Origin of the sequence: Sediminibacterium sp. KACHI17 (assembly GCF_040362915.1) — a bacterium.
GTDB lineage: Bacteria > Bacteroidota > Bacteroidia > Chitinophagales > Chitinophagaceae > Sediminibacterium.
Genome location: NZ_AP029612.1, coordinates 2306857 through 2537542, shown reverse-complemented (window position 1 = coordinate 2537542; position 230686 = coordinate 2306857). Strand labels below are relative to the sequence as shown.

Below are 230686 nucleotides of genomic sequence, written 5' to 3'. Positions count from 1 at the left end.
TTGCTTTGAATATAACAGTTCCACTATCGGTCTGATAAGAGCGAATACCTTCAAATACAGCATATCCATAATGGAGCGACTGACTATATAAATCAATACCCGCCTCTGTAGCTTTTACAAAGTTGTCTTTAAAGTAAATGACTGTTGATGATCCGTAATACATATGTTTGTTTTGCGTAAATAAAAAAGCCCCGCCTTTTGGAGGCGGGGCTGTATAATTCAGTTGATTGATATTATAGTAAAACTCCTCCTCCGTTTGGTACAGGGATAATAATGACAACCACAATAATAATTGTGCTGATGGTGTTGACAATATTGATGCTGTTACAAAACATAAGGAGATTCTATTCAACGAATATACTCCCACCTCTGATAAAAACAAAGAACTCTTCTATTATTTTTTCTTCTTACGAACAACCGTTTGTTATCTGCTGCTTATAAACAACAAATGCGATACCTGTTGTATCGCACTTACATGATGGTAGCAAACACTATTATTTTAACCACTAGCTGAGATGTTATCAGATAATGGTAGACTTATTTAAACTTGCATTAGAGCTTACTGTTGACTCTTTGTTTCGCTCAATATGATCAGCAATCAAATCTCCAATAGTACTTGTCGCATAATTATTCACGGCATCTATATCTTTTGATACAAAACCGTTTACTAAAGTCCATTCTGCGGCATTTCGTACTGCATATGCTTCTTCTGTTAGCTCAAAATGATCCAGCATCATTGCTACAGAAAGTATTGAGCCTATCGGATTAGCAATATCTTTTCCGGCTGCTTGTGGGTAAGATCCGTGTATGGGTTCAAATAATGCCGCTTTGTTCCCTACTGAGGCTGATGGCAACAAACCAAGTGATCCTGCTAATACACTGGCTTCATCACTAATGATATCGCCAAACATATTTTCAGTCAGAACAACATCAAACTGCGCCGGATTCAAAATGATTTGCATGGCTGCATTATCAACATACATATAGTCTACAGCCACATTTGAATAGTTGGTTGCAATTTCCCGTACAACCGTTCTCCAAAGTCTAGAAGTTTCCAATACATTGGCTTTATCAATCAGCGTTAATTTGTTTTTCCTTTTTTGTGCATATTGAAAAGCCAGGTGAGTGATTCTTTCGATCTCATACTTCGAGTAGGTACACTCATCGGTAGCCGCATTTCCGTCATCAGTTTTTTCTTTTTTACCAAAATAAATTCCACCAGTCAATTCTCGGAAGATGACAAAATCAACATTCTCCAATTGTTTTGCTTTCACGGGAGATAGATGATGCAGGGCTTTATAGGTGTCGATCGGACGAATATTGGTATAGAGTTCCAATACTTTCCGCAATTTCAACAGACCTTGTTCTGGTCTTACAGTTGCGGAAGGATCATTATCATACTTAGGATCTCCGATCGCCCCGAATAAAACGGCATCACTATTCAAACAAATATCAACGGTTGAATCCGGCAATGGATTTCCTGTTTGATCAATCGCTATTGCGCCCACTACGGCAAAACGATAATCAAATGAGTGCCCAAATCTCGCAGCAACTGCATCCAGCACTTTAATACTTTGATTGGTTACTTCAGGGCCAATACCATCTCCCGGTAAAACAGCGATTACTTTATTCATATACTCCTCCTCTAAACTACTTGTTGTTCAAATTTTTCAATTATGTCACGCATATTGATGAGATAATCAATATCATCATACCCATTCAGTAAACAGGTTTTCTTATAACTATTAATTTCAAAATTTTCTTTTTGACCTGACTTGTCAATACGAACAGTCTGTGATTCTAAACTCACGGTGAGCGTATCAGCGGATGACAGCTGGAATAACTGCTGAAGAAAACTATCACTCACAGTAATAGGCAGCAATCCATTATTCAGTGCATTATTTTTAAAAATATCCGCAAAAAAACTGGATATCACTACTTTGAATCCATAATCTTTGATGGCCCATGCTGCATGTTCTCTCGAAGATCCACAACCAAAATTTTTTCCCGCTACCAGTATCTCACCACTGTATATTTTATGATTCAGTACAAAATCACTTTTAGGTTGTAACTCATCGTCATTATTGTATCGCCAATCTCTAAAAAGATTTTTACCAAAGCCTTCTCTTGTTGTCGCTTTTAAGAAGCGAGCAGGAATGATCTGATCCGTATCGATATTCTCAATAGGCATCGGAACAAATCTGCTTTGTATGTTGGTTATTCTATCCATGTTTAATCTTGTATCTTGTTACAAGTAGCTAATAGTTCATAGCGTTGAACGCTACATCAGTTCTCTCACATCTGTAACAACACCTGTAATCGCTGCTGCTGCTGCTGTAAGCGGGCTCGCCAATAATGTTCTTGCTCCAGCACCCTGTCTTCCTTCAAAATTTCTGTTACTGGTGCTGATACAATACTCTCCTGCAGGGATCTTATCTTCATTCATACCCAGACAAGCGCTGCATCCAGCTTGTCGGATCTCAAATCCTGCCTCATAAAATATTTTATCTAATCCTTCTGCTTGTACTTGTTTTGATACTTGCTGTGATCCCGGAACGATCATTACCTGAACATGCTGGTTCTTCTTTCTACCTTTTACAAGCAGTGCCACTTGTCGTAGATCTTCAATTCGAGAGTTTGTACAACTACCAATGAATATATGCTGCACAGGTAATCCTAACAATGGTTTACCACTTTCCAATCCCATATACTGCAAAGCTTTTTCGATCGTATTACGTTCACCTTCATCCGGTATACTTTCTGCAACTGGTATCAATCCGTTGATTGCGATACCCAAACCGGGATTGGTTCCATACGTGATCATCGGTTGAATAGCTGTTGCATCTATATTGATCTCTTTATCAAATACTGCATCTTCATCACTATACAATCCTGACCACTCTTGTAGTTTTTGATTCCATACTTCTCCTGATGGAGCAAACTGTCGGCCTTTTATATATTGAAAAGTAATTTCATCCGGAGCTATCATTCCTCCTCGCGCGCCCATTTCGATACTCATATTACAAATGGTCATTCTTGCCTCCATAGATAAAGAGCGAATAGCTGAACCTGCATACTCAACAAAATAACCCGTTGCTCCACTTGCAGATATTTGAGCAATGATATATAAGATGATATCTTTTGCTACTACGCCTTTATTCAATACACCGTCAATATTGATACGCATTAATTTCGGCTTATTTTGCATCAGACATTGTGATGCAAATACCATTTCCACTTCACTGGTTCCTATCCCAAATGCGATCGTACCAAATGCACCGTGCGTAGAGGTATGACTATCGCCGCAAACAATCGTCATACCCGGTTGTGTAATTCCCAATTCAGGGCCAATAACATGAACAATACCCTGAAATGGATGTCCAAGTCCATACAATTCGATCTGATGTTTCTTACAATTTTCTATGAGTTGCTGTACTTGTATCCTGGAAAGCTCATCTTTAATGGGTAAATGCTGATTGACCGTAGGCACATTATGATCTGCCGTTGCTACTACCTGCTGAGGTCTGAAAACAGATAACCCTCTTTTCTCCAATCCTTTAAATGCCTGCGGACTGGTGACCTCATGAATAAAATGTTTATCGATATACAAAACCGAAGGACCATCTTCGATCTGTTTAACGACATGCTTGTCCCATATCTTCTCAAATAATGTTTTTGCCATTGTGTGACGTTATCTGCAATTCGTTTAAATTATATCGATCAATTATCATTATGCCGTAACAGGTTCTGTTTGATAAGCCTGTGCCAATATGTGTAAGTCTGATTCCTCTACTTCTTTTTTCTTATCTGCTATTTTTAGAAATTCTTGATACAGAATATCAATATCATTACGATTATATTGGTATCCGATCTTTTGAAATCGATATGCCAATGCACTTCTACCACTTCTGGCCGTTAAAACGATCTTACTTCCTTCAGCTCCAACTTCTTCCGGATTGATGATCTCATATGTTTGAGCATCTTTCAGAAATCCATCCTGGTGTATTCCGGATGAATGAGAGAATGCATTGGCTCCTACGATGGCTTTATTGGGCTGTACAGGCATTCGCATTACTTCTGCGACTTCTCTACTGATTGGATTCAATTGTTGTGTTTGTACCTGCGTATAAAAACCAAGGTCCTTATGTTGCTGTAAGATCATTACTACTTCTTCCAATGAGGTATTACCCGCTCTTTCACCTAAACCATTGATGGTACATTCAATTTGTCGGGCGCCATTGATCACACCTGCAATAGCATTGGCGGTGGCTAATCCGAGATCATTATGACAATGACATGAAATAATGGCCTGATCAATATTGGAGACATGATGCTTGAGATAAGCGATCTTCTCGCCATATTGATGTGGCAAACAGTAACCGGTTGTATCAGGAATGTTTACCACTGTTGCGCCTACCTTGATCACAGCTTCGATCACCCGGGCGAGATACGCATTATCAGTTCTACCTGCATCTTCAGCATAGAACTCAACATCATCTGTAAAATTCCTGGCCCATTTTACTGCCTGTACCGCTCTCTGTAAGATCTCTTCCTGTGTAGCATTGAATTTTGAGCGGATATGATAGTCGGATGTTCCAATACCGGTATGTATTCTAGGTCTTTTAGCATACTTCAATGCCTGAGCAGCTGTTTCGATATCTTTTTGAACAGCGCGGCTTAACCCACATACCGTAGCATTCTTGATGGCTTTTGAGATCTGCTCTACTGATTCGAAATCACCGGGTGATGAGATTGGGAAACCCGCTTCAATAATATCAACCCCCAACGCCTCCAACTGAAGTGCCAGTTCCAATTTTTCTTTTGTATTCAGTTTACAACCCGGCACCTGCTCTCCATCGCGCAAAGTGGTATCAAATATGTGTACCTGCTGACCCATGAATGGTTTATTAATTTTATGTAGGATAAAAAAGCAAGCTGTTTATATTTGTTAACGATTGCCTGTATTAACAAATCCACAGCCTGCTCATCATCGAATATAGATGCTCTGATCAGCGGCTTAAGATCAAATTTGCTGTTATTTTACGCCGTATGAAATGAGTTGTATTTGCTGAAACCCTTATCAGTAAAGGATCATAATCATTTCGAATTACCATGCCTAACCGTAGTACAGATACCCTTTTTCAACTGATTCAGTCGCTCACAGCCTCTGAAAAAAGGCATTTTAAGCTATACATGAAATCTACTGCCGGAGAGTCGGGTGATCTTAAAGTGGTACAACTCTTTGATGCAATTGATAAAATGAAGCAGTATGATGAGGAATTATTACTAAAAAAGCATAAAAGCATTCGCAAACAACAACTGTCCAATCTGAAAGCTCGCTTATATCATGAGGTACTTAGCAGTTTGCGTTCATTAAAGCAGCAGGAAAATATAGACCTTCAGTTACATGAGCAGCTTGATTTCGCCAGACTGTTATACAATAAAGGTCTGTATTTACAGAGTTTAAAAATATTAGATAAGATCAAAGAACTGGCTAAAAACAATAATCAAGTCACTTATATTCTTCAGGTTGTTTTTTTAGAAAAAAAGATCGAAGCCTTACATATTACAAGAAGTATGCAGGACCGTGCAGAAAAACTAAGTCACGAATCTGTTGAAATCAATGAACGACTTAGACTCATCGGCGCCTTATCAGATCTATCACTTCAGTTATATAGCTGGTACATTCAGCACGGACATGCCAGAAATAATCATGACCGTGAACAATTGGATGCTTTAATGAGTCAAAATATCATTGAAGAATCATCTAAGACATCCGGCTTCTACGAAAAACTATACCGATACCAGTGCTTTTGCTGGTATGGTTTCATCATCCAGGATTTTCTGCTCTATTATCGATACTGCCAGAAATGGGTTGACCTCTTTCATAAAGAGCCAAAGATGATGGAGGTAGAGACCATGCATTACATCAAAGGGATGCATAATTTATTAAGTGCGCATTTTGATCTTCGGAATTATCAGAAATTTGAGGAAACACTGGAGCAGTTTGAAGTATTTGCCAAAAGTGATCATATACAGCACAGTCAAAACAATCTTATTCAGACTTTTATCTACCTCTATACTGCCAAGCTGAATAAACATTTTATGGAAGGAACTTTTACCAAAGGATTGGCACTGGTTCCTGAGATTGAAGAGAAGCTAAAACATTTTGAGATCTATCTGGATCGTCATCGTATCCTTGTCTTTTATTACAAATTTGCATCCCTCTATTTCGGATCAGGTGATCATGAGAAAAGCATTGATTACTTGAATAAGATCATCAACTGGAAAGTGGATCTTAGAACCGATCTCCAATGTTATGCGAGGTTATTACACCTGATCGCTCATTATGAGTTGGGCAATTTTGATCTGCTGGAGTATTTATTGAAATCAGTATACCGCTTCATGTCGAAGATGAATAACCTAAGTGTTGTAGAATTAGAAATATTTGCTTTTCTAAAACAATCATTTCGATTAACTCCCAGACAATTAAAACCACACTTTGAAAAATTATTATCAAAGCTGCGGAAACTATCTAAAAATAAAATGGAGAGTCGGGCATTCATGTACTTAGATGTTATTTCATGGTTGGAGAGTAAGATCGAAAATAAGGATGTACAAAATGTGATCAGGGAGAAATACTTAAAGAGTAAGTCATAAAATCCGGATCTGATGTATCTCTATTCTCAGTAAGCTGTATCCTTATTAACCGATTTCCTTAATAGGCTTCACATTTCTTTCTTACATTCATCCTCTAATTATGCTGTATGAAAAAAATACTCTTTCTTCTCTCTTTTCACCTTGTACTTTTCACTTGCTTTAGCCAAATACTTAAAGCTCCTGAAGTAAAAGAAGGTGATGGCCCTTACACACAATTGATCATACGTGGAGTAACCTTGATCAATGGTACAGGTGCTCCACCTGCCGGGCCTGTAGACATCGTAATTGAAAATAATCGTATCGTTCAGATACAAACAGTAGGAAGTCCGGGATTACCTATTAACCAAAACAGAAGACCTGCTTTGAAGCAAGGAGGTAAGGAACTCAATTGTGAAGGAATGTATGCCATGCCGGGTTTCATAGATATGCATGGACATATTGGTGGCACAGCACAAGGTACTCCTGCAGAGTATGTATTTAAATTATGGATGGCACATGGCATAACAACGATCCGTGATCCGTCTGCAGGTAATGGATTAGATTGGGTTTTAGAGCATAAAAGAAAAAGTGCTGCCAATACCATTACAGCCCCAAGAATTTTTGCCTACACTGCTTTCGGGCAGGGTAATCGTGGACCTATCAGTAATGCAGAGCAGGCAAGAAACTGGGTTCGAGAAAATGCAAAGAAAGGTGCAGATGGTATTAAATTTTTTGGAGCATCTCCGGAAGTAATGGATGCTGCTGTTCGTGAGAATAAAGCATTGGGATTGCGTTCTACCGCTCACCATGCACAAACAGATGTAGCCAGATGGAATGTGTTGAATTCTGCTCGTGCGGGTATGACAAGTATGGAACATTGGTATGGTTTACCGGAGGCTTTATTTACCAATAAAACCATTCAAGACTATCCTGCAGATTATAATTATAATAACGAGCAACACCGTTTTGAGGAAGCAGGTAAATTATGGAAGCAGGCTGCTGCACCATATTCAGAGCATTGGAATAAAGTGATGAATGAATTGATTTCACTGGATTTTACTTTAGATCCCACGTTCAATATCTATGAAGCCAATCGCGATCTGCACCGTGCAAGAAGAGCTGAATGGCATGAAGACTATACATTACCTTCTTTATGGAAATTTTATGAACCAAGTTATCAAAGTCATGGTTCATACTGGCATCAGTGGGGAACAGAGCAAGAAGTAGAGTGGAAAAATAATTATCGTTTATGGATGACATTCATCAACGAATATAAAAATCGTGGAGGAAGAGTGACCGCAGGGTCTGATAATGGATTCATTTATCAAACTTATGGCTTTGGTTATATCCGCGAGTTGGAATTATTACGTGAAGCAGGATTTCACCCTCTGGAAGTAATCCGCTCTGCTACCTTATACGGAGCACAAGCATTGGGTATGGATAAAGAATTAGGAAGTGTTGAAGTTGGCAAACTGGCAGATCTCGTTATTGTAAATGCAAATCCGTTAAAAAACTTACAGGTATTGTATGGCACTGGTGCCATTGAATTGACAAAAGATAATAAGATTATACGAAGTGGAGGTGTACAATTCACGATCAAAGATGGGATCGTCTATGATGCAAAAAAACTACTGGCTGATGTCAAGAAGATAGTAGATGAACAAAAAGCTAAGACCGGCTGGAAATTGAAACAACCGGGAATAGAGTAGTCATCTGTTGACAGTTGACAGTATTGATCATTTCAAAATCTGTCAACTGTCAACTTTTTTTCCGCCAACTAAAATCATTCTTGCTTCACTAAAATATCATTCGTTATCGGGAACTCAATTCTAAGCTGACATCCGTTTCCGGGTTCTGAGTGAATATTTATTTTACCGCCATAGAGTCCGACCCTTGTTTGGATATTATGAATACCAATACCTTTTCGCTTCTTTTTGGTATCAAATCCTACTCCATCATCATTCACGGATAGCCTGATCACTTCATCACGATATAACTCAATAACCACTTCCTTAGCCTTTGCATGCTTCAGGATATTATTCAATTGTTCCTGAACGATCCGATATATGCTAAGTTTGAATTCATATTGAACATCCTCTTCATAGAAATTCTCGCAAAAGAAATCAAAGTGAATACTGGTATTTGCTATTTGAATATCTTCCAGCAATCCTTCAATCGCTTTACAGAGACCGAAATCCTTGATCAATGGTGTCACAAGGGCTTTTGAAAGTTTTCGGATCTCTTCAATAGCATTATAAATGAATCCGGAAGATTGCTTGAGCAAAGCTTCTGCATTATTGGTTCCCTTTTCTGCAGTAGCGATATACATCATGGCAACCGTTAGTTGTTGATTCACGTTGTCATGTAATTCTCTGCTTATTTCGTAGCGTTCTTTTTCTTGAACCCGGATCACGGCTTCGGTGATCTCTTTTTGTTTGGCTTCACGTTCCTCAGCCAGCTTATTTTCAAGCCGTATTTTTTCATCTATATTATTGGCCAATGCTAGAACAGCGTTGCGTTCCTTAAAGGAAATTTTTTGTGAATAAATCTCCATGGCGATCTCTTCACTATTCTTTCTTGCATGCTTCCAAACACCATGCATAATTGTATCTGCATCTGCATTTTTAAGCTCTTCAACAAAAGAAAGGTATTGCGGAATATTCTCTTTTCGTCTAAGATCTTTCATAGTAAGAGAAAGAAACTCATCTCTTGAGTATCCGTATTCTTTTTGTGCTGTGTCATTGACCTCCAAAATTTCCAGCGTATTTATATCCCAGATATAAATAGACATTGGATTATTAAAGAATAAACTCCGGTATCTTTCTTCTGAAGCCAGTATTGCTTCTTCTGCTTTCTTTTTCTCCGTCACATCTCTGGAGTTAGATACGATGCCCTGTACAGCAGGATCCGCAAGCAGGTTGGTCAATTTAGTTTCTAACCAACGCCACTCACCGTGTATATTTTTAAATCTGAAATAAGGTATTTCATCATAATCGGTTTGCTTTATGGTCTGGAAATGACCAAGAATATCCTGTAAGTCATCCGGATGAATAAAATCAAACGTCATTTTACCTACAATGGCTTCTTGTGAATAGCCTAATACTTTTTCGACGCTTGGGCTCGAAAAAGTAAATCGCCCATTTTCATCCAGGATCTTGATCATATCAGAACCATTCTGAACCAATGATCTAAATCTTTTTTCACTATCCAGCAATTTCAGTTCTGCGAGTTTTCTTTCAGTGATGTCTTGCATTGATCCGATCATCCTTACTGCCTTTCCATTTGCATAAAGCAGATATCCTTTATCCAATACATATGCATATGTACCATCAGCTCTTACAAAACGGTATTCATCTTCCCATCGATCACTGGTATTGTCTTCACAAGCATCTAAAAGCTTCTTGATGACCTGCTCACGTTCATCGGGATGTACTTTTTCCGACCAAAAATCAAAGCCGGTTTCTTCATTTCCCGTATCATACCCAAACAAGCGTTTCATGTTCTCTTCTGCCCAAAGAACTTTCTTAGTGGAAAGGTTCATATCCCATACCACATCGTTGGTTACACGTGTAACGAACTTATAACGATCGATACTTTCCCTTAGACTTTCCTGACTTTTCTTACGCTCAATACTATATTGAATGGATTTTTCCAGCAGCTTTTCATCAAATTCTCCTTTGATCAGATAATCCTGGGCACCGCTGGCCATTGTTTCCAATGCTACTTCCATGTCGATCAACCCTGTCAATACAACAATTGGTATTGATCCTGCATATTCATCTACCATTTCATAGGACTGAAGTCCATTACTATCCGGTAAACTTAGATCCAGTAAAACAAGATTTATTTCTTCCTGTTGAAGCGCTAATTGTGCGTCATGTGCACTTGTAACTTTAATCAGTTGTTTGATGGGTAGAGATGCACCCTTCAATAATTCTTCCAAAAGAAAAAGATCACCCGGATTATCTTCAACGATCAATATGGTCAATGGCAATCGGTTATCAGACATAACCTATGGTTTTATGGGAATAATTTTCTCAGTTTTCATTATTTGCTATAACAAGATAGTAAAAATAAAAGGGGTTCTGTGATATCCGGATATTTATCTTTTACCAAGGGTGAAAAAGAAAGAGCTCCCTTGTCCGGGCATTGATTTTACCCATATTTTACCATTATGGCGTTCAACGATTTTCTTACAAATTGCGAGTCCAATTCCGGTACCTGTATATTCGGATCGACTATGTAACCGGTGAAAAATCACAAAGATCTTTTCGTGAAAAGCGGGGTCGATGCCAATACCATTATCCTTGATTTCAAAAAGATATTCCTCTTCCTGTTCTGTACAGCTGATTTGAATTACCGGGCTCTCATCTTTTTGGTATTTAATGGCATTACCGATCAAGTTTTGAAATAGCTGTAATAGCTGAGTACGATTTCCTTTTACGATAGGCAAAGGTCCAACTGTAATATGAGCTTTTGATTCATCAATGGTTTTACTAAAAACTCCCTTGACTTCTTCTATCAAAATATTCAGATCTACATTCTCATTTGGTTCTGTATTAGATCCTACTCTGGAATAATCCAACAGATCCATGATCAATGTTTTCATTCTTTCAGCACCATCAACAGCGAAAGCGATATATTGATCAGCCGTTTCATCCAGTTTTTCTACATATCTTTTTTTAAGTAACTGAAGAAAACTAGTAACCATTCTAAGCGGCTCTTGTAAATCATGGGAAGCGATATATGCAAAACGTTCCAGTTCGATATTTGAATTAGCAAGTTCTTCAGCCCTGCGTTTTAGTCTGTTATTAAGTTCTACCAATAATGCTTCAGTTTCTTTTTGTTGTGAAACATCTTGGGTGGCACCGATCATACGTACAGGAGTACCATTTGCATCACGAATAATATATCCCTTATCAAACACATGCGCGTAGGTATCATCTGATTTTCGAAACCGATACTCATCTTCCCAGTACAGTTCATTCGTATGGTATAAGATTTTTTCACGCTTTGAAATCATGTCATCTAAATCTTCTGGATGCACTCTTTGGATCCAGAATGTATCATCTTGCGCTGCTATACTTTTATCGTATCCAAACATACTCTGCAATCCATCTCCAACACGGAATACTTTATCGTTTTGGATATCCCAATCCCATATAGCATCATTGGTTGCTTTGGCAGCAAAAAAGAATCGCTCATTGGTTCTCAATAATTCTTCTTCTTTTGCCTTGGTTTCAGTGATATCTCTAACATTGATAATGGCACCGACGATCAGCCCGTCTTCATAAATAGGGCTATACCTGATATCAACCACTACTTTCGAATTACCATGAATAGCGGGTATCTCCACTACACTTTTTCGAACGGCCCCGTTCAGAACATCTGCATACAGTTGTTTCAATAGTGGTACCCGTTCCGGCTGAGCACTATCCAAAATAGATTTGCCTTTCTCGAATGGCACTCCTAATAATTGTTGGGATTTTACCTCAGTGGCTTTATTAAAATTGATGACTTTGAGATTTCTGTCTATGATAATGAATAACTCATCTGTGTTATCTAGAATCATTCGCATATTTGCTTCGGAAGTGCGCAGTTCTTGTTCTTTCCTTTTTCGCTCCGTGATATCCTGAATAATGGTAAAGGTCTTTTCTTCTTGTTCATCTTGTTTAAAAATGACAGACGACACCCAAATAGGAAATCTTTCTCCGTTTTTTTTGATGCCAATAAGCTCACATATGACTTTCCCCTTTTTCCTTCTTTCTTCCAAAAATGCATTCAATCCTGGGGAGTCAATATCAATGATCCCTTGTCGTCCTATCACTTTAAACTCTTCCAATGAATACCCAAACATGGAAGAGGCCGCAGCATTAACATCTAAAATAGTACCATCAGGTTTGGTCAGAAAAAAAGCATCCAGTGCATTTTCAATCATGACACGATAGATGCTGTAATCAGTCATATTTCTGACAATAAAGGATTATTGAATAGCGAAGCCCTAAGTGCCGTCCATTCGTATCAGACATAAATTCTCTCTATAGCTGATTTGAATTTTTCCATGACTACTTTTCGTTTCAAACTCATTTTAGGCGTCATTTCCCCGGTATCGATCGTCCACTCTTGTGGTAATAATTCAAACTTTTTGATTTGCTCTACGTGATTAAAGAAAGTATTATAACTCTCTACCAGTTCGCGGTATAATTCCAGAACCCTTGGATGATGGATCGCATCTTCATTTGTGGTATAATTGATGCCTTTCTCTTTCATCCAGTCTTTTAGTGTCAGGAAAGAAGGAACGATCAATGCTCCTACAAATTTTCTTTCAGATCCAACTACCATGATCTGTTCAATAAATGGACTCTCCTTCAATTTATTCTCAATTGGTTGAGGAGCCACATATTTACCACCGCTGGTTTTGAATAGTTCTTTTTTACGGTCTGTTATTTTCAGGAATTTCCCATCTTCGATAATACCAATATCACCTGTATGCAGCCAACCATCGATCACGGCTTCAGCAGTAAGATCTGGTCTTTTATAATATCCTTCCATTACACTCGGACCTGCAACACATATTTCACCATCTTCTTCCAACTTCAGCTCAACACCATTAATAACAGGGCCCACTGTTCCAAATTTGGTGAGACCCTTTGCTTGTCTGTTTACGCTGATCACCGGACTATTCTCCGTTGGACCATAGCCTTCAAATACGGGTATTTTAGCCGCATTGAAAATCCGTAATAATTTCACCTGACAAGCTGCACCACCGGTAACAATAAAAGATACATTGCCCCCTAAAGCTTCTCTCCATTTACTGAATATAAGTTTATTGGCAATTGCCAATTGAATGTTATACCATAACCCGCCGCTCTTGAGGTTATCATATTTTTCAGCAAGATCAACTGCCCAGAAAAATAATTTTCGTTTCAGACCTGTCAACTCGTTTCCTTTCGACATAATTCTTTCAAACACTTTTTCAAGTAAGCGAGGAACAGTGGTGAATCCGTCAGGTTTTATTTCGCGAAGATTATCACCAATCGTTTCTAAACTTTCAGCATAGTAAATACTTATACCACTATATAGATAGATATACGTAACTGTTTTTTCAAAAATGTGGTTCAGTGGTAAAAAGCTCAATACTTTAGATTCCGGTGCATCATTGAAAGGAAAGCTTTCTTTGGAGAACTGAACATTAGAGTAAATATTGCGGTGACTCAGCATTACACCTTTGGGTGTGCCTGTCGTACCTGATGTATAAATGATGGTCGCCAAATGAGAAACAGGTATTGTGGCTTTGATTTCATTTACTTTTTGTAGTAATGTATCATTGGCCAATGCGGTAACTTCAGACCAATGTTTTGCACCTTCAATTTTATCGAATGTATAAATCGATTTAATAGAAGGCACTTTGGCTGCAACTGCTTTTGCTTTCTCCAGTAATTCAGCGTTGCTTACAAAAAGATATTTTACAGCTGCGTCATTGAGAATAAACTCCAACTCTAAAGGACTGGTAGTGGGGTATACCGGAACTAAGATCGCGCCAATTTGTTGCGCTGCGAGATCTGTAAAGATCCATTCAGGTCTGTTATTACTAATGATGGCGATTTTATCACTTGATTCAGGTGTTATATCACGTGCGCTGACACCAAGTTCAATCAAACCGGCACTGAATTTATTTACGGTTTCTACTACTTTTTCCGTACTGTAAGTTGTCCACTGACCATTTTCTTTCGCAGCAAGCATATCATTTTTAGGAAAATGCTGTAGCTGGTGTTCAAGGCAATCGAATAATCTCTTTATCGTCATAGTGCAAGCATTCTATAATGTTCAAAGTAAACGATAACAAATGAGAAAGCTTATTTGTTATTGCTGCCTTTTTAATTTCTCATACTCTTCTTCTGCCAGTTCTCTCCCATTTCCGTTATAAGCATTGAAATACTGAAAGCCCAATGCAATACCCCATCCTAACATGACCCATATTGGCCAGGGAGTACCATGAAACCCATTATAACGACCTGCAGTCATCCACCATATCACCCATAAAAAGGCGATGATAATGATATAACTATAAAGGTTTCTTTTGAATGAAGCACGTTTCTTGGCGATACGCCATAGTTGTTCGTCTTTACCGGGTTCCATGTTAAGCAGTTTTAGGACAGTCAATTTAAGCAAAAGAACACAAATAAAAAAGCCCGCAAGCTTATTGCGGGCTGGAAATGGTCTTTATGCTTTATTTAGAAAAGTAGTACTGTCCTGCAGGCAACTTAAATAGCCTTGTTTTTTGGTACTCACTGTATGCTTCAGCTTCTTTAGGATGGGTGTCTTTCCATATTTTATAGGCATTCTCATTCACTGACTCTCCAAAGATCCATTGGTTATAAGCCTCAAATAAACCTTCGCGAATGAAGTACTGCTGTTGTTCAAATAAACGGAAAGGATATGTTGCCCCATTTGTTTTAAACCATTCCAATATAAACTGGGAGCGTAAGGAAGTACTATTATCTGCCTGGAATCCGGCTTTCGCTGTTGCTACTTGTTTCTCTAATATTTGCAGCACTGCTTTTTCAAATGATGAGATCCCTGATTTTAATTGTTGACCGATCACAGAAGGCAGGTACATTTTTTGCCATGCATTCAGTACTGCTTTTTTAACCTCTGCTGTTCTTTCTGTAAAACTTTCCAGGTTTATAAAAATCTCTCCATACAATGCCATTCGAATCCAGTTACCCACTTTTGTATAATAGATACAGGCATTATAATAGTTACCACTGAAATTAGGATCTGCCCGAATACCTTTTTCCCATTGTTCAATAGCTTCTTCCGGAGCATTATCCATGATGAGTAACTCACCATATTCATTATAAATGATGGTACTATTGGGAAATTTTTTCAATGCGGTCTTGTATAGCTTGATCCCATCTTTATAAGCAGCAATTGCTTTATAAGAAAGCCCAAGTATTTGAAATACTTGTTCATCTGCATCCTGCCTTTCGGATAATGGTCTTCCAACCTGTATCGCTTTTGCAAAGTCACGTTTCAAATAACAAGCGTAAGAAAGATCTTTGAGAATACTCAAATCTCCCGGTGCTTGCTTTGCGGCTGATTCGAGAATTGCAACAGCATTCTCAAAATCACCCTGCATTAACATGGTCTTTGCCGTTTCCTGGAGTTTTTTTCCAGGCTGTTGGGCCTGAAGGGAAAACGTTATTAAGCAAGAAAAAACTAATACTAACAGGATACGCATTCGCTTTGTTTTATGTATCAAAATGGAGAGGTTTATTCGCCAATTAAATGTGTCAATAATCCATCCCTCAGTTTTGGCTCAAACCATGTGCTCTTTGGTGGCATAACATTGCCGCTGTCAGAAATGTCAAACAGTTGATCGATGGTAACTGGATACAAACTGAATGCTGCTGCAAAATCACCACTATTGACTTTCTTCTCTAATTCGCCTAAGCCTCTGATACCTCCTACAAATTCAACCCGCACATCAGTTCTTGGATCTTTAATTCCCAGAATGCCATCCAATACAAGATTCTGAAGTATGGTAACATCTAAAATGCCGATCGGATCATCCGTATAGGTGCCCGGTTTTGCGATCAACTGATACCAGTTACCTTCTATAAACAAACCAAAATGGTGAAGTGATCCCGGTTTAAAAGCGGTTTCGCCAACTGGCTTTACGGTAAAATCCTTTTCCAATGCTGCAAGAAAAGCTGCTGGTGATAAGCCATTTAGATCTTTCACTACTCTGTTGTAATCTAAAATAGCCAGCTGATTGGAAGGGAATAAGGTTGTAAGAAAAAAATCTGCTCCAGGACCTGATTGATCTCCTAAAGCCTGACGCACTTTAGCTGCAGATGCCGCACGGTGGTGGCCATCAGCAATATAGGTGCAAGGTATTTCATTTGCAAAGAGTGATGTGATCTCATCACAAGTATCTGAATCGTTTACGATCCATACAGTATGTTGAATTTCATCATCGGCAATAAAATCGTAGACAGGCGACTTACTTTCTTTCCATTTTTCGATCAGCTCATCAATTTTTGAATGATTTCGATAAGCAAGAAACACATTCCCTGTTTGCGCACCAGAAGTTCGAATATGATTGATCCTGTCTAATTCTTTTTCAGGTCTGGTGAATTCATGTTTCTTTATGATATCATTCTCATAATCATCAATACTGCTTACACAAACCAAACCTGTTTGCTTTCTGCCATTCATGATCAATTGATAGATATAGTAACATTCTTTTGACTCTTGGAAAAGCACTTCACGTTTTATAAAAGCATCCAAATTTGACTTTGCCTGTTCATATACAGCTTGAGAATGGATATCGATTCCATCGGGCAGATCGATCTCACTTTTGGTGATATGAAGAAATGAACTTGGATTGCCTTGAGCTTCAATTTTAGCTTCTGCACTGTTCAATACATCATAGGGTCTGCTGGCCACTTGTTTTGCCAATTGTGGTTGTGGGCGTAATGCCTTGAAGGGTTTAATACTTGCCATTGCGCAAATATCAGTAATTAATTATAAAAGAAACGTTATGAAAGCTTGGGAAGGCTAGTCTATATGACGAGCATAGGCCTCTATCCACTTTGAAAGGGTTTTTTGCTGCGATAATCTTAAGAAAACGACGATCCCGATAATTGCACATGTGATACCTGCCAAAACATCCAATACATAATGATGGCTAGTATAAACTGCTGCAAACCAGATACCCAACATGATGGTTGCAAATAATAAGTTGACCCATTTAAAATCAAATCTCCATCCGAAATATAAAACGATCAAGGGATAAGCAGAGTGCAAAGAAGGCATTGCTGCAAATACATTAGAGCTCTTCTCATACAAGGATTTAAAAATCGTCACATCAAAATATGCATCAAACCGATGTAATCCCGCTGTGTTACCGGGTGTTCCGGCTATAAAATCAAAACCATATTGTTGTACGTACCAGGGTGGCGCCGCAGGATACGCGTAATAAATAATAAATCCCAGGATATTAACGAACAAAAAAGTGAGTGAAAATTCAAGAAACCATTTTCTATTCTTAAAGAAAAGAAATGCCGCAAAACCGAGTGGTACCGGTACCCAACTCAGGTAAAAAAAACCGGTCAATACATCCAAGAACTTAGTATGATGAATAGCCCAGTATTCATTGGGCGTCATTGTTGCTCCTGCATCATCGATACCAAACCATTTTTTTTCAGTCTCATATAAACTTTGAATATGCACTTCCTGATAATTGTAATTGGGAAATGCTTTCATAAAATCGAAAATGATCCAGAACACGATAAAGATGGCAAATCCAAGGATAAATTTTCGGGTGATAAAAGAAAGATAATAGCATACATTGAATAGTAACACCAAAGTCAGCTGATCTTGTTTATAACCGATCAGCCAATAGCTCAATAGCAAATAGGTAAATGAAACAGACGAAGTGATCAATAAATCTTTCGCTGTGAACAGACTGCTATTTTTTTGAGTGAAACTACCTGTCATATCAGGGTTTAAAACGTTGCATGAGTTCTTTTCCTGTGTATTCATCCACCCCTTTCATTTCCATATACACTACATTGGGCGACCAAAAAGTACCACCGTCAACTTTAATAAATATTCTGCTTAATACAGCCTGTTGATTATTGATCGTAGTATATACTTTGTATTGATTGTCTTTTTGAGAACGCATCAGGTACAAGGGTTTCTTTTTATAAGAGACAAAGTGCAGCTTATAAGAATCTTTTTCCAACATTTGAGATTTGATACCATAAGCAAACACACGCTGTATATAAGAAAGTTCTTTTTTTACTCCACCTTCCGTATAGCGTATCCAATAAACATGTACGGGATCAGATGTATTCAGTTGTCCGTTCTTATCGTAATTAAGTTCGCATACAATGGTATTTGTATTAGCTGTTCTTTGCAGATAAAACAGTTGTTTATTATTGGTTTTTGGAACAGGAAAAGTATCCTGAGGTTCGATCGCTGCTTTTGCGATCTGTACTGCTGCCAATTCTTTCTGCGCCATCGCAGGAATTGCTGAACATGTGATCAATAATCCGATCACGATTGATGGTAAAATAGCTGATTTCGATTTTTTCATTTGTTCGTCTTTCAAATCCAATGCTTTTTTTGATCCTCTTAACCGGTTGATCGCTGTGATATTGGTCAATACTGCCATTAGTGTAAGTGGCAAAGTAAAAATGGACATGGTTTCCAATACATGAAAACTGATTCCGTTCACATACCATTTCCAATCACCACCAATGTATTCACCTACAATACCACATGCGATCGCTGAAACACCAATGGTGACAACCCTTTCCGGACGCTGCATCAGTCCATCTTTACATTCAATTCCCAATCCTTCTGCTCTTGCTCTGGTATAGCTTACCATCATAGAACCGATCATAGCAATGAATGCAAATAATGAACTCAGAAAATAATGATGTGCGATCAGGTAATAACATATACCCAAGAACATGATCAGTTCACTGTATCTATCCAATACAGAATCAAATAAAGCGCCGAATGAGGAACTCATATTGCCAAGACGGGCTACTTGACCATCAAGCATATCGAATAGTCCGGCGAACAGGATCAGCGCTCCTGCCCATCCTACATAAGAAAGGTCTCCGCGATTTCCGCGTTCTCCTCCTTCCACGAAAATGATGGCTACACCAATATTCAACACAAACCCTATCATGGTGACCATATTAGGAGTCAGTCCGATCTTGATCAATCCTTTCACAAAAGGATCGATGACCACGTAAATGGCTTTCTGTAATTTTACTCGTAAGGGTATTTTTTCCATGTACCGTTAACTACTATGCAAAGTAATAGAATCAAAAATCAAATTTAAAACGTGCTCTCACACCCCAGGTGCTGATATTTGGATTTTCTTTATAGTTAAATCGTCTTACCAGATCTACCCTGAATATCTTAAATATATTTCCTACACCCACACTTCCTTCGATATATGGCTTTCTATTCAAAGAGAATGTGGTAGTTTGTCCATTGGTAACCGGGAACTTGATAAGATCCGGATTTTTATCAGGATTATTTTCATCTCTGATACCACCATAGATCACTTTCATGGTCAGCAATTCTCTTAACTTCAATTTGCGCAATAATGGAACACGATTAAAAATGAGCCCATTGAAATGGTGATCAATAGATAATGCCGCAAACTGATCGCTCACAAACTCCTGGAAGTTCATCAGGTTATAAGAGTTCAACTGATATGCATAAGTTTGGTTGGCACGATGAATCGTTAACAAAGGATAAGGTGCGGAACCAAATGTATATCCACCTTCGAGTACCATATCACTATATCCCAATTGCGACATAAATACGCGTTTTTCAACACGAAGATTGATGTTCTGATAATTGTATTCGCTATTGAATAGTCCTTTTACGCCTGCAGTATATCGCAAGGTGAAAATGGGATATTTATTAATGATCGGAATTCTGTACACCTTACCCTGATAGAATTGTTCTTTCGGAGCCCAGCGAACCTGTGCAGATATTTCACTGGTATTGATCGATGGCACATTCTCCAGCACACCATTGTTGAACTTATTATATACAATAGATCCTGCCGGAGTATGACGCCAGTTTCTGAATCCTAGTGTATAAGACAATCTGTTCTGAAATTCATGTACATATTCCAGTTTGAAGATGTCGTTATAGATCCACTTATCATTTAATCCGCGTTTGAAAGACAAGAAGAAGTTGTCTTCTTGCACAAATTGCAATTCCTGACCTGGAATTTTTGTATCATGCTGGTAACTGGCCCTGATAAATTTCAGCGGGAAAGTATAAATAGATTTATTGTTCAAAGAATAGGTCGTACTTAAGAAATACTTCCATCTTTCATCTTTGAAACCATATGCTCCATATGTTTCAAAGTAAATTCGTTTACTGAGTTTCGGTGTTGTTCTTCCACCAAGTCTTAGTTTGAACCCTTCTACCGGATTGAATCCATAAAATGCTGCCGCGGGTCCTAATTCAAAGGGGCCGAATGAAGTATATCCTGCAAATAAGAAAGTAGCCAATGCTAATGTTCTTCGGAAAGAAGGCATTTTCTCAAGGCTATCGATATTGGCATACACTTTAGATTCTGTTGCTGAAAGTGTATCGTGTCTGTTTTTCTCCCAGAAAGTATCAGGAAGCTTATCAACTTTTTCCAGTTTTACTGTTGCAGGACCGTCATATACACTGTCCGGTTTCGCTTCATTGATCTTGTAGTTTTTAAAAGAGACAGTTCTTTCTCCAAAGAAACCTCCGCTAGATCCTTTGGTAACAGCGGCTTCCGCCATCACATTGCTTTTACTGAGATGATAACGGCCATCCGGATTTTTTTCAAAGTCGAGGTCAACGCGTAATTCACGTACGAAATTCAGGTTCACGTTTCTGCTCAGGAACATATCCAGTTTCTGAACTGCATAGTTTCCATCAAGAGTGATGTACATATTACCGCGGAACAAAAGGTCATTTGTATTTCTAGGTGTGAAATACATTTTGATCAGCTTATTACCTGTTTCATCCGTAATGGTATCACGGATATAGTACATATAAAATGTAGGCGCAAGGTCTGCAATAGGACTGAGGAACTGATATGTGAACAATGGAATATTGTTGTCATAAATATCAATATCCATGATCAATCTATTCAGATAAGAGCTCACACCATCATTATCAATATACTCACCATAGTTCACTCTTTTTTCGCCTCTGATGATGGTCTTGGTCTTCTCCGGATTTTTACGATAATATTTTTGTGCTAATTTTTCCTCGAGATAAACAGGCAACAATGTTTTGCCCTGCAATTTTGTAGAGTCCACATTTTCGAATAGAAACTGGTACTTACGCAACATCCTGTTATTAGCAAGTTTTTCAGGAACGCTACTCAGTGACACTTCCAGTTTTTCATACTGATCATACTCTACATAATCATATTTTTCCGGGCGGTTGAGTGGTTTGTTATCAATCACTCTTCTGATAAGATCAACAGCCGGATTGTTTTTATTTCTATACTTCGCTCTTTTATTGGTAGAAACGGTAACATTATATACTGCTTTTGGATCGGTCTCAAGTTCAAGATCTATGGTTTGTTCTTTACCAACAACGATATCACGTTGAATGGTCTTATATCCAACATAAGAGACAAGGATCATTGAAATATTTCCCGATGAACGTAAAGTATATTGACCCAAGCTATCTGTAACAGTACCACGTCCTCCTTTAAATACAACACTTACATATTGCAATGGTTCTTTGCTAAATGCGTCAACAATCTTTCCTTTTACCACCGTTTGTGTCATGCCATGAATAAAGCCAGTCAGCATGAATAAAGCCAGAAGCCCCCATTTTACAACGCCACTTTTAGTTTTCATTTTTGTTATTATTTGAACACGAATTTTTTTTGTAACATATAATTATAGGTGAACCCTACAATTAGTGATACAATGATCTTTGAGGTGAGGGGAGTGAGTCGTGCATACTCTGTAACCACAAACACACCACCTGATACCAATAATAGATTACCGATCCATACCAACACATATTTGAATGCCTGCCGCGGGATCTTTCCCTGTGTTGCATCAAATACCCATACACGACCCAGTAAAAAATTGGTAATGCCCCCTGAGATGGTTCCGGTAATGCTCGCTGCCAGGTACCAACAGTTCAACCACTCTGTCAATATGATAAAGACAGAAAAGTCAACTATGGTAGCCGCTAAAGAAGCAGCTTGTGCTTTTACAAAAGTAACCATCGGTCAAAAAACATTTAACCACATAATTGTGTGTAACAGTACGTTGGTATATAATCCGGCTATCATATCGTCCATCATCACACCCCATCCACCGGGGAGTGATTCTGTTCTTCTGATCAGCAGTGGTTTGGTAATATCCAGTAATCGAAATAAAATAAATCCAGTTGCCACATAACTTAAAGTGACCGGGACAAAGAGCAGTGAGATCATCATCCCTGCTGCTTCATCAATGACCACTTTACTGCTGTCTTTCCCCCATTCCTTTTCCACAACATTTGCAGTCCACACACCCAATGCAGTAGCGGCAACAGTTACTACAAGCGCAATCATTTCAAAAGAACCAACTGTCCGGGCGAAATACCAGGGTATGCAACAAAGTAAAGCGGTGATTGTTCCGCCACCTTTGATGGTTCCTATACCCAGACAGCTGGCTATGGCTTTTTGTACTTTCATTACAATGCTTCCACCAGATCCTGATAATAATCAAGACCTAAGTGAGTGATCAAATCCTCTCCCATCATATGACGCAGTGTATTCTGCAACTTGATGAGTTGTTTGAAAATATCGTGCTCCGGTCTTAATCCTGGTGCAGTTTGTGGCGACTTGAAGTAAAAAGACAACCACTCCTGAATACCACTCATATTAGCACGTTTAGCCAGATCCATGAAGATGGCGAGGTCTAATACGATCGGTGCAGCTAAAATTGAATCACGACACAAGAAGTTGATCTTGATCTGCATTGAATAACCCAGCCATCCAAAAATGTCGATGTTATCCCAGCTCTCTTTATTATCACCGTGTGGAGGATAATAGTTGATCCTTACTTTATGATACAGATCACCATATAATTTCGGATTGATATCTGGTTGAAGGATATCTTCCAATACGCTCAACTTAGATACTTCTTTTGTTTTAAAGTTATCCGGATCATCCAATACCAATCCGTCTCTGTTACCGAGGATATTGGTAGAGAACCATCCACGAACACCCAATGCACGTGCGTGTAAGCCCGGTGCCAGAATGGTTTTCATCAAGGTTTGTCCGGTCTTGAAATCTTTACCACCGATCGGTGTATTGGTTTCTTTTGACAGTTCAATCAATGCAGGAATATCACAAGTAAGGTTAGGTGCTCCATTCGCATAAGGAACGCCGATCTTAATTGCTGCATATGCATAGATCATACTTGGAGAAATAGCAGAATCATTGTTTTTCAGTCCGGCTTCAAATGATTCGATGGTTTCATGAACGGCTGATTGCTCAATATATCTTTCAGTAGAACCACACCAAACAATCACAACGCGATCGCAACCATGGGCAGTTTTAAAGTTTTCAATGTCATTGATCACTTCATTTGCCAGATCCCATTTAGTAGCCGCTTGTTTAATATGTGTACCATCTAGATTCTTAACATAAGACTTATCAAAAACAGCCTTCATAGGTTTGATGGCTTCCAGTTCAGGCTTGATCGCATTGAGTAATGAAGATTCTAGCACTTTTGCATTCATCGCTGCTTCATATACATTATCACTATACACATCCCAGCCACCAAATACCACATCCTGTAAAGGTGCCAGAGGTACAAAATCTTTAATGAGTGGATAACGATTCTCAGTTCTTTTTCCTAAACGGATATTTCCCATTTGTGTAAGCGCGCCAATGGGTTCAGCAAGGCCTTTGTTCACAGCCACAACGCCCGCAATAACAGTGGTAGCCACAGCTCCCAAGCCGGGAAGAAGGATACCCAGTTTGCCATTTGCAGGTTGGATTTGTTCTTTCATGTTAGTAGATTTTCTCTGTTGTTGTAAATGATCGTCCCGATGGTATCGGGACGTATATAACTCTTTTTTATTTTATTTTTTTATGCCTTTTACCATAATACTTACGATCGAATCGATCCTGGTCTCCAGTTTCGGATATTTATTTCCCGCAAACAGGTCAAATTCAAGTCCACGTAAAGAGCTCACGACCACTGACGGCAAAATATCCAGGTCCTTTTTGATGGAACTGCTGAACTCCCCGTTTTTAATGCCAAAACTGAGAATATTCTTTACCAGCCTGACCTCTTGTTGATCATACTCTGTATGTACGTGTTTCATGCACCGATTGTTTTCCTGCATTTCTCCACGTACTACCCTGTATAAATTTGATTTTTTTTGAAGCGCTTTGATCTTGGTAATGGTGAAGACCCTGAGCTTGTCTTCCGCAGATTGGGCTTTTTCCGCCGCATCTTTTGCTTCATTGAAGACCTCCGCCATTTCTTTACTAATGACGGCGTCAAATATCTCTTCCTTACTGCAATAGTAATAATATAAGGTGCTTTTACCTTTGCCCATGGACCTAGCGATATCCTCCATGGTGGTTTTTTTCAGACCAAATTGTTGGAATAATTTCTGCGCCTCTTTCAGGATGTCGTCTTTAACGATCTCTTCTTTCTGCGTTACTATCATTTTCGACCAAAATCGTTTTTCGGTCCAAAAGTAGGTAAAATTTATTTGCGGTCACAACCGTTTATAAAAATCATCCATGTTTTATTGCGAAGTCTTTCATCAGATCACAGATCGCTTCTACACTCGATAATGGCAATGCATTATACATGCTTACACGTATACCACCTACTGTTCGATAACCTTTTACACCGATCATATTTTCTTTCTTGCAGAGATCCAAAAATGCTGTTTCCAATGATGGATCATTCAGGAAAAACACAGCATTCATAAGGCTTCTATCCGATTTAACCACTTGTGCACGATACAATGGAAGACTATCAATGGTTTGATATAAAAGATCGGATTTTGCTTTATTTCTTCTTTCCATCTCTGTTAATCCTCCTTCTTGAAGAATCCAACGCAAAGTGAGCATACTAACATATACTGCAAATACCGGTGGTGTATTCATCAATGATCCGGCATCAATATGTTTTTGGTAATCCATGATGGTTGGAATTTTTCTGCTCACTTTTCCTAACAGATCTTTTCGTACCACTACCATATTCACACCTGCGGCTCCCATATTTTTCTGCGCTCCTGCATAGATCAATCCAAATCGTTTGTAATCAGCCGGTCTGCAAAAGATATCACTGCTCATATCTGCTACTAATGGCACTTCTGTTTCCGGGAATTGATGCCACTGTGTGCCTTCAACGGTATTATTAGAAGTGATGTGTAAGTAAGAAGCAGATGCAGGAACTGTAAAATCTTTTCCGATATATGTATTCTGCTGGTCTGAGCTGTCTGCTACCACCGTTACATTTCCAAATAAAGCTGCTTCTGTAGCTGCTTTCTTACCCCAGATACCATTGACATGATAAGCAGCAGTCGCTTTTTCATCCAATAAATTCATAGGCACCTGCATGAATTGTGTGGTAGCACCTCCATGCAAGAATAAAACTTCATGATCATCACTTAAATCCATCAGTTGTTTAACACTACTGATAGCTTCCTGTAAAACATCCTGAAAATGAGTGGTACGATGTCCGATCTCCAGGATCGACAATCCTGTTCCATTAAAGTCAAGAATGGCCTGTGACGCTTGCTCCATCACAGTTCTAGGCAAAATAGACGGACCCGAATTAAAATTATGAACCTTCATTTCGATTGCTTGAATGCGCAAGGTAGGGAAAGTCTGGAGCTTATAGCATATAGTTAATGGCCAATAGTTTATAGTTAAAAAAATGTCTCTTATTAACCATTAAGCTATGAACTATAAGCTATATGCTACTCTACATCCGTAACGCCACCTGATACTGTATACTTCATGGCATCGGCGGCGCTGATGTCGGGGAGTGATTTGATCTTTTCTTTGGGCACAAAATAAGTGATACCGGAAATGGCATAAGAGTGTGGCACATAAACAGTTACATGGTTATGCAGACCGAACTCTTCAGAAGATTGTTGAGTGATGAAGCCAATACGCCATACATCAGCACCATCTACATTCACGAGTACGGGTTTATCGAATTTCTTTTTATTACCGGCAAAAGCTTCCAGAAAATCTTTGACAGATGAATAAATGAATTTGATACCCGGCGTTTTTTCAAGAACTGTATCTAATAACGTCACTAAACGTCCGACCACAAAAAGAGAAGAGATCCATCCAACGAGCAATACCAGAGCGATCACAACAATAAAACCCAATCCTGGTAAGCTTCTTAAATTACCGGCAGCATCTTTTTCGAGTAGGTCAGGGAAAAGAGAGTTAATGAGATTGGGAAGAAACCCATCGATCCAGCGAAATAAGCCAACCACCACCCAAAGTGTAATACCAATGGGTGCCAGTACGATCATCCCCTGAAAAAAATATTGCAACAGTTTCTTGAGATATACACGAAGACTGTTTTTTACATCCACATTACTCATCTGTTTGGATTTCAATGTAAAGTAACTAAGAAATCGACAAATACACACTTAGAATACAATATGATGTTCTTTTAAACATCTCAAAAACTAACTGTCATAAGCATTTCATTCATATGATTTATTGACCGTTTAACACAGAATTAATCCAAAAAACACATGGAAACTTTGGTAACGATAAAAGTTTCCATAGTTTTGCGCGCGAATTTAGATTATGGAAACGCAGGAAAGAATATTGATCAAAGCGCATGAATTATTCATGCGATATGGGCTCAGAAGTGTGAGTATGGATGAGATCGCCAATCATCTGGGCATGAGCAAGAAGACCATATACCAGTATTATGCAGACAAAGATGCGTTGGTAGATGGTACGATTGATATCGAGATCGAAAGAAGTAAAAACGACTGTACCGGTCACAGAAATCAAAGTGAAAATGCCATTCATGAGATTTTCATGGCGGTAGACATGGTTCAGGAAATGCTGAAGCACATGAATCCTTCACTCATGTTCGACTTGGAAAAATATCATCCAAAAGCCTATAAAAAATTCCTGGATCACAAGAATAAATTCTTCCATGAAGTGATCAAAAGTAATTTGGAGTGGGGTATACAAGAAGGGTTATACCGTGAAGATATTCATGTAGAGTTATTGACACGGTTTCGGTTGGTTACCATGTTTTTCATGTTTGACAAAGAGAATTTTCCCGCTTCCAAATTTACACCGGGCCAGGTGATAGCAGAGATCACCGATAATTTTCTGTTTGGAATGGCAACAGCAAAAGGACAAAAACTGATTTTAAAATACAAGCAACAAAGACAAAAAAAATAAATCTAAAACCTATGCACGAAAGAAGGATCTCAAGATTGGTTTTACTGATGGGGCTGGCATTGATAAGTATTCTTACCAACGCTCAAAATCCTGCAAAGCATGAATTTACCATTCAGCAATGCGTTGATTATGCCAATAAAAACAATGTTCAGGTAAAAAATGCATTGTTGAATATTCAGGTGCAAAACCAAACCAACCGCGATATCACTGCGGCTGCATTACCAACAGTTACCGGTAATGTCAGCGGTAATGATTATTTACAATTACCTGTTTCTTTATTACCCGGAGAATTTTTCGGAGGAGCAGCCGGAACCTTTATCCCCGTTCGTTTTGGGGTTAAGTACAACGCTTCAGCCACTGTTCAGGTTCAGCAGTTATTATTTGATGGACAGGTCTTCATTGGCTTACAAGCCCGTAGAACTTCCATGGAATTCCAGACCAAGAACAAGGAAGTGACAGAAGAGATGATCAAAACGAACATTCACAAGATCTATTATCAACTGGTGGTCAGCAAAACACAGATCGATCTGTTGGATGCTAACATCAATCGATTATCGAAACTGGAAAATGATACCAGAGAGCTGTACAAAAATGGTTTTGCAGAGAAACTAGACCTCGACAAAATCGCAGTTCAGGTTGCGAATCTGCAAACAGAAAAGTTAAAAGCACTGAACAGTATCGATCTGGGATATATGGGACTAAAAACCTTAATGGGCATGCCGGTAAATGATACCCTGATCTTGACCGATCGTTTAAGTGAAGATCAGATCAGTAAAGATTTTACATTGGATACTGCCTACAATTATGCAGACAGAAAAGACTTTCAGTATTTAAGTCTGGGTAAAAAACTGAATGAGTTCAACATCAAACGTTATCAATTAAGCTATTTACCAACTGTTGCTTTATCAGGTTCCTATACAAAAAATGCACAGAGAAATAAGTTTGACTTTTTTGGTAAAGGTGATTGGTTCACGACTTCATTCATCGGCGTGAATGTATCGATTCCCATTTTTGATGGCTTTGGAAGAGATGCAAGGATCAAAAAAGCGCGTTTTGAATTGAAGCAAACAGAGAATCAGATCGATAACCTGAAACTCAGCATCGATAATGAAGTAGCGCAATCAAGAGTGAACTTCAAAACTGCCATTGCAACCATGAATTTTCAAAAGAAAAACATGCAGCTGGCGGAAAGTGTATATAACCAGACCAAGAAAAAATATGAAGTAGGTACCGGTTCAAATACCGAGATCACTGCAGCACAAACAGATCTGGTGACCGCACAAACCAATTATATCAGTGCCCTGTACAGTGCGATCATTGCCAGGGTAGATTATTTAAAAGCAATCGGAAAACTATAAATACCAATAAACCTAAGTATATGCAAAAGATATTCACTATTCTGGTACTCGCTGCTTCTGTAACACTGGTTTCCTGTGGTGCAGGTTCTACTGAAGCAAACAGCGGTGCCGCAGCTGAGCAAAAAGCAAAACTGGCTGAGTTAAAAAAACAAAAGGATGGCATTGATGCAGAGATCGCTAAGCTTGAAGCAGAAATTGCAAAATTAGATCCGGCTTCTGCCAAGCCAGACAATGCAAAACTAGTTGCATTAACAGCAGTAGCTCCTGAAACCTTTACGCATTATATCGATCTGCAGGGTAAGATCGAATCAGAGAATATTTCTTTCGTGACTCCACGCGGTGGTGGCGGACAAGTAAAAGCTGTCTATATCAAACGTGGAGATGTGGTGAAGAAAGGACAATTGATCTTAAAACTCGATGATGCTTTACAGCGTCAAAGTGTGATCGCAGCTGAACAAGGTCTTGAAACACTGAAGACACAATTGTCATTTGCTAAGACATTATATCAAAAGCAAAAGAATCTGTGGGAACAGAATATTGGTACTGAAGTGCAATTGATCACTGCAAAAAACAATGTAGAAACACTCGAGAACCAATTGAAAAGTGCTGAAGAGCAAGTAAAGCTAAGCAGAGAACAACTGGCTTTCACTTCTGTATACAGTGATGTAAGTGGTGTGGCTGAAGATGTGAACATTCGTGTGGGTGAGATCTTCGCCGGTCCGGGTCAGATCAAGATCGTCAATACAAGTAATCTGAAAGTAACCACTGAAGTTCCTGAAAACTATATTGACCGTGTGAATAACGGAACACGCTTAAAAGTAACCTTACCTGATATCAATAAGACCATTGAAGCGAAAATATCTGTATCGGGAAAAATCATCAATCCAATCAGCCGCAGCTTCTTTATTGAAGCAAGAATGCCGAATGATAAAGATTTCAGACCCAATCAAATTGCGATGGTACAGATCCAAGATTATACCATCAATAATGCCATCACTGTTCCTGTAAACACTTTACAGAATGATGAGAAAGGTAAGTATGTAATGGTAGCTGTTAAAGAAAACGGCAAGATGATCGCTAAAAAGAAAATGGTTGTTGTAGGAGAATTCTATGGTGATAAACTGGAAGTAAAATCCGGTTTACAGACAGGCGATATGGTAATTACAGAAGGCTATCAAAGTCTATATGATGGTCAGATAATTACTACCAACGCTAAGTAGGCATTAAGATTCAAGATCTATTAAACTAATTGTATGAGTGCATTAGAAAATATAAAAGGTAAGTTCAAAGAATTCGGACCTACGACCTGGAGTATCAAAAACAAAACATCGATTTATCTGATGATGTTATTTGTGAGCTTGGCAGGTATCTACCAATTCATCACCTTACCCAAAGAGCAATTTCCGGATATCGTGATCCCTACTATCTACGTACAAACCGTATATGTAGGTAACTCACCAAAAGATATCGAGAATCTTGTTACCCGTCCTATTGAAAAACAAATCAAGGGTATTACCGGTGCCAAGATCAAAAAATTTACCAGTACATCGCAGCAGGATTTCTCTGCCATCATGGTAGAGTTTGATACCGATGTTAAAACAGATATCGCATTACAGAAGGTAAAAGATGCCGTAGATAAAGCAAAACAAGACCTTCCGAATGATCTTACACAAGAACCTACGGTTCTTGAAGTAAGCTTCAGCGAACAGCCCATCATGTATGTGAACCTGAGCGGTGATTATGATCTTCCCCGCTTGAAGAAATATGCAGATGACATGAAAGATAAACTGGAAGACCTGCCACAGATCAACCGCGTTGATATCGTTGGTGCTCCTGAGCGTGAATTCCAGATCAATGTCGACAATTATCGCATGCAAAGTGCTGGAGTGACTTTTGATGATATCACTGCTGCTGTACAACGTGAAAACCTTGACATTTCAGGCGGTCTGCTGGAAGTAGGGAACATGAAACGTAACCTGCAGTTAAAAGGGCAATTAAAAACTGCTTTTGATCTACAGCAGCTGATCATCAGAAATGCAAATGGCGCTCCTATTTACCTGAAAGATATTGCACATGTGATTGATACGATCAAAGAAAGAGAAAGTTATGCGCGATTGGATGGTAAAAATGTAGTAACACTGAACATCATTAAAAGAAGTGGTGAGAACCTGATCGAAACCAGTGATGGAGTTAAAAAGATCGTTGAAGAGGGTAAAGGTATTTTATATCCAACGGATATGAAAGCTGTGATCACAGGAGATCAAAGTATTCAGACCAGGACTTCATTCAATGAATTGGTAAACTCCATTATCATTGGGTTCGTACTGGTATTGATCGTATTGATGTTCTTCATGGGTGTAGTAAATGCATTCTTTGTGGCACTCTCTGTTCCACTGAGTATGTTTGTTGCCTTTGTATTCTTACCGGGCGCTGATCTTATCGTTGGAACACATGTTACACTCAACTTCATTGTACTGTTTGCGTTATTATTTGGATTGGGAATCATTGTGGATGATGCGATCGTAGTTATTGAAAATACGCACCGCATCTTTATGGAAGGCAAGGGTAAACTCACTTCCGCTTTTTCTGCGAGAATCGCAGCCGGAGAAGTTTTCATACCGGTATTAGCTGGTACATTAACTACACTTGCACCATTCTTCCCGCTATTATTCTGGCCGGGTATCATTGGTAAATTCATGGTATACCTGCCAACGATGTTGATCTTTACATTGGCCGCATCACTGGTAGTAGCATTTATCATGAACCCCATTTTTGCGGTTGACTTCATGAATCATGAAGACGAACACGGTGTAAAAGAACCGAAGAGTGCCATCTTCAAGAAGAGAGGTTTCTGGATCGCAATTGCCATTGGTATTTTATTGGATATCGCAGGCGCTACCTTCTGGGGTAACTTACTGCTGTTCTTCATGATATTGGTCGTATTCAACAGATATATTTTGGATGACGCCATCCATAATTTCCAGAATAAGGCTTTGCCATGGATCATGAGTCATTATGAAAGTTTATTGAGATGGGCATTGAACGGATGGAGACCCGTACACCTGTTATTGGGAACCATTGCATTGTTCTTTATCTCTATGTTCATATTTGTTGGCTCAATAGGAAGTGGACGTATTCCGGTTACATTCTTCCCGAAAGGTGATCCCAATCAAATTTTTGTCTACCTGAAATTACCTGTTGGTACAAATGTGGAATACACAGATTCTGTTACCAAAGTATTGGAAGGAAGGGTGAATAAAATATTGGGTACTGAGAATGGCAAACAAAATCCAATTGTAGAAAGTGTGATCAGTAACGTAGCGGTGGGTGCAGGTGACCCAACAGCAGGCGACAGAAGTACAAGAAGTGAATTGGGTCGTATCCAGGTTTCATTCGTAGAATTTGAAAAGAGACATGGGGTTTCTACTAGACCTTATCTGGATCAGATCCGTGCTGCGATGAAAGGTATTCCAGGCTCAGAAATTAGTGTGGATCAGGAAAGTGGCGGGCCGCCAACCGATCCTCCAATCAATATTGAGATCGCTAGTGAAGATTTTGATGCGATGATCAAAGGTGCTACATCACTTAAGAATTATCTGGATTCTATTCAGGTGCCCGGTGTAGAAGAATTGAAAATGGATGTGGATTTGAAAAACCCTGAGATCACTTTATCTATTGACAGACAACGTGCTTTGATCGAGGGTGTATCTACAGCACAGATCGGTATGGAAATTCGTACGGCATTATTCGGAAGAGAGGTTTCAAAAGTGAAGGAAGGAAAAGAAGAATATAAAATACAACTACGCAACAATGAATTGCAGCGTAAAAGCTTAACAGATCTGTTGAATATGCGTATCTCGTTCAGAGATATGGCAGCGGGTGGTGCAGTGAAACATATTCCAATCAGCGCATTGGTAAAAGTTGAACCAACAAGCACGCTGGGTAGTGTAAAAAGAAAGAATCAAAAACGTTTGATCACATTACGTTCTAATGTATTGACAACAGAAGGATACAATGCTACAGCCGTGAATCAGGTATTGGCAAAGCATATCGCAGACTTCAAAGGATTACCGGATGGTGTAACCATCAAACAAACCGGTGAAGGAGAACAACAAGCGGAAACAGGTGCCTTCTTATTGAAAGCATTATTGATCGCCCTTGCACTGATTCTTTTGATTCTCGTTTTACAATTCAACAGTGTAAGTAAGCCTGTGATCATTTTAACTGAGATCATTTTCAGTGTGATCGGTGTATTCCTTGGCTTCTCTATCACAGGAATGGAAGTATCCGTACTTATGACCGGACTCGGTATCGTAGGTCTGGCAGGTATCGTAGTGAAGAATGGTATCCTTGTGATCGAATTTGCGGATGAGTTACGCTCAAGAGGTATGAAGACAAAAGAAGCGGTGATCCAGGCAGGTAAAACACGTATCATTCCGGTACTGTTGACAGCTCTTGCCGCGATCCTGGCATTCATCCCGATTGCGGTTGGTTTCAATATCAATTTCGTGACATTGTTCTCTGAGTTAAATCCAAGGATCTTCTTTGGTGGTGATAATGTGGTATTCTGGAAGCCGTTGAGCTGGACCATCATCTTTGGTTTGACCTTTGCATTCTTCATGACCTTGATCATTGTACCTGCGATGTACCTGATCGCAGAACGTTTACGCAGACCTATGCGCAGAATGTTTGGCGGTAAGTGGATCAGCTTCATGGGTATTCCACCATTGACCATCATATTCTTGTTATTGATGGTGGCAACATTGATCAGAAATAGAATGGCTAGAAAGAAGAGAGAAAAACGTTTGAAAAATGTAGCAACAGTAAACCAAGCCTTTATTGGTAGTTGGTTCTAATATAGTGTACAGTTGGTTTTTGGTAATAATCCACACACCGCCCCTGTTCTCAGGGGCGGTTTTTTTGCGGTAAATACGCACCAATTTCTGTGTATCTCTGTGTCCTCAGTGGCAATAAAATGAATACCTATAGCACGCACGATTACCCATTGCAGAATTTGACGTATCAATTAATTGGTATTGGTATGGAAATACATAGGACGCTTGGGAAAGGTTTTTTAGAAGTGGTTTATAAAGATGCTTTCGAGTATGAATTAAGGTTAAAGAATATCATATATGAAAGAGAAAAAGAATATGCCATTACCTATAAAAACATCATTTTACCGCACAAATTTTTTGCTGACTTTGTTATTGACAACTCAATAATTTTAGAAGTCAAATCAAAGGCAGGAATTATTGAACAACATCAGGCTCAGGTATTAAATTATTTAGCTGTTTCAAAATTAAAACTAGGATTGCTATTAAACTTTCATGAAAAGTCATTGCAATACCAAAGAATAATACTGTAATCTGTGAATCTGTGGCAAGAAATTAGCCACAGATTCACAGATTATTTTACTCGAGTTATAACTGATATGTAATCTTTATCGTCACTTGACTACTAATTTTTAAAACATATTTGATATGAAACAAAATCACGAAATAGACTACAAGATCTACGGAGAAGAGATGCAATATGTGGAAGTGGAATTAGACCCGAATGAAACAGCGATTGCTGAACCGGGCGCTTTTATGATGATGGATGATGGTATCCAAATGGAAACATTATTTGGTGATGGCAGCAAACAACAAGGTGGATTATTAGGCAAACTTTTGAATGCCGGTAAAAGAGTACTGGTTGGTGAAAACCTCTTTATGACTGCATTTACGAATGTTACCGGCGGTATCAAAACGGTCAGCTTCGCCTCTCCCTATCCCGGAAAAATCATCCCCGTTGATCTTTCCAGATTTCAGAATAAGATCATCTGTCAGAAAGATGCATTTCTCTGTGCAGCTAAAGGTGTTAGTGTTGGTTTAGAATTTCAACGAAAATTGGGAACCGGTTTATTCGGCGGGGAAGGATTCATCATGGAAAAATTAGAAGGTGATGGAATGGCATTTTTACATGCTTGCGGACATGTAGTACAAAGACAATTACAACCCGGCGAACTATTGAAAGTGGATACCGGATGTATTGTTGGTTTTACTTCAGGCGTAGATTATGATATTCAATTTGTAGGGGGCATCAAGAATACCATTTTTGGAGGTGAAGGCTTATTCTTCGCAACACTTCGCGGACCTGGTATTGTCTGGATACAAACTTTGCCTATCAGTCGCTTGGCAGGAAGAATTCTTGCGTATGGTACTTATAGCAGGAAAGAGGAAGGCAGTATCCTTGGTGGCATTGGTAATATTTTAGACGGTGACGGATGGAGATAAAATTTAGCTGGTAGCTGATGGCTTATAGTTCATAGCATATAGTAAGTAATAAGCAATTGTTCTACCTATACTATATGCTATGAACTATAAGCTATCAGCCATCAGCTATTGACAATAAAATCATACCATGAACAAAAGAAAAGTAATCGTATTTATCGCCTGCAGCACAGATGGATATATCGCAGGAAAAGAAGACAACCTAGATTTTCTCAGTATCGTAGAAGCGCCCCCGGAGGATTATGGGTATGCCGCATTTGTTAGCACAGTTGATACTGTAATCATGGGAAGAAAAACATATGACAAGGTATTGAGTTTTGGTGTTCCGTTCCCGCATCAAGGAAGGAGTTGCTATGTTATATCTACTTCCAGACAAGGAAAAGATGAGCATGTCACTTTCTGGAATGATACTCCTGAAAGACTGATCGAGCAACTACAAAAAGAAGAAGGGGGATCGATCTTTGTTGATGGTGGCGCTGCAACCATTCATGCACTTTTAAAAAAAGAGTTGATCGATGAGTTCATTATATCGATCATACCTCATTTGCTAGGTAGTGGCATTCGCTTATTTGCAGATGATTTTCCTGAGCAGTCACTAAAGCTTACAGATTCAAAAACTTTCCCTTCAGGCTTAGTACAACTATGGTATCAGAAGAGTAGCTCTTAATATAAAGGGGTACGCAGATGATAGGGGATTATGATATTTTTGTACTGTATGAAGATAGACAGTACGAAATCGTTAAAAGAATTCTTCGATAGTAAAGTACAACAATACAATCAGACCTCTTTTATCAAAGACGATCCTATCTGTGTACCTCATTCATTTACTAAAAAGCAGGATATAGAGATCGCAGGTTTTTTTGCAGCCGTTTTCGCATGGGGAAACAGAACGACGATCATTCAAAAATCCTTTGAGCTCATGCAACTCATGGATCATGCTCCACATGAGTTTTGTATACATCATCAGGAAAAAGATCTAAAAAAATTGATCCACTTTAAGCATCGAACTTTCAATGCTACAGATCTACTCTATTTTGTTTCTTTTTTAAAGCATCATTACCGCCAATACGATTCATTAGAATCAGCCTTTATACTAACAAAGGAAAAAGAGATGGAAGCAAGACTAACATTCTTTCATCAATATTTCTTTTCATTGGAAGACGCACCTGTCAGAACAAAAAAACATATTGCAACGCCCTACAAAGGGTCATCTTGCAAAAGGCTCAATATGTTTTTACGATGGATGGTACGAAAAGATAAATCCGGAGTTGATTTCGGTATTTGGCAAAAGATCAAACCATCAGAATTGATTTGTCCGATCGATTTACATGTAGCCAGAGTAGCTAAACGGTTTCAGTTATTGGATAGAAAGCAAATGGATTGGCAAGCAGCAGTAGAACTCACCGACTATCTCAAAACACTAGACCCAAAAGATCCTGTGAAATATGATTTTGCTTTATTTGGATTGGGGGTGATGGAGAAGTATTAGTTCACTAGAAACCAACTAATACAGTTGGCCAATACATCATTCCATAAAGATTGTTTTTTGGAAACAAGATTGAAGGAATGGTCTGCATCTCTGATCATATTGAAATGTACATCTAAGCCCTTCGATTTTAGTCCAGTATATAAGGCTATTGCATTTTCGGGAATCACATGAATATCTGCATCACCCTGTATGATAAATAATTTACCATTGTATTCCTGTAATTCATCGTAAACAGATGTTTTAAGCATACTGGACCATCTTAAATAGGTAAATCCCCAAAATTTCTTTGTTGTCGAGAGTGGGTCTTTCAAAATCTCATCCCATACAGACACGATTGAATCTACTCTTTTTTGTGTATCCTTTTCTTCTTGATAAAAATATTGCCCGCGAGAAGCAAGCATATAAAGGCTGAAAAGTTGTGATAAACCTTCGCCTGCCAGAATTGCTGTATGTGTTATAACAGGCTTCATTTGTCTTGCTAACGCTGCACTAACAACACCGCCCTCGGAATGGCCTATGACCATGACTCTTGAAGGCTTCGCCAGTTGATTATTCAATACATATTCGGTAGCATTTTTTATTTGTTTCACCCATGAATCCAAAGAAAATAATTTGTCGAATACAGGATTATAATCATCCTGCTGAAATGTTTGTACACCCGGCTTTTCTACGATGAGTAATCTTGCTTTATTATTTAACTGCTCAGCTATTCCAATATGTCCTGCTTGCGGAATGATTCGTCCGGAGACATCTCTATAAAAAAGTGATTTATTACCAGAACCTTGGACGTAAATGATCAAAGGAAGATTTTGGCTACTATTATTTTCACTCAGATAAAAAATTAAGCTATCCCCATCACTTGCCGGTAATGAGTATCGATAATACGGCTGTCTACTCAATTTTTTTTACAGAGGCCTTTTGCCCAGAGACACAATTCCAAACACAAAACATTAAAAAGAGTGTATAGAAAACCGGTTTTATCGATTGTTGCTTCATCAGCAATAGATATTATTATTTAAAAGAAAAACAGACTTTGCCTTCCCCCTACTTTACCACCTGCTCCCTTACCTGCTGCGCCAAAACTTCTGATATTATAAGTAAACGTAAGCATAAAATAGCGTTGCAAAATATTTACCTGTCTGTCTGTAATATAATTCTCTGCTGAAAAGCGGAATACAGAACGATTCTGATTCAGAACATCAAACACTGAGAATTTTAACTGACCCTTGTCGTCTTTAAGGAAGAGATAGGTCAATCCAGCATTCAGTAATGATACAGTTTTCTGTACTCCCGGAGCAGTTTGTGAATTGTAACGATGATCCAAGGTCATCTCCCATACAAACTTTTTAGGCAAACGAACAACCAGATCTGTATTGATACTTTGTCTCTCAACTTCTAAGTTTCTAAAATCACTACTTTCATAATAGGCATTATTCACACCATGATTGTAATTCACATTCCATTCGATCTTATCATTCCAATTGATACCGGCACGTAAGTAAGGACTAAAGTCAATATTTTTTACGTAACTCTTTTTTGTATTGATGATCAGGAAGTTTCTGGTATAATTTAAATTATATCCGGCTCCCATGTTGAATGAAAATGTTTTATTCAGTTTGTATTGCTTATTAAAATAAAAGTTGGTGTAAAAATTATGAATACCATCAGCATTTACAGGCATAGTGGTTTGTATACCATTGGCAGCAATGTTGCGGCTTCTCACGACACCATTATTACTGATATTACCACCTAAATAAGCACTGATGAATAACTGCTTAGCAGTTACATTTTTAAAATAATTCAGATTGAAATTATGTGATACCGCCGGTTTCAAATCAGGATTACCTTTATTGATGTACAGTGGATTGCTATTATCTGCCACAGGTTGAATATCACCAATACCTGGCGGATTCACATTTACATTATAACTCAAATTGAATTCCTTCCAACTGATGTTTCCACCCGGTAAAATATAATTGAAATGCTGATCGAGCTTTTGTCCGATAGAGACATAGCGGTTATTCAGATCAAGCCACAGAAAATTAAGGGTTGCAGTAATGCTCAGTTTTTTGTACCTAAAATTCAACCCTGATGATAGATTATTTCTCCAGCTGGTTCTTTCCAAATGATTGGTCAGCGTGTTATTGATCTGATCATACTTTCCATTGGCATTATTCTTATTAAAGGTTGAAAGTGCATCTTTATTTTCAAAATAGGTCAATGCATAACCCAACCGAAGGGTGAGGTCTTTGGTCAGCGGTTCTGCAAAATTCAAATTTGTATTGGTTGAAAAATTTGCCCGCTCCAGATCACGTAGTTGATCTATAGTACTAGCACCTGTTGGAAAGAATGTATTCAATACATTATTGAACTGATCACTATTCAATGTATTCAAGTTCACACTATTGAACATATTAAAACTGCGGCCTTTTTTTCTGAAATTTTTGAAATAGTTCAACGTATGATTATAACCAAGATCTTTTGCATTCACTGATTGGAGATTATTACTTGCATTCAATGGTCCATCAACACTACTGGTTGTATTCACATTCGTCAGACGATTACTCGTTTGCTCTCCCACCGTCAATGATGGACGAAATTCCATTCTTGACGTAGTATCAATTTTCCATCGTAAACCAAAGCCGATCCTATGACTATTGGCATTTTGCACTTCTGATCTGTTAGATCTGCTGTTCAAAATAGTGTCACCCAAAAACTGTTGTCTGTTTTCCAGTTCAGTGATATCATTTCTTGTTTTACCATAGAAATACTGTGTATTCAGTGTCAAACCTTTCTTGAATTCATTGTTCAGATTGAACCCAATTCCGCGTGACTGCTGAATCCCTTGTCCCGTACCGCCAAATGAAATCCCATTCACATTCAATCCGCCATTACCATTGATAGAGATCGAGTTGATACCACTTCTATCAAAACCACCGAGTGTTCTGATATCATTGAATCCAAATCCGGCTTTATTCAAATTATTACTGAAGCCCAATACACTCACTTGTAAGGTATCTCGAAACATATTCACGATACCGCCCGCTTCATATCGATCTCCATCTGCTTTACCTGCATAAGCTTTTCCAAACCAACCTTGCTTGATCGATTTTTTCAATTTAAGATTGATGACTTGTCCAACATCTGCTTTGGCTTTATCCGGATTGAGGTCTAGTTCATCTTTATCATCTGCTACTTGAATTTTGTCGATCAGGTTGGCAGGTAAATTTCTTGTAGCCATTTTAGGATCACCTCCGAAAAAATCTTTCCCATCTACCAATATTCGATTTACCTTTTTTCCATTCACTGTGATATTACCCTCAGCATCTAATTGAACACCGGGTAATTTTTTCAACAGGTCTTCTACTAAGGCAGAAGGTAGTGTCTTAAAAGAATTGGCATTGAACTCGATCGTATCTCTTTTCACAACCACTGGAGGACGCTCAGCATAAACCAATACCTCATCCAATGTGTTGGCTTGATTGGGTGTCATTTCAAGTGTACCTGCATCAAAAGAAGGGGCATCGGTTGTGAGTTTAAATTCTTTTCGGGTAACCGTATAACCGGAATAAGAAACGATCATTCTCAATTGTATATCTAAGGGTAAGCCACTCACTTTGAATTCTCCTGACTCGGTACTCAATCGATATGTAACCAGAACGGTATCGGCTGCTGTAAAAACAGAGACGGTTGCCAAATTCATTGGCTGCTTGGAAGCAGAATCAACAAGTTTACCAGATATCTGGCCTTTCTGATTGGTTTGTGCTGAAATAGCAGCACCTATAGATAGGCTCAGTAAGAGCAAAAGAATTCTGTTACGCATTGAACGTATTTTTTCTCGTAAACAATAAATGGTTAGGAAACAATGGCTCTCAGATGCATAAGTAGGTGCCGGAAGGCTTACCTATCCATTCAAAAGTTGATGTTTCGGGAATCTTTATTTTCCCAGTGCCAGAAGGTTGCATGCCTAATATGAGAACCCCTGCAAGCGCAGCTGTTGTGACCAACAGCAACAAGAGTGGTATCAATTTTCTCAGATTAAACATACGTATGACTTATTTACTTAACTCCAATTAAAGAGTTGTGTTACACTAAAAGGTTGGAAAGAGGTAAAAAAATTAATCTTCGTCCTCTAATTCAAACAGTTCTTCTACCGGAACGCCGAATAATTTGGCCATTTTGAGTGCCAATACAGTTGACGGCACATATTTTCCTGATTCCATGGTATTGATGGTTTGTCGGCTTACCGCAATTTTTTTAGCCAGATCATCCTGTGTCAGATTATGAATGGCCCTTTGCACTTTGATCTTATTTTTCATAGCTGGCTTTATTATATTGAAACAATATGTATCTAAAACGAAGGATAAAGATGATGAGGACTGTAAACATATTATATGTCATCACCTGAAAAAAAGTAGTCCCATAAACAGCCAAAATACTGATAATCAATACCAAGTAGTTGGCATAGACGGCCCATTGTAAGGCTTCCAATCGAAAGAACTGAATGGCTTCATCTTCGATGGTCTCTTTTGAGAAGGCGATAAAAATAAGACTAACGATCAGTCCTACAGAAGCCAACTCATCCGTGAAATTCTGACTCGCGCTAAACTCCAAAGGACCTTTCAGGTTCATTTTAAATTCCAGCCAGGATGGGTTGAATTCAAAAAACATATGCGCAATACCCAATGCCAGAAACGGCACTAATAAGACATAACCGATGCGCTGAAAGCTATGCGGGAATAATTTGATCTGTTTCATATTTTGTTTGATTTGATATTGCAAACGTAAAAACGATTTTTCATTTTGTCAAATTTATTTTACATTTTGTAATAAAATTTTAACAATTTGTACAACTGTATTGACTTAATGGATTGATTTTGAATGGATAAAGCAGCTCATCTTATTGGTTTAACTTTATTCTATGTCTGCTCAGAATGACCTTTTCAAAATAGAATCGTACACATGGAATCAGTTGGTTGCTTTTGTGAATGAGCTGATCACGCAAGATTTTAATCAATTGGTATTATTACTGTATCGACTAGATATCAACGAGAAAAAACTCAAACAAACACTCGCTGATCATCCCGATCAAAACGCCGGTGAATTGATTGCTCAACTGATCGTTGACAGACAAGAAGAAAAAAAGAGATCGAGAGAAGCTTTCAAACAAAAAGATTGGGAGAGCTCAGAAGAAGAAAAATGGTAAAAAACATTTCTGTGCCTCTCTGTGCTTTCAGTGGCAATATATTTAGTTGGAAAGATTGCCACTGAAAGCACAGACATACACAGAAAGAGGTCTATAATTTATCAATGGTTGTGAAGTGATACCCTTTTGTCTTCAACGAATGGATAATATCAGGTAAACGATCGTACAACTTATCTTTTCGTCTCGGATCTGTTCCTGCGTGTATCAACAAGATCGCACCATTTAATGTATGCTTTACTTCAAATGCTTTGAGAAGTTCAATGAGTTCTTCACTTGATTTATAAGATGCCCCCATCTCCGGCCAAGTATAATCTGCATTGGTTCTTGTGCCGGGTGTAAAACTCACCAATCGAACCAGTCTTTGTGAAAACCACTTTGTCACTTTTTTATTCCACCACTCATAAGGTGGAATAAAATATTCTGGCCTGTTATTATTCCATAAACCAAGTGCATTCATTGCTTCTATATTATTGAAATAATCTCTTTCCAAAGAATCTCTTGTCACCAAAAGACTATCCCTGTTCTTCCAATCATTGTATAAAATATGCTGATCAGAATGTGCTCCAAAATAATGTTGTTGTTGATATAGTTGTTGAATGATCGGATGATACACTTTATTGCGATACAGTCTTCCGGTGAAAAAGAAAGATGCTTTAATATTCTCTTCTTGCAAAATTTTTTGAATCGTTGGTAATCCCTCTACGTACTCATCGGCAGTAAAAACAATGGCAATAGATTTCTTAGTTGTATCACCTCTCACAATAGCTCCATGCTGTAATGTAAAAGCCGGATTGATTGGAGGATAAGCTGTCCACCCACTTTCAGTTGTTGGTATTGTTTCATTTTCTTTTGCTGCCAATAAATAGATCAAGGATGCAGTTCCATCCATGGTGGGTTCATTTGTACTATAATCACCATAATCATCATGATAAACAGCCAAATCACTTTGAAACGCGGCGTATTCGTCAGGTTCATTCAGTGTAATACCGATCAGATTTTTATAGATCGCTGTGTAAACAGGACCATCCACCAATCCCCCATCAATAGGATAATTCTTTAAGTGTGTAAAAGCGGAGTGAGGATCCACAGGGGTGTCGCCCCATGAAGGCAATCCATATACCATGCTCGTTCCCCATGGATTACAACCAAAGATCCAATCAATATTAGCTTGTTCTAATTCGTTGTAAGTATCATCGCCTGTCATTTTCCGATACCAATAACATTGCAATGCAAATGAAACCGTAAGGTTATTACTACACCATATAAATGGAATACCTCTATAAAAAGCATTTTGTTTAGCCTTATTCCAAACAGCTTTGATCCCTGCTTCATAATAATCATGGAGGGTATCACGCTGATGATGACTTGATGCTCCATTTGCTAACACATAGTGACCGGCATTCACAAACGGATACCATTCATAATGATGGGCCGTATCTTTTCCCAACCACGGTGTAATGGGTTCTTTTTTAGCAAAGGAATAAGCATCTGTGTGATAACTGTCATCTTTAGCCGCTTTCGTTTGCGCTAGTGTTGCGGCTGCAAGTTCCATATCATCCACCCAATTTCCTTCTGCATAGATATAAGGTGATTTAACAGACGCGGTTTGTGCAACACCCGGATATTTCTTTCCATAACGATAGGCCGCTTCCGCTTTTTGTAATAATTTTTGGGAGAAACTTTGATCTTTCTCTTGATAAACTTGCGCTGCTAATGCAAATGTACTTGCATATTTACCGGCTGTTGAAGCAGTGCCTGTAGTTGCATTCATGAACTTACCCCTTACTTGCGGTTTGCCTGAAACAAAATAAACAGGTCGTTCAAATCCTTTCCCATAATAGTTGGTGTCTTCTTTCGGGATACGCATTTTCACATGGTCTCTGTCATCGCCCAATTGATTGAACATGATACCATCTGAGGGATTCATTTTGAATAGCCAATCCAATCCCCATTTTGCTTCATCCAGAATATCGGCTACGCCATTTTTCCCATCTAATCCATTGGCTTGTTTTTCATCCGTGAATACCCTTCCAAAACTTTGATAGGCAGATAATAAATGCCATGTAGCATTGGCAGAAGTGGTCGTATATTGTAAATAATCACTCGCATCATGCCAACCGCCACTTACATCAATATGTGTACTATCCGGCATGGGGCCATATAAAGTATATCCATCGTATGTATGGCAACTGTCTTTTAAATACGGGTTGAATCCACTTCTTTGTTGCAGCATATAACGCAAACAGAAATCAGCGGTTCCTTTATATACATCCTGATCAATTTTAAAAATGGGTGATACAGTATTACCTGCACGAAGAAAATATCGTCCGGGTTTACGAAATGAAGTAAACCGAACGCGTGCCGTTTTATTGAATGGGCCATAAGCGCCAAAAGCTTCCAATTGATCAATGGAGTAAACGGTTTGATTCGTCTCAGCATTTACCAACTCGATCTTTTCCGGTAAAAAATTCTCTTTACTACACCATACTGCAACCTTACTACCATTTGGAGTATAGCCCAGTTGATTGATACGAATCCAATGTTGTTGGTTCTCTGGTTTCTTAAACGCAAAGCATAGAACAAGTGCGAACACGCCAACAAACAATATTATTCTTTTCATGCGGCTGTTTTGGGTCAATAAAGATACCTGTTTAACTAGTCTCTGCGCAACCTTCGCGTACTTCTTTCTCTCCGTGAATGATCACCGCAGAGAAAAGAGAAAAAGAGTTTCGCAGAGATTTTTTAAACTATTTTCGCCCCTCAAATGATTGCATTATGAAACTTGTTTCTTACTTATCCGAAGGTCGTGATCAACTTGCATTTTTAGTAGATGGTTATTTGTTTGATTGTGACCTGGTGCATCCCGAACTGCCGAGTAGCATGAATATGTTTCTACAATATTGGGATGACATGTTCCCAATCGCACAACAAGTCAATGCTGCGATCAAAGATGGCAGGATCGGAAAAGAAAAAGGTGTAGCTATACAAGGGCAACATTTATTGGCACCTGTACCCTTTCCAACTTCTTGCAGGGATGGTTATGCGTTTCGTCAACACGTTGCAGCAGCACGTCGGAATCGTAAGGTAGATATGATACCTGAGTTTGATCAATATCCGATCTTTTATTTCACCAATCACCATAGCATTCAAGGACCGGGTGATATCCATTGTATGCCCGATCATTTTGAAAAATTGGATTTTGAATTAGAAGCGGCTATCGTGATCTGCAAAAGTGGAAGAAATATTCCGGCAGAAGAAGCAGACAGCTATATCGGTGGGCTGATGATCATGAATGATATGAGTGCAAGAAGATTACAAATGGAAGAGATGTTATTGAATCTTGGTCCGGCCAAAGGAAAAGATTTCTCAACAGTGATCGGGCCATGTCTTGTTACACTCGATGAATTGGAATCCTATGAAATACCGGCTAAACCCGGACATACCGGCAAGAACTGGAACTTAGGCATGAAGTGTTGGGTGAATGGCGTACAAGTCAGCGAAGGCAATGTAGGAGATATGGACTGGACCTTTGCAGAGATCATTGAGCGTTGCGCTTATGGAGTACAGCTACATCCGGGAGACGTGATTGGAAGCGGCACAGTTGGAACCGGTTGTTTTCTGGAACTCAATGGTACCGGAAAATTGAATGACCCTAATTACCAGGAACAATGGTTACAACCCGGAGATATCGTTAAAATGGAGATCGACGGTATTGGGGTACTTGAAAATACGATCGTGAAAGAAGATACCGATTTCTCTATTCTCGCGAGGAAGAAGTGAGGGTATTGGGATATCGGGTAATCAGGTAATCAGGTGATTGGGTAATTGGGTAATGATGGTATATCAACCTCCCACAACCCGATACCCCGATTACCTGATAACCCAATACCCTGATTACCTGATTACCCGATAACCCAATTACCCAATACCCCGATATCCCAAACATTTTAACACAATTTCAACCCTCCATTCCGTATATTTGAATTAGCTCTAAAAAACTAAAACGAATCATATGAAAAAAGTAATTGTACTCGCAATGGCAGCTTTCCTGGTAACAGGAGCATCATTTGCCAATGACCATAAGCACGGTGGTGGTAAAAAATGTGCAAAAGCAAAAGAATGTAGCAAAGAAGAAAAAGAGTGCTGCAGTAAGGATGCTAAAAAAGAAACAAAGGAAACAAAAGACACTAAAAAAGCAGAAGCGAAGAAAACCACAAAGGCTTAATTCTTTTCTGTTATAAATAAAAAAGGATGTTCAAATGAACATCCTTTTTTATTTATAAGATATTTTCTAACTCTTTAAGGTGATATACCGTATAGGTAGGTTGTATATGTGCTTTAATATTCAGATGATTCACAAAAACAGTATCCATACCAGCATTGATACCTCCCTGTATATCCGCATCAAGATTATCCCCGATCATAACACTCTCTGATTCCTTAGCCCCTGTTTGCTGAAATGCATAATCAAAGATCTCTTTATGCGGCTTTAAGCTATTGCTTGCTTCTGATGTGATCACTGCTTCAAAATATGCATGCAATCCGGAGCTCTGCAATTTATTGTGTTGTACTTTTTCAAAGCCATTTGTCACAAGATGAAGGTTATACCCTTTATTCTTGAGGTATTCCAGTATTTCGAAGGTATAGGGGAAGATGGCTTTTTTTGTAGGCAGTTTGTCCAAAAACTGAATAGCCATATTACGAGAGAGCTCTTCATCAGCCAATTTATAATCTAACAAAGTCAGCCACATCCTTTTCCATCTCAACTCATCTTGCTTTATAAATCCCTTGGTATATCGATCCCACAAACGCTCATTGTGATAACTGTATCGATCAAAGAATCCATTGAAATCTTCAATACCTCTTTTACTGAGATCATGAATATGATACAGATCATGCAAAGTATCTTTAGCATTGGTTTCAAAATCCCATAGCGTATGATCCAGATCAAAGAAAATATGACGATAGCGCATATGGCAAAGTTAATGTCTAATTGAACAGCTCTTATCAATTACTGTTACTAAAGAATTAGTGAATAGAATCAATATAAAATGATTTACTTCGTAGTGCGCTAATCATCCTTCTGTTTATGAAAATTGTTATTACAGGGGCCTCTAAAGGTATCGGAAAAGCAATTGCTGCTTGCTTTGCACAAGATGGTCATCATCTTTTGCTTTGCAGTAGAGGTGAGAAATCTTTGTATGACTGTGTTCAGGAACTACAGACCCGTTTTCCCAATGCCAATATACAAGCTAGACCAACTGATATGTCTGTAAAGTCAGAGGTACAGGCATTTGCAACATGGTGTTTACAACAAGGAACCCCTGATATTATCGTCAACAATGCAGGTAATTTTATTCCCGGTAGTGTACACAATGAACCGGAAGGTGCTTTAGAGGAGATGTTACAAGCAAATCTCTTCAGCGCTTATCACCTCACCCGCGCTTTATTACCGGCGATGATGGAAGCCAAGTCCGGACATATCTTCAACATCTGTTCCATTGCCTCCTTACATGCTTATACTAATGGAGGCAGCTATAGCATCAGCAAATTTGCATTGGCAGGATTTAGTCGCAACCTCAGAGAAGAAATGAAACCACACGGCATCAAAGTAACTGCTGTATATCCCGGTGCTGCCATGACAGCCAGCTGGGATGGATTCAACATCGATCCCAAACGCATCATGGAAGCTGCTGATATTGCCAAAATGGTTTATGCAGCAGCCCACCTCTCTCCCATGGCCGTACCAGAAGACATTATTTTACGCCCGCAGTTGGGGGATTTGTAGGAGGTAGTCCATGGTCCATAGTCGATAGTACATGGTAAATGATTTGTACTCCTATGGACTATTGACTATGGACCATGGACTACCCACCATAACAATTTCTTCATCCCCTCCTAACATTCTATTCATACTATATGAGCAGTTTTGTAAAACCTCATGATGTATGGAAAGACGTCCGCTTGATGTTGTGGTGATGAGTGATCTGCATTTAGGCACTTATGGTTGTCATGCCAAAGAGATTGTCAACTATCTGAAAAGTATTCAGCCGCAAATTCTTGTTCTCAATGGTGATATCATTGATATCTGGCAATTCAATAAAAGATACTTCCCTGTTGCACATATGCAAGTGATCAAAGAGATCATGCACCTTTTAAGCAAAGGAACACGCGTCATTTATATCACCGGTAATCATGATGAAGCTTTGCGTCGCTACTCAGATATGCATATGGGGAATTTCCAGTTGACCGATAAAGTGGTGATGGAGATCAATGGTAAAATGACCTGGATCTTTCATGGTGATGTATTTGATGCAACAACCAAAGGCAGTGCAAAACTATTGGCCAAACTTGGCGGACATGGTTATGATCTGCTTATCCTGATCAATAGTCTGATCAACAGATGCCTGAAGATGATGGGAAGAGAGAAGATGAGCTTTAGTAAAAAAGTAAAGAACAGCGTGAAGAAGGCTGTATCATGGATCGGCAATTTTGAACAAACTGCTGCAGAACTGGCCATCGAAAAAAAATATGACTATGTGATCTGTGGACATATCCATCAACCACAAAAAAGAGTGATCACCACAAAAGAAGGTTCTGTTATTTATCTCAACAGTGGCGACTGGATCGAAAATCTGACTGCACTCGAATACCAAAACAACGAATGGACAATTTATCAATATGACGAGAAACAATTTGCTGATACTGTAGCACCGGTTGTTACCATGGAAAAAAAATTACCACAGTTAAACGTGGTGACAGACGAGATCGCATTATTCATTCATTCTTTAGCCATTCAATCATGAGTATGAAAATATTATATGCCGTTCAGGCAACCGGAAACGGACATATCAGCAGAGCAATGGAACTTATGCCTTTCCTAAAACAATATGGAGAGGTGGATATTTTTTTAAGCGGCAGTAATAGCCACCTGCAAGCAGACCTTCCCATAAAATTTCGTAGCAATGGATTAAGTTTATTCTATGGAAATACAGGTGGATTGGACTACTGGCGTATGTGGAAGGAACTGCATCTGAAGAGAATCTTTAGGGAAGCTCAGGCATTACCCGTAGAAAAATATGATCTGGTGATCAATGATTTTGACAGTATTACTTCCTTGTCATGTAAACTCAAAAAAGTAAAAAGTGTTGGATTTGGGCATCAGGCCAGTTTTCAGAGTGCATATACTCCGAGAGATGACAAGAAAGATATTGCGGGAGAAATAATATTGAAACATTATGCAACATCGTCGGCTTATATAGGTTTACATTTCGCATCGTACGATGATTTCATTTATCCTCCTGTTATTAAAAGTGAGATCTTATATGCTGACCCAAGTGATCAAGGGCATATTACCGTATATCTTTCCCATTACAGTGATGAAGTAGTGATCAATGCTTTACAAAAAATCAAAGATGTTCGATTCGAAATCTTTTCAAAGAAAGTAAAGTCTGTGACAAGCTTTGGGAATATCAAATTACTGCCTATCAGTAATACCGGTTTTACACAAAGTATGATCCATTCAAAAGCTGTGATCACCGGTGCCGGTTTTGAAACACCTGCAGAAGCTTTGTATCTCGGAAAACAATTATTGTGTCTGCCTATTCGCGGACAATATGAGCAACGCTGTAATGCTGCCGCACTAAAAGATTATGGTGTCACCATCATAGATAAGATCAGCCATAACTTCACAGAACAAGTCTATCAATGGCTTCAGGTATCTGCTGCTAAACAACTTTCACTTTCACACAGCACTTATGATATCGTACAACAAGCCATTGAATTGGGCAGAAGTTTACAGCCGATCAAAAAGGAGGAATCTTTACTGAATGAAGAGGATCTGCTCGCTTTATTTTAATTACAGAGCAATACCTGCCATGCTTTTTCAACTTCCCCTGTATTCAATAATTCAGCAGCATATTTGTGGAGTTCTACTTCCATCTCTGCCGGACTTACAGAATAGTATTGAAAAATGTTTTTTACGCGGTCATCTGTAAAAGAGGCGTCAATATCAGGCATCTCATGAACATTGCCCAATATGCCCAGGTGGTTGCCGGTAAGCACTTGGCTATTACGAATACTCTCCGGTAATTGATCTACCCCAATTCCAAGTTTTGTATTGGGTTTTGGTACTTTGAATAAGTTAGTCGGGTCTACTTTGCAATACCAATCTCCTCCTAATCGGGCAACCAACTCCAGTTTTTGTTGATCGATCTTTCCATCCTCTCCTAAAATACTTTCATCCACATGCATACAAAGTACTTCAGCGATAACGAGTTGTCCTGCACCCCCATTTTCACCTAAACTCTTTACTTCATTTACTTTGCATTCTAACTTGATCTTAGCTTCTTTCACCATGGGTGGTTGAACACGTGTTGCAGGCTGTTCTGTAAATCCGGCTTTCACAAATTCATTCACACCTTTTGGAAATTCGCAGCTTGATAAACTCATTTGTTGCACCATCGCATAATCAACAATATTGATCACACATTCGGGAACTTCAAGCACGTTTTCAAGCGTATGCTTCGTGGTATTATCCCGTCCTCTTCTGGCAGGTGAAAAAATAACAATAGGCGGATTCGATGAAAACAAATTGAAAAAACTAAATGGACTCAGGTTCACATTGCCCTCTTTATCAATTGTACTCGCAAAGCAAACAGGTCTGGGTGCAATCGCATGCTGCAACCATTGCTGTTTTTCCATAACGGGTAATGAGCTGATATCAATTGTTTTCATTAGATATGATTAAAAAAGAAAGCCACAGATTCACAGATTATTTGTTTGATAATCTGCGAATCTGTGGCTCAAAAAAATTATTCCCAACTAGCTAGAACAGTCACACCACCCTTCACCACCTGATTCATACTCACTTCAACTTTAGTACCTACAGGCAATAAAATATCTACTCGGCTACCGAATTTGATAAAGCCGTATTCATCACATTGCTTCACTTGTTGTCCAACAGAAGTATAGTTACAAATTCGTTTCGCCAATGCTCCGGCAATTTGTTTATACAGTATGGTTCCGTAATTATTTTTTACTGCTACACTCCATCTTTCATTTTCAGTAGATGATTTCGGATGCCATGCCACCAAATATTTCCCTTTATGATATTGATTATAGATCACTTCACCGCTCATCGGATTTCTATTCACGTGCACATTGGCAGGACTCATAAAAATACTTACCTGTAATCTTTTGTCTTTGAAGTATTCTTCATCAACTACTTCTTCGATCACCACTACTTTTCCATCTGCCGGACAGATCAATTGTTTGTCATTGATGGTATGCGTGCGATTGGGAATTCTGAAAAAGGAAATCAAGAATAATAATAATCCGAGTGTGATCACAAAAATGATGATGGCTAACCAGGGCATAGAAGCACTCAAAAAAGTAAAAGATGCCACATTCAGCACACCGAAAATCAATGCACCGATGCCAATAGATTGGTAACCTTCGCGATGAATGGTCATGAGATAGATGTTGAACTGCAAATGTAAACGGATTGAGGCAAAATTCTAGGCCTTCTTAACCAAAGAGGAATAAAACGAGCCATACATAGGGCACTGCCAGTAATAAAGAATCGAATCTGTCTAGGAAGCCCCCGTGTCCGGGCATAAAACTACCGCTGTCTTTTACTCCGGCCATACGTTTGAGTTTACTTTCAAGCAGATCGCCCAATGTACCCATGACTGCGGAAGTGATGGTGATCAATAGTAACTGAAGCATGGGCAGTTGAAGCCAATATATACCTGCAGCGGTAACCACTGCCACGGCCAGAATAGCGCCGCCTGCTGTTCCTTCCCAGGTTTTCTTGGGAGAGATGGGAGAAAAAGGAGTTTTTCCGATAAAAGAACCTACCAGATAGGCCATAGTATCGTTGATCCAGATCGTTGCAATGATGAGCATCGGTAACAACCAGCCTTTTTCATAAGTATTCCCATCAAAATAGTTGTACAGATTCACCAATAAACCCCAGGACATGGAAATGTAAATGAGTCCGCCAACGGTGTAACCAATGATCTTCCAATCGGGCACTCTCCACTTGATGAATTTGATCAGTACAAGTACAGTCAATGATATCAATAGTACTCTAAAACCGATCTCACTCAAGGGTAGATCGCCGATCAAAAAAAGATCGCCTGTCATCCAACACATAAATCCAATTCCTGCAGCAATCGCTCCCAATAAATGCACAACTGAAATATGCTGATAACGACTATCGATTTTAGCGATCAGTGAACGGTATTCTATCCAGCAGCCAACATGGATCACAGCAAACAATGCCAGAAAACTCCATTGATTCCATAATAATCCACCCAACATCACGATCACAAAAACAATCGCCGTAAGTGCACGCGTACGAAAAGTTTGAAAGTTAAATGCCATGGGGTGAAGGTAGGAAATTAGCGTTTAGCTTATGGCATATGGTTCATAGCGTATGGTAGAACAAGATATTTCTATACGCCATGAACCATATGCCATAAACTATCCACTAATTCAACAACGCCTGATTAATCAGTTCCTGTGCGGTTATTACATATTGTCCGGGGACGAATACTTGAATATCGCCAAACATAGGGTAGCTGCTGTCTTGTTTGTTCAGTACCTGAACGGGTATTTGGTTTTCTTCCAGCATCCCTTTGATGATCGCTGCTTCAGGATATACACGAGTAGAGAATACTTTTTGCCACTGATTCATATCTCAGGAATAATTTCTTCGTTAGGTACTGCTACCGATTTTTTGAACTGAGTACTTTCCGTAATCAATAATCGGAATAAAACAACCAATAATATGAGTGCAATGCAACCCCACCAAATGGGCATGGTCTCATCCATGACCTTATCAATCGATTTTCCTTGCGCCGTTAAGATATATAGCTGCGTTACTACAAATCCATTGTTCAAAAAGTGAAGAAGAATACTCAACCAGAGATTATTGGTATAAAAAAAGATGAGTCCGAGTATAAGCCCCAATGCTATTCTTGGAAGAAATCCAAAAAATGAAAAGTGAATGGCACTGAATAGAATACTTGTAATGATAATACCTGCCCATGCATGTTTGGTCCAACCAATAAATACCTGTTGAAAAGCGCCTCTGAATAATACCTCTTCAAAAATGGCCGGCGCAAGTGCCATTACCAACATCGCAAATAAGTAATCAGTCAGGTTGGTCATATGAGCCATGTTCATCATGGCATTTTTATAAGTGTTCTCAAGTTGTTGTGCCTGTTTCAATAATCCTTCTGAAAGAGGTATATCCTGGTTCAACATTCCCAATGAACCACTCAGGATCATGCCGGCGAATGTGATCAGAACAACGATAAGCAGTTGTTTGCTATTCATTTTTTTATTGAACCCTAACCATGAAAAAGGTTGTTTGGAAATGACTTTGGCAAATACAAATGCTGGTATTAAAAAGGCGATCAGGGTAGCCAACGTGTTTAATAATCGCGAAATATTTGCGTTTTGTGGGCGATTCAAGGCATCGGGGACCTGAAACAAAGAGACCCCTAACAGATTGGAGCCCAATGCTGCTATCAGTATTGAACCAAAGATCATAAAGAGCCCGACGAGCCCCAATAACATTAAAAACTGAAGCGGATAGCTAATCTGTTGCCTCTGATTCATGTGGTTGAAGAATAAGCTTGTAAATTTGCAGCCGATCTTTGTGCTGAGCGACTAAGGTACAGGTAACCAGTGAAATAACGGTTTCCGGTCATATGGATATTCTGCCTTACATCGAATCCTTTTCCTGCCGAAAAGAACAGCTACAGCAAAGAAACAGTGAAACAGACAGAAAGTTGCCCATGGTTAAGATTGATCAGATAGAATTACCCGATTTCCCGCTTTTACTCGCGCCGATGGAAGATGTGAGCGATCCGCCATTCCGTGTTGTGTGTAAAGAAAATGGCGCCGATCTCATGTACACCGAATTCATCAGCAGTGAAGGTCTCATCCGTGATGCCATTAAAAGCCGCAGGAAACTGGACATTTTTGAATACGAGCGACCTGTAGGCATCCAAATTTTCGGAGGCGATGAGGAAAGCCTCGCCCTTGCTGCAAAAATTGTCGATGTTACCAACCCCGACCTGCTCGATATCAATTTTGGTTGCCCGGTTAAAAAAGTAGCAGGAAAAGGGGCTGGTGCCGGTGTTTTAAAAGACCTGGATCTGATGGTTCGTCTTACAGATGCGGTTGTTAAAGCCACACGTTTACCGGTTACCGTTAAAACAAGATTGGGTTGGGACGAAACCAGCAAAAACATTGAAGAAGTTGCAGAACGTTTACAGGATGTAGGTATTAAAGCATTGAGTATCCATGGCAGAACCAGGGCTCAGATGTATAAGGGAGAAGCTGACTGGACACTGATCGGTAAAGTGAAAAATAATCCCCGCATCAACATACCCATCTTCGGAAATGGTGATATCGATAGTCCGCAAAAAGCAGTGGAATACAAAAACCGTTATGGGGTAGATGGTGTAATGATCGGTCGCGCAGCAATCGGTTATCCATGGATATTCAGAGAGATCAAGCATTACATTCAAACTGGTGAATTGATGGCACCTCCTTCAGTAGAAGAAAGAGTGCAGGTATGTAGACAACACTTGCGTAAATCCATTGAATGGAAAGGACCCATCGTTGGCATCAATGAAATGCGCAGACACTATGCGAATTATTTGAAAGGTCTTCCGGGTATTAAGGATTATAGAAACAGATTGGTGACACTAAAAACCATGGAAGAAGTAGAAGCAGTGTTAGATGAAGTTGCTATCAACTATAAAGATTTTGTGATGGAGCGTCAGCAAATAGAGCTGGTGAACTATCATGAAAATTGTCCCCTATAAAATCTGCGAATCTGCGGCTTTAAATAAGGCCGCAGATTCGCAGATTATTTGACTAGGAGTTGGATCACTGATTTATCGAGCGGCGATACGGTTTGTGGGAAAAATGCTTCGAGAATACCTTCTTTATTCACGAGGTATTTACAAAAATTCCAGGTCGGCTGCTGATCATTCCATCCATTTTTTCCTGCATCACTCAACCAATCAAAAACCGGATTCTGTTCTGCCCCTTTGACAACAGAACTTTTCTTCGCTAATAAAAAAGTGACCCCATAATTCACTTTGCAAAACTCGGCGATCTCATCATCATTCTTTTGTTCTTGCTGTTTGAAGTCATTGGCAGGAAAACCAATGATCACTAATTGATCCTTATACTTTTTATATAGCTCTTCCAACTCGGCATATTGTCCTGTATAACCACATGCACTGGCAGTGTTCACCAATAATAATTGTTTGCCTTTGAATTGTTCCATCGAAATGGTTTGTCCGTTATTGAGCGTTACGGTAAGCTGATAAAAATTCATAGGTGCTGTTTTATGCGCTTGATTCAATGAACCTTTTTGAGAACCACCAAACAATTTCCCAGGTAACATGATCACAGGATACACGGCTTTCAGAATAGATTCTCTCCAGGTCATATTTTTCTTTTTGATGAGAATAAGTAGAACAACAATAACAATGAGTCCAATCAATAGTTTGCGCATATCGATAATTAAACGGATGACTTAAATAAACTTCTTGAACAATTTCAACTTACCCTTAAACGGCGGATACTTCATAGAAGGATCAAACCAAGTAGGTGTTTGTAATACTGCTTTTTCATGACTGAACGTATCAAATGAGTACTTTCCATGATAACGTCCGGTTCCACTGAAACCCCTTCCACCAAAAGGCAAATGATGATTGGTCGCATGCCAGCTGGCATTGTTGATACAAGCAGCACCTGAAGGCACTTGATTCAGCCATCGTTCCGCTTCTTTTTGTTGATTGGAGAATATATAAAAAGCAAGCGGATTCGGATTTCTCTGAATGATCGATAATGCTTCTTCCTCTGTTTGATAAGTGATTACAGGCAATATCGGACCAAAGATCTCATCGGTCATAATTGAACTGTCTAAGGATACAGACTCCATCAATGTAGGTGCGATGAATAGATGTTGGATATCATGATCTCCGCCATGCACTATATTCCCCTCTTTTAAATAGCCCACCAATCTGTTGAACTGTTTTTCATTGATGATCTTACCGAACTCATGACTGTTTTGTGGTTGATCTGAAAAGAATTGAACGATCTTCTTTTTCATCGCTGCAATCAGATCCTCTTTTACAGATGCATGCACCAAAATATAATCGGGAGCAATACACATCTGTCCTGCATTTGAGAATTTGGTAACAACAATTCTATTGGCAGCCACTTTAATATGGGCGTTTTCTGTCACAACACATGGACTTTTCCCGCCCAGCTCTAATGTAACCGGTACCAATCTTTCTGCAGCCATTTTGTAAATGATCTTTCCCACCGCTGTACTTCCCGTATAAAAAACATGATCGAAAGTGAAGTGATTCATCATGGCCGGAATAACAGTAGCACCATCTCCCGGTACATACAGTATATATTCTTTGGTGAAGATCGCTTCAATGATCTTTTGCATTACAGCCTCTGTAGCAGGGGCAAACTCACTGGGTTTTAGTACAACACAGTTTCCCGCAGCAATGGCACCGATCAAAGGAGTGAATAACAATTGAAAAGGATAATTCCATGGACCGATGATCAATACTACACCCAAGGGCTCTTTCATTACTCTGCTCTTGCTGGGTAGATTGAGCAGATTGGTTGATTTATGTTCGGGTTCCATCCAGGCACTTAACCAGCTGATGGTATGATCCAGTTCACTCAATACAAATCCGTTTTCAGTGACCCAGCATTCTTCCGGACTCTTTTTAAGATCTGCATACAGCGCTGAATAGATCTCTTCCTCATGCGCAATAATGGCCTTTTTCAAAGCCAATAATTGTTGTTTCCGAAAAGCATACGAACGGGTGATGCCTGATGCAAAATGGGTTCGCATGGCATTGAGATGTTCAATTGATACAGTAGACATAAGAACAATTTAGGCAAGAATACCCGAAACCATAAATGTCTGAACACCCTTTTTTGTAAATTGCATGCTCCGGCTCATTGGAGCCATTGACTTCATTCAGCATTACTAAAAAATACAATATGGAATACAGAAGAATGGGCCGAAGTGGCTTACAGCTAAGTGTACTGAGTTATGGCAGTTGGGTAACGTTTCACAAACAGATCGATGACAGCATTGCTGATGAACTGATGGGTATTGCGTATGATAACGGCATTAATTTTTTTGATAATGCAGAAGCATATGCTTTAGGTGAAAGTGAAAAAATGATGGGAAGGATCCTGAAAAAGAAAAACTGGGACCGTACTTCTTACACCGTTTCCTCGAAAGCATTTTTCGGATGGCGTGGTAAAGAAAACAAACCCAATCAAACAGGCCTCAGCCGTAAACACCTGATGGAAGCCTGTCATGAAGCACTGCAGCGTTTGCAGCTGGATTATCTTGATCTGTTCTTTTGTCATCGCCCCGATCCAAATGTTCCCATTGAGGAAGTGGTATGGACCATGCACAACCTGATTCAGCAAGGAAAGATCTTGTATTGGGGTACCAGCCAGTGGAGTGGCGCTGAGATCATGGAAGCACATCGTGTTGCACAGCAATATGGATTGATCGGTCCAACCGTAGAACAACCTCAATACAATATGTTCGAAAGATTCAAGATGGAGCAGGATTATTTACCTGTTTTCCAGAATGTAGGATTGGGTACTACGATTTGGAGTCCATTAGCAGCCGGTTTTTTAACAGGCAAGTACCTGAATGGTATTCCTGAAGATTCCAGACTGGCCATTCAAGGATTTGATTGGTTAAAAGAGCGTTGGGTACAGGAAGCCAAAATCGAGAAAGTGAAAAAATTAGCGGTATTGGCACAAGAAATGAATGTAAGCCTGGCTGAAATGGCTATCGCCTGGACCATCAAAAATCCAAATGTAACCACTGCCATTTTGGGTGCGACCAAGAAAACACAATTGGAAGAAAACCTGAAAGCGCTGCAAGTATTACCGTTGTTGACAACCGAAGTGATGGGTAAAATTGAAAATATTTTACAGAACAAACCGGTGATGGATCTGGCATAAGTATCTGATAAGCAAACAATTAAAAGCGGAATGAGTAAAGATCATTCCGCTTTTTTTATGGAAGCACTAAAAAAAGTTCTACCTTCTTTCCAACCAACATCTCCTATTCTACTCTTATAAGCGGAACTATTATTTGGAACAGGAATCCACCATACAAACGGCTGTTGTGAGAAAAGCCTGCACGGGAGATGCAGCATCGCAGGCATGGCTCTATCGCCAGTACAGTAAAGCTATGTACAACATCTGCATTCGCATGACGGGCAATCAGAATGATGCGGAAGATCTCTTGCAGGAAGCATTTATGATCGCATTTAAAAACCTGAAGCAGTTGAAGGACCCTGTTCAATTTGGCGGGTGGTTGAAAAGAATTGTCGTGAATGAATGTATCCGCTTCTGTAAAAAAAATGTGTACTGGTCTGAATGGGATGAACAATGGGAACAGACCATGAGCAACGAAGAACCTGAATGGTGGAAAACAGTTGATCTCAATATGGTGCATCACGAGATCAAAAGTTTACCGGATGGTTGCAGACAGGTTTTCAATTTATATGTGTTGGAGGATTATAGTCACCGAGAGATCGCAACACATTTAGGAATATCAGAATCAACCAGCAAAAGTCAGTACCACAGGGCCAGACAACTATTAAAAGAAAGAATCACCAAACAAATGCAGTTACATGGATGAGTTTAAAAAATACCTGCAGCAAAATCGGTCTTCATTAGATGTGGAGGAGCCTTCTCCTGCTATATGGGACAGAATAGAGCGACAACAACCTGCGAAAAAGACAACCGTCATTGTAATGATGACACGCTGGGTAGCAGCAGCATGTATATTGGTATTGGCAGGTATCGGTGTTTGGAGTCTGATGCGCGACACATCAACACCGGAATTGTCGAACATAACGGCTAATGAAAATATTCAGCAACCGGTTGAACAGCCTCATACAACCGTACCGGAAACAGAAACAGTGACTACAACCAAAGAATTGGCAGTTGCTGAAAAAAGAGAACATAAAAAGAAGCATATACCCACGATCAAAGCGATTCCGAAAAGACAAGACCTGATCGCGATGAACAATATTGAAAATAGTTTCAAACAGGTGATCAACCTACAACGTGATAAAGTGAGTACGACACCCATGTTTGCAGAGTCAGCAGAATATTTTGCAGATTTTAAAATCCAGATCAAACAACTGGAAAAAGATGAGAAAGGTATCAAAGCAGAAATCGTAAAGCGTGGTATGACCGATCAGTTACTCAATCAACTCATCAATATTTATCAGATCAAACTCAATACACTTAAACAATTACAACTGGAAATGAACAAGATCAACAATCGCATCAAACAAAATCGTGCGCCTGTTGACAGTGTCAAAACTTATTTCATCAATATTTAAACCACTAATGATATGAAACGAATTGCGCAACAATGGATACTGCTCTCTGGCATTGTAACAGGAACCTTAAATGGAGCTTTTGCTCAAGTAGCAACATCTCCTATCGCACAAAACATCAACCGATCTTCCAATGTTAATGTGGTAAGCGTAGATAATGTAGCTATTGCAAACGGCTTTGGTTTCGAGACGAGAAATATCAATCAGGAAGACTTAAAATCAAAAGAAGTCAGCCAAGAGATCAATATGCCCAAAAGTGGAGAGATCTATATTGAAAATAATACCAGATCTATTCAGGTAAAAACCTGGGACCAGCAAAAAGTCAAAGTAGTGACTACCGCTTATTTTGAGAAAGAAAGTACACTGACCGATGAAGAATGGTTTGAAAAAATGGGGATCAGTTTAAAAGCACTAGGCTCTTCCGTAAAGATCAAATCAGGCGCTTCAAGTTTTGGCAGCTATGCATATGCAACCAGCGGACAAAATGTAGTCGTGGGATATCCTACTACAATATATAATCAATCAGGATCCTTCTCCAAGTCCGGGAATACTAATAAAAGATTACTGACCATTTATGTTCCGGCTGGCAGTAAGTTGGATATTGAAACCAGATACTCCGATCTTCAATTGCCTGCCAATGTAGGAGATGTATTATTGGATATTACCAATGGAAATTTTGAAGCGGAAAGCTTAAATAAACTGCGTCTTCGTTCTAAGTACGCTAATGCTAACCTGCGTGATATCAAAGAGGCAGAGATCGAGTTTGCAAATGGCAGATTCACTGCCAATAATATCGATGATCTGGATATTGAAAGTAAATACGCTACCATTGAAATGGCATCAGCTAAAAAAATCAAAATGGTAAGTACCAATGACGAATTTGAAGTAGAAGATGTCACGGATATCAGAGGACGTAAGAACTATGGCAACCTCCGTATTACCAGATTAGCAGGTTCTATCGAAATAGATGGCAGTAATGCAGATGTGAAGATCAGAAATGTAGGCGCCAATGTAAAACTCATCAAGATCAATAACCGTTATGCAGATGTTCGTATCCCACTTCGTGATATGAAAAACTACAGTGTTGACTTTATCGGAAGCTATTCTACGGTATATGGTGATTTTGAGAGAACACAGGTAGAGCCTACAGAAGAAGAGAAAAAAGAATATGCCAGTTTGGTACAGTCCATGATCAATACCTCCGGAACACTTTCTAAAATAAGTTCAACCAATGGTATGACCGCTGTGAATATCCCGGCACAACCTGGTAAAGCAACGGGTGTAACCAATACAATAACAGGGGGTACTTTTTCAGGAACACTTGCCCCGGCTACCGTACAGGGATATCCAATGTATCGCGGCACCAACAGCACGCCTACTAAATTCACCGCCAATATCGGTAACGGTTCAGGTTTGAAAGTGCAGATGAAATGCCAGAATTGCACCGTTGATTTTAAATAATATTTCAGTTTCCATATACCCGAATGAGCAGCGCCATACTGCTCATTCTTTCTTTTGAGTTTCTTCATGTGCATATATTTCACACAGCCGATTTTCTCATGTTGTTAACGATCGGTCCGTGCCCCGTTTCTACGGGGCACTCGCGGTTGTTAGCAGGTGGTTCATCGCTAATGGCTAATAGGAAGTACAAATATTACCTGCTATTGGCCATTAGCTATTAGCTATATGCTAATACCACTTATCTTAGCATAACGAACAAATAACTATGACCGAGCTTTATACGATCATATGGATTCTTCTCTCACTCATATTCATCGGCTTTTTTGCAGGGTATGAAATCGCTTTTGTCAGCGCCAATCGATTGAGTATTGAGTTAAAAAAGAAACAAGGAAAACGAAGCGGATTGATATTATCCGATTTTGTTGAAAATCCCGCCAAATTCATCGGTACCTGTCTCATTGGTTTGAACACTGTATTGGTGATCTATGGACTTCTTTTCGATGAATTCCTGAAAAGCATTGCCTGGAACCCGCTCAATGTTCAAAATGAATACCTGAAACTTATCATCGATACCATCATCTCTGCGATTGTTGTATTGATCTTTGGCGAGTTCATCCCCAAAGCTATTTTCAGAGCAAGGAATGATAGCTTATTAAGCTTTTTCGCCCCTCTCGCTAAATTCTTTCACACCATCTTTGAGCCACTGACCAATTTATTCGTTGATCTTTCACAGTGGATCCTGAAATATATTCTGAATGTTCGTGTGAATGATAAAACAGAAGCTTTTACCAAAGTAGATCTGGAACATTTCTTCCAGCAAACCAAAGAGCAGGATGAAGACAATCAGGAACTGAATACTGAATTGTTTGAAAATGCATTGAGTTTACCTACCATTAAGATCAGACAATGTCTGGTTCCCCGTACTGAGATCGAAGGTGTTGATCAACGCATTTCTATTCGTGAATTACAAAATCGTTTTGTTCAATCGAAACTGAGTAAGCTGATCGTGTACGATGAGAACATCGATAATATCTTGGGATACGTACACCAAATCGATCTCTTCAAAAAACCAAACAGCATTCAGGATATCATTCATCCCATACTTGCTGTTCCGGAAAGTATGAGTGCTGCTGATCTCATCAATAAATTCACCAAAGAAAGAAAAAGCATTGCCTGGGTCGTTGATGAATTCGGGGGTACTGCCGGTATTGTTACCATGGAAGATGTGCTGGAAGAGATCTTTGGAGAAATTCACGATGAATACGATGTAGAAGAGTTTGTAGAAAAGCAATTGGCAGATGATGAATTCATTTTAAGTGGACGACTGGAGCTGGATTATCTCAAAGAAAAATATGAACTCGAGTTTCCGGAGAATGAATCAGAGACTTTGAGCGGATATATCATCAACAAACATGAATCCATCCCCAAACAAAAGGAAACCATTATCATCGATGATTATCGATTTGATATCCTGAACGTCAGCGAAACACGCATTGATACGGTTAAGCTGAAAATATTACGTTAAGATGCCAAGAGCTTATCTCGCCATCAGTATCGATCATCGTACCCAACTCGAACCGGTTATTCAAACCCTACGATCCACACTCCATCAAGCCGGTATCGATCTATTTATTTTTGTAGACCAGTATCGATTCAGTTTACAAGAAGAAAAAGCGATGATGCAAGCAGCTTGCAGAGAGATCGATGACTCCGATATACTGATCGCAGAGCTATCCGTAAAAGCCATTGGGGTAGGTCTGGAAGCAGGTTATGCAGTGGCCAAAGGCAAACCCGTTTGGTACCTGAGAAATGCTGCCGCCCCTCACTCCTCCACAGTATCTGGAATCGCTACTGAACAGATACTTTACCTTGATGAACAGGATCTGGCAGATCAATTGACCCATAGTATCCGAAAATATCATTGAATCGCCGATAAAATCGGCATTTTTCGTGTTACTGTTACCCGTAACTTTGGCAACTCAAAAGCAGCGAGGATACATGGCTTTATTCAAAAGAAACAGAGGACCGGAAAAAGCCGAGATGAGTTTTATCGATCATCTCGAAGAGCTAAGACAGCACATCGTTCGCTCTATTATTGCCATTCTCGTTATGGCAATTGTGATCTTCATTTATCGAGACTGGGTCTTTGATAATATCATTACAGGACCGATCAACCCCAACTTCATCAGCTATAAAGCACTCTGCGATTTTAGTCATTGGGCACATATGGGTGAAGCACTTTGTATGCCTCCCGTAAAAGTGGATATGCAATCCACCACTTTTGCCGGACAATTTCTCAGCAGTATCTCTATGGCATTGATCGGCGGTATTATTATTGCATTTCCTTATATCTTCTGGGAATTCTGGAAATTCATCAAGCCTGCTTTGAAAGAAAAAGAACTGAAAAATACCCGCTTCATCATTTTTTGGGTGTCGTTCTTCTTTTTTTGTGGTGCGGCTTTCGGATATTTTTTATTAGGTCCCTTCACATTCAATTTCCTCGGTAGTTTCCAATTGGGAACACAAGGATTATTGGTAACAAGACCCACACTCACAGACTATCTGGACAATCTAACAAACCTGATTTTGGGATGTGGGATCGCATTTGAATTACCCGTTCTTGCATTTTTACTGACTAAGATCGGATTGGTCACTCCATCCTATTTAAGACGTATGCGTAAATACGCAGCAGTGATCATATTAGTCGTAGCAGCGATCATCACTCCTAGTCCGGACTGGATGAGTCAGTTGATCGTATTCCTTCCATTATTTTTCTTATATGAAGTGAGTATCATCATTTCAGCACGTGTATCGAAAGAACAGGAAAGAAGAGAAGAAGAAGAATGGAGTTAAGTAAGCATGATTGCTCCGTTTATACATTTTTTGATACCCCATGCTATCAATATTTTAACTTCACGACTTAATTTTTACCATGAACTACGTGTTTGATGCTTCAAAACCTATTGCCATTGGTGCTGATCATGCAGGTTTTGAATACAAAGAAGCCATCAAAAAATGGCTGACCGAAAAGGGTTATACTGTCAAAGATTTTGGTGCGCCATCCCTTGATTCAGTGGATTATCCTGACTTTGCGCATCCTACTGCATCGAGTGTAGAAAAAGGTGAATCCACCTTTGGTATTCTCTTCTGTGGCAGTGCAAATGGAGTGGCGATTACTGCCAATAAACACCAGGGCATTCGTGCCGGATTATGCTGGCAAAATGATGTTGCTTCCCTGATCCGTTTACACAATGACGCCAATATGATCTGTATCCCTGCTCGTTTTGTTGCTTTGCCGCTGGCACAACAAATGATCGAAATATTCATGACCACTGCATTTGAAGGCGGACGTCATGCTAACAGAGTCAATAAAATCGCCTGTTCATAATTCTTAAACATTGCTCGTATGAAGAAACATTTATTAGTGGCATTTTCATTTGCCACACTCATGGTATCTGCACAGGATAAAGCGGCTCGCTATGCACCTGTTATCAGTGCCAAAGGATTAAAAGAGAAACTAACTGTGATCGCCAGTGCAGAAATGGAAGGTCGTGAAACCGGTATGCCGGGTGAGCGTAAAGCAGCGGCATATATTGAAGAGCAGTTCAGGAAGATCGGATTACAACCGGGTAATGGCAACAGCTACCAAATGACTTATCCTGTATACAGAGATGAAGTGAGCGACAAAAGCTTACGTGTGAATGGAAGAAGTTTTGAATGGGATAAACAATATTTTTTCAACCTCGCCTCTGTAAGTAATGGTACACTGATCATTAACAATACGGTGTTTGCAGGGCATGGTGTAGTTGACTCCGCCAAATCAATCAATGATCTTTCCGGATTGGATGTAAAAGGTAAAATGGTGATGGTACTGGACGGTGATGGTGGTACCGGAAGCGCTGCCGGAAGCAGTTTTGCAAAGATGAATGCATTGAGAAGAGCAGGTGCTGCCGGTGTATTGATGATCAGTACGGCTTTCCCAAAAGCAACAGCGACTGCTACTACAAGTAATATCTATTTCCGTCAGGCAACTGGTGCACCTTTTGTAGTGATGACGATCTCACCGGAAATAGCTTCGGCATTATTGGGAAGAACTGCTACACTCAGTATCAATGATCTGAAAACCATCAAGAAAGGAACCTACACTGCTGAAATGCAATTGATGGTAGCCAAAAAAACTACCACACTCGAAACCAGCAATGTGATCGGTGTATTACCCGGAACCGATAAAAAAGACGAATATGTTTTCCTGACCGCACACCATGATCACTTAGGTATGCGCAATGGTCAGATCTATTATGGTGCAGATGATGATGGATCCGGTACAGTAAGCGTGATCCAAATGGCAGAAGCATTCGCAGCTGCAGCCAAGAAAGGCGATCGCCCTAGACGCAGCATTGCTTTCATGACCGTTAGCGGTGAAGAAAAAGGATTGTGGGGTTCTGAATATTATTCTGAGCATCCGATCTATCCTTTGGATAAAACCACTGTAAACCTCAACATTGACATGGTGGGTCGCGTAGACACAGAAAGACTAACAGCCGATTCTTTGAACTATGTGTATGTGATCGGACATGATAAACTGAGTTCTGATCTGGCACCCATCAATGAAGGAGCCAATAATAAATTCACAAAATTGACATTGGATTATAAGTATGATGATCCAAAAGACGTGAACAGAATTTACTACCGCAGCGATCACTACAATTTTGCGCGCAAAGGCGTTCCGGTTCTTTTCTTTTATGATGGTATGTTAAAAGCAGACTATCATAAAATAAGTGACACAGTGGACAAGATCAATTTTGATCTGATGCAGAAGCGTGTACAGATGATCTATTATACTGCCTGGGAAATGGCGAACAGAGATAATATGCTGAAAAGAGATATTCCATTGACCATGCCGGGTAGATAATCGGTTTTATTAAAAAGATTTATTACTTACCTTACGGAGCCATTACAATCTTTTGTGATGGCTCTTTCATTTAAAATCAAAATATGAGAATCATTCTTTTATCAACCTTGCTTCTTTCTGCCAGCATCAGTATTGCACAGAAAGGAGACCCCTCAACTTATGCAGGTACCATTACTGCAGCTGACCTGAAAAAACACCTTACCATCATTGCCGGTCCGGAAATGGAAGGACGTAATGCTGCAAGTGAAGGTGAAAGAAAAGCAGCCGCTTATCTGGAAAGTCAGTACAAAAGACTCGGACTAAAGCCGGGTAATGGCGACAGTTACCTACAGAACTTTCCGCTCTTTCAAGATGAATTGACAGAGAAAAGATTATCAGTGAATGGTCGTGTTTTTGAATGGGATAAAGATTACTCTATTGCAATGCAAATGGTTAATTCAGGATCATTCAACTATAATGAAGTGGTATTTGCAGGCTATGGTATCGTTGACTCTGTGACCAATGATTACGCCAACCTGAATGTTACCGGTAAAATGGTACTCATACTCGAAGGTTCACCGAATAGCAGCACCCCTGCTAACCCGCGTGCTGTGACTCCGTATTCTACACTTGGAAAAGTAAATACCGCAGTATCAAAAGGTGCAGCTGGTGTATTGATCGTATCGAAAAGCGGATTCCCCAGAAGAAATCCTACCAATACAAAAGGAGGCATGTCTTTGACCAAAGCAAATCCATCCAGGGTAAATGTAGCCAGCGTGTCTGAAGACGTTGCCAGCGCATTATTGGGAAGAACTGCTAAAATAGGTGTGGAAGAAATGAAGAACTTGAATAAAGGAAGCTATAAATCTGAACTCAAGTTAACAGCTATCAAAAAAACCAATGAATTGCAAAGTGCAAATGTGATCGCTGTTTTACCAGGAACTGATAAAGCAGATGAATATGTATTCATCACCAGTCACTATGACCATGAAGGTATCATCAATGGCGAAATTTATTATGGCGCTGATGATGATGGTTCAGGAACTGTGAGTGTTGTAGAGATCGCTGAAGCATTTGTAAATGCAAAAAAGAAAGGGAATGGTCCAAGAAGAAGTGTCGTATTCATGAATGTATCCGGTGAAGAAAAAGGATTGTTGGGGTCTCGTTATTATTCAGAGCATCCGATCTATCCTTTGGATAAAACCACTGTTGATTTGAATATTGATATGGTGGGACGAATCGATCCTACTTACAAAGGTGATTCCATGAATTATGTATATGTGATCGGTGATGATAAACTGAGCAGTGATCTGACACCCATCACCAATGAAGTCAATCAGAAATACTTCAAGATGGAATTAGACAGAAGATTTAATGATCCAAATGACACCAATCGTTTTTATTACAGAAGTGATCATTACAATTTTGCTGCAAAAGGTGTTCCCATCATTTTTTATTTCAACGGTACACACCGCGATTACCACAGACCAACTGATACAGTTGATAAGATCAATTTTGACCTGATGGAAAAAAGAGTTCGACTCATTTATCATACAGCCTGGGTCATTGCGCAAAAAGACACGATGCTGAAAAGAGATATTCCACTGAATATGCCTCCACGCTAAATAAAAAAGCTCCGAATCAAATTCGGAGCTTTTTTTATTCAAATAAAACCTAAGCTCTTTATTGCATTTATAAGACTTCCCTTCTTCTCTTACTATGGACTATTGACCATGGTCCATGGACCATAGACCATAGACCATCACCTAACTACCAACCTAATAAATACGCAAAGATCAAAGGTGCTACGATGGTAGCATCACTCTCTACAATATATTTAGGAGTATTGATGTCTAATTTACCCCAAGTGATCTTCTCATTGGGTACTGCTCCGGAATAAGAACCATAAGAAGTAGTAGAATCACTGATCTGACAGAAATAGCTCCAGAAAGGAACATCATGCCATTCCAGATCCTGGTACATCATTGGTACAACACAGATCGGGAAATCACCGGCAATACCTCCACCAATTTGGAAGAATCCGACACCCTTACCGCCACTGTTTTCACGATACCAATCAGCCAGCCAAACCATATACTCGATACCATTCTTTACTGTGCTTGCTTTCAATTCATTTTTGATCACATAACTCGCAAAGATGTTACCGGTGGTGCTGTCTTCCCAACCCGGCACTACGATCGGCAGATTCTTTTCTGCTGCTGCTACGATCCAACTGTTTTTAGGATCGATCTCATAATACTGCTGTAGTTCACCACTCAATACGGTCTTGTACAAAAATTCATGAGGGAAATAACGTTCGCCTTTTGCTTCCGCATCTTTCCACTGCTTTACCAAATGTTTTTGCAGTCTTCTGAAAGCTTCTTCTTCAGGAATACAAGTATCCGTTACGCGATTGTAATGGTTCTCCAATAAATCCCACTCATCCTGAGGAGTCAGATCACGATAATTAGGAACACGCTTATAATGACTATGCGCCACCAGGTTCATCACATCTTCTTCCAGATTGGCACCGGTACAACTGATGATGGCCACTTTATCCTGACGGATCATCTCAGCCAAACTAATTCCCAGTTCAGCGGTACTCATGGCACCGGCTAAACTAACCAGCATTTTTCCGCCTTCCAGTAAATGGGTTTCATATCCTTTGGCAGCATCCACCAATGCAGCGGCATTGAAGTGTCTGTAATGATGCATAATAAACTGAGAAACAGGCCCTTTCGTCATATTCGGTGATTTTGAGGGGCAAAAGTAATTTTTTTAGGCGATACTTAAATCTCACAACACGCTTTTACATCCCTTAATGAAGGGATTTACAATCGTTTAATAGGATTCTAATGACATGCAGGGGGATTTTGTAATAATTTTATTGCCCCTGCATGAAACCTGTATATTTCAATAAAGCTCTAGCCGGCTATCCTATACGCCTGCCTATCATTCTGTGGTTTACTACGACATTAGTAGCCGTTTTACTGGAAATCAGTAGAGGCACACAAGAGATCAATAATTTTTTAATTTACCGTGGCGTATATGAACACACACTCCAACAAATTAATTTATACGCAACCTATCCGCTAGAATATGCTGACAGCAATCATTACGGCCCCTTATTCAGTTTATTGATCGCACCCTTTACCTGGGTGCCCTTACCTGTTGGATGCGTTTTATGGTGTATGGTAAATGCTTGGGTTTTGTTGTACGCCCTGCAACAATTGAATCTCTCTCAAACACAACTGTATACTGTTTTACTGATCTCGGTAATTGAATTGATGACCGCAACCCACAGCGTTCAATTTAATCCAATGCTCGCCGGATCCATGATATTATCTTACACATTCGTCAGGGATAAAAAGATACTGCCGGCCACGCTACTGATCGCAGCAGGTATGCTGATCAAAATTTACAGTGTGATCGGATTGGTACTTTTTCTTTTTACAGATAAAAAAAAGACATTCGCTTTTTCTTTTATAGGCTGGGTAGCTCTTCTGTTTGTTCTACCCATGCTCATATCATCAAAGGAGTTTATCCTACAATCTTACCAAGATTGGTTCAACTCACTGGTTGAAAAAAATGGAACGAACGTTGATATATCCGTTGCTCCGGGAATGCAGGATATTTCTGTAGGGGGTATGGTAAGACGTATTTTCTCGATACAAGATCTTTCCAATTTCTACATTTTGATTCCGGCAGCACTTCTTATTGCCTTACCACTGACCAGGTACAAGTATTTTTCTCATCAACATTTCACATTGAAATATTACTGCATGCTGATGGTTGCAGTGGTCATTTTTAGTTCATCCGCAGAATCGCCTACCTATATCATTCCGATCAGTGCTATTGCTATTTGGTTTTCATTAAAGATCCCTTTGAAAACAGAATATATAGTGTTATTGACTTTTACATTTCTGTTTACCATTTTATCACCGACAGACTTAATACCAAAGCTTATCAGAGATAAGTTTTTCGTACAATATGCTATGAAAGCACTTCCTTGTTTTATCATTTGGATGATCATGATTAAAGAACTGTCATTACAAAAATTATCTGTCGGAAAAGATGATCATTTATGAAAAAGAAGATTAGCATTTTAATACCTGTTTGTAATGAGGAGCAAAACATTCCTGTAATCATCCATGCTATTGGTGAAACCATCGATACTACAATTTATGATCACAGATTTATATTCATTGATGACGGCAGCAGCGACAAAACAAATGCTGTATTAAAAGATATGGCTGTAGAACATAAACATGTTTTTTTCATTAGCCTATCAAAAAATTTTGGTCATCAGAATGCGCTAAAAGCGGGGATCGATTGTATTCACCAAGACGCTGATTGTGTGATCATGATGGATGGTGACCTGCAACACCCACCGGCACTGATCCCACTCATGCTTGAGAAATGGAACGAAGGGTATGATATTGTATACACGCTGAGAAAAGACGAAGACAATATCCCTTTTCTAAAAAAGAAAACAGCTTCCCTATTCTACAGGCTGCTAAATAAAATGTCAGATATTGAGGTGGAGACCGGTGCAGCTGATTTCAGGCTTATCGACAAGAAAACATTTCCTGTATTCAAAAGTTTCAATGAACGCGACTTGTTTCTAAGAGGTTTGACCAAATGGGTTGGATTCAAACAAATATCGATTGAATATTCACCCGGCGATAGAAACTTTGGTCAATCAAAGTATACTTATAAAAAAATGGTGCGTTTTGCTTTACAAGGAATCACTTCCTTCAGTACCAAGCCATTGTATACTGCTGCTTACCTGGGCCTCTTTTTTTCCGTTACTTCCTTACTGTATGTTCCGTACACCATTTATAGTTATTATTTTGGTAAGCCGATCTCAGGGTGGGCTTCACTGATCGTCACCATTTCGTTCTTCGGAGGCCTGCAACTCATGATCCTTGGGATCATTGGTTTGTATCTAGGTAAACTTTTTATGCAAAGTAAGAACAGGCCTAATTATATCATCCGCGAATCGAATTTATGATGCCTGATAGAAGTATACTCCTGAGTTTTGATGTAGAAGAATTTGATATGCCATTGGAATACGGGCAATCCATATCCCCGCAAGAACAATTGACAATAGGGAAACAAGGACTAGATGTGATCGCACCTGTTTTAAACGACACGGCTGTTCAGACCACACTTTTTACAACTGCGAATTTTGCTGACCACTATCCTGATACGATCAAAGCTTTGTCTGAAAAGCATGAAATCGCTTCTCATACCTATTATCATTCAAGTTTTTCAAATGAAGACATTGCCAAATCAAAAGACAGACTTGAGGTAATCACAGGGCAAAAAATATACGGATTACGTATGCCGCGGATGAAGCAGGTAGATATGCATCTATTAAAAGATGCAGGATACAGTTATGATTCATCAGTGAATCCAACTTGGTTACCGGGCAGGTATAACAACCTTCACTTACCCAGAACCCTGTATACTGAAAATGAAATGATCAGAATACCGGCCTCTGTTTCACCTGTGCTCCGGATACCGCTTTTTTGGTTAACATTTAAAAACTGCCCACTAAATACTTTTATACATTTAGCATTGAAGACCTTAAAAAAAGATGGCTATATCTGTCTCTATTTCCATCCATGGGAGTTTACAGATCTTGCGAATTATCAATTACCATCGTTCACAAAAAGATGGAGCAAAGACATCCTACTCGAACGTTTACTTCAAACGATTACAAGTCTCAAAAAAGAAGGTGATTTTATATCAATGAACACATACCTGCAAAAAAAAGTCCCGGTATAATATACCTGGGACCTTTCCGATTAACCAAACCAACTTATTTATTCTTATCGAAAATGCTCACATCTCCGTATAAAGACACTTCGAGGATCTTACGGTCTGTATCATTTTCAACAGAAACAAAATATTTTCTTTCGCCATTGAATTCAAACTCAATGGTATCGGTTACTTTGTATTTACCGTAACTTTTTTTGATCTTCTGAATTGCATTCAATGGCAAACGTTTCAGATCTGTTTTTCTGGATGTACCGATCACATCCCCCGATACATTGAAGAAGGCTTCGACCTGCTCGCCCTCAATCGTGAAACGGGCTTTTGAATACTGATCTGTAACTGTCCAGTTTACGTCTTTTGCTTCTGCAAACTGTGATTCAAAAGAAGCCAGTACACGATAACTGACTTTAGTTACATCTGCGGCAAATGATTGCGCTCCAATAAAGGCAGCAATCAATGTTGTTAATAACATCTTTTTCATAGTGGCGTTTTTAAGTTTGATATATTGATTTTCTTCTTTCGGTTGACAAGTCAAAACTACTGCTTACTACACCCGACATAGGTTCTTTATGACCAGCGCGATCAGAATATTAGCTGCATAGTATGAGCGGTGTTAATGTCGCCGTTAACAACCGTTAATGAGGCCTTGAAAAGCGCTGCTGTATTGACTTTGAAAAGATTTCTTAAGGAAAAGATAAAAGGCGTTATCATGCGGTTAATTTTTAGTAATGGTATAGAAATGAATAGATGAAGAAGCTGTTGTACCTTTAAGAAAAGTCTTACGATGAGACGAGTTTTTACATCCCCACTACTGGCAGTAGTACTCATAGCACTTCCATTTGTGTATTTGGGTGTACAATATGCCGGCTTGCCTGAAACTGTACCTGTACACTTTAACGCAGAAGGTATCGCAGATCAATTCGGCGCCAAATCTTCTTTGTGGCTGCATACGTCTATCCTATCAACTGTTGCGATCGGTACTTACCTGCTCATCCGCAATCTGCATAAAATAGATCCCAAAAAAACAGCTAAGACCTCCGCTGCTACTTTGAACAGTTTAGCCATTGTGATACTAGTGTTTCTGACCGTGATCAATATCATGATCACATATAGTGCAGTCAACTATCCTGCAAAACTCAGTATCACCACTGTTGTACTACCGGCAGTGGGTCTCCTATTATCGTTTTTAGGTTATCAGATGCGTACCATACAACCGAATTATTTTATAGGTCTGCGACTACCCTGGACTTTAGAAGATGATGAAAATTGGGCAGCGACCCATCAATTGGCGGCCAGACTCTGGATTCCGGGAGGATTGATCATTGCTGTTACTGCTTTGACTTTGCCTTTTTTTAGCGCATTCATCATCACGATGATCATCACAGCGGCCATTGTGATCATTCCAACTGTATTTTCTTATCGCTTTTACAGAAAAAAACAAGGATGAACTATCTCGCACATGCATTTTTATCTTTTGACGATTCAGGTTTACTGATCGGTAATATGATCAGTGATTTCGTGAAAGGAAAAAAGCAGTTTGATTACACTACCGATATACAGAAAGGAATAAGATTGCACAGAATGATCGATACATTCACCGATGCACATCCGGCCACACAAGCAGCAAAAAAATTATTGAAACCGGCTGTTGGTCCATATGCAGGTGCTTTTATCGATGTTGTCTATGATCATTTTCTGGCCATTGACACCAGTATACGATCAGATGAGGAATGGAAAGCATTTGCACAACAGACCTATGCTACTTTACAGGCCCATGAACCCTTCCTGCCCGAGAAATTCGCCAGAATGCTTCCTTATATGAGTAGTCAGAACTGGTTATACAATTACCGATACAAATGGGGAATTGAGAAAAGTTTTGAGGGCGTGGTGAGAAGAGCATCTTATCTGCAAGACAGCAGTACTGCTTATCAGTTATTTGAAGATCATTATCCCTTGCTTCAGGAAGCATACCATGCATTTTTCCCTGATGTTAAAAAAATGGCTGCCGATTTTTCTAACGCGTTGTGAAACGCTTATGCTGCTATCTTTGCCAAAAATAATTACCACATGAAGTTTCTATTGCTGAGTGTTTCATTGTTGATCAACCTTTGCATTTTCGCTCAACAAAAGCCTACTGACCTGGATAAGTCACCCATGGATATGAGCTACTGGCCTGCCAACTATCCGATCCTGAAGATCAGCGGTAAAGCAAAAGATGCTCCGATCGCGCGTGTTATCTATGGTAGACCTTTAAAAAGTGGTCGTGATATTTTCGGAGGCATCATCAAGTATAACGAGATCTGGAGATTAGGCGCCAATGAAGCTTCTGAAGTAGAGTTCTTTAAAAATATCCGCATCGATGGTAAACTAGTACCTAAAGGCAGATATACTTTGTATTGTGTTCCCGCAGAAGGTAAATGGACCATGATCCTGAACAAAGACAATTTCTGTTGGGGTAATTTCAATTATGATGCTAAAAAAGATCTGCTGAGAACCGATATTGATGTTGCCAGAAACAATGAAGTAGTTGAGGCATTCACCATTTATTTTGAGGAAACAAAAAACAATGGTGCACAAATGGTTATTTTATGGGATGATCTGAAAGCATCATTACCCATGACATTTATCGAAGATGCTCCTTCAAAACCCACTAAAAAGAATTAAATCATTCCTTGTATGAAACTTGCCACGAAATATATACATGCCGGTACAGAACCCGATCCTTCTACCGGAGCGATCATGACCCCTATTTATCAAACCTCTACTTATGTACAGGAAGCACCGGGTGTCAATAAAGGTTTTGAATATGCCAGAAGTCAGAACCCTACCAGAAAAGCACTGGAAGAAGCTTATGCACAGATCGAAAATGGAAAATTCGGATTGGCATTCAGCAGCGGTGTAGCTGCTACCGATGCAGTGATCAAACTGTTATCACCGGGCGACGAAGTGATCGCTGCCAATGATATGTACGGTGGCACGTATCGCTTATTCACTAAAGTGTTTGAAAAGTTTGGTATCCAGTTCAAATATGTAGATACAACAAATGTTGATCATGTAGCTGCTGCAATTTCTGCAAAAACAAAACTCATCTGGATCGAAACACCTACCAATCCGCTGATGAACATCACGGACATTGCTGCTGTTGCTGCAATTGCCAAAAAAGCAGGTGCTTTGCTTTGCGTCGACAATACTTTTGCTTCTCCTTATTTACAGAATCCTTTAGACCTTGGCGCAGATATCGTCATGCACTCAGCCACCAAATATCTTGGCGGACACAGTGATGTGATACAGGGATGTCTGGTAATGAATGATGCAGAACTCCGTGAAAAATTATACTTTATCCAAAAAAGTTGTGGTGCTGTTCCCGGACCGATGGATTGCTTCCTCGTATTAAGAGGGATCAAAACCTTACACGTAAGAATGCAGCGTCATTGTGAGAACGGTGAAAAGATGGCGAATTTTTTACGCAATCATCCTAAAGTGCAAAAAGTATATTGGTGTGGTTTTACAGATCATCCGGGATATGCAGTTGCCAGCAAACAAATGCGTGGTTTTGGTGGCATGATGAGCTTCACCTTAAAAGATGATAGTGTTGAAAATGCTAAGCGCGTATTATCGTCTACACATGTATTCGCTCTCGCTGAGAGTTTAGGAGGCGTTGAATCATTGATCAATCATCCGGCATCGATGACACATGCTTCTATTCCAAGAGAAGAAAGAATTAAAAACGGACTGAGTGATAGTCTGATCAGATTAAGCGTAGGTATCGAAGATATCGATGATCTGATCGCAGACATTGATCAGGCGATCGGATAATTGCTTGTATAAACAAGCTCAGAAAGGCATCACATGAATATGTGATGCCTTTCTTTTTTCCTACACATGCATTGCTACTCATCCTCATTTATTACTTTCTATCCAATGAAAAATGCAATTCATACAACATAACAAATGTGCTAGATGAGGTTGCTCAACTTTGTGATTCAAAAACAGATATATGCAACAGAATAAATGGATCATCGGTTTATGTAGTTTACTCATCTTATTTTCATCTTGCACTAAATCCATCACAGGTGAAGGACCAACTGCTACGCAGATCAGATCAGTAGCCAATTTCAGTAAGATCAAATTGAATGGTTCAGGAGATGTAGAGATCGTACCCTCAAATACACAACAAGTGATCATCTCAGGTTATACCAACTTGCTGGAAGTATACGAATCAAAAGTGCAGAATGGAGAACTGCTCCTGGGTTATGAGAGCAGAAAAAATATCCGCAATGATAATATCAAAGTGCGAATAGAAACTCCGGACATCAGAGGCGTTAATATCAATGGTTCAGGTGATGTGGTGATCAATGGATTTCTTCAGGGAACTGATCTGACCACACTGATCAATGGTTCAGGAAGAATACGCATTCAATCCTCCGCCTTTAATAGTACTTCTTATAACATCAATGGATCGGGAGATATTTTTGCAGCAGTCATTCCATCAAAAAATACGGAAGCCAATATTACCGGTTCCGGATTTATTGAATTGAATTGCTCACAAAATTTGAAAATAAGGATCAGCGGATCGGGCACGATCGATTATTATGGCAACCCACCTGCTACTGATATTGCGATCAGTGGAAGTGGTGTTGTAAGAAAGAAATAACACAAAAAAGCCGGATAGTTATCCGGCTTTTTTTATTGGATCTTCAATAATTTTTCGATCGCTTTATCCAATGTGGCTTCCTGTTTGGCAAAACAGAAACGTATGACTTTATCGTCTTTCCCATCTTTATAAAATGCAGAGACAGGAATGGTAGCAACTCCATATTCAGCGGTTAGTCGCTTCGCAAAAATCATATCCGGCTCATCACTGATAGCAGCATAACTATAACATTCAAAATAACTTCCGTGAGAAGGAATACATTGAAAAGCGGTCTGCTCCATTTGCTTTCTGAAATAATCTCTTTTCTGCTGTATTTGAGCGCCTAATTCAAGATAAGCTTTTGTATCATCCAGATAAGTAGCAAGCGCTACCTGTTTGGGTGTATCACAGGTAAAACAATTGAACTGATGCACTTTCCTGAATTCTTTCATTAATTCCGGGGTACTGATACAATAGCCCAGTTTCCATCCGGTACAGTGATAGGTTTTCCCAAATGAAAAACACACAAAACTTCGTTTGAGTAATGCAGGATAACGAAGGATGCTTTCATGCGTGAGACCATCAAAGATCAGATGCTCATATACTTCATCACTCAGGATGATGATATTGGTGCCTTCTACCAACGCTGACAGTGCTTGCATATCAGCCGCAGATAATACAGCACCTGTTGGATTATGTGGTGAATTGATCATGATCATCCTTGTTTTGGATGTGATCTTTTGTTTCACCAGTTCCCATGGAATACTATAATCAGGATAATTCAAAGCGATACGAACAGCTACAGCACCATTGATCTCAATATTAGGAATATAACTATCATAAGCGGGTTCAAATACGATCACCTCATCACCCGGACGTAACACCGTAGTAAGCGCGGTATAAATAGCATAAGTACCACCCGGCGTAATGGTGATATCTGTTTCTGCATCGATAGCTGTGCCATACAAGTGCTGCACTTTTGCTGCGAGTTTTTGTCGCAACAAAGGATAACCATTCATATGCACATATTGATTAAAGCCATCACGCATAGCTTTGGATACCAGCTCATGTAATGTAGCATTCATCGGAAAATCAGGAAAGCCCTGGCCGAGGTTCACAGCATCATGCTGCACAGCCAGCTGACTCATCACAGTAAAAATGGTCGTTCCTACCTCCGGTAACTTAGAATGGATCGATACAGACACGTTCAATGATTTATTCCAGCAATTTACGAATGGAAATGAATTGGCCATTACTATTCACGCCTTCCAGAATAATTTTGAGTTTGGAAGAGATATCATTGTTGTAAAAACGAATCCGGATCTTTCGCTCAGATCCGCCGGTAATTAAATTCGGCTCCCAGTATAAAGTTCTTCTGATATCTGTTGTAGAAAAGCTTTGTGGATCCACCGAGTAATCCGGCTGATAAAATTCTCGGACAGGAGCATACCCCAATAAGGATAGATTATCCAGCCCTTTTACAGAATTGGTGAGATCTGCACCTTTTTTGGTATAGATAGCAACAGCACCACCACCTGCATTGACCAATGATCCGATAAAGGGTGGGCGAAAAACTTTCAAATAAGCCACGTCTGTCATTGGAATAGTAGCAGCAAATTGTGCTTCTATGGGCATCTCATTCAGGAAAAAGCCTACGGATCCATTTCGCCAAATGATGTTGGGACTACTTGTCAATGCTCCAATTACTTGCATACCCGGTACACGTCCTTGCAAATAATCAAATACGCTGAAGCTGGATAATGCGCGCTGATCATTCATCATATCAAAAGAAAGAGCATCTACATTTCTGAACATTCCATTTGCATAGGTATCATCCAATTCTTCCAATCTTGATTTCACCCTGGTTTTCACCACCACTTCTTCCAGTGTCGTTCCCTCGCGTAATTTTTGCAATTGTATTTGTTGCAAAGCGATCTCACGCATCAAACGAAGTGCGGCCGTATCATATTGAAAGATCATCGGTATGTGTAAGGATGAATAGAACGGTGTGTCGATCAGATTAGTAGTGATCGACACTTTGCCTCTTCCGGGTAATACAGAGATCTTATTGAGCTGATAATACAATTTAACCGTATCAAAGAAGATGACATTGGGTTCATAGATCGATCCGTTTTTACCAATGGGTGTAAAACGCATCAATGTAGAAGAGTCTTTACCACGAAGGATCAGATTCAATGTTTCAGCCTTAGCCAATCTGTTTTCACTGAATCCGTCGATCTTTCCTTGCAAAGAAAGATATGCGGTATCCATAGGGTAACGTGTGACCCATGACGTGGAATCCATCACTTTTTTCCATACAAATTTTCTCCAGCCATGTGTTAACATCACCAGGTCGAGGTAATGTTTGGCAGAGTCGTTTCGTTCATTGAAATAATAGGCAGGATGATATACTTTTCCTTTGATGTCAGCAGAAAGTAGTAAAGTACTGATGATATTGGATGCATGATCATCTGGCAGGTCATCATTGGTAACAGATAGTGATAAGTTCGCAGGAATGGTATCCGGTAATTCGATCTCAAATACATTTTTTGCACGCTTACTCAATCCGATCGTATCAAAACGAATGGTTGCCGTAGCAGTATATTCTTTGTTATCAATAAAGATCAAGCGTTCACAAACAGGATCACCCATGGTATTCATTAAAGTGATCGTTGCCAATCCGGATGGCAATCCTTTTACCGGGATCTTTACCTGTGTAGCTGTTTCATTTTCCAGATTTACGGTACCACGCAAGACCACTTGTTGATTCACCGTTAAAAACATCGAGAGCTTGCGTAAATGTGGTGCCAGTGTTTCTGTTCTTTGTACTTGCATGTAACGCGTATCACCTACAGCACTCACTTGCATGGTAACACCATCTGTAACCGATGCCGGCAAAGACGTCCGTTGAAGGGTGCTATCAGGTGCGATCCATTCTGCAACATAAGTAGCGCCCGCTTGCGGAATCAGTGCAAATCTTCCCATACCATCATGTAGCGATCTGAAACGACTGATGTCTTCTCCCTGGTCATTTTTGATCGTTCCTTGCACCTGAATCGGATCACCATTTTTATCGGTTGCTTTGAAAGCAATAAAAGAAGTGATTCCATTAACCATCAAACCACCTTCCGGAAAAAATTGTACATGATACTCTTTTGTGGTCGCAGATGTTTTAGCAACCGTTGCACCAGACTGAAGGATCTGTATTTTTTTCTGATATAAAAGAGTGCTATCAAAATTCAACATCCACTGCGTATACGCTACTACATGAATGGTGTTGCCTTTATATTTTTCCGGAACCACAAAAGTTCCATATGCAGAAGACATGGTAATAGGTGATACCTGATGTGATAAAAGTTTACCGGACTCATCATACCAATCCGTATAAAAATTACGGTTCAGTCGGGAAAGATCAGGGCCATTCATCAGATAAGCTTTAAATCCGATCAAGGCGCCGGGAGTATACGCCTGGTTATCAAAATGCAGGTAGACTTTTTCCTGAGGGAACCGTTCATTATAGAAACTGAGGCTATTTTCCAATGATTGGGAAAACAGTGTACCACTAAATAAAAAGGATACAATAAAAAGGTAAACAAGTTTGCGCATAAACAGTCGGTTCAAGAATGAAGAGGTCTTCTTAAATCGATCATAAATTATGCCAAAAAATAACAATATGTTCTCTTTGTGAAAACTTTAGGGTGTGATTTGATTGGCGAGTCTTTTTAATTCGATCTCTGCTAGTTTCGCTGTATAATTCAAGTTCAATAATCTGAATCCGGAAGTTTCAAAACTTTGCTGGGCCTGACGTACATCAATGATCGTAGCCTGATTGAGTTCAAAACGTTTTAATACCAGGTCTACCAACTGCATAGAGAGTTTATAATTTTCCACTTCTGTCTCTAACTGTTGCAGTGCATTTTTATAAGCCTGATAAGTTCTAACAGCCCCTGTTTCCAGCGTTTGTACCAAAGTCTCTTTTTGCAAGACCGCATTTTTTGAGTTCATTGCTGCTACTTGCTGCTGACGTTTGAATACAGTACCGTTATAGATCGGAATACTCAGGTTCAAGCTGATGAACGGACCATAACTCTGGTTCTGTAAAATGAAGCCTGCCCCACTATTGGTATTATTAAAGTTATAGCCTGTATTAGCACGTAGTGAGGGCATTCCAAGAGCAGCGGTTTCTTTTTCGATCAGTTCATTGATCTTGATCTGTTCATTTGCACTCAGCAACTGCGGATTATCTTTCAACTTGGCACGAATATTTTCCAATGAAAGATTGCGCTCTACGATGATCGTATCCTGAATCGTGATCGATGAATCCGGATTCAGGAATAACAAATTCAGCAGATCGGTCTTTCCTTGTTGAATCACCAATTCCTGCTGTTGCTTCAATTGTACTTGTGCATTCAGGTCTAAGCGCGCCTGAAAAATATCTGCATTATTCGATAAGCCTGCTTCTTTACGAGCGAGGAGAATATCCAATCTTTTTTGAAACACGCCGATCGATTGCTCGATGGTTTTGATGAACTCTTGTTGACGTACCACATCATAGTAACGGGTAGCAACCGCAGCCATGGTATTCTGTACCTGCGCATCCAGGAGATAACGATTCTGGATCACCAGTTCATTCAATCGCTTTTTGGTGGTCACCACACGATAGCCATTTGATAACAGAATGCTTCCGGTAACACCAACACTTAGGTTATTGGAACTAACATTATTACGCGTTGTATTTCTGGATGGATCGGGGAATTTTTGGTTGATCGAAATGATCTGCTCATTGTCATTGGCAGTTGCGGTAATGGTAGGCAAAGCACCTGCAATACCCGGATGGTTATTGATATTGCTGATCTCCACATTATTCTTGGCCAATTGAATATCCAGGCTGTTTTTTAGTGCGAGGTTGATGGCATCTGAAAGTGTAAGACGTCCTTGAGACATGGCCATTGCGGCATTCAGACAGCAAACGAGGATCAATAGTTTTTTCATTGGAGTGAAATTACCAACAGCGTTCAATAATAACCGATGTTTTACACCAGCGGGCGATCAGCTTACAAAAGTGCCTACATTCATCCCTTCTACTACTTTCAGGAGGTTTCCGGGCTTGTTCATGTCAAACACAATAATGGGGAGTTTGTTTTCCATGCAAAGAGTGAAAGCCGTCATATCCATCACTTTCAGGTTCTTGGTAATACATTCCTGAAAACTGATCTTATCATATTTTGTGGCCGTAGGATCTTTTTCCGGATCAGCAGTATACACACCATCTACACGTGTGCCTTTTAAGATCACATCCGCTTTCATCTCAATGGCACGCAGAGAACCTGCTGTATCGGTTGTGAAATAAGGGTTACCGGTACCTGCTCCAAAAATTACGACCCTTCCTTTCTCCAAATGACGCAATGCCTTTCTACGGATATAAGGTTCAGCGACCTGCTCCATATTGATCGCACTTTGTAAACGCGTATACACACCGATCTTTTCCAACATCGCCTGCATGGCCATCGCATTGATCACCGTTGCCAACATCCCCATATAATCACCATGCGCACGCTCAATACCACTCTCTGCTTCATTCATCCCTCTGTAAATATTACCACCACCGATCACGATCGCTACCTGCACTCCTAAATTGGTCACGAGTTTGATATCGTGCGCATATTGCTCTATGATCTGTGGATTGAATGGATCGCCGTTTCTCTGATCACCTAACAGGGCTTCACCGGATAATTTCAGGAGGATTCGTTTGAACTTAGGAAGCATGGGATTGATTTGTTTGCAAATAACCTGAATTTTTAGTCAAATGCCAAATGAGAGAATAGCAGATGGTTCATGGCGTATGGTGAAGGCAGTTTGAGTTCCCGGCACTTAGATAGCTTATGGGAAAAGATCTTTTTTCATCCAAAAAGGATATCTGCTATTAGGCGTTATTTTTGCCACCATCAGCATCATGAAAAACTATCTAATCAAAAACGTCCATCTGGTGAATGAAGGTTCGATCCTTCAACAAGATGTTTTAATCGAAGATCAATTCATTCGTCAGATCGGAGACATTACTCCCTTACCGACACATCATGTGATTGATGGTACCGGTAAATATTTATTACCGGGTATCATAGACGGACAAGTGCATTTTCGGGAACCCGGACTCACCCATAAAGGGGATCTCGTTACAGAAAGCAGGGCAGCGATAGCAGGAGGTGTGACTTCTTTCATTGACATGCCCAACACAGAACCCAATGTGCTCAATATCGAATCATTACAAGAAAAATATGCATTAGCGCAAGGAAGATCCTGGGCCAACTATGGTTTTGCATTGGGAGTGAATCATTCGAACTTAGATCAAGTCATTCAAACAGATACTTCCAACCTATTACTCATAACAGACGATGGACTCTATTTTTCCGGTAAGGGAAACATTCTAGCAGACAGACCCGATATGATGGAAAAATTGTTTGCCGGATGCCGGTCACTGATCGCCATACACTCAGAAAAAGAAGCCATCATTGAAGCCAATGAAACCTATTACCGGCAACAATATGGAGAAGACATACCCATCGAACTGCATCCGGTGATCAGAAGTGAAAAAGCTTGTTATGAAGCAACCAAAGAAGCCATAGCGATCGCAGAAAAATACCAGACCAGACTACACATCCTTCACTTGTCAACAGCGATCGAGACGCATCTTTTCAGAAATGATATTCCACTGACACAAAAAAAGATCACCACAGAAGCATCGGTACACCATATTTGGTTCTGTGATCAGGATTATGAAAGATTGGGTGCAAAGATCAAATGGAACCCGGCGATTAAAACTGCACAAGACAAGGATGGCCTGCTTCAGGCATTACTTGACGATAGAATCGATATCATCACTACGGATCATGCCCCTCATACTATAGAAGAAAAAAAAGGCACTTATTTTCAGGCAAAATCAGGCGCTCCGCTTATTCAGCATTCACTGAACTGCATGTTGGAAATGCATCTCATGGGAAAGATCTCACTGGAAAAGATCGCAGAAAAAATGTGCCACAACCCCGCTATTCTTTATCAAATTCAGCAACGAGGTTTTATCAGAGAAGGCTATTATGCAGATCTGGTTTTGGTAGACCTCGATCATGAATGGCAGGTCTCTTCGGAAAATATTTTATACAAATGCGGCTGGTCACCACTAGAAGGAACCCTATTTCATAACTGCGTGGTAAAAACATTCGTGAACGGACAATTATCATACGACCAGGGAATGTTTCGTGCAACCGCAGCAGGACTCGCATTACAAAAGCATACAACATGTTGAGTATGTTCAGCGGTAGAAAACTAGTGATCGCCACGATGCATGGCAAGGAAAAAGTGATCGCACCTCTACTGGAACAAGCATTGGGTGTTACCTGCATCGTACCCGAATCATTCAATACCGATCTGCTCGGCACTTTTACCGGTGAAAAAGAAAGGGAAGAAGATCCGTTAGCCACCGCCCGAAAAAAATGCCTGCTGGCGATGGAAGCAACAGGTTGTGATATGGGCATCGCCAACGAAGGCTCTTTTGGACCACACCCGTCTTTATATTTTATCGGTGCAGATGATGAACTGGTCATCTTCATCGATCAAAAAAATAACCTGGAGATCATCGCACGTGAGATCAGTACCGAAACCAATTTCAGCTACAAAGAAATTGCGCAAGAAAAAGAACTCATGGAGTTTGCTGGTCAGGTCATGTTTCCTTCACATGGTTTGATTCTGCGTAAATCCAGACAAGAACAAACCGATATTGTAAAAGGCATTACAGATATGCCCACTCTGCTGGATACTTATCAAACAATGGCTGCAAAATATCCGATGGTGGGTGTAGAGACCGATATGAGAGCGATGTACAATCCTACGAGGATGAAGGTCATTGAGATCGCTACCAAAAAACTCATTGAAAAAATTCAAACGGCTTGCCCTGCTTGCCAAATGCCCGGCTTTAGTATCACAGATGCCAAAACCGGACTGCCCTGTGATCTTTGTGGAAGTCCAACCAGGTCGGTACTCGCATACATCTACCAATGTACCCATTGTGGTTTTTCAGAAGAGAAGCATTATCCGCACAACAAACAAACAGAAGATCCGATGTATTGTGATCATTGCAATCCATAACCTGTCACCCTTCGTCATCATTTCCGACTGACCGTCGGAAGACTCTTCAGGGTGACATTAACATCTTAATAAAAAAAAGTACAGAAAGAATCAGATTTATGGTTGCTCTTTTTTCCGCAATAACTCCGCCATTTCAATCGAATGTTTCAATGAATTAAGATCCTTCCAATCACTATGCGCAACAATGATGTGTTTCGGTGACGGATATTTTTGTTGTACCCTTTTTAAGGTATGTACATATTCTTTCACATTGCCATCACCCAAAAAACCCAGATTGGTATCCGATGCACCTTTGATCAAACATCCACCATATAAGACTTTATGTTTCGGAAACCAGATCACAATATTGTCATCAGTATGACCCGGACCGGGATAAAAAATTTCAAATCGATCTGCACCTACTTGAAAGGATGTGTCTGCATGCATGAGAAAAGCTGCTCGCTTGGCTCCGTTCTTTTGACTCCATTCATCTGTTCTTTGTGTAGTATAGGTCTTGATACCTTTTTGACGATAGTATTCCAATCCGGCGGTCTTATCACTATGCCAATGTGTGGCAAAAGCCATGATCACGGATTGATGGTGTCTGACTTGAATGCTATCCAACAAGGGTTGAAACTGTGTTGTATCCCAAGGTGTATCAAATAGTACTACCCCTTGCTTGGTCACCACATACATACCATTGGCGGGTACTTTTGAGTTTTCGTACGTATTGTAAGTGGTATAGATATAAAAATGATCCGTAAGCGGTGTGATCTTCAGTTTTGGATGAACAGATTGTGCAGCCAATGTATTCATCCACAAAAGAAAACCAAAAGACAACAATCGTCCTCGCATAAAATTTGTTTTGAAAACTGAAAGATACATTCTTTATCACCCTGAGGAGCATTCATAACCGCAGGCTATGATCTGCGACGAAGGGAGAAGTCTTCCCGGCTCGTAAAATATTCCAACGCCAATACCAATAACATAGAAGTAGTAAAAGCTACTTTCTGCATTATCGCCAATAAACCCCAATTACCGTAACCATAGAGGTATAAAGCGAAATAGAAAACCAACATACAGAGGATACAAGCAACTTTGAAGACATGCAATTTGGATCTCAATATGTAAACGGTGATATAAAATAAACCAAGCATAGAAAGTGTACTGGAGATGGTCACCATACTATCATGCAAAGGTGTGACCACTAGAAAATTGAAAAAGATATTTAAGATACCCACTATTTTCAATACCCATGAACCATGAGCATCGGGCATTTTTTTGGCCATGCGTAAAAAGAACAGTCCATATCCAAGTGAATGAAATGCCATACCCACCATGGCCCAGATCCTTGCCGGATTATCAGCACCATTCAATGCCTGCGGTAAAAATAAATTGCTGATAAAATTTTTTGACCAGATAAATCCCACCGTACTCTTATCAGATATCGTACCTCCCGGATACAAGGATGTTGCAATACCTATGAAAACAACGGATATCAAAATACAGAGCAGAACTAGATGTTTCTTGAACATGTGTTAAGGGTTGTGATGACAAACCTATTTATTTTTTTGTCACCCTGAGGAGCATTCGTAACCTTCGGTTACGATCTGCGACGAAGGGTCAGCATCCATCTGTTTTTGGCGCTCGCTTGTACAATACTTTATGATCTCGCTCTACATAATTACCCGTTATGATCGGATACGCATACTTGGGTGCGTACGATACCGCATGACTTTTCACCAGTATCTTATCATTCACCTTCAGCTCTTTCAGTTGTTTGAATGCCTCGTTCTCTTCCGGACCAAAACTTAAAATGTACTCCTCCCCATTGATGCTCACCATCACACCAAAACCCAATCTTGAACCCGGTGGCAGTGACAACGATGTTACCACCGCTTCCATATTGCTGGAGGCATTGATGTGGTGTCTTATTTTATTAGCACCGGTCAATACTTTTTGTCCGGCAGGAGAAGTTTTCCAGTTGTTGAATCGGATACCATCGGGAGTGGCTTCCCATGTTTTCATGGCTGCTGTCTTTTCTGCAGCGGTCATGGGTAAAGGTTTTTTAACAGGCTTATCATTGGTTTCGTGATTCGCCAATACGATTCCACTTACCACAACAGCGAGCGCGAGGATCAGCGCGAACATACCTTTCTTCATATTTTTTACAGTTTTAGTGAACATATTTCTACCTTTTGTTCCATCAAATCTGTGAAGGTTTTGCCTTTCACAGTTGATAAGATAAAAATACACGCACGTTGTGCAGACAGTCGAATATCTATTGTAAATAATCGTGTAAAGATTGTAAATATTAGTTTGACATGATGCGGATCAAAAAAATACAATGGCCGATCCAACGAAAAATCTTCCTTGGAGTATTATTCATCGGATTGATCTCCATGATCTGTGTGGCATTCACCTTCACGGGTAAGGATGATTTTGATGTTGCCAGAAGAGAGATCCTGCTGCGTCGACTCGGACATGAAATACTGCTACAGTCGGGCGACAGTGTTTCAAGGGTTCTACCGATACAAAAGATCTCCGCGTATGAATACCGCATCCGTTTTGAACAGGCATTTACCTTTCAACCCGACTCCCTGGTGAAAACAACCCAACGTTTATTCGCCAAAGACCCGCTTGCCGGTGATTATGTGGTGAATGTGCTGAACTGTACCGATACCAGTGTGGCCTATGGCTATGCGATTTCCAATAATAAGAAAAATGATATTGTAGCCTGTCTCGGCAGAAGACAACCCAGCGCCTGTTACATGCTCCATGTTCAATTCAAACCCACGAGGATCATGGATGGACAAACCGGCTACCTGTTCGGTGCCCTTTCTGTGTTGGCATTGGTGGGATGTGTGGTTTGGATACCCATCAAAAAACGCAAGAACATTCCTGACATGGAACCCACCGGCATCTTCACTTTAGGCACTATGCGTTTTGATGCAGAGAAACGTAAGCTCTTACTGAATGAAACATCTATTGACCTTACCCGTACTGAAACCCGTGTACTCCGCATTTTTGCCTTATCACCCAATGAAGTGATCGAAAGAAGCCGACTACAAAAAGAGATCTGGGAAGATGAAGGTGTGATCGTGGGACGGAGTTTGGATATGTTTATTTCGAAATTGAGAAAGAAACTGGAGTTAGACCCGAGGGTGAAGATTAGTGTTGTGAGGGGGAAAGGGTATCGATTGGAGGTGAATGAGGAGTGTTGAACTTATTTCTACAACAGTCTCCTAGGAAAAGCTAGAAAGTAATTTAGCATCTTCATCTCGCATTGGCACAAATGCATATGTACAGTGACATCCTTTGGGGTTTGTGCAATCTCGAGATCCCAGGTATTGATTTTTTAAAACATCTTCGGAAAAAAACATTTGCTGATTAAGATTATCACAATAAGGACAACAATTGCCAGAAATTATCTCAACCTTCAACTGAAGGTTAGTTTCAGAAATAGTTTTTCGTACCAAGGATGCTAATGCTAGTTGCAATATCTCATTAGCTTTTACTTTTTCAACTTTTCTTCTGAACCATAGCATCTCCATATAAATCATATTTTGATACTTATATAACTCTTGTTCTGTTTTAGACTGTTTAGCTGACTCGTATAATAAGCTTTGAAAAATAAACCATAGATAATCTTTGATTAATGCTGGGCGGTTTTTAGACCATGTTTCATAATACCCCCGTACATTTTCTTCCGTCATTCCGAATTCACTAAAAAACGGCATGTATTCAGTTATTAACCAATCTAAGTCAAGTGTTTTTTTTGGCATAAGAGTTAAAAAAGGAAATAATTAGAACCAATTTATTAGTCATTTTAAAGTCTTCTAAGAAGGAATATCTCTGTGTAATACGCAGAGTCCCTCATACCTCGGAGACATCTGCGATGAACTTGTTTTGATTTGAAGACTCTACGAAGAAGTAATGTTACGCTCCAACTTGTCTTATCCAATCACGGATGTGTGAGCCAATTCGTTCGATATCCCTATTGCCAAGGTCCCCACTATGCATGATAACATTCCTGGAACGTTCAACTGTATCCAAAATATTTGAAGCCCAATCGAAAGTCCCCAAGTGAGGCTCAAAAAGTTTCCAATTTTGCCTAATCGTATCAGTTAGGTGTTTCATCTCTGTGTAATTTATAGGGCTTAGTCCTCTTGGTGTGTGCCACCTAATTTTCTTTTCTTCTTCCATTCTGCCTTCAGCTTTTTTTCTGATGTTTGGGTCAACTGCTTCAGTCCACCAATTTTCGCCAATTTCTTCTAACAACTTTTTTTCAATAAACTGCCTTACGGAATTTTCGAAAGCTGCAATAGCTGTAAAGACAATTGACATTCTCTTTGACCTTATTACTAGTTCAGAGTCCATTTCATCAATTGCTAGCGTGGAAGCTAGTTTCTTAGCTTGGTCTTCAGTGAAATGAGATTTGTTTCTCCTTCCGACCTTATCTAAAGCATCTTCAGTTAGAAGACCTTTAAAAACAAAAGAGTAGTAATTATCCATTAGAATAAATGTTCTTTAAGACTTTTAAATATCGCATCGTAAACGGCAGTATCTCGAGTTTCGGGTAAATGAATCTCAATATTATAATGCAGGCTTGGATTAATTCCTTTTTTATGACCAGCAATGATGGGGACTTCGACAGATGGTTCTTGTGACTTTGTAGTCTTTGTCTCAGGAGTATCTGGAGGTTTGATTGAGGATTTGGATGTCCAATCTGCGTAATCACAAAGAGCTTTAAATGTTTTAGCCATTAGATTAATAATGTTATCCTCCTTCGTGCCTTGCGTCAAGGTCTTGAATTTGCCTTTAACATCTGCTTCACTTAGCTCATTCGCTTTTTTGTTTAGTGCAAATAAGTCTGAGTAAGCCTCTTCGATACATTCAGCAATTACTTTTTTTGATTCGGCTTGGTCTAAAAATCTAAAGTACTTTTCAGTAGGAACATTTGAAGAGTCAATCAGTCCGAGGTCTTTAAAAAGTCGAACATAAAGAGCATCATTACTGCTTGTGAACCCTAAAGTTTTAAGAAAACCTGTCGTCAAGCTGGATGGAGCCTTTGCTGAGAGAAGTGCATTGAAAATATCATCGAGTTTGTTTGTTGCTACTAGGTAAGATGTTGCAAGAGCCATAACTATATGTTTATGTAATTAAATATTTGAGTAAAATATCGAAGTAATTCAGTTAAACAATCAGTCCTTACAGCCTTGCTGCCTACGGACAAGGCTTGGCGAAGGCGGGGAAATCGTAGCACAAAAGCCCAAACTAAGTAGTTTAGCACATAAAAATCACTAAAGTCATATTTTAGCACCCCAGCTCTGCTTTTAGCCAAGCCTATGTTAGCAGTAGCCTATTCTTTACCTACAAGCACATAAATAAATTTGATTGATAAGCCAAAATAATACTTATCTACAAATAATTTATTGTCCGAAATGTCTAGGGCATTTAAGGTTACATTATTCACCACAATAGGTTTATCAGTGAAGTCATTGACTATATAATCTCTCAGTTGTCTAACAGAAATCATCTCAGCAGAAATTCCTAAATGAAAATCATTGTTAAGTCGTATTCCCAATCCAAGTCCGCCATCAATTTTCTTATTAAATGATGCTGTTTGAGATGCTCCAAATTGTGCCAAATTTACAGTACCTATGAAAGAAAGCCTTGATGGAACAGAATAGACATCTCCATAAGGTTTTCCATCTTTTCCTATTTTTCTGTAATATGAACTTATTGGATTCACGATAACAGTTGTTGAAAGCAAAAAAGACACAGGATTAACTCTCTGTAGCTTTAAACTATTATCTACAGGTGAAAGCACTGGGTCAAAGATGTCTTGTGTAAGATAGTTAAACCCTAAACTTGCCCCAAACTTAAAAACCTTTGTGTTAATCTTGAAGCCGTTTTCCTCTAAATCTTTTGCGTCAGATTTTCTAATTGACTTAGTAGTGTCTGTTTGAGCTAAGGTTGTGAGCGACAAAATACTCAAAAAGAATACAATATAAATTTTCTTGTTCATATCTTTTTTTATTAGGTTATTGCTAACTCATAAGTATGCGAACCTCCACTCCTAATCTCACTTACACAATCTCACATATTCACCTCATAGCCAATTAAGTAAAATTATATGCGCCTATAGTTTTCACTTTCGCAAATACACCACCTCATCATCCAAAGACACAATCACCTTTGCACAACAATCTCATGTGTGTTCTCCAATAAAATCAGGAAATAAAAAGTATGGGGGGAATTGTAATATACGAATTTATTTGAATACCAAGAAAACAGAGAAATAAGAAATAGGAAATAAGGAATGAGAAAGTATTTTCTTAAGCGTTTTGTTTTAAGCGATCTTGTTGGAGGTGTCCTTCGCTGCGCTCAGGATGACGCCCTTCGTCGCCGACGCGATCGGTGATCGCGAAGCTCCTCAGGGTGACACGTCATGCCGACGTAAGGAGTCCACAGGATGCCGATCGTAGCATCGGTAGCATCTCCCACCGCGAGTGGGTATGCTGAGAACAAAAACATTGGCGAACACCCTGAAGGTGAGAGACCTCTCCTTCGTCGAGGTGACAGGTGTCATGCCGACGTAAGGAGTCCGCAGGATGCCGATCGTAGCATCGGTAGCATCTCCCACCTCCAACAAGTATGGTGAAAGCAAAACCACTTGCATTCTCCCCAGCGGTGGGAGACCCCTCCTGCGTCGGGGTGACCCTTCGCTGTGCTCAGGGGGGTCGGTCTATCCTCCCTGTACATTCCCCCTAATGATACTAAGAGGATACAGATAGGATACTCAGGGGATACCGTACAGATACCGTATAGATACTCTAGTCTAGTCCTTATCTTTTTTAGCAATTTTAGCAAAACTAAATGGTTTAGCATTTTAAACTGATGCCCGGTCATGCCGACATAAGGAGTTCGCAGGATGCCGATCGTAGCATCTCCACCGCGAGTGGGTATGCTGAGAACAAAACCATTGGCGAACACCCTGAAGGTGGGAGACCTCTCCTTCGTCGAGGTGACAGGTGTCATGCCGACGTAAGGAGTCCGCAGGATGCCGATCGTAGCATCGGTAGCATCTCCCACCTCCAACAGTTATGCGGAGAGCAAAACCATTGGCGAACACCCTGAAGGTGAGAGACCTCTCCTTCGTCGAGGTGACAGGTGTCATGCCGACGTAAGGAGTCCGCAGGATGCCGATCGTAGCATCGGTAGCATCTCCCACCCCCAACAGTTATGCGGAGAGCAAAACCATTGGCGAACACCCTGAAGGTGAGAGACCTCTCCTTCGTCGAGGTGACAGGTGTCATGCCGACGTAAGGAGTCCGCAGGATGCCGATCGTAGCATCGGTAGCATCTCCCACCTCCAACAGTTATGCGGAGAGCAAAACAACTTGCAATCACCCAAGCGGTGAGAGACCCCTCCTGCGTCGGGGTGACCCTTTGCTGTGCTCAGGGGGTCGGCCCTTCGTCGCCGACACGATCTGCGATCGTGAGGCTCCTCAGGGTGACAAGTTCTAAACAGAGCTCTTGTCACCCTGAACGCAGTGAAGGGTTCCCAATCTCGTAAGTACCCGCCCTTTATTGCCTGTACTTTTGCAGCCACATCCATTGAGTCACAGGAAACTACATATCGCCCTTGTTGGTAACCCGAATAGCGGGAAGAGCTCCTTGTTCAATAGCCTTACCGGTTTGAACCAGAAAGTGGGCAACTTTCCGGGTGTTACCGTTGATAAAAAGACCGGCACCACCCGCTTGGATGACCGCACCGAAGCTGAACTCATTGATCTGCCTGGTACTTATAGTCTCTATCCGCGCAGGGCCGATGAGTGGGTGGCTTATAAAGTACTCATGGGTGCCGATACCGATCTGAAAGCCGATGTGGTATTACTCGTGGCCGATGCCAGCAACCTCAAACGCAACCTGCTCTTCTGTAGTCAGATGATCGATCTGAAGATCCCGGTGGTGATGGCACTCACCATGAATGATATCGCTTCCAAAAAAGGCATCAAGATCGATATCAGTGGTCTTGAAGCCGATCTTGGTATTCCCGTTGTGGCCGTGAACCCCAGAAAGAACAAAGGACTCAATGAACTGAAAAAAGTATTGGCACAAGTGGTGAAGCTGGGCAACAATGCTGCACCACGCGATTTCATCGACAATAAAAAACTGGCACCACAAGCCATCGATGCCCTTCAAGAACTCGATACTTCTTTGAGTGATTATGCTGCCGTGCATTATCTCATCAACCACGAAAGTTTTCCGCTCAGCGAAAATGTGCAGCGAAAAATTGAACAGATCGAGATCGATCATAAATTCAATCCCACCAAAACACAGGCGGAAGAGATCATGCAGCGATACACCCGTATCCGTCAACTCATGCAACAAAATGTGTTGGAGCCGGGTCCGCTGGAGAAAAAACTCTTTACCGATAAACTCGATAACTTACTCCTGCATCATACCTGGGGTTATGTGATCTTGTTATCCGTTCTCTTTTTACTCTTCCAAAGTATTTTCTGGCTCGCCGCATTTCCGATGGATGGTATTGAATGGGGCTTTGCAGAGATCAGTGGCTGGCTGGGTACCCATCTTCCTTCGGGTTGGTGGAGTGATCTCATCATCAATGGACTGGTAGCCGGTTTGAGTGGTATCCTGGTTTTTGTTCCACAGATCATGATCCTCTTTGGATTGATCACCATTCTCGAAGACACGGGTTATATGGCGCGTGTGAGTTTTCTCAGTGATCGTCTCATGCGCAAAGTGGGTCTCAACGGTAAGAGTGTGATGCCCATGGTGAGTGGTTTTGCCTGCGCCGTTCCTGCCATCATGAGTGCGCGTAATATTGAAAACAGAAAAGAACGTTTGCTCACCATCATGGTTACTCCTTTGATGAGCTGTAGCGCTCGTTTACCGGTATACACTATTTTGATCTCTCTTGTGATCGACGATACTTACTATTTTGGTTTCCTCAGTTTACAAGGTCTGGTGATGATGGCGCTTTATTTACTCGGTACTGTGATGGCGCTCATTGTGAGTTATGTGATGAAGTGGTTCATCAATATCAGTGAAAAAAGTTTCTTCATCCTTGAACTGCCTATCTACCGTGCCCCGCGCTGGAAAAATGTGGTGATCACCATGGTTGAGAAAGCGCGCATCTTTGTGACCGATGCGGGTAAAGTCATCATGATCATCAGCTTACTGTTGTGGTTCTTGAGCAGTTATGGTCCGGGTGACAGAATGGAAAAAACAGAGACCAAATATGTAGCATTGATCCAGCAAATGCCGGATCAGATCGACTCATTGCAAAAACAATTGTCGACCGAAAAATTACAAAACTCTTATGCAGGTGTTCTCGGACAATTCATCGAACCTGCGATTCAGCCTTTAGGATACGATTGGAAAATTGGTATCTCACTCATCACATCTTTTGCAGCACGTGAAGTATTTGTGGGAACGATGGCTACACTCTATAGTGTAGAAGAATCGGATGACAGTTCTTTGCGCGCGAAATTGCAATCAGCGAAACATGCGGATGGTTCTAAAGTGTATACGCTGGCTGCGGCACTTTCACTCATGGTGTTTTATGTATTGGCGATGCAGTGTATGAGTACGCTGGCTGTTGTAAAGCGTGAAACCAAGAGTTGGAAATGGCCTACGATTCAATTGATCTATATGACCGTTCTTGCTTACGGAATGAGCTGGATTACTTACGTGATCTTCAGTTAAAGCATTATCGCTATTCTTATAATTGTTTCGACTAACTATCACTCAAAATTTTTATTGTTCATTTTCGCTCTAGGCCGCTGGGCCTCGTCCCTACTACCGGGCTGCATTGGCCTCTGATCAGATCCGCTACGCATGATCTGATCTGTCATCGCTACGCTCGACACCGACCCCAATAAGGCCCGTCCGCAGGGACTGGTTAGAGATATATTGGTGAGTTGAGAAATTATATAAGTGCGGGGATGCTTACTTTTTATAATACTCCCACAACAAGGCTGATAAATTTCTGGTGAGGGTCCAGGCTTCGTTGGTGGGGGTCCAGCTTTGGTCTTGGTTGTTTTTGGTGCAGATGCAGAAGACATAGTTCACACCTTCCCCTTGTACATAGATCACTTCACTCCTGCTCGCATTCACTGCGCCGTTTTTGCTGGCTACAAATATGCCGGCAGGTATGGATGACAATCCTTCTTCATCCCAATAATTTCTGCCGAGTAGTTTCAACATTTTTTCACTGGCTGAATCACTTAGTATCTTCCGCGCTGCGATCTTTTCAAACAGTGTTGCCATTTCACGCGGGGTGGTTTGTCCCCATCCGTAGATCTTTCTGATCTCTTCTCTTCCGGGTGTGCGACTGTTCACTTTGGTATTCGGGAAACCCAAACTATCCATCAGCTGATTGATGCGTGTGCCTGTTCCGGCAATGCCTTGCAACCACAAACTCGCGGTATTATCACTGGTGGTGAGCATGAGCATCATCACTTTACTCAGATCGATTTTTTCATTGTGCTTGAAAGAGCCCAGTATGTCTACACCTTCATACAACAAGGAATCCTTGTACGTTAATGATTGATGATAATCCAATTCTTTTTTTCCGATCTTATCCATGATACCGATCAGTATCGGCACTTTCACCATGCTGGCGGTGGGGAATACTGTATCAGCATGTACTGCTACTATTTTGTTTTTCTTCAGGTCGTGTACATATACGCCGATATCACCTTTGTATCCTTCAATGAGTGATTCTATTTGTCTTTGTAATTTTTTATCGGTCTTCTGCGCATTCAATTGAATACAACCAATAAGCAAACAAAAAAGGAAAATGCGTTGCATAGCGAGAGATTGATACAACAAGATAAAAATTTAACGCATACCTCTCTGCGTAATCTCTGTTTCACTTGTTCTTCGCGGCGAATCCACCCAAATTTTTACAGCAGAGAAAATATGTTTCCATTTAGGCGTTTTCCCATGCCGCCAATACCTCTTCCGCATGCTTTTTGGAAGCCGGTTTTTGAATGATGTTTTTGAGCTTTCCATTTTCATCGATCAAAAAAGTAGTGCGAATGGTGCCCATGAATTCTTTACCCATGAATTTTTTCAGTTGCCATACGCCATACTGTTCATGGATCTTCAGGTCTTCATCTGCCAATAACGGAAAAGGTAATTGGTGTTTGGTCTCAAATTTTTTGTGGCTTTTCACATCATCACTGCTCACGCCGATCACCTGAAAACCTTTTTTCTTTAATAAAGCATAATGATCCCTCAGGTTACATGCCTGAACGGTACAGGTAGGGGTATGATCATGGGGATAGAAGTACAACACCACTTTTTGTCCCTTAAAATCGGTCAGCGACCATTTCTTGCCATTCTGATCTACGCCCTTAAAAACGGGGGCTTTTTTCCCAATCGCCGGTAATGCCATGTCTGAAATTTTGCGCAAAGGTAAGGGCAGTAAGCTTCAAGCTACAAGCCACAAGTTTTTGTGCCATGAAAGGGTTCTTTGCCTTTTTTCTTGCTTGCAGCTCGTAGCTTGAGGCTTGCAGCTAAAAAATAATCCCCCCATAACCCTCCCTTCCTTACATTTGCACAATTTATTTTTTCGTCCCATGCCCAAAGATCAATCCATCAAATCCGTGTTAATTGTAGGTTCGGGTCCCATTATTATTGGACAAGCCTGCGAGTTCGACTATTCCGGTTCTCAGGCTGCCAGGAGCTTGCGTGAAGAAGGGATCAAAGTGATCCTGATCAACAGCAATCCGGCCACCATCATGACCGACCCTATGATGGCTGATAAAGTATATCTCCTCCCCCTTACCGTTGAAAGCATTGAACAGATCCTGGATGAAAACCAGATCGATGCAGTGCTGCCGACCATGGGTGGACAAACAGCCCTCAACCTTTGTAAGGAAGCGGATGAACTGGGTGTGTGGGAGAAATATGGTGTGCGAATGATCGGTGTGGATGTGGCAGCCATTGATACGGCTGAAGACCGTGAGAAATTCCGTCAGCTGATGGTGAAGATCGGTATGGCCGTTGCGCCTAGCCGTGTGGCCAATAGTTTTCTGGAAGGAAAAGAGTTTGCACAAGAGATCGGTTTCCCATTGGTGATCCGTCCTTCATTCACCCTCGGTGGTACCGGTGGTGGTTTCGTGCACAGCAAAGACGATCTGGATGCGGCGTTGGAGCGCGGACTGAAAGCTTCTCCAATCCATGAAGTATTGGTAGAGAAAGCCGTATTGGGATGGAAAGAATTTGAATTGGAATTATTGCGTGATAAAAATGATAATGTAGTGATCATCTGTACTGTAGAGAATGTAGACCCGATGGGTGTGCATACAGGTGACTCTATCACCGTAGCTCCTGCTATGACCCTGAGCGATACTGCTTTCCAGGAAATGCGTAACAAAGCCATGCTGATGATGCGCTCACTGGGTAATTTCGCCGGCGGTTGTAACGTACAGTTTGCGTTGAATCCCGAAACGGAAGAACTGATCGCGGTGGAGATCAATCCACGTGTAAGTCGCTCTTCTGCATTGGCATCAAAAGCAACCGGTTATCCCATCGCAAAGATCGCTGCGAAACTGGCAATCGGTTATTCACTCGATGAACTGGAAAACCAGATCACCAAAACCACTTCTGCTTATTTTGAACCTACACTGGATTATGTGATCGTCAAGATCCCTCGTTGGAACTTCGACAAATTCAAAGGTGCTAATGATACACTCGGATTACAGATGAAGAGCGTAGGTGAAGTGATGGCGATCGGTCGCAGTTTCACAGAAGCCATTCAGAAAGCTTGTCAGAGTTTAGAGAATGAAGCAGTAGGATTGGGATATTATGGTAAGAGTCTGATGAAGAATGAAGAACTCACTGAATATATCAAGACACCAAAATGGGATCGCATCTTCAGAATCAAAGATGCGTTGATGCAGGGTTCTACTGTAAAATCTATTTCACAAGCAACCGGTATCGATCGTTGGTTCATCTATCAGATCCAACAGATCTGTGTGATGGAAAAAGAGATCGCTAAATATTCATTGGATACTTTACCTGAAGACTTACTGAAAGAAGCCAAGAAAAATGGTTTCAGCGATGCACAGATCGCCAATATTTTACATGGCGATTGTAGCGATGAACAAGTTTACGAAAAACGTAAAGCCCTTGGCATCACACGCGTCTACAAAATGGTAGACACCTGCAGCGCCGAGTTCGAAGCGAAGACACCGTATTTTTATAGTTCTTTCGAGGGGTAGTTGATGACGGTCCATAGTTGATGGTCCATAGTCCATGGTAAAGAATCTCAACAAAAAGATTTACTATGGACCATGGACCATGGACTATTAACCAATATCCCCTTTCTTTGCACTGACTTTCAAAAACACAACACCGTATGAAACTTAAAGACATTCAGATCCTCAATGAAAAAGAAACACGTGCCGGTTTTGGTGAGGGTATTCATGAGCTTGCGAAAGAGAATGAGAATGTAGTGGTACTTACTGCCGACCTCGCAGGATCTTTCAAGTTAGGACCATATATCAAAGATTTCCCTAACCGTTTTATACAGTGTGGTATCGCCGAAGCAAACATGATCGGTATTGCTGCGGGTTTGACCATCGGTGGTAAAATTCCTTACACTACTACTTTCGCCAATTTCAGTACGGGTCGTGTATATGATCAGATCCGTCAGAGTGTGGCGTATAGCGATAAGAATGTAAAGATCTGTGCATCACATGCCGGATTAACACTTGGTGAAGATGGCGCTACCCACCAAATTCTGGAAGATATCGGATTGATGAAAATGTTACCCGGTATGACCGTGGTAGTTCCTTGCGATTTCAATCAGACCAAAGCTGCCACCAAAGCCATTGCGGATCTGCATGGTCCGGTATACCTGCGTTTCGGTCGCCCGAAATGGCCCAACTTCACCAAAGAAGATGGCAGCGATTTCGTGATCGGTAAAGCTCAAAAAATGAGTGAAGGTTCTGATGTTACCATCTTCGCTTGTGGTCATATGGTTTGGAAAGCGATCGAAGCCGGTAAGATCTTAGAAGAAAAAGGATTCAGCGTTGAGCTGATCAATCTTCACACCATCAAACCGCTGGATGAAGCTGCGATCATCGCTTCTCTCAGCAAAACCAAATGTGCTGTTACCGTAGAAGAACACAATATCATTGGTGGAATGGGTGATGCTGTAGCACAAGTAGCAGCAAGACATTGTCCTGTTCCTATTGAATACATCGGCACCAACGACACTTTCGGCGAAAGTGGTAAACCCAACGAACTCCTCGCTAAATATGGTTTGGACACACCATTCATTGTTGCGGCTGCGGAGAAAGTGATGGGGAGGAAGTAGTCAGCTGTGAATGGTGAATTGTGAATGGTCAATAGTTAGTTGACAGAAAAAATTTGAAAGGAGCGTCTTTTTGCAAGACGCTCCTTTTTTACGCTCACTATTCACCATTCACACCCTTCACTATCACCCTATCCACCGACCACTTCCCTGAACCTGATGCCAGTAATGCCAGTGCAAGACCGATCACTAAGAGATGATACTCGTAGCCTTCGCCTTTTTGTGTGCCGAACCAGTTCATGAAAAATCCATACTCTGCATGACTGGTAATGATCATACCAATGAACATGATGACCGTTCCAAGTGCCACCAGTCTGCTGGCTACACCGAATAAGATGAACAAAGCACCAACAGATTGTAACATGATCACCATGAAACCAATCAACCAAGGTAATTTCTCTACTTCGGTAAAGTATTGCATGGTACCGGCAAAACCATAACCACCAAACCAGCCAAACAATAACTGACAACCATGTGGTAATATCACCAATGCCAATGTGAGTCGAATGATCAGCCCTGTGATATGATCAGTGCTGCTGAATAAAAATGTAAACTTTTGCATACGAATTATTTTACGATACAAAAGTTCATCCGTTCCTCCCCGTAAAAAATGAACCAGTTCAAGTTTTTGCGTATACAGTTCATTTTACTGATTTCTTGAAGCAGTTCATTTTTCAGCCAAGTCGCTGTGTTGAGTTTTGCTGTAAAGAATTTTAGTATGAAAATGATATTTACTGCAGCATTATTACTGTTCATTGGAATCGTACATGCACAAAACATTCCGGTAGAACTGATGGCAGGTAATGCATACCTGAACTACCAACACAGCATTCATCGCAAAACTTCAGCGGGCAGTCGCTTTGGGTGGACACATATCACCAATATGGTCAATCGTTATCAAACCAATACCATAAAAGGTGGCAGACCAAATGAAATGATGAATCAGGGATATTTCACAGCGATGATCCATCCCAAGATCACCATCATGGGTGGCTTCTTCTACACACCTGTTACGGATGTGAAATTATCCATCGCAACACAGTTTGCACATAAGACCAAAAACTGGTTCATGATATTATCCCCTCGCTTTGATGCCGGTAAAAAGAATTCGTATGAACTGTTTGGTTTGCTGGAATACCAACCGGCACTCACGACAAGAACAAAACTCTATTCGCGTTTTCAATTTATGACCAACCATGGTAATGATGGACACAATAGAAGTTACCAACAATTACGTATTGGTATAGATAAGAAAGCCATTCAGTTTGGTATTGGTATCACAGTTGACCAGTATGGGCCTACCACTGAGATCACCACCAATTCAGGAGTGTTCATTCGTAAGCTTATATAATGTTGCGGATTTTTGATCTTTGTTTTTCTACGATACGTTTTTTGATCTTGCTGAGAAATTCAGCTGACATACCGAGATAAGATGCTATGTGTTTTTGAGAGAGGTGTTGATCCATATCCGGATACATTTCACGAAATGCGAGATAACGTTGTTCTGCATCCATACTCAAAGATTCCAATACCCTTCTTTGAAATGCAGCATATGCTTTTTGTATCAGCAATCGAAAGAAACGCTCCATGGCGGGTACTTGACGATATACATCCTGCAAGTGATCATAAGAAAAAGAAAGTACTTCTGTTTTTTCTAACGCTTCTGTGTATAGTATGCCTTTGGTTTGTGTAATGAAACTGCTGAAATCGCCCGTCCACCAATCACAGATACCCAATTGAATAACGTGCTCTTGTCCGGCCTGATCTATATAATACACCCTTGCAGCGCCGGATACGATATAATTTGTATATCGATTCACTTCTCCTTCTTTGGTCAGGAACTCTCCGCGTTTGAATGTTCTTGGGGTAAGATGATCAATAATGATCTGCTCTTCTGCTTCAGTAAGCTGTATGTGATTTTTTAAATGTTGCAGCAGTGATTGAACAGTCATAGCTTAAAAATACAAAAGTCTAAGAAAGGCTGAGACCTAAGCGTAATAAAAGTAGTATGATGGAACAGAGAAAATTAGCCGCAGATCTTTTATGATGGATGATGATTTACACAGACTGGTTGTTTACAATCATAACTAATCATAAAAATCTGCGTACCATAATCACTGATCTGTTAAGGTGCCAATCTCTCTACCTTCCAGCCTTGTTCTGTTTTTGTGTATCTGAAACGATCATGTAAGCGACTACTTCTTCCCTGCCAAAATTCTATCACTGTTGGCTTCACACGATAACCACCCCAATGCTCAGGGCGAGGAATGTTTTGTCCAGAAAATTCACTGGCATATTTGGTTACATTGGCTTCAATTACATTTCGATCCGGTATTACAGTACTCTGTGGTGAAGCCCAGGCACCAATACGGCTACCTTCCGGACGTGAATGAAAATATTCATCACTCTCTGCAGCACTGATCTTTTCTACGGTTCCTTCAATACGAATCTGTCTTTCCAATTCTTTCCAGAAAAATACCAATGCCGCTTGTGGATTATCAGCAAGCTCTTGTCCTTTGTGACTGTTGTAGTTGGTGAAGAACACAAATCCCTGCGCATCATATCCCTTCAATAAAACAATACGTGCAGAAGGCATTCCTGATTTGGTTGCCGTAGCCAGGGTCATAGCATTCACTTCATCTATTTCACTATTCACAGCATCCTGCCACCAGTGTTCAAACTGTGCAAAGGGTTCTGCTGCTACATCACTTTCATTCAGGGAATGTTGTTTGTAATCTTTTCTGATATCGGCTACGGATGTTTTCATACAATAAGTTTCTACTGCAAAAGTACGACGTCTGAAAGTGGCACCCATAAAAAAGGGTGAAAACTCTCGCTTTCACCCTTTAGACTTTTCACTTTTGACTTTTGACTTAATCCGTAATATCCATCTTCTTCGCCTCATGTTTTCCTGAGATGAACGTATATACGGCAGGTATCACAAATAGGGTCAGTATCAAGGAGAACATAATACCTCCTACGATCACAATACCCAATGGCATACGGCTGGTGGCTGCTGCTCCAATACTCAATGCGATTGGTAAAGCACCTAAAGCTGTTGCCAAACTCGTCATCAGGATCGGACGCAAACGTTGTGCAGATGCTTCGATCACCGCTTCTGTTTTCTTCAATCCGAACTCACGTTTCTGGTTCGCAAACTCTACGATCAGGATACCATTTTTCGTTACGAGACCGATCAACATGATCATACCGATCTGTGAGAAGATATTCAACGTCTGATCAAATAACCATAAACTCAGTAATGCACCCGCTAATGCCAGTGGTACTGTGATCATGATGGTAAACGGATCTTTGAAGCTTTCAAACTGCGCCGCCAATACCAGATAGATCAATACCAATGCCAATCCAAAGGCAAAAGTGGTATTCGATGAACTCTCTGCATAATCTCTTGATGCACCACCCAACGCTGTCTGGAATGATTCATCTAATAACTTATCGCCAATGGCCTGCATGGCTTTTACACCATCACCAATGGTTTTACCTTCTGCCAGAGATGCAGAGATAGTAGCAGCCTTGAATCGGTTATAATGATAGAGTGTTGGCGGATTGGAATTCTCTTCCAGTTTCACCACCGATGTCAATGGAATATTTTCTCCTCTTGTATTTCTTACATACAAATTGGAAATATCGCCCGGCTCCTGACGATCTTTCAATTCTACCTGAGAGATCACTTCATACTGCTTACCATTCATGATGAAATAAGCCAATCTTCTTCCACTGAATGCACTCGATACCACATCTGCTACATCAGAGATCGATAATCCCAGATCTTTCGCTTTGATACGATCAATGGTGATCTGTAGTTCCGGCTTATTGAATTTCAGGTTCACATCTACGTTAGAGAAGGTCTTATCTTTTCGTGCTTCTTCCAAAAATTTGGGAATCACTTCTTTGATCTTTTCAAAATCGAGATTCTGCAAAATGTATTGAACCGGTAATGATCCACGTGAACCCAGACCTACAGAAATGGTTTGTTCTTCTACCGGGAATATTCTGGCATTGTTGAACTGTGGTAACTTTTTACTGATTGCTCTCGCAATCTCACTCTGACTTCTGGTACGTTTATCGGGATCTACGAAAGCGATACGTGCAGTACCACTGTTTACACCACCACTACCTCCAAAGCCCGGTATCGCTGCAAATACAAAATCTTTTTCAGGAACAGAATCAGATAAATAGTCGATGAGTTTATTACCTACATCAACCATATAACTATAACTCGCACCTTCCGGACCTGACATTTGGAAACGTACGCTGCTTCTGTCTTCTAATGGCGCCAATTCACTTTGCAGGTTGCTGCCTACGAGATAGATAGCACCCAAACACAACAATACGATCACCCAAGCCATCCAACGAATACGCAGGAATCCTGTGAGCATGCGTTTGTATCCATTCTCCATACCACGGAAGAAAGGCTCAGTCATTTCATAGAACTTACCATGCCCTGCATCTTTTTTATTGAGGTATACATTCAAGACCGGTGTGATGGTGAGTGATACAAATGCGGAGACCAATACCGCTGCTGCTACGGTGATACCAAACTCACGGAAAAGACTTCCCACAAAACCTTCGAGGAAGATCACCGGTAAGAATACCACCGCGAGTGTGATGGAAGTAGAAATAACGGCAAAGAAAATTTCCTTACTGCCTTCCAGTGCTGCTTTACGAATCGGTAAACCGCCTTCCAGTTTTCGGAAAATATTTTCAGTTACTACAATACCATCATCCACCACCAATCCGGTTGCAAGTACAATACCTAATAAGGTCAATACATTCACAGAGAATCCTGCGATGTACATGATGAAGAAAGTAGCAACAAGTGAGATCGGGATATCGATCAATGGACGAATTGCGATCAACCAGTTGCGGAAGAAGAAGAAGATCACCAATACTACCAGACTGAAAGAGATCAATAATGTTTCTTCTACTTCTTTGATCGAACGTCGAACATTTTTGGTTTGATCGATCAGTGGTGTCAATTCAAAATCACCTTTCTGGCTTTTCTGAATTGCTTCCACACGTTTATAAAACTCATCGGCAATTTTAATATAGTTGGCACCGGGTTGTGGAATGATGGCCAGACCTACGGCATTCACCCCATTCAATCGCCAGCTGAATTCTTCGTTCTCCGGACCGATCTCTACTTTAGCAACATCACTCAAACGGATGATACCTCTGTTATCTTCAAAGATGATGAGATCACGAAAATCTTTTTCGGTCTGTAATCGTCCCAATGCACGAATGGTCATTTCAGTATTCTGCCCATAGATCTTACCGGAAGGAATTTCGACATTCTCTCTGTTCAATGCATTACGCAGATCGGCAAAAGTGATATTATATGCATTCAATTTATCCGGATCGATCCAGATACGCATTGCAGGACGTTTTTGTCCGAATATATTGATAGAACTTACTTCCGGAATGGTCTGTAATCTTTCTACGAGTACATTCTCGGCATAATCACTCAGTTCAAGCAATCCTTTGGTGCGGCTTTGTACTGCCATCAACAGAATGAAATCACTGTTGGCATCGGCTTTACTAACCACAGGTGGGGCATCAATATCCTGGGGAAGATTTCTTGCAGCCTGACTCACTTTATCACGCACATCATTGGCTGCGGCTTCGAGGTCTTCATTGATATTGAATTCAACGGTGATATTACTGGAACCATTAGAGCTGGAAGAGGTAATGGTTCTGATACCGGGAATACCATTGATGGATTTCTCCAGTGGTTCTGTGATCTGGCTCTCTACGATATCTGAGTTAGCACCCGCATAAGAAGTACGCACATTCACAATGGGCGGGTCAATAGCCGGGTACTCACGTACTGAAAGGAAAGTATATCCAACCACCCCAAACAACACGATGAGGATATTCATCACGGTTGCGAGAATGGGTCGTTTTAACGATAGTTCTGAAATATTCATAAGATCAAGTGGTTAAGGAAATGAAAACAGGGTTCAGTGAATGGGATCTTATTGTTGTCCCATGAATTCTGAGATCTGTTTTACACTTCTCACTTTTATTTGAGAATTAGGGCGAACAAACAATACACCTGATACAGCAATACTATCCCCTTCATTGAGTCCGCTCACCACTTCCGCTGCACCGTTGGCACGTAAGCCTGTTACAATATCTGTGAGTTTACCTTTTCCGTCTTTCACTACTACTACTTTCTTGGCTTTTGCATCCGGGATGATCGCATTGGTTGGAACCAGAATACTGTTGCTCTTACCACCTGCATCCAGTAATACTTTCACGAATGCACCGGGATTGATATTGGTGCCATCGAGTACCGCTCTAACTTTAAGGTTACGGGTAGTGGCATCAATCTGAGGTTCGGTAGCAATGATGGTAGCTTTGCGAACAGACGCACCAGCAGTGGTTTTTACATTCACTGTTTTTCCTTTACCGATCACATCGGTATACATTTCCGGAACCGTAAAATCGATCTTTACTTTATCGGTCTGTTGTAAAGTAGCGAGAATAGTAGCGGGTGTTACATAAGCACCCGGACTGATCATCCGCAGACCGAGTATACCTGTGAAAGGAGCTTTGAGCACCGTTTTATCGATCTGAGCTTGTGTGATATCAAGGTCTGCTTTCAATGTATTGACCTGATTGAGGACCGCATCATAATCAGCCTGATTGATACCATTGATATCCAATAATTTTTTCAAACGTGCCTCATTCTTCTGCGCCAGATCCAATTGAACACGGATCTTTTGCATATTGGCTTGCAGGTCTGCATCGTTGATTCGGGCCAATACCGTTCCCTGAGATACTTTAGCACCCTCTGGTAAATTGAGATAAGTCAAACGACCACTCACTTCGGGTTGCAGATTGGCTGCTTCATTGGCTACAACTGTACCATTCACTTCGATGGTATTGGAAATACTGTTCTTTCCGGCGATGATCACATCTACGATCACTGCCTGTGGACCTCCATTCTGTTGACGTGGTTCTTCTTTTTTGCTTTTGCAGGCTACCATAACGATGGCTGCGAAAGCCCAAGGATACATTCTTTTCAAGACTTGAGATTTAAGACCGATAAAGATAGAATTATTTAATGTCTATTGTTCCAACATTGTATGAATGGCCGGGGTGTGTTCTACATCGGCGATTCTTCGCTTCGCTCAGAACAATTTGCTCAAAAATTAACACCTATGGAGCCTGTTTGTTGGATACTTTTCGGTGAATGACCCAATCGGACTGACCATACCTGAATAATCCCAGATTGTATTTCATCTGAATATCATTGAACTCAAGATTCAGATGCACTCCGGCACCTTTTTCCTTGCCTTCATTTTTACATCTGATGGTGAGATAATTCCATTCCTGATCGGCCAGATTTGCTCGAAAGAAGAATCTTTTATCCGTGGGTACAATATTGTCTTCCAATAACTTTCCATTGAACCAAATACTGAGTGTATCCTGGTCTTTCAAACCATTATCTACCAGATTTCCATATACAGCGATTGCATCTGTTTGAATGGTATCATGAACAACTATCGCAGGAATAGATGCTGATACAATATCATCACTGAGTTTATTTTTTTTCAAAAAAGAATACACCAACTCCGGATTGATCGAAATCACTTCTTTTACTTTTTCAAAAAAGAAAGTTCCAAATCTTCTTCCGGTGAACGGATCTTCCCATACACCCCAGAATACAAAAGAAGAATCCGTTTCCTGAAAAGTACCACGCATATCAAAAAGATCTGCACGTCTATCTGTTTCCTTGACCACAACAGACTTACCCTGCATATGAAATTTATAAAACTCTTTTGGTGTTGGACGTGCGTAGAACTGATACATGGTAACGAGTTTATTATCGACACCATAAGAAGTGAGTTGAACAACCGATCGATCATCGATTTGCAGCCATTCTAATTTAGCACGGGTATCCGTTTCTGTATTGGTAACAGTGCTTGTGGCAAAACTACTGGTACCGGGCCTTCCCATTCTGCTTTGCGGATCATTGGGCGGCATGATAGGTCTGGGAGTAGGGTTATAATTTGGATCAAAACCATAGCTGCTAAATCTTACGATACCGCGCCATACGCCTGTTTTCTCTTGGGCTGTCAATATGCTAGTGCAGCAGATGAGTATCAGGGAGCAAATCAGCAAACGCATAGATAAGGTTTTAAAAGTTAATCTTCCCTTCTCCGTAAACCACCTCTCCAATTATAACGCAGTGATCGGTATTGATCATAACTCCGGTTAATATAGTAACCCAATTCCAGGTCATTCATCTGAGTCAATAACTCATAGGATGGTCGATATCGATTCATGAATGTATCTAATTCCGGTCCATTCAAAAGTGTAAGCTCTCGCACAAATCTTTTACTGTAGCGTCGATCGATATATTTCTGTTGCTCTTCGTCCAATAATCGATTCTGTAAAAACTCCATGTTCCGATTTCGCCGGGTTCGGAACATATTGATAAGTTCTACAAGATCAAAGCCGGCGGTTAATCCACCCGGATTGTAATTCGGATTGGTACTTAACCGAACGGTTGGCTTTCTGAAATTAAAAGCTTTGGCATAATCCTGTCTGTTCTGAATAGAATCAAGTTTATAATAATTGTTCCGCACTTTCACTTCCGGAAGATCGGTGGCACGTACATGGATCATCACATTGAAATTATCAACATTGATGATGGTATCCACAGGATATTTCATGGTTGATTTCCCGATCATGGAAAACCAGATAGAATCTGTTCGCGGAACTGTGATAAGGTATCGTCCTAAAGAATCGGTGATAGTACCTCGACCGGAATTACTCAATACAGCCACGGCTTCCAACGGTCTTCTGGCTGTAATATCATACACATTACCCGAGATCGTCACAAACTGTGCAACAGCCTGTTCTTTCACACAGCAAACGGTAATCACTAGAAGAAGGAATAGTAGCTTTTTTCTCAAACCCATCAATTGAGCTGTAATATTAAATCACGACGAGCAGAAAGCCTGAAATGTGAAGGGAATTAACGTGGTTTTTGCAGAGTAGCTTATGGCGTATAGGTCATAGCTTATGGCAAAAACAATTTCCTTCCATTTGCTATGACCTATACGCCATAAGCTAAAACTTCACATCCACAATATACGGCAACATGGTGCGCCAGGTGGGCCAGTCGTGGGTGATGTCTTGTCCCCATACGTCGAGGTCATACCAGATACCTTTGCTGTATAAGATGCCTGCAAATTTTTTAGAAGCTTCCGGATCTTCATAAGAACCACTACCGGTATAGATATGAATATGATGACTCGATTTGATTTTATCGAGATACCATGGATCAGTAAGTGTGGGCAGATAATGTGCCGGACTATTGTAAAATACCTGATCATCCCAATACCCTTTGGTGTATTCTGTGAGATCATAGACACCACTCATACTAATAGCACCATTGATGATATCAGGTCTTTTCAAAAACAAATTCATTGCATGTAATGCTCCGAATGATGCTCCACAAGTGTAGATCATTGTTTCATTACTCGTATTGGTTCTGATAAAAGGAATGACTTCATTGAAAACATATTCATTGAACTGGTTATGGCGAATGGCTTTATGTGAGGGCTCCATCTCATTGTTCATCCAGCTTTCTTTATTCATGCTATCAATGCTGAATACACGCAACTTACCACTATTAATGTAGGGCGCGAGTGCATCAATCAACTGAAATCTTTCATATTCCAGATAATCAGCTGCCGCTGTAGGAATCAGTAATAACACAAATCCGAAATGACCATAAGAAGCGATCGGCATTTCTTTTCCCAATGCCGGACTATACCACGACGATAAATGTCTTTCCATAAACCACTATTTAAGAACTAAACAAGAAAAATATTACTGAATACAATTCTTTCTGATCTCTTTCCAAAGATCACGATAGCATTGTGCCGCATAACTACTGGCAGCAAAGGTTTCGATCGGTGCTTCATGCACACCCATTTTCTCTACATCACTCAGATAGGGTATATAGCTTTTGAGAAAATATTTGTCTTTATAAAACTCATTCATCACTTCATGATGCAGGTTTTTCCGATGATCCACCATACTAAAGAAACATTTGATCTTGGAACGATCCAGATCATTTTCTTTGAAATAATCATTCACTGTTTCAAAAGAACGAATAGATAGTGTAGTCGGAATATTAGGCATCAGCACCCAGTCTGCCGCTACAAAAACAGCATCGTGTAATACAGAGATGCCGGGTGGACTATCCAGTATCACGATATCATACTCGTTTTTTAGTGCAGATAAAAGTGATAACAGTTTGCGCTTGGATTGCTTCATTTCATTCAGCAGGATGTCGGCATGACGTGCAGAGATATCTGCTGGAATGATATCCAGGTTTTCATACGCAGTAGACTGAATGGCATCTTTTAAATCCATCTCACTATTGAGAATTTTTCTGGACTCATTTTTTATGGCGGCTTTGGCACCGAGATAAAAAGAGGAAGACCCTTGTGGATCTAGATCCCAAACCAGTGTTTTGAATCCTTCTTTGGCAGATGCGTATGCCAGATTAATGGACGCAGCAGTTTTGCCTACGCCACCTTTGAGGTTGTAGATAGCTAATGTGACCATGCTCTAATATACGGCTTTTGTGGAGAAAAAGGAGATGAGGAGTAAGCGGCAAGCGATAAGCTACAGGCTGTAAGCAATTATGTATTATGTGATGGCTTAGCTAACAATACTAACGTACAGCCCTTTTGTTCATTAAACTCACGACTCACCCCTTGAAACTTGCAGCTTGTAGCTTGTAGCCCAAAACTCAATGAACCAAATACCCCAATAACAAGCATGCCAGAACAATAAAAGGAGCCGGAATCCTATTGAGTCGAAGTAATAAAAATGTGCCGATGATGATGAAAATATCCCAAATAGCGATGAGTCGGCCTTCAAACAGGGAGATCAGGAAAGTATCTTTCATCAAATAAAAAGTAGCACCGGTCATGATACCTACAACTGCAGCATTGATACCTTCCAGCGATCGAAAGATGACTGCATAGCGTTTGAGGTTGTGCCAGACCGGAAAAAAGAAGAGTACCAATAAGGCGCTGGGAAGAAAAATAGCAATGGCTCCGATCAAGCAACCCATCAATTGCCACCAGGCACCTTCCTCTTTTAATACCATACCTCCGGCAAATGCACCAATCGAAAATACAGGTCCGGGTATCGCTCTTACCATGCCTGATCCGGTCAGAAAATCTTCTTTGGACATTTTCAACACATCCCTTCCTGTTTCACGGATACGTTTGGATTCAGGGCGTGTAACATACTGTTCATACATCAGTGGCATCATCACATCACCACCGCCAAATACAAGACTTCCAAAGCGGTAGGCATTCTCAAAAAGGTTGATGGCTTTACGGTTTTCCCAGTTATTGCGTGTTGCTGTTTCAGAGATATAACCTGCAGTACCAAACAATAAAAAGAAGATGATGATATTGCCCCATTTGATTTTTTTGGGTGGTACATCTTTTTGTGGGATACGTTTATCACTGAAGTTAGTAGCAATACCTGCGGCTACTATGAGTGCAGGAAAGATCCAAGGTGTTTTGAACAGTAAAAATGTAGCAAATGCAGCCACTGTCATAATGACCCGGGTAATCGTATTGTGTACTGCAATATTAAAAATGCGATACGTTGAATAGGCAATAAAACCAATAGCCATGGGCTGAATGAACATAAAGAAATCTGGACGCACATCTTTACTGCTGAAATATTGCAACAAAAAAGATAACCCCCCCATCAATATACAGGCCGGTGTGATCCATATTAAGAGGGTAAGAATGGCTAATGGGATGCCCCCTCTTTTGTATCCGATCAGTGTAAGTGTTTGTGTGGAGGATGCCCCGGGTAACAGCTGACAGAATGCATTGTATTCCATCAATTCCGTTTCTGAAACATCACGACGTTGTTGAACGAAGGTCTTCATCATCATTCCCAGATGCCCCTGCGGTCCTCCAAATGCGGTAAGACTATGCCATAAAACAGCGCGCAAAAAGGGAATATGACGTAGTAGTATCAAGGGTTAATACAGGAAATGATTGAACTTGAAAATTACTGAAATCCCTGAAACTTATGAAAATCGATGTTGGTGAAGGGTTGTAAGGGATGTGCTGCAAGCTACAAGCTGCAAGCCACAAGGGAGTATCAAGAAATAAATTTCAGAATTCCTTGTAGCTTGAAGCTTATAGCTTGTGGCTTAACACCCAGTACCACTTATTTTTTCAATCCAATCTCTCTCAATCTTTCATCCAGATATTCTCCTGCTGTTGCATCGGGATATGCTTTCGGGTGAGTTGCGTCGATACAGCTTTCCAAACATGCCAGACTCATTTCACTTCTTGGATGAAGGAAGAAAGGCATGGAAAAGCGACTGGTATGCCAATGTTCTCTTGGTGGATTTACCACACGGTGTGTCGTACTGCGTAATTTGTTGTTGGTAAGACGTTGTAACATATCACCCACATTTACTACGATCTGTTCAGGCAGTGATGTTACATTCACCCACTCGCCTTGTTTGGTAAGGATCTGTAAACCATCAGCAGAAGCACCCACCAATAATGTAATCAGGTTGATATCTTCATGCTGCTCTGCACGAATTGCACTTTTGGGTTCGCTGGTGATCGGCGGATAATGAATACAACGAAGAATAGAGTTTCCGTTTTCAATATGCGCATCAAAATAGTTTTCATCTAAACCTAAATACAAAGCAATTGCCTGTAATAATGCGCGTCCGCTTTTTTCAAAATTTCGATAGGCATTGAATAATGTTTTATTCAACTGCTCAACTTCTTTCACCACAACATTATCCGGATATTCACTTTTGATAGGATCTCCATTTTCAACGGTTTGTCCGTACTGAAAAAATTCTTTCAGATCCGGAGCTTCACTACCTTTTGCATGCTCACGCCCAAAACTGGTATAGCCTCTTTGTCCGGCCAAACCCGGTATCTCATACTGTAATTTTTTCTCCAGGGGCAATGCAAAAAATTGCTGTACATATTCATATTGTTCGGCGATCAGCTGATCGGGAATGCCATGATTTTTTACTGCAACAAAACCTACTTCTTCATAGGCTTTTCCGAGTTGCTGTACAAAAGCTGATTTACGGGATGGATCTCCGCTTAAAAATTCTGCGAGATCGACTACTGGTATGGCCATAACAATCAATTTAAGATGAATAATAGCAACGGTTTTCGAGAACCGTTTGGAAAAGTACAAAACTACATTGATTTCCTTACATCTGTTGATAAGAGAGAGTTTCAAGTATTTTTATCAACTTTAGGATATGAAAGGAATACTTTGGCGCTGCTCTTGTATACTGCTGTTGGCAGGTTGCAGTAATGGCTATCATAAATACGCCTCTCAATATCAGTTTTCTGCATCGGTGAATACACCTGATTATACAGATCTGAATTTCTGGGCGGCACATCCATATAAACAGGATCCATCCGATAGCATTCCAAAACCTTTACGCAAAAATTATCAACCAGATTCTTCTGTGGATGTATTCTTTATTCATCCAACTACATATACAGATAATCAACGTCCATTCGGCTGGAATGCCTCTTTGAGTGATGCTTTACTAACCGCAAAAACAGATTATAGTACCATTCTTTTTCAAGCCAGCATCTTTAATGAAGTGGGGAGGGTTTTTGCGCCCAGGTATCGACAAGCCAATTTGAGTGCTTATTTCCCTGTGTCTTCCGCTGATACAGTGGCCGCTTTACAAGCGTTTGAACTTGCTTATGCTGATGTCAAAGCAGCTTTTATCACTTATCTGGAAACATACAATCAAGGCCGACCCATCATCATCGCATCGCATAGTCAGGGTACCACACATAGCAAAAGATTGGTAAAAGAATTTTTTGACGGAAAAAATCTTCAGTCAAAACTGGTAGCTGCTTATTTAGTGGGTATCCCTGTAGAGCCTGATTGGTTCAACTCCATTCAACCGTGTCGCACGCCTGATCAAACAGGATGTTTATTGAGTTGGAGAACCTATAAAGAAGGATATAAGCCCGATTATGTATTGAAAGAAAATTATCATGCTGTAGTTACCAATCCATTGACCTGGAGCAACGCGGATACGGTTGCTGAGAGAAAAGAAAATAAAGGTGGGATTGTTACAGGATTCAATAGCATCGTAAAGAAAGTAGCCGCTGCAAGAACTGCAGATGGTGTGCTATGGACCAGCAAGCCTCGCTTTTTTGGCAATATATTTTTTACGACAAAAAATTATCATGTCGGTGATTTCAACCTGTACTATCTGAGTGTTCGAGAAAATGTAAAACAACGGACAGAAGCCTATAAAAAGAAAGGGACCCCATAATTGGAGCCCCATTTATCGCAAAGAGTAAAGCTTTATTGTTTGATGAACCGGATGGCTTTGATGAATACATCGCCATTGAATGCATTCAGGATATAATTACCGCTACCCAGATCGCTAAGATTTAAAGCAAGTTGTTGTAAGCCTTCTGCTACATCTGCCACAACAGTTTTGGCCATATGACCTTCTACATCAAGTACTTTCAATACCAGATTTCCGGTACGTTCCGACATTACCGTAAGGTAGCTGTCATTTTCAATGATATTTGGTTGTAGACTCTTGATGTACATAAACCCTCCTTTTTTACAATAAACGAAATAAATACTCAGGGGGATGTACCTATTTGACACCAAATTTGGTGCCAGTGCTGCATAAATAGAGCAGCATCCGTAAAATTTTAATACTACTATAATGTTAGAAAACCAGATTGCCACTGAAGGCACAGAGAAGCACTGAAAAAGTTTCTGTGGAATGCTGTGTTTTCAGTGGCAATAAAATTTTACCTATGACTGATTCAACAATAGTCTAGTTGTTGATAGCTCATAATCTTCAATACTCTCAAAATCACCTTCACTGATCAACCATTTTACTTCTGCCAATTCCCATTCTGTTGAAATTTTATAGCGAAAATCCTTCGGATATTTTTCGCCGAATAGTCCGATAACATACTCATTTTGTGACGGTATGAATCTCTTTTGTTTAGGCATGTTTATAGTAATAACAGGTTTTTACTATTGCAAATTTAGCTGTTAAAATAATGATAACTCTATACTTTTTACCATTAAAATGAGCCGCTCCACTCCAGATTCTACCATGCTCCTTCTGATACACAGCAGTCTTTGCAATTCGCTGTATATCGAGGAAACAAACATCGTGAGGTGGATTATAATACATGAAATTATGCATGATATGATCCGCATACTCAAAAGTCAGTTTCAACTCTACTTTTCTGTTTCGAATTTTTATACTGGCGTTTTCTGTTCCCACAAAACATAAAAAAGGGAAGATAAAATGAGAGAAGGCTACAAGAACAAAAGGGCAAGAATCAAGTAATGATCTACAGTATTTATACGTGATTGAGTCTGGTTTCTGATCAAACCTCTCACCAATCTAACGTTACTAACACCGGACGATGATCAGATGCTATCGGCTCTTCCATTAAGATCGCCGATCTTACTTTGAAGGGATCCTGTTTGCGGGTAAGAATATAGTCGATACAACGATCCGGACGATCAGCCGGAAAACTATTGGCTTCTACACTTAACAGTTTCCATTGCTGTTGTAAGGACCGCATAAAAACTGATGTTGGATGATCATTCAAATCCCCGGCCAGTATCACAGGCTTTTGTAATCGTTCTGTTTCTTGAGAGATGATACGCAATGATGCCATCCTATCTTCTTCTGTAAGTGATAAATGTGTGCAGAGAAAAAAATATTCTTCAAATTCCACTAACAGCAATACTCTTTTTTCTTCGCGTCCGGGTAAAGATAGATAGCGGAATGACCGTGGTTTTTCTTTGGACAAAACACCTACTCCATATTTTCCTCCATTAAAATCAATGGCCGGCGCATACACTGCATGCATGCCTGTGAGCTGAGATAAATTCTTGAGTACATCTTCCTGCTTACTTCGTTGTGTAACACTATCCAATTCCTGTAAAGCAATGACATCTGCTTTAGCGCTGAGTAACACATCTGCAATACGTTGATAACTCGTTATATTATCTAAACCCTTTCCATTACGGATATTATAACTCAACACACTTAGCTGATGAGATTGAGCAAAAACAAAATGCGCAATGAGCAATACAACTATTGTGAATAGAGATTTCTTTAGCATGAAATGTGCATTGAAGTGCGGATGGCTTTTTTAGTGAGTAGTGAGTGGTCAGCAGATGGATTAAGCCTCACTACTGACTACTCACTATTCACTACTCCCCCACTCCCTAGTTCCCATACACACTCAAAAACTTGATCCGCATGATCTTCAGCTGTTCCCAGGTGTAGTCATTGTCGCTGAGTTCCTGTTGTGCTATTTGGAGTGAAGATGTTTCACAGTTCTTAAAATATTCGATGATCTCTTCCTGATCATATGCATCTAACCATTCATCGATCGCGTAATCCAGGTTCAGCTTGGTTCCACTGGCTGCAATGGTTTCCATTTCTTCCAGTAACTCATCCAAACGCAGACTTTTATTTCTTGCGATGGTTTCCAAAGGAATTTTCTTATCTACATTCTGAATGATATAGATCTTATTATTAGCCTTATTCGCCACACTCTTCATCACAAAATCATCCGGCTTCTCTATCTCATTTTCTTCTACATACTTAGCTACCATTTCTACAAATGGCTTACCATATTTCAAAGCCTTACCCTTACTCACACCCTGACATTTCTCCAATTCCTGTAAAGTAGTAGGATAGAGTGTAGCCATATCCTGCAAGGAAGTTTCCAGGAAGATCACAAATGGAGGCAGGTTCTTTTTCTTGGCTTCTTTTTGACGCAACTCTTTCAACATTTCAAAGAGTTTATCATCTGCCGCCGCACCGGTTTGTGCTCCACTATCACCTTCTTCATCATCTGCATTGGCATCTTCAAATAAATTGTTCAATACAATTTTGAAGGATGCGGGTTTTTTCAAAAACTTCTCCCCTTTCTCTGTGATCTTTAGTAAGCCATACTCTTCAATATCTTTTCTGATCAGGTTCTCCAACATCATTTGTCTGATCAGACTATTCCACAAATGCAACTCTTTATCTTTTCCGATACCAAACACTTCCAATTGATCATGTCTGAACATGCCGATCTGTGGGGTCAGTTTTCCGATCAGTACATTGATCACATAGTCGGTCACAAATCTCTCATCCAATGCCTGAATGGTTTTTAACACCTGCACCACTTCTTCCTTCACTTCGATCTTTTCTTTCGGATTACGGCAGTTATCGCAGTTGCCGCAATTCTTTTCTTCCCATGTTTCTCCAAAGTAGTGCAACAATATCTTTCTTCTACAAACAGAGCTTTCAGCATAAGCTACTGTTTCATCAATGAGTTGTCCACCTACTTCTCTTTCACTCAATGGTTTATCACGCATCAGGTGTTCAAGCTTTGCCACATCTTTGTGTGAATAGTACAGCACACAGATACCTTCCAATCCATCTCTACCTGCGCGACCTGTTTCCTGATAATAATTTTCAATCGATTTTGGAATATTGAAATGGATCACAAAACGGATATCCGGTTTATCAATCCCCATTCCAAATGCAATTGTAGCAACGATCACTTGAACATCTTCATTCAAAAACTGATCTTGTCTTTCTGCTCGAAGTTTCTGATCAAGGCCGGCATGATAAGCTACGGCTTTGATATTATTCGCCACCAATAATTCAGCCAGCTCTTCTGTTGTTTTACGGTTCAGTGTATAAATGATACCGCTCTTTCCTTTATGCTGACTAATGAACTTTACAATATGTTTTACCGTCTGGTCTTTTTTGATCTTAGGTTGGATCTCATAATACAGATTCGTACGATTGAAAGATGAGATCAAAATATTCGGATCACGTAACCCCAGATTCTTTACAATATCACTTTGTACTTTAGGTGTTGCTGTTGCAGTCAATGCAATAACCGGAACATCCGGATTGATGATATCCATCATCTCTCTCAAGCGACGGTATTCAGGTCTGAAGTCATGTCCCCATTCCGAGATACAGTGTGCTTCATCAACAGCAAAGAAAGAAATTTTGAGATCGCGGAAATATTCCAGGTTTTCCTGTTTGGTAAGCGTTTCGGGAGCTACATATAATAATTTGGTCTTCCCGCTATCAAGATCTTCTTTTACCGCTTTGATCTGTCCTTTATTAAGCGATGAATTCAGGAAATGGGCCACATCATCTTTTTCACTATACCCTCTCACCAGATCTACCTGATTTTTCATGAGTGCGATCAGTGGAGAAACAATGATGGCACAACCATCAAGGATCATCGCCGGGAGCTGATAACACAGACTCTTTCCGCCACCGGTTGGCATGATAACAAAAGTATCTTGTCCGCTTAGCAGACTTCTGATCGATTTTTCCTGGGTTCCTTTGAACTCTCGGAATCCGAAATAGGTTTCCAAGGCGCCATGAATATCGTATTGACTTCCTTTTAGCGCTACAGGACCTGTTCTCTTCCCGACCTTAATAAGGGGTCTCTCTTTCACCGTTGCTTTTTTCGCCGGGGTTTTCTTTGTATTTGTTGCCATGTATTTACGATAGGTTTTCCGCACCTGCGGAGCCGGTTAGAATTATATAAGATACCTCTTTTTCCCGGAATTTTCACTTAAAATTTGCCAATTGGCGCAGAGGAAGTGTTTCCGGCGGAACCGGTTGTAGGTGCACTTTTGAGTCAGCAGCCTGCTTTTTCAAAAGGACGGCGAAGTTAACGAAGAATAGGATGATTACACACACTTTGCTGTTAAAGTTTACCTTTGTGCAGCATGAAAAAAACGATCCTAGAAACAGCCCTTACAACGATTAAGCTAGAAGCAGCTTCTGTTGCCGAATTATCGGTATTTATTGACGATTCTTTTGAAAAGACGATTCATGAGTTAGCCGCCTGCAAAGGACGAATCGTGATCAGTGGTATTGGAAAAAGTGCGATCGTTGCGCAAAAGATCGTTGCCACCCTTAATTCTACCGGTACCCCTTCTTTATTCATGCATGCCGCTGACGCTATTCATGGGGATCTGGGCATGATCCAACGAGAAGATATCGTGATGCTGATCAGTAAAAGCGGCGAAAGCCCTGAAATCAAGGTATTGGTACCCCTGATCAAGAATTTTGGCAATACCTTGATCGGTATGGTTGGCAATATGCAAAGTTTTCTGGCCCAATCTTCTGATCATATCTTGAATACGACGGTAAGTCAGGAAGCATGCCCTAATAACCTGGCTCCCACCAGCAGTACCACCGCTCAAATGGTGATGGGTGATGTTTTAGCAGTTTGTTTGATGGAATTACATGGTTTTTCAGGACATGATTTTGCGAAATACCATCCCGGCGGCAATCTGGGTAAGCGTTTGTATTTGAGAGTGGCAGATCTTTATACCAATAATGAACAACCAAAAGTGCTTCCGGATGCCACACTCAAACAAGTGATCGTAGAAATAACTGAGAAACGATTGGGAGTAACTGCGGTGGTCAATGAAAATAATAAAGTGCTGGGTATCATCACTGACGGAGATCTACGAAGAATGCTGGAAAAAACCAATGAACTCGGAGCCATCAAAGCAGCAGATATTTTAACTGCCCATCCAAAAAGTATTGACCCCGGTATGCTCGCAGTAGAAGCATTAGATATCATGAGAAACCATGACATCAGCCAGTTAGTGGTTGCAGAAAATGAGAAGTATCTTGGCATTTTACATATACATGATTTAGTAAGAGAGGGAATTATTTAAGTATTGAGGCTGTAGACAGTAAATACAATAGGATAAATATAAATAGTTGGGTTACTGAATAAGCCTGTAATATTGCACCGTTTATTCGGGAATTTAAAAAGAATGTGAATGAATCAACATCACTATGTAGCCATCATGGCGGGAGGAATCGGTAGTCGTTTCTGGCCCATGAGCAGAACAGCTTATCCAAAACAGTTTTTAGATATTTTACATACCGGCAAATCATTACTTCAATGGACCTATGAACGATATGCAGCGTTCATTCCAAAAGAAAATATTTTCATTGTTACTTCTGAGGAATACGTTTCTATTGTTCATCAACAGCTGAAACAACTCCCGATTGAGAATATTGTTGCAGAACCCAGCCGAAAAAATACAGCTCCTTGTATCGCTTACATCTCTTTTAAATTAGCTCAGAAAGATCCGGAAGCATCCCTCATAGTTGCCCCAAGTGATCATATGATCCTCGATAATGAGGCATTCCGCAGTATCACTTTAAAAGCACTCGATTTCGTAGGTCATATCAAATCATTGGTAACATTGGGTATCACTCCCACCCATCCAAACACAGGTTATGGTTATATTCAGCATGATAGCATGACAGTGGCGGAAGGTATTTACAAAGTGAAAACCTTTACTGAAAAACCGAACCTTGAATTAGCCAAAACCTTTATCAGTAGCGGCGATTTTCTTTGGAATGCCGGCATCTTTGTATGGCAGGTAAAAAATGTACTCAAAGCCTTCGAACAATATCAACCGGAGATGTTCGAGCTTTTCGATACAGAAAAGAAAAATTTGAACACGCCTGACGAAAAAGCAGCTATTGAAAGAATCTACCCGCTTTGTACCAATATTTCCATCGATGTAGCCATTATGGAAAAAGCAGATAACGTTTATGTGATCCCTTCTTCCTTCGGCTGGAGCGATCTTGGTACCTGGAACAGCGCGTATGATAACCTGGAAAAAGATTATCTCGGTAATGCCGTTGCGAGTGATAACGTAATTGTGATTGATGCTACTAAATGTATGGTATCTGCCCCCAAAGAAAAATTATTGGTACTACAAGGACTGGATGATTTCATCGTAGTAGATACCAAAGATGTGTTATTGATTTGCAGAAAAGACAAGGAACAATCTATTAAAGAATACGTAGCTGAAGTGAAGAGAAACAAAGGCGATAAGTATCTATAATATTTTCAGGATCGTTTACTTTAAAACTAACGATCAATCGCTTCAGAAAAATTTGTTGTCCTGAGATGCAGGGTATTCATTAGATTTGGCGTAACCTGTTTATTGTAACAGGCCTTACTCGATTTCGTAAAATGCCAGAGATGAAAACCGTTATTACCGGAACAGGAAGTTATATCCCGCCACATATCAAGACCAACAGGGATTTTACTATTCAGGATTTTTATACAGAAGACCATGAGCGTATTGTTGCCGCTCCAAATGATATCATTGAGAAATTCCGCGATATTACCGGTATTGAAGAAAGAAGATATGTAGGTACTGAGTTCAATGCTTCGGACATGGCACTGATTGCTGCAAAACATGCCATTGAAGATGCTGGTATAGATCCTGAAACAATTGATCAGATCATTGTTGCACACAATTTCGGTAACGTGGTAAAACATACCATTCAAACCGATATTCTCCCTGCGCTGGCTTCCCGCGTAAAACAAGGTTTACAAATTCGAAATCCATCCTGTGTAGCTTATGATATTCTGTTTGGTTGTCCGGGTTGGATACAAGGTGTTATTCAAGCTGATGCATACATCAAAGCCGGCATTGCAAAAAAATGTTTGGTCATAGGAACAGAAACACTGAGTCGTGTGATCGATCATTACGATAGAGATAGCATGATCTTCAGCGATGGTGCGGGCGCCTGCATCATTGAAGCCAAAGAAAGTGAGAATGGCATTTTGGCTGCTAGTGTGCAAAGCCATTGTATGGATGAAGCATATTATCTGTACATGGGTAAATCGAATTTTCCTGAATCAGATCCACGTATCCGTTACATCAAAATGAAAGGCAGAAAAGTATATGAGTATGCCATCAAAAATGTTCCTGCTGCCATGAAAGACTGTTTGGATAAAGCAGGAATACACGTAACTGAAGTCAAAAAATTCTTCCTTCACCAGGCCAATGAAAAAATGGATGAAGGATTTATAAAAGTATTGTACAAATTATACGGTCTAAAAGAAGTTCCGGCCGGCGTAATGCCCATGAGTATTCATAAACTCGGCAACAGCTCCGTAGCAACGATTCCTACGTTGTACGATCTGGTAAAACGTGGTGTGCTAGATGATCATTCTTTACAAGCCGGTGATATTGTAATGTTTGCATCTGTGGGTGCAGGTATGAATATCAATGCAGTTTGTTATAGAGTCTGACCCGCACCTGATTGTTGTAGTCATTACCACTGTACCCCTTTTATTTACTGGTTTGTAACAGCATGAATAAAGTAGCATCTTATCAAATTAAGATCCTCTATAAAGTTGTGTATTACACAAGTACGAAGAGATCTTGATACGCTGGTATCATTCTATTAATGGATGATCACATCATATTCTAACAGGTTCGTTAGAAAGATAACATATTAAAATACACGATAATGAGTATTTGTATGGGTTCGCATATCAAATAGATTTGCTGAAATCAATATCTATGAGAAATACGTTTACAAAATTAGTCCTAGCCTGTTTTTTAGTAGGCGTTTTGATACAATCTAGTGGCTGTAAAAAAGCTGAAGAATTATGGGATGCTTATTGGGAAGGTGTTTTTGATATGTCAGAAGGATGGCAAATTGAATTAAGTAGAGATGAAGCGATTTTCATAACTGCCGGGAACAGTAAACCCGGAATTTCTACCGGTAGTAAGATCGGTATTGGTTTAAAGCGAGAAGATGGTGACTCATGGAGAGGTAGCATTCGTAATAACAAAGGTTTTGGTAGCATGGTGCCAGGTGCGGTAGACATCATTGGTAATGTCATCGTATTCAATACGGATGCAGGAGAAACGTATGGTGGTACTAAAGGTACAAGAGGTGTAAGTATTGGTGGTGGCTCTGGATCTGGTGGTAGTACAGGAGGCGGGTCCGGTTCTGGTGGTAGCACCGGTGGTGGCTCTGGTGGCGGTACTACAGGTCCTGTTACACAGTTTCTGATCAATCAAAAAGTAGAAGGAAATAGAGGTGATAAAAAGATCTTCCGATTCACTGTTCCAAGCGGAACAAAAACACTGGAAGTAAAAATTTCAGAATTGCCCAATGTCTATTATTACAATACTGCCGATATGGGTGTACGCTATGGTTCAGACCCAACAGTTACACTTTCGCCTCAATACAGATGGGTAGCTGATTGTGCTCCTGTAAAATCTAATCGTGAAGAAGAAGTTTGCTTCTTCAATAATCCGAGGACCGGACAATACTCTGTTATGTTATTTGGATATAACACCCATTTCACTTCACATCTTACTGTAAAGATTACGAAGTAACATCTTGCGGATCATAAAAAAGGATGTCTAAACGACATCCTTTTTTATGATTCTACATTTTTACGATTGATAAATACTTGACTTGCCGGATAAAAGATAAGCAACGAAACAAGCGATCATTGCATACGGCATTATTTCCTTGCCGAATAATTCCATCGCCATTACCATACAAGCCAATGGTGCGTTGGTAGCACCTGCGAACACTGACACAAAACCTAAACCTGATAATAATGCCAAGGGTAATGGAATCCATATAGATAGTGCATTACCTAAAAGAGCTCCGATAAAAAACAAGGGTGTTACTTCTCCTCCCTTGAATCCTGCCGCCAATGTTAAGACCGTCAGTAACAGCTTCAAAGCAAAATCATAAACTTCCATCTGTTCACTAAATGATTGAACGATCACAGGTATTCCCAATCCCATGTATTTACTATTACCGATCCACCAAAAAAGAAGTATCAGAATAACACCTCCAATAAAAGGACGCATCGGTGAATAAGGTATTCGTTTTTTATACTGATATGATGTAAGATGCATGAGTTTGGTAAATACAAAAGCACACGCGCCGAATAGGATTCCTGCCAATACGGTATAACCCATGTTGATCCAGGAAATAGAGGGAATGATGTCAACAATATAAAGGGTATGAGGAACGCCCGAGGCTCTTGTAACCATATCCGCCAATATTGCTGAAATAAAAGTGGGAAGTATGGAATGATAACTCAGCTTACTTCTTCGGTTGATCTCTAACGCAAAAATAAAACCCGCCAAAGGTGTACCAAATACAGCACCAAATCCTGCAGCAATAGCTGCGATCAATAATGTCTTGCGTTCTTGTTCGTTTAATGCAAAAGGTTTACTGAATTGATCTGCAATAGCTCCTGACATCTGCAATGCTGTTCCCTCTCTGCCTGCTGAGCCTCCAAATAAATGAGTGAGTAAAGTTCCTACATAAATAAACGGAGCCATGATCCATGGGGTGATCTTTTGATGTGGATCTTGAATCGCTTTGAGTAATATTTTATTTCCACCTTCCACTTCTTTACCATAACGATGGTAGACCCAGCCCACACAAAAACCTGCAATTGGTAAGAAGACAATGATCCAAATATGACTTTCACGGAAGTTGGTGACAAAATCTAAAGTGGAAAGAAATAGTGCAGAAGCAGAGCCGGAACTAAGACCGATCAATCCACATAAAAAGATCCATTTCAACAGTCGTTGAAAAAATGAAACATTGTTTGTTGTTGGAGCTTGTGATACTGACATAAAATCCTGATTTAAATGTACTCAACATTTATGATCAGGCGCCATCAGCTTTTTAGGGCGGTTCAATTAGGAAGACACCATTTCCTTTGAAATACATACAAAGATAAATATCTATTGTATGACAAGCATATGATTCAAGATTCCCAAATACCGTTCATAGATGTAAGTATCACGGGTGTTTCATCGGTAATCAGGATTGTATGTTCGTGTTGTGCAACATATCCTCCTTTATTTCCTACGAGCGTCCAGCCATCATGTAAAGTATCTGCCATCGTTGAATCGGTAGCAATAAAGGTTTCGATTGCCACCACACTATTTTTTCTGAATCGTTCTTTATTAGTTCGATCTCTGAAATTTGCGATCTCATGTGGTGCTTCATGTAAGCTTCTTCCAATACCGTGACCTGTAAGGTTCTTGATCACTTTATAGCCTTCTTTTTTCGATTCTGTCTCGATCAATCCACCAATATCTGCAATGCGAACACCTCCTTTGATGGAATGAATCGCTTTATGCAATATTTTTTTAGAAGCATTCACCAGTCTTTGTTTTTCACTATCAACATCCCCGAGTACAAAAGAACCTCCATTATCTGCCCAGAAACCATTCAGCGAGGCTGATACATCAATATTGATGAGATCACCTTCTTTTAAAATTATTTTATCAGAAGGAATGCCATGAGCCATCGCTTCATTCACACTTATGCAAGTATATCCCGGAAAACCATAAATAACATAAGGGGCAGATCGTGCTCCAAAAAATTTCAACAGTTCTCCTCCGTACTCATCCAACTCTTTGGTAGTCATACCCGGACGAGCATACTCCTGCATCTTTTTCAAAGTTACTGCCACTACTTTACTCACTTCCTGCATTCCCAGTAATTCCCACTCTTTGGTAATAGACATAAGTCATCTTTTAATTAGAAGATACAAAGATCAGGGATATCATCTAGGTTACTAGCTTAAAAAGGTCGAGCGGAATCATGGCTTGACGAAGGCAGCCGTTACTATATGGGCGATGATAGTAACAAACTATAAGAACGCAATTTCCATGAACAATTCACACAAGGCCTGCGGTTGACTGAAGAAAGGGGAATGACTGGTGGCCATTTGATAGACTTTCTCACAAGGTGTCTCTGAATACATTTTTTGCTGAATAAAAGGCGTTACAGCCTTGTCTTCTGTACATTCAATATAAAATCTGCGAACAGAACCATAGTTTATTTCGCTCAATGATAATGGTGTGATACCTGTTGCTACACTTTCATGACTCAATAATAATTGAGCCAGATCAGTGATATATTCTTCACAATCATGATATAAGCCTTCTTTGTAAATCTCCGGCCGCAGTGTATGCGATCCTGTTTCGGGAAATCGAGATACATACGGTTTCAATACACCGGCTGTATCCATAGCTGAATACTCTGCTTGTGTTTTCCCATTAGGGATAAGATAGGCAGCCAGATAGATGAGTTTTTCAATGCGATGTGCCCGATATTCCGCCACCTGGGAAATCACAATGCCATTTTTACTATGTCCAACCAATATCACTTGTTCATCCAATGCGTCAATGACCTTACATACGGCTTCTACCGACTTTTCTAAGGTGACTTCCTGAATAGGCATCTTATCTCTCCCCATTCCCGGAAGATCGATTGCGATAGCGCGATGCCCTAGTGCTTTTAAAATAGGAATCACCTTATGCCAGTTCCATGCACTATGCCAAGATCCATGGATCAATATAAATGTCTTCATTGTATAGGTTTTGATGTTGATGCGAAGATGCATCGACCAATACCTGTTTACAACCCGAAAATTGCTATATTGATGATGTCTCGGTTCTCGCATGCTCCCATCCAATAATCGCCGTTTTTCTTACGGGCCCCCACATATAACCACCAATTTGTCCGCTGGATTGTATCACCCGATGACAAGGAATAAGAAATGCAACGGGATTGCTCCCTATCGCTGTTCCCACCGCACGGGATGCTGCAGGATTACCAACATGAGTAGCAATAGCACCATAAGTAGATAGTTTACCCATGGGAATTTTCAAAAGCGAGTCCCATACCTTTAATTGAAAGTCCGTTCCTTTTAAATGCAATTTGATCTTAGACAGTTGTGTCCAGTCATTTTGAAAAATGAATAAAGCATTTTGTTGAAGCAGGTCAAGTTTACGTAAGTAAGTAGCATTGGGGAATTTTTCTTGAAGATCATCTAATGCTCTTGCCTCACCATCTTCAAATGCCATATAACAAATGCCTTTAGGCGTTGATGCAATAATCAGATTACCAAAAGGACTTTCTGCAAAACTGTAGTGAATGTTAAGTTGTTGTCCTCCATTTTTATATTCGGCAGGTGTCATGCCTTCGATATTAATGAAGAGATCATGTAATCTGCCTGTACCTGATAGCCCAACTTCGATAGCTGTATCAAATAAAGTAGCTTGTTGCTCTTTTAATAATTGTTTAGCATGTTCGGTACTGATGTACTGAAGGAATTTTTTAGGAGAAGTTCCTGCCCATTCCGTGAATAATCGCTGAAAATGAAAAGGGCTCAGATGGACTTTGGCAGCCAATTCATCTAAACTGGGTTGTGTTCTGAAATGATCGCGTATATATGTAATAGCTTCGGCAATACGATCATAGTTTAGTTGCTGTTGTTTATTCATAGCTGGTCCGACTTTATACCTGCAAATGTCTGGTTGAAAAGATTGAGGTACAACCCGAAAATTGCTATGTATAAAGTTCTACTAATTACTTGGGAATTCTACTACTTCTGTTTGGGCTATTTGTAAATAATCCAAACAGAAATATTTAAAACTTTCCTTTCAGCATTTTTTTTGCTTCTTCATCTTTTTGTTCCTCAGCTAAAGCATAGGCTTTACTAAAATAATTTTTTGCCGCTTCCGTATTATTCAGTGCTAATGCATTCTCACCACTCTTGACCCAACTATATACATGAACAGGATATTTTTCTCTGCATATTTTCATGACTTTCTCTGCTGCCCTGTGTTCATTAGCCAATGTAAGATTATCGAAGACATTGAAAAAAAGATAATCATTTGCATCATTGATATCTAATTGTTGGAAGACAGTATTACTAATACTATCCGTACCCGGATTAGCCAATAACCAATCTGCCAGTTTTACCCTGCTGGGCGGAGTAGGCTCAGGATATTTCTGATTATTCAACACATGAAAAGCTTTTGTGGTTAATGCATAACCAACACCATATAGATTGCTGCAATACACAACAATATTTTTAGTATAAAAATCAAAGTATACGTCCACACTAAACCCTTTCCCACCACCATTATGCCCGATCACAAAACTATTCTTGGGTGTTGCTCTTAACACATGAAGACCGAATCTAGCATCAGGTATGCTGTCTGCCAAAGTATGATCATTGGTGATCTGCACTTTCATCCAATCAGCAGGTAGTAATATTTCATTGAGATAGGCTTTTGCAAACAGGTACAGATCTTCTGCTGTAGACATCCATCCACCGGCACCACTGGCTTTACCATCACCATAGCGCGTGTCGTCTTTTACAAACTTGTTGGTACTGATCTGATAATAAGGAAGAGCCCCGTTGGCAGGCAGTATAGAATCATTCAAAAACCTTGTTTGCGTCATACCCGCCGCATTGAAAATATGTTCGCGTATAGAAGACTCAAAACTTTGCTGATCCAGTTTCACAATGATCTCTTCCAGCAAGATATACGCTGAATTGCTATAGTACCTGCGCTTACCCGGCGTATCAAAAGCTATATGTGCTGTTTCTATGATTTTTTTCAAAGCCGCTTTGGAATACACTTTACCGAACTCAAATTCCGGATGTTCCCATGGACTACTCAACCCGGACGTATGATTTAGCATGTGTTTGATCTGTATCTTATCCGCATTAGGAATGGACCAATCAGGCAACAGTTCTGCTACTGTCTTATTCAGGTTCAACTTGCCCTCACTGATCAATTGCATAATACGTACAGCCGTGAACATCTTACCCACAGACTCTGTTTTGAAGGGCGTATTCAGTTGTACAGGTCTTTGTTGTTCTCTGTCTGCATAGCCAAAAGCCCTTTTATACTGGATCTCTTTATGATTACCTGCAAATACTACCCCACTCCAGTTCAATGCTGCATACTTGGAAACAAGTGTATCCATAGACCGACTGATATTCTGAGCAAAGCTGCTTTGTAAGCAGCTCAGTAATAACAAGAAAAAGAAAATCGTTTTTCTGGAAATAGAAGAAACAAATAATACTAATGACTTCATGATTTTTTTGCCAACTGTTTTTATAAATGAAACAAACAGTTAAAACAAAGAAATATGCCAATAGCTCTTATGTTAAAACGGAAGAGTGGTCAATCTAAACCATGAACGTCATTAGAAAAGAAAAATCCGACATACAAATCTTATGATAACCATCAATAGGAAAGCAGCTATTGATGTACAGATACTTTCAAGTCTCTAAAATAACCTTCAGTGCCAACATCAACAAATAGCCCAATGCCTCCTGATGCTGTTGCGCCGAGCTTTAGGTCATTTACAACTAAAGAAGGTTGTGCATTATTATTCAAATAGAGCCTCGCCTGAGTACCCTTAACTACGATCTTCATCTTAATCCATTCATTCAATCCCATGTCTGCGTAGGATTCATATTTTTCGGGCGATTCTTTTCGCAATCGAGAAAATTTATAATCAGGAAAAGAGAAGTATTGTATGGAATGATTGCGTCTTATCTGATCATCGGCTCTACCATTGGTTGGGCGTATATAAATACTTTCAAACTTTGAATTCTTTTCATCAATTCTAAATGCCAGTCCAATAAATCCACGATCTGTTGGAGAAGCAGTTGGTAAAAGCTTACTCAACACATTGACTTCAATGACACCATCTTTAAAATCAATATTTTTAATACGCACAAAAGTGGGTTCATCTGCTTCTTTGACTGTTGAATCCTTACTAACTTTTACAACTTCTCTGCCATCAGTCTTATCTCTAGTCATATAAACCTTATTTGGTATGAGATTTTCTTGGTCTAAATTGATTTCTTGGCCACTTATCTGGCTGGTTAAGGCTATACTGAAAAGAAATAAAATCATTCTCATTATTGAAAATTTAATCGATACAACAAAATTCTATCATAAGCAAAATAAGTATTAAGTATTGAATGCATTTTACCTTTTACCACATTCTGTATTACTAAAAAATGGAAAGGAAGTATAATAAAATCCGTACTTCCTTTCCATTTTCTATAGAAAAGACTTCTATGCAATTACATTCATTCAATCGCATCGGCAACTGGAAAATCGATTTCGAATTCAGTTAAATTGTGAATATAATTACTGATGATCTTATCCCCCACAACAATTATTACATCAATCAAATTCGCTTCGGTATAACCTGCGGCGAAGAAATCATTCTTGCTTTCGTCGGTTGCTCGTCCACGGTTGGTTATTACAGATGTTGTGAATTTTGCCAAGGCATCTAATTTATTGTCAAATGAAGCGGTTCCTTTTCTGATCTCTAGAATTTGCTCATCGGTAAATCCATTCATTTTACCTATAACTGTATGAGCAGACTGGCAATAGCGGCAACCGTTGATCTGACTGGTGACGAGATTGATGACTTCTCTTTCTTTGGCTCTTAAAGAACTTTTACGGTTTTGTAAAGTGAGATAATCGCCTAATGCTGTTTCACTTTTTGCGAAATAAGCATACAGATTAGGAACGAAGCCTAGCCCCTTTTGCAGGTTATCAAAAAGAGATTGATTGTTTTGAGAAACTTCTGCTTTGGTTGGAATCGTAAACACTCGTGTTGTGGTCGTTGACATGGTATGTTGTTTTAAATTGTTTGTCATAATTGACAGAACAAAATTGCAACGACCTATAAAGTATAAAAATGATCTAGTTTAGGAAATGAGGTTGATCTAGATCAACTTTTTTTAGATGCTTTTTTATTTCTGATCCTTGATAAAAACTCTGTTGTCATTCCCAAATAAGAAGCCAAAGCATACTGGGGAATTCTTTCAGCAATCTGAGGATACCTCTCCATAAAACGATCATATCGTTCTTCTGCAGTTTGCGTGAGATTAGAGATTATGCGCTGTTGCATGAAAGCAGCAGTTCTTTCTGCCCTAATTCGAAAGAAGGTTTCAAACTTATGGTTGGATTGTTTGAGCATTTGCTCCTTTTCATAGGATATCTCCAGAATGATACTGTCTTCCAACGCAATCACAAACATGGTAGCAGGTTTTTGTAAGATATAACTGTTATAATCTGTGATCCACCAGTCTTCAATCGCAAAAGCAATCGTACTATCTTGACCATAATCATCTACTACATAAGCTCTAAATGCCCCTTTGACGACGTAGTTTCTATTCTTAACAATAAAATTTGGCTGAACAATAAACTGACGTTTCTTGATCTTCACTTCTCGAAAAGAGGCAGCAAATATCACAGCTTCTTGATCTGTCAGATCAACCGTTCTTTTAACGTAGTCAATGATTTGCTGATTATTTATCATCTAATGAATTTTAGCGTACGGTGTTATTTGTGCGATCTCTTTCTTAGCATTAGACGTTAATTTAATAATAACCTTTCAGCTAAGAAATGTCTTAGGGAAGGGTTGATCCTTGATGTAAGGTTTATTTTTAGCCTTTTACAATAGACTTTAGTAATTCCTGAATACTCTCTGACTTTCCAAGTGGCTCTATGAGACAATTAAATAAATTGACTCCTAATGCTAGATAAGTAGCAGGGTGTTTTAGTTTGTTATATCTCCAGGCTCCTAAAAATAGCAGTACGATAATGATAATTTCTGTAAAATAAATGGGCTGCATGATATTAATATCAGGCCACTGCTTTATTTGCATACCAACATATACATTTTGTATCCCTCTACCCAAAGCGGGCATCATGATAATGAAAACAGTTGAGATAAGCCACCAAGAATGATCTTCTAGTTGCTTTCTGTGAATGATACTTTTTATTACTGCAACACCAAATGCTGTCATCATTATAATTTCTATTGCTGCAACACCTAAAAAGAACCATGGTTGAAATGGACCAAATACATCTGCCTTCTCTAATGCATTTTGAGCATTTACAATATCCCGATTCATCATACTCAGAGCAGAAAGGCAAACTCCTCCCGCAATAAACATTCCAATGATACCATTCGTTCTATGTCGATTAAGTTGCTGATGCGTTGCAAAATAAGGCTGAATGATCAGGTACAAATACCATACAGTACCGGTCCAGTAATGGATATGAACTGACCATGCATTATCCGAAAAATCACCCCAATAATCTTTTAGTATACCTAGTTGCATTATAACCATTGGGATGAGCATCCAAAGATGCAAAGTCCTGTATTTAGTCATAAAGAATTGTTTTTCAGAGAATAGATGTGGAAGAAATTACAGACGACTTATCAATTTACGAAAGTTTACTCATCAATTATAGCTTTTCGATTGATTGAGGATGGACTTTTAAAAAGTTAGAAAACTTTCCAAAAGCAAAACGCCCCATGAAAAATGAGGCGTTCAAACTATTCTAATCCTTCAGCAGAAGAGGTTTTAATATCCGCGAACGTTCTTTCCTTCAATAAAATTCAAAAATGCTTTATTCACAACTTTGTTACCACCCGGAGTTGGATAGTTGCCTGTGAAGTACCAGTCGCCGGTGTTGGTCGGACAACTATCATGCAGATCTTCAATGGTTTGGTAAATCACTTCCACCGGTATATGGATCTCTGCAGGCGTAATCAGTTGTGCAATTTTTTCAGAAATTTCTTCGGTACTGAACGGCTTGTATACTTGACGTACTACATTCTCGGTATGTAGCTGTCCTGCACGTGCCAGTTCTTTTATTTTCTCATGCACTTCTGTAAGCACATGTTCCATATTTCTTTCTTTTAATAATGCGATCGCTGCACGGAAAGCAATGAAATCGCCGAGTTTACTCATATCAATTCCATAACAATCCGGATAACGGATCTGTGGTGCCGAAGAAACGACGATGATCTTTTTGGGTTTCAATCGCGCCAGCATGCGTACAATACTTTCTTTCAAGGTTGTACCACGCACAATGCTATCATCGATCACCACCAATGTATCTTCTCCCGGACGCACTGTACCATATGTTACATCGTATACGTGCTGCACCATTTCATTTCTATTGGCATCTTCGGTAATGAATGTACGCAGTTTCACATCTTTGATCGCGATCTTCTCTTGTCTGATCTTACGCGTGATCATCTCCTCTAATTTGTCCGGCGTAAAATCATTACCCCAACTAAGAATACGTTCTACTTTGATCTTGTTCAGGTATTCTTCCATTCCTTTTACCAATCCATAAAAAGCAACTTCTGCAGTATTCGGGATATAAGAGAAGATGGTATTCTTCAGGTCATTGTTGATACGCTCCAATACTGTCTGACTCAAATGATGACCCAATGCAATTCTCTCACGGTAAATTTTTTCATCACTGCCGCGTGAAAAATAAATACGTTCAAAACTACAAGCTCTTCTTTCTTTGGGTTCTACTATTTGTTCGATGCTATAATTTCCTGCATCATCTACAATAATGGCTTTACCCGGCATCAATTCCATCACTTCATTCTCACCCACATTGAAAGTTGTTCTGATGGCTGCGCGTTCACTGGCCGCAACGATCACTTCGTCATTGATATAAAAATATGCAGGACGAATACCATGTGCATCTCGCATCACAAAACTACTCCCGTTACCCAGCAGCCCCCCAATGGTATAACCACCATCAAACAAAGGCGTTGCTTTTTGCAATACTTTTTTCAGATCCGCTGCATTGGGATGAAGCTCATCTTCTTTGGCCAGAAAATGATGGATCACTTCCATCATCGCAGCAAGGTCACTCTGTTTTTGAAAGTCACCGGGGTTCATATTGATGAGATCGAATAACTCATCTGTATTCACCAAATTAAAGTTCCCCGCAAGTGCCAGGTTCTTACCCGGCATCAGGTCTCTTTTAATAAAAGGGTGACAGAACTCTACATTATTCTTTCCCTGCGTACCATAACGAAGGTGTCCGAGTAAAAGCTCTCCAAGAAAAGGGAGATGTCCCTTCATCAATCCCGGGTGTTGTTTGATATCTGGCTGGTATTTTTCCAGTTCCTGTACTTCCTGTCCGATCTTAAAGAAAATATCTGCGATAGGCTGCGGTGCATTGCTGCGCATACGATGAAGGAAGGGGTTACCCGGCTCAGTATTCAGTTTCACAGCGGCGATTCCGGCACCGTCTTGTCCACGGTTATGCTGTTTTTCCATCAGCAGATACAGCTTATTGAGGCCATAGGTTACCGTACCATGTTTCTGTAAATAATAGGAGAAAGGTTTCCGGAGTCGAATATAGGCTAGCCCACATTCGTGTTTGATCTCGTCGCTCATGTTATGATTTAAAAAGAAGTGGCGAAGTTAACAACTCCGCCACGTTTTATAAAGTTAATTGTAAGCCGTACTCAATTCCGGTCTCAGGGTCTCTGCCAACCATAGGAACTCATTGGTAAACAGGTCAATAGACTTGCTGAAAGAACTATCTGTGAGTTCTCCTGCTTCATTGAATTTCTTGTCAACAAATGGCGTCACCAACATATATGGTGAAGCGACACCAAATAATGCAGGTACCAGTAATAATAACTGCTGACTCGCTCTCATACCACCCATGGCACCGGTTGATGCGGTTACAAGACCAAAAGGCTTATGCGCCTGTTTAGGAAAATGATCCATCAAATTTTGCAATGCCGGAGAATAACTGCCATTGTATTCTGGTGTTACCAGAATAAAAGCATCTGCCGCAAACATTCTTTCTGCCAATGGCTTGAAAGCTTCTGGGGTATTCTCAACAGAGGAAAATACATTCTCCAACAAAGGCAGTTTCCAATCACGTACATCAATGATATTCACCTGATGAGGGGTATGCTGTGTCAAATGTTTTTGTAAGAACAAAGCCACTCTATAAGTAACACTATTTGTCCTTGGACTTCCTGAAATGATTTCTATGTTCATGTTTTGCAAGTTTGGGAGATGGTCAATAGCCCATAGTCCATAGACCATCGTTAGTACATTCTCATTTGCCTTGACCATGGACTATGGACCATGGTCTATCGACTCCTCTAATGATTAATCGGCACCTCTATAACAATAAAGCGGCTCTCCTGTTCAGTATGCAAGGTAAATTCGTTGGTGTCCCAGATGCCTACTGCGTCTCTATTATTGAGGATTGTTCCGTTTATCGTAAGTGAACCCTCGATGACAAATATGTAGACACACTTGTTCAAGGGAGGAAATAGATATTGGATAGATTGATTCGCGTCAAAATAACCCAGACTCAACTTCGCATTCTGATTGATCCAACAATGTGTTATACCTTCTTCGTTACTGACGATTGTGGTCAGTTGATTTTTTCTTTTTGCTTCCGGAAAATATCTTTTTTGATAGCGCGGTGTAATATTTTGCAATTTTGGCTCGATCCATATTTGCAGGAACTGTACATCTTCATCACCTATATTATGCTCTTCATGTCTGAGACCTGTTCCAGCACTCATGATCTGTACCCAGTCTTTTTCGACTACCTCCGCATAACCCATCGTGTCTTTATGGTTCATTTTTCCTTGCAGCATCACACTGATGATCTCCATATTGGTATGTGGATGTAAACCAAATCCTCCACCTTTTTTTACGGTATCATCATTGAAAGTGTGCAGTAATCCAAATGCCTTACGAGAGGGGTCTTGATAAGACGAAAAACTGAAAGAAAAATTACTGATAAGCCAGCCAATATCTTTTACTCCTCTTTCTGCTGCGGGAAAAAATTTTATTTTCATATTATTGTTCTTCTGCGTCCCCCTTATTTCTCATGTTCGCTGGATAAAAATTCACGGCAGCGAACATGAGAAAGGGAGGTGGCGCGGAGTTTTTTAGTTGATAGAACTGTTTACTTCTATTGCGCCGCTCAATGTTTTGGATACGGGACAGAGTTTTGCGATCTGTAATAATCGATCTTTCTGTTCCTGATCCAGGTTACCCTTCAGTTGGATGTTGCGACTGAAAACCGTTTTTCCATCCATTCTTTCCAAACCAACTGCTACATCTATTGCTTCTACCGGCCATTGTTTTCGGTCAGCATACATCCGAAGGGTAATTGCAGTACAACTTGCCAACGCAGCTTCCAGTAACTCATCAGGTGCAGGAGCCAAATCCGTTCCTCCTTGCGCCGCTGGTTCATCCGCACTAAATACATGCCTTCCATTCTCCAAATGGACCTGATACTTTGTGGTTGTTATGCTGGCTTTTGTCATACTGGTAATTTTTATGTGAATGGTGAATTGTCAATTGTGAATGACTATTTGGAATAAATCGTACAAATCCTATTCACAACTATGCTTGCTTAATCATCTGAACTGCTAAATGCAGTTTTACTTCATCACTTACTACAACACCACCTGCTTCAGTTACTGCACCCCAGCCTAAACCAAATTCTTTACGGTTGATCTTTCCGTTGATCTCAAATCCAGCTTTATGCTGACCCCAAGGATCTACCATAGTACCACCAAATTCAACTGCAAGGTCGATGGTTTTTGTTACATCACGGATGGTAAGATCACCGGTAAGGGTGTATTCATCATCACTTTTCTTTGTCAGGCTTTTAGAAACGAAAGTCAGTTTAGGAAATTTTTCTGCAGCGAAAAAGTCATCACTCTTCAGGTGACCATCACGCTGTTCGTTATTGGTATTCACGCTGTCGATGTCTGCTTCAAAAGAAATTTTTGCATCGCTGAAATCAGCTGCTTCAGATTCCATGGTAGCATCAAATTTGGTAAAACTACCGGTTACGTTGGTGATCATCAGGTGTTTTACCTTGAATGTGATCTCACTGTGTGCTGCGTCGATTTTGTAAGTTGCCATTGTTTGTGGTTTTTAGTCCATAGTCCATAGACCATGGTATTGTTTACGATTTGATTTTATGTTAAGAATTATTGATAGTAATTTTCATTTGTTCTTCACTATTGACTATCGTCCATGGACCATGGACTATTCTTCTATCAACACCCCCATCTTCCCCAACTGATAATCACGGAAAGCTTCCATGAGTTCGGTTTGGTTGTTCATGACGAACGGACCATGAGAAGCTACTGGTTCATTGATTGGTTCTCCTGTTCCGATAAATACGGTACTGTCTTCCAATGCTTCTAATTCAAACCCTTCACCATCGTTTTGAAAGACGGCTACATATTTTCCTTCTACTTCACTGTCACCTGTCACTTGCATCTTACCTTGAAGCACATAGATAAAAGCATTGTGAGATTCGGGAATCTGAAAAAAATATTTTCCCCCTTTTTGAAAAGTTGCGGTAAAAGTGTTCACATCAGAGAGTGTATGAATTTTACCGGTTGTATTGCCTAAGTTTCCGGCAATGACATTGACTTGAACCAATCCATCTGTTGTTGTGATCTTCGGTGTATCATCTGCTGTGAGCGGTTGATAAGAAGGCTGATCCATTTTATGTTTAGCGGGTGTATTCACCCATAACTGAATCAGTTCTTGTCTTCCACCGATCTCATGAATATCTGCCGGAGGTCTTTCGCTATGGATCACTCCCATGCCTGCATTCATCCATTGTGTACCACCTGCATATACCACATTATTATTACCTCTGCTATCACGGTGATGCACACCTCCTTTGAAAATAAAACTCACCGGAGAGAATCCACGGTGTGGATGTGGACCCACGCCTGCATGTTTTACATCAACATGTGTAGGGACTTTGATATCCGCATGATGCAACAATAAAAATGGATCGATACTTTCTGCTTTCGCAGAAGGGAATGGCTGCCTGATAGGCATACCACCCATGTCCATTGGTGTTGCGTATAAAATACTTTTAATGGTTCTGCTCTTGTTCATTTTACGCCTCCTCTAATTTCATCGGTACATCGATCAATAATATTTCAGTATTGCTATTTGCAGTGATATTGATCGTTTCTGTTTCCCAGATCCCTAACCCATCTCTCGCATCGAGTTGCTCACCATTGATGGTCACTTGTCCACCAATGATAAATGCATACACACCATTTTCTTTTCTTTTGATCTGATAGATCTTCTCAACACCTGCTTCCAGGTTAGCAAGAGAAAACCATGCATCCTGATTGATCCATACTGCATGCTCATCATCAGGAGCAACAACGGTCAATACCTGATTCAAACGATCTTCCGGTTTGAAAGACTTTTGTTGGTAACGGGGTTCGATGTTTTTCTCTTTGGGAAATACCCAGATCTGTAAAAATTTTACTTCTTTATCATGATTGGCATTGGTCTCACTGTGTGCAATACCGCTACCAGCACTCATGATCTGAACATCGTGCTGACGAATGATCTCGTCTCTACCGGTGGTATCCTTGTGGTGTAAATCGCCTGATAGTGGAATTGAAACGATCTCCATATTATCATGCGGGTGTTTGGAAAAGCCCATCCCACCTTTGACAGTATCGTCATTCAATACGCGGAGCGCACCAAAATGAATACGTTCAGGATTATAGTAATGTCCAAAGCTGAATGTATGGTAACTGTTCAGCCAACCAAAACTGGCATGTCCCCTTGTGTTTGCTTTGTGAAGTATTGTTTTCATAACGTATGTTTATAGATACATGTACATACATGTATTTGTTCAAAAAAATATCAGCTTTCTTTTTCTCGTACTTTTTCAAGTAGTTGATTGATCGCTAAAGCTTCATCTTCATTGATCACCATCACATCATCGAAAATAGCATTGATACGATGTGTGCTGGCTTCAAGTACCGCAATTCCACTTTGTGTTAATGAGATCACAGTCTCTCTTTTATCCGCTTCTGAAGTGGCACGCTTTACCAACTTTTTGATCTCTAATCGGTCAATGATCCGGGGAACATTCGAGTTTTTTTCGATCATCCTGCACGCAATGTCTTTCACACAGATCAATTCCGGATGTTTCCCTTTGAGTATTCGCAATACATTGTACTGCTCATGTGTTAACCCAAATTCTTTCAATTCTCTGCTCATCACTGTTTTCAACCACCAGGCTGTATACAGTATATTTAATCCCGCCTTATGCACTTCGCTCTTAAATCTTGTACTTTGTATGGCTTGTTCCAGTTTCACAACACAAATATATGTACATACATTTAATTATTCAAAAAATATTTTTATTTGGGTTTAAAACATTGATTATCAAATTTTTAATTTCGAAATAAAAATTCTAAATAATAGATGTAGGTACAAAAAGAACGCGGATCAGTAGTTGATCCGCGTTCTTTTCTATTATTATTGATGTCCTTTCTTATTTCCTGAATCTTCGTTCCTGATCCTTCAAAACATTAGTTCTTACGATCGATTTCTGCTTTTGCTGCAGCTGCTTTCCATTCTTTTAAGCTCTCACAACCGGTGAAATCTTTATCGATGGAAATAAAATAGTTCGGGATATGCTCTTTGAACCATTTATCCAAAGCCTGTGTCTTTTTTGACTCCAATGCTCTTTGTGCAATACGGTTATAATCATCCATCAGGTTTTCACGATGTGGTTCTGTTCTACGTTTCAGATGAATCAAGCGAACCGCTTTACGGCCACGCTCATCTGTATATACTTGTGGTGCCGAGTAATCGCCTGGTTTGAGATCTTTCAATGCTACCACCATGTCTTTATCCAACATATCAATACTCAGGAAAACATTACCATCTTGTCCTGAGATAGAACCAGCACTGAATTTACTATTCTCGTCTTCACTGTACTTACTCACGGCTTCACCAAAAGAAAGGCTACCGGCGAGCAATTGTTTTTTTACGGAATCCAATTTTTTAACAGCGTCCTTGATCTCATCTTCTGTTACCGGAGGAATGCGCAGGATATGTCTTACCACTGCTTCGTCGCCTGAGCGTGACATCAGTTGAATGATATGCAAACCGAACTTCGACTTCACCACAGGAGAGATTTGATTTTCTTTTAGTCTGAATGATGCAGAAAGAAAAGCTGGATCCCAGTTGCGATCATTTCTATTCAGGTTGTATTGCCCTCCCTGATCTTTACTACCCGGATCTTCAGAATACAATTTTACCAGTGCTTCAAATTTCTGTGTACCGGACTCTACTGATTTTTTGTAATCATACATTTGTTTCGATACATATTCCTCTACATCACGATTGGCTTTGGGAATGATCACGATCTGACTCAACTCCACTTCACTCTCATAAAAAGGCAAACTATCTTTCGGGATCTTGTTGTAATAGGCTTTAACTTCTGTAGGTGTGATCTTTACGGTCTCGATGATCTTGTTTTGCATTTGTTCCGCCAACTTTTGTTCACGGAAGCTGCTACGGAAATCTTCTTTTAACTGATACACGGTTTTTCCTGCGATCTCTTCGAGTACATCTTTTGATCCATATTGTTGGATGGCTGCGCGGATACGATTATCGATCGTGGCATCGATTTCTTCTTCGGTAACTACCAATGAATCTTTTTCGGCCTGAAGGATCAATGCTTTTTGAATCAGCTGTCTTTCCAAAACCTGACACTCTGTAGGAAATACAATATTCTCCTGACCCTGATACTGTCTTTTCATATCAGCGATCTCGTTGAGAATATCGGAACGCAGAATGATTCTGTCACCCACCTGACCCACGATCTTATCTGCCACCACTTTTTTGGCCTGTGCCATTACAGACACCATACCGGCACTTAACAAAACAACTATCAGAAATACCTTTTTCATATCAAATTATCTGCTTCAAATGTAATTAATCAAGACGTGTTTCCTTTGTCTGATAAGGGTTTTAACAAAAAAAAAGCGACAAGCGGCAAGCCACAAGCTATAAGATTTCATTTAAAGAAAAGGGAATGAAACCATCTTTAAATAGTAGTCATTCCCTCTCTAGTCTTGTAGCTTACTGCTTGTAGCTTGAAGCTTTATAAAGTTCTCTTCACTTCTTCTTCTTCAAATGCTTCTACGATATCTCCTACTTTGAGGTCGTTGAAGTTTTTGATGGTCAGACCACACTCCATATTCGATGCTACTTCTTTCACATCATCTTTGAAGCGCTTCAAGCTGCCCAGTTCTGCACTTTGTCCTTCACCTTTAGGATATTCCACGATACCGTCACGAATGATCCTGATCTTACTGTTACGGCTGATCTTTCCATCGAGGACGAAACAACCCGCAACGGTGGCTTTATCGAACTTATACACTTCACGTACTTCCACGTTGGCAGTGATCTTCTCCTGTATCTTAGGCTCCAACATTCCTTCCATCGCGCTCTTGATTTCATCGATGGCTGTATAGATGATAGAGTATAATTTGATCTCCACTCCTTCATTTTCAGACAGTTTATTGGCCTGCATAGAAGGTCGTACGTTAAAGCCGATGATGATGGCATCTGAAGCCGTTGCCAACAATACATCACTTTCAGAAATCTGTCCAACCCCTTTATGCACCACTCTTACAGCGATCTCTTCAGTTGACAGTTTTTGTAATGAATCACTCAGGGCTTCTACCGATCCATCCACGTCACCCTTGATGATGATATTGAGTTCTTTAAAGTTACCCAAGGCCAGACGACGTCCGATCTCATCAAGTGTAATATGTTTTCTTGCACGCAGACCTTGCTCACGCAGGATCTGAGCACGTTTGGTAGCTGTTTCTTTTGCTTCTGCTTCGTCTTCATACACTTTGAATTTCTCACCCGCTTGTGGTGCACCATTCAAACCTAAGATCACAACCGGTGTAGAAGGCGGTGCTTCATCGATGCGTTGATTACGCTCATTGAACATGGCTTTTACACGACCGTAGTATTGTCCGGACACGATCAGATCACCCTGACGTAATGTTCCGTTTTGTACCAAGATTGTTGCAACATATCCACGTCCTTTATCCAATGAAGCTTCAATGATAGTACCTGCCGCTTCTCTGTTTGGATTGGCTTTCAGGTCTAATAATTCAGCTTCCAGCAATACTTTTTCCAAGAGCAGATCAACATTCAGACCTTGCTTGGCAGAGAGTTCCTGGTTTTGGAATTTACCACCCCATGCTTCTACCAGAATATTCATCTGTGATAACTGCTCGTATATTTTTTGCGGATTAGCACCGTCTTTATCGATCTTATTCACCGCGAAGATCATCGGTACATTCGCTGCTTGTGAGTGACTGATGGCTTCTCTTGTCTGAGGCATCACTGCATCATCCGCAGCCACTACGATGATCGAAATATCCGTCACTTTCGCACCACGTGCACGCATCGCGGTAAACGCTTCGTGACCCGGTGTATCTAAGAACGTAATCGCTTTTCCATTGGGTAATGTTACCTCATACGCACCGATGTGCTGCGTGATACCTCCTGCCTCACCCGCTACCACATTGGCATTACGGATATAGTCAAGCAATGAAGTTTTACCATGGTCAACGTGACCCATGATCGTAACAATAGGTGGTCTTGATACCAGATCTTCTTCGCTATCCTCATCTTGTTCATCATCAAACTCATCAGTTTCATCTACACCAATGAACTCTACTTCAAAACCATATTCACTTGCTACCAACTCAATCACTTCAGCATCTAAACGCTGGTTGATAGATACCATGATACCAAGGTTCATACATTTTCCGATCACGTCTGCAAAGCTCACATCCATCAGGTTGGCCAACTCACTCACGGTCACAAATTCTGTTACCTGTAGTTTGTTGTCTTCGCCCATCTCATTGCCCATCGCCTCAGCAGCTTCATCACGCTTTGCTCTTCTGTATTTGGCTTTCAGGCTCTTGCCGCGACCACCAGTTCCGGCCAGTTTGGCCTGTGTTTCACGGATCTTTTCCTGAATTGCTTTCTGATCTATTTCTTTGTCTTCTGCCTGTCCACCACCTCTTCTATTTCTGTCGCGGTTACCACCGCCTTTATTTCCACCACCTTGGTTACGGTTGAAGTTTCCTCCACCTCCACCTTGGTTATTTCTGTTATTTGCTGGAACGATCGGACGATTTGGACCTGTCAGCGGACGTCCATCAGGACCCGTTTGTGGCGGAGGTGCCCCACCTTCTTTACGATCAACAGGGATGCGTTTGCGTTTACGCTTTTCATCTCTTGCTGCCGGTTTTGGACGGGTATCACTGTTAACAGGAAGTTCAATCTTACCAAGGATCTTCGGACCTTCTAATTTTTCTGCACGGATATTCTCGATCACAGGAGGCGCATTATTATCTGCTTCTTCTGTTACCTGAGGTGCAGGTGTAGCGGGAGCTTCCGGTACAACGGGCGCAACAGGCTCCTCTTTTTTGGCTTTTGCAACCGGTTCTTTCGGCGCAGAAGCTTCTTCTTTTTTCTTTGACGCTTTTTTAGGGCGAGTAGAAGAATCGATCGCAGAGAGATCAATCTTATCCAACACTTTTGGCAACTCAATCTCCGGAGCTTCTGCTTTGATCACTTCTGCTTTTTCTACAACCGGCTCAGGCTGTGGTTCAACAGGTTTCGCTTCTACTACCGGTTCAGGTTTTACCTCCGGTTTAGGCTCTTCTTTGGGAGCGGCTGCGGCTGCTGGTTTTTTCTCTTCTTTTTTATTGAAAGAAAGATCCTCTTCGTCTTTTTTCTTCTTCGCTTCAGCCTGTGCTGCTTTTGGTATCTCTACCTGATCAGCCTTGTTCTTCGCTACTTTATCACTTTGAAACTCTGCCTGAAGGGCATAGTACTGGTCTTCTGAAAGCTTAGCGGTAGGCTTCAGTTCATCTTTATTAAATCCTTTCTTCACCAGGAAGTCGATCAGGGTATCCTGACCAATATTGAACTCCTTGGCGGCTGCTAACAGTCTTGGTAATTTCAGTTCTGACATTCAAGTTTTTTTGGTCCATAGTCCATAGTCAATGGTCCATGGACTATGGACTATTGTCCATGGACGAATTATTATACGGCTACCAATCTGTTGGATAACGGTTTGTTACGCAACAAATATAGCTCCTTACAAGCGCTTATTCTTCTCTATCGAACTCTTCCTGTAAGATTCTTCTTACTTCAGCAATGGTTTCTTTTTCAAGATCGGTTCTTCTTTCAAGCTCTTCTGCGGTCAAATTCAGGATACTACGGGCAGTATCACAACCAATTCGCTTGAATTCGTCGATCACCCATGGCTCAATTTCATCACTGAATTCATCCAGATCGATATCAAATTCATCCACCACTTCTTCATCTTCTCTGAATACATCGATCTCATATCCGGTAAGTTCACAGGCCAGTTTGATATTGACACCGCGGCGACCGATCGCAAGTGATACCTGATCTGCTTTCAGGTACACTTCTGCATGCTTCTTCTCGTTATCGAGTTCCATATAACTGATCTTGGCTGGCGTCAGTGAACGCTGGATCAATAATTGGATATTGGTAGTGAAGTTGATCACGTCAATATTTTCATTCTTCAACTCACGAACGATACCGTGAATACGGCTACCTTTCATACCCACGCAAGCTCCTACCGGATCGATACGGTCGTCATAAGATTCAACTGCCACTTTCGCACGCTCTCCCGGATCACGTACAATCTTTTTGATGGCGATCAGTCCGTCAAAGATCTCAGGTACTTCAATCTCCAGCAATTTAGCAAGGAAGGTTGGACTGGTTCTTGAAAGGATGATCACCGGTGTATTGTTCTTAAGGTCTACACGCTCAACCACCGCACGGATATTTTCTCCTTTTTTGAAATAATCTTGCGGGATTTGCTCTGATTTGGGAAGGATCAATTCATTACCTTCTTCATCCAACAGCAATACTTCTTTTTTCCAAACCTGGTATACTTCTGCACTGATGATCTCTCCGATTCTGTCACCATATTTTTTGATCAATACATTCTTCTTCAAATCACTGATACGACTTGCCAGTGTTTGTTTTGCAGCAAGAATCGCACGGCGACCGAAGTCTACCATATCTACTTCTTCATACAATTCTTCCCCAACTTCAAAGTCAGGTTCAATTTTCACTGCATCTGTATAAGCCACTTCAGACAAAGGATCGATCACTTCTCCGTCTTCTACGATCATACGTCTACGGATGATTTCCAAGTCTCCTTTTTCAGCATTTACAATGACATCAAAGTTTTCGTCGCTACCGTATTTCTTACGAAGCAGTGTTTTGAATACATCTTCCACCACTTTCATCATCGTGGGACGATCAATATTTTCTGCGTCTTTAAATTCCTGAAACGCTTCGATGAGGTTGATACTAGCCATGTCTTAAGTTTTAGAAATTCGCAAGACAAGCTTCAAGCTGCAAGCTTTAAGCTACAAGTCTTACTGAATTAGAATTTGATTTGAACTGTTGTTGATTTTATATGATTGAATGGTATAACCAATTGTTGTGTAACGGCTTTTTTGCCTTTGCCTTCCGTATGCTCTACGATGATATCCGCTTCTGCTACTTCCAATAATTTCCCTTCCTTTTTTGTTCCATCATTAAACAGTACTTCGATAAAACGACCGATATTTTTTTTGTACTGACGATGCAGTTTCAACGGCTCATCCAATCCCGGCGATGATACTTCCAATGAAAACTCTCCTTCAGGATACATACCGGTTTCATCAATCAGCTTATACAGCTTGCGATTGAACGATACACATTTCTCAATGGCCAGCCCTTCATCCCCATCCAAAAACACTTTTACATTGTTGGTGGGTTTAATGCGAACCGACACACAGAAATAGGCAGGTTCTTCTGCCAGCATGGTCTCAATCAGCTGCTCGATCTTCGCTATTTGTGTTTCTGTTGACATATCTAAATAGAAGAAGGGAACGCTTCCGTTCCCTTCTGTTGTTCTTTTCCTAGTGCAAATGTAGTGTATTTAACCCTTACGCTCCAAATTAACCTCATCCCCTCCACCTTTCGAGGGGTGATGCCGGGGCGAGGTTAGGTTAATGTTTTATCTTTGAGGCATGATGAAACTATTATTATGGGGGTTGTTGATCTACTTCCTTTACAATCTTATTTTCAAATTCGTGGTTCCGGTGAGTAAAGTGGCATCACAGATGAAAGGACAAGTGAAAAAAATGCAGGAACAACAAGAAGCGGCCAGAAAGGAGTTTGAAGAGCAACAAAGATTCCAACAGCAAGCTGCAAATCAAGCTTCAGCCCCTAAGAAAGATGAAGATTATATTGATTTTGAGGAAGTTAAGTGAGTGAGGAAGATACAAGATCCAAGTAGCCAGAATACAAGTTTACATACCGCAACATGAAGTCCGACGAAAAGAGGACAATAGATCTTTTAATGGTCTGTCATCTATCAACTCCCCTAAAACCCCAAATCCAGCACTGTTCTACCATTATTTAATAGAATGGTTTGTAAGCCGGCTTGTTGTGCCCCTTCGATGTTTTTTGGAGTATCGTCTATAAATAATGTCTCCGCGGGGTCTAGATTTTCCAATTCCATGATCTTTCTATACGAGTCCGGGTAAGGTTTTCGCATCCCTAATTCATGAGAATAATAGGCTTTCCTGAAATAATCGTTGAAAGACGACTGTGGGAATTGCTTTTCAAATTTATCTATAAAGCACTGATAATGAATAATATTAGTATTTGAAAACAGGTATATTGGATATCGTTGCCCAATCTCTTCCAACCATTGTAAACGCTCTTTCGGAAAATCCAACAACATCGCATTCCATGCATTCTCAATAGCTTCATCAGATAAGCTCGTCTTTGTTTCCTTTCTGAATGCATCATAAAAATCAACCGGCGTGATCTTGCCCGTTTCTAAAGATTCAAACAAAGTATTTGAAAATTGTTGGCTAAAAAATTGATTGAACTCTTTGACGCCCAGATCAACAAAAGCTTGTTCCGTTTTTTGATAATCGATATTTAAAAAAATTCCTCCGAGATCAAACAAGATATTCTTAACTACATTCATAATGATTCTTTCAATTACAAACTTAACTTCTTTCTCAGAGTAGAATGCTGTGTCGAAATAGTATGATGTAGAAAAACTGATGAATGGATCATGAGTTCAGTAAATCGGTTATAGCTGTTTCCGTTCCATTAAACGGACCTGAAGCAGCTATTTTCACAGATGCCATTGCTGCACCAAAGATCCCTGCTTCATAATAGCTCGCTTTTTGAAACCGTTTGTACAAATACCCCGCCATATAAGTATCACCACAACCTGTTGCATCCACCACAGCGCTTGGTTGTATTGCAGGAACTTCATAAAAATTTCCTTCTGCGTAAATCAGTGACCCTTTACTTCCTAAAGTGATGATCACTTCTTTAACACCTGTATCTGCTAAATATTTTGCCGCTCCATAATGATCAGATAGGCCTGTTAATTTTTCAGCTTCTGTTTCATTGGCTTTTAAAATGCTGATATAGGGTAGTACTTGCTTTGCCTGGCTCCAGCTTGTAGCCACCACTTCCTGATCTATCACTTTACGTAGGTAGCCTTGAACGTCTAATGAGACCCTACTCTTTGCTGCAAGAGCTTGTATCAGTTCTGCGGACATATCTTCTGCTAGCAATGGTCCGAGATGAAATATTGAAGATTGAAGAGCTGCAATATCTGCAAACTGAAACGGATCGGCAGTAAACAATACTTTTTGTTCTCGATGATCACTTTGATCAGGATAGATATTTTCAAAGTATACTGTATGCTCACTTGATAAAACTGTTGTATCAATTCCTGCTTGTATCAGATCCTCTGCAAATGCAATATCAGTTTTTGCTAGAGATGTTACCAAATGATAGCGAACAGGCATTTTTTTGATGGCATGCGAAAAATAAAAAGAAGTACCTCCCGCCATATGAACCGTATGATGAGGCGTTACGATCTTATCATGTGTGAGGTGACCTATGCAACAGATATCGTACATCTAAAATTTATTCTACAAATAAAGCGATAAGATACTGAATAAGCTACAATCTATCGACGATAGTAAGCTATTGATAGAATTTAATTACTCAATCCAGATTGCATATATACCTTCCTTATACTTTCTCCTTCTTCAACCAGAAATAGCATGATCACAGTATCGTGCGCACATTCTTAAGCACTTTGTTATGTCAAGAACAATCTGGTTGATCATGAAAAAAACCACTTATCTAATTATTGCATTAAGCATCATCGTTTTAACACTTGTTCAGTGCCGTGTGATTTGGTTGCCACCGAAAATATATATACCTGACAAGGTAATTGTATTGAACCCGCCGGTAATGACACTGAGAGAATATACTACTAGTGGATTGATAAATACACATGCGAGACCTTACATATACCAGATTACAAATAGTACGAACGGAGGAGCAGTTTATGTTTTTGGAGCAGCGCACAGTAAAGATCCCAAACACCCACAAGTAGCAATGATGGATAGTATATGGGATCTATTCAATCCAACTACAGCCATGCTGGAGGGAAGATTAGGGTATTTGATCACGTGGTTACATAATCCTATAGAAAAGAAAGGAGAAAGTGGCTTTACTGCCAGGAAAGCAAAAAAGAAAGGAATAGAACTGTTCACATGGGAGCCCGGGCGCGAAAATGAGATCAATGAACTGATCCATAAAGGATACCATCCGAAATTAGTAGCCGCATTTTTTAGCTTAGGTGTTCATAATAACAATTGGAAGAATTTCTCCGCTGAAAACCAGAACAAAGAAATGATGAATGCTATTGACAGTAAAACAAAAAAATATTCATCCTTAAAAGGACTTATTACTTCTGTAAATGAAATTGATAGCATTTGGAAAGCAGAGTGTCCGAATATTCCCAGCTGGCGAAGTTATAAACACCCCAAAAACGGTTGGCCATCCGGGAAGCTTGAAGATATATCTGAGCTTACTAGCTATATAAGAGATGAACATCTTTGTAGATCGATCATTGACCTAGTTAGAAAAGGACAACGTGTTTTTGTAACGATGGGTGCAAGCCATGCTGTTACCATTGAAAGAACACTTAAGGCAATGATTCAATAAGTAATGGTAATACCTGCACCCCAACCCATATCACTATCATAATGCGATGAGACTGAAACATACTTAGACAATATGTACCGAAATCCTGTCGTATACTCTTTGTCTGTATTCCACATAAGATTCATTCGTAGTCTGCTACTGACAGGAATATCTTCTCTACCGATTTGCATACGAACATTTCCTTTCATATCAACGCGGGTATCAAATCTTAATAACATGGGAAGTGTATACTGAAATCCAAAGCAAATAACGCCACGTTGATCTTTGGTATTCACTTGACCAAAAATATTCTTTTCCATTTCCGTATGTTTCCGATAACGCCAGTCAAAACCAATATAAGGCATGAACCATTGGTTTCTCCCGATCAATCTGCCAATATGAAACTCATTCTCATAGCCCTTTTCCGGCGTAAGCCCTAATCGCCATTCATTCTGAAACATCCATCTGGTATTGGCCAACATGATCTCTCCATCACTACCATTACTCTCTACTCCTATTTGTGCCCCTAAATAGAAACGTCTGTCATCTCGATAAACTTTTCGTAAAGCTTTTATTGGATCAGGAATTTGTGGATTAGCAGGCGTATTCTCATAAGAAAATATTCTCCCCATTCCACTCATCATGTGATATAAGATATGACAATGAAAATACCAATCCCCATATTTCTCTGATGCATGAAACTCAATGGTATCAGTCTCCATAGGCATAATGTCCAAAACTGTTTTTAATGGAGCATATTCACCTTGCCCATTCAACGTACGAAAGAAGTGTCCATGTAAGTGCATGGGGTGACGCATCATAGAATTATTGGTGAGTATGATACGTATATTCTCTCCCTGCTTGATCAATATCTTATCCGACTCGGAAATGGTTTTATTATCAAGTGTCCACACATAGCGATTCATATTACCGGTAAGTTCAAATTTCAACTCTCTAACCGGTCCATCAGGTAGTGTAGTTTTAGCCGGCGCGCGAAGCATCGCATAATTCAGTGTTACAATGTTTTCATTACTGTCTACGATCTCCGGGTACATGACAGTATTCATGTCCATTTGCTGCAAACTCATTTTCATCCCCATATCATTCATGGTACCATCCATATTCATCATTCCATTCATCATCTTCATTCCCTCAAAGTATTTTAAGCGAGGTAGTACAGGCGCATATTTTTTCTCTCCTTCCCCAAGCCATAATGAAGTACTGCGTGTTCTGTCTTCTGCAGTAGACAATAATTCATAACTGCCTGCATCTGGAATAGTAACAACTACATCATAGGTTTCTGATACTCCGATAATCAGTCGGTCTACTTCTACCGGAACAACTTCTGCACCATCATTTGCAACAACACTCATCTTGCCGCCCGCAAAACGTATCCAGAAATAAGTGGAAGAACTTCCATTGATGATTCGCAATCTTACTTTATCTCCCGGCTTGTATCGGGCATGCATGTCATCCACTTTCCCATTTGTAAACAATGCATCATAATAAACGTCACTCACATCCATGGCCATCATTCTTTTCCACTCATTGATTACTTTGGTTCCGAATTTTTTCTCGCGAATGGCTTGTATATAATTCTGTGTAGCTCCTTTTTTAATGGCATACCAGTCTGTGGCAAAATGCAAGGACCTTTCTACCTGATGGGGATTTTCATTGATCCAATCACTTAATAGTACTACTTCCTCGGCTTCTGTAATTTTCTTTTTCGGCTGAATCACAATAGCCCCATACATACCGCTTTGCTCCTGAAGCATGGTATGTGAATGATACCAATACGTGCCATGCTGAACAATCGGAAACCGAAACACATGCGTACTAAGTTTATGAATGGGAGCTGTTGTAAGATAGGGTACGCCATCCTGCTCATTCGGAAGTATAAGGCCATGCCAATGAATAGAAGTTTCCATGTGCATCAGATTGTGCACCTGTATCTCAGCAGTATCGCCTTCAGTGAAATAAAGTGTGGGCGCTGGAATAGAGCCATTGATAGCAACCGCGTTAGATTTCTTTCCGGTATAATTCACAACGGTATCCGTTACATACAAATGATAAACAATCTTGTTCCCTTGTCGCACCATAAAAGGTTGACGTGTTGCTGAAACAGCATGTGCATTATGTTGCGTAATGCCATTAAGAGATACGGAAAGAAGGATATATACTAAAAGCAATAAACGCATTTCTTTATTCTTTGATTGTTTCTTTGATACTACCACATGAAAGCATGGCATTTCCATAGTAAGGATTACGGATCGTCTTTTCTGTACTTAACCAATAGGCTTTTTTCATTGGACAATAGTCCACATAAAGTGAGGATTCTTTTACAGATACGATCTTAAACAAATCGATCATGGGTTGTGATAATGCTGCAAAAGCCACCCGTTGTTTTGCCAGATCAGATTGTGAAGACAGCTCTTTTGCATGCTTATTTAATACATCCTTGAGAGAGCTGAAAGCTTTGGCTTCTTTTTCAGAAAGAGCTTGTGCAGAGAGATTCTCGATCTTCCCATTCAATACAGTAGCCGATTTTTGTGCATTGGCTGCATTGCTCTCAACTAATTGGTTTTTTAGATCCAGGTATTGACGTAAAAGTTCTTGTAAAGAAGCGGTTTGTCCGATACCCATTTTCGAAATGAGTAACATGATGATGATCAGTAGCTGTTTCATATAATTGATTTTAGTGTTTACAAAGCGTAATAACAGAACCCATTATTGAATGGGTTCTGCTTTAAATCCTGCTTCCTGTACCGCTTTCACAACATCACTTGCAGCTGTATTTCCATTGGCAGTAACTTCTAATACTTTATCAGGATTATTCACATCCACTTTCCAATTTTCAGATCCTACAACTTCATTCAGAAAAGGAGTAGCTTTTGATACACAACCCATACATTTAATGGTTGTTTTGAATTTCAGTGTTTCCATTTTTCACATTTGATTTAGTGGGGATCATTCCCCGTTTAATAACAATGTAAAATTAGAATCACTATGTGACCGACTTGTTATAGAATCCTCAAGTAGATGTATATAATTTTCAGTTGGTCGTAGATCAGTCTTTGATCTTATCCAGGGGTTTACGCTTATTTTCCTTTAACTGCTTGAAGTGTGAAGGCGTTAATCCGGTTACTTTTTTAAACTGTTGAGACAAATGCTGAACACTGCTATAGCCCATTTCATAGGCAATTTCGCTGAGGCTTTTCTCATCATACATCAATAACTCCTTGACTTTCTCAATACGCTGGAGAATTGCATATCGTTCGATGGTAACCCCTTCTACCGAAGAGAAAAGTGTACTTAGATAATGATAATCGGTCTGTAGTTTCTCTTCCAGTATGGCAGATAATTTTAAGTTCAACTCTTCTGCATCTTTTCCGTGAATCAATGAAACAATTGTGGTCTTGATCTTTTCAACGATTTTAGATTTTTTATCATCGAGTAATTCAAACCCGTGATCTTGTAAAAGAGATCTGATTGTTTCCAATTGTTGCCGATCCGGTGTATTCTTCAACTCTACCTGACCCAATTGTATTTGGTTAAAATCAATCTGAAGATCCATAAACAACTGCTTTACGACCATAATACAACGATCGCAAACCATATTTTTTATGTGTAATTGTTCAGACATAAGACATCAAATATACAAACAGTCATTTATTAAATACGATACATATTTAAAGATGGATTATATACATCTTTCTTAAAATCCTATAACAATCATCCAATACTTAGCTGCGTACTTTGACTTCAAAACATAAAGTATGCAACAGACAGTATTTATAAAAGGAATGGTTTGTCAACGTTGTATCGAAATCATCACTACGGAACTCAAAAAAATCAACTTACTACCTGCTGAAGTTATGCTTGGGGAATTGAAATTTTCGTCTGACAACCGTTACTTAGATCTCAATCTATTGAATGATCAAATAAGGCCTTTAGGATTCAGCATTCTTGAAAATAGAAAAGAGAAGATCGCCGGAATAATAAAAAAGATAATCCATGATGTGTACAATGGAGCATTTGATTTTCCGGAAGGTTTTCTTTTTTCCGGATATTTATCAAAACAGATAGGCAAAAGCTACGATACTATTAGTCATTTATTTTCCTCTGAAGAAGGCTCTACTATTGAAAAGTATCTTATTGAGTACCGAATAGAAAAGACAAAAGAGTTTCTTCTGTATACGGAATATACATTAACAGAAATATCATTTAAACTGGGATTTAGTAGTACTGCGCATATTTCAAGACAGTTTAAACAATATACAGGAATGACTCCTAGCGATTTTAAAACCATACATGCAAGTGGAATTAAAACAAATAGGTAGCTATAAATTTTATACATCATTAAGCTCATTATATAAAGACATCAGTAATAGCTGTATTTAGCTTTGTACTAAAATAATTTAACATGAAACAAGAAGATTCTCCAAATATCAAATCTGTACGAAAAACATTTCCTATTTTGGAGATGACTTGTGCAGCTTGTGCAGTGAGTGTTGAATCAATGCTCAGGTCTTCTGAAGGTGTATTGGATGCAGGAGTAAACTTTGCCAATCAAGACGCATGGATCGAATATGATCCTGAAATAACCAATCCGGAAAAATTTCAGACAGTAGTTCGATCTATTGGATATGACATCGTAATAACAGAAGAAAATAAAAACGAGATAAAAGAAGCAGCAAGGATTCAGCATTATGAGTCAATCAAAAAAAGAACGATCTGGTCTTCCATATTATCACTGCCGATAGTTATTCTAGGCATGTTCTTCATGGACCTAACAGGGGGAAACTATATCATGATGGCACTATCAACTCCTGTAGTTTTTTATTTCGGTAAAAACTTTTTTATTAATGCATGGAAGCAAGCCAAGCATAGTAAAGCAAATATGGATACCCTGGTTGCGCTTAGTACCGGTATTGCTTGGCTTTTCAGTGCTTTTAATACACTCTTCGCTGATTTCTGGCATGAGCGTGGCACACACCCGCATGTTTATTTTGAAGCTGCTGCCGTAATTATTGTGTTTATTTCATTGGGGAAATTATTGGAGGAAAAAGCCAAATCAAATACTTCATCTGCGATCAAAAAATTAATTGGTTTACAGCCACAGTATGTGACATTGGTGACTGAAGAGGATCAATTAAAAGAGATAGCCATTGCTTCCGTTCAAAAGGGCAATATCTTATTGGTAAAGCCGGGTGAGAAAATTCCTGTAGATGGCACCATCACAAATGGAAGTTCTTATGTAGATGAAAGCATGATCACGGGTGAGCCTGTTCCGGTAGAAAAAATTGTAGGGAAAAACGTATTTGCAGGAACCATTAATCAGAAAGGTAGTTTTCGATTCAGGGCTGAAAAGATTGGATCAGAAACATTTTTGGCACAGATCATCAAGATGGTGGAACAGGCGCAGGGAAGTAAAGCCCCTGTTCAAAAACTGGTAGATAAGATCGCAGGAATTTTTGTTCCTGTTGTGATCGGAATCTCTATACTTACATTTATCAGTTGGATGATTTGGGGTAATGAAAATGCATTCACATATGCCTTAATGAATGCGGTTACCGTTTTGGTCATTGCTTGTCCTTGTGCTTTGGGTTTGGCCACACCTACTGCTATCATGGTAGGTATCGGAAAAGGTGCCGAAAACAATATACTTATTAAAGATGCTGAAAGTCTGGAATTAGCACATAGTATCAACGCTGTAGTATTAGATAAAACAGGAACCATTACGGAAGGAAAACCTGAGGTAAGTGATGTGATTTTTAAAGATGAACACGATTTGAGTGAACTACAATCTGTTTTATTATCCATCGAACTTCAGTCAGAACACCCTTTAGCAGAAGCCGTTGTTCAACATTTTGAAAACAGCGCTATCAAGCCCGTACACTTACACAGGATCGAGAGTGTAACCGGCAAAGGAGTGATCGCGGATTACAATGATCAGCAATATGCTATCGGAAGTCCATCAATGATGAAAGAAAATAAAACTACCATAGATATGGTTTTACAAAAAAGAATAGATGAGCTTCAAAAACAGGCTAAAACAGTGATTGTTTTTTCAAAAAATAGTGTTGCGAGAATTGTATTAGCCATCACAGATAAAATCAAAGAAAGTTCGGCCGCCGCTATCGAACGTTTACATAAAATGGATATTGAAGTATATATGTTAACAGGAGACAATCAGCAAACTGCAAGAGCAATTGCTGATCAGGTAGGTCTTACAACATACAAGGCAGAAGTAATGCCTGCTGAAAAGGCAGCATTCATTGAGCAACTGCAAAAACAAGGAAAAATAGTGGCAATGGTTGGCGATGGTATCAATGATAGTCATGCATTGGCTACTGCTGATGTTAGTATCGCAATGGGTAAGGGTAGTGATATTGCGATGGATGTTGCAAAAATGACATTGATCACATCAGATCTGACTAGTATCCCAAAAGCCATTCAACTTTCAAAGAAAACTGTAGCAACGATCAAACAGAATTTATTCTGGGCATTTATTTATAATATTATTGGTATCCCCATTGCAGCAGGTGTCTTATTTGCGGTAAATGGATTTCTTTTAAACCCAATGATTGCAGGAGCTGCGATGGCACTGAGCAGTGTAAGTGTTGTTAGTAATAGCTTAAGACTAAAACTCTCTTCGATATAAAAGTGTAGTTGGTTTGGTGTTACAGCCCGGTTAATAGCCGGGTTTTTTTGTATGAATTATATACAACAAGCAAGTTAATATGCAAATTAAAAATTTTACCCAAGGATAATTTTGTGCATGCTTTTGATAAATTAAAAATTTTAAAAATGGAATTTATCACCTTCAAAACAAATATTAACAGTGAATCTGCTGTTGAAAAAATTGCTCCTTTGCTAAACACTATTGTTGGCAAAGCCAACTGGCAAATAGACATTTCCAGTTCTGATAAAAAGCTTACAGCTTATTCGCAAAGTATACTTAATGAAATTGAAATCATTAGTGCAATTCATAAAGCAGGATTTTCCGCAATAAGTATTGAGGATTATTATCTGATCTATTAAAAATTGAATCATGACAAAGATTATTGCGTCACTCTTGCCAATCCTTTTACTAGTATTTCTGGGTTGCGGAAAAAAAATTAATCTGCCGAACGAATTAGAAAAAGAAACTTCAGTCAGATTCCATCTATCAGGAATACCTTCTGAGAGAAATGAGATGTATGTTCTTGTTACTGCTGTCAAAGAAAACGGAGATACGATCTTCAGTAATAGAAAAATTTCTGTAATGAATGAACAGGGAAGATATACTACTAAAGCATTACCAGTTAATGCAAGTGAATTAGTAATTACTAAATTCCTTGTTTTTTATTCAGCTGATTCGATATACTTAGCAAATCCAAAGACAGGAAGCATTAAAGAAAAAAGTGTATCGAAAGCACTTCCCATCAAATTTAACATCCAAAAAAATAGCGAAAATCAATTAAGCGTTCCCGTTACCGCTGTGGATCCTTCTGAAAATGCAGCTGCATATGGATATCATCAAACAGAATTTGGATCTTATTCAACCATCCCATTATTGTTTCATTTAAGTGTTAAGGTCGGAAAGATTTGGTACGACAGTTTACCAGGCCTATTAACTATCCGAGCTAGGTACACTGATGGACAAATTTGGACGAGAGAAATTCAATTATCTGAAGGTCTAACAAGAATAAATATACCATCAGGCTTAAAAGAATATGAACTAGATATCGAAAAATGGGGCGTAATAATGCACAAAAAATTAAATGAAAATACAATCCATTCGGGAGATCACATTCACTTAACAGCTGAAAAAGAAGCCCGTTATCTTATATCTGAATCAGTATTTATAGATAATGGTGCAGGATATATTCCTGATAGTAAAAAGTATTTTTTTTATGACACTTATGACAGAATTGAGAAAACATTGTATTATCAAAGATCCGCCAGTCAACAGGAAATGGCCCTGACATTTCAATCAAACTTTCGTTATCATTCCGGCAATAAATGGGATACGATATTAAGATACAATGCTGCAGGCGAACTGGTCGGCTACTTGAGCAGAACATTCAATAATGATAAAGTGATATCTGCGCAGGAAAAAAATTATGATTATTATACAAACGCAGATTATAGTTATCATACTTCTGCAGATCGTAATGAGGTCAATGCAACTTATCGCTTTAGTAATGGCAATTCGCTTGATTATAAAATGTATTTTAAAAAGGGGAATAATATTCAGGATAAGGCAACTAGTTCAACAGGAAGTATTGAGTCAGGCAATTATTTGTATGACACGAATATTAATCCATTTTATCAATTAGATTTTGACGATCTGTTTTTATCAGGACATTCTAAGAATAATGTAATTAGTAGCTCAAAGCTATACTTTGGATCATTTCCAGCCGTAGTTCCCTATCATGTGAAGTATAGCTATACTGAAGACGGTTACCCTTCAGAAGTAATCATTAGTTATAAAGGCTATACATCACAAAAACATTCATTTCGAATGAAAAAGATTTATCAGTATCGGTAAGTATCAGTTTCATATACAAACACGTAGTGAAATCGGAGGGACTGTTCTCAGTCCCTTCCTTTTTTAATAATAATAATATACATCTAAGCTGGAATAGTGCAATACCAAGGGTTTCATAGGTTTTTACTTTTGAAATATTATTTAAAAGTAAAAATCTGATATGAAAACTTATTTATTCAAACGCACCTGTCTACTATTATTTACAGTTGCTTTTTTTTATTCTTGTTCAGAAAAAGAAAAAAACAATACTACAGCATCTAGTGACAACTCTGGGCTCCCGGTTGATATTACGATTGCAAAGTCTGATAATTATTCGCAAAATGAGATAGTAGCCGGTAGTATCATTGCAAACAGGTTTGTTGAAATTAACAGTGAGTTATCAAAAAAAATTAATTCGGTCAATTTTAAAGATGGAAGTACCGTTAAAATGGGTACTGTTCTTTATAAACTTGAAGATGGCGATATAAAAGCAAAAATTCAGCAACTTCAGGCAGAACTCGACTTAGCTAGTTTAAATGAACAAAGACTTGCTTCACTTTTAAAAACTGAGTCAGTTCGCAGAGAAGAACATGATATAGCAGTTGCAAAGAAAAATGCTTTGCTGGCTCATAAACAATTACTACAAGATGAATTAAGCAAAACATTTATTCGTGCTCCATTTGATGGCATTGTGGGAATCAGTAAGGTTTTTACAGGGTCCTATGTTACTCCAGGTAATTCTTTAACTACCATCCAAGAACAACGCATTTTAAAACTTCAGTTTCATGTATCTGAAAAATATGTGACTCTCTTAAAACCGGGAATGATCGTTTCATTTACTACAGTTGATAGAAATGATAAACTAAAAGCAACAGTTGTATCAACCGATGTTGCGTTGAGCAACGACACCAGAAGTATTTTGGTTCATGCTCTGATCTCAAACACAAACGGACACTTGAGACCTGGCATGTCAGCTAAAGTTTTCTTTGCTACAAACAAAACAGATAGAATCGGATTTTCTGTACCTACAGAAGCAGTTGTCCCTAGTGAAAAAGGCTATAGTGTATTTCTGTTCTCAAAAGGAACTGCCAAGCTACAACCTGTAGAAATCATTGACAGAACAGATAATGATGTCTTGATCAAATCTGGTATTAAGCAGGGGGATAGCATTTTGATCTCTAATCTACTGCGTGTTTCTAATGGAATGCCTGTTCAAATAGCTTCAATCAAACAATAATACTATCCATATGAGTTTACCATCATTAAGTATAAAAAAGCCCGTATTAGCTGCCGTATTTTCTGCCTTAATTGTGATTGCAGGTCTTGTTGGCTGGCGTTATTTAGGCGTCAGAGAGTTCCCGATGACCGAACCCCCAGTTATATCAGTTGTAACATTTTATCCGGGGGCAAGCCCAGATGTAATCGCATCTAAAATTACCAAGCCTCTCGAAGAGTCTATAGCTGAAGCGGCCGGTGTAAGAACCATATCCAGTGAATCAAGAGAGCAAGCAAGTATAATTTCTATTGAATTTAATAGAGATATTAATTTGGAAGATGCCTTGAATGATGTACGAGATAAGGTAGCGAAATCAAAAAATCAATTGCCAGCCGATGTTGATCCGCCGATTGTTGAAAAAGCAAGTTCACCAGATAACCTAGTTGCATTTTTAGAAGTAGAGAGTGATACAAAAGATATCAAAGAAGTTAGCCACCTCGCTTCAACGACTATTAAAGACAGAATGCAGTCAATTCCAGGCATCCAAAGAGTAGCTATCGTTGGAGAACACAAGTATGCAATGAGACTTCGCTTTGATCCGGTTAAAATGGCTGCCTTTGGATTAACTGCTGAAGATATACGCATTGCACTTCAAAAAGAGAATATTGATTTGCCATCTGGTCGTGTAGAAGGTAATAGCAATGAGTTAAGTGTACGTACGCTCGGGCGACTAACCAACCCCAATGATTTCAATGAAATGATCATTCATAAAACTACGGAATATAGTATCAAACTAAAAGATATTGGCTATGCTGAGTTAGGTGAAATGAATGAAAGAAATGCAATCATCAACGAAACAGGTGGAAAGAACGTGGTAGGTGTAGGTGTTGCTATTCAAATTCAAAGAGGTGCAAATGCGATCGAAGTTGTAGATGAATTTTATAAAAGACTAGAACAATTAAAAAAAGAAATATCAAGTGAATACAGGCTCATTGTTGGATTTGATTTTACCAGACCAGTTCGTGAATCAATAAAAGAAGTTGAAGAAACATTATTTATTGCTTTCGGCCTTGTTGTTATCATCATCTTTCTCTTCCTGAGAGACTGGCGATCTACTATAATACCCGTATTAGCAATTCCTGTTTCTATACTTTCTGCCTTTTTCATTATGTATATAGCTGGATTTTCTATTAACGTATTGACGTTATTAGGATTGGTATTGGCTATCGGACTTGTTGTTGATGATGCAATTGTTGTTCTTGAAAATATTTACAAGAAAGTAGAAGAAGGCATGAATCCAGTCCAGGCTGCATTTGCAGGGAGCAAAGAAATCTATTTTGCCGTGATATCAACTACTATTACCCTAGCAGCTGTATTCATGCCTATTATTTTTATGGGTGGAATTAGCGGTCAGCTATTTAAGGAATTTGCTATCGTGGTTGCTGGCTCCGTATTGGTATCAGCATTTGTTGCTTTGACCCTTTCGCCAATGCTCAGCGCTTACCTTTTGAAAAAAACTGATAAGCCTAATTGGCTATATAGAAAAACAGAACCCTTTTTTATAAGATTTAATAATGGATATGGACGAGTTTTAAGACAATTCATGCGCGTTCGTTGGCTGGCTTGGATATTTCTTATCCTAACCTCAGTATTAATTTTTTTGATTGGGAAAAAATTACCCTCTGAATTAGCGCCTACTGAGGATAGAAGCAATATGAGTTTAATCGCTATCGCTCCTGAAGGTGTATCATTTGAAAAAATGAAACAAAATATGATTGATGTGGGCCGATATGTCAATGACTCAACTGATGGGTTGTATCAAACCTATTCAATGGTTGCGATTTCATTCATTCCGGCACCCGCACCTACAAGTTTTGCAGTTCAATCTATTTATTTAAAAGACCCCAAACACAGAAAGACATCCATTCAACAACTGTATCAGCAATACGGAATTGCATCTGGCAAGTTTAGAAATATTTTGCTCTTCCCGTATCTCCCTCCAACTATTGGAACTAGATATGGTGGAGGGATGCCTGTACAATTTGTTCTTCAAGCTTCAGACTTGGAAAAAATTAACGCAGCCCTACCGAAGTTTTTGGCTGCTGCTCGTCAAAGTAAAAAGCTAATGTTTGTTGATTCAGATCTTAAAATGAATAAACCGGAACTTAAAATCAGTATCGACAGAAACAAAGCTGCATTGATGGGGGTATCCATTCAAGAGGTAGCTCGTACACTTCAACTCTCATTCTCTGGTCAACGTTATGGGTATTTTCTACAAAATGACAGACAGTATGAAGTCATTGGACAAGTAGAAAGAAGTAGTAGAAATGATATTAGTGATTTGCGATCACTCTATGTAAGATCTGGTAATGGCTCCATGATTTCTTTAGATAATCTTGTTACAATAGATGAAGGAATCAGCCCTGCAGCCATCTATCGTTATGATCAATACACATCAGCTACCGTTTCAGCAGGTCTCGCTCCGGGTGTGAGTTTAGCAGAGGGTATTGAAGAAATGGAAAAAATAAAGATTCAAGTGCTCGGAGAGACATTTAAGTCATCACTAGCAGGACAATCAAGAGACTTTAGGGAAAGTCAGGGTAATATCAACTTCACATTAATACTGGCTTTACTGCTCATCTATATGATCCTGGCGGCCCAATTTGAAAGTTTGAGAGATCCTTTAATTATTATGTTGACGGTGCCAATGGCTGTAACGGGTGCATTGATCAGTCTGTATTGGTTCAACCAAAGTTTGAATGTGTTTAGTCAGATCGGGATAATCACATTAGTAGGTCTCATCACAAAAAACGGAATCCTGATTGTCGAGTTTGCGAATCATTTAAAAGAAAGTGGACTTACTAAAATAGAAGCTGCTATACAAGCTGCTGAGCAAAGATTCCGACCCATTTTGATGACATCATTAGCTATGATTTTTGGAGCAATCCCAATTGCTCTAACATATAACAGCAGACAATCATTGGGTATTGTAATTGCAGGTGGATTGGTGTTTGCCGGAGTTCTTACATTATTCATCATCCCTGCCGTTTATTCATTTCTTTCATCAGGTAAAAGAAAAAAAGAGGTTATTGAACTTGTTCAACCTGAGGAAAATCATTCAACAAACAAATAACGTATGAAACAGATTATACAGAGACTTATTTACGTTGTATTCGGATTATCGATTGCTTTCCATTTGAAAGCCCAAACAAGATCCTTAACGCTTGACGCTATATTTCAAGCCGCTGCTTCCGGAAATAAAACGATACAGGTAAAACTCCTAGAGAAAACATTAACCGAATCGACTACGGCTGAAGTTAAAAGCATGTTACTGCCGCAAATTTTTTTTACTAGCAGTTATACATATTTTTTAGAAAGACCTGTAATTTATTTACGTGATGAAAATCAATTACCAAAAGCAAACCCAGTAAAGTATAACGGAAGTCTTGCATTGGATGCGTCCATTAATGCTAGTTATGCTATCACTAATCCTGTTGCTAAAGCAGAGATAGCATCCACCCAAATTGAAACAGACAAAAAAGTTCAAGAAAGCAAGCTCTTCTGCGAGGAGCTTGCTTTTCAGCTGTCTCGTTTATTTTACAATACGATTTTTTTAAAACATCAGGAATCTGTTTTATTACAAAGTCTAGAACGTAATAAGAAAGCCTTATTTGATGCAAAAAATCTCTATTTAGAAGGTAAAGCATTAAAAACAGATACGCTTAATTATATGATTGATATTCAAAGATTAGAGAATGGATTATCTGCTTTGGCCAATCAAATTCATATTAATCTCTTACAGATAAAAAGGTTATGTGCTTTTGATCTTGAGATGCCAATTCAATTAGAAGGCGATCTAGCAATTGATAGTGACATAGTGACTTATATAAAAAATAAAGAGGCGCGAGAAAATTTACTGAACGAAAGGGCTGATATCAAACTAGCATCTTTAGCTATTCAAAGTAGTCAAACCGATTTAAAGCGATATAAGTCGATGTATCAACCTATGTTAATGTCCTTTGCTCAATATCAGGTACAATCTCAAGCAGATAATTTTAAGCTAAGAGCTTATACACTTCCTAGGACATCATTAATCGGCTTAAAACTTCAGGTGCCCATATATGCTGGAAAACGAATACAACATCAAACATCAAGTGCTAAACTTCTCTCAAAAAAAAGGGAATTAGAAAAATCTGAGCTTACAGATAAGGCGAAAGCAGAATTATCGGCACTGACTCTTCGATTATCTGATGAAATAAAACAATGGCAAACGCAACAGAAGAGTATTACTGCAGCTCAAGAAGCTTATCAAATTATTTATGAAAGATACCAGGCAGGTCTTAGCAATAGGATCGAGCTTTCAGACGCTGAATTAGCGTTGACAAAATCCAAACTTGAAGAGAAGTCTTACTTATTCAGCATAAAGATTTTAGAAACTGAAATAAAAAAAACATTAGGTAAGCTTAATTTATAAACTATGAAATTGAATATGCAATCATCTTGGCATCCAAATGAAAGATTAATTGTAACCAGATTGAATGGAAAGGTGTCTATTAATGATATAAAAAAAATGGGAAGGGGATCTTCTGAAAGTTATAGATAGTATTCCATCTGATTCTTCATTTAAGATCATGGTAGATCTTTCGAATTTCGAAGCAGAAAATACAGAGGCACATAAATATTTCAGGAATATCATTCCACTACTGCTTGCAGATCATCATTATAGGATAGGATATCTGGATATGTTCCCGGAAGCATCTATACAGCTCAGAAAAAAAAGAGGAATCGAGTGTCTTGCCATGGTAAACGTTCATCATAATGAAGAAAAGATGACCGATTATCAATCAAGATTTTCGAGTACCCGCGAACAATATTATACTGATAGAGATAAAGCGATGAAGTGGATATTATCGATCAATGAATAGTATTCAACATCATCCATAAATGTTAGAGAATTTTATAACTCTAATTTGCTATAATATAAAGCACTCAGATCTGGTCTTTAGAATTTTGTGATGCAAGATCAAATTATAAGTAAAACAAAAAGGAGTTTATTATGAAAAGGATTTTTACAATTTTTAGTGTTTTTGCAATGACTGTAATTGTTACAAATACAAATGCACAAACAAAAAAAGAAACAAAGGAAAATAAAAGTCGAATTAGTTTTGGCGTTGATGCAGGTATTCCAAGTGGAGGTTTTGGAAGAACTGCAAAGTGGAATCTTGGTGGATCGGTGCAGGCTGATCTTAATATTGCAAAGAACGTACTCTATCTTACTGCAAATGCAGGCTTCAATTATACTTATGCTGAAAGAGGTACAAAAGGCGATATAAGTATGATTCCCGTAAAGGCAGGTTTGAAATTTATGCCTGTAAACTTCTTCTACATCCAAGCAGAAGCAGGCACAAGTTTTGTTACAAATGCAAAAGACATCGATGCTGATCGTTCAGTATTATTTACTTATGCTCCGCAAACAGGTTTCTTAATTCCATTAGGCAAAGGAAATTTTATTGATGCAGGTATTAGATATGAAAGTAATTCACGCCTTTATAAAAGCAGTAGCAGGCCTGATTTTTGGGGTCTTCGAATTGCATATGCATTTAACTTAAAATAAAAACCAATTATAGTTTGATCTATTTGAAAGAGCCGGTCTTACGATGACATGGCTCTTTCTTTTGTTTAGATACTACTAAAATTATATACAACTAAACAATACAGGTATAACAACTAAGGTGTACCGTGAATATAATTTCGAAAAAAAATAATTATGGAAAATGTAATGAATCTACATAGCGTAAAAAATAAAAATAGATGGCTGGCGCTATTATTATTATGTACGTCGCAATTCATGGTCATCATGGATACATCTATTATTGGTGTCGCATTACCAGCAATAAAAAATGATTTAGGTTACTCACAAAATGGTCTTCAATGGATTTTTAATGCATACGTAGTTTTATTTGGTGGTTTTTTATTATTAGGGGGTCGTTTATCAGACTTATTTGGTGCAAGAAAAATATTCATCTGGGGATTTTTGATTTTAACGATCGCTTCTTTTATTGCAGGTATTTCTAGCTCGCCATTTATCTTAAACACTGGAAGAGCGCTCCAAGGATTAGGATCAGCTCTGATCGCACCCGCAGCAATGACGTTACTCATGAGTACTTTTACAGATCCAAAAGAATTAGGAAAAGCTTTTGGATTCTGGGGTGCATCTGCCGCTGCAGGTGGATCTGCCGGAGTATTTTTAGGCGGTGTTATCACCGAATGGCTTGATTGGAGATGGGTTTTTTTTATCAATATCCCTATTGCAGTTACTGTATTAATATTTAGTAAAAGATACCTAGTACCCGGCAGAGTTAGTTCAGGCAAGGTAGACTGGACCAGTGCTATATTGGGTACTACTGCCCTTATTTTATTGGTGTATGGAATTGTTACTGCCGAATCTGTTGGATGGTTAAGTCTGCAAACAGTTGGATTAATGCTCATTACAGTATTCCTTACTATTATTTTTATAAGCCTTCAGAAAAAAACAAGTGATCCCATTTTGCCTTTACAAATCTTCAAAGCGCCGAATCTTGCTGCTGGCAATGTTGTGATGGCATTGATGGCAGCTTCCTGGATACCACTTTGGTTTTTCTTGAATCTATACCTGCAACAAATTCTTCAATTGAATGCATTTAATAGTGGTCTAGCTTTATTACCTATGACCATCATCATAATGTTAATTATGGTAGGATTTACCAGTAAACTAATTGCCAAGTTTGGAGTTAAGAAGAATCTGATTGCCGGATTCATCTCTCTCACCTGTTCTTTAATCCTTTTCTCGTTTGTACCTGATGAAGGAAGTTATTGGGTACATGTATTGCCGGCTTCCTTACTAGGAGCTTTAGGTATGTCGTTAGCTTATATACCAGGAACTATGGCATCCATGTCAGGAGCTAAGCCTGAAGAAACGGGTCTTGCTTCAGGAATTGTAAATACAAGCTATCAGATTGGCTCTGCAATTGGCTTAGCAATCATCTCAGTTATTGCTGTTACAATAACAAAATTCAATATCGAGTCTGGGAGTAGCAATCAACAGGCTTTAAACTCAGGATTCCAAATGGCTTTTGCCGGAGCAGGTATTTTTTGTTTTATTGGCTTATTGATCATTATCACAAAGATTAGATCTCCCAAATAAACAGGGATCTGAGGAGAGTAAAATGTTTAATATTTTACTCTCTTCTAATTTGCAAACCCGCATATCCTCTTGATATTGATTTTTACTAAGTACAATTAAAATTGAAACAACAGTTGAGTGTTTTACCTCAATTTAGTAATCAGTAAAAGCAATAGTAGTTAGAGCAAGTCTTATATATATTATGATCAGTCATTCTACGAGTTTGGGTTAAAAAATTAAAACGAATGTATTATTCATTTTGGATAACAAGATTCTAAATTTTAGGATCAAGTAATATTATTTAAGTGCTATTATTCTAATATGCCTCTTCTATTAAATTAATTCATAGTAGCCTAAAAATCTTATACATCTAAGTATCAATTATATAATAATCAATTTTATAAGCCTAAAGATTTTTGCTAAATATTCAATGCTGTTAATTATTAATAAACCTATATCAGCTGTTATGGTAACTGTAAATTCAAAATGGTATCCAAGTCAAAAGTTAGTTTCTACCCAGATCAGTGGTAATGCAGATTTACAAGATATAATTCAATGGAAATTATCATTAATAGAAACATTAAACCAGATCCCTGATAATAGCGAATTCAAAATTTATGTAAATCTCTACGGATTTAAGGCGGTTAATTTTGAAGTGCATAAAGTATTTCGTGATGTGATTCCCGGTACACTACTAAATTATGGGTGGAGAGTGGGGTATTTAGATATGTTTCCTGAAGTATCAGTAAAAACTAATACAACCAGAAATATTCAATGTAAAGCCGCAGCACACATACATCAGGATGAAAGTAAGATCAAAAAATATGATGAATTGTACAGCTGTGAAACAGAACGTTTTTTTACAGATGAAACAGTTGCTAAAGAATGGATAGACTCCTTTCATCTATAAAATGATTGGTTTTAGTGACCACTTTTCTTACTATAGATCTATAATATCTTATACACTATTTAATCAAACCATGTACACACAACTTAATCAAGATAGAGATAACCTAAGTTCTATATTGGATATCACTAAAAAGCAATCTTTAGATTTTTTAAGCCAGTTGCCAAATAGGTCTACAGTTACAAACATCAGTACTATAGAAGCATCAGTATTGCCAGAAGAAGGTTTAGGTACTTTAGCTACACTAAATATGTTCAACGATAATATTGAAAAATTGATGGTAGCATCAGCTGGTCCAAGATATTTAGGATTTGTAACCGGAGGAACAACACCCGCTGCATTAGTTGGAGATTGGTTAGTAAGTATATATGACCAAAATACACAATCAGTAAGGGGTAACGGTGATGTTTCTGCACAAATTGAGTTGAATACAATCAAGCTTATACTTGAATTATTGAATTTACCACACGTCTATATGGGGGGGTTTGTAACAGGAGCTACGATGTCTAATTTTACTTGTCTTGCAGTGGCTCGTCAATGGCTCGGAAAGCAACTAAGTCAGAATGTTGCCCTCCATGGTGTTACACAATCATATAAAATAATAGCCGCCACACCTCACTCATCTTCAATAAAGTGCCTTTCAATGTTAGGCATAGGCAGCAGTAATATACTCATGTTGGATACTATATCAGAAGATCGAGAATCTATTGATGTTCAACTACTCGAAGAACAATTAATAGCATTGAATGGAGAGCCCGCATTATTAATCAGCAGTGGTGGCACCGTAAATACAGTTGATTTTGACGATATGCACGCAATTTCTTTGTTAAAAAGAAAATACAATTTTTGGTGGCATATTGACGCTGCATTTGGCGCATTTGCAGCATGTACATCTGAATATGCTTACTTACTAAAGGGGTGGGAATTAGCTGATAGTATTACTATTGATTGTCATAAATGGTTGAATGTTCCATACGATAGTGGGGTTTTCCTAATAAGGGAAGAACATAGATATCTACAAGTTGAGACTTTTCAAAACTCCAATGCTCCTTATTTGGGAGATCCTTTAGAAAATTTTTCTTACTTAAATTTTTTACCTGAAAATTCACGAAGGATGAGAGCATTACCAGCATGGTTCACTTTAATGGCTTACGGTAAAATGGGATACCAGGAGATAGTATTAAGAAGCATTGCAAATGCACGATTACTTGGCCAAAAAATTCAATCAACAGAAGATTTTATTTTATTAGCCCCAGTTCGTTTGAATACGGTTTGTTTTACTTTGGCTAATAATGATGACCCATCAAAACTGCAACAATTCCTCCATCGTTTAACAGCTTCCGGTAAAGTTTTTATGACCCCAACTGTTTATAAAGGTAAAATGTGTATTCGTGCTGCTTTTGTAAATTGGCGTACTACCGAAAAAGATGTTGCATTGATATTTGATACGATGAAAAGCTTAATAGTGAAATAATTATTATTGGGTTATATCATAACAATAAAAAATAAAAGAATGAAAGATGTAATGATGATTCTCCATTTTATAGGATTGACAATGGGTTTAGGTACAGGTTTCGCAAACGCTTTTTTAAGTTCGGTAACTTCTAAGATGACCGTCAATGATGCAGTAAATTTTCGTCTACAGATATTGGCTTTAAGTAAAATGGGTTATTTAGGAATAACCTTATTGTTAATCTCGGGCGTGTATTTGATAAACCCATATTGGAATAGTATTTTGATGATGCCTTTATTAGTGATCAAATTGGCCTTAGTGTTGATATTGGTTATATTAATTACACTAATAGGACATGCTGGAAGTAAAGCCAAAGTTGGTGATACAGAGATGCAATTCAAAAAAATGGAACTTTTTGGAAAATTAGCACTATTAACAGGTGTATGTATTGTTGTTGTTGCAGTACTTATGTTCCATTAAATCGATTCAGATACTTCTCGCAGTATCTTTTCTAATGCAACATTAAACTCATTTGGCTTTTCAAGCATGGGGTAGTGCCCTGTTCCGGGAATAACTTCAAATTCAAAATTTTTAAGGTATTTCTTAAGTGAACTTTTGATCGTAGGGGTAAGGTCAGAATTAATTGCCCTGACTGGGATTTGAATTTGTTTCGCTATTTCAGTGATTGCCATTTTGTAAAGTGGACCAATTGAATCTATCGCATATTCAGGCGTACTTCGTAAAAATTCATATTCCAATTGTTTTATAATTGAAATAGGAGTAGCCGGTGAGTATAGAAATTTAGGTAAAAGCTGTTTTATTGCTTCACTAAAGTCATTTCGATATGCGGTAAAGAGCAATTTATTTGCTTGCTGATAATTCATTAGCTGATCCATATTCTTCAAGGTATCAACTAAGACGACCATTTTAGTTTGAGGAATCATTAATGAGGCCTCTAGTACATAAGGTCCAGACATAGAATGCCCTATTAAAATAATTTTTTCTGCCTCAATACTATCAGCAACAGCTTTAATATCGTAGGCATATTGGGTGGAAGACCATTTCTTACGTCCATTTCCAGATTGTCCTCTGCCAGGCAAATCGATTTGAACTACCCTATATGTTTTTTCAAAATAAACTTGTTGATGATTCCACCAATTGGCATTTCCAAGCCATCCATGTACAAATATTAGTGCAGTTGTTTTCGGCTCTGATACAAGACAATGAATATCAATTCCATCTTGTGATTTAATAAATAGGTTTTTCATTTTAAGTGATATTCTTTTTTAACTCATCCGATATAGGTCGGGAGATCGCCATATTGATACAATAAAAAACCCATTGAAAATTTCAATGGGTTTTGTGGGCCCACCTGGGCTTGAACCAGGGACCCCCTGATTATGAGTCAGGTGCTCTAACCAGCTGAGCTATAGGCCCCAACCTTGCGGTTGAGGCGGCAAAAATAATGAATTGAACTTAATTTTCCAGACCATTTAAAAGATGGCCAAGGACATTACCCCTGTTTTTTTAGATACTTCGTCAATATCACAATCATCTGCCCTTCTATCTTTCCTTCAATTTGTTCTTTATTGTCTTTTACCAATCGGATATTTTTCACTACCGTTCCTACTTTGGCACTCATACTCGTACCTTTTATATCCAATGACTTTGTAAGGATCACCGTATCACCTTCCTGCAAAAAATTTCCATAGGCATCCGTGTGCAACTCTGCTTCACCATCATTTTCATGATCACCGGTGGCTTTAGCCCAAGAGAGGTTTTCTTCATCGAGATATAACATATCTAATTGGTCTGCAGCCCAACTTTCTTTACTGAGTCGATTCAGCATTCTCCATGCCATGACTTGTACGCCGGGAATTTCACTCCACATGGTTTCGGTAAGTGATCGCCAATGGTCATAGTCTAATGGCTCTTTCTTCTCTACCTGTGCCAGACATTTACTACAGATCATGACGGTATTCTCAGCATAAGCATGGTCTTGCGGCGGAACCTTATACATCTGTAAAGATGCTTTTGAGGAACATAACTCACACGATTGATTACTTCTGTTCAAAAGGATTTCTTCCAATTTCATTTCTAAGGGTTAAGAGCGCAAGGTAACGGAACATTCATAGCAATACACTGATAAAAGTCAGGTAACTTTAAAGAAAGTCTATATATGCAGCTTGGATTGATCGTACTCACTTTACTTATCTCCAGCGCACTGATTATATTCCTTGTATACAGAAGTAGGATCGATCGAAAAACATTAGAAGAAGAACTCTATCATGATTTTGAAGTGCACAACGATACAAAAGATGAAAACCGATATGAATGATCCTTAGATCCTATCACTCTGAGCCTTTGAAAATACTCTTTGCCCATTCCTTCTGCTGTTCTGTAATACCGATAAAACCGTATTTCCGTTCTAACTCTTTGTACATCGATACTGTTTTACGAATACGTTCAAAATCGGTTTCTGGTATTTTGGCAATCTCTAATGCTTCTTTTTGTTTCCATACCTCTGCTTCTATCAACATATCAGCCTGCTTTCCATTTACTTCCAGTTTATCCATTAGTGTACGTCTGAATTTATTGCGAAACTGCAATTGTAATTGCGGTTTAGCGATCGTATCATAATTGCGATTCACCGTCAATGTGATGACTTCACAAGGCTCGGTTAAACTTTTCTTTCTGCGCTCTACCAATGATTTAACCTGATCACTTGACAAAGAAAGTGACCGATATTTCTTTACTACTTCTTCCTCTACCTCCCCTGCCGTAGCAAAAGTATCACTGGCATTCGCTTCGATCTTGATCTTTGTAAGTCTGGCCCAGTAATGAATCTGTCCAATTTTATCTGCTACTGCTTCCGATATTTTCAACTGTTTGATCAAAGCAGGTTTCTCACAATAACCGAATAATTCCACCTGTTGCTCGGGTGTCCACTCTTGCGCTTGTGTAATTACAGCCGATAATACCATCAGGCATTGCATACTTATTACAATCACTATCTTTCGCATGATCAAGAATTTGTCTTGAAATTACACAAAAGATCGGGATAGAAATGCCGCAGTAATTGCTTTAACTTTTTTATCACGATGAAGAATGGTTTCATGAGTACTGTTACCTTTATAGTATGGTCAATGTTCTTGATAACGCCATATGGGAAGCTTTGAGTACGCATCAACAATACCTGAATGCAGGTACTGATCAACTAAAATATTTTCCGAAAGAAATCTCTCCTTTATTTGCACTCAAGAACTGGGATCAAAAAGATCATGATGCACTACAGCAATATCTTCCCGCAGATAGATCTTTTTTTGTTTTGATCGCCAGAGAAATAACAATTCCAGATACGATACAGATACAGTTATCATTACCACTGTATCAGATGGTTGCTACGAAAACATTTTCTAATCAACACCCACATCATGCTATCATTAGAAAGTTATCTAATGAAGATGTTCCGCAAATGCTAAAGCTTACCGAAAAAATCAAGCCTGGTCCTTTTGGTAATAAAACCATTGAATTTGGTCATTATTATGGCATTTTTGAAGAGGATCAACTGGTTTCTATGGCCGGACAACGCTTGCAGACCCATCATTTTACAGAAGTGAGCGCTATCTGTACAGATCCTGCACATCTGGGAAAAGGATATGCAGCAGCCCTCACGCAACAAGTATGTTCCGGTATTTATGATGCAGGTAAAACACCGTTTTTACATGTGCGACAAGACAATGCAGGTGCGATCAAACTGTATGAAAAGCTGGGGTTTGAGATCAGAGCAGATATTTATTTTGCAATATTCAAGAAGAAGGAAATAGCGTAAATAAAAACCCCGAATAAAATTCGGGGTTTTTATTTAGAGCTTTACGCCCAATGTCATAAAGAAATTTCTTGGCTCGGCCGCCATCAAGCCCGGACCTGGATAACCACCTGCTCTTCGTGTAAAATATTTTTCTCCGAGTACATTATTGATACCTCCTTTGATAAAGAACTTTTCACTGAATTTATAAGTACCACTGATATCTACCACATCATACGCTGGGATCAATCCATTCACACCATTTGATGTTGGTATAATAGTATTATTCGCGTCGCTGTATGCTTCTGATACATAACTGTATTGTGCAGTAACCGTTAATTGTTTTCTGCTGTAGGTGATGCCGGTACGATAAATTCTTTCCGGTGCATTTTCTACTTTTTTGTTTTTCAGATTAGATTCCACCAATGTATTTCCCTGACGAGTGATCACACGTAGATTATCATACTGCGCATTGATGAATGCCAATGAAACAAATACAGTAAGGTTTCCGAATACTGGTTTTACTCCCCAGGCTTTGAATGGACTAAACTCTACCAATGCTTCCACACCTCTGCTGCGACTATTGCCTACATTGGTACGGAGATTATAAAAGCTACCATCTAATCTTTGCTGAGCGATCAACCCGATTCGATTATTGTATTGTAACAAATAACCACTTACATCAAAGAAGAGATATTCTTTGATACGTCCACGATAACCGAGATCAATATTGTATCCTTTTGCATCTTTCAAATTCTGATCGATCACATCTGTTGTCGGATTACCCGTTAAATCACTGAATAATACCGGACGATATGCTTGTGAATAGTTCGCATAGATCTCTGTTTGACCGATATGATATTCAGCTCCTACGCCCGGAAGAACAAAACGACGAGTTCTATTTTGATTGTTGATTTTTAATTCGGTATTGCCGCTGAGGCCTACTCTGCCATCTGCTTCATTCTGAATATTTTCTACACGCACACCGGGTATGATCACAAGTTTGTCTCCGATTCTGAACATGTTTTCAGCAAAGAAGGCTGTATTGTTCGTGATAAAATTTAAATCTGTTGGAAACGGTTCGAGAATATTCAGGTTATAATCTGATCCTGTATCCCCTTTCCCATTTTGTAAACGATCTGTTCTTCCTCTGAAATAACGAATACCTGCAGATAAAGTATTTCTCATCTTACCGATCTGATAGTCGGTAATATAACGAGCTTCTATTCCAAAATTTCTGTATCGATCGATATCTACTCTGCGATTATTATAGCGCAGTGTGGTAGCATTGATGGTATCAGCAATATTAGGTGTCTGCATAAAACCAACACTGTTACGATCACCTGTCATGGCAAAAGTCTTTACATTCAATCTGCTCTTATCATTGATCGTATAATCAACATTCAAAGCCGCCATGTTCCATTTCACTTCAAACCAATTTCTTTGACGCAAACTCTTGTAGGCATCTTGTGCAAACTGAGCATCTGTAAGTCCACCAGGCTGCTGACTTACATAATCAAAATGAGTGATCTCCAATCCAACTTTCAATCGCTTATTGATGTTCCATGAAAAATTTCCAAAAGCTGTGTTCACTTTGAATCCGCTGTTCTCACGAAAGCCATCACCTCGGCGGTGATCCCAAAATGCATAATAATGAGTCTTGCCATTTTCACCACCGATTGCATTATAAGAATTGAACAGGCCAAAGCTTCCTGCTGTTTGCTGTGATTCATATTGGAACGGTTTATTGATCTCACTTCCATCTTTCATGATGAAGTTTACCATACCTCCAAACTGAGGACCATACTGTAAACTGGCAGCACCACGAAGCACCTGAACTCTTTGAACTGAATTTAACTGAGGTGTATAATATGCTTCCGGATAACCAAAAGGATCGCTACTGATATCATAACCATTCTGACGAAGATTAAACTCCCAGCTACGATTCGGACTCAATCCACGTGCCGCAATACCAATTTGAATACCACTCGGATCACTTTCCCAGATCTGAATACCGGGTACTTTGGCCATGACCTGACGCATGGTATTGGTCACTACATTGCCTTGTACATTATCCATCATGATCAAGGCATTCTTTTTTCCGGCATTGATCGTTGTGCCTACGATTTCTGGCAAGAAATGTATATCTGCTTTGGTATATCTGCCCACTAATGTGATATCAGGCAAAAATTTTGCATGAAAGAAAGAGCTATCGATCTTGGTTTTGCTTTCTTTTTCCTGTGCATCTGTCGTTGTTACAATTAAAGTCCCTAATAAAAGGGCTATCATTCTTCTGTTCATCATTTTCTTTTTGAATCGGGTGCAAGTTGTTTTGAAATCATACACACTTACTTACGAGAAAAGAAAAGCGATTGACGAAATGCAGAAAAAAAAGTTTCGTTTATTAATCACAAACACCCAAAATTCAATGTTGACAAGGGTTTCAGCGATTGGATGTATTGATAACGTTAAAACATCCAGACGGGATCGATCATGATTTTCATGACAGTTCAATGACATTAAGTTGTAGATCGTTGATGCTCTTCGATCATTTTGAGTCCATAGTTTCTGATAACAGTAATCAGTTGCATGATGTCTTTTCCTTTTTCCGTTAGTGAGTATTCTGTTCTGGGTGGAACCACAGGAAAAACTTTGCGTTCGATATAACCGTCAAACTCTAACTCTCTAAGCTGTGTAGTCAGCATTTTATCTGATATATGTGGAATGTCTTTTCGCAATTCACTATAGCGCATGACTTGGTTGTTCAATCGCCATAGGATCGGCGCTTTCCAGGTTCCTCCTATCTGTTCCATCACTAATTGAACCGGATTATAGTAAACTCTCCCGTTATAAATGAAATCAGGCATATCGTATAGTATTGATTGTCATATTACTTTCCTAAAAGTATGTATCATACATATAAGTATATATGATCACAAATGTAGGTACAGTATTCAAATTTGTGAGAGAAAAACAAAACGATGAAAAAAATAGTAATGCTCATGGGATTGGCTCTTGCCACCACAATTACACTTGCACAACACAATGCAGGTAACAATGGTAAAATTTTGATGATCGCCAGCAATCCAAGTATTTCGAAAACTACCGGATGGCCTATCGGTGTTTGGTATGCAGAACTCACACACCCATACTGGGTATTTTCTGAAGCCGGATACTCAGTTGACATTGCCAGCTTAGATGGTGGTGAATTACAATTTGATGGCTTTAGTGATCCTGAAGATGCTGCCAAGTATGCTACGTTTGATTACATCTCACTAGGATTCAAAAAAGATCCATCGAAAATGGCGTTAACCAAAAAGACTTTAAAGCTTGCTGAAGTAAATCCGACTGAGTACAAAGCCATTTTCTTATGTGGTGGACAAGGCCCCATGTACACCTGGTATAAAAATCAGCAGATCAGTTCTTTTTTCTCTGCATTTTATCAGACAGGCAAACCTACCGCAGCGATCTGCCATGGTACAGTGGTCTTACTCGATGCAAAACTGAACAATGGTAAACATATTGTTGAAGGAAAACGATGGACAGGTTTTGCAAACAGCGAAGAAAATTATGCGGATGCATATGTTGGAATGAAAATCCAACCATTTCGAATTGAAGATAAAGCGAGAAAAATACCCAACACAAAATTTGAAGTTGCGAAAATGTTTGAAGCACATGCCGTGAGAGATGGGAACCTGATCACAGGTCAGCAACAAAATTCCGGAGAGCTTGCAGCCAGACTCGTTGTAAAAGCTTTGGAAGAAGATAAAAAAAGATACCCAACTTATGTGCTGGTACATGGTGCCTGGGCTGATGAAAGTGCGTGGGGTGCCATCAGGAATCAATTAGCTGTGCGTGCAAATGTAGAAGTTGTGAATTTACCTGCACATGGAGCAGATAATACTTATGGTGCAACAATCGGCTTGAATGATTATGTAAAGCATGTTATTAATGCTATCCATCAATACAAAGGAAAAGTAACACTGGTAGGACATTCGATGGCCGGAGTCATCATATCACAAGTAGCCGCACTGATGCCGGAGAAAATTGATAAGCTGATTTATGTTGCAGCTTACTTACCCAAAAATGGAGAAAGTGTACAATCGATCAACAATCAATTTTACGGCAACAAAGCCATTGACATTTTTGAATTCAACAAAGATTATTCCTTGATCTCCATAAAAAAAGAGGCACTTGCGCAAGTGGTTTGCGCAGACTGTTCTACTGAAATGAAAGAAACATTGATCAAATACCACAGGGCTGAGCCTGTGAAAGGCTTCAATGATAAAGTGAGGCTGAACGATGCTTTCTCAAAGATTCCTAAATACTATATCAGTACTCAACAAGACAATGCAGTTCCGTATCAGCTGCAACAACAAATGATCAAAGAAAACGGAACCGTGAAAAAAGTACTTGACATGGAAACATCACATTTACCCTTTGTGGTGAAGCCCAATGAATTTTTACAGAAGCTTACACAATTCAAATAAGTGATCCATGTTGTTCAGATGGATTCTAGCTGCTATAATATTAATTGTAGGTATCAATCATACCACAGCACAATCTGTTGAATTATATGGAGGAACTGAAAGAAGTGGTGTTGATTTGATGTGGTTCAGGTATCTCAAGCATAAAGAGAATCAGTCAACACCTTTTCTTTTTTTCAGTAGAAACCGTGCGAGTACAGGATATAAAACCAGTGGCTCTTTAATGGGTTCGACCAATGCCATTTCGTATAATTTTAAAACTGGTTTGGGACTGGTATTGGTAGGATCTTTTCTGAATAGTGGCTTTACCGGAAAAACAGGCGTTCAATTCTATCGTCAGAAAAGCAACTGGTTATTTTTTGGGTGGTTGGTAGCTGATATCAAAAGATCGGGAAATATGGATCTCTTTGGTATGTTCCGTTATACACCTGACATTGATCATACATGGAAATTGTTTTCGCAAGTGGAAGTCTTTCCGATATACCAACTGAAGAGTGGTATTTGGAACGTGACAGAACGATTACGATTGGGATTCAAAAAAACAAACTGGACAGGAGGATTGATGATGGACCTGAACCAGCACAGTGTCGGTTCATTACAGGCAAAGAATAATATGGGTATTTTTATTCGTCATGATTTCTGATCTGATATCAAACATAAAAATCTAGAGTATGCATATTGCAATTATAGGAACAGGCAATGTAGGCGGCGCGCTGGCTACTCGGTGGGCTGAAGCTGGACATCAAATATTTTTAGGTGTTCAGGATATTCACCAATTCAAAGGAAAAGATCTGTTACGAAACAAGCACACAAGTGTACACACGATCGCAGAGGCGATTGCACAAGCTGAAGTGATACTGGTTGCCATACCACCACAAGCCATTTCTGGAATAGTGGTACCATTGGGCAACTTACAAGATAAGATCATCATTGATGCCACAAATTCAGTAAGAACGACTCCGGAAAATTATCCTACTGTATATCATTATTTATGCGATCAAACAAAAGCTTCTGTTGTAAAATGTTTCAATACAACCGGCTTTGAAAATATGTTGAACCCTGTTTATGATGGAAAAGGTATTGATATGTTCATGGCAGGTGATGATGAAAAAGCAAAAGCAGTAGCCAAACAATTAGCATTCGATTGTGGTTTTGAAAATTGCTATGATTTTGGCAGAGCAGATAAAGTACAATTACTCGAACAGTTCGCTGTATCGTGGATCAATCTGGCTATTATGCAGGGGATGGGAAGAAATATTGCTTTTAAGTTGATCAGTAGGTAACTAATTACTCTTTTTTACTTTCATAAATAATGGGTACTACATCAATCAGTTCCAATGATCGAACCATTTGTTGTGTACTGTTCTTGTATTGCTGGAAGTGTGTTGTTTTAATATGACTTTCATAAGCCGATTTACTGGCATAAGTTTCGAAAACAGTTACATGATTGGGTTTGTCTTTTTCATAAACGGCATACATTTTCAATACTCCCTTTTCAAGTTTCACAGAAGTTGCAATACCCTCTTTTAAAAGTGCTTGGTATTCTTTTAGCTGAGAACTATCAACAATAATTTTAGCGATGCGAACATAGGGTTCTTGGGCAAGTAAGTACGGGCTCCATAAAAATCCTAGTAGTAAAAGGAGAGCGGTTTGTCGTTTCATATTTAAAAATATAAAACCTGCACTGTTATCAGTTGGGCGACCAATAAAAAACCCTCCACATTTCTGTGAAGGGTTTCGCTCCCAAAGCTGGACTTGAACCAGCGACCCTCTGATTAACAGTCAGATGCTCTAACCAACTGAGCTATTTGGGAATCACTATTCACCTACTAAAGCTAATCTTGAACCAGCGACCCTCCCGACTTACTGTCGGGATGCTCTACCAAGTGAGCTTTTCGTAAACCGTTTTCCCTTTCGGGGTGGCAAAAATAGGGAAAAATGCAATCTGGCAAAATCTATATCCAAAAATTTGGTCAAAAAGCTACGTATAAGCCGTCTTCACGCTGTTCTAGAGGGTAGGTTTTGAGATAATAGCCTTCTCCACTGGTATTTCGGCCATTTTTGATATTGAACCGATAACGGTGCAAGGGACAAACCACCTGTCCGGTGGCATCAATAAAACCATCCGCCATTACCCCACTGGCATGCGGACATTTATGCGCAAACGCAAAATATTGATCTTCAAAACGAGCTAGGGTGATTCTTTTGCCCGCAACTTCTACCAAACACATCTGGTTTGACTGCCAATCCAGAGATTCAGGGGCTGTCGTCAATAAATGCCATTGAGGTGTGGAACTGAAAAAAGACATTTAGAAATACACGGTTTTATACGGATAACGCACCTGATACATATCCCGAACTTTTGATAGGATCAGCTCTCGCAATGCATCAATATTTTTTCTTTCCAATGCTGATATGAATACACAGTTATGATCTGTTGCACGCTCCCATTTTTCACGCAGTTCCAATAAGATCTCTTGCTTTACTTCATCTTCCAGCCACTCATCGAAATTCTTTTCCTCATAAAGATCCATTTTATTGAAAATGGTCAGAATGGGTTTCTCGAATGCTTTCAGTTCCTGTAAAGTTTTATTCACCACGCCGATCTGATCTTCATACTGCGGATGTGAAGCATCCACCACATGTAATAAAATATCTGCTTCGCGTACTTCATCCAATGTACTCTTGAAGCTTTCAACAAGGTGGTGAGGTAGTTTACGAATGAATCCTACGGTATCACTTAGCAAGAAGGGCGTATTTTCAAAAACGATCTTACGAGTAGTGGTATCAAGGGTTGCAAAGAGTTTATTCTCTGCAAAGACATCACTCTTACTCAACACATTCATCAAAGTACTCTTCCCTACGTTCGTATATCCTACCAATGATACACGGATAAGTTCTCCTCTCTCTTTGCGTTGTGTGAATGATTGTTTGTCGATCTCTGCCAATCTTTTTCTCAGCAAAGAGATCTTGTCTTTTACGATACGACGGTCTGTTTCAATTTCCGTTTCACCCGGACCTCTGGTACCAATACCACCACCTTGTCTTTCCAGGTGTTTCCACATACCTTTCAATCGTGGCAACAAGTATTGGTATTGTGCCAACTCTACCTGCACTTTTGCCTGAGCGGTTCTGGCTCTTCTTGCAAAGATGTCAAGGATCAAATCGCTTCGATCGATCGTCTTTACTCCTAATTCTTTTTCTATATTGGTGATCTGTGAACCGGTAAGCTCATCATCGAAGATGACCAGATCAATTTTTTTACCACTTACATAGGTCTTGATCTCTTCCAGTTTTCCTTTTCCTACAAAAGTTCTGCTATCGGGATGTGGTAATTTTTGCGTGAACTTACGTACAGTCTGAGCACCGGCTGTTTCAGCCAAAAAAGCAAGTTCATCCAGGTATTCATAGACCTGCTCCTGGGTTTGCTCTTTCTGAATCAATCCCACTAAAACTGCTGTTTCTTCCCCCTTAATTTTTTGTTGCTTCTCGATCAAAGTCTGTTCCTCTTTTTTGCAAAGGTAACCTTTGCTTTTTGCATCAAAAGAAAAACCCCGCTTATACCTAAGGTTCAGCGGGGTTTCAATAAATTATATATCAGATCATAATCCACTGATGGTGATCCCTACAGAGAATTTTCTCATAGACGGACCTACACCATCTTTCAACACTGAATTCAGTTGATAACCTGCATCCAACGACAAACTACCATAACCAATTCTGGCTGTAGCTGCAAGCATGGTTCCATTGATGAAACGTTTGCTGCTTTGCTTCTCTACATAAGAGGTACCATAGATACTTTGTCCATTCTTGTTCACGTAGTTTTTCCCTTTCGTATACGCCTTCAATAAAGTACCGATCTTCAAGCCCACAGCAGCTTTCCAAGATTTACCCGGATTTTCAGGGTTTGAATAATAACGCAACTCCAAAGGAATTTCCAGATAAATGGTTGTCAGTTTGTTTTTCTTGAAATGATCTACACTATCTACTCTGGTAAAAGGTAATCTTGCTGACGGTGATTTGATATCTACTCGTGTATTATTAAAGAAGATATTACTCGTTCCCAGACCCGCACCTAAACCCAGACTCATTTTTTTGTTGGTCTTGAAAGGCTTGTCGATCATAAAATAGATATTGAAGTGTCTGCTAAAACCATTTCCGGTACGAACACTATCCGGACGGTTCGTCCATGAATCACCACCGTACTGAATCATGAAATGATCTGCGGGACGATCACTTAAATCTATTTTACTCCAGTCTGTTTTGGTCTTGGTTTCTTTCTTCTGAGCGTTGGCCAGCAGGGTTCCTGAAATAGCCAATAAGAGTACTACTAATTTTTTCATTGTCTCGTTTCGTTGCGCCAATATATGGCAATAGGGCGCAAAAATAACAGAAATGGCTGCACAGAAGTGGTTAAAAATTAGTCAAATCCACCTTTTACCTCATTTTCTGCCCTTCTAAGCGCAATAAAAAGATAAAATCAAGCTGTTCGGTGTATCAAACCGGCCCGTAATGCATACGTAATGATCGAGGCCACACTTTTGGCTCCCAGTTTATCCATGATACGCATACGATAGCTTTCAATCGTTCTTTTTCCGACTTCTAAGCGTTCGGCTATTTCTTTACTGGTGAGTTCGCGACAGATCAAGATAATGATCTGTTTTTCGATCTCTGTCAATACAATATGCTGTACTCCTTTTTTATGATGGTATCTCCCGGCAATGATTCGGGTCAGCTTTTCTGTGATATCAGAAGAAAAATAAGGTTTATGATCATAGACAGCTTTAATAGCGGTGATCAATTCCTCCTCTTGTATACCCTTCAATAAAAAGCCTTGGGCTCCCGCTTCGAGCATATCAATGATCAGATGATCTTCACTAAAAGAACTGAGTGCAATGATCCTTGCTCCAGGATAAGAGCGACAAAGTTTCTTTGTGGTCTCTATCCCATCCATATGTGGCATTTTTACATCGGTAATGATCACTTCGGGCGCATATTGTTTTGCTTTCAATAACAATTCTTTCCCATTGGATGCTTCTGCTTTGAGTATCAGCTCAGGGTGACGCGACAACATCTCTTTCAATCCCTCACGAAAAACAAGATGATCGTCAGCGATCATCACTGTGATCTTTCCATGCATAATTCCTGATTTAATGGCGCATGGCATCATCGTTTCATAATACTTAATGAATATGAAACTTATTATAGCAATCCAAACGCCTTTGTTATGAATTGATTTCAGTTGCTGCTATGGTGAATTTGATATCACCATAACCAATTTCCTCAGGTAGGTTTTCTTTCAAAAGTCGCAGACTACTTTTTCCATATTTTGTGAGTGCGGTACGGATCAGCTCCTGCTTGTCGGGGGGTACAAAATTATTAATATCCAGCTTTCCGGATGAAATATAAAACGCTAAATGTGTCTCGATTGTATTCACAGAAAGAAGTCTTTTTTCTGCAATATCAGTAATGCTCATTCCGCTTTGATAAAATTCCAGCGATACTTTCTTGGTATCTGTGTCTCTTTCTCTGGGTTGCTTGGTCTTTCGTTCTCGCTTGGGTTGCTTCAGCTCTATTCTTGTGTCTAATCCTTGTTCATTGCAATAATCCTGCACATGCTCTAAAAACGCTTCCCCATATTTTTCGATTTTATATACACCAAAACCTGATATCTTACTCAGATCGTCAGTGGTAAAAGGTAGATAGGTAGCCAGATCAATCAAACTACTATCGCTGAAGATCAGATATGCCGGTACATTTTCTTCATGTGCAATTTTATTCCGAAGCTTTTTAAGATTCTCAAATAAATCATTTTCATATGGCAACTGCTGATAAATCACAGGTTCTTTTACTGTTGTGATCTGAATAGGTGCATGTAGGAATACTTTCTCTCCACGAAACAATACACCCTTGCTTTTTTCAGTCAACTGCAAAACCGGATATTGGCTGTCGCTCATTTGCAAATAACCACTGGATAAAAGTTCTCGTGTATAGTGCATCCATTCGTCTCTGGGCTTGTCTTTTCCGATACCATACACTTTCAACTCTTTATGTTCAGGTCTTATTTTTTCACTATTGCTTCCTCTCAGCAGATCAGCAATATAACCCAAGCCAAATTTTTCATTCACGCGTGCTACAGCACTCATGATCTTTTGCGCTACAATGGTTTGATCTGATAACTCAGGTTTATGAATACAAGTATCACATGTGCCACAATACTCAGGGGCTTGCTCACCAAAATAATTCAGCAAATACTTTCTTCTGCATTGTCTGGTCTCACAAAATGCAACCATCTTATCGAGCTTATCCAAAAGAATTTTTGTTTGCTCGGGATTATTATCGATCTGAGCAAAGTTTTTCAACTTCATCACATCGCCGGCACCATAAAATAAAACGGCTTCACTTGGTAAACCATCTCTTCCGGCTCTTCCTGTTTCCTGATAATACCCTTCAATATTTTTAGGAAGATCAGCATGAATAACATAGCGCACATTACTTTTATTAATGCCCATTCCAAAAGCAATGGTTGCCACCATGATCTTGATATCATCTTTTAAAAAAAGATCCTGACGTTGATCGCGTGTTGATTTATCCAGTCCTGCATGATACGCTTCTGCATTAAACCCATCCGCTTTCAGATCTTCAGCTAATTTTTCGGTCGCATTTCTACTCAAACAGTAAACGATACCACTATCGTCTTTGTGTGTTTCCAGATAATCTAACAGTTCATCATAATAATTACGTTTGGGTTTTACGTAATAGGTAATGTTGGGTCTGTTAAAACTATTTTCAAAAACCCGGTAATCTTTAAGTTGTAATTGATCAACGATATCTTTTTTGGTCAGTCCATCTGCAGTAGCGGTCAATGCAATCACCGGAATGTTCGGAAACTGTATTTTCAATTCATGCAGAATGCGGTATTCCGGTCTGAAATCGTGGCCCCACTGGCTGATACAATGCGCTTCATCGATGGCAAAGAGTGCGGGAGTTGCCTGTTCTTTCAAAAACTGAAGTAAGTTGATCTCAGCACCTACCAATCGCTCTGGTGCTACATACAACAACTTCAATTCATTCTTACGCAGCTGTTGTAAAATTGCTTCACGTTCTGATGGGTGTTGTGTACTGTTGAGAAAAGCTGCTTTGACACCTGATAATAATAGTGCATCCACTTGATCTTTCATCAATGCGATCAACGGACTTACAACGATCGTTACTCCATCCAGACATAATGCAGGTACCTGATAACATAAACTCTTACCTCCACCTGTAGGCATCAATACCAAAGCATCTTTTCCGCCTAGCAAGTGATCAATGATCGCTTCCTGGTTGTGCCGGAATGAAGTATAACCAAAAACAGATTGTAAAATAGTTGCAGGTGATGCCATCATGAATATCTCTTCTTAACAGGTGCGCAAGATAAGGGCAGAAGCGTAAGGATGGCAATAGGTATTTTTACGTAATCTGAGAAAACAGGAAGTAAGAAACAGAAAATAGGAAACAAGAAAGTAATCAAATAGCCTTTCTTATTTCCTATTTCATTGTTTCCCGTTTCTTATTTTACAGTTCTCTCACCCAAATATTTCTATAACTCATCGGATTACCACCATCATTGCCATGATCTTGCAAGATCAGTGGTTCTTTATCACCATGCTTTTTGTAGCTGGCCGGACCAATCCATTCTGTTCCACCCTTGATCTCTACATTGTTTTGCACCAACACTCCATTATGGAATACAGTAATCCTTGCAGGTGTTTGGATTTGTCCATCAGCATAAAACTGTGGTGCGGTGAAGATCACATCATAGGATTGCCATTCTCCCGGTTTTCTGCTTGCATTCACCAAAGGAATATGTTGCTTATAAATACTGGCTGCTTGTCCATTTACGTATGTAGGATTATTATAAGAGTCCAATACTTGTAATTCATATTTACCCATGAAGAAAATACCGCTATTTCCACGTGATTGACCATTACCGGCGATGGCAGCAGGCGCTTTCCATTCAATATGTAATTGACAACTGCCAAAACCCTGTTTGGTTTGTATATCACCAGACATTTTTACAACGGTCAATGATCCGTCTTTTTCAATTTTCCAACCAGGTTGCCCACCGCCCTTTTTTTGAAAGCTATTAAGGTCTTTCCCATTGAACAGCACAATAGCATCAGAAGGTGCATCAGCATTGGTTTTACCGGGAGTAACCATGGCGGGAACGGGTTCCCATTGTTCTGTTTTTTTTGATTCTTTCACCAGACTGTCCATATTCAGTCTTTGTGCCTGCGCGAGTGTTCCACACACAATGGCAGTGGTCATCAGCAATAGCTGTTTTTTCATATGATCCTTGCTTTGTTATTGATAAATGAGGGTATAAATTAAGAAGATTTTATCAGATACCCTCATCTCCGTTTATGCAGCCGTTTCTGATCGTTTCATGATGTGCACAGCAGTACCATTCTGCTGATCGGGTTCATCCGGAAATTCATCTGCCTGTAAACGGATTCGTTGTGTGATATCATTCAATGCAGTGATGCGTTGTACGGTATAAGGAATCGTATCCAATCCTGAAACGAACTTCAGGATATAGTTATAAATACCAATGATATTACCAGCCAAAACCGTGGTACCCGCTACCTGATTCGTGATCAAAAGCGATAATGCGATCACAACCATTACCATCAATTCCATCACTCCAAAATTCCAGGCTTCCTGATCACTGATACGTATTTGCCATTTACGCAGGTTATTGAAATGTTTATGAATGGCAGTAGAGTCTCCCGAAGAGATCACATGCACCTGTCTTTCCAGCTCATCATTCTTCAGTTGCGTCAGACGTTTCATTTTCTTTCCATAGAAATAACTGATCGTCATCACCGGTAATAATATCACCAGACAAAGCAGTACAACAGAAGACTGATAAAAGAATAATAAGATCATCGATCCCAGAATATTATACACTGCTTCGATGATATACACCAGATCGAATTCCAGGAAATCAACAAACTCTCTTGCCAATGTGGAATGCGCACTCAGTTTAGATACTTCTTGTGATTTGATCTTTTTGGAAAGAAATGTTGTTACCAATGAAGTGTAAATAGCTGAATAGGTTCGGGTATCATAACGGTGTCTGATCGTACCGATCACCAGCCATATAAAATGTACCAGCGATAATAATATCAATCCTCTGTAAGAATGTTCCATCAGATCATTGATGGCCATTCCCAAAAAGAAAGGACGTAATAAGGAACCAGTCATTTCCAATGAAAACAACAGATAGGTGATCCCTAATCTCCATTTGTGCACTTGCACCAACTTACCTAAAACATTCATTCTGATCATAACACAAAACTTTCATAACAACACAAATACAATAGCCTGTAAGACCATTGATGCAACTAGAATGGGTTAGTAGTTGGACCATTAAGCCGACACTTCGTTTAAGTGCGTCGAGTACTTTCTCTTTTTGTTACAGTATTGCCCGGTGTTCCGGTGATCCTTTTTCTGCAGTTCGAAGAACCGCATTGGCAGTCAAAAGGCTCCATATGTTCATCCAAAAATGTGGCGTAATCGAGGGTTAGTTCTTCGCCTTCTTGTATGTGTCGGATGGCAATGACATTCAAGCCATCATAAGCAGTGTTTGGTTGGCAACTGTGGTTTTGTGGAGCCCATGCCGAAGGATCATTATCCCACAGCAAAAATACTTCATTGCTCAAAGGATATGCATAGCGACGAAAAATTTCTTTTTCAACATCATTCCAATGTATGTCGACATGACGTTTTGTGACAATGCGTTGCGACTGTTCTTCGCCAGTGAAAATCACTTCATTACACATGATAGATCGGGTTGCATAAATACCGAAACCAGACAATGCATTTCCTTTGATCTGATATTTTTTCTGCATGCGTAAGTGACGTGAAATTCCTTCTTCGATGATTTTTTTTAGAAATCCGGCTTGTCCGATTCCATCATATTGTAAAATATAATCTGCTGATCCTTCATAACCATCTCTATAAAAAACAGAACAAGTAAAATTGATCTCTAGAAAATAGAGTTGTCTTTTCGCATCCATTCGAAAATCTAATCGTGCATAGCCAACACCATTAAATCCTTTGAAGATCTTAACAGCAGCTTCTTTCAAATTTTGACTGATGATCTGATCCGTACAAGGAATATTGGCGGATGGATGTAAGGCAGATGTTTTTAATTCATAGGTTTTGAATTGATACCCTTCTGGAAAAATAAATTCTACTGGTTGAAAAGCGGTAGCTGTTTTTCCATTGGCATCCGCAACTACTAAAACAGTGAACTCCCTTCCTTCAATGTACTGTTCCACCAATAATTGTGGATATTCAGGCAATAATGTTTGCACCTGTTTGATAAGTTCATCTCGATCATGCACTACAGATTGCTGATCAATACCGAGGCTATCTCCCGCTTTTGAAGGTTTCACAAAGAGTGGAAACGGAATTTGAATATTGGCAAGATCATCTACATGGTTCACCAATACATATGCCGGTGAAGCAACGCCTTCACAATATGCCAGATATTTCATGATCTCTTTGGAAGGATCGTAGAGTTTTGTATTCGGACCTGTATATGGCAGGCCTAATAACTCAAGTGTATAGATCACATCAATAGAGGGTACTTCCCATTCTAAATAGCCTTCACAAAGGTTTACGAATACATCGTAGTTTTTGTGTTGCAAGGCTTTTAGCTGCTGATATGTAGTAAGCTTATTGAGAAAAACATGATCAACCTCTGCACCGGGTAATAATGAAGTAAGATCTCTGGGCGGGTCATAATTTTTATAATCAACATTTGTAGTGCTGTAATCGGGTTGCAGTACACAAATCTTTTTTCCTATTGCCCAGTTATTATTCACTGTATCTACTATTGTTTTTACGAAACTTTAATTAGTATCCTGCATGCACAGGAGTCATTTGATTTCTTTCTGTTTGTTTTAATTTAAACCGTTGTACTGCTTCAGAAAGAATGGTTTGAATAAGGGTTGTAAAGCTCTCATTGTTCACTTTTAATATCGCACCAATAGAAGTATAATCTTCATCTTCACTCAATCCACACTGAGCATTTACTTCCAACACAAATAATTTTCCGGTATTCGCATCTTGCCTGATATCTACTCTTGTATAACCTGTTCCTTTTACTGCAAGGAATGCAGCCAGGCTCATAGATCTTATTGATTCCTGAAGTGAATCAGCAGCTTTTCGATATTCATAAAAGTGTTCATCTGAAGGCATGGGTGTTTCTTCTTCATAGATCTCCCATAAACGATCAAAGGATAAAAATTTTTCTTTTTCCGGAAGCGAGGAATGAAACACTCTTTCAACAGCATCATAGACCATGCAATGATGCGGATCGTACCACGAACCTACGATCATCGTAGTGAATTCCGGTCCCTGGATAAATTGTTCTGCTATCATTCCATCCGCAGCTAAATTCCACCCTCTGTATCCTTTGAACATCTGGAGTACCTGTTCTTTCAATTCTGCTTCTGTACTAACCACATTACGAATGCCCACTCCCATACTACCTCCTGAAACAGCAGGTTTTACGATCAGTGGGCTTCCCAATGATGTGAGCACAGATTGTGTAGCATCTTCCGGTTTAAGTATACTTCTCCATGTAGCGGTAGAAACACCCGCTTCATCAAAAGCTTTCTTCATTGGAATTTTGGAAGTGGTGATCTGATAAAAATATTCATCAGCACCCGTATAGATCAATCCGGATGACTCTAATAATTGAACTACGGAAATACCCGGTGTACCATTGATCTCATCGCCATCACAAAGATTTAGTACGATGGGAAAGAATGTCTCGCTTTGTTTTTCATCGAGAATATTGGTGATGATCGCTGAATAATCTTCCATTGTTACCGGTTGCCATTGCCATTGGATATTCAGTGATTCAAAAACGCGGGTATACTCTTCAATACTTTGTGAAAAATCATAGTAATAATCAATATTGGGATCATTGGTTACCAAAGAAGGTGCGAGTACCCAAATTTTTAAACGACTATATTCTTCTTCTGTTAATAGAGAGATCAACATGTAGGTACTATCTGTTTTTCAGTTGCAAGTGTATAAATGAAGTGAGGCGATAGTTTTGCAGTATCTCCTCTGTTAGTGCTGATGCGCCTTTAATAATGCCCAAACACTGATCAGTTCCGCAAGTACATTTGAATTCGCTCGCCATTTTCCATTCTGTAGATGGATAAAAGAATACCATTTCATCGCCAGGCTGAACTGATTTCAATGCAATCAGTTGCATTTTATCTGTATCGAAAAACACATTCGGATCACAACCGTGATTGGTATACTGTAAACAATCCGGATATAAGAGAATATGTTTTCGCAGACCCACTTGTAAAGTCTTGTAACTCGGTGTATCAACTATTTCAACAGCGCCGAATTCACAGATCATTTCTCCCTGATCAAAGAAAGCTGTGGCATGTAAAGAGAATTGTCCGGTAGCAGGGTTTCTTACAACCCTTGCAAAATCTACCCGATCATTTTTTATCGGTTCGGGAATCACTAGTGGAAGTGGTATCATGCCGGGGTTTCATTGGTTGCTTAAAGTTCATCAATAGTAGTATATGCCTGTATTGGTTGCTCCTGTTATTAGTCCACATTTTCAATATGAATTATCAACAATGAACAGCTTGTTACAGGATTTTATAACTTGGCTGTACAGAATCATAGATTTTAATCCACGATTATGCTACAACATACACCGGAAGAAGCTTTTGCAGCTTTGAATCTCAGTTTACCTCCTGCCCCCGAACCCTTGGGCTTGTATAAGCCATGTTTGGTCGACGGAGAGTACTTGTATTTATCAGGACATGGTACTTTACAAAATGATGGCAGCTGGATCGTTGGTATCGTAGGATTGGATATGGACAAAGAAGCAGCCAAGCTAGCCGCTCGCCAGGTAGGACTGGCCATGATAGCTACCATCAAAAAAAACATAGGCAGCCTTGATAAGATCAAACGAGTGATCAAAGTGTTGGGAATGGTAAATGCGGTTCAGGGTTTTGCTGATCATCCTTTTGTGATCAATGGTTGTAGTGAATTGTTTGCAGCTATCTGGGGACCTGATCATGGTGTCGGCGTGAGAAGTGCAGTAGGCATGAGTTCACTCCCCGGAAATATTCCTGTTGAAATTGAAGCCATTTTTGAATTACATGTATGAGTAACCATCAACACGCTTGGTACAGTATTACTGACCCATCTACAATCGATACACCTGCATTACTGGTATATCCTGAACGCGTACAGCAAAATATTGATGCTGCTATACGTTTGGTAGGTGATGCATCAAGACTCAGACCACACATCAAAACGCATAAGACCAAAGAAGTAACCGAACTATTGATGCGTGCAGGTATACATCAATTCAAGTGTGCTACGATTGCAGAGGCGGAGTTATTGGGAATCTGTAAAGCAAAAGATGTCTTACTTGCCTATCAACCTTTAGGTCCAAAGTTGAATCGTTTTCTTGCAGTAATCGAACATTATCCTACTACGCAGTACGCCTGTTTGACAGATAATATTCCTGCTGCTACAGAAATAGCCCTTGCTGCTAAAAAAGCAAATACCAGACTGACTGTTTACATCGATCTGAATGTGGGCATGAATAGAACCGGTATTGCTCCTGAAGAATCAGAGGGTTTGATTGAATTTTGTTTACAACAGTCATCACTTCATCTTGCCGGATTACATGCTTACGACGGACATATTCGTAATACGGATCTGATTGAGCGAAAACAAATTTGTGATGCTGCATTTGCCAGAACAAGTGCTTTACAAAAAAGAATGCAAGATCAGCATGGGATCACATTATCGATCATTGCAGGAGGTAGTCCAAGCTTTCCGATCCATGCGCAAAGAGAAAACGTAGTCTGCAGTCCGGGTACATTTGTGTATTGGGATCATGGTTATGGATCTTTATTTCCTGAACAACCCTTCATTCCTGCAGCATTGGTGTTAACAAGAATTATTTCTTTGCCAGCTCCCGGAATGATCTGTACAGATCTCGGACATAAATCTATTGCGGCGGAGAATCCATTGGAGAAAAGAGTACATTTTTTAAATGCGCCGGAATTAAAAGCAATATCACAAAGTGAAGAACATTTGGTACTGCGTGCACCAGAAAATCACTCCTATCAACCCGGTGATATTTTATACGGTTTACCGATACATATTTGTCCAACCTGCGCTTTATATGAAAGAGCCTTTACGATCACAGATCATCAAAAGCGAGGAGAATGGATGATCAGCGCACGAGATAGAAAAATACAGTACTAAGCTTATAAACAGCTGTAAATCAGTTATTTTCAAAACAATGCCCAGTTTGGCATCCTATTTGCATTTTTAGAGGTATAAAACTTTAACACATGAAGAAAACATTATTCCTCTTGCTGATTACGTTTGGATGGATGAGTCAGCAGCACGCAGATGCACAAATACGAATCAATGCGAATATCAATATTGGAAGTCAACCATTATGGGGACCTGTTGGGTATGATCATGTAGACTACTATTATATGCCTGATATTGATGTCTATTATTATGTACCCGAGCGCAGGTTTATTTATTTGGATGGAGGAAGATGGATCTTTGCCGCTTCTTTGCCTGGCAGGTACAGAGGTTATGATTTGTATGCTTCTCCGAAGATCGTGATCAATGAACCTAGACCTTATTTAAGAGCAGATGTATACCGAGTAAAATATAAAAACTGGAAAGGTCCAAAACAAATTGTGATCAGAGATAGTGATGATGATCGTTACAGGAACCATCCCGGCAGAGGTCATGGTCGCGGTAATGGCAATGGTAAAGGAAAAAATAAAGGATAATATATTACCCCCTAAATGAGAAAAGCTGTTCGTTGATCGGGCAGCTTTTTTATTGTACGATCAGACGTCCGTTCAATATTCGATCATTGTTTTGAATGATCACATAAAAATAAACACCTCTTTGCAAAAGGGGCATCCGTACTTGATTTCGAAGTCCTTGTAATGATTCTTTCATTACCAATCTTCCAAATACATCATACAAACGAAACTCTTTATTATCAGGGTCAGCATCCATGATATTCAAAGTGGCACCGGGTTGTATTGGATTTGGAAATACATAATAAGCTGCCGCACCAAAAAGAAGTACTTGCTCGGGGTGTGTATAATAGTTGGTGCCATTTTGTAATTCAATTCTTGCACGATATACATTCAATCCATTATTGGCGGGGGTTGTGATCGTAAGCTGGGTATTGGTAACAGGTGTTATTTCTTGAAATGCTGAAAAACCTGATGCGGTTAATTTTTCAAATACAACCTTCTTCACCTGATAAGTAGTACCCAGTTGTAGATTAAGTCTTGCTGCATTATTACCAAATGGATCTGCAATGAATCCACTGATATAACAAGCAACTTGTTGCTGTCGATAATCGAATGTATAAGCCCGTCTACCTTCTTTTTGGAGTGGCAACAAAGGTGCTATGCTAAAGAAACTATAAGGATTATTCTGTTTCAGTTGAATCAAAGCAGTATCACTGACCGTGATAAAAGGTTCGAGATATTGTTCGCCAAGTCGATATACCCGATAACTGTCTACTTTTGCTTTCTGCCAATAGACCAGAAAAGAATCCGCACAATTAAATCCGGTATTGATCAATAAATTTTTAGATATTCCAACAGTATCACTCAGCCAAGATCGTTGTGTAGCTTTCATGCGCAGCTGAATAGCAGCAGTAGTATCCGGCGGTTGCCATTGAAAATATTGATGGGAAAGATTCACACCATTGGCTACTGTTTGCCAATTGCCATCATTCAATTTATATTCTAAAGTAGCGGTATCTGTTATAGTAGTTTCCCAACGAAGTGTGTTTTTTCTTGCAGGTTCCAGCAGATCTCCTTTAACAGGGTAACTGAATATAAAATGCGAAACAGTATCATACTGCCAGGCAATCGCATAAATCTGCGCTAGTGTTGGAATAGACGTTCCGGATATTTTTATATTATAGGTACCTGCAGCAGGTAATGCGATGGTTATTTGCTCATGATTATTCAAGGTATCTTTTTTTCGCACAGCATTTTTACGTAGCGAATCCGGATGTGGGTATGAATTTAATACCCATGGTAACCAAGTTTGTGCAGAAGCAGGATGTTCAAGGATCATATCCAGATCATTCACCAATGCCTTATATGCATTTGTTTGAGCAGGATGATCGGTCCAGCTAAGTGTTATTTTAAGGTTTCTCGCTCCTGCCGGTACTGTTATTTGATGAACCCACTCTTGGCTATCCCTTACATAACCATTGATTAGCCGATCATCTTGTATGGTTTTGATGGCTCGGTATGCATTTGCCATTCCGTATCCTGAAACAAAGTCAGGACCGGGCGATCCAATATCATCAGCACTATTAAACAGAACAGCTCGGATCATGTCTGTGCTAGCTTCTGTGTTATTTTTCTGTTGATATGCCTGTTGTAACAAAGCTGTAATACCGGAAACAATAGCCGCCGCACCTGAAGAACCGTCTTCACCCAAAGCAACCAACTCCGGTTTTAATCTACCATCATAAGCCGGACCCCGAGAGCTCAGCGCCGGCACTACACCAAAAGAATCTGTAGCACCAACAGCAATGCTATTCTTTGACATTTTAAAACTACCTGTGAGATTTGCAAAACCATTAATACCTGCGTAGTTGCCTGATGAAGAAGCTTGTGTGCCCTGATTTCCTGCAGAAAAAATATGTAACAATCCTAGGCCTTCAGAATTTGTCTGACGATCATATGCTGCGGCATCGGCTCCATAATAATTTTCAATTCCTGTTCCATAGGAGTGATTTTGAAGACCCACACGCAGACGCATTACCTCAGATAATGGATCCGGAAGTAGATTAGCAAAATCTGATGAAGTAATGGAAGCTCCATAAGCAAATCCCTTTCCTGTATAAAAGGTATTACCACCTCCTGCAGCAATCGTTGCCATTGTAGTTGCGTGTGTTTCTATTCTTGAAGAAGCAAGTGATGAAGAAACATAGCGTCCTTTAAAATCAATATCAGCAGTATCTAATTTATTTTCTTTGATCGAAATACTCCGACCGCTGCCATTGATCGTTGGCCATATACGATGTGCCAGATTTCCTTTATTTGCAGATAAATCAAATCCGGTTAGTTCTCTTTCGGTAAAAGGTTTAGCTACCGGCGCGATAAATAAGATAGACGGGTTTTGCACTAAATACTCTTGGATCCATTTCCAAGAAGCATTGAGCTGTATATGTTTACCGGATATACTTGTGATCGTTACAGCATCTTTTTCATGGATTCGCTTTGTTAGGATATCTGTATCCGTTGTTTCAATCAACCAGGCTTTTTGTTGATGGATCATTTCTGTTGTAGCAGGTGCTATAAAACCGGGAGGAAATTTCCAGGCATCATTCACCGGCATTAACTTACCCAACTTCCAAAGAGATGAAATGATTTGGGGATCTTCTATCTGAACAATGGTGATGGTATCCGATAATTTTCTGAGTGCCGAAACTGTCTTCGGTAATTCACCGATCAACGCAAATATTTTTTTTGTTGAATGTTGATCAAATGAGCTTAATAAAGATGATTCAACAAAAGGCTTTAAGACATGAGGAATATATTGTCGGCTCGAAGGTTGAGATTGAGCATACAGAAAACCAAATAATAAAAAACAAAACAAACCTCTTCTCATGTGCATAGGAAACGGGAACATTAAAGATAGGTAAATCGTTTTTTTACTCATCTACGTATCTACAAGAAGAACAGACTGCAACTTTATTCGGGTTTATGAATCAGCTTGCGGTTTTGCAACAGCGTTGCTCAAATTTGCTTTTGTCTGATTCATACATTCCTTAAATTCAGTTTGAAATCCAACTTCACTGTAAACCATTTCTAAAAATCCAAACTTAAACACATGAGAAAAAACATGCGCCTTTCCTTGGCTGTTATCGCTTTACTGATAACCGCTGTTTCCTGTCAAAAAGCAGTTGCTCCTGAGCAAGAAATCAAAAAAGAAGTTTCACAAGATGTCATTAACAGTGTAAAAGCACTGGGTTTTTCTACCACTAATATTATTCCTGAAGAAGGAGGTTATATTGTTGAGGGAGATATTTTTATTCCATCAAATGAATTGAAACGTTCTTTGAACGGAGCTTTTTTACGTGTTGGTGATGTTGAGCAATACCGAACCACCAACCTGGTAACTCGTTTACCAAGAACCATTACGGTTGCATTATCCAGCAGAATAGATGCTGCGATTTATGGTCCTGTACTGGATGAAGTAGTTCGTCGTTACAATGCTGAAAATTTACAAATCACTTTTCAGCGTGTAAGTTCTGGTGCAAATATCACTTTCGATCGCGCGAGTGGTAGCTACTTGGCTTCTGCAGGTTTCCCAACTGCAAGTGGGGATCCGTTTAATTCTGTAAAAGTGAATACCAGAGCTATCGGTTCTGGAACTTCTTCAACTTTTATCAATTATGCAGCTACCATTTTTGCACATGAATTAGGTCACTGTATTGGTTTCCGTCATACCGATTATATGGATCGCTCATATAGCTGTGGCGGTGCTACCAGCAATGAAGGAGCTTCTACTGTTGGAGCTATTTTAATTCCGGGTACACCTGCAGGACCAGATCCAAATTCATGGATGCTCGCTTGTATTGGTAACGGTGTAAACCGTCCATTCAATGCAAACGATAAAACAGCATTGAGCTATTTGTATTAATACCTAGCTTCTAATTATCCATAAGAATGGTTTACAGCAAAAAGGGGCGACAGAATCTGTCGCCCCTTTTTATTCAGTAGTATCTTATCAAAACTTTACGATTCTTTTTCTTTTCTCCGGCTATTTCTTCCAACAGCATAATGCGGTTTCAGGTCTTTATAAATTTGTCCAAACTGTTCACTACCCGAAAGCGCTGCATTCTTAGAGTTGTGGAAATATGCCCTGGTTTGTTTCAATATTTCGTTGCCTAATAATAGTTTGGCATCTTCCATCTTTGTTTTTACTTCTTCCAATTCATTCAACAACTCGTTATACTGCTTATACAATTGAATATAGTTATTGCAGGTATTCACATCAACATAAGAGGGAACGGTTGCCGGATTTTTTCGCATGGATAGTACTGCCTTCTCTACAAACTCTTTCTTTTTGTCATTCAATTTGAACATGCTTCTTCTTTCCGAAGGTTTTAATTTAATATTCTGCGGAAGCATATTTCGTAAAGCTGCTATATGCTGTCTGAAAGACATTAATTCTGATCCTACAAAGCTTCTGAAAGAGGCCATAAGACGTTATTTATTACTATAACGTCTATTCAAATTAGAAAATTGCTCATTCTGCGCAATTTTAATCCTATCCCTTACGGTTGATCAGATAGGCCCCACCAATCAACATCAATACTCCCATTACTTTACCCCAGTTAATGGGGCTTTGTTTGAAACCAAACAGTCCGAAATGATCAAATACCAGCGCGAATAGTAATTGTCCTGCTATGACCAATGCAAATACATTGGCTGATCCTATCTGCTGAACCGAGTAAATAATAACGGTTACAAAAAAGGCACCGAGAAGACCTCCTGAAAATTTATACCATTCGATCTGTTGTAGCTGTTGCGTATTGGGGAATGATTGTTTGGTAAAAATAATGATCAATGCCAGCGCAATGGTTCCAACAACAAAAGAAATAAAAGCTGCTACCCATTGATTATTCACGGCTGTTTTCAATTGACTGTTCACACCCGCTTGCGTAGTGATTGTTAATCCTGCTAATAACGGCAGGATATAAACCAGGTATTTCATGAAATGATATTTATAATGAACTATATGATCACTTTTTTTTGTCGCCCCTTGGCGGACCATTTCTTCTGTTTCCCTGTGATCTTCTATTTTGTCCACCTTGTCTCGGTGCGCGAGGATTGTAGGTCGGAGTTGGTCCAAACTCTTCTGGCACTGTCCCTTTTAAAACAGGTTCACCAAGCAGTGCTTCTATGGCTGCAAATTTGTTTTGTTCCTTTTCACTTACCAGTGTAAAAGCAGTACCCTTACTGGCTGCACGGGCGGTTCTACCAATACGATGCACATAATCTTCTCCATCATTGGGTACATCAAAGTTGATAACAAGATCGATATCTTCGATATCAATACCCCTGCTCAAAATATCTGTTGCGACCAGTATGTTCAACTTTTTATTTCTGAAGTCTTGTAGTACCTGCTCTCTTTTAGTTTGATCCAAATCAGAATGAATCTCTTCTGCAGAAAGTTTGGCTCTCTTCAATTCTGCTGTGAGTTGTTTTACATTTTGTTTTTTAGAACAGAAGACGATCACATTTTGAAACTTACTGCCCCCCAACATATCTTTTATGATAGGGATCTTTTGAGGTTCATATACAATAAAAGCTTTCTGAACAATTTGCTCCGGTGGCTTTGATATTGCAATATTGATCTCTACCGGCTCACGCAGGATCTTTCTGGCCAGTTCACGCATTTTCATGGGCATGGTAGCCGAGAAAAGCAGGTTCTGTCTCTCTTTGGGCAGAAATGAAATGATCTTCATGATATCATCATTGAAGCCCATATCAAGCATTCTGTCTGCTTCATCAAGCACGAGATATTTTAATCCTTTTAATTTCACATAACCCATGTTCAGATGTGCGATCATTCTGCCCGGGGTACATATAACAATATCTACACCTTGTGTCAGGGCTTTTTTTTCTGCATTAAAAGAATCACCACCACTCCCTCCATACACAGCTATAGAACTTACATCCGTGAAGTAAGAGAGTCCTTCCAAACCCTCCGCAATTTGAATGGCCAATTCGCGAGTAGGCACAATGATCATGGCGTTGATCTCATTCGAATCATGCGGAACAGTTAATAAGCGATGTATAAGTGGCAATAAAAAAGCAGCTGTTTTTCCCGTACCGGTTTGTGCTGAAGCAATGATATCTTTTCCTTCTAAAATGGGAACCATCACTTGTTGCTGAACGGGTGTGGCGGTTTCATAACCCATGGCATCAATGCCGTCTAAAATCCGCTGATCGAGTCCTAAATCTGTAAACTTCAAATTGATCTGTATTTAAATGTATTATGTAAAGATACTATTTAATGTTGCGGCATATAAAACAAAACCCGCAAGCAATTCATTCTTACGGGTTTTCCTTTTTTTGATGCAATTGCACTAGTGTGCTGTAGGTGCCGGTGTTTCTGCATTCCAGGTATCACGATATCTTTTCCAAACCCCTTCTTCTTGCTTCCAGGTCACCAGGAATTTACCTGATTCTACCGCTTTTCCTTCTTTATCCAGGATTTGATAAACACCTTCTTCTGAAACCAGTTCAGGTCCACCGGTTACTTCTATAATGTCTAGCTTCATACCCGCGATACCCATTTCAATGCCGCCTTTCAAAAAAGCATACAAAGCAGCCGGCCCACACATTTTAGGAGCACCATCAGGCATCAGACATCCGTCTTTAGTGAAAAGTGAAACAAATAATGCAGAATCACCCGTGGCGAATGCTTTGATAAAATTGTCTTTGTTCACTTCAATCTGTGCTTTGACACTATCAATATTGAAAGTGACATTTGCCTCAACAGCTTTTTCAGATTGATTACTACATGCTGCTAACAGTAGTATGAATAGAAGCAGGGAAATAGTTTGTTTCATAATTAAAATTTGAAACAAACTACTCTAAGAAGTTTACAATTGCAAGCTGGATTTATAGTTTTTCATACAATGCTCTTAGCTTTTCTCGGGTCATGATTTTTTCCCAATCTTTGCCCAAAGCATTCTCCCACAAGGGTTTCATACCTAGTGAAACATTGATCATGGTGTCGAACTGTTCATCTGTAAGTCCTTTACAGATCCCTTGAGGTATATCAATATTATTTTTCTCGACCATCAATTTAAACTCTTTAACACCAGCCGGATAATACTCTTCCAAATGGTTCATCACGATACAATTTCCGATTCCATGTTTGGTTCCAAGTAAATAGCTAAGTCCATAACTTACTGCATGCGCCACACCTACTTGGGAATAGGCAATACTCATGCCACCAGCATAGGAAGCCATCATCAGTTGATCATCACTTTCATCATCCCAATGGTTTTTGGTAACAAATACTTTCTGACAAAGTTCCAAGGCTTTCTCACCATAACTTTTACTGAACTCATTCAGGTAAGTTCCTTCCAGACTTTCTATACAATGGATATAACAATCCATCCCCGTATAAAAACGCTGATTAACAGGTGCATCTTTGGTCAACTCAGGATCTAATACGATCTGATCAAAGGGCGTAAAATCACTGTTCATTCCCAGCTTTCTTGTTGGACCGGTCAGTACGGTTGTTCGACTAACTTCTGCCCCTGTACCACTCAATGTGGGAATACCTGCTTTATATACACCGGGAAATTTTACCAGATCCCATCCCTGGTAATCGGCTGAGGAACCGGGATTATTCATCATTAGTGATACTGCTTTGGCTAAATCCATGGTAGAACCTCCGCCAATACCAATGATACCACTTACCGTTCCGAATTTCTCTTTCAGCTCATTGGCCAATGCATCTACCTGAGTGGTCTTAGGCTCATAGGTCACATCCGCAAAAATGATCTGGTCTTTGCCACGTAAGGGTATTCTGTTTACCAAAGGCTTTCCTTCGAAGAAGTGATCTACCAGAAAAATCATGGGGGCATCTGCTTTTCTGCGGGGTGCAAGAATTTCATCTAACTGATTAAAAGCACCTCTTCCAAAAACTACATAATCGACCATTTTAAAATTGCGAAAGCTCATATCAAAAATTTTGAATGCCTATAATGCCACAAACATACTCAGAACCATTTACTTCATAAAGACCTATCAGGCAAAAGAGGCTATTGAACTTAAATTTCAACTAAATTTTTACTGGAAACAGGTATTCCGGTGGCTAACAGAATACTTTTGCCGAAAAGTTTGCATTTCGCTTATACTTCAGGTAATAATAAACCCCGCTGTTCCGTTATTTACAGATTTATAAGAAACCAAGGTGTTTGAGAAGATTATACGTTCAGATTACGTAAATTAATGTTCGAAACACGCCAAAACCGGAATTATTATTCTTTTTCAAATGACTTTAACTGGGATTAGTACTTTCTGTTTCATACTCCTATCCGGTTCTATTGGAAGGGACTTCCTGCAATTCATGAGTCCGGAAAATCTCATGATAGGTGTCAAGATAATGTCTGTATGCATTTTATTGATCGTAGCGATGATCTATATACAGACGATTGCCAAAAAAAGACTCTTTTTTCATACCGAGCGTATCAAAAGCAATATTGAAGTGTGGATCAGCCATATCATTTTGGAAGAAACCATAGAGGGTATTGATATCCCCAAAAAATTCTTCCGGATGCTGAATGATCCGAAAGCCAGACAGGTTGCCATTGATGAATTGATCAAATGCAAAAAGAATTTTTCGGGGGCAGTTGCTGATAACATTGTTGTCTTGTACAATAAACTGGGGCTTCGCGAAGATTCTTTGTTCAAGATGAAAAACAAACGTAAATGGTATCTGCAAGCTCGAGGTATCCAGGAATTGTATTTGATGGATCAAAAAGATCTGCTGACAAAGATCTATCGGGAAACCAATAGTAAACATGAGTTTGTTCGTTCAGAAGCACAAATAGCTGTTATTCATTTGACGGGTTTTAACGGTCTGCGCTTTTTGGATGTGATCACTTATCCACTTACGTTATGGCAACAGATCAAACTTCTGGAACAGTTGAAATTGTTTGGCAAAAAAGAAGACCTCTCTGATAGAATCCCAAAATGGCTTTTATCAAAAAATGATACGGTAGTTGTGTTTGCACTGAGGCTTACAGCAGAATACCAGCAGTTTGCCGTGAAAGATAAAGTGGTGGAGTGTTTGGTGCATCCTTCTAAAATCGTTCGTACACAGGCCATCAAAACAATGATCGCTCTTTCGGATGAAAACACGGCATCGATGCTGATCGGATATTTCTCCAAAGAAGATTTTGAAAACCAAATTCATATTCTCAATAGCCTGGCAAGTTTGGCCAATGATGATCAAAAGGATTTCATGATCAAATTATTAGATGCGCCCGATAATATTATCAAAGTAAAAGCAGCCACTGTACTAACCAATAGCTGTACAGATGGTATTCAGGTAATTGAGCATAGAGCTACGATAGAACCGGAGCCATTTGAAAGAATACTTAGACATGTAAAAAGTGTGAAATGAACTGGGATGTAGCACTAAATATCGCTTTTGATATACTGACTTATGGGATATTCATTTATTCCACACTCCTATTATTATCCTATATCGCCATCGCTATTTTTTCGATCGGCGAAACAAGAAAATATATTCATAAAAATAGTTTTACAGACTACAGGGTCCTTGCTTCTTCTCCGCATGCCCCAACAGTAAGCATTCTCGCACCCGCTTATAATGAGGGTAAAACCATTGTCGAAAATATTCGATCACTTCTTTCCATTTATTATGTGAATCTTGAAGTAATTGTTATCAATGATGGAAGTAAAGATGATTGTTTACAAAAGATGATCCAGGCATATGAGTTGGAAAAGATCGACTATTTCGTAGACTATAAAATAAAGACCAAAGATGTAAGAGGTGTTTATAAAAGTCGCAACCCTATTTATCATAAACTATTGGTAGTAGATAAAGTGAACGGGGGAAAAGCAGATGCTTTAAATGTAGGTATTAATATCTCCTCGAATAAATACCTTGTTTGTATTGATGTGGATTGTATCCTGGAGCAAGATGCGCTGCTAAAAATGATCAAACCGTTTTTAGAGCAAACCGGTGAGCGCGTGATCGCTTCAGGTGGTGTGGTAAGAATTGCCAACTCCTGTATCATTGAAGATGGTCGTTTGGTAAAAGTAAAACTTGCAGAAGATTATCTGCCACGAATGCAGATTTTGGAATACATAAGGGCATTCATTCTGGGAAGAATGGCGTGGAGCCGATTGAATGGATTGATGCTGATCTCGGGAGCTTTTGGTGCTTTTGATAAAGACATTGCGATTAAGTGTGGCGGATATGATCACAATACAGTTGGGGAAGATATGGAGTTGGTGGTGCGAATGCGTCGATATATGGAAGAACGCAATGAAAAGTATCGAGTAACATATATTCCTGATCCGCTTTGCTGGACTGAAGCGCCCAGCTCTTTTGATATTTTGGGAAGACAGCGTAATCGATGGACAAGAGGAACGATCGAAACATTGAAGTTTCACAAGAAAATGTTCTTTAATCCGAAATACGGATTGTTGGGAATGCTGAGTTATCCCTACTGGTTCTTTTTTGAAATGTGTGCTCCTGTCATTGAGTTCTTTGGCTTTGTTTGTTTCTTTTTATTTGCTGCATTTGGCATGCTTGACTGGGGATTTTTCTTTGCCTACTTATTATTCATTGTTTCATTTGGATACCTATATTCCGCCTTCGCGATCTTGATGGAAGTGATCACTTATCATCAATACAAACGAAGGATCGATATTCTGGTTTTATTACTGACGGCTCTTACAGAACCTTTTTACTTTCATCCATTTGTGGTATGGAGTGCTATCAAAGGATACATAGATTATTTCAGAAAAAAGAAGAGCTGGGGAGAAATGACCCGTCAAGGTTTTGCAAAGAAAACCACGGATGCACCTCAGCCTATTGCAGAAGAAATAACAGCACCTATTGTAGAAGTCATACCTGAACCGATACCTGTAGTCGCAGAAGAAGCACCTGTACAACTTTCCTGGTACAAAAGAAAAGTGGCCCCAGTATTGAATCAAATACCGGATGTATTATTCCAGTCATTCCGTTATTATCTCGGACATATACTAGCCTTATTGTTATTGTTCATAGTAGCCAGAGGAATTGAAATCGTATTAGATTATAAAGAACATGGGGAGCCGGAATTTTTTAAAGAAGTGATACTATATGGTTTAGCGAAAGACATCGCATTCATGTCATCACTTACTATTTGGTGCTTTCTTCCGTATACACTGCTGTATGTTTTCAGCAAAAAAGTTGCACGGATCTCCTTCATCATTCTGGGCTCACTTGCTGTATTGGTTCAGTTGGCATTATCACAATATTTTATTGAATCCTTTGTTCCTCTCGGCGCTGATCTTTGGAGTTATTCTTGGGCTGATATTCAGCAAACCGTTGGAGCATCAGGAGGATTATCCATATTGGCGATATTAGGCTTGATATCAATCAGCGCAGTCTCCGTTTTTACGTTGATAAAACTCCCTAAAAGATTGTTGGCCAATGATGGCATCGTTGTCTTTTTTATTCTATTGATCGTTACTGCCGGCATCAGGGATCTGAATAAAGTAACAGCAGCGTTACTTCCGGGAAGAGAATACAGTAATAACCTATCACTCAATAAATCTTATTACTTCTATTCATCCAGCTTCAATAAATTCTTTCCGAAAGATCTGGAAGAAGATATTTATCGCGACGATTATCAATCAGACAATATTCTTGCAGACACGGAGATTGATACTAAAAATTACCCGTTTCTACATAAATCTGATAGTACTAAAAATGTTCTAGGCAGCTTCTTTTCACAAGAAGATTCAATACCTCCCAACATTGTCATCATTCTTGTAGAAGGCTTGGGAAGAGCATTTAGCAATCAAAACGCTTACCTAGGTAGCTTTACGCCTTTTCTTGATTCTCTCTCAAATAAAAGTCTGTATTGGGAAAACTTCTTAAGTACAGGCGGAAGAACATTTACAGTACTTCCATCTGTATTGGCCTCACTTCCTTTTGGCAATAGTGGCTTCAATGAATTAGGTGATCAGATGCCGTCACATTTATCGATTGCAAATTTGCTGAGATATAATGGCTATCAGACTTCTTTCTTTTATGGAGGTGCATCTGCTTTTGATAATATGGAGCAGTTTTTGAGAAAGACCGGCGTTGAAAAAATTTATGATGAAAGAAGTTTTAACGCTGCTAAATATCAAAAACTACCTGCCTCATCATCCGGATTTAGCTGGGGTTACGATGACGCTTCACTTTTCAAATTGGTACTGGATAAGTCAGCAGATGATAGTGTTCATTCAAAATTAGATATCATCCTAACGGTAGCAACACATAGTCCGTTTCTGATCAATGGTCAACAAGAATATGTGAATCGCTTTGAAAAAAGAATGGGTGAGTTAAAGTTTGCAGAGGCACAGAAAAGAAATTATCGAAAATATCAGGATCAATACTCCAGTATTCTTTATGCGGATCATGCTATCCGGCAGTTTTTAAATGAATACAGTAAGAGAAAAGATTTTAAAAGAACGGTTTTCATTATAACCGGCGACCATCGTATGCCTGAAATACCAATGAGTACTAAGCTAGATCGTTATCATGTACCATTGATCATCTATTCACCTATGTTACATAAGCCTGAAAAGTTTTCAGCTATCTCTAGTCACTTTGATATTGCTCCAACACTGACTGCCTGGTTAAAGTATAGTTATGGTTTAACCATTCCTAACTTTAATGCATGGTTAGGTACTGGTATTGATACTGGAAGAGTTTTCCGGAATAATCATTCCATACCATTAAAGCAGACAAAACCTGATTTGATTGATTATGTCAGAGGCTCATACATGTTGAGTGGTGATGATTTCTTTAAGATTAATGCTAATATGGATCTGGAGCCAGACCCTACCAATGAAAAAAAGTTTCAACTGAAATCTTCTTTTAACCAATTCAAAAGAAAGAACCTACGGTTCATGCAGGAAAGAAAATTGCTTCCCGACAGTCTTATTCAGAAATATACCCGTTATTGATTTTCCTTGATACTATCATAATAATCATTCAGAATGGTGGTTACCAAGGGACGATATAAACGCCAGAAAAAACTCTTTCTTTCTAATGGCTCTCGTTCTGTGTACATCATCCATTTGAATAATGATACGCCTTTGAAATAGGAAGAGGAAAGTGAAATGGGGTTATCACAAAAATCTGCTGAAAAATAAAAGAACCGATAGTCCTTATTGATATGTGTGGTAATGGCTGGGAAAGTAGCTGGTATTTTGTATTGATTCAATTCTGTTTGTCCAGCTTCATTCACATCGATCCTAAAATCAGAGACCACATGATTGACCTTGGGATCAATATTAACAATGTCAAACCAAAATGAGTACTTTATTTTTTCCGGCATTCCGTAGTGTTCGATTCCTTCTTGAGAAGCATAAATATAAGGCAGGTCGGTTTTCAGGTGTTTGCCGCTTTCAAGAATAACAACCAGATCATTTTCTGCATTGATAAACGCTACGCCACCCTTTTTAAACGGCCATTGATCGTTATGCGATCTTTTATAATTGTTAATGAGCCAGGTGGGTAATTCTTTATTGATTGTGGTATCAAAAGATTCGAAATACCGACCAATCCAACCAGACCATTTGATGCCAAATGTCTGTTCAAATTTATTTCTGATAACAGGATCTGTCGGTGAGCCAATTGAGTTGAATTCTGTGATGATGAGTTTATTTTTTTGTTTCATCAATTCCAGAAAATAAATATCCTGTTTACTCATGCCTCCGTATACAATACCTGATCTATCCTGAATATTGCCTTGCTTGAACCATTCATTACGAAAAACACCATATGCATCTGTAATATAGGCTGCATCTGCATCCACACTTAGCTTCTGCAATTGTGTTGAATCGAAGCGTTCTAGTCCTTTGAGTTTGTATTTTTCATCTTCTAATGGGAAAAAACCAAAGTAATCTTTATCAGGCTCGTAACGCTCTGTGTTATTCTTCAAAAATTTTTCCTGATTCAATACCCAATGCAAGGAAAGATGTTCTTGTCCGGGATATTCAACAACCGTTTTATCAACAATTGCTATAAGTAGTTTTCTTCCGGGAAGAAAGAACCACACTACCAGCATCCAAAAAGGCAATAGGAATATAATAATGGCTAGTAATCCTCGCCAAGAAATTTTAATTCGAGTACGTTTATTTAAAACCTTCTCAGACATCCAATACTGAATTGATATTGATTACCGATTGTTTTCGGCAGATACTCCTGATTCAACCAACTACCATCAATAGTGAATACATTAAACTTGGAAAACTTTTTTCTGAAAATAAATCCTGCCTTATAAGAGGTAAGTTGGGTAACCCCGTTCAATTGAATAACATTGAGTCTGTCATCGGGAGAAACACCATAACCGATATTAAAGCCTAACATATCATCTGCACTGGCATAATAATAACGCGCCGATAGATTATATGATGAAGAAACCGTGCTCGTGAATGTACTGGGTGTTATATAAGCTCTCGCACCAAATAACCAACTCTTGTAGTACTTACCAACATACCCTGTATAGACATAAGTTGGATCTCCTGAAAATTTAAGATAACGTACCCCCAACTCAGCTTCATAGCTTTTGGGAAGATTGGCATATAGGGAAAATCCACCACGCCAATGCGGAAAAACACCAATGTTATCAGAATACGCTATTCCCACGTAACTATAGAAGGTGTTGGAAATACGCGGATACGCTTCCAATTCATATTGATATCCGTTCGATGCAAAACGATTGGCATAATTGAATCGTCCAATGATAGAACCGATACCGGTATTTCTTCCGTAATCAACACTGACCAAGTGCCATGGGTCAGAAAACTGTTTATCAAAGGTTACAAAATCATAACTCACTCCGATTCTATTCTTCACTGCATTTTCCCGAATACGGTTAGCCAATGCCCTGGCTTCTGTATTGTTTTTATTCAGTGATATCACCACTTGAACTGCTTTATCTGCATCACTAAATCTTCTCATGGAATTCAATACCCTTGCTTTCTTCAGATACAATCCTTCAGATTTAGGATTGTACTTGATACCCTCCTCACAAATGGTCAATGATTTTTCGTTTTCATCATTCCAGAATGTCATGTCTGCATACGCCAAACATGCATCCTCATAACCCGGATTTTGTTTCAACACTTCTTCAAAACAAATCCTTGCACTATCATAATTTTTTGTCCATGTATAGATCCTTCCTAGAAAAACACGCAGGTCAGAATAATTAGGACTTTTTTCAATGGCTTTATATAAATAGACTTTAGCCTGCGGATAATTGTCGTCATCAAATGCTGCTTTTCGAGCCGCTTTCAACAAACCATCTGAACTGCTCGTATCAGTTTGAGCGACTACCGGCGATACAGATATTGCAAATACTGCAAAAAGAATTCGTCCTATATTCAGATTGAAAGACATACGATCAATATTAAGGATCAGGATTTTCCTAATCGGGTCATGAGTCTTTTTACGCGGATAGATAATTCGTTCAAACTAAATGGCTTGGTGATATAATCATCAGCGCCTAATTCAAACGCTTCCATAACTACTTTCTCCTGCTCCATTGCAGATAAGATAATAATGGGTATCTGCTTTTCTCCTTTTTTCAACATCGCCGTCAACTCCAAACCGGATGCATAAGGCATCATTATATCTGAAATAACCAGATCCGGTTGTTCAGATTCGATCTTTGAGATAGCTTCCCTTCCGTCAATTGTGGCAATGACGTCATAACCCTCTTTCTTAAGCTTGAGCTCAATCGTTTTTAATAACATGGGTTCATCTTCTGCAACCAGGATTTTCATATATGTCTTTCGGACTTTAAGATACTGAATAAAAGTACGAGATTTCGGGTTATCGACCCATGATCTGTTCTTTTTCGTCTATCAATTGGGCCTTCATTTGGTCAAATAAAGCGCATACCTCCGCTACTTTAGCCGGTATCTGATCGGTGTCGTTTCTTTCTCTTCCTGCCGCTTCAATTTTACCCAATAATTCGGAAATATGGGTTGCCTGCAACATAGCGAGTGCTCCTTTTAATTTATGCGCAAGCTGATACAAAGCATCCCAATCGCCAGTATCGGATAGCTGAGCAAGTTCTGTCATCTGCGCAGGTGTGTTTTCTAGAAATAAGTTCAGCACATCCAATAGCGAGTCTTTGTCATCCAGACCTTCTAACAAAGAGAGGTCATATAGTTTCTGGCTATTCATAGCATCAAGGTTATCTGTTTCGATGGTATCTTTTATAAGCAGTCGTATCAATCTTTTATAAAGGTCATTAAACTCAAAAGGTTTCAACATGAAATCATTCATCCCAACTTGTACAGAACGATCACGATCTCCTTTTAATGCTGTTGCGGTCATTGCAATAATCGGTGTTTGCAACTGCAATGTATTTCGGATGTATTCAGTGGCCTCATATCCATCCATTACCGGCATTTGAATATCCATAATGATCAGATCATAGTATGCTTTTTTCTGTTCTAACAGATCGATGGCTGCTCTACCATTGTTTGCAATGTCAACATTACCGCCCACTTTCTTTAAAACATAGCTGACCAATTTCTGGTTGACCTCATTATCTTCTACTACCAAGAAATTTTTGCCTTTCAATAGTTGTGATTCATCTCTCTCAGCACTCTGTTCATATTGTACTTCATATGGGATCTGGATCACAAACTCCGCACCGCCACCGGGTATATTTGCGAATTGAATCGATCCCCCTTGTAATTCAAGTAATCCTTTACAGATAGATAATCCCAATCCGGCACCCCCATAATTTCTGGCGATCTCCGGACCAGCCTGAGTAAAGGGTTCAAAGATGATCCCCGTTTTTTCTTCGGGTATACCAATCCCGGTATCAGTTACCGTGAATCGGATACTGGCTTTGTTTCCTGTTTGTTGTGTTACATCTGTTTTGATTCTCACTTCTCCGCTAACTGTGAACTTCACGGCATTACCGATCACATTCACAAGAACCTGATTCAAACGATATGGATCGCCGATAACGGTTTCCGGAAGTCCCATATCGTGATCAATCATGAGGTCCAGTTCTTTTTGAGCTAATTCATGTTCAAACTGAACTTTGATTTGATTGAGCACTTCTCGTATTTGAAAAGGAACCTTATCAAGTGTGATTTTCCCGGCCTTGATCTTCGAGAAATCAAGAATATCATTCACAATGACCAATAGATTATTGACCGATCTTTTGATCATGGAAGTGAATTCCTTTTGCTGTCCGTTGAGTTCTGTCTGCAACAACAAATTGGTCATACCCTGAATACCATTCATCGGAGTTCGGATCTCATGACTCATATTTGCGAGAAACTGTTCCTGCAACTGCTTTGCTTCTTCTGCATTTTTCCTGGCTTCAATGAGTTTCTGTTGATACAAAACCCGATCTGTGATATCGGTAGCAATACCACCAATACCAAAGATCTTTTTTCTGTGATCAATTAGCGGGAACTTTATCACCAATAAATTCTTCCTTCCTTCCGGACCAAAGATCCATTCTTCTGTTTCTACAGGTTTACGGGTGTTGACCACTTCCTCATCAAGCATTTTATAATGATCTCCCGCTTCTTTCTCACTAAATTCATAATCGGTTTTGCCAATCACCATTTCATCACTAACACCCATTACCTCTTTGAAACGTTTATTGATGGTGATATATCTTCCATCTAATCCTTTAATAAAAATGAGTGATGTAGTATTCTCTAAGATGGCTTCAAGTCTTAACTGATTTTCTTTTCTGCGTTGTTCTGATTCTTTCAGCTCCAGTTCTATTTTCTTCTTTTCAGTAATATCCCTCACCATACACTGAAATCCTTGTACCATGTCATCTTTAAGGATCAGTTGTGCGGTTTGCTCCACCCACTTTTGATTACCGGTCTTTGTTCTGATGACGAATTCTAAAGTGGTGGAAGTGACCTTATTTTGAAATTGTTGGGTATAATGATTGAATACCTGTTGCATCCAGGAAGGATGTAACAAAAAGGAAAAATCTTTGCCGATCAGTTCTTCTACGGAATAGCCAGTCAGATCGCCTACCTGTTGATTCGCAAATGTGATCATACCATTAAGGTCAGTGGTATACATTACCACACTCGCATTTTCAATGAGGTTTTTATAACGCTCATCGCTATAACCAACACTTTCTTCTGCTTTCTTTCTGCGGGAAATATCTCTATTGAGTTGAATGATCAATGCCAATACAATTATAAAAGCAATGATGGCGCCAATAATGGCCGCATAAATACTTTTGGAATAATTCTGCGCATTATCCTTTAGCCTTTGGCTGAGCACGATTTCACCGCAAACAGTAAGCCTATTGAGTATATTGAAGGCAGCCTGAGATTGTTGAGGCCCTTCGCCTGTTAAAGAAAGTCTCTTTTTAATGTTCTCAGCTGTTGTAGTATCAGCAAGCACTGATTTTTGAAAGCTCTCTTTATTCCTAATCAGTTCTTTCAATAAGATCAGTGATGAAGAAGAAAAAGCTGAATCGTTTTTGATCTTAGATACTACCTGGGCGTACAGCGTATTTGTTTTTTCATGCAGCTGCTCAATAATGGGTTGCCAGTTTTTATCATTTGTGATCAATAAGCTGCGTGTAGCTGATTCTGCTTGCCCCAAAGAACTTTTTAGTTCGGCGATATCTTTTAAAACAGAATACGTGAAATCAACGGAAGTTCTGGTCTTATCAAGGTCTTTTTTGATGAGATACAGTACAATACCAAAACTGATCAATGTAAGTACGGCGAAAAAGAACAGCCATCGAACCCTTCCATGCATTATGACCGACCTGTTTTTGTTAGTATTGCTCATGCTGGCATTGTTGGTAAAATGATGTTGGGGGTATTGTAAAGATAAAGTTTTGCCTTATGTCAATTGCAACCGTTACAGCGGTTTAGTATTAAAAATACCTTATTGCTGATGCAGGTATTGTTCTGCTCTTTTTAAATCTTCTGGTGTATCAATTTCTACTCCCATATAACCCGTCACTGCCATTCTGATCGGTATTCCATATTCCAGGTATCGCAGACATTCAATTTTCTCTGCGGATTCCAATGGTGTCATTGGCCAGTTGGTAAAATTGATCAGTGACTGTTTTCGGAATGCATAAACACCGATATGTTCATAGTAAGTGATCGGCACATCGGTACTTCTTGGATAAGGCACTACACTACGTGAGAATAGCAAGGCATTGTTATTTCTATCTACTACTACTTTTACATAGTTGGGATCCTGGATAAATGTTTGTTCTTTTAATTCCTGCATCAATGAAGCCACTTGTACAGATTTACCGGCTTCTCCTTCAAAAACATTCAATAATTTTTCCAATGGCGCTCTTTGAACAAAGGGTTCATCCCCTTGCACATTTACAACAATATCAATATCCATATCCGCCACTGCTTCTGCAATACGGTCACTACCGCTTTCGTGTTGCTTTTTACTCATAATGGCTTTACCGCCATGAGAACTGATTTCCTGAAAAATGATATCACTATCTGTTACTACATACACTTCATCAAATAAACCGGTAGCTACTGTATTATCATAGGTATGTCTGATCACCGACTTGTTTCCCAGTACTTGCATAAGTTTTGCAGGAAAGCGTGTGGCGGCATATCGGGCAGGAATGAACGCTGCGATCTTCATGAAATTATTTTCAGCAAAGATGGGGCTTTTCTTAGGTTTAGTAATCGGTCTTTACTGATCGGTCAAAAGGTATTTTGAGTTGATAAGAAAGATTTTCATCGGTGCTGTCGTCGAGCACATCCAATCCATATCGCAACTGTTCTACGGGTGTATAATTAAACGTGCCAAAGAGTCTATCCCAGATCGAAAAGATATTACCGTAGTTGGAGTCAGTCTGCGGACGTACATAATGGTGATGTACTTTATGCATATCAGGAGAAACGATGACCCAGCTAATCGCTTTATCCATCCACAAAGGCAATCTGATATTGGCATGATTAAACTGTGATAATACCGCACTAATACTTTGGTACATCATAACGAGCCACATAGGTGCGCCACACAGTACAACACCGATAGTAGTAAACACTGCACGAAACACGCTCTCACCGGGATGATGACGATTGGCCGTGGTTGTATCAACATGGGTATCGGCATGGTGTACCATATGAAACTTCCACATCCACTTGAACTTATGTTCTATGAAATGAATAAACCAGGCTCCTATCAAATCCAGAACCAATAGACCGCCGATCATGAATACCCATAGAGGCATTTCGGTCAGTTGAAGCAACCCGAATTTATTCGTAACCGCCCAGTCACTCGATTTAACGATCAATAATGCAAATGCAAAATTGATAACGATGGTGGTAATCGTAAAAAAGATATTGATGGATGCATGTTTCCATTTATTGTATTGGAAACCAAAGAGCGGGATCACACCTTCTATTAACCAAAAGAATGTGATTCCTCCTGCAAGGATCAATGCACGGTGCAAACTCGGAATGGTATCAAAATACGCGATGATATTTTCAAGCATGGCAAACAATTGTATACTCACTAATGTACAAATTAATCAGCAGCATACGTTTGCTTGTATAAAAAAGTCACGCTCCGATCAGAGCAGGACTCAAGCATAGTAAGGTGTAACTATTAATTATTCAACATCAATGGCATTACCAGCATGAGTAGGTCTTCACCATCTGCTTGCTCGGTAGGCTTGATCAATCCCGCTTTAGTAGGGGTCGATAATTCCATTTTCACATCTTCCGTATCCGCAGCGCTCAGCATTTCAATGAGGAATTTAGCATTGAAAGCGATCTGCAGGTCTTCACCATCGTATTGACAGCTCATGCGCTCATTACCTTCAAAACTGAAATCAATATCCTGAGCGGCCATCTGTAACTCGCTTCCGGTAATGCTTAATGCTACCTGATTGGTGCTTTTATTACTGAATACATTCACGCGGCGTAAAGCATTTTGGAAATCTGCTTTATTCACGATCAGCTTATAGGGATTATCTGCAGGAATCACCACTTTATAATCAGGGAAACGTGCATCGATCAGTCTACAGATCATTTGAGTTGATCCGTGATTTACGAACAAGTGATTGCTGTTATAGCTCACCGTGATCACGTCATCATTATCTGGCAAAGCATTCTTTAACAGGTTCAATGGTTTTTTAGGAACAATGAACGAATCTGTTTTAGAAGCATGCGCATCCGTACGCTTATATCTTACCAAACGATGTGCATCAGTTGCAACAAACTGAACACCGTCTTTCGAAAGTTCGAAGAAAACACCGGTCATAGCAGGTCTGAGGTCGTCATTACTAACCGCAAACAAGGTTTTGTTGATGGCAGTCAATAAGCCACTGCTGGTCATATCAAAACCGGTAGTATCATCTGCCGCTGGTTCTTTGGGGAAATTATCAGGATTTTCACCCATTACTTTATACTTACCGTTATCGCTGGTGATCTCCACTGCAAAATTCTTATCAATATTGAATGTAAGTGGTTGATCTGCAATGTTTTTCAACGAATCCATCAGGATCTTGGCCGGGATACAAACCTTTCCATTGGCCTTACTTTCTACATCCATTTGAACACGCATCACCGTTTCCAGATCAGTTGCTACAACATTCAGTTTCTTATCCTGAATTTCAAACAGGAAATCTTCCAAAATGGGTAAAACAGTATTTGCATTAATAACACCGCTGATCTGTTGCAGGTGTTTCAAAAGGGAGGAGGAAGAAACAATAAATTTCATTCTGCTGAATTTAGATACGCAACAAACCTAAGGCAAAATGTTAACATTCCGTAACCAAAATTCAAGGGTCATCAGAACAGAAAAAATAGATTGTGAATGAGTTGTGGATTGACTCAGGAAACAGAACCGATACCTTCTAATAATTCCTGATAACGCATACGTGTAATGGGCTTTACAATATAATCGGTCACTGAGTTGTACTGTCTGGATCGACGGATATCCGCATCATCTACAGAAGAACTTACAACATATAAAGCCATGGATTTGGGAAAGTGGTTGCGGATCTTTTCATATTCTTCCAAAAACTCCCAACCATTCATGATCGGCATATTGATGTCCAAAAAAATAACATCGGGTAGATTCTCTGGATTTTTACTGTTTTCCCCCGAGAAAAAAGCAATGGCTTCACTGCCATCATAAAAAGAGCGGATATCTTTGGCCATACCTGTAGCCTCCAACATTTTCTTGGCGGTGAACTGATAGATCTTGTCATCATCTATCAAACAAACGGTATGTTGTATCTGACTCATTTTGGATGTATTTCCGAAAACGTTTCCGGACAATAACAAATATAATTAATAAACCTCTAATTTAAGTGGTCTCTATGCTATCGAAAAGACTAACTCCTGAACAGGCCTGGCAAAAGATCCGACATTTTTGTGCCTATCAGGAAAGAAGTCACTTTGAAACCAAAGAAAAACTTTTTGGCTTTGGACTCTCAAAAACGGATGTGGAAACCCTCATTAGTAGACTTATAGAGGAAGATTACCTGAATGAAGCCCGTTTTGCGGCACAATTTGCGGGCGGACATTTCAGGATGAAAAAATGGGGAAAGGTGAAAATCATTTATGCTTTGAAGCAAAAAAGAGTGAGTCCTGTCAATATTAAATATGCCTTAAAAGAGATTGACGACGAAAATTATAAGGCAATTTTAATAAAACTAGCTGAAGCTAAATGGAACTCATTAAAGCAGGAGCAATACCTGAACAGACAAGCCAAGACCACTCAGTATCTGATCAATAAGGGATATGAGCCCGCACTGGTACAAGAAACCATTCAACAAATTCGTCGTGCTGCAAAAGATTAATTTTATCTTAGTCATATCCTCTCTTGAAAACTTTGTATGCGTTTTTGGTTGCTTTTAATATTGGTCAGTATATCCTGTCTTGCTCATGCACAGGAAAAAAAATTCTTGCGTAAAGAACTATCATTTACGACCGATAATGATGCCTTTCTACTCAAAAAGAAAGATGCCTATTATACAAATGGTTTTTTCATCCAATATCGTTTTACAGATACCGCTACCGTCAAGAAAAAAGTACATGCATTAGAGATCGGACAAATGATCTTCACGCCATTGTCTAAAAAAGAAAGCATTGCGGATATAGACCGTCCTTATTGTGGTTACTTATTTACTAGATACAGCCAGACCATTGCCAGCTCGAATGATGCAGTATTTCAATGGCATGGAACATTAGGAGTGATCGGCAGTGCCTCACTTGCTGAGAAATTGCAAAATGAATATCATAAGCTTTTGGGATTTCTTCGTTTCAAAGGATGGGAGTATCAGGTGAGAAATGCGATCGGATTGGATGCGGGTGTTTCTTATGCTTTCACTGCCGCGTCATACAATGATTTATTCAAAATCGTCCCGATTGTACAAGCTAATGTGGGTACCACTTTTAACAATGCTAAAGTAGGCCTGCTTTTCTCCGCAGGAAGTTTTGAAAAAAATAACAGCAGCATCCTTTTTAATACGAGGGTGAACAATGGGACCTCAGTACCCAATAAGAAAACAGAAATTTTTTTGTATGCCTATCCATCCATCACGTATCAGGCGTACAATGCTACTTTACAAGGAGGCTTATTGAATAAAGGAACAGGCGCTGTACTGGCAGACCCAAAACCCTTTGTGTTGGAGCAGCGTTATGGCATAGCATATGCTGAACAAAGAATCAGTACTAAATTGGAACTGGTCTATCAGTCAAAAGAGACGGAAAAACAAACACGCTCTCAAGTGTATGGCTCTATCCAAATTGGTTACCGCATGTTTTAAAAGAGAGCGCAATTGTAGTTAACTTGCGTACATGTCATCACTTCACATCTCTTTGATACAGACTCGGCTTATCTGGGAAGATAAAGCAGCTAATTTATCAATGCTGGAAGAAAAGATCAACAGTATCACACAAAAGACCGAGATCGTTGTATTACCTGAAATGTTCAGTACAGGGTTCAGTATGAATCCTTCTGCATTGGCAGAAACCATGGATGGCACTACTGTTCAATGGATGAAAAAGATAGCAGCAGAAAAAAAAATTGTTTTGACAGGAAGTGTCATCATCCGAGAAAATGAACAGTTCTTTAATCGGCTACTATGGGTACTTCCCAATGGCACTATCGGTCACTATGATAAACGACATCGATTTGCTTTTGCAGGCGAAGATCAACATTACTCAAACGGAAATAAAAGATTGATCGCACAAGTAAAAGGATGGAAGATCAATCTCCAGATATGTTATGATCTGCGTTTCCCTGTTTGGGCCAGACAACAGTCTGATCATGACCCCGAGTATGATGTATTATTATATGTAGCCAATTGGCCTGAAAGAAGAAGTCATGCATGGAAAACCTTACTGACAGCAAGGGCTATCGAAAACCAGGCTTATGTAATTGGTGTGAATCGGGTGGGTGAAGATGGTAATGGTATTTATCATAGCGGTAATAGTATGGTAATTGATCCACTCGGTGAAGTATTATATCATAAAGAACATGAAGAAGATATCTTTACGATCATACTTGAAAAAAATACATTGACTGAAGTAAGAACCAAATTTCCATTTTGGAAAGATGCAGACGATTTTCTCATCACTCAAGATTAAATAATGGCTGAACGCAATACTTATTATGCGAATCGACTGTTTACCGGAAGCAAATGGCTGGATCAATATGTTGTAGTTACCGAAAGAGGTGCCATTATTGACATTGTTCCTGCGACTGCTATTCATGAACCCTATACAGCTCAGTTCTCATTAATGGCACCTGCTTTCATGGATATTCAGATCTATGGTGCGTATGATCGTTTATTAGCCGTTTATCCGGAAGTAACATCTCTGGAACGTTTGTATGAGTATTGTAAAAAAGGCGGTGCCGCTTATTTTCAACCTACGGTTGCTACCAATAGTTATGATGTATTCAAAAAATGTATAGATGCAGTTCGCGCTTATAAACAAATGGGTGGTAAAGGTTGTATCGGTTTACATGTTGAAGGCCCATGGATTAATCCGGTAAAAAAAGGAGCCCATCAGACACAGTATATTCATACACCAACTCTAGAGCAAACAAGCGAATTACTTGAATACGGAAAAGGGATCATCACCATGATCACACTTGCGCCTGAAGTATGCAGTCAGGAAGTGTTATCATTGATCCGTTCTTATGGTGTGGTCATCTCTGCCGGACACAGTAACGCTACTTATGAAGAAAGTATGCAGGCGTTTAAAAATGGGATCGGCGCAGCCACACATTTATTCAATGCCATGAGTCTGTTACATCATCGTGAGCCCGGATTGGTAGGCGCTATCTTTGATCATGATACCATTATGTGCAGTGTAGTGCCCGATGGCTATCATGTTGATTTTGCCGCGATCCGTATCGCTAAAAAACAAATGAAGGAAAGATTATTCGCAATCACGGATGCTGTTACCAATACAACTACCGGCCCATACCCACATACACTTAAAGGTGACTATTATGAATCAGAAGGTGTGTTAAGTGGTTCAGCATTGAATATGGTTCGCTGTGTACAAAATCTGGTTCATAAAGCCAATATACCATTGGATGAAGCATTCAGAATGGCCAGTCTTTATCCTGCACAGGTAATGGGACTAGCACACAGAAGTGGAAGAATCGAAAAAGGATACAATACTGCATTAACCGGACTTAGTGAAACATTAGATGTAATTGAAGTGATTGATGGTCCGTAGACCATGGACCATGGTCTATGGTCTATCAACTAATTTCCTCGAATGATTCTACGCACTTCACTCAACTTAATATCATAGCCCTCACGGATGGCTTTTGAGGATGGTTTGATCTCTATATCGGGTATGATTCCTCTTCCTTTAGGCCGATCTTTATCCATGACCAAACGATACAAAGGCAAACTCACAATGAGACCGGAATTTGGCAATGTGATCTTCGGAATATGCATCGCTGAATTACCATAATATCCGCCACCACTTTCTTCGCCCAATACTTTTACATTGGATTGTCCTTGTAACTGTGAAATAAACATTGTAGCAGCTGAAAAAGTATATCCGCCTTGTATCAAATACAATTGACCATCATAATGATGTTTGCTTGCAGGTTTGAAATAATGTTGCTCATACCTGCGATAATGAATTTTTCCATCTTCCATTTTCTTTCCGCCAAAGTTCATGGCCAACCAATAAATGAAAGAAGGTTTGATATATCTGCTGTATTGAAGTCTTCTGCTAAACGCCACTATACTATCGCCAACCTTAAATGGTTTGTTGATGAGGTATCTTGTTAAGTCAATACTGTTTCCTACATTACCCCCTCCATTTTCTCTCAGATCAATTACAAGATTGTCAATTGAAAGCTGATTCAATGTTTTAAAGCTTCTTCTAAAAAAAGTTCTTAGTCTACCACCGGAAAAAGTGGTCAGCCGAATAAAAGCAGTGTTATTCAATGTATCGATCAACATAGATCGCTTATTCAGTAACCGAAGTTTTCTGATTTCCCGACGTGTTAATGTTGGCGCAGTATTGCTTACTTTTCGTTGAACAGTATCCACTACCGGGCGATATGCTTTAATACTTGCAACTTTTTCTTGTCCAACTGAATCTAAATATTTGATGACATAAACAGAATCATCATCACCTAAAATGGTTTTATACCATCCGGGAAAATTACCACTGATGACCTGGCTTTTATGATTATTGATATACCCATCAGTACTGATATACTGATAGAGCGTATCCAGTATTTGAACCGGCGATCGTCCATTGATCGCTGTTATAATAGTTCCTCTTTTAAAGATCGAATCATTGTTATAAGCACTACCCAATACCACCAAACTATCATCCCACGCTTTTAATGCCAATGGAAATTGAGGAAAGCGATAGCGGTTAGCAATTTTACCATAGGCTTTGGAAAAGCGAACAGTGGTATGCCCACAATGAATAGTAGCAATGAGTTTGGATAGTTTATTCTTGTATTCAACCTCATTGAGTGAATCGGTAATACTCGCTAAAGTTTCTTCAAAATAGTAATCAATACTGTCTTTCGAAGTATACCAATATAAACTTGGATGATTGGCTTCCAATACTTTTTTAAGAATGCGTATGTCTTCCTTTAAATCTGCCGGAGCCATTTTAGGAAGTGGCGGATAAAAGTTTTGCGCAGGTGCAGACACTGAAAGAATCAGAATACTAATGCCCGATATAAGTGTTCGGATAAGATTCATAAGTTTCTACTGCTGAAAAGCATTCCAACCCTGTGCAGTGATATCAAAAGTATTTCCACCCTTGGTCAATAATTTACATCCTTCTTCCAGTTCAGCCATATACCCTATAACACTGATATCTTCGTTCAGGGTTATTTTATCATAATCCTCTTGCTTGAGGGTAAAGATGAGTTCATAATCTTCACCTCCATTCAACGCACAAACAGTAGGGTCGAGGCCAAATTTAAAAGCTGCTTTTCTGCTATCTTCTGCGATCGGTAATTTTTCCTCATAGATACGACAACCCAATGCACTTTGTTTGCAGATATGCAAAATTTCACTGCTGATACCATCACTTACATCCATCATGGAAGTAGGCACAATATTATTTTGTTCAAAAAAATCTATGATCTCTTTTCTGGCTTCCGGTTTCAATAATCTGCCAACGATATAACTTTCATTCTCCAGATCGGGTTGTATCTGTGGATTTTCTAGATAGATCTTTTTCTCTCTCTCCATTAAAGTGAGTCCAAGATAAGCGCCGCCTAAATCACCACTCACACAAATCAAATCACCTTTTGATGCAGTACTTCTTTTGACAAATTTTTCAGGAGCTACTTCGCCGATAGCAGTAACAGATATCACAAAACCCTTTACGGATGAAGAAGTATCGCCGCCGATCAGGTCTACTTTATGTTTTTCACAAGCAAAGTGAACGCCTTCATAAAATTCAGTAACTGCTTCCAAACTAAATCGATTGCTGATGCCAATGCTTACTGTTATTTGCGTTGGTGTTGCATTCATGGCATAAATATCACTCAGGTTCACCATCACCGCTTTATACCCCAAATGCTTGAGTGGTGTATACATCAGATCAAAGTGGATACCCTCGAGTAATAAGTCAGTTGTGATCACTGTTTGTTTTCCAAAATGATCTATTACTGCGGCATCATCTCCTACTCCTAAAATAGTAGAGGCATTATGCGTCTCAAAATTTTTGGTCAGGTGTTCGATCAGTCCAAACTCTCCTAAACTCGCTATCTCAGTTCTTGTTTCACTCATAATTCTAGTATAAAAGATGAATAATGAATGTCGAATATTCAATTGTGATATTCAACATTCTTAACTTTTCACCGGTGCTCCATTCACAATGGCTACCAGCTCATCGTGTATTTTACCATTGGTGGCAATAATATGTGGTTGATAGGGTGAATAGAGATCTCCTTTAAAGTCGGTCACTTTACCTCCAGCCTCTTCCACCATTAAAAATCCGGCAGCACTATCCCAAGCTTGTAATTTATGTTCATAGAAGCCATCGAAACGGCCTGCTGCCACCCAACAGAGGTCAATGGCTGCACTACCCAATCTTCTTACGGGAACCCCTTTACGGATCAATTTTTCAAATACCTGTAATGGACCATTTTCCATATCCAGATACGTGTAGGGGAAGCCTGTTACCAAACAGCTTTTGATCACTTCCGTTTTATCGCTTACCTGAATTTTTTTATCATTCAGTGTAGCACCAAATCCTTTTTGTGCAAAGAAGAACTCATTGATAAAAGGATTGTATACTGCTCCCAATATCATTTCACCATCCTGTTCAATACCAATACTCACACAACAGATAGGAATTCCATTTGCAAAATTCACGGTTCCATCAATCGGGTCAATGATCCATTTATAGGATGAATCTTGAATGATCTCTCCTGTTTCTTCACTAAGAATAAAATGATCGGGGAAATCTTGTCTGATCACTTCAAAAATGGCTTTTTCTGCAGCATGATCAGCTTCTGTAACCAGATTATTGACCCCTTCTTTGTTACTGATTGTAAATTGTCCGTTGAAAAAGTGTTGTAATTGTGCGGCTCCCGCCTCGGTTGCTTTGATGAGTGTTTGCTTCAACATATATACAAAAATAGCGAACCTACGGTTAAGGGACAAGAAACAAGCACCTTAGAACAAGAGCGAATCGATCGCTTCTGTTTATTATTGCATATTGAAACCCATCATTTGACACTCAGTATCATCATAGTCAATTATAATGTTTGCGCATTTGTAGAACAGTGTCTGCATACGGTATTGGCCGCTTCTCATTCTATCGACAATGAAATCATTGTAGTGGATAATGGCTCTACCGATAACTGTATTCCCATCCTACAACCATTGTTTCCGAATGTACAGTTCATCCGTTCTGAGACCAATCTAGGATTTGCAAAAGCCAATAATCTGGGTTTACAAAAAGCTTCGGGCACTTACATTCTTTTTTTGAATCCCGATACACTTATTCCTGCTGATACTTTATCCATTTGTTTAGATCATTTTTATACGCACGAACGAACAGGAGCATTGGGGATTCGAATGATCAACGGCTGGGGTGAATTTTTACCGGAAAGTAAAAGGGCCTTACCATCACTGCAAACCGCTTTCTTTAAGTTAAGTGGACTGGCCCGTATGTTTCCTTCTTCCGGCTTATTCAATCGGTATGCACTCGGACATCTTTCTCCCTTGGAAAATCATCAGGTAGAGGTATTGGCCGGTGCCTTCATGATGGTTCGTAAAAGCATTATTGACGCCCTTGGCGGATTTGATACAGATTATTTCATGTACGGAGAAGATATTGATCTTAGTCTTCGTATTGCTGAATCAGGCTATACCCTACAATATCTCGGACATCCTGCAATTGTTCATTACAAAGGACAAAGTTCGAAACACAAAAGTGTTTTTCATACGGCCATTTTCTTTGAAGCCATGAAGATATTCGTACAGAAACATTACCGCTTGAGCTGGATGCTAACTCCTTTGATACAGTTCTTTAGCTGGATGACTCAACTCAAGAAAAAGATCGCAAGATCCGGTGCTACTGAGGCATTGCTCCAAAGACATCAGAACTTATTGGTCATTTGTAAAGAAGAAAACCACTCACATCTACTTTCAGCACTTGCGCAGCATGGCATCACTGATAGTTATCTATCCAGCATCTATCTTCATCAACAGTCAATCAAGTCCATTCAAGATGAGATCAGCAACTATGCTGCTGAACAAATATTGATCCGTATCCCCGATATGCGTATGTCTGATGCCATTGCTTTGATGGAAAAGAATCAAGGTATGTTCTTTCGGTTTATTTTTGCGGGTTCAGCTACCATCAGCTTTAACAACTGATGCCTCTGTTTTTACACGCTTTTAATGTAGTTTCGTATATTCACTTAACCTGATTCTGACGATGGCCATCTTCGATATAAAACTTCCCAATAGGATTCTTAAAGCATTAAGACTGCCGCAAAACAATCCGCGCAGACAACAGATCAGGGTCTTAAAGAAGTTATTGCGCAAGGCGCGTTTCACTGCATTTGGTCAGCAATACCGATTTGATGAGATCTTATTAAGTAAACATCCGGGTAAGAAATTTCAGGAGCTGGTTCCTACTTTTAATTATAATAAGATACACCAGGAGTGGTGGCACAAAACACTAGAAGGCATACCTGATATCTGCTGGCCCGGCAAGATCAAATATTATGCATTAAGCAGTGGTACCAGTGAAGCTGCGAGTAAATACATTCCTGTTACCAATGATTTATTGAGTGGTAATAAGCTTGTCATGATTCGTCAGTTATTCAGCTTGAGGAATTATGAAAATATCCCTTACAGTTCTATTGGTAAGGGTTGGCTGACTTTGGGAGGTAGCACAGATCTACAAAAAGAAGGACCCGGTTATTATGCCGGTGACCTGAGTGGTATCACCCAGAAAAAAGCTCCGTTTTGGTTTCAGCCTTTTTATAAACCCGGGAAAAAGATCGCTAAACAAAAAGATTGGAATAAAAAACTAGAAGAGATCGTTGATAAAGCACCCGATTGGGATATTGGTTTTATTGTAGGTGTTCCGGCCTGGATTCAAATGTGTATGGAAATGGTGATCCAGCGATATAAGCTGAATCATATTCATGAAATGTGGCCTAACCTCGCATTCTTTGTACATGGCGGTGTAAGTTTCGAACCTTATAAAAAAGGATTTGAAAAATTACTTGGTAAGCCTATCACTTATATTGAAACCTATCTTGCCAGTGAAGGATTTATTGCATACCAGGATCGTCAGTTCGCAAAAGGTATGCGATTGGTGACCAGTGAGCATATTTTTATGGAGTTTGTGCCATTTGATGATACCAACTTCAATGCAGATGGTGAGATGATTGAAAATCCTGAAGCGCTGATGATCCATGAAGTGGAAGAAGGCAAGGATTATGCATTATTGATCAGTACTTCTGCAGGGACCTGGCGCTATCTTATTGGTGATACAATTCGTTTTGTTGATAAAGATCGTTGTGAAATTGTGATCACCGGGAGAACCAAGCATTTCCTGAGTTTAGTGGGAGAGCATCTTAGCGTAGACAATATGAACAAAGCGATTCAACTGGCCAGTGAGAAAATGAACATTTCAATTCCAGAATTCACTGTTGCAGGTATTCCTTATGAAAGCTTTTTTGCCCATCACTGGTTTGTTGCTTGTGATGATAAAGTAGATAAACAACAACTGTTACAATTGATCGATAATTCACTCAAAGAATTGAATGATGATTATGCAGTGGAAAGAAAAAGTGCATTGAAGGAAGTGTTTTTAGATGTACTCTCTGAAAATCAATTCATGGAGTTCATGCGTTCGAAAGGGAAAGTGGGTGGACAGCATAAGTTTCCTCGCGTGCTAAAAGGAAAGATGCTGGAAGACTGGCAAGCATTTTTAAGAAAAGAACTGGTAACTGAATGAGAATATTACTGATCTTATTATTGTCGGGTTGGTTACATACACAGGCACAAGTACCAAATCTTGCACTGTTGAAAAGAAAAGCACCTGAAAGTTTTCAGGTACTCTTTACTACTACAAAGGGTAATTTCATTTTAGAGGCTTACAGAAGATGGTCGCCGATTGGTGTAGACCGATTGTACCAATTAGTACTCAGTGGTTTTTACAACCATAACATGATCTACCGGGTAGAACCCAACTACGTTGTACAGTTTGGTATCTCAGACAAATTTGAATTGAATTTTTTCTGGGATAATAAAAAGATCATGGATGAGCCTGTTTTACAAAAACACAAAAAAGGGATCGTTGCTTTTGCGCGTGATGTAGCAAACAGCAGAGCCACACAGCTCTTCATCAATATGGTAGATAATCCAAAACTGGATACCACCGTCCGCTCCGGTGTCAAAGGATTCTCACCAATTGGGAAGATTATCAAAGGCATGGATGTGGTCACAAAGTTCAATGCACAATACGGTAAACGAATTGCTCCGATACAAGATTCCATTTATCTCTATGGCAATGCGTATTTACAGGAAAATTTTCCGGGCTTAGATCAAATCATTTCAGCCAAGATCATTCGCTGAGTTTATCCACTGGTCAAACAATCTGCTGATTTTACATTTTTAGCCGTTATTTTCGGTATCAAACAGTTACCCCTTAATGATTGCCCCGTTTTTAAAAGGAATATTGCTGGGTCTGATCCTGAGTATCTCTGTAGGACCCGTGATCTTTGCCATCATCAAGCAAAGCATCAATAATGGCCATAAAGCGGGCTATTTATTTGTAGCGGGTGTCTCAGCGAGTGATATTTCATTGGTTTTGGTCTGCAACTTTTTTACCTCTTTATTCAATACCGCATTATCACACAAAACCGCCATTGCCATTGCAGGAAGTATTTTTCTGATCGCAGTAGGTATCTATACTTTGTTCTTCAAAAAGGTACATACCGATGAAGAAAACAATATTGCTGATAAAAAATTCAGAAAGAGGGATTATGCCGCGATATTTCTATCCGGTTATTTTATGAATACATTGAATCCGGGTGTATTTCTTTTCTGGTTTGCCTGGACCGCCGCAATTCTGGCTGATGCACAAACCGCTCAACATCCCAATGAATACCGATTGATCGTATTTGGTACCTGTCTGGTATTCGTTTTACTTTCTGATATTCTCAAAGTGATGCTTGCAGGTAAGCTACGTTCTAGACTAACAGCCAAGAACCTTCACTACATCAATAAATTATCAGGATTGATCCTGATTGGTTTTGGGATTGCGTTATGTTGGGGCGCGATTTCTTTATTGAAACAGGTTTAACAATTTTACAATTTCAAGCATTTATTTTCTGAGTATCTTTCCATTACATGAGACTACTCTGGGCCTTATTTTTACTGCTATGCATGGAGAAAATTCAAGCTCAATCAAACATTCTTGTCTTTAAAGAAAAGAACAGGAATGTAAAAAGTTGGGTGAAAGATGATTTCATTCATTTTCAGTATGTCACTACACAGTGGATCGATGGAAAGATCAAGAAGATCACAACAGATTCCATTTATATCAATTCATTTATTCTAAGACAGATCCCCAACCAGTTTGGATTTCCAACAATAGATACTTCCTGGTTTGGATTAATGGGTATTCATATATCCGAGATCATTGGTATGCCGGGCAATCGATTTAGAAGTGGCATCATCGGTAACGGTACATTGTTTCAACTAGCAGGATCCAGTTATATTTTCGTCAACGTGCTGAACAGTATCATTAAAAGTGATAACGTTTTCCGCAGTGATAATATTACCAGTCTTGGTATTGCAGCAGGTATCGTACTCATCGGTAAGTTACAAGCGCTTAAACACAGACCCTTTATCCGCATCAGAAAAAAATATTCAATGCAGATCATTTCTACGCAAGCTGTTAAATAGTATCTTGTATTAATGGCAGAAAAAAGATCATTTTGGAGAAAAAGTCGCCGCATCATCTGGCGAACAACGGTAGTCTTGTTCTTGAGTTCTTTGGCGTATATCATTCTTTGCAGATGGGTAATGCCACCCATCACCATTACTCAGATCACCAATAGTTTTTCTCATGGATTAAAACGCGATTACATTTCATGGGATCAATTACCCTATAATATCAAACTTGCTGCTATTGCCAGTGAAGACCAGACTTTTCCGGATCATAGCGGGTTTGATTGGGACGCAATTGAACGAAGCATGAAACCCAGGAAAAAAGGAAAGAAAACAAAAATTCCATTGGGCGGAGGTGCAAGTACGATTACACAACAAACTGCAAAAAATGTATTTCTGTGGCAGGGGGGTGGTGTTACAAAGTATATCAGAAAAGTGCCAGAGCTTTATTTCACTAAAATGATCGAATGGATCTGGGGTAAACAAAGAATATTGGAAGTATACCTCAATGTGATTGAAATGGGACCGGGTATTTTCGGTGTGGAAGCCGCATCCAGAAAGTATTTTGGTAAATCTGCCTCAAAACTATCAAGAGCTGAAGCTGCTATGATCATTGCCAGTCTGCCAAATCCGAAAAAGTTCACCCCCAAACCAATGAGCAGAAGGGTAAGCTGGCGCTATCCACAAATATTAAAACAGATGCAGAATATAGAAGATGATGCAGACCTGCAACAGTTGTTACGCGGGAAATAAAATTATTTTCGAATAGCATCAACTGCTGCTATTGCCTGTTGTAGTCGCTGTTCATAGTCACCACTGATCTCTACCCAAGGCGTTTTTTGATTCATCATGATATCCCGGTAGATATGATAGAGTTCTTGTCTGGGTTTTTCATCAGGATATTCACGCAACTCATCCTGCACCCAGGGAAGATCGGGTTTACATAACAGGTACAGATCATATGTACGATCTACAATTTCATCTAAAATAAACTGATGACATTTTTGAAATACATATTCGGCCCATACTTTCATAACGTACATATCGGTATCAATGAATAGCAAAGGTTGTTGTGCAGATGTTTGCATGGTTCTACTATTCACCCAAACACTATTGACCATCGACCATGGACCATGGACCATGGCACTATACTCATCTTCCAAAGCCAATTGTCCTTTAGCGATGGTGAGCAGATCATCAAATCCATATTCGGTTCCATTGGTCAAGAGATATTCGCGTGCAAATTCCGGGCACCAGGCTGTTGCATAATGCTGCGCTAGCAATTCACATAAAGTGCTCTTACCGGTAGACTCCGGACCAAGGATGACGATCTTTTGAATCATGCTTTAGAATACGCTGTGCTATTTTGTAGTGAACTCTGTAAAACGCCTCGGTGAATGTTAAGCACAAAGTCTTACGCAGAGATACACGGAGTTTATATTATTGTTTTGCTTTTTTCTTCCATTCGATCAACCCTGAAATGGCCAGTATCAATAAAATGAAGAATTGTACACTGGTGAACACATATCCTTTCACAAAATACAACGGAATAGAAGCAATGTTTGTTGCGATCCACCAGATCCAGCTCTCTGTTTTTTTTCTGGCCATGAGCCACATACCTGTGTATGCTGAAGCACTGGCAAAAGCATCTGCCCATGGAATGGCTTCGGGTGCAAAACTGGATTGTAACCATTTCAAAAGAGTGAATAAGAGCAGATAGAAAAAAGCAAAGAAAAGCAGTTGTTGTATCCACTCTTTACGACTACTGTTGGTAATATGTAACAGGAGTTCCTTCTTAGAACTGTCTTTGCGAGTCCAAAGAATCCAACCATAAATACTCATTACAGAGTAATAAAAGTTTACGCTGGCTTCTCCAAATAAATGTCCTTTTATACTTAGATAGATATAGATCAGTGTATTGATCAGTCCGATCGGATATACCAGTATATGTTCTTTTCTGCTAAACCATACACTACCGATACCAGCCGACACCGCTACAAACTCCAGAGCAGATGTTTGTCTGATTCCTTGTATAAACTGATCGATGAATTCCTGAATGCTCATAAAGAAGAGCAAAATACAGATTCAGACTTGAATACAATAGATTCTTAATTCTCTGGAACGATGAATTGCAATAAAAGTTCCTGATCACGGAATAACTGAAGATTATTTCCGGATAGTTGATAGCGATTAACCGCTGTGAGATGTTTCAGGTATAGAGACTCTATTTCCATATCGGTGCAGGCCATTTGTGTTGAGCCCACTCCTGAAATAAAAATACGTTGTTGATCAAAACTTACTTTACCGAAATAGCGGTTACAACCGGCTTTCCCGGAGATCCTTCCATTTTTTTTATCAAAAGAGATATTAGGAGTAATGCTGTTATCTACCATCTCCATTTTACCACTTTTGCTGATGCGCACCAGTGAAAGTGATCGCAGATCTGGGATCGGAGTGTTTTTCAGCGAATAATTTTTTGATCGCTCTTTACTGATAATATTGATCAGATAATAATTGAAAGCACTGCCATCTGCCGGTGGACGTTCTTTTTTCACTCGCATGACCTCCAGCTTGTAGTGATAGCCTTCTTCATATGAAAATCCTTCTATACCTGAATAAAATAAGGCATAAGGCTCATCTGGTTTTTCTTTTACCTGCAAGCATAATCCTTTACCTACTCCATAACAATCGCCCTTTGTATCAGCCACATAGAATATCATTCGCTGGCTAAAAGCAAAGGAAAAGAATAGGAGTGATAATAAGGTAAACCTGACTTTCATGATAGTATAACTGTAGCAAAGGTCATACCATACGAGTTATTGTTAGCATGTTTTAACAGATGGTAGTTCTTTCTAATTTAATGAAACCAAGCCATGCTCAATACTTTTACCATGATGTGAGGCATGGTACGCTGTAAAATAAAGCATTTCACGAAGTGTAAGTTTTCCCAACAGTGGATGAGGCAATATGTACCGGTCTAATGACAATTCACTTTGCCTTAATGTTTTTCGTACCAGTTTTTGTACCACTGATTGCAGCTTTTGTAGTAATGCTTCTTTGTCTGCCGGATCTATCTGCAATGGCGGTACAAAAGCGCCCGATGCTCTTCCGCCAGCTTGTAGTTTGATATGATACCGGTCTACAAGTGCATCATAGCTGCGTGAGGGTCTGTTGGCAATACCAAATCTCCAGCTGAGTACAAATTTGGGCAAACCCATGGCCATGTTTACAGGCCTTACGCTTTTGATCAAATGATCAAGCTGCTGCAATGCGTTCCATTTGTCTTTCGGAGCATGCAGTAGTTCACGATCATTCAAGTTTCGTATTTGTTGTATGACATGCAGATAATTCTGTTGGAGCAGTTGTGCAAGCGCTTCTTTTTCCATGTTAGTTTATTGCAGGGTTGGATCTGAAGACAAATATAGTTTCCGGTTAGTATATGACAATGATAACGGCTAAGTCAGGCAGTTACCTGCAAAAAAAAGCGTTGTATCCTTACGAATACAACGCTCCAAAAAACCAAACACATGATTTATTCGGCTTCGGCCACCACTTCTTTTACTTCTGGGATCATTCGTTTCATCATTCCTTCAATACCAGCCTTCAGGGTGATCATTGAAGAAGGACATCCACTACAACTTCCCTGTAACATCAGGTTTACAACGCCGTCATTATAACTTTTGAATTGGATCGCTCCGCCATCCATTTCAACGGCTGGCTTCACATAATTCTCCAATAATTCTTTCACTCGTTTTACAATGTCATCATCATCAGCACTCACCGCATTGCTGGCTTCAGGCTTCACTTTGGCAACTTCTTCGTCATTTACCACCACACCACCATTTTCCAGATATTCCTTCAGGAATTCTTTGATAGTGGGTATTACATCCTGCCAATCTTCGGTATCAGATGTTTTGGTAAGGGTCACAAAATTGCTTGCGATGAATACACTTTTAATAAAAGGAAAACTGAATAGTTCCTTGGCCAATGGTGATGGGCCCGCCAAAGCTTCCTCAGCAAAATCAATGCTCTTACCGGGATATAAGAGTTTGTTGGCCACAAACTTCATGGTTTCCGGATTGGGGGTCATCTCTGTATAAATGCTGATAACGGGATTGCCTGTTTTGATCATACCTGTTTCATTTAAGCGGTGATAAACTATTTATCACACCACAAAAATAATCAAAATACGAGGGCAATCAGGTGCTTGCAGCGGGTTTTTCGGATATCGAAAACCCTCAAAGCCTTACCAAAGCTCGAAGCGGGCCGAACCTTCCAGAACCGAAACCGGTGCCGGTTTCGCCTCCTTTTGTTGTGTGTAATAAGAGCGTTCTTTTACACAAGACGGTCTGGAAAAAACGCTTGCTCCGTCTTTTTTGGCCGGATGTGAAAGAAGTGTTGAATGGGTGGGGGCAGCCAATACAACACTTGCTGCACAGAGCAAGTAGAGTACCAAATTTTGTAATGCTGCTTTCATATCTTTTGAATTACCAGACAAAAGTATCCCCGTTTATGCCGTTTTACAACCACACAAATATGTGAAATGCATGAATTTGCGGGTTTTTATGTCGGATTTTTATCACACAAAAAAGCCCCGATCTACTGACCGAGGCCTGGTTCACACAGGGTTATTTCTATATAACTAACTGATCTTCAAGTATTAATATTGGAATGTGGTCGTGGTTATCTCATCCTGCATGCCTGTTTCTTTGGTCACCGTTTTACGGGTCAGCGGATTTCCCTGATCATCATATGTATATGTATGGGTCACAGTAGCATAAGCTTGACCCGCATTATCGTAGTGCTTTTCTGTCAAAGGATTATTTGGCACTATCATTAACAAGGGTAGATACGGATTATTTTCAAACAGTAAGCTGGTGTTTCGCTTATTATCATAGGTTTCGATCTCATACACATCAGACTTCTCTAATACACCGGTACTGTAATCCTGGTACCAGGTTGTCATTGATTTGATATTTCCGTTGGCATAATAGGCTAGATCAAAACGCACATTGGGTGTAGCACTGATTGTTCCGGTAATACTGCCGTATCCATCCGTACGAATCAAACGTCCATCCTGATACGTGTATGCATAGTATGCAATAACAACATTGTTGGGTGATACGATCTCAACTTTTGTAACATTCGCTCCTGTGTACGTATACTTGTATTTGGTGCCATCAGTTACTGACATTTCAACTAACTTATCGCCATTATAACTTAATGTATAAATATTGGTATCATCGCCACCACTATTCTTCTGAAGATCTATGATCTTGATTGGCTTACCTTCTGCGTTGTATTGAATTGACATATAACTACCATCATCATAACTGATCTTACTCAGTTTTTTGGTATTACCCGGTGTACCTGGATTTGGATCTGGAAGATCTGCTTCAAACTCTTTTGTACATCCGGCAATCAATACAACCAAAGTGGTCATTGCCAGTAAGCGGCCTATCCATCTGTGTATACCCTTTCTCATTGTTTATCTATTGTTTAGTGATCTTGATTTCATTTGGTGGAATCGGTGCCGGAACTCGGTTACTGATCGCAGGCAATGACATCAGATATTGATACATAGAACTGAGGTCTTCATCCGTCATCTTTGCGATCACATACCATGGCATTGGCGGCATCACCGGTCTTCCTCCTTCTTGTCCGAGATGTTTACCCGTACGAATGGTTTTTACAAAGACTTCTTCTGTCCAGTTACCAATACCCGTAGCTTCATCCGGCGTCAGGTTGGCGCCAAATGTCATACCCCACGGACCTGCAAAAGCAGTAACATCAGGCGACATTTTTACCCAGTTCTGATCTTTTGCCAAAGCTTCACTCAATGTTGGAATCCCTTTTTCAGATGGATAGCCAGACATTAATCTTGTTGTATCAGGAATCGGCCCCATCGGGGTCATGATTTTCGGAGAATGACAATCGTTGCATCCGGATACTGTAACCAGGTACTTACCGCGTGCGATCAATTCATCTTTTTCCTTTTTACGAATAGTAGAGATGTCTTCTTTTTTGGTCTCTTTATCAGCACTTCCCGCTTCACTGCAAGCAGCGACCGTAGCCATTACCGAGAGTACTGCTACGGTAATTTGCAAGGTTTTACTTTTCATGTTCATGTTTGTTAGTATTAAGTGTTTCAATGATGATCTGCAGAAAACAACCTGTTTTGTTGCGATCACTGGACAAACATAAAACGGCAAAATCCGGCAGCCAATCACACAAAAATGTGGTTGGGATGGATGGAAGGTAGAAGCTGCGAGCGGTAAGCTGCAAGCTACAAGCGGGTTATATGGACTTTAACGTACGTTTTAAAACAAAAAATGCAGGTCTTTTACAACCTGCATTTAAAAACTCGAAGAATAATTTTTATTCGCCTGACTAAAGTCCGGAGCTGTTTAAAATTGATCCTTGATTCCTTGTTGCTTTCCTGTCTCTTGATTCTTTGTTCTTGTCTCTTCGCTATACAATTTTATTTCTAAAAGCTTTCGCTACCGCTTCACTCTTACTATTCACATGTAGTTTCTCGTATATCTTTTTGATATGCGAACGAACTGTATCAATTGCAATGAACATTTCAGAAGCGATCATTTTATAACTATATCCGTTTACCAGCAATTGTAATACTTGTTTCTCTCTTTCAGACAAATCATAGTCTTCTCCTTTTTCATTGTTTAGAGAAGAGAACATTCTTAATACTTGTGTTGCTATAGAAGAAGTCATCGGTGCGCCACCTGTTTGCGCTTCCTGTATATATTCTAATAAACGAGCCGGCGGTGTTTTCTTGAGTACATATCCATTTGCGCCATTGCTGATAGCATCAAATACATTTTTGTTATCATCAAAAACTGTCAGCATCAGAATTTTCACATCAGTATCGATCTCACGGATTCTTTTGAGTCCTTCAATACCATTGGTACCCGGCATATCAATGTCCATCAATATCACGTCGGGTTTGAAAGCACGCACTTCGTCTTCTACATTGTTGCAATTCTTGAATGCAGACAATACTTCAAATCCATCAGATCCATTGATCAACATGGTCAGACCTTCACGTAGCTGGGGGTTATCTTCGTAAATCAATAATTTGGTCATAACGTTCTTTTACTGCATCAAAACTACCGGCTATTCTTTTGTTCAACAATCGCATAACAATGTTATCGCTAATA

Annotated in this window: 215 protein-coding genes, 2 tRNA genes and 1 riboswitch (1 of these 218 cut by a window edge); of the genes, 83 read left to right on the top strand and 134 right to left on the bottom strand. The window is 39.5% G+C overall.

The features are described 5' to 3' along the window. The 5 genes from ABXG83_RS11315 to ABXG83_RS11295 form a co-directional block, all read right to left on the bottom strand. On the bottom strand, positions 1–313 hold the beginning of the coding sequence (locus tag ABXG83_RS11315; RefSeq protein ID WP_353548975.1) for a branched-chain amino acid transaminase. 731 nt of this gene lie to the left of the window's left edge; 313 of the gene's 1044 nt are visible here — the first part of the coding sequence; the start codon lies at positions 311–313; the stop codon falls past the left edge of the window. 208 nt (positions 314–521) lie between these two features. After that, on the bottom strand, positions 522–1634 hold the full coding sequence (gene leuB, locus ABXG83_RS11310) for a 3-isopropylmalate dehydrogenase (RefSeq protein ID WP_353548974.1): 1113 nt from the start codon (positions 1632–1634) through the stop codon (positions 522–524). Positions 1635–1645: 11 nt separating this feature from the next. Next, complete coding sequence (leuD, locus tag ABXG83_RS11305) at positions 1646–2230, bottom strand: 3-isopropylmalate dehydratase small subunit (RefSeq protein WP_353548973.1); 585 nt, start codon at positions 2228–2230, stop codon at positions 1646–1648. Positions 2231–2281: 51 nt separating this feature from the next. Continuing rightward, a complete protein-coding gene (gene leuC / locus ABXG83_RS11300; protein WP_353548972.1) occupies positions 2282–3682 on the bottom strand; it encodes a 3-isopropylmalate dehydratase large subunit in 1401 nt (466 codons plus the stop codon). Positions 3683–3730: 48 nt separating this feature from the next. Then, a complete protein-coding gene (locus ABXG83_RS11295) occupies positions 3731–4897 on the bottom strand; it encodes a 2-isopropylmalate synthase (protein ID WP_353548971.1) in 1167 nt (388 codons plus the stop codon). 296 nt (positions 4898–5193) lie between these two features. Between ABXG83_RS11295 and ABXG83_RS11290 the strand changes: the two genes are divergently transcribed. Next, the gene (locus tag ABXG83_RS11290; protein ID WP_353548970.1) at positions 5194–6660 is read left to right on the top strand and encodes a hypothetical protein; all 1467 of its coding nucleotides are present in this window, start codon (positions 5194–5196) and stop codon (positions 6658–6660) included. Positions 6661–6767: 107 nt separating this feature from the next. Further along, positions 6768–8348, top strand: coding sequence for an amidohydrolase family protein (locus ABXG83_RS11285; RefSeq protein WP_353548969.1), 1581 nt, complete (start codon positions 6768–6770; stop codon positions 8346–8348). 74 nt (positions 8349–8422) lie between these two features. Here the strand turns inward: ABXG83_RS11285 and ABXG83_RS11280 are convergent, their stop codons facing one another. The 15 genes from ABXG83_RS11280 to ABXG83_RS11210 form a co-directional block, all read right to left on the bottom strand. After that, positions 8423–10648: a PAS domain S-box protein gene (locus ABXG83_RS11280; protein WP_353548968.1), complete on the bottom strand. Its 2226-nt coding sequence runs from the start codon at positions 10646–10648 to the stop codon at positions 8423–8425. A 93-nt stretch (positions 10649–10741) separates the two neighbouring features. Next, the gene (locus ABXG83_RS11275; protein WP_353548967.1) at positions 10742–12604 is read right to left on the bottom strand and encodes a PAS domain S-box protein; all 1863 of its coding nucleotides are present in this window, start codon (positions 12602–12604) and stop codon (positions 10742–10744) included. 56 nt (positions 12605–12660) lie between these two features. Then, positions 12661–14445, bottom strand: coding sequence for an AMP-dependent synthetase/ligase (locus ABXG83_RS11270; RefSeq protein ID WP_353548966.1), 1785 nt, complete (start codon positions 14443–14445; stop codon positions 12661–12663). 57 nt (positions 14446–14502) lie between these two features. Further along, complete coding sequence (locus ABXG83_RS11265) at positions 14503–14778, bottom strand: 2TM domain-containing protein (RefSeq protein WP_353548965.1); 276 nt, start codon at positions 14776–14778, stop codon at positions 14503–14505. A gap of 91 nt (positions 14779–14869) precedes the next feature. Continuing rightward, entirely contained in the window at positions 14870–15883 is a 1014-nt protein-coding gene (locus tag ABXG83_RS11260) for a tetratricopeptide repeat protein (RefSeq protein WP_353548964.1), read from the bottom strand. Positions 15884–15915: 32 nt separating this feature from the next. Then, positions 15916–17151, bottom strand: coding sequence for a DUF1015 family protein (locus ABXG83_RS11255; protein WP_353548963.1), 1236 nt, complete (start codon positions 17149–17151; stop codon positions 15916–15918). A gap of 54 nt (positions 17152–17205) precedes the next feature. Next, a complete protein-coding gene (locus ABXG83_RS11250; protein WP_353548962.1) occupies positions 17206–18147 on the bottom strand; it encodes a phosphatase PAP2 family protein in 942 nt (313 codons plus the stop codon). Position 18148: 1 nt separating this feature from the next. After that, positions 18149–19459, bottom strand: a complete 1311-nt coding sequence (locus ABXG83_RS11245; protein WP_353548961.1) for a DUF4833 domain-containing protein — start codon at positions 19457–19459, stop codon at positions 18149–18151. 31 nt (positions 19460–19490) lie between these two features. Beyond that, positions 19491–22043 (bottom strand): DUF5686 family protein, encoded by a 2553-nt coding sequence (locus tag ABXG83_RS11240; RefSeq protein WP_353548960.1) that lies wholly within the window; start codon positions 22041–22043, stop codon positions 19491–19493. Positions 22044–22051: 8 nt separating this feature from the next. Next, positions 22052–22423 (bottom strand): GtrA family protein, encoded by a 372-nt coding sequence (locus ABXG83_RS11235; RefSeq protein ID WP_353548959.1) that lies wholly within the window; start codon positions 22421–22423, stop codon positions 22052–22054. Between the two features lie 3 nt (positions 22424–22426). Further along, complete coding sequence (locus ABXG83_RS11230) at positions 22427–22876, bottom strand: phosphatidylglycerophosphatase A (protein WP_353548958.1); 450 nt, start codon at positions 22874–22876, stop codon at positions 22427–22429. After that, the gene (locus tag ABXG83_RS11225) at positions 22876–24201 is read right to left on the bottom strand and encodes an inositol-3-phosphate synthase (RefSeq protein WP_353548957.1); all 1326 of its coding nucleotides are present in this window, start codon (positions 24199–24201) and stop codon (positions 22876–22878) included. Before ABXG83_RS11225 ends, ABXG83_RS11230 begins: the two co-directional genes overlap by 1 nt. Before the next feature lie 72 nt (positions 24202–24273). Next, positions 24274–24870 (bottom strand): TetR/AcrR family transcriptional regulator, encoded by a 597-nt coding sequence (locus ABXG83_RS11220; RefSeq protein ID WP_353548956.1) that lies wholly within the window; start codon positions 24868–24870, stop codon positions 24274–24276. Between the two features lie 70 nt (positions 24871–24940). After that, positions 24941–26011, bottom strand: a complete 1071-nt coding sequence (gene serC, locus ABXG83_RS11215) for a 3-phosphoserine/phosphohydroxythreonine transaminase (RefSeq protein WP_353548955.1) — start codon at positions 26009–26011, stop codon at positions 24941–24943. Between the two features lie 125 nt (positions 26012–26136). Beyond that, positions 26137–26778 (bottom strand): DUF502 domain-containing protein, encoded by a 642-nt coding sequence (locus ABXG83_RS11210; RefSeq protein WP_353548954.1) that lies wholly within the window; start codon positions 26776–26778, stop codon positions 26137–26139. 211 nt (positions 26779–26989) lie between these two features. Between ABXG83_RS11210 and ABXG83_RS11205 the strand changes: the two genes are divergently transcribed. The 8 genes from ABXG83_RS11205 to ABXG83_RS11170 all read left to right on the top strand — a co-directional run bounded on the left by ABXG83_RS11205 (position 26990) and on the right by ABXG83_RS11170 (position 36723). Further along, positions 26990–27604: a TetR/AcrR family transcriptional regulator gene (locus tag ABXG83_RS11205; protein WP_353548953.1), complete on the top strand. Its 615-nt coding sequence runs from the start codon at positions 26990–26992 to the stop codon at positions 27602–27604. Positions 27605–27615: 11 nt separating this feature from the next. Further along, a complete protein-coding gene (locus tag ABXG83_RS11200; RefSeq protein ID WP_353548952.1) occupies positions 27616–28962 on the top strand; it encodes a TolC family protein in 1347 nt (448 codons plus the stop codon). Positions 28963–28982: 20 nt separating this feature from the next. Beyond that, the gene (locus ABXG83_RS11195) at positions 28983–30182 is read left to right on the top strand and encodes an efflux RND transporter periplasmic adaptor subunit (protein WP_353548951.1); all 1200 of its coding nucleotides are present in this window, start codon (positions 28983–28985) and stop codon (positions 30180–30182) included. Between the two features lie 33 nt (positions 30183–30215). Continuing rightward, positions 30216–33818 (top strand): efflux RND transporter permease subunit, encoded by a 3603-nt coding sequence (locus ABXG83_RS11190; RefSeq protein WP_353548950.1) that lies wholly within the window; start codon positions 30216–30218, stop codon positions 33816–33818. 158 nt (positions 33819–33976) lie between these two features. Continuing rightward, complete coding sequence (locus tag ABXG83_RS11185; protein WP_353548949.1) at positions 33977–34327, top strand: GxxExxY protein; 351 nt, start codon at positions 33977–33979, stop codon at positions 34325–34327. A 115-nt stretch (positions 34328–34442) separates the two neighbouring features. After that, positions 34443–35237, top strand: a complete 795-nt coding sequence (locus ABXG83_RS11180) for a TIGR00266 family protein (protein ID WP_353548948.1) — start codon at positions 34443–34445, stop codon at positions 35235–35237. A gap of 127 nt (positions 35238–35364) precedes the next feature. After that, positions 35365–35901, top strand: coding sequence for a dihydrofolate reductase family protein (locus tag ABXG83_RS11175; protein WP_353548947.1), 537 nt, complete (start codon positions 35365–35367; stop codon positions 35899–35901). 48 nt (positions 35902–35949) lie between these two features. Next, positions 35950–36723 carry a TIGR02757 family protein gene (locus tag ABXG83_RS11170; RefSeq protein WP_353548946.1) on the top strand — a complete coding sequence of 258 codons (774 nt, stop codon included), beginning with the start codon at positions 35950–35952 and terminating at the stop codon, positions 36721–36723. Here ABXG83_RS11170 and ABXG83_RS11165 read toward each other — a convergent pair. From ABXG83_RS11165 to ABXG83_RS11150, 4 genes are all read right to left on the bottom strand, one after another. Further along, the gene (locus ABXG83_RS11165; protein ID WP_353548945.1) at positions 36720–37523 is read right to left on the bottom strand and encodes a prolyl oligopeptidase family serine peptidase; all 804 of its coding nucleotides are present in this window, start codon (positions 37521–37523) and stop codon (positions 36720–36722) included. The genes ABXG83_RS11170 and ABXG83_RS11165 overlap by 4 nt on opposite strands. 215 nt (positions 37524–37738) lie before the next feature. Next, positions 37739–40546 carry an outer membrane beta-barrel protein gene (locus ABXG83_RS11160; RefSeq protein ID WP_353548944.1) on the bottom strand — a complete coding sequence of 936 codons (2808 nt, stop codon included), beginning with the start codon at positions 40544–40546 and terminating at the stop codon, positions 37739–37741. Between the two features lie 295 nt (positions 40547–40841). Next, positions 40842–41042, bottom strand: a complete 201-nt coding sequence (locus ABXG83_RS11155) for a helix-turn-helix transcriptional regulator (protein WP_178887433.1) — start codon at positions 41040–41042, stop codon at positions 40842–40844. Further along, positions 41032–41481 (bottom strand): hypothetical protein, encoded by a 450-nt coding sequence (locus ABXG83_RS11150; RefSeq protein ID WP_353548943.1) that lies wholly within the window; start codon positions 41479–41481, stop codon positions 41032–41034. Before ABXG83_RS11150 ends, ABXG83_RS11155 begins: the two co-directional genes overlap by 11 nt. A gap of 163 nt (positions 41482–41644) precedes the next feature. Between ABXG83_RS11150 and ABXG83_RS11145 the strand changes: the two genes are divergently transcribed. Continuing rightward, complete coding sequence (locus ABXG83_RS11145; RefSeq protein WP_353548942.1) at positions 41645–41929, top strand: hypothetical protein; 285 nt, start codon at positions 41645–41647, stop codon at positions 41927–41929. A gap of 91 nt (positions 41930–42020) precedes the next feature. Here the strand turns inward: ABXG83_RS11145 and ABXG83_RS11140 are convergent, their stop codons facing one another. Continuing rightward, positions 42021–44549 carry a glycoside hydrolase family 9 protein gene (locus ABXG83_RS11140; RefSeq protein WP_353548941.1) on the bottom strand — a complete coding sequence of 843 codons (2529 nt, stop codon included), beginning with the start codon at positions 44547–44549 and terminating at the stop codon, positions 42021–42023. A gap of 155 nt (positions 44550–44704) precedes the next feature. Here ABXG83_RS11140 and ABXG83_RS11135 point away from each other — a divergent pair, with 155 nt between their 5' ends. Next, a complete protein-coding gene (locus ABXG83_RS11135; RefSeq protein ID WP_353548940.1) occupies positions 44705–45709 on the top strand; it encodes a fumarylacetoacetate hydrolase family protein in 1005 nt (334 codons plus the stop codon). 232 nt (positions 45710–45941) lie between these two features. After that, complete coding sequence (locus ABXG83_RS11130; RefSeq protein WP_353548939.1) at positions 45942–46154, top strand: hypothetical protein; 213 nt, start codon at positions 45942–45944, stop codon at positions 46152–46154. A 52-nt stretch (positions 46155–46206) separates the two neighbouring features. On the opposite strand, the gene ABXG83_RS11125 is transcribed toward ABXG83_RS11130, so the two are convergent. Further along, positions 46207–46902 carry a YjjG family noncanonical pyrimidine nucleotidase gene (locus ABXG83_RS11125; protein ID WP_353548938.1) on the bottom strand — a complete coding sequence of 232 codons (696 nt, stop codon included), beginning with the start codon at positions 46900–46902 and terminating at the stop codon, positions 46207–46209. A 116-nt stretch (positions 46903–47018) separates the two neighbouring features. On the opposite strand from ABXG83_RS11125, the gene ABXG83_RS11120 reads away from it, so the two are divergent. The 3 genes from ABXG83_RS11120 to ABXG83_RS11110 all read left to right on the top strand — a co-directional run bounded on the left by ABXG83_RS11120 (position 47019) and on the right by ABXG83_RS11110 (position 49787). Further along, the gene (locus ABXG83_RS11120; protein ID WP_353548937.1) at positions 47019–47717 is read left to right on the top strand and encodes an SDR family oxidoreductase; all 699 of its coding nucleotides are present in this window, start codon (positions 47019–47021) and stop codon (positions 47715–47717) included. 160 nt (positions 47718–47877) lie between these two features. Then, a complete protein-coding gene (locus ABXG83_RS11115; RefSeq protein ID WP_353548936.1) occupies positions 47878–48735 on the top strand; it encodes a UDP-2,3-diacylglucosamine diphosphatase in 858 nt (285 codons plus the stop codon). Between the two features lie 2 nt (positions 48736–48737). Continuing rightward, positions 48738–49787 carry a glycosyltransferase family protein gene (locus ABXG83_RS11110; RefSeq protein ID WP_353548935.1) on the top strand — a complete coding sequence of 350 codons (1050 nt, stop codon included), beginning with the start codon at positions 48738–48740 and terminating at the stop codon, positions 49785–49787. Here the strand turns inward: ABXG83_RS11110 and ABXG83_RS11105 are convergent. The 5 genes from ABXG83_RS11105 to ABXG83_RS11085 all read right to left on the bottom strand — a co-directional run bounded on the left by ABXG83_RS11105 (position 49784) and on the right by ABXG83_RS11085 (position 53560). Further along, entirely contained in the window at positions 49784–50665 is an 882-nt protein-coding gene (locus ABXG83_RS11105) for a flavin reductase family protein (protein ID WP_353548934.1), read from the bottom strand. The genes ABXG83_RS11110 and ABXG83_RS11105 overlap by 4 nt on opposite strands. Positions 50666–50742: 77 nt before the next feature. Next, entirely contained in the window at positions 50743–51402 is a 660-nt protein-coding gene (locus ABXG83_RS11100) for a phosphatidylserine decarboxylase family protein (RefSeq protein ID WP_353548933.1), read from the bottom strand. A 55-nt stretch (positions 51403–51457) separates the two neighbouring features. After that, positions 51458–52318, bottom strand: a complete 861-nt coding sequence (locus ABXG83_RS11095; RefSeq protein WP_353548932.1) for a phosphatidate cytidylyltransferase — start codon at positions 52316–52318, stop codon at positions 51458–51460. A 106-nt stretch (positions 52319–52424) separates the two neighbouring features. Then, complete coding sequence (locus ABXG83_RS11090) at positions 52425–52631, bottom strand: DUF2007 domain-containing protein (protein WP_353548931.1); 207 nt, start codon at positions 52629–52631, stop codon at positions 52425–52427. After that, positions 52628–53560 carry a type II CAAX endopeptidase family protein gene (locus ABXG83_RS11085; RefSeq protein ID WP_353548930.1) on the bottom strand — a complete coding sequence of 311 codons (933 nt, stop codon included), beginning with the start codon at positions 53558–53560 and terminating at the stop codon, positions 52628–52630. Before ABXG83_RS11085 ends, ABXG83_RS11090 begins: the two co-directional genes overlap by 4 nt. A gap of 179 nt (positions 53561–53739) precedes the next feature. Between ABXG83_RS11085 and dusB the strand changes: the two genes are divergently transcribed. Beyond that, a complete protein-coding gene (dusB, locus tag ABXG83_RS11080) occupies positions 53740–54777 on the top strand; it encodes a tRNA dihydrouridine synthase DusB (RefSeq protein ID WP_353548929.1) in 1038 nt (345 codons plus the stop codon). A gap of 44 nt (positions 54778–54821) precedes the next feature. On the opposite strand, the gene ABXG83_RS11075 is transcribed toward dusB, so the two are convergent. Both ABXG83_RS11075 and ABXG83_RS11070 read right to left on the bottom strand, forming a co-directional pair. Next, complete coding sequence (locus ABXG83_RS11075) at positions 54822–55478, bottom strand: glutathione peroxidase (protein ID WP_353548928.1); 657 nt, start codon at positions 55476–55478, stop codon at positions 54822–54824. A 21-nt stretch (positions 55479–55499) separates the two neighbouring features. After that, a complete protein-coding gene (locus tag ABXG83_RS11070; RefSeq protein WP_353548927.1) occupies positions 55500–56876 on the bottom strand; it encodes an aldehyde dehydrogenase in 1377 nt (458 codons plus the stop codon). 119 nt (positions 56877–56995) lie between these two features. On the opposite strand from ABXG83_RS11070, the gene ABXG83_RS11065 reads away from it, so the two are divergent. From ABXG83_RS11065 to ABXG83_RS11020, 10 genes are all read left to right on the top strand, one after another. Next, positions 56996–57985 (top strand): aldo/keto reductase, encoded by a 990-nt coding sequence (locus ABXG83_RS11065; RefSeq protein WP_353548926.1) that lies wholly within the window; start codon positions 56996–56998, stop codon positions 57983–57985. A gap of 166 nt (positions 57986–58151) precedes the next feature. Further along, complete coding sequence (locus ABXG83_RS11060; RefSeq protein ID WP_353548925.1) at positions 58152–58670, top strand: sigma-70 family RNA polymerase sigma factor; 519 nt, start codon at positions 58152–58154, stop codon at positions 58668–58670. Beyond that, entirely contained in the window at positions 58663–59382 is a 720-nt protein-coding gene (locus tag ABXG83_RS11055) for a hypothetical protein (RefSeq protein WP_353548924.1), read from the top strand. The genes ABXG83_RS11060 and ABXG83_RS11055 overlap by 8 nt, the downstream gene beginning before the upstream one ends. A gap of 12 nt (positions 59383–59394) precedes the next feature. Further along, positions 59395–60840 carry a hypothetical protein gene (locus ABXG83_RS11050; RefSeq protein ID WP_353548923.1) on the top strand — a complete coding sequence of 482 codons (1446 nt, stop codon included), beginning with the start codon at positions 59395–59397 and terminating at the stop codon, positions 60838–60840. Positions 60841–61105: 265 nt separating this feature from the next. Further along, the gene (locus tag ABXG83_RS11045; protein WP_353548922.1) at positions 61106–62365 is read left to right on the top strand and encodes a hemolysin family protein; all 1260 of its coding nucleotides are present in this window, start codon (positions 61106–61108) and stop codon (positions 62363–62365) included. Position 62366: 1 nt separating this feature from the next. Further along, complete coding sequence (locus ABXG83_RS11040; RefSeq protein ID WP_353548921.1) at positions 62367–62765, top strand: nucleoside 2-deoxyribosyltransferase; 399 nt, start codon at positions 62367–62369, stop codon at positions 62763–62765. 73 nt (positions 62766–62838) lie between these two features. Further along, entirely contained in the window at positions 62839–63693 is an 855-nt protein-coding gene (tatC, locus tag ABXG83_RS11035; RefSeq protein WP_353548920.1) for a twin-arginine translocase subunit TatC, read from the top strand. Positions 63694–63772: 79 nt separating this feature from the next. Beyond that, positions 63773–64228, top strand: coding sequence for a ribose 5-phosphate isomerase B (gene rpiB, locus ABXG83_RS11030; RefSeq protein ID WP_353548919.1), 456 nt, complete (start codon positions 63773–63775; stop codon positions 64226–64228). A gap of 18 nt (positions 64229–64246) precedes the next feature. After that, entirely contained in the window at positions 64247–65752 is a 1506-nt protein-coding gene (locus tag ABXG83_RS11025; protein WP_353548918.1) for a M28 family peptidase, read from the top strand. An 83-nt stretch (positions 65753–65835) separates the two neighbouring features. Further along, positions 65836–67356, top strand: a complete 1521-nt coding sequence (locus ABXG83_RS11020) for a M28 family peptidase (protein WP_353548917.1) — start codon at positions 65836–65838, stop codon at positions 67354–67356. A gap of 145 nt (positions 67357–67501) precedes the next feature. On the opposite strand, the gene ABXG83_RS11015 is transcribed toward ABXG83_RS11020, so the two are convergent. Continuing rightward, on the bottom strand, positions 67502–68476 hold the full coding sequence (locus ABXG83_RS11015) for a deoxyhypusine synthase family protein (protein ID WP_353548916.1): 975 nt from the start codon (positions 68474–68476) through the stop codon (positions 67502–67504). A gap of 152 nt (positions 68477–68628) precedes the next feature. Here ABXG83_RS11015 and ABXG83_RS11010 point away from each other — a divergent pair, with 152 nt between their 5' ends. The 3 genes from ABXG83_RS11010 to ABXG83_RS11000 are packed head-to-tail and all read left to right on the top strand — an operon-like array spanning position 68629 to position 71524. Continuing rightward, positions 68629–69819, top strand: coding sequence for a glycosyltransferase family 87 protein (locus ABXG83_RS11010; RefSeq protein ID WP_353548915.1), 1191 nt, complete (start codon positions 68629–68631; stop codon positions 69817–69819). Continuing rightward, positions 69816–70745 (top strand): glycosyltransferase family 2 protein, encoded by a 930-nt coding sequence (locus ABXG83_RS11005; protein WP_353548914.1) that lies wholly within the window; start codon positions 69816–69818, stop codon positions 70743–70745. Before ABXG83_RS11010 ends, ABXG83_RS11005 begins: the two co-directional genes overlap by 4 nt. Further along, positions 70745–71524, top strand: coding sequence for a polysaccharide deacetylase family protein (locus ABXG83_RS11000; protein ID WP_353548913.1), 780 nt, complete (start codon positions 70745–70747; stop codon positions 71522–71524). Before ABXG83_RS11005 ends, ABXG83_RS11000 begins: the two co-directional genes overlap by 1 nt. 34 nt (positions 71525–71558) lie before the next feature. Here the strand turns inward: ABXG83_RS11000 and ABXG83_RS10995 are convergent, their stop codons facing one another. Then, on the bottom strand, positions 71559–71996 hold the full coding sequence (locus ABXG83_RS10995) for a hypothetical protein (RefSeq protein WP_353548912.1): 438 nt from the start codon (positions 71994–71996) through the stop codon (positions 71559–71561). A gap of 303 nt (positions 71997–72299) precedes the next feature. Between ABXG83_RS10995 and ABXG83_RS10990 the strand changes: the two genes are divergently transcribed. The 5 genes from ABXG83_RS10990 to ABXG83_RS10970 all read left to right on the top strand — a co-directional run bounded on the left by ABXG83_RS10990 (position 72300) and on the right by ABXG83_RS10970 (position 76169). Continuing rightward, a complete protein-coding gene (locus ABXG83_RS10990) occupies positions 72300–72962 on the top strand; it encodes an SdpI family protein (RefSeq protein ID WP_353548911.1) in 663 nt (220 codons plus the stop codon). Beyond that, complete coding sequence (locus ABXG83_RS10985) at positions 72959–73543, top strand: ACP phosphodiesterase (RefSeq protein ID WP_353548910.1); 585 nt, start codon at positions 72959–72961, stop codon at positions 73541–73543. Before ABXG83_RS10990 ends, ABXG83_RS10985 begins: the two co-directional genes overlap by 4 nt. Before the next feature lie 39 nt (positions 73544–73582). Continuing rightward, entirely contained in the window at positions 73583–74179 is a 597-nt protein-coding gene (locus ABXG83_RS10980; RefSeq protein ID WP_353548909.1) for a DUF2911 domain-containing protein, read from the top strand. A 12-nt stretch (positions 74180–74191) separates the two neighbouring features. Continuing rightward, positions 74192–75331 (top strand): cystathionine gamma-synthase, encoded by a 1140-nt coding sequence (locus ABXG83_RS10975; RefSeq protein WP_353548908.1) that lies wholly within the window; start codon positions 74192–74194, stop codon positions 75329–75331. Between the two features lie 181 nt (positions 75332–75512). Continuing rightward, positions 75513–76169, top strand: a complete 657-nt coding sequence (locus ABXG83_RS10970) for a head GIN domain-containing protein (protein ID WP_353548907.1) — start codon at positions 75513–75515, stop codon at positions 76167–76169. A 32-nt stretch (positions 76170–76201) separates the two neighbouring features. On the opposite strand, the gene ABXG83_RS10965 is transcribed toward ABXG83_RS10970, so the two are convergent. The 4 genes from ABXG83_RS10965 to pyrH form a co-directional block, all read right to left on the bottom strand. Then, positions 76202–77353, bottom strand: a complete 1152-nt coding sequence (locus tag ABXG83_RS10965) for a methionine aminotransferase (RefSeq protein WP_353548906.1) — start codon at positions 77351–77353, stop codon at positions 76202–76204. A 10-nt stretch (positions 77354–77363) separates the two neighbouring features. After that, entirely contained in the window at positions 77364–79754 is a 2391-nt protein-coding gene (locus ABXG83_RS10960) for a hypothetical protein (protein WP_353548905.1), read from the bottom strand. A gap of 87 nt (positions 79755–79841) precedes the next feature. After that, on the bottom strand, positions 79842–81140 hold the full coding sequence (locus ABXG83_RS10955; protein WP_353548904.1) for a TolC family protein: 1299 nt from the start codon (positions 81138–81140) through the stop codon (positions 79842–79844). A gap of 57 nt (positions 81141–81197) precedes the next feature. After that, entirely contained in the window at positions 81198–81914 is a 717-nt protein-coding gene (gene pyrH, locus ABXG83_RS10950) for a UMP kinase (protein ID WP_353548903.1), read from the bottom strand. Positions 81915–82101: 187 nt separating this feature from the next. Here pyrH and ABXG83_RS10945 point away from each other — a divergent pair, with 187 nt between their 5' ends. Both ABXG83_RS10945 and ABXG83_RS10940 read left to right on the top strand, forming a co-directional pair. Beyond that, complete coding sequence (locus tag ABXG83_RS10945) at positions 82102–83448, top strand: dihydroorotase (protein ID WP_353548902.1); 1347 nt, start codon at positions 82102–82104, stop codon at positions 83446–83448. After that, positions 83442–84287, top strand: coding sequence for a DUF6671 family protein (locus ABXG83_RS10940; RefSeq protein WP_353548901.1), 846 nt, complete (start codon positions 83442–83444; stop codon positions 84285–84287). The genes ABXG83_RS10945 and ABXG83_RS10940 overlap by 7 nt, the downstream gene beginning before the upstream one ends. A 96-nt stretch (positions 84288–84383) precedes the next feature. Here ABXG83_RS10940 and bla read toward each other — a convergent pair whose 3' ends face one another. The 3 genes from bla to ABXG83_RS10925 form a co-directional block, all read right to left on the bottom strand. After that, positions 84384–85121 (bottom strand): BlaB/IND/MUS family subclass B1 metallo-beta-lactamase, encoded by a 738-nt coding sequence (bla, locus tag ABXG83_RS10935; RefSeq protein WP_353548900.1) that lies wholly within the window; start codon positions 85119–85121, stop codon positions 84384–84386. Positions 85122–85186: 65 nt separating this feature from the next. Further along, positions 85187–85801, bottom strand: a complete 615-nt coding sequence (locus ABXG83_RS10930) for a hypothetical protein (protein WP_353548899.1) — start codon at positions 85799–85801, stop codon at positions 85187–85189. A gap of 88 nt (positions 85802–85889) precedes the next feature. Beyond that, entirely contained in the window at positions 85890–86429 is a 540-nt protein-coding gene (locus tag ABXG83_RS10925; RefSeq protein WP_353548898.1) for a hypothetical protein, read from the bottom strand. A gap of 161 nt (positions 86430–86590) precedes the next feature. Here ABXG83_RS10925 and ABXG83_RS10920 point away from each other — a divergent pair, with 161 nt between their 5' ends. Beyond that, on the top strand, positions 86591–87490 hold the full coding sequence (locus ABXG83_RS10920; RefSeq protein ID WP_353548897.1) for a winged helix-turn-helix domain-containing protein: 900 nt from the start codon (positions 86591–86593) through the stop codon (positions 87488–87490). 21 nt (positions 87491–87511) lie between these two features. On the opposite strand, the gene ABXG83_RS10915 is transcribed toward ABXG83_RS10920, so the two are convergent. From ABXG83_RS10915 to ABXG83_RS10900, 4 genes are all read right to left on the bottom strand, one after another. Next, positions 87512–88051 carry a hypothetical protein gene (locus ABXG83_RS10915; RefSeq protein ID WP_353548896.1) on the bottom strand — a complete coding sequence of 180 codons (540 nt, stop codon included), beginning with the start codon at positions 88049–88051 and terminating at the stop codon, positions 87512–87514. A 154-nt stretch (positions 88052–88205) separates the two neighbouring features. Further along, positions 88206–88781, bottom strand: a complete 576-nt coding sequence (locus ABXG83_RS10910; RefSeq protein WP_353548895.1) for a Swt1 family HEPN domain-containing protein — start codon at positions 88779–88781, stop codon at positions 88206–88208. Then, positions 88781–89410 (bottom strand): DUF5343 domain-containing protein, encoded by a 630-nt coding sequence (locus ABXG83_RS10905; RefSeq protein ID WP_353548894.1) that lies wholly within the window; start codon positions 89408–89410, stop codon positions 88781–88783. The genes ABXG83_RS10910 and ABXG83_RS10905 overlap by 1 nt, the downstream gene beginning before the upstream one ends. Before the next feature lie 218 nt (positions 89411–89628). After that, positions 89629–90297: a hypothetical protein gene (locus ABXG83_RS10900; protein ID WP_353548893.1), complete on the bottom strand. Its 669-nt coding sequence runs from the start codon at positions 90295–90297 to the stop codon at positions 89629–89631. 1565 nt (positions 90298–91862) lie between these two features. Here ABXG83_RS10900 and feoB point away from each other — a divergent pair. After that, positions 91863–94004 (top strand): ferrous iron transport protein B, encoded by a 2142-nt coding sequence (gene feoB / locus ABXG83_RS10895; RefSeq protein ID WP_353548892.1) that lies wholly within the window; start codon positions 91863–91865, stop codon positions 94002–94004. A 243-nt stretch (positions 94005–94247) separates the two neighbouring features. Here feoB and ABXG83_RS10890 read toward each other — a convergent pair whose 3' ends face one another. Beyond that, a complete protein-coding gene (locus tag ABXG83_RS10890; RefSeq protein WP_353548891.1) occupies positions 94248–95111 on the bottom strand; it encodes a serine hydrolase in 864 nt (287 codons plus the stop codon). A gap of 121 nt (positions 95112–95232) precedes the next feature. Beyond that, positions 95233–95700, bottom strand: coding sequence for a thioredoxin-dependent thiol peroxidase (gene bcp / locus ABXG83_RS10885; RefSeq protein ID WP_353548890.1), 468 nt, complete (start codon positions 95698–95700; stop codon positions 95233–95235). Between the two features lie 184 nt (positions 95701–95884). On the opposite strand from bcp, the gene carB reads away from it, so the two are divergent. Next, positions 95885–97531: a carbamoyl-phosphate synthase large subunit gene (carB, locus tag ABXG83_RS10880; RefSeq protein WP_353548889.1), complete on the top strand. Its 1647-nt coding sequence runs from the start codon at positions 95885–95887 to the stop codon at positions 97529–97531. 137 nt (positions 97532–97668) lie between these two features. Then, positions 97669–98631: a transketolase family protein gene (locus ABXG83_RS10875; RefSeq protein WP_353548888.1), complete on the top strand. Its 963-nt coding sequence runs from the start codon at positions 97669–97671 to the stop codon at positions 98629–98631. Positions 98632–98728: 97 nt separating this feature from the next. On the opposite strand, the gene ABXG83_RS10870 is transcribed toward ABXG83_RS10875, so the two are convergent. Continuing rightward, positions 98729–99190 carry a DoxX family protein gene (locus ABXG83_RS10870; RefSeq protein ID WP_353548887.1) on the bottom strand — a complete coding sequence of 154 codons (462 nt, stop codon included), beginning with the start codon at positions 99188–99190 and terminating at the stop codon, positions 98729–98731. A gap of 156 nt (positions 99191–99346) precedes the next feature. Between ABXG83_RS10870 and ABXG83_RS10865 the strand changes: the two genes are divergently transcribed. Beyond that, entirely contained in the window at positions 99347–99979 is a 633-nt protein-coding gene (locus ABXG83_RS10865) for a hypothetical protein (protein ID WP_353548886.1), read from the top strand. Here ABXG83_RS10865 and ABXG83_RS10860 read toward each other — a convergent pair. From ABXG83_RS10860 to ABXG83_RS10815, 10 genes are all read right to left on the bottom strand, one after another. Beyond that, a complete protein-coding gene (locus ABXG83_RS10860) occupies positions 99972–100580 on the bottom strand; it encodes a Crp/Fnr family transcriptional regulator (RefSeq protein WP_353548885.1) in 609 nt (202 codons plus the stop codon). The two genes, ABXG83_RS10865 and ABXG83_RS10860, sit on opposite strands and share 8 nt — an antisense overlap. Before the next feature lie 173 nt (positions 100581–100753). Continuing rightward, positions 100754–101395: a pyridoxamine 5'-phosphate oxidase gene (gene pdxH / locus ABXG83_RS10855; RefSeq protein ID WP_353548884.1), complete on the bottom strand. Its 642-nt coding sequence runs from the start codon at positions 101393–101395 to the stop codon at positions 100754–100756. A 106-nt stretch (positions 101396–101501) separates the two neighbouring features. Beyond that, on the bottom strand, positions 101502–104576 hold the full coding sequence (locus tag ABXG83_RS10850) for an efflux RND transporter permease subunit (RefSeq protein ID WP_353548883.1): 3075 nt from the start codon (positions 104574–104576) through the stop codon (positions 101502–101504). A 48-nt stretch (positions 104577–104624) separates the two neighbouring features. Further along, complete coding sequence (locus ABXG83_RS10845) at positions 104625–105671, bottom strand: efflux RND transporter periplasmic adaptor subunit (RefSeq protein WP_353550764.1); 1047 nt, start codon at positions 105669–105671, stop codon at positions 104625–104627. A 142-nt stretch (positions 105672–105813) separates the two neighbouring features. Continuing rightward, positions 105814–106785 carry a hypothetical protein gene (locus ABXG83_RS10840; RefSeq protein ID WP_353548882.1) on the bottom strand — a complete coding sequence of 324 codons (972 nt, stop codon included), beginning with the start codon at positions 106783–106785 and terminating at the stop codon, positions 105814–105816. Between the two features lie 17 nt (positions 106786–106802). Next, positions 106803–107576 carry a hypothetical protein gene (locus ABXG83_RS10835; protein WP_353548881.1) on the bottom strand — a complete coding sequence of 258 codons (774 nt, stop codon included), beginning with the start codon at positions 107574–107576 and terminating at the stop codon, positions 106803–106805. Between the two features lie 157 nt (positions 107577–107733). Continuing rightward, positions 107734–108465, bottom strand: coding sequence for an alpha/beta hydrolase-fold protein (locus ABXG83_RS10830; RefSeq protein WP_353548880.1), 732 nt, complete (start codon positions 108463–108465; stop codon positions 107734–107736). Positions 108466–108498: 33 nt separating this feature from the next. After that, positions 108499–109242, bottom strand: a complete 744-nt coding sequence (locus tag ABXG83_RS10825) for an AAA family ATPase (RefSeq protein ID WP_353548879.1) — start codon at positions 109240–109242, stop codon at positions 108499–108501. Positions 109243–109429: 187 nt separating this feature from the next. Further along, positions 109430–110662, bottom strand: coding sequence for a chromate efflux transporter (gene chrA, locus ABXG83_RS10820; RefSeq protein WP_353548878.1), 1233 nt, complete (start codon positions 110660–110662; stop codon positions 109430–109432). Between the two features lie 221 nt (positions 110663–110883). After that, positions 110884–111828 (bottom strand): 2-oxoglutarate and iron-dependent oxygenase domain-containing protein, encoded by a 945-nt coding sequence (locus ABXG83_RS10815; protein WP_353548877.1) that lies wholly within the window; start codon positions 111826–111828, stop codon positions 110884–110886. Positions 111829–111955: 127 nt separating this feature from the next. On the opposite strand from ABXG83_RS10815, the gene ABXG83_RS10810 reads away from it, so the two are divergent. Continuing rightward, positions 111956–112999 (top strand): DUF3089 domain-containing protein, encoded by a 1044-nt coding sequence (locus tag ABXG83_RS10810; protein WP_353548876.1) that lies wholly within the window; start codon positions 111956–111958, stop codon positions 112997–112999. Positions 113000–113031: 32 nt separating this feature from the next. On the opposite strand, the gene ABXG83_RS10805 is transcribed toward ABXG83_RS10810, so the two are convergent. From ABXG83_RS10805 to recQ (ABXG83_RS10790), 4 genes are all read right to left on the bottom strand, one after another. Beyond that, positions 113032–113286 (bottom strand): hypothetical protein, encoded by a 255-nt coding sequence (locus ABXG83_RS10805; RefSeq protein ID WP_178886431.1) that lies wholly within the window; start codon positions 113284–113286, stop codon positions 113032–113034. 213 nt (positions 113287–113499) lie between these two features. Further along, complete coding sequence (locus ABXG83_RS10800) at positions 113500–113703, bottom strand: hypothetical protein (RefSeq protein ID WP_353548875.1); 204 nt, start codon at positions 113701–113703, stop codon at positions 113500–113502. Between the two features lie 395 nt (positions 113704–114098). Further along, entirely contained in the window at positions 114099–114836 is a 738-nt protein-coding gene (locus ABXG83_RS10795) for an endonuclease/exonuclease/phosphatase family protein (protein ID WP_353548874.1), read from the bottom strand. A gap of 106 nt (positions 114837–114942) precedes the next feature. Beyond that, positions 114943–117240 (bottom strand): DNA helicase RecQ, encoded by a 2298-nt coding sequence (recQ, locus tag ABXG83_RS10790; RefSeq protein WP_353548873.1) that lies wholly within the window; start codon positions 117238–117240, stop codon positions 114943–114945. A 234-nt stretch (positions 117241–117474) separates the two neighbouring features. Here recQ (ABXG83_RS10790) and ABXG83_RS10785 point away from each other — a divergent pair, with 234 nt between their 5' ends. The 4 genes from ABXG83_RS10785 (at position 117475) to ABXG83_RS10770 (ending at position 121932) form a co-directional block, all read left to right on the top strand. Next, positions 117475–118437, top strand: coding sequence for a KpsF/GutQ family sugar-phosphate isomerase (locus tag ABXG83_RS10785; RefSeq protein ID WP_353548872.1), 963 nt, complete (start codon positions 117475–117477; stop codon positions 118435–118437). A 108-nt stretch (positions 118438–118545) separates the two neighbouring features. Then, complete coding sequence (locus ABXG83_RS10780; protein WP_353548871.1) at positions 118546–119628, top strand: mannose-1-phosphate guanylyltransferase; 1083 nt, start codon at positions 118546–118548, stop codon at positions 119626–119628. Between the two features lie 140 nt (positions 119629–119768). Beyond that, positions 119769–120830, top strand: a complete 1062-nt coding sequence (locus tag ABXG83_RS10775) for a ketoacyl-ACP synthase III (RefSeq protein ID WP_353548870.1) — start codon at positions 119769–119771, stop codon at positions 120828–120830. 274 nt (positions 120831–121104) lie between these two features. After that, entirely contained in the window at positions 121105–121932 is an 828-nt protein-coding gene (locus ABXG83_RS10770; RefSeq protein WP_353548869.1) for a PPC domain-containing protein, read from the top strand. A gap of 60 nt (positions 121933–121992) precedes the next feature. Here the strand turns inward: ABXG83_RS10770 and ABXG83_RS10765 are convergent, their stop codons facing one another. The 21 genes from ABXG83_RS10765 to ABXG83_RS10665 form a co-directional block, all read right to left on the bottom strand. Continuing rightward, complete coding sequence (locus ABXG83_RS10765) at positions 121993–123201, bottom strand: chloride channel protein (protein WP_353548868.1); 1209 nt, start codon at positions 123199–123201, stop codon at positions 121993–121995. Positions 123202–123229: 28 nt separating this feature from the next. Next, positions 123230–123295, bottom strand: a riboswitch (Fluoride riboswitch). Positions 123296–123335: 40 nt separating this feature from the next. Continuing rightward, positions 123336–124103 carry a type I methionyl aminopeptidase gene (gene map, locus ABXG83_RS10760; protein WP_353548867.1) on the bottom strand — a complete coding sequence of 256 codons (768 nt, stop codon included), beginning with the start codon at positions 124101–124103 and terminating at the stop codon, positions 123336–123338. A gap of 126 nt (positions 124104–124229) precedes the next feature. Continuing rightward, a complete protein-coding gene (locus ABXG83_RS10755; RefSeq protein WP_353548866.1) occupies positions 124230–124952 on the bottom strand; it encodes an alpha/beta fold hydrolase in 723 nt (240 codons plus the stop codon). A gap of 64 nt (positions 124953–125016) precedes the next feature. After that, complete coding sequence (locus ABXG83_RS10750) at positions 125017–125868, bottom strand: methylated-DNA--[protein]-cysteine S-methyltransferase (protein ID WP_353548865.1); 852 nt, start codon at positions 125866–125868, stop codon at positions 125017–125019. Between the two features lie 145 nt (positions 125869–126013). Next, positions 126014–127477: a serine hydrolase domain-containing protein gene (locus ABXG83_RS10745; protein ID WP_353548864.1), complete on the bottom strand. Its 1464-nt coding sequence runs from the start codon at positions 127475–127477 to the stop codon at positions 126014–126016. Between the two features lie 167 nt (positions 127478–127644). Then, the gene (locus tag ABXG83_RS10740; RefSeq protein ID WP_353548863.1) at positions 127645–128313 is read right to left on the bottom strand and encodes a hypothetical protein; all 669 of its coding nucleotides are present in this window, start codon (positions 128311–128313) and stop codon (positions 127645–127647) included. Between the two features lie 173 nt (positions 128314–128486). Then, positions 128487–129038 (bottom strand): carboxymuconolactone decarboxylase family protein, encoded by a 552-nt coding sequence (locus tag ABXG83_RS10735; protein ID WP_353548862.1) that lies wholly within the window; start codon positions 129036–129038, stop codon positions 128487–128489. Between the two features lie 101 nt (positions 129039–129139). After that, positions 129140–129730 (bottom strand): Crp/Fnr family transcriptional regulator, encoded by a 591-nt coding sequence (locus ABXG83_RS10730; protein ID WP_353548861.1) that lies wholly within the window; start codon positions 129728–129730, stop codon positions 129140–129142. 127 nt (positions 129731–129857) lie between these two features. Continuing rightward, positions 129858–130589: a hypothetical protein gene (locus ABXG83_RS10725; protein WP_353548860.1), complete on the bottom strand. Its 732-nt coding sequence runs from the start codon at positions 130587–130589 to the stop codon at positions 129858–129860. A 195-nt stretch (positions 130590–130784) separates the two neighbouring features. Then, positions 130785–132632 carry an amidophosphoribosyltransferase gene (locus ABXG83_RS10720; RefSeq protein WP_353548859.1) on the bottom strand — a complete coding sequence of 616 codons (1848 nt, stop codon included), beginning with the start codon at positions 132630–132632 and terminating at the stop codon, positions 130785–130787. Between the two features lie 54 nt (positions 132633–132686). Further along, a complete protein-coding gene (locus ABXG83_RS10715; protein WP_353548858.1) occupies positions 132687–133250 on the bottom strand; it encodes an NAD(P)H-dependent oxidoreductase in 564 nt (187 codons plus the stop codon). Positions 133251–133357: 107 nt separating this feature from the next. Continuing rightward, positions 133358–134068: a pirin family protein gene (locus ABXG83_RS10710; protein ID WP_353548857.1), complete on the bottom strand. Its 711-nt coding sequence runs from the start codon at positions 134066–134068 to the stop codon at positions 133358–133360. 93 nt (positions 134069–134161) lie between these two features. Then, positions 134162–134542 (bottom strand): OsmC family protein, encoded by a 381-nt coding sequence (locus tag ABXG83_RS10705; RefSeq protein ID WP_353548856.1) that lies wholly within the window; start codon positions 134540–134542, stop codon positions 134162–134164. A gap of 79 nt (positions 134543–134621) precedes the next feature. After that, positions 134622–135149: a YceI family protein gene (locus ABXG83_RS10700; protein WP_353548855.1), complete on the bottom strand. Its 528-nt coding sequence runs from the start codon at positions 135147–135149 to the stop codon at positions 134622–134624. Positions 135150–135275: 126 nt separating this feature from the next. Continuing rightward, the gene (locus ABXG83_RS10695) at positions 135276–136148 is read right to left on the bottom strand and encodes a pirin family protein (RefSeq protein ID WP_353548854.1); all 873 of its coding nucleotides are present in this window, start codon (positions 136146–136148) and stop codon (positions 135276–135278) included. 1 nt (position 136149) lies between these two features. Next, the gene (locus tag ABXG83_RS10690) at positions 136150–136869 is read right to left on the bottom strand and encodes a pirin family protein (RefSeq protein WP_353548853.1); all 720 of its coding nucleotides are present in this window, start codon (positions 136867–136869) and stop codon (positions 136150–136152) included. 50 nt (positions 136870–136919) lie between these two features. Next, positions 136920–137378: a MarR family transcriptional regulator gene (locus tag ABXG83_RS10685; protein ID WP_353548852.1), complete on the bottom strand. Its 459-nt coding sequence runs from the start codon at positions 137376–137378 to the stop codon at positions 136920–136922. A 215-nt stretch (positions 137379–137593) separates the two neighbouring features. Beyond that, positions 137594–138982 carry a peptidylprolyl isomerase gene (locus tag ABXG83_RS10680; RefSeq protein WP_353548851.1) on the bottom strand — a complete coding sequence of 463 codons (1389 nt, stop codon included), beginning with the start codon at positions 138980–138982 and terminating at the stop codon, positions 137594–137596. Between the two features lie 194 nt (positions 138983–139176). Beyond that, positions 139177–142083, bottom strand: coding sequence for a translation initiation factor IF-2 (gene infB, locus ABXG83_RS10675; RefSeq protein ID WP_353548850.1), 2907 nt, complete (start codon positions 142081–142083; stop codon positions 139177–139179). A 136-nt stretch (positions 142084–142219) separates the two neighbouring features. After that, positions 142220–143470 carry a transcription termination factor NusA gene (gene nusA, locus ABXG83_RS10670; RefSeq protein WP_353548849.1) on the bottom strand — a complete coding sequence of 417 codons (1251 nt, stop codon included), beginning with the start codon at positions 143468–143470 and terminating at the stop codon, positions 142220–142222. A 68-nt stretch (positions 143471–143538) separates the two neighbouring features. Beyond that, complete coding sequence (locus tag ABXG83_RS10665; protein WP_353548848.1) at positions 143539–144009, bottom strand: ribosome maturation factor; 471 nt, start codon at positions 144007–144009, stop codon at positions 143539–143541. A 160-nt stretch (positions 144010–144169) separates the two neighbouring features. Between ABXG83_RS10665 and ABXG83_RS10660 the strand changes: the two genes are divergently transcribed. Continuing rightward, positions 144170–144412, top strand: coding sequence for a hypothetical protein (locus ABXG83_RS10660; RefSeq protein WP_353548847.1), 243 nt, complete (start codon positions 144170–144172; stop codon positions 144410–144412). A gap of 113 nt (positions 144413–144525) precedes the next feature. Here ABXG83_RS10660 and ABXG83_RS10655 read toward each other — a convergent pair whose 3' ends face one another. Both ABXG83_RS10655 and ABXG83_RS10650 read right to left on the bottom strand, forming a co-directional pair. Further along, complete coding sequence (locus ABXG83_RS10655; RefSeq protein ID WP_353548846.1) at positions 144526–145140, bottom strand: HAD family phosphatase; 615 nt, start codon at positions 145138–145140, stop codon at positions 144526–144528. A gap of 88 nt (positions 145141–145228) precedes the next feature. Then, a complete protein-coding gene (locus ABXG83_RS10650; protein WP_353548845.1) occupies positions 145229–146095 on the bottom strand; it encodes a PfkB family carbohydrate kinase in 867 nt (288 codons plus the stop codon). A gap of 187 nt (positions 146096–146282) precedes the next feature. Here ABXG83_RS10650 and ABXG83_RS10645 point away from each other — a divergent pair, with 187 nt between their 5' ends. Next, entirely contained in the window at positions 146283–147194 is a 912-nt protein-coding gene (locus tag ABXG83_RS10645) for a hypothetical protein (protein WP_353548844.1), read from the top strand. Here the strand turns inward: ABXG83_RS10645 and ABXG83_RS10640 are convergent. The 4 genes from ABXG83_RS10640 to ABXG83_RS10625 all read right to left on the bottom strand — a co-directional run bounded on the left by ABXG83_RS10640 (position 147188) and on the right by ABXG83_RS10625 (position 150747). After that, on the bottom strand, positions 147188–149371 hold the full coding sequence (locus tag ABXG83_RS10640; RefSeq protein WP_353548843.1) for a multicopper oxidase domain-containing protein: 2184 nt from the start codon (positions 149369–149371) through the stop codon (positions 147188–147190). The genes ABXG83_RS10645 and ABXG83_RS10640 overlap by 7 nt on opposite strands. A 4-nt stretch (positions 149372–149375) precedes the next feature. Beyond that, positions 149376–149858, bottom strand: coding sequence for a DUF3347 domain-containing protein (locus ABXG83_RS10635; RefSeq protein ID WP_353548842.1), 483 nt, complete (start codon positions 149856–149858; stop codon positions 149376–149378). A gap of 42 nt (positions 149859–149900) precedes the next feature. Continuing rightward, entirely contained in the window at positions 149901–150116 is a 216-nt protein-coding gene (locus tag ABXG83_RS10630) for a heavy metal transport/detoxification protein (protein WP_353548841.1), read from the bottom strand. Between the two features lie 124 nt (positions 150117–150240). Further along, a complete protein-coding gene (locus tag ABXG83_RS10625) occupies positions 150241–150747 on the bottom strand; it encodes a helix-turn-helix transcriptional regulator (protein WP_353548840.1) in 507 nt (168 codons plus the stop codon). 202 nt (positions 150748–150949) lie between these two features. Between ABXG83_RS10625 and ABXG83_RS10620 the strand changes: the two genes are divergently transcribed. The 13 genes from ABXG83_RS10620 to ABXG83_RS10560 all read left to right on the top strand — a co-directional run bounded on the left by ABXG83_RS10620 (position 150950) and on the right by ABXG83_RS10560 (position 166906). After that, positions 150950–151513 (top strand): AraC family transcriptional regulator, encoded by a 564-nt coding sequence (locus ABXG83_RS10620; protein WP_353548839.1) that lies wholly within the window; start codon positions 150950–150952, stop codon positions 151511–151513. Between the two features lie 83 nt (positions 151514–151596). Beyond that, complete coding sequence (locus ABXG83_RS10615) at positions 151597–153837, top strand: heavy metal translocating P-type ATPase (protein WP_353548838.1); 2241 nt, start codon at positions 151597–151599, stop codon at positions 153835–153837. A gap of 146 nt (positions 153838–153983) precedes the next feature. Continuing rightward, a complete protein-coding gene (locus ABXG83_RS10610) occupies positions 153984–154217 on the top strand; it encodes a heavy metal transport/detoxification protein (protein ID WP_353548837.1) in 234 nt (77 codons plus the stop codon). A gap of 10 nt (positions 154218–154227) precedes the next feature. Continuing rightward, complete coding sequence (locus ABXG83_RS10605; RefSeq protein WP_353548836.1) at positions 154228–155709, top strand: hypothetical protein; 1482 nt, start codon at positions 154228–154230, stop codon at positions 155707–155709. A gap of 160 nt (positions 155710–155869) precedes the next feature. Then, positions 155870–156925 carry an efflux RND transporter periplasmic adaptor subunit gene (locus ABXG83_RS10600; RefSeq protein WP_353548835.1) on the top strand — a complete coding sequence of 352 codons (1056 nt, stop codon included), beginning with the start codon at positions 155870–155872 and terminating at the stop codon, positions 156923–156925. Between the two features lie 10 nt (positions 156926–156935). After that, the gene (locus ABXG83_RS10595; protein WP_353548834.1) at positions 156936–160037 is read left to right on the top strand and encodes an efflux RND transporter permease subunit; all 3102 of its coding nucleotides are present in this window, start codon (positions 156936–156938) and stop codon (positions 160035–160037) included. A gap of 3 nt (positions 160038–160040) precedes the next feature. Continuing rightward, positions 160041–161378, top strand: a complete 1338-nt coding sequence (locus ABXG83_RS10590; RefSeq protein WP_353548833.1) for a TolC family protein — start codon at positions 160041–160043, stop codon at positions 161376–161378. Between the two features lie 157 nt (positions 161379–161535). Then, positions 161536–161829 carry a hypothetical protein gene (locus ABXG83_RS10585; protein WP_353548832.1) on the top strand — a complete coding sequence of 98 codons (294 nt, stop codon included), beginning with the start codon at positions 161536–161538 and terminating at the stop codon, positions 161827–161829. A 131-nt stretch (positions 161830–161960) separates the two neighbouring features. After that, complete coding sequence (locus ABXG83_RS10580) at positions 161961–162518, top strand: hypothetical protein (RefSeq protein WP_353548831.1); 558 nt, start codon at positions 161961–161963, stop codon at positions 162516–162518. Positions 162519–162671: 153 nt separating this feature from the next. Beyond that, the gene (locus ABXG83_RS10575) at positions 162672–164087 is read left to right on the top strand and encodes an MFS transporter (protein ID WP_353548830.1); all 1416 of its coding nucleotides are present in this window, start codon (positions 162672–162674) and stop codon (positions 164085–164087) included. 445 nt (positions 164088–164532) lie between these two features. Next, complete coding sequence (locus tag ABXG83_RS10570) at positions 164533–164976, top strand: hypothetical protein (RefSeq protein ID WP_353548829.1); 444 nt, start codon at positions 164533–164535, stop codon at positions 164974–164976. A gap of 70 nt (positions 164977–165046) precedes the next feature. Next, on the top strand, positions 165047–166447 hold the full coding sequence (locus ABXG83_RS10565; protein ID WP_353548828.1) for a pyridoxal-dependent decarboxylase: 1401 nt from the start codon (positions 165047–165049) through the stop codon (positions 166445–166447). Between the two features lie 39 nt (positions 166448–166486). Next, positions 166487–166906 (top strand): hypothetical protein, encoded by a 420-nt coding sequence (locus ABXG83_RS10560; protein WP_353548826.1) that lies wholly within the window; start codon positions 166487–166489, stop codon positions 166904–166906. On the opposite strand, the gene ABXG83_RS10555 is transcribed toward ABXG83_RS10560, so the two are convergent. The 3 genes from ABXG83_RS10555 to ABXG83_RS10545 form a co-directional block, all read right to left on the bottom strand. Continuing rightward, positions 166903–167694: an alpha/beta hydrolase gene (locus ABXG83_RS10555; protein ID WP_353548825.1), complete on the bottom strand. Its 792-nt coding sequence runs from the start codon at positions 167692–167694 to the stop codon at positions 166903–166905. The two genes, ABXG83_RS10560 and ABXG83_RS10555, sit on opposite strands and share 4 nt — an antisense overlap. A gap of 95 nt (positions 167695–167789) precedes the next feature. Continuing rightward, positions 167790–167863, bottom strand: a tRNA-Ile gene (locus tag ABXG83_RS10550). 76 nt (positions 167864–167939) lie between these two features. Then, a complete protein-coding gene (locus ABXG83_RS10545; protein ID WP_353548823.1) occupies positions 167940–168521 on the bottom strand; it encodes a PhnA domain-containing protein in 582 nt (193 codons plus the stop codon). Between the two features lie 84 nt (positions 168522–168605). On the opposite strand from ABXG83_RS10545, the gene ABXG83_RS10540 reads away from it, so the two are divergent. Then, positions 168606–168764, top strand: coding sequence for a hypothetical protein (locus ABXG83_RS10540; protein ID WP_353548822.1), 159 nt, complete (start codon positions 168606–168608; stop codon positions 168762–168764). 13 nt (positions 168765–168777) lie between these two features. Here ABXG83_RS10540 and ABXG83_RS10535 read toward each other — a convergent pair whose 3' ends face one another. Beyond that, positions 168778–169449 carry a hypothetical protein gene (locus tag ABXG83_RS10535; RefSeq protein WP_353548821.1) on the bottom strand — a complete coding sequence of 224 codons (672 nt, stop codon included), beginning with the start codon at positions 169447–169449 and terminating at the stop codon, positions 168778–168780. A 116-nt stretch (positions 169450–169565) separates the two neighbouring features. On the opposite strand from ABXG83_RS10535, the gene ABXG83_RS10530 reads away from it, so the two are divergent. Beyond that, positions 169566–170258, top strand: a complete 693-nt coding sequence (locus ABXG83_RS10530) for a GNAT family N-acetyltransferase (protein ID WP_353548820.1) — start codon at positions 169566–169568, stop codon at positions 170256–170258. Between the two features lie 33 nt (positions 170259–170291). Here the strand turns inward: ABXG83_RS10530 and ABXG83_RS10525 are convergent, their stop codons facing one another. Both ABXG83_RS10525 and ABXG83_RS10520 read right to left on the bottom strand, forming a co-directional pair. Continuing rightward, on the bottom strand, positions 170292–172535 hold the full coding sequence (locus ABXG83_RS10525) for a TonB-dependent receptor (RefSeq protein WP_353548819.1): 2244 nt from the start codon (positions 172533–172535) through the stop codon (positions 170292–170294). A gap of 218 nt (positions 172536–172753) precedes the next feature. Then, a complete protein-coding gene (locus tag ABXG83_RS10520; RefSeq protein ID WP_353548818.1) occupies positions 172754–173101 on the bottom strand; it encodes a helix-turn-helix domain-containing protein in 348 nt (115 codons plus the stop codon). A gap of 114 nt (positions 173102–173215) precedes the next feature. Between ABXG83_RS10520 and ABXG83_RS10515 the strand changes: the two genes are divergently transcribed. Genes ABXG83_RS10515 through ABXG83_RS10505 form a run of 3 tightly spaced genes read left to right on the top strand, consistent with a single transcriptional unit; the run spans position 173216 to position 176004 of the window. Further along, entirely contained in the window at positions 173216–174724 is a 1509-nt protein-coding gene (locus ABXG83_RS10515; protein WP_353548817.1) for an alpha/beta fold hydrolase, read from the top strand. Positions 174725–174731: 7 nt separating this feature from the next. Next, positions 174732–175364, top strand: coding sequence for a hypothetical protein (locus ABXG83_RS10510; RefSeq protein ID WP_353548816.1), 633 nt, complete (start codon positions 174732–174734; stop codon positions 175362–175364). A 28-nt stretch (positions 175365–175392) separates the two neighbouring features. Further along, positions 175393–176004 carry an NAD(P)-binding domain-containing protein gene (locus ABXG83_RS10505; protein ID WP_353548815.1) on the top strand — a complete coding sequence of 204 codons (612 nt, stop codon included), beginning with the start codon at positions 175393–175395 and terminating at the stop codon, positions 176002–176004. A 4-nt stretch (positions 176005–176008) separates the two neighbouring features. Here ABXG83_RS10505 and ABXG83_RS10500 read toward each other — a convergent pair whose 3' ends face one another. The 12 genes from ABXG83_RS10500 to ABXG83_RS10445 form a co-directional block, all read right to left on the bottom strand. Continuing rightward, a complete protein-coding gene (locus tag ABXG83_RS10500) occupies positions 176009–176383 on the bottom strand; it encodes an antibiotic biosynthesis monooxygenase (RefSeq protein ID WP_353548814.1) in 375 nt (124 codons plus the stop codon). A 78-nt stretch (positions 176384–176461) separates the two neighbouring features. Beyond that, positions 176462–176535: transfer RNA gene (locus ABXG83_RS10495), tRNA-Asn, on the bottom strand. A gap of 159 nt (positions 176536–176694) precedes the next feature. Then, a complete protein-coding gene (locus tag ABXG83_RS10490) occupies positions 176695–177030 on the bottom strand; it encodes a Rieske 2Fe-2S domain-containing protein (RefSeq protein ID WP_353548813.1) in 336 nt (111 codons plus the stop codon). Then, positions 177031–178218: a GTPase HflX gene (gene hflX, locus ABXG83_RS10485; RefSeq protein ID WP_353548812.1), complete on the bottom strand. Its 1188-nt coding sequence runs from the start codon at positions 178216–178218 to the stop codon at positions 177031–177033. It abuts the gene before it with no gap. A 105-nt stretch (positions 178219–178323) separates the two neighbouring features. Then, positions 178324–179064 (bottom strand): outer membrane beta-barrel protein, encoded by a 741-nt coding sequence (locus ABXG83_RS10480; RefSeq protein WP_353548811.1) that lies wholly within the window; start codon positions 179062–179064, stop codon positions 178324–178326. Between the two features lie 137 nt (positions 179065–179201). Beyond that, positions 179202–179861 carry a response regulator transcription factor gene (locus tag ABXG83_RS10475; protein ID WP_353548810.1) on the bottom strand — a complete coding sequence of 220 codons (660 nt, stop codon included), beginning with the start codon at positions 179859–179861 and terminating at the stop codon, positions 179202–179204. Between the two features lie 85 nt (positions 179862–179946). After that, entirely contained in the window at positions 179947–182109 is a 2163-nt protein-coding gene (gene recQ, locus ABXG83_RS10470; protein ID WP_353548809.1) for a DNA helicase RecQ, read from the bottom strand. A gap of 169 nt (positions 182110–182278) precedes the next feature. Next, positions 182279–183052: a DUF1080 domain-containing protein gene (locus tag ABXG83_RS10465; RefSeq protein WP_353548808.1), complete on the bottom strand. Its 774-nt coding sequence runs from the start codon at positions 183050–183052 to the stop codon at positions 182279–182281. 72 nt (positions 183053–183124) lie between these two features. Further along, positions 183125–184054, bottom strand: coding sequence for an ABC transporter six-transmembrane domain-containing protein (locus ABXG83_RS10460; protein ID WP_353548807.1), 930 nt, complete (start codon positions 184052–184054; stop codon positions 183125–183127). Positions 184055–184152: 98 nt separating this feature from the next. Next, positions 184153–185598 carry an SET domain-containing protein-lysine N-methyltransferase gene (locus ABXG83_RS10455; RefSeq protein ID WP_353548806.1) on the bottom strand — a complete coding sequence of 482 codons (1446 nt, stop codon included), beginning with the start codon at positions 185596–185598 and terminating at the stop codon, positions 184153–184155. Positions 185599–185629: 31 nt separating this feature from the next. Next, on the bottom strand, positions 185630–186784 hold the full coding sequence (locus tag ABXG83_RS10450) for a hypothetical protein (protein ID WP_353548805.1): 1155 nt from the start codon (positions 186782–186784) through the stop codon (positions 185630–185632). A gap of 7 nt (positions 186785–186791) precedes the next feature. Next, positions 186792–187286, bottom strand: coding sequence for an SET domain-containing protein-lysine N-methyltransferase (locus ABXG83_RS10445; protein WP_353548804.1), 495 nt, complete (start codon positions 187284–187286; stop codon positions 186792–186794). Between the two features lie 165 nt (positions 187287–187451). Between ABXG83_RS10445 and ABXG83_RS10440 the strand changes: the two genes are divergently transcribed. The 3 genes from ABXG83_RS10440 (at position 187452) to ABXG83_RS10430 (ending at position 189588) form a co-directional block, all read left to right on the top strand. Then, a complete protein-coding gene (locus ABXG83_RS10440; protein WP_353548803.1) occupies positions 187452–187925 on the top strand; it encodes a RidA family protein in 474 nt (157 codons plus the stop codon). Then, on the top strand, positions 187922–189040 hold the full coding sequence (locus tag ABXG83_RS10435) for a D-TA family PLP-dependent enzyme (RefSeq protein WP_353548802.1): 1119 nt from the start codon (positions 187922–187924) through the stop codon (positions 189038–189040). Before ABXG83_RS10440 ends, ABXG83_RS10435 begins: the two co-directional genes overlap by 4 nt. An 89-nt stretch (positions 189041–189129) precedes the next feature. After that, positions 189130–189588, top strand: coding sequence for a hypothetical protein (locus ABXG83_RS10430; protein ID WP_353548801.1), 459 nt, complete (start codon positions 189130–189132; stop codon positions 189586–189588). Positions 189589–189637: 49 nt separating this feature from the next. Here ABXG83_RS10430 and ABXG83_RS10425 read toward each other — a convergent pair whose 3' ends face one another. Next, positions 189638–192454, bottom strand: coding sequence for a S8 family peptidase (locus tag ABXG83_RS10425; protein ID WP_353548800.1), 2817 nt, complete (start codon positions 192452–192454; stop codon positions 189638–189640). A gap of 222 nt (positions 192455–192676) precedes the next feature. On the opposite strand from ABXG83_RS10425, the gene ABXG83_RS10420 reads away from it, so the two are divergent. Next, on the top strand, positions 192677–193489 hold the full coding sequence (locus ABXG83_RS10420; protein ID WP_353548799.1) for a M57 family metalloprotease: 813 nt from the start codon (positions 192677–192679) through the stop codon (positions 193487–193489). Positions 193490–193584: 95 nt separating this feature from the next. On the opposite strand, the gene ABXG83_RS10415 is transcribed toward ABXG83_RS10420, so the two are convergent. The 5 genes from ABXG83_RS10415 to ABXG83_RS10395 form a co-directional block, all read right to left on the bottom strand. After that, positions 193585–194052 carry a hypothetical protein gene (locus ABXG83_RS10415; protein WP_353548798.1) on the bottom strand — a complete coding sequence of 156 codons (468 nt, stop codon included), beginning with the start codon at positions 194050–194052 and terminating at the stop codon, positions 193585–193587. A gap of 67 nt (positions 194053–194119) precedes the next feature. Further along, the gene (locus ABXG83_RS10410) at positions 194120–194566 is read right to left on the bottom strand and encodes a DMT family transporter (RefSeq protein ID WP_353548797.1); all 447 of its coding nucleotides are present in this window, start codon (positions 194564–194566) and stop codon (positions 194120–194122) included. A 28-nt stretch (positions 194567–194594) separates the two neighbouring features. Next, positions 194595–195830, bottom strand: coding sequence for a DEAD/DEAH box helicase (locus ABXG83_RS10405; RefSeq protein WP_353548796.1), 1236 nt, complete (start codon positions 195828–195830; stop codon positions 194595–194597). 114 nt (positions 195831–195944) lie between these two features. After that, positions 195945–196430, bottom strand: coding sequence for a nuclear transport factor 2 family protein (locus tag ABXG83_RS10400; RefSeq protein ID WP_353548795.1), 486 nt, complete (start codon positions 196428–196430; stop codon positions 195945–195947). 52 nt (positions 196431–196482) lie between these two features. Further along, complete coding sequence (locus ABXG83_RS10395; protein WP_353548794.1) at positions 196483–197556, bottom strand: iron-containing alcohol dehydrogenase family protein; 1074 nt, start codon at positions 197554–197556, stop codon at positions 196483–196485. 388 nt (positions 197557–197944) lie between these two features. Here ABXG83_RS10395 and ABXG83_RS10390 point away from each other — a divergent pair, with 388 nt between their 5' ends. Beyond that, positions 197945–199003 carry a HEAT repeat domain-containing protein gene (locus tag ABXG83_RS10390; RefSeq protein ID WP_353548793.1) on the top strand — a complete coding sequence of 353 codons (1059 nt, stop codon included), beginning with the start codon at positions 197945–197947 and terminating at the stop codon, positions 199001–199003. Continuing rightward, positions 199000–202575 (top strand): sulfatase-like hydrolase/transferase, encoded by a 3576-nt coding sequence (locus ABXG83_RS10385; RefSeq protein ID WP_353548792.1) that lies wholly within the window; start codon positions 199000–199002, stop codon positions 202573–202575. Before ABXG83_RS10390 ends, ABXG83_RS10385 begins: the two co-directional genes overlap by 4 nt. Here the strand turns inward: ABXG83_RS10385 and ABXG83_RS10380 are convergent. From ABXG83_RS10380 to ABXG83_RS10345, 8 genes are all read right to left on the bottom strand, one after another. After that, positions 202569–203771: a hypothetical protein gene (locus ABXG83_RS10380; RefSeq protein ID WP_353548791.1), complete on the bottom strand. Its 1203-nt coding sequence runs from the start codon at positions 203769–203771 to the stop codon at positions 202569–202571. The two genes, ABXG83_RS10385 and ABXG83_RS10380, sit on opposite strands and share 7 nt — an antisense overlap. Beyond that, entirely contained in the window at positions 203753–205015 is a 1263-nt protein-coding gene (locus tag ABXG83_RS10375) for a YaiO family outer membrane beta-barrel protein (RefSeq protein WP_353548790.1), read from the bottom strand. Before ABXG83_RS10375 ends, ABXG83_RS10380 begins: the two co-directional genes overlap by 19 nt. A gap of 17 nt (positions 205016–205032) precedes the next feature. Beyond that, a complete protein-coding gene (locus ABXG83_RS10370) occupies positions 205033–205401 on the bottom strand; it encodes a response regulator (RefSeq protein ID WP_250687043.1) in 369 nt (122 codons plus the stop codon). A 49-nt stretch (positions 205402–205450) separates the two neighbouring features. Continuing rightward, on the bottom strand, positions 205451–208420 hold the full coding sequence (locus ABXG83_RS10365) for a PAS domain S-box protein (RefSeq protein WP_353548789.1): 2970 nt from the start codon (positions 208418–208420) through the stop codon (positions 205451–205453). 99 nt (positions 208421–208519) lie between these two features. Next, on the bottom strand, positions 208520–209254 hold the full coding sequence (kdsB, locus tag ABXG83_RS10360) for a 3-deoxy-manno-octulosonate cytidylyltransferase (protein ID WP_353548788.1): 735 nt from the start codon (positions 209252–209254) through the stop codon (positions 208520–208522). Positions 209255–209291: 37 nt separating this feature from the next. Then, positions 209292–210113 carry a sterol desaturase family protein gene (locus ABXG83_RS10355; RefSeq protein WP_353548787.1) on the bottom strand — a complete coding sequence of 274 codons (822 nt, stop codon included), beginning with the start codon at positions 210111–210113 and terminating at the stop codon, positions 209292–209294. A gap of 113 nt (positions 210114–210226) precedes the next feature. Further along, a complete protein-coding gene (dnaN, locus tag ABXG83_RS10350; RefSeq protein ID WP_353548786.1) occupies positions 210227–211342 on the bottom strand; it encodes a DNA polymerase III subunit beta in 1116 nt (371 codons plus the stop codon). A gap of 113 nt (positions 211343–211455) precedes the next feature. Then, positions 211456–211872, bottom strand: coding sequence for a response regulator (locus ABXG83_RS10345; RefSeq protein ID WP_353548785.1), 417 nt, complete (start codon positions 211870–211872; stop codon positions 211456–211458). Positions 211873–211946: 74 nt separating this feature from the next. Here ABXG83_RS10345 and ABXG83_RS10340 point away from each other — a divergent pair, with 74 nt between their 5' ends. Genes ABXG83_RS10340 through nagA form a run of 4 tightly spaced genes read left to right on the top strand, consistent with a single transcriptional unit; the run spans position 211947 to position 215325 of the window. After that, on the top strand, positions 211947–212429 hold the full coding sequence (locus ABXG83_RS10340) for a regulatory protein RecX (RefSeq protein ID WP_353548784.1): 483 nt from the start codon (positions 211947–211949) through the stop codon (positions 212427–212429). Positions 212430–212465: 36 nt separating this feature from the next. Further along, positions 212466–213398, top strand: coding sequence for a lipid A deacylase LpxR family protein (locus ABXG83_RS10335; protein WP_353548783.1), 933 nt, complete (start codon positions 212466–212468; stop codon positions 213396–213398). A gap of 31 nt (positions 213399–213429) precedes the next feature. Continuing rightward, positions 213430–214221 (top strand): amidohydrolase, encoded by a 792-nt coding sequence (locus ABXG83_RS10330; RefSeq protein ID WP_353548782.1) that lies wholly within the window; start codon positions 213430–213432, stop codon positions 214219–214221. 3 nt (positions 214222–214224) lie between these two features. After that, positions 214225–215325 (top strand): N-acetylglucosamine-6-phosphate deacetylase, encoded by a 1101-nt coding sequence (nagA, locus tag ABXG83_RS10325; protein WP_353548781.1) that lies wholly within the window; start codon positions 214225–214227, stop codon positions 215323–215325. 29 nt (positions 215326–215354) lie between these two features. Here nagA and ABXG83_RS10320 read toward each other — a convergent pair whose 3' ends face one another. Genes ABXG83_RS10320 through ABXG83_RS10310 form a run of 3 tightly spaced genes read right to left on the bottom strand, consistent with a single transcriptional unit; the run spans position 215355 to position 218714 of the window. Continuing rightward, entirely contained in the window at positions 215355–216830 is a 1476-nt protein-coding gene (locus ABXG83_RS10320) for a S41 family peptidase (RefSeq protein WP_353548780.1), read from the bottom strand. A 6-nt stretch (positions 216831–216836) separates the two neighbouring features. Further along, complete coding sequence (gene thiL, locus ABXG83_RS10315) at positions 216837–217871, bottom strand: thiamine-phosphate kinase (protein ID WP_353548779.1); 1035 nt, start codon at positions 217869–217871, stop codon at positions 216837–216839. Between the two features lie 60 nt (positions 217872–217931). Further along, on the bottom strand, positions 217932–218714 hold the full coding sequence (locus tag ABXG83_RS10310) for an inositol monophosphatase family protein (RefSeq protein ID WP_353548778.1): 783 nt from the start codon (positions 218712–218714) through the stop codon (positions 217932–217934). Here ABXG83_RS10310 and ABXG83_RS10305 point away from each other — a divergent pair. The 6 genes from ABXG83_RS10305 (at position 218703) to mtgA (ending at position 224261) form a co-directional block, all read left to right on the top strand. Continuing rightward, positions 218703–219971, top strand: coding sequence for a glycosyltransferase family 2 protein (locus ABXG83_RS10305; protein ID WP_353548777.1), 1269 nt, complete (start codon positions 218703–218705; stop codon positions 219969–219971). The two genes, ABXG83_RS10310 and ABXG83_RS10305, sit on opposite strands and share 12 nt — an antisense overlap. 61 nt (positions 219972–220032) lie before the next feature. After that, positions 220033–221568, top strand: coding sequence for a GH3 auxin-responsive promoter family protein (locus tag ABXG83_RS10300; protein ID WP_353548776.1), 1536 nt, complete (start codon positions 220033–220035; stop codon positions 221566–221568). Next, entirely contained in the window at positions 221565–222188 is a 624-nt protein-coding gene (locus ABXG83_RS10295) for a peptidylprolyl isomerase (protein WP_353548775.1), read from the top strand. The genes ABXG83_RS10300 and ABXG83_RS10295 overlap by 4 nt, the downstream gene beginning before the upstream one ends. A 76-nt stretch (positions 222189–222264) precedes the next feature. After that, positions 222265–222918, top strand: coding sequence for a LysE family transporter (locus tag ABXG83_RS10290; RefSeq protein ID WP_353548774.1), 654 nt, complete (start codon positions 222265–222267; stop codon positions 222916–222918). An 83-nt stretch (positions 222919–223001) separates the two neighbouring features. Further along, a complete protein-coding gene (locus ABXG83_RS10285; RefSeq protein WP_353548773.1) occupies positions 223002–223523 on the top strand; it encodes a hypothetical protein in 522 nt (173 codons plus the stop codon). A 12-nt stretch (positions 223524–223535) separates the two neighbouring features. Then, a complete protein-coding gene (mtgA, locus tag ABXG83_RS10280) occupies positions 223536–224261 on the top strand; it encodes a monofunctional biosynthetic peptidoglycan transglycosylase (protein ID WP_353548772.1) in 726 nt (241 codons plus the stop codon). 2 nt (positions 224262–224263) lie between these two features. Here the strand turns inward: mtgA and ABXG83_RS10275 are convergent, their stop codons facing one another. The 9 genes from ABXG83_RS10275 to ABXG83_RS10235 form a co-directional block, all read right to left on the bottom strand. Next, a complete protein-coding gene (locus tag ABXG83_RS10275; RefSeq protein WP_353548771.1) occupies positions 224264–224851 on the bottom strand; it encodes an ATP-binding protein in 588 nt (195 codons plus the stop codon). A 97-nt stretch (positions 224852–224948) separates the two neighbouring features. After that, positions 224949–225572: a nicotinamide riboside transporter PnuC gene (gene pnuC / locus ABXG83_RS10270; RefSeq protein WP_353548770.1), complete on the bottom strand. Its 624-nt coding sequence runs from the start codon at positions 225570–225572 to the stop codon at positions 224949–224951. A 44-nt stretch (positions 225573–225616) separates the two neighbouring features. Continuing rightward, positions 225617–226288, bottom strand: coding sequence for a DUF4377 domain-containing protein (locus ABXG83_RS10265; protein ID WP_353548769.1), 672 nt, complete (start codon positions 226286–226288; stop codon positions 225617–225619). Positions 226289–226360: 72 nt separating this feature from the next. Continuing rightward, entirely contained in the window at positions 226361–226894 is a 534-nt protein-coding gene (locus ABXG83_RS10260) for a DinB family protein (RefSeq protein ID WP_353548768.1), read from the bottom strand. A gap of 146 nt (positions 226895–227040) precedes the next feature. Then, positions 227041–227640, bottom strand: a complete 600-nt coding sequence (locus ABXG83_RS10255; RefSeq protein WP_353548767.1) for a NifU family protein — start codon at positions 227638–227640, stop codon at positions 227041–227043. Positions 227641–227754: 114 nt separating this feature from the next. Beyond that, positions 227755–227985 (bottom strand): hypothetical protein, encoded by a 231-nt coding sequence (locus ABXG83_RS10250; protein WP_353548766.1) that lies wholly within the window; start codon positions 227983–227985, stop codon positions 227755–227757. A 183-nt stretch (positions 227986–228168) separates the two neighbouring features. Next, positions 228169–228993 (bottom strand): hypothetical protein, encoded by an 825-nt coding sequence (locus ABXG83_RS10245; RefSeq protein WP_353548765.1) that lies wholly within the window; start codon positions 228991–228993, stop codon positions 228169–228171. A gap of 7 nt (positions 228994–229000) precedes the next feature. Continuing rightward, the gene (locus ABXG83_RS10240) at positions 229001–229630 is read right to left on the bottom strand and encodes a c-type cytochrome (protein WP_353548764.1); all 630 of its coding nucleotides are present in this window, start codon (positions 229628–229630) and stop codon (positions 229001–229003) included. Between the two features lie 349 nt (positions 229631–229979). Continuing rightward, positions 229980–230612 (bottom strand): response regulator transcription factor, encoded by a 633-nt coding sequence (locus tag ABXG83_RS10235; protein WP_178886567.1) that lies wholly within the window; start codon positions 230610–230612, stop codon positions 229980–229982. Positions 230613–230686: the final 74 nt, after the last annotated feature.

Excerpts from the sequence above, each read along its gene's own strand:
- ABXG83_RS10980 (WP_353548909.1), top strand. The coding sequence starts at position 73,583 with ATGAAGTTTCTATTGCTGAGTGTTTCATTGTTGATCAACCTTTGCATT.
- ABXG83_RS11065 (WP_353548926.1), top strand. The coding sequence starts at position 56,996 with ATGGAATACAGAAGAATGGGCCGAAGTGGCTTACAGCTAAGTGTACTG.
- ABXG83_RS10435 (WP_353548802.1), top strand. The coding sequence starts at position 187,922 with ATGAGTAACCATCAACACGCTTGGTACAGTATTACTGACCCATCTACA.
- ABXG83_RS10905 (WP_353548894.1), bottom strand. The coding sequence starts at position 89,410 with ATGGCTCTTGCAACATCTTACCTAGTAGCAACAAACAAACTCGATGAT.
- ABXG83_RS11175 (WP_353548947.1), top strand. The coding sequence starts at position 35,365 with ATGAACAAAAGAAAAGTAATCGTATTTATCGCCTGCAGCACAGATGGA.
- ABXG83_RS10580 (WP_353548831.1), top strand. The coding sequence starts at position 161,961 with ATGAAAAGGATTTTTACAATTTTTAGTGTTTTTGCAATGACTGTAATT.
- ABXG83_RS10385 (WP_353548792.1), top strand. The coding sequence starts at position 199,000 with ATGAACTGGGATGTAGCACTAAATATCGCTTTTGATATACTGACTTAT.
- ABXG83_RS10570 (WP_353548829.1), top strand. The coding sequence starts at position 164,533 with ATGGTAACTGTAAATTCAAAATGGTATCCAAGTCAAAAGTTAGTTTCT.
- ABXG83_RS11075 (WP_353548928.1), bottom strand. The coding sequence starts at position 55,478 with ATGCGCAAACTATTGATTGGACTCATTGTTATTGTTGTTCTACTTATT.
- ABXG83_RS10540 (WP_353548822.1), top strand. The coding sequence starts at position 168,606 with ATGCAGCTTGGATTGATCGTACTCACTTTACTTATCTCCAGCGCACTG.
- ABXG83_RS10365 (WP_353548789.1), bottom strand. The coding sequence starts at position 208,420 with ATGAGCAATACTAACAAAAACAGGTCGGTCATAATGCATGGAAGGGTT.
- ABXG83_RS10945 (WP_353548902.1), top strand. The coding sequence starts at position 82,102 with ATGAAAAACTATCTAATCAAAAACGTCCATCTGGTGAATGAAGGTTCG.
- ABXG83_RS10695 (WP_353548854.1), bottom strand. The coding sequence starts at position 136,148 with ATGAACAAGAGCAGAACCATTAAAAGTATTTTATACGCAACACCAATG.
- ABXG83_RS10810 (WP_353548876.1), top strand. The coding sequence starts at position 111,956 with ATGAAAGGAATACTTTGGCGCTGCTCTTGTATACTGCTGTTGGCAGGT.
- ABXG83_RS11145 (WP_353548942.1), top strand. The coding sequence starts at position 41,645 with ATGTCTGCTCAGAATGACCTTTTCAAAATAGAATCGTACACATGGAAT.
- ABXG83_RS11125 (WP_353548938.1), bottom strand. The coding sequence starts at position 46,902 with ATGCGCTATCGTCATATTTTCTTTGATCTGGATCATACGCTATGGGAT.
- recQ (WP_353548873.1), bottom strand. The coding sequence starts at position 117,240 with ATGGCAACAAATACAAAGAAAACCCCGGCGAAAAAAGCAACGGTGAAA.
- ABXG83_RS10690 (WP_353548853.1), bottom strand. The coding sequence starts at position 136,869 with ATGAAAACAATACTTCACAAAGCAAACACAAGGGGACATGCCAGTTTT.
- ABXG83_RS10785 (WP_353548872.1), top strand. The coding sequence starts at position 117,475 with ATGAAAAAAACGATCCTAGAAACAGCCCTTACAACGATTAAGCTAGAA.
- ABXG83_RS11105 (WP_353548934.1), bottom strand. The coding sequence starts at position 50,665 with ATGAAAACAATTGATATCAGCTCATTACCCGTTATGGAAAAACAGCAA.
- ABXG83_RS10560 (WP_353548826.1), top strand. The coding sequence starts at position 166,487 with ATGAAAGATGTAATGATGATTCTCCATTTTATAGGATTGACAATGGGT.
- ABXG83_RS10450 (WP_353548805.1), bottom strand. The coding sequence starts at position 186,784 with ATGTTGATCTCTCTATTAACAGAAGAAGAATATAGTCGTTTAAAAATT.
- recQ (WP_353548809.1), bottom strand. The coding sequence starts at position 182,109 with ATGATGGCATCACCTGCAACTATTTTACAATCTGTTTTTGGTTATACT.
- ABXG83_RS11090 (WP_353548931.1), bottom strand. The coding sequence starts at position 52,631 with ATGAATCAGTGGCAAAAAGTATTCTCTACTCGTGTATATCCTGAAGCA.
- ABXG83_RS10890 (WP_353548891.1), bottom strand. The coding sequence starts at position 95,111 with ATGCAACGCATTTTCCTTTTTTGTTTGCTTATTGGTTGTATTCAATTG.
- ABXG83_RS10410 (WP_353548797.1), bottom strand. The coding sequence starts at position 194,566 with ATGAAATACCTGGTTTATATCCTGCCGTTATTAGCAGGATTAACAATC.
- ABXG83_RS11130 (WP_353548939.1), top strand. The coding sequence starts at position 45,942 with ATGAAAAAAGTAATTGTACTCGCAATGGCAGCTTTCCTGGTAACAGGA.
- ABXG83_RS11135 (WP_353548940.1), top strand. The coding sequence starts at position 44,705 with ATGAAACTTGTTTCTTACTTATCCGAAGGTCGTGATCAACTTGCATTT.
- ABXG83_RS10975 (WP_353548908.1), top strand. The coding sequence starts at position 74,192 with ATGAAACTTGCCACGAAATATATACATGCCGGTACAGAACCCGATCCT.
- ABXG83_RS11280 (WP_353548968.1), bottom strand. The coding sequence starts at position 10,648 with ATGTCTGATAACCGATTGCCATTGACCATATTGATCGTTGAAGATAAT.
- ABXG83_RS10995 (WP_353548912.1), bottom strand. The coding sequence starts at position 71,996 with ATGAAAAAGATGTTATTAACAACATTGATTGCTGCCTTTATTGGAGCG.
- ABXG83_RS10990 (WP_353548911.1), top strand. The coding sequence starts at position 72,300 with ATGAGACGAGTTTTTACATCCCCACTACTGGCAGTAGTACTCATAGCA.
- ABXG83_RS11205 (WP_353548953.1), top strand. The coding sequence starts at position 26,990 with ATGGAAACGCAGGAAAGAATATTGATCAAAGCGCATGAATTATTCATG.
- ABXG83_RS11005 (WP_353548914.1), top strand. The coding sequence starts at position 69,816 with ATGAAAAAGAAGATTAGCATTTTAATACCTGTTTGTAATGAGGAGCAA.
- tatC (WP_353548920.1), top strand. The coding sequence starts at position 62,839 with ATGGCTTTATTCAAAAGAAACAGAGGACCGGAAAAAGCCGAGATGAGT.
- ABXG83_RS11255 (WP_353548963.1), bottom strand. The coding sequence starts at position 17,151 with ATGGCAAGTATTAAACCCTTCAAGGCATTACGCCCACAACCACAATTG.
- ABXG83_RS10750 (WP_353548865.1), bottom strand. The coding sequence starts at position 125,868 with ATGAATAAACAACAGCAACTAAACTATGATCGTATTGCCGAAGCTATT.
- ABXG83_RS10610 (WP_353548837.1), top strand. The coding sequence starts at position 153,984 with ATGGAATTTATCACCTTCAAAACAAATATTAACAGTGAATCTGCTGTT.
- ABXG83_RS10740 (WP_353548863.1), bottom strand. The coding sequence starts at position 128,313 with ATGAGAATGATTTTATTTCTTTTCAGTATAGCCTTAACCAGCCAGATA.
- ABXG83_RS10825 (WP_353548879.1), bottom strand. The coding sequence starts at position 109,242 with ATGGTCACATTAGCTATCTACAACCTCAAAGGTGGCGTAGGCAAAACT.
- rpiB (WP_353548919.1), top strand. The coding sequence starts at position 63,773 with ATGAACTACGTGTTTGATGCTTCAAAACCTATTGCCATTGGTGCTGAT.
- leuD (WP_353548973.1), bottom strand. The coding sequence starts at position 2,230 with ATGGATAGAATAACCAACATACAAAGCAGATTTGTTCCGATGCCTATT.
- ABXG83_RS11180 (WP_353548948.1), top strand. The coding sequence starts at position 34,443 with ATGAAACAAAATCACGAAATAGACTACAAGATCTACGGAGAAGAGATG.
- ABXG83_RS10575 (WP_353548830.1), top strand. The coding sequence starts at position 162,672 with ATGGAAAATGTAATGAATCTACATAGCGTAAAAAATAAAAATAGATGG.
- ABXG83_RS10755 (WP_353548866.1), bottom strand. The coding sequence starts at position 124,952 with ATGAAGACATTTATATTGATCCATGGATCTTGGCATAGTGCATGGAAC.
- ABXG83_RS10515 (WP_353548817.1), top strand. The coding sequence starts at position 173,216 with ATGAAAAAAATAGTAATGCTCATGGGATTGGCTCTTGCCACCACAATT.
- ABXG83_RS10625 (WP_353548840.1), bottom strand. The coding sequence starts at position 150,747 with ATGGATCTTCAGATTGATTTTAACCAAATACAATTGGGTCAGGTAGAG.
- ABXG83_RS10840 (WP_353548882.1), bottom strand. The coding sequence starts at position 106,785 with ATGCGTTTGCTGATTTGCTCCCTGATACTCATCTGCTGCACTAGCATA.
- ABXG83_RS11170 (WP_353548946.1), top strand. The coding sequence starts at position 35,950 with ATGAAGATAGACAGTACGAAATCGTTAAAAGAATTCTTCGATAGTAAA.
- ABXG83_RS10300 (WP_353548776.1), top strand. The coding sequence starts at position 220,033 with ATGGCCATCTTCGATATAAAACTTCCCAATAGGATTCTTAAAGCATTA.
- ABXG83_RS10780 (WP_353548871.1), top strand. The coding sequence starts at position 118,546 with ATGAATCAACATCACTATGTAGCCATCATGGCGGGAGGAATCGGTAGT.
- ABXG83_RS10320 (WP_353548780.1), bottom strand. The coding sequence starts at position 216,830 with ATGAATCTTATCCGAACACTTATATCGGGCATTAGTATTCTGATTCTT.
- carB (WP_353548889.1), top strand. The coding sequence starts at position 95,885 with ATGCCCAAAGATCAATCCATCAAATCCGTGTTAATTGTAGGTTCGGGT.
- ABXG83_RS11275 (WP_353548967.1), bottom strand. The coding sequence starts at position 12,604 with ATGACTGATTACAGCATCTATCGTGTCATGATTGAAAATGCACTGGAT.
- ABXG83_RS10665 (WP_353548848.1), bottom strand. The coding sequence starts at position 144,009 with ATGTCAACAGAAACACAAATAGCGAAGATCGAGCAGCTGATTGAGACC.
- ABXG83_RS10730 (WP_353548861.1), bottom strand. The coding sequence starts at position 129,730 with ATGATAAATAATCAGCAAATCATTGACTACGTTAAAAGAACGGTTGAT.
- map (WP_353548867.1), bottom strand. The coding sequence starts at position 124,103 with ATGTCTATTACCAAAGAGTGGGAATTACTGGGAATGCAGGAAGTGAGT.
- ABXG83_RS10285 (WP_353548773.1), top strand. The coding sequence starts at position 223,002 with ATGGAGAAAATTCAAGCTCAATCAAACATTCTTGTCTTTAAAGAAAAG.
- ABXG83_RS11265 (WP_353548965.1), bottom strand. The coding sequence starts at position 14,778 with ATGGAACCCGGTAAAGACGAACAACTATGGCGTATCGCCAAGAAACGT.
- ABXG83_RS11250 (WP_353548962.1), bottom strand. The coding sequence starts at position 18,147 with ATGACAGGTAGTTTCACTCAAAAAAATAGCAGTCTGTTCACAGCGAAA.
- ABXG83_RS10255 (WP_353548767.1), bottom strand. The coding sequence starts at position 227,640 with ATGATCAAAACAGGCAATCCCGTTATCAGCATTTATACAGAGATGACC.
- ABXG83_RS10850 (WP_353548883.1), bottom strand. The coding sequence starts at position 104,576 with ATGAATATTTCAGAACTATCGTTAAAACGACCCATTCTCGCAACCGTG.
- ABXG83_RS10245 (WP_353548765.1), bottom strand. The coding sequence starts at position 228,993 with ATGAGAAAGGGTATACACAGATGGATAGGCCGCTTACTGGCAATGACC.
- pnuC (WP_353548770.1), bottom strand. The coding sequence starts at position 225,572 with ATGAGCATTCAGGAATTCATCGATCAGTTTATACAAGGAATCAGACAA.
- ABXG83_RS11150 (WP_353548943.1), bottom strand. The coding sequence starts at position 41,481 with ATGAAACAGATCAAATTATTCCCGCATAGCTTTCAGCGCATCGGTTAT.
- ABXG83_RS11055 (WP_353548924.1), top strand. The coding sequence starts at position 58,663 with ATGGATGAGTTTAAAAAATACCTGCAGCAAAATCGGTCTTCATTAGAT.
- ABXG83_RS11115 (WP_353548936.1), top strand. The coding sequence starts at position 47,878 with ATGGAAAGACGTCCGCTTGATGTTGTGGTGATGAGTGATCTGCATTTA.
- leuB (WP_353548974.1), bottom strand. The coding sequence starts at position 1,634 with ATGAATAAAGTAATCGCTGTTTTACCGGGAGATGGTATTGGCCCTGAA.
- ABXG83_RS10720 (WP_353548859.1), bottom strand. The coding sequence starts at position 132,632 with ATGAGCGACGAGATCAAACACGAATGTGGGCTAGCCTATATTCGACTC.
- ABXG83_RS11015 (WP_353548916.1), bottom strand. The coding sequence starts at position 68,476 with ATGACGAAAGGGCCTGTTTCTCAGTTTATTATGCATCATTACAGACAC.
- ABXG83_RS10865 (WP_353548886.1), top strand. The coding sequence starts at position 99,347 with ATGAAAATGATATTTACTGCAGCATTATTACTGTTCATTGGAATCGTA.
- ABXG83_RS10290 (WP_353548774.1), top strand. The coding sequence starts at position 222,265 with ATGATTGCCCCGTTTTTAAAAGGAATATTGCTGGGTCTGATCCTGAGT.
- ABXG83_RS10335 (WP_353548783.1), top strand. The coding sequence starts at position 212,466 with ATGCGTTTTTGGTTGCTTTTAATATTGGTCAGTATATCCTGTCTTGCT.
- ABXG83_RS10745 (WP_353548864.1), bottom strand. The coding sequence starts at position 127,477 with ATGAAGTCATTAGTATTATTTGTTTCTTCTATTTCCAGAAAAACGATT.
- ABXG83_RS11025 (WP_353548918.1), top strand. The coding sequence starts at position 64,247 with ATGAAGAAACATTTATTAGTGGCATTTTCATTTGCCACACTCATGGTA.
- ABXG83_RS10925 (WP_353548898.1), bottom strand. The coding sequence starts at position 86,429 with ATGAAGAAAGGTATGTTCGCGCTGATCCTCGCGCTCGCTGTTGTGGTA.
- ABXG83_RS10275 (WP_353548771.1), bottom strand. The coding sequence starts at position 224,851 with ATGATTCAAAAGATCGTCATCCTTGGTCCGGAGTCTACCGGTAAGAGC.
- ABXG83_RS10265 (WP_353548769.1), bottom strand. The coding sequence starts at position 226,288 with ATGAAAGTCAGGTTTACCTTATTATCACTCCTATTCTTTTCCTTTGCT.
- nagA (WP_353548781.1), top strand. The coding sequence starts at position 214,225 with ATGGCTGAACGCAATACTTATTATGCGAATCGACTGTTTACCGGAAGC.
- ABXG83_RS10660 (WP_353548847.1), top strand. The coding sequence starts at position 144,170 with ATGATGAAACTATTATTATGGGGGTTGTTGATCTACTTCCTTTACAAT.
- ABXG83_RS10590 (WP_353548833.1), top strand. The coding sequence starts at position 160,041 with ATGAAACAGATTATACAGAGACTTATTTACGTTGTATTCGGATTATCG.
- ABXG83_RS10355 (WP_353548787.1), bottom strand. The coding sequence starts at position 210,113 with ATGCTTGAAAATATCATCGCGTATTTTGATACCATTCCGAGTTTGCAC.
- pyrH (WP_353548903.1), bottom strand. The coding sequence starts at position 81,914 with ATGCTTCCTAAGTTCAAACGAATCCTCCTGAAATTATCCGGTGAAGCC.
- ABXG83_RS11285 (WP_353548969.1), top strand. The coding sequence starts at position 6,768 with ATGAAAAAAATACTCTTTCTTCTCTCTTTTCACCTTGTACTTTTCACT.
- ABXG83_RS10655 (WP_353548846.1), bottom strand. The coding sequence starts at position 145,140 with ATGAATGTAGTTAAGAATATCTTGTTTGATCTCGGAGGAATTTTTTTA.
- ABXG83_RS11260 (WP_353548964.1), bottom strand. The coding sequence starts at position 15,883 with ATGCGTATCCTGTTAGTATTAGTTTTTTCTTGCTTAATAACGTTTTCC.
- ABXG83_RS10615 (WP_353548838.1), top strand. The coding sequence starts at position 151,597 with ATGAAACAAGAAGATTCTCCAAATATCAAATCTGTACGAAAAACATTT.
- ABXG83_RS11050 (WP_353548923.1), top strand. The coding sequence starts at position 59,395 with ATGAAACGAATTGCGCAACAATGGATACTGCTCTCTGGCATTGTAACA.
- ABXG83_RS11245 (WP_353548961.1), bottom strand. The coding sequence starts at position 19,459 with ATGGAAAAAATACCCTTACGAGTAAAATTACAGAAAGCCATTTACGTG.
- ABXG83_RS10800 (WP_353548875.1), bottom strand. The coding sequence starts at position 113,703 with ATGCCTAAACAAAAGAGATTCATACCGTCACAAAATGAGTATGTTATC.
- ABXG83_RS10875 (WP_353548888.1), top strand. The coding sequence starts at position 97,669 with ATGAAACTTAAAGACATTCAGATCCTCAATGAAAAAGAAACACGTGCC.
- ABXG83_RS10535 (WP_353548821.1), bottom strand. The coding sequence starts at position 169,449 with ATGCGAAAGATAGTGATTGTAATAAGTATGCAATGCCTGATGGTATTA.
- ABXG83_RS11095 (WP_353548932.1), bottom strand. The coding sequence starts at position 52,318 with ATGGCATTTAACTTTCAAACTTTTCGTACGCGTGCACTTACGGCGATT.
- ABXG83_RS11000 (WP_353548913.1), top strand. The coding sequence starts at position 70,745 with ATGCCTGATAGAAGTATACTCCTGAGTTTTGATGTAGAAGAATTTGAT.
- ABXG83_RS10900 (WP_353548893.1), bottom strand. The coding sequence starts at position 90,297 with ATGAACAAGAAAATTTATATTGTATTCTTTTTGAGTATTTTGTCGCTC.
- ABXG83_RS10500 (WP_353548814.1), bottom strand. The coding sequence starts at position 176,383 with ATGAAACGACAAACCGCTCTCCTTTTACTACTAGGATTTTTATGGAGC.
- ABXG83_RS10725 (WP_353548860.1), bottom strand. The coding sequence starts at position 130,589 with ATGACTAAATACAGGACTTTGCATCTTTGGATGCTCATCCCAATGGTT.
- ABXG83_RS10330 (WP_353548782.1), top strand. The coding sequence starts at position 213,430 with ATGTCATCACTTCACATCTCTTTGATACAGACTCGGCTTATCTGGGAA.
- ABXG83_RS10600 (WP_353548835.1), top strand. The coding sequence starts at position 155,870 with ATGAAAACTTATTTATTCAAACGCACCTGTCTACTATTATTTACAGTT.
- ABXG83_RS11220 (WP_353548956.1), bottom strand. The coding sequence starts at position 24,870 with ATGATAGTAACGCAGAAAGAAGAGATCGTTAAAGACGACATCCTGAAA.
- ABXG83_RS10830 (WP_353548880.1), bottom strand. The coding sequence starts at position 108,465 with ATGGAAAGACATTTATCGTCGTGGTATAGTCCGGCATTGGGAAAAGAA.
- ABXG83_RS11110 (WP_353548935.1), top strand. The coding sequence starts at position 48,738 with ATGAAAATATTATATGCCGTTCAGGCAACCGGAAACGGACATATCAGC.
- bla (WP_353548900.1), bottom strand. The coding sequence starts at position 85,121 with ATGCGAGGACGATTGTTGTCTTTTGGTTTTCTTTTGTGGATGAATACA.
- ABXG83_RS11200 (WP_353548952.1), top strand. The coding sequence starts at position 27,616 with ATGCACGAAAGAAGGATCTCAAGATTGGTTTTACTGATGGGGCTGGCA.
- ABXG83_RS11010 (WP_353548915.1), top strand. The coding sequence starts at position 68,629 with ATGAAACCTGTATATTTCAATAAAGCTCTAGCCGGCTATCCTATACGC.
- leuC (WP_353548972.1), bottom strand. The coding sequence starts at position 3,682 with ATGGCAAAAACATTATTTGAGAAGATATGGGACAAGCATGTCGTTAAA.
- bcp (WP_353548890.1), bottom strand. The coding sequence starts at position 95,700 with ATGGCATTACCGGCGATTGGGAAAAAAGCCCCCGTTTTTAAGGGCGTA.
- ABXG83_RS10795 (WP_353548874.1), bottom strand. The coding sequence starts at position 114,836 with ATGCTAAAGAAATCTCTATTCACAATAGTTGTATTGCTCATTGCGCAT.
- ABXG83_RS10395 (WP_353548794.1), bottom strand. The coding sequence starts at position 197,556 with ATGAGCTTTCGCAATTTTAAAATGGTCGATTATGTAGTTTTTGGAAGA.
- ABXG83_RS10645 (WP_353548844.1), top strand. The coding sequence starts at position 146,283 with ATGTCAAGAACAATCTGGTTGATCATGAAAAAAACCACTTATCTAATT.
- ABXG83_RS11210 (WP_353548954.1), bottom strand. The coding sequence starts at position 26,778 with ATGAGTAATGTGGATGTAAAAAACAGTCTTCGTGTATATCTCAAGAAA.
- ABXG83_RS10525 (WP_353548819.1), bottom strand. The coding sequence starts at position 172,535 with ATGAACAGAAGAATGATAGCCCTTTTATTAGGGACTTTAATTGTAACA.
- ABXG83_RS10400 (WP_353548795.1), bottom strand. The coding sequence starts at position 196,430 with ATGAAACAAACTATTTCCCTGCTTCTATTCATACTACTGTTAGCAGCA.
- ABXG83_RS10985 (WP_353548910.1), top strand. The coding sequence starts at position 72,959 with ATGAACTATCTCGCACATGCATTTTTATCTTTTGACGATTCAGGTTTA.
- ABXG83_RS11040 (WP_353548921.1), top strand. The coding sequence starts at position 62,367 with ATGCCAAGAGCTTATCTCGCCATCAGTATCGATCATCGTACCCAACTC.
- ABXG83_RS10735 (WP_353548862.1), bottom strand. The coding sequence starts at position 129,038 with ATGTCAACGACCACAACACGAGTGTTTACGATTCCAACCAAAGCAGAA.
- ABXG83_RS10380 (WP_353548791.1), bottom strand. The coding sequence starts at position 203,771 with ATGTCTGAGAAGGTTTTAAATAAACGTACTCGAATTAAAATTTCTTGG.
- infB (WP_353548850.1), bottom strand. The coding sequence starts at position 142,083 with ATGTCAGAACTGAAATTACCAAGACTGTTAGCAGCCGCCAAGGAGTTC.
- ABXG83_RS10940 (WP_353548901.1), top strand. The coding sequence starts at position 83,442 with ATGTTGAGTATGTTCAGCGGTAGAAAACTAGTGATCGCCACGATGCAT.
- ABXG83_RS10910 (WP_353548895.1), bottom strand. The coding sequence starts at position 88,781 with ATGGATAATTACTACTCTTTTGTTTTTAAAGGTCTTCTAACTGAAGAT.
- ABXG83_RS10430 (WP_353548801.1), top strand. The coding sequence starts at position 189,130 with ATGAAGAAAACATTATTCCTCTTGCTGATTACGTTTGGATGGATGAGT.
- ABXG83_RS11240 (WP_353548960.1), bottom strand. The coding sequence starts at position 22,043 with ATGAAAACTAAAAGTGGCGTTGTAAAATGGGGGCTTCTGGCTTTATTC.
- ABXG83_RS10815 (WP_353548877.1), bottom strand. The coding sequence starts at position 111,828 with ATGGCCATACCAGTAGTCGATCTCGCAGAATTTTTAAGCGGAGATCCA.
- ABXG83_RS10920 (WP_353548897.1), top strand. The coding sequence starts at position 86,591 with ATGATGCGGATCAAAAAAATACAATGGCCGATCCAACGAAAAATCTTC.
- ABXG83_RS10955 (WP_353548904.1), bottom strand. The coding sequence starts at position 81,140 with ATGAAAAAACTATTGATCCTCGTTTGCTGTCTGAATGCCGCAATGGCC.
- ABXG83_RS11295 (WP_353548971.1), bottom strand. The coding sequence starts at position 4,897 with ATGGGTCAGCAGGTACACATATTTGATACCACTTTGCGCGATGGAGAG.
- ABXG83_RS10340 (WP_353548784.1), top strand. The coding sequence starts at position 211,947 with ATGCTATCGAAAAGACTAACTCCTGAACAGGCCTGGCAAAAGATCCGA.
- ABXG83_RS10605 (WP_353548836.1), top strand. The coding sequence starts at position 154,228 with ATGACAAAGATTATTGCGTCACTCTTGCCAATCCTTTTACTAGTATTT.
- ABXG83_RS10765 (WP_353548868.1), bottom strand. The coding sequence starts at position 123,201 with ATGTCAGTATCACAAGCTCCAACAACAAACAATGTTTCATTTTTTCAA.
- ABXG83_RS10490 (WP_353548813.1), bottom strand. The coding sequence starts at position 177,030 with ATGTCTTTTTTCAGTTCCACACCTCAATGGCATTTATTGACGACAGCC.
- ABXG83_RS10845 (WP_353550764.1), bottom strand. The coding sequence starts at position 105,671 with ATGTATCCTTGGGCTTTCGCAGCCATCGTTATGGTAGCCTGCAAAAGC.
- ABXG83_RS10770 (WP_353548869.1), top strand. The coding sequence starts at position 121,105 with ATGAGAAATACGTTTACAAAATTAGTCCTAGCCTGTTTTTTAGTAGGC.
- ABXG83_RS10630 (WP_353548841.1), bottom strand. The coding sequence starts at position 150,116 with ATGGAAACACTGAAATTCAAAACAACCATTAAATGTATGGGTTGTGTA.
- ABXG83_RS11085 (WP_353548930.1), bottom strand. The coding sequence starts at position 53,560 with ATGAATCAGAGGCAACAGATTAGCTATCCGCTTCAGTTTTTAATGTTA.
- ABXG83_RS10440 (WP_353548803.1), top strand. The coding sequence starts at position 187,452 with ATGCTACAACATACACCGGAAGAAGCTTTTGCAGCTTTGAATCTCAGT.
- ABXG83_RS10345 (WP_353548785.1), bottom strand. The coding sequence starts at position 211,872 with ATGAGTCAGATACAACATACCGTTTGTTTGATAGATGATGACAAGATC.
- ABXG83_RS10960 (WP_353548905.1), bottom strand. The coding sequence starts at position 79,754 with ATGCGCAAACTTGTTTACCTTTTTATTGTATCCTTTTTATTTAGTGGT.
- ABXG83_RS10415 (WP_353548798.1), bottom strand. The coding sequence starts at position 194,052 with ATGGCCTCTTTCAGAAGCTTTGTAGGATCAGAATTAATGTCTTTCAGA.
- ABXG83_RS10510 (WP_353548816.1), top strand. The coding sequence starts at position 174,732 with ATGTTGTTCAGATGGATTCTAGCTGCTATAATATTAATTGTAGGTATC.
- ABXG83_RS10520 (WP_353548818.1), bottom strand. The coding sequence starts at position 173,101 with ATGCCTGATTTCATTTATAACGGGAGAGTTTACTATAATCCGGTTCAA.
- ABXG83_RS10650 (WP_353548845.1), bottom strand. The coding sequence starts at position 146,095 with ATGTACGATATCTGTTGCATAGGTCACCTCACACATGATAAGATCGTA.
- ABXG83_RS10375 (WP_353548790.1), bottom strand. The coding sequence starts at position 205,015 with ATGTCTTTCAATCTGAATATAGGACGAATTCTTTTTGCAGTATTTGCA.
- ABXG83_RS11155 (WP_178887433.1), bottom strand. The coding sequence starts at position 41,042 with ATGAAAAATAAGATCAAAGTGCAAAGGGCCATTCATAATCTGACACAG.
- ABXG83_RS11140 (WP_353548941.1), bottom strand. The coding sequence starts at position 44,549 with ATGAAAAGAATAATATTGTTTGTTGGCGTGTTCGCACTTGTTCTATGC.
- ABXG83_RS11160 (WP_353548944.1), bottom strand. The coding sequence starts at position 40,546 with ATGCGTAACAGAATTCTTTTGCTCTTACTGAGCCTATCTATAGGTGCT.
- ABXG83_RS11270 (WP_353548966.1), bottom strand. The coding sequence starts at position 14,445 with ATGACGATAAAGAGATTATTCGATTGCCTTGAACACCAGCTACAGCAT.
- dnaN (WP_353548786.1), bottom strand. The coding sequence starts at position 211,342 with ATGAAATTTATTGTTTCTTCCTCCTCCCTTTTGAAACACCTGCAACAG.
- ABXG83_RS10555 (WP_353548825.1), bottom strand. The coding sequence starts at position 167,694 with ATGAAAAACCTATTTATTAAATCACAAGATGGAATTGATATTCATTGT.
- ABXG83_RS10295 (WP_353548775.1), top strand. The coding sequence starts at position 221,565 with ATGAGAATATTACTGATCTTATTATTGTCGGGTTGGTTACATACACAG.
- ABXG83_RS11190 (WP_353548950.1), top strand. The coding sequence starts at position 30,216 with ATGAGTGCATTAGAAAATATAAAAGGTAAGTTCAAAGAATTCGGACCT.
- ABXG83_RS10425 (WP_353548800.1), bottom strand. The coding sequence starts at position 192,454 with ATGAGAAGAGGTTTGTTTTGTTTTTTATTATTTGGTTTTCTGTATGCT.
- ABXG83_RS10710 (WP_353548857.1), bottom strand. The coding sequence starts at position 134,068 with ATGAAAATAAAATTTTTTCCCGCAGCAGAAAGAGGAGTAAAAGATATT.
- ABXG83_RS10700 (WP_353548855.1), bottom strand. The coding sequence starts at position 135,149 with ATGGCAACTTACAAAATCGACGCAGCACACAGTGAGATCACATTCAAG.
- ABXG83_RS10860 (WP_353548885.1), bottom strand. The coding sequence starts at position 100,580 with ATGACTGTTCAATCACTGCTGCAACATTTAAAAAATCACATACAGCTT.
- ABXG83_RS10620 (WP_353548839.1), top strand. The coding sequence starts at position 150,950 with ATGCAACAGACAGTATTTATAAAAGGAATGGTTTGTCAACGTTGTATC.
- ABXG83_RS11100 (WP_353548933.1), bottom strand. The coding sequence starts at position 51,402 with ATGACCATTCATCGCGAAGGTTACCAATCTATTGGCATCGGTGCATTG.
- kdsB (WP_353548788.1), bottom strand. The coding sequence starts at position 209,254 with ATGAAGATCGCAGCGTTCATTCCTGCCCGATATGCCGCCACACGCTTT.
- ABXG83_RS10480 (WP_353548811.1), bottom strand. The coding sequence starts at position 179,064 with ATGAAAAAATTAGTAGTACTCTTATTGGCTATTTCAGGAACCCTGCTG.
- ABXG83_RS11045 (WP_353548922.1), top strand. The coding sequence starts at position 61,106 with ATGACCGAGCTTTATACGATCATATGGATTCTTCTCTCACTCATATTC.
- ABXG83_RS10545 (WP_353548823.1), bottom strand. The coding sequence starts at position 168,521 with ATGAAATTGGAAGAAATCCTTTTGAACAGAAGTAATCAATCGTGTGAG.
- ABXG83_RS11070 (WP_353548927.1), bottom strand. The coding sequence starts at position 56,876 with ATGTCTACTGTATCAATTGAACATCTCAATGCCATGCGAACCCATTTT.
- ABXG83_RS10585 (WP_353548832.1), top strand. The coding sequence starts at position 161,536 with ATGGTAGATCTTTCGAATTTCGAAGCAGAAAATACAGAGGCACATAAA.
- ABXG83_RS10445 (WP_353548804.1), bottom strand. The coding sequence starts at position 187,286 with ATGATACCACTTCCACTAGTGATTCCCGAACCGATAAAAAATGATCGG.
- ABXG83_RS10970 (WP_353548907.1), top strand. The coding sequence starts at position 75,513 with ATGCAACAGAATAAATGGATCATCGGTTTATGTAGTTTACTCATCTTA.
- ABXG83_RS11120 (WP_353548937.1), top strand. The coding sequence starts at position 47,019 with ATGAAAATTGTTATTACAGGGGCCTCTAAAGGTATCGGAAAAGCAATT.
- ABXG83_RS10640 (WP_353548843.1), bottom strand. The coding sequence starts at position 149,371 with ATGCGTTTATTGCTTTTAGTATATATCCTTCTTTCCGTATCTCTTAAT.
- ABXG83_RS10310 (WP_353548778.1), bottom strand. The coding sequence starts at position 218,714 with ATGTTGAAGCAAACACTCATCAAAGCAACCGAGGCGGGAGCCGCACAA.
- serC (WP_353548955.1), bottom strand. The coding sequence starts at position 26,011 with ATGAAGGTTCATAATTTTAATTCGGGTCCGTCTATTTTGCCTAGAACT.
- dusB (WP_353548929.1), top strand. The coding sequence starts at position 53,740 with ATGGTTAAGATTGATCAGATAGAATTACCCGATTTCCCGCTTTTACTC.
- ABXG83_RS11195 (WP_353548951.1), top strand. The coding sequence starts at position 28,983 with ATGCAAAAGATATTCACTATTCTGGTACTCGCTGCTTCTGTAACACTG.
- ABXG83_RS10680 (WP_353548851.1), bottom strand. The coding sequence starts at position 138,982 with ATGAAAAAGGTATTTCTGATAGTTGTTTTGTTAAGTGCCGGTATGGTG.
- ABXG83_RS10420 (WP_353548799.1), top strand. The coding sequence starts at position 192,677 with ATGAGAAAAAACATGCGCCTTTCCTTGGCTGTTATCGCTTTACTGATA.
- ABXG83_RS10870 (WP_353548887.1), bottom strand. The coding sequence starts at position 99,190 with ATGCAAAAGTTTACATTTTTATTCAGCAGCACTGATCATATCACAGGG.
- ABXG83_RS10465 (WP_353548808.1), bottom strand. The coding sequence starts at position 183,052 with ATGAAAAAACAGCTATTGCTGATGACCACTGCCATTGTGTGTGGAACA.
- ABXG83_RS10370 (WP_250687043.1), bottom strand. The coding sequence starts at position 205,401 with ATGAAAATCCTGGTTGCAGAAGATGAACCCATGTTATTAAAAACGATT.
- nusA (WP_353548849.1), bottom strand. The coding sequence starts at position 143,470 with ATGGCTAGTATCAACCTCATCGAAGCGTTTCAGGAATTTAAAGACGCA.
- ABXG83_RS10235 (WP_178886567.1), bottom strand. The coding sequence starts at position 230,612 with ATGACCAAATTATTGATTTACGAAGATAACCCCCAGCTACGTGAAGGT.
- ABXG83_RS10240 (WP_353548764.1), bottom strand. The coding sequence starts at position 229,630 with ATGAAAAGTAAAACCTTGCAAATTACCGTAGCAGTACTCTCGGTAATG.
- ABXG83_RS10250 (WP_353548766.1), bottom strand. The coding sequence starts at position 227,985 with ATGAAAGCAGCATTACAAAATTTGGTACTCTACTTGCTCTGTGCAGCA.
- ABXG83_RS10705 (WP_353548856.1), bottom strand. The coding sequence starts at position 134,542 with ATGACAAAAGCCAGCATAACAACCACAAAGTATCAGGTCCATTTGGAG.
- ABXG83_RS11225 (WP_353548957.1), bottom strand. The coding sequence starts at position 24,201 with ATGAAAGAACAAATCCAACCTGCAAATGGCAAACTGGGTATCCTTCTT.
- pdxH (WP_353548884.1), bottom strand. The coding sequence starts at position 101,395 with ATGAAAACATCCGTAGCCGATATCAGAAAAGATTACAAACAACATTCC.
- thiL (WP_353548779.1), bottom strand. The coding sequence starts at position 217,871 with ATGAGTGAAACAAGAACTGAGATAGCGAGTTTAGGAGAGTTTGGACTG.
- ABXG83_RS11230 (WP_353548958.1), bottom strand. The coding sequence starts at position 22,876 with ATGAAAGTACAAAAAGCCATAGCCAGCTGTCTGGGTATAGGAACCATC.
- ABXG83_RS10260 (WP_353548768.1), bottom strand. The coding sequence starts at position 226,894 with ATGGAAAAAGAAGCGCTTGCACAACTGCTCCAACAGAATTATCTGCAT.
- ABXG83_RS10565 (WP_353548828.1), top strand. The coding sequence starts at position 165,047 with ATGTACACACAACTTAATCAAGATAGAGATAACCTAAGTTCTATATTG.
- ABXG83_RS11290 (WP_353548970.1), top strand. The coding sequence starts at position 5,194 with ATGAAATCTACTGCCGGAGAGTCGGGTGATCTTAAAGTGGTACAACTC.
- ABXG83_RS10595 (WP_353548834.1), top strand. The coding sequence starts at position 156,936 with ATGAGTTTACCATCATTAAGTATAAAAAAGCCCGTATTAGCTGCCGTA.
- ABXG83_RS11235 (WP_353548959.1), bottom strand. The coding sequence starts at position 22,423 with ATGGTTACTTTTGTAAAAGCACAAGCTGCTTCTTTAGCGGCTACCATA.
- ABXG83_RS10915 (WP_353548896.1), bottom strand. The coding sequence starts at position 88,051 with ATGCCAAAAAAAACACTTGACTTAGATTGGTTAATAACTGAATACATG.
- ABXG83_RS10460 (WP_353548807.1), bottom strand. The coding sequence starts at position 184,054 with ATGATCAGAATGAATGTTTTAGGTAAGTTGGTGCAAGTGCACAAATGG.
- ABXG83_RS10635 (WP_353548842.1), bottom strand. The coding sequence starts at position 149,858 with ATGAAACAGCTACTGATCATCATCATGTTACTCATTTCGAAAATGGGT.
- ABXG83_RS10775 (WP_353548870.1), top strand. The coding sequence starts at position 119,769 with ATGAAAACCGTTATTACCGGAACAGGAAGTTATATCCCGCCACATATC.
- ABXG83_RS10505 (WP_353548815.1), top strand. The coding sequence starts at position 175,393 with ATGCATATTGCAATTATAGGAACAGGCAATGTAGGCGGCGCGCTGGCT.
- ABXG83_RS10390 (WP_353548793.1), top strand. The coding sequence starts at position 197,945 with ATGAGTCCGGAAAATCTCATGATAGGTGTCAAGATAATGTCTGTATGC.
- ABXG83_RS10530 (WP_353548820.1), top strand. The coding sequence starts at position 169,566 with ATGGTCAATGTTCTTGATAACGCCATATGGGAAGCTTTGAGTACGCAT.
- ABXG83_RS10805 (WP_178886431.1), bottom strand. The coding sequence starts at position 113,286 with ATGTACATCAAGAGTCTACAACCAAATATCATTGAAAATGACAGCTAC.
- ABXG83_RS10715 (WP_353548858.1), bottom strand. The coding sequence starts at position 133,250 with ATGAACATAGAAATCATTTCAGGAAGTCCAAGGACAAATAGTGTTACT.
- mtgA (WP_353548772.1), top strand. The coding sequence starts at position 223,536 with ATGGCAGAAAAAAGATCATTTTGGAGAAAAAGTCGCCGCATCATCTGG.
- ABXG83_RS10475 (WP_353548810.1), bottom strand. The coding sequence starts at position 179,861 with ATGCATGGAAAGATCACAGTGATGATCGCTGACGATCATCTTGTTTTT.
- ABXG83_RS10930 (WP_353548899.1), bottom strand. The coding sequence starts at position 85,801 with ATGTTCAAGAAACATCTAGTTCTGCTCTGTATTTTGATATCCGTTGTT.
- ABXG83_RS11020 (WP_353548917.1), top strand. The coding sequence starts at position 65,836 with ATGAGAATCATTCTTTTATCAACCTTGCTTCTTTCTGCCAGCATCAGT.